Source organism: Jatrophihabitans cynanchi (genome assembly GCF_027247405.1).
Classification (GTDB): Bacteria; Actinomycetota; Actinomycetes; order Mycobacteriales; family Jatrophihabitantaceae; genus Jatrophihabitans_B; species Jatrophihabitans_B cynanchi.
On sequence record NZ_CP097463.1, the window covers coordinates 1020835 to 1251520 of the forward strand.

Below are 230686 nucleotides of genomic sequence, written 5' to 3' on the forward strand. Positions count from 1 at the left end.
GCCCGGCAGCGCGACGACGCCGGTCAGGTCGGCCCGCACCGCGCGCGGCAGCCGGTCCGGCGGCACCGCGATCACGTCACGGGCCACCCCGTCGCGCAGGATCGCGGTCAGCACGAGCACCGGGCGGCTGGCCGGTCCGACGGTGTCCTGCGGTGCCGCATAGCCGGGCACCGGGCTGCCGTACAACAGCGCGTACTCGTGCGGGTTGGCGCTCGCCCAGTCGCGGATCGCGCGGCCGGCGGCCAGCCAACGCCCCCGCAGGTCGCGGCGGGCCACCGCGGCCTCGGCCGACTCGGTCGCCTCGCCGAGGTCGTCGTAGGCGTCGATGATCAACGCGGTGAGCAGCTCGTCACGGCTGGCGAAGTAGCGGTACACCGCGGACGACACGACGCCGATGTCGCGGGCAACGGCTCGGAGCGAGAGGTTCGGACCCTCCGCCGCCAGCCGGGCCCGCGCGGCCTGCTTGATGTCGTCGGTCATCTCCGCGCGCACCCGGGCACGGGCGGACTGTCGTCTCGGCTGGCTCATGGTGCGAGTGTGCCACGAATCTCGGAGCACCGCACTCGTTCGAGAGCACTGCTCTTGACAAGAGCAGATGCCGTGAGCAATGCTCTGTTCTGAGAGCGGTGCTCTCCAACACGGAAAGAGGAATCTCATGGCACTCCACGTCGTGGTCGGCGCAGGGCCGGTCGGCTCCGCCGTCGCTCGCGAACTCCTGTCCCGGGGCGAGCAGGTCCGGGTGGTCACCCGCAGCGGTTCGGGCCCGGACGGCACCGAGCGCGTTGCTGCCGACGCGGGCGACGCGCAACGGCTGAGCGAACTTGCCGACGGAGCGGTCGCGCTCTACAACTGCGTGAACCCGCAGTACCACCGCTGGGTCACCGACTGGCCACCGGTCGCCAACGCGCTGCTCAGCGCGGCAGAGCGCAGCGGTGCGGTGCTCGCGATCACCGGGAACCTCTACGGCTACGGGCCGGTCGACCGGCCGATGACCGAGGACCTGCCGCTGGCCGCAACCGGCACCAAGGGGCGCATCCGCGCCGGAATGTGGCGGGACGCGCTGGCGCTGCAGGAAGCGGGCCGGATCCGTGCCTTCGAGGTGCGCGGCAGCGACTACCTCGGTGGCAACTCCTGGCTGAGCACGATCATCGCGCCGGCGCTGCGCAAGGGGCGGACGGCGTACGTGCCGGCCGACCCGGATGCGCCGCACACCTGGACGAACGTCGAGGACGTCGCGAGGCTGCTGGTCGTGGCCGCCACCGACGAGCGGGCGTGGGGCCGGGCGTGGCATGTACCCAGCGCGGCGCCGTGCTCACTGCGCGAGTTGACGGCCATCGCCGCCGCCCAGCTGGACGCGGCCGCGAAGATCCGCTCGCTGCCCTACGCGGCACTGTGGGCCGCGGGCCTGTTCAACGCGCAGCTACGCGAGCTGCGCGAGACCCAGTACCAGTTCCGCGGCCCGTTCGTCCTGGACTCGACCGCCGCCGAGCAAACCTTCGGGCTGCGACCGGCCCGGCTCGAGGACTCGGTCGCGCTCGACCTGCGCAACGCCACGCCCGCGTTCTGACGCGGGGCGTCAGTCGAAGCGGGGCGACTCGGTGCGGGTGCGCTTGAGCTCGAAGAAGTACGGATAGCCGGCCAGCAGGCGGGCGCCGTCCCAGACCCGGAGGGCGTCCTCGCCGCGCGGAATCCGGGTCAGCACCGGGCCGAAGAAGGCGACGCCGTCGACGTGGATGGTCGGCGTTCCGACCTCGAAGCCGACCGGGTCCATGCCCGCGTGGTGCGACTTGCGCAACTGCTCGTCGTAGTCGGTGGAGTCAGCGGCATCGGCGAGCGAGGCGGGCAGCCCGGCCTCCGTCAACGCCTCCTCGATCAGGGCCCGGTCGAAGTCGCGCCCCTCGTCGTGCCGGCGCCGGCCGAGAGCGGTGTACAGCGGCCGCAGCACCTCGGACCCGTGCTGCTGCTCGGCGGCGATGCACACCCGGACCGGCCCCCAGCCGCGGTCCAGCAGTTCGCGGTACTGCTCGGACAGCCCCTCGCGATCCTCGTTCAGCACCGACAGGGACATCACATGGAACTGCAAGGCGATGTCCCGCTGCTGCTCCACCTCGAGGATCCAGCGGGAGGTGACCCAGGCGAACGGACAAAGCGGGTCGAACCAGAAATCGACAACGGGGCGCTCTGCGGTAGATGTCACATCAACTAGCGTACCCGGACCGGGTCACGACAGGGCGGCGAGGGCCCGGTCCGCGTGCGTGTTCATGTTCACCTCGCTGTGGATCGCCGCGGCCACCCGGCGGTCGCGATCGATCGCGAACGTCCAGCGCTTCACCGGCGCGCCGAGCCGCTGCGCGAACCCGCCGCGCTGCACGCCGAACAGCGCGGCGACCGAGCCGTCCTCGTCCGACAGCAGCGGGTAGTCGAAGGAGTGCTTGTCGGCGAACTGCTTCTGCTTGGCGACCGGGTCCCGGCTGATACCCACGCGCTGTACCCCGGCCGCGGCGAACTCGGCAGCGAGGTCACGGAAGTGGCAGGCCTCGCGCGTGCAGCCCGCGGTCATCGCCGCCGGATAGAAGAACAGCACGACGGGCCCGTCGGCCAGCAGCGTCGACAGCCGTCGCGGCCGGCCGTCCTGGCCGGGCAGTTCGAAGTCGGGCACCACGTCGCCAACCTGCATACCAGCACGCTATCTCGCCCGATCGGGCAGCGCGATCCGCGCGATCGCCCGTGCCGCGCGAGGTGTTCCGGGCTGGGCGCCGGGTGGCAGCATCCCCGCATGGCGCGCAGTTCGTGGGTCGAGCCCGATCGTGCCGGCCCGCGAGCGCGGCCCGATCGCCCGGCGACTCCGCACGTCACCGCGGCGCAGCCCGGCCCCGCGCTCGTGCCCGCTCACCTGGCGGACCTGCAGCGCCTCGCCGGCAACCGGGCGGTGGCCCGCCTGCAGCGCCAGGGCGGCGGCACCGCGACCGCGCACCGCACCGTACGGGCCGGCTCGACCGGGGCGGACGTCGAGGAGTTGCAGACCAAGCTGAACGCGGCGCTGCCCGGCGCCGAACCCCTCGTCGTCGACGGCATCTTCGGCCCCAGGACGCGTGCGGCCGTCGTCGCGTTCCAGGGCGGCCACGCGCTGGCCGCCGACGGCGTCGCCGGTCCGATCACGTGGGGTGCCCTGGACTCGGGCGGCACCACCCCGCCGCCTCCCCCACCGCCGCCTGCGCCACCGGGCCTGGCCACCTTGCGGCCGGGCTCGACCGGAGCGGACGTCGCAGCCGCACAGCAGAAGCTGAACGCGGCCGGCCTCGGCATCGCGGTGCTGGCGATCGACGGTGTCTACGACCGGACGACGGCCCTGGTGGTGCTCACCTTCCAGTTGACGCACGGCATCACGCCGACCGGCATCCTCGACCCCGCGAGCCGGGTGGCCCTGGACGCGGCGGTTCCCGGTGGCGGTCACGACGCCGCGGGGATCGAGAACGCCGTCGCCAACCCCCGCGGCGCGCACCCGCTCGGCACCCAGGTGCCGGGAACGTCGCTGCACCCGGTCGTGGGGCCGGCCCCGAACGTCGCGTCCGGGCCGGCCGTCCGCGAGGCTCAGCAGAAGCTGAACATCTGGAACCTGACCCAGCCGACGCCGGCCACGCCGCTGGCCGAGGACAGCACCTGGACGGCCGCCGACACGGCGTTGCTCACCACGTTCCAGAGCACGCACGGCTTGACCGTCGGGCCGTTGAACGCGGCATGCTGGACCGCTCTGGACGCGGCCGCGCCGGAGGCGACGTCCGGGTTCGAGCAGCGCGAGTGGACGGAAATCGTGGGCGGGCACCAGTACCAGATGACCGGCACCAGCGCCTCGCGGTACTCGTGGTCCCTCGACCCGGCCGGCAGCACCGGCAACGTCATGAACGTGACCGCGCGGGTCAACTTCACCGGCCAGCCACCGAGCGGGGCGTGGACCGGCTTCGTGCAGGCCAAGTGGAACCGGTTCGCCGCGCAGAACGCCGCGAACGAGAAGGTGAACATCGACTTCCACCTGGTCTCCGGCAGCGGGCCGGACGCCCACGACGTCCTGGTGAAGACCGGCACCGGCCGGGCGAACGCCGGCACCTGGTTCCTCGGCGACACGCACGCCGCGGACACCGTCCCGCACGAGTTCGGACACCTGATCGGGCTGTCCGACGAGTACCAGCTGCACTCCGGCGACTACCGCACGGTGACCGGTCACGAACCGACGGTGGGCGATGCGGCCGGTCCGGCCGGCGTGACGGCGGCGCAGATGGCGCAGCACATCCAGACCCAGATGATCACGCTCAGCGCCGCGAACGTGGCCGCCGTGAGCACCGGCGTCGGGCTGCGCAGCGGGGCCTACACTCAGCAGGTGCTCGAGGCCTACGCCGCGCTGCCCGCCGTGACGTTGCCGGCCATCGCGCCGGTCGCGCCGACCGGGACGTCCCCGGGCGATCCCGGCCGCGCCGCGGCCGGGTGACCGACCACGATCACGGCGGCGCGCAGGCCCGGCACGTGCAGGAGTTCTGCGACCACATCGCGCGCATCCGCGGCGGCGCCTGGGCCGTGGTGAACCGCTGATGATCGCGGCATGGTTCCGGCAGGGCGGCCCAGCCGTGCCGCGCGACTCCGAGTCGCTCGGCGTCGACGACGACGGAACCTTCAGCCTGTGGCGCGCGGTGGGCGCGGTCGCGGCCGGATTCTTCTCCGGCCGGCTCGCCGAGGCAGAGCGCGACGCGCTGGCCGAGGCCGCCGAGGCGGTCCAGCGGGCCGGCGACCTGTCGGTGCCCCTGGTGCCGGATGCAGCCGCGGAGACGATCAGCGCCGGGGTCCGCCGCGCCGATCTGAGCGCGGACGCCGACGTGGATCCACCCTGGCGGGACCTGGTCGGCCGGCTACGCCGGCTGGCGGACGACGGGCTGCGCGCCCCGGTAGCCGCGATCGCGCTCGAGGTGTCCGCGGACGGGCAGGCCGCGCGCCTGGTGCATCGGGGCACCGATCCCGTCGGCGTGGACCTGGGAACCCTCGCGCTCACGGCCACCCTGTGGCGCGGCTGGTACCAGCCGGCTGGGACGTGGACGGCGCCACCGCCTGTCCCGGGCCCGGTCACCGCCGGGCCGGGCTGGGCGTTCGCGCTGCCGTTCGCCCACGGCCTGGAGCTGGGCGCGGACCGGACGCTGCACGTCGCCGTCGACGTGCAGCTCACGGTCAACGGGACCGCCATGGCGGCCGGGCTGCGCCATGCGCCCGAGCCGCCGGCCCGACCGGCCTGAGCGGACGGCGCATCGAACACAGGCGCCCGGGGGCGCGTGGAAGACTGTACGTAGCCGTGCGCCGATGATCCGGCCGCCGACGTACCCAGGACCGCCCCCACGAGGAGTGACTGCGCTGTGGCCGTACCGAACCTGACCCGCGATGACGCGCGCGCCCGTGCCGAACTGCTGCACGTGCACTCCTACGACCTCGAGCTGGATCTGACGGACCAGGGGGGCAAGCCGGGCGACCGCACGTTCCGGTCGACGAGCACGATCACCTTCACCGCGACGCGTCCCGGCGAGGGCACGTTCGTCGACGTGATCGCCGACGCGTTCCACAGCGTCACGCTCAACGGCGAGGACGTCGACACCTCCGGCTACGCGCCCGAGAAGGGCATCGTGCTCACCGGGCTGGCCGCCGAGAACGTGCTGGTGGTCGACGCCGACCTGCTCTACACGAACACCGGCGAGGGGCTGCACCGGTTCGTCGACCCGCTGGACGGCGAGACCTACCTGTACTCGCAGTTCGAGACGGCCGACGCCAAGCGGATGTACGCCTGCTTCGACCAGCCGGACCTGAAGGCGACGTTCACGGTCCGGGCGATCGTGCCGGACCACTGGCAGGTCGCGTCCAACGGCCGCGAGCAGCAGGTGGAGCAGCTATCGGCGGGCAAGCGGATCCACTTCGCCACCACCGCGCGGATCAGCCCGTACATCACCGCGTTGGTCGCCGGGCCGTACCACGTGGCCCGCTCCACGCACGACGGGATCGACCTGGGCCTGTGGTGCCGCCGCACGCTGGCCGAGCATCTCGACAGCGACGAGCTGTTCACCGTGACGGCGCAGGGTTTCGACTGGTACCACGAGAACTTCGGCGTGCGGTACCCCTTCGACAAGTACGACCAGCTGTTCGTGCCGGAGTTCAACGCGGGCGCGATGGAGAACGCCGGCTGCGTCACCTTCCGCGAGGACTACGTGTTCCGCAGCAAGGTCACCGACGCCCGCTACGAGCGGCGTGGCGAGACGCTGCTGCACGAGATGGCGCACATGTGGTTCGGCGACCTGGTCACGATGCGCTGGTGGGACGACCTGTGGCTGAACGAGTCGTTCGCCACCTACGCCTCGATCCTGTGCCAGACCAGCGCGACCCGCTGGACGCACGCCTGGACGACCTTCGCGAACGCCGAGAAGACCTGGGCGTACCGGCAGGACCAACTCCCTTCGACACACCCGATCGCGACGGACGCGCCGGACGTGCAGACCGCCGAGGTGAACTTCGACGGGATCACCTACGCCAAGGGCGCGTCCGTGCTCAAGCAACTCGGCGCGTACGTCGGCGTCGAGGCGTTCCTGGCCGGACTGCGCGAGTACTTCACCGAACACGCGTACGGCAACACCACGCTGGCCGACCTGCTGCGCGCGCTGGAGAACTCCTCCGGCCGGAACCTGGGCGACTGGTCGAAGCTGTGGCTGGAGACGGCGGGCATCAACACGCTGCGCCCGGAGTTCACCCTGGACGAGGCCGGCAACTACACCGGCTTCGAGATCGTTCAGCAGGCACCGGACGAGGTCGCCACCAGCAACACGCTGCGCCCGCACCGCCTCGCGGTCGGGCTGTACGAGGAGCGCTCGGGCAGGCTGGTCCGCACCCAGCGCATCGAGCTGGACGTGACCGGGGAACGCACCGCCGTCCCGGAGCTGATCGGCACGGCGCAGCCGGCGCTGCTGCTCGTGAACGACGACGACCTGACCTACTGCAAGCTGCGTCTCGACGAGCGCAGCCTGGCCACGCTGCGCGACGACGCGGGCATCGCGAAGCTGACCGAGTCGCTGCCGCGCGCCCTGTGCTGGAGCGCCGCGTGGGACATGACGCGTGACGGCGAGCTGGCCACCCGCGACTACCTCGACCTCGTGCTGGCCGGTGCCGAGAGCGAGAGCGACATCGGCGTCATGCAGTCGCTGACCCGCCAAGCGCTGCGCGCGCTGGACGTCTACGCCGATCCGCAGTGGGCACCGAAGGGGTACGCGGCGCTGGCCGACCTCGCCCACGGCGCGCTGCTTCGTGCCCCGGCCGGCTCGGACCACCAGCTCGCTTGGACGCACGCGCTTCTCGGTGCCGCCCGCAGCGAGGAGCACATCGCGTTCCTGCGCGGCCTGCTGGACGGTTCCGGGCCGGTCGGCGGGCTGGCCGTCGACGACGAGCTGCGCTGGGCGATCGTGCAGTCGCTGTCCGCCCGCGGCGCCATCGACGCCGACGCGATCAGCGCCGAACTGGACCGCGACCCGTCCGCTGCCGGGCAGCGCTACGCCGCGACCGCCCGCGCCTTGCAGCCCACCGCGGAGGCCAAGGCGGAAGCGTGGCGGCTGGCCGTCGCGGACGACGCGCTGCCGAACGCGATGCAGGAGGCCGTCATCGCCGGGTTCGCGCACCCGCTGCACGGCGCGCTGCTGACGCCGTACGTCGAGCGGTACTTCGCCGAGGTCAGCGAGGTGTGGGAGCGGCGCACCAGCGAGTTGGCGCAGAACGTGGTGATCGGGCTGTTCCCCGTCTGGAGCTCGACGATCTCGGCGGACACCCTCGCCGCGGCCGACGAGTTCCTCGCGCGCGAGGAACTCCCGAGCGCGCTGCGGCGCCTGGTCGGCGAGGGCCGGGCCGACGTGGCGCGGGCGGTGCGGGCCAGGCAGACGGACGCGGCCGCCGGCTGACCCCGGCCGGTCGGCGCCGGCCGGTCGGCGGCAGCCCGGGGTTGCCCGGCCAACGCGTCACCCACGACGGGACGGATCGTTGGTCCGGGGGACAGCCCCCACGCTCCGGAGCGCCGCATGCCCACGCCGTCCCACCGCCGTCCGGATCCGTTCGCCGCGAGCGACCCGGCGGTGCTCGACGAGCCGGTGCGGGCCCCCGGCCTGGCCGCGGCGCTGCGCCGGCACCCGGCGCTGCGCAACCGCGCCGCGATCGGTTCGATCGCACTCGGCGCGATCGTGTTCGTGCTCGCCTGCCTGACCACCCCGTTGGCCGGCGCCCAGCCGCGCCAGCACCGGCCCACCGCACCGGCGCCGCACGTCGACCTGGGTAGCCTGCTCGCGCTGACCGGCCCGGATCCGGCTGCCGCCGCGCCCGTCACGCCGCCGGCACCGCCCCGATCCCCCGCGTCCACCCCCGCGCCGGCGCGCCCGGCACCGGCCGCCGTCAGCGGGCTGGCGGCGAACGGCATCCCCGGCGTCGCGCTGAACGCGTACCGGGTGGCGGCGGCGCGGATGGACCACGCCGAGCCCGGCTGCGGCATCGGCTGGTGGCTGCTGGCCGGCATCGGCCGGGTGGAGTCCGATCACGGCCGCTTCGCCGGCGCCACGCTTCTCGCGAACGGCACGTCCGTCCCGAAGATCATCGGCATCCCGCTCAACGGCCACGGCACCGAGGTCGTACGCGACACCGACGGCGGCCGACTGGACGGCGACCCGGTCTACGACCGTGCGGTCGGGCCGATGCAGTTCATCCCGCAGACCTGGGCCTCCTACGGCGTGGACGCGACCGGCGACGGCGTCGCGGACCCGTTCAACATCAACGACGCGGCCCTGACGGCGGCGCGCTACCTGTGCGCGGCCGGCGGGAACCTGCGCGCGCACGACGGCCAGGTGCGCGCGGTGCTGACCTACAACCACTCGAGCGCCTACCTGGCCGAGGTGCTCGGCCTCGCCGACGCGTACCGGCGGGGTGTGCCGGTGAGCGGGATCCCGCACGGGAACGTGACCGGGGCGCTGGCACCGGTCCGGCCCGGCAGCCTGCCCGCCGCGAACCCGGGCGCACCGACCGCGGTGGGCGGGTCCGCCGGCGCGAAGCACACCACCAGGCACGGCTCGGCCGGCTCGGGCTCGGCAGGCACCGCGGGCACCGCGGGCACCGGATCGGCTTCGAGCATGCCGCGGCCCCGCGGGACGTCCAGCGCGCCGGGTGGCTCGTCCAGCACGCCGGCTCCCGGCGGGACGTCCAGCACCCCGGCTCCGGGCGGGACGTCCAGCGCGCCGGCTCCCACGGCCAGCCCGACACCGTCACCCGCTCCGGCCCAGAAGTGCGTGCTGTGGGACCTGCTCAACCCCGGCCGTTGCGTGCTGTACGGCTGAGGTTCAGGCACAGCAGTGCGCCAGGCACCACTGTGGTGTGCACCCGCGCGGACCGGCTCAGGACGTGCCGGCGGAGTCCGCGAGCATCCGCAGCCCGGTGATGATGCCACCGACCAGGTCGCCGTTGGTGAACGAGGCGCGCATCGCCAGCGCGGCCAGCGCACACGCCCGGTTCGGCAGCCGCTTGGCCGACTCCGGGCCGGTCACGATGTGCAGGCTGCGCTGCCCGGGCGAGACGGCGAGCAGTACCGACGAACCGCTGAGCTTCTCGAACAACGCCTCGGCGTGGGCGCGGGTCGGAGCGCTCAGCGCGCCGATGTAGACCGAGAACGCCAGCCCGGTCTCGCGGCTGGACAGCGTCAGCGCCTCGTCGAGCCGGGTCAGCTGGCCGGCCGTGAACGCCTGATCGGCGCGGGCCGGCTGCGGGCCGTACTGCAGCGTCGTGCGGGACGTCGTCGCGAGTTCACCACTCACCGCTGGCACCCCCCACCGCGGTGGTCGCACCGCTGGTCACCTCGGCGTGCTCGGCGTGCTGCGCGATGGCCTCCGGGTGCGGCACGTACCAGGACGGCGCGTAGTTCCAGGGGCGGCCGGGACGGTAGCGGTTCGGCTGGCGCAGCATGGACTTGCCGTACACCCCGAACACCACCAGGGCGACGATGCCCGCGGGAATGCCCACGAACACCAGCACTGTCTCGACGATCGTCACGCCCGCAAACTTAGCTCATCAGCCTATGAGCGGCCTCAGCACCACCGTCATGTCCAGATCGGCGGATGGCGCCCGGCCCACGGCAGCGCCCGCTCCAGCTGCGCGGCGAGCGACAGCAGCGTCGGCTCGCCGGCCGGACGTCCGGTCAGCATGATCCCGATCGGCAAGCTCTCGGCCGACTCGTACAGCGGCAGCGAGATCGACGGCTGGCCGGTCACGTTGTACATCGCGGTGTACGGCGTGAACCGCTTCTGCCGTTCGAAGTCGCCGGCCGGATCGTCGCCATCGCCGGTGAACCACTCGACCGGCTGGGGCAGCATCGCCAGGGTCGGCGTGAGCACGGCATCCAGGTGCGCGGTCGACACGAGCGCCTGCCGGGACAGCACGGTCAGCTGCGCGAGCGCCGCGGCGAAGCGCGCCCCGTCCACGGCACGGCCCCGCTCGCGCAGGTATCGGGTGAGCGGGCGCAGCCGCGGCTCGCCGGCCGGATCGAGCGGGATGCTCGCCGTCGACACCGTCCACAGCACCTCGAAGTACTGGACGGCCTCCGGCGGCAGCGGCGCGGTGACCTCGACGACCTCGTGCCCCAGCTCGGTGAGCAGGGCCGACGCGCGCTCCCACGCCGCCCGCACCTGCGGGTCGACCTCGGTAGCCATCGGCGAGTCCAGGAACCGGCCGATGCGCAACCGTCCGGGCTCGCGCTCGCACCAGCCGAGGAACGTCTCGTCCTCGGGCAGCGGCGGCAGCGGGTCGGGATCGCCCGGACGCGGGCCGGCGACCGTGTCCAGGAACGCGGCGGCGTCGCGCACCGTCCGGGCCAGCGGGCCGTACACGCCGAGCCGGGTCGAGTCCAGGTCGAGCGGGCCCTTGCTCACCCGCCCGCGCGAGGTCTTCAGCCCGACCAGCCCGCACGCGCTCGCCGGGATCCGGATCGAGCCCCCGCCGTCGCTGCCCTGCGCGAACGGGACGAACCCGCTGGCCACCGCGGCGCCCGCTCCGCCGCTCGACCCGCCGGCCGAGCGAGCCGGGTCCCACGGGGTGCGGGCCGGCGGCCCGAGGTCGGTCGCCGTGTAACAGGGCAGCCCGAACTCCGGGGTGGTCGTCTTGCCCAGGCTGATCGTCCCGGCAGCGGCCAGCAGGCTCACCACGGTGTCGTCGTAGTCCGGCACCCAGTCGGCGAACAGCGCCGAGCCGAGCTTGGTGGGCACGCCCGCCGTCGCGTTGAGGTCCTTGATCGCGATCGGGACGCCGAGCAGCGGCGGCAAGGTTGCCGGGTCGCCGGTCGCGAGCACGGCCTGCTCGGCGGCCGCGGCCTGCGTGCGGGCGGTGTCGGCGGTGACGGTGACGAACGCGCCGACCTGCCCGTCCAGGCGGGCGATCCGCTCGAGCGCGTGCTCGACGAGTTCGACCGGGCTGACCTCGCGGCGGCGGACGGCCGCGGCCGCCTCCAGCGCGCTCAGTTCGTGCAGGTGCGTCATGGCGGCGACGGTATCCCGTTACCGGGTCAGGCCGGCGAGGCCAGCGCCTCGCGCGGCACCGGAGACGCGCCCAGGTAGGGCTGCCAGGCCGGGTCGCGCTTGGCCCACCCCATGACGACAGCCACCGTCGGCGGTGGCTGTGCGGGGGGCAGTTCCAGGTGCCAGCCGAGCTCGGAGAGCAGCCGGTCACCCTTGCGATGGTTGCAGCGGGCGCACGCGGCCACCACGTTCGTCCAGACGTGCAGGCCGCCGCGCGAGCGCGGCCGGACGTGGTCGACGGTGTCGGCACGGGCGCCGCAGTACGCGCACAGGTGCCCGTCGCGATCGAGCACGCCGCGGCGGGTCAACGGCACCTCGCGGCGGTAGGGGACCCGCACGTAACGCGAGAGCCGGACCACGCTCGGAACGCGGATGGCGGTACGGGCCGAGTGCATCACCTCGGTGCCCGCCTCGACCACGATCGCCTTCTCGGCGAGCACGAGCACGACGGCGCGGCGAAGCGGCACGACGCACAGCGGTTCATACGTCGCGTTGAGGACCAATGCACCCGACACCGGCTGACTCACCTCCGACCGGTACCAGTGAACCGGACAACCGGCTTTCGCGCACGCTCCTTGTGCCGTGGCAGGGTTACCGCCGTGAGTGCGACGACCCCGCAGCAGCTGGCCGAACTCCCCCGCTACGTGCGCGACCACAGCCGGTGGGTGATCGAGATCCCGGTGCGGATCCTGGTCATCATCGTGGTGGCGCTGGTGCTGCGTGCCGTGCTGCACCGCGCGATCGGCAGGATGGTTCGGCCGGTACGCGCCGGCGACGTGCCGCGCATCCTGCGCCCGTTCCGCGAGCGCGCCGAGAACCTGTCGCTGCTCGGCTCCGGGCTGATGTCCGAGCGCCGCAACCAGCGTGCAGCGACGATCGGCTCGGTCCTCAGGTCGGTGACCTCGTTCGTGATCTTGGTGATCGCGGTGCTGACGATCCTGAGCGAGCTCAGCGTCAACCTGGCGCCGTTCATCGCCGGCACGTCGATCGTCGGGGTCGCGCTCGGCTTCGGCGCCCAGACGATCGTCAAGGACTTCCTGTCCGGCATGTTCATGATGCTGGAGGACCAGTACGGCGTCGGCGACGTCATCGACTTCGAGAAGGCGACCGGCACCGTCGAGGCCGTCGGGCTGCGCACCACGCGGCTGCGCGACATCAACGGCACGGTCTGGTACGTCCGCAACGGCGAGGTGGTCCGGGTCGGCAACAAGAGCCAGGGGTTCGCGCAGGTCGTGCTGGACGTCCCGATCGACGCGAGCGAGGACATCGACCGGGCCTCGGCCGCGATGCTCGAGGTGGCGCAGGCGATGCGGGCGGACGAGGCCTGGGCGCCGGTGTTCCTCGGCGAGCCGGAGGTGCAGGGCGTCGAGCAGTTGACCCGCACCGAGACGGTGATCCGCCTCGTCGCCAAGGTGCGCCCGCTCGAACAGTGGCGCACGGCGCGCGAGCTGCGCCGGCGGATCCGCGAGCGGCTGGACCGGCTGTCGATCGACGCGCATCTGGACGACGCTCCCTCGCCGCCGTCCGGCTGAGCACTCGTCAGCCGAGCACTCGTCAGCGGAGCACTCGTCAGCCGAGCGCACGCACCGCGTCGAGCACCGCGCGATGCATCGTCGGGAACGCGTAGTGCATGGTCGCCAGCGTGTGCACCGGCACTTCGGCGTGCACGGCGACCGTGAGCAGCCCCAGGATCTCGCCGCCGTTCGGGGCGACCACGGTCGCACCGACCAGGACGCCGCGGTCGGCGTCGGCGACCAGCTTGACGAACCCGTCGTTGCCCGGCCCGTGGATCCAGCCGCGGCTGTTGGCCGGCATCGGCTCGGAGCCGACGCGCACGTTCAGGCCGCGCTCACGGGCCTGCTGCTCGCTGAGCCCGACCCGGCCGACCTCCGGATCGGTGAAGGTGACCCAGGCCAGCCCGTGGTAACCGCCGAACTGCGACGGCTGCCCGAGCAGGTGCGCGAGCAGCACCCGCGCCTGCCACACCGCCACATGGGTGAACGCACCGCGACCGGTGATGTCGCCGAGGGCGTACACGTCCGCGACCGGCGCCCCGTCGTGCTGCACCTGCAGGTGCTCATCGACCTCGAGCGAGCGCGCCGACCCGTCCAGGCCGACGGTGTCCAGGCCGATCGTGTCCAGGCCGAGCTCGGCCAGGTTCGGCCGCCGGCCCGCCGAGACCAGCAGCTTCGCCCCGGTGACCGTCGAGCCGTCGGCCAGCGTCAACTCGACCCCGTCGCCGCCCGCGGACACCCGGCGGACCCCGACGCCCTGACGCACCTCGATGCCCTCCCGCGCGAACACCTCGGCGATCGTGACCGAGGCCTCCGGCTCTTCCGGGCCGAGGATCCGCGGCGCGGCCTCCACGACGGTCACCCGGCTGCCGAACCGGGCGAAGCCCTGCGCCAGCTCGCAACCGATCGCGCCGCCGCCGAGCACCACGAGCGAGGACGGCGCCGTCCGGGCCTTCACCACCTCGCGGTTCGTCCACACCAGAGCGTCGGTGCCGTCCGAGCTCGCGCGCAGTTCGGCCAGCCCGTCGATCGGCGGGATCGCCGGCGCGGTGCCGGTCGCGACCACCACGCGGCGTCCGGTGAACGTCCGCTCCCCCGCGGCGACGACGAACCGGCCCTGCTCGTCGCGCCCGGAGAGCCGGCCGGCGCCGCGCACGAACGTCGCCCCCTTGCCCTCGAGCCGCTCGACCGCGACCCGGTCGTCCCAGTCGTCGGTCGCCTCGTCGCGGATCCGGTCCGCGACCGGCGTGAAGTCCGGCGCCACCTCGGCATGCCCGGCGAGCGCGTCGACGCGACGCGCCTCGGCCAGCACCTCGGCGCCACGCAGGATCATCTTGGACGGGATGCAGCCGAAGTACGGGCACTCGCCGCCCACCAGCGCCGGGTCCACGCCGAGTACCGACCAGCCCGCGGTGGCCAGCTGCCCGGCCAGCTCCTCGCCACCAGGGCCCAGGCCGAGCACGATCACGTCGAAGGTCGCGGTTTGCGTCATTGGTAGACCGTAGGACCGGCACCGTCAACGCGATAGAGAACAATGAGCGAGTGACCTCGACGCCCGACCCGGACCCGACGTACACCCGAGCCGACACCTTCTACGCGGCGGTCGGCGGCGAGGCGACGTTCCGCAGACTGGTCGGCGCGTTCTACGCGGGCGTCGCCGAGGACCCCGAACTGCGGGCGCTGTACCCCGAGGAGGACCTCGGCCCGGCCACCGAGCGGCTGACCCTGTTCCTCATCCAGTACTGGGGCGGCCCGACCACCTACAGCGAGCGGCGCGGCCACCCGAGGCTGCGGATGCGGCACGTCCCGTTCGCGATCGACAGCGCGCAGCGCGACCGCTGGCTGCACCACATGCGGGCCGCGCTGGACGGCCTGCAGCTGCCGGCGGCGTACGAGCAGACGCTCTGGGACTACCTCGTCGGCGCGGCCGACTCGCTGCGCAACGTCCGCGACGCGTAGGTGCGACCAGCGCGCGGCATCGGGCACAATGGCGGCGTGTCCAAAAGCGCTTACGGCCAGCCCTGGTGGGCCTCGGCCGTCTTCTACCAGGTCTATCCGCGCAGCTTCGCCGACGGCAACGGCGACGGGACGGGCGACCTGATCGGGCTCCGCGAGCGGATGGGCCACCTGCGTGAGCTCGGCGTGGACGCCATCTGGCTCTCGCCGTTCTACCGCTCGCCGATGGCCGACGGCGGCTACGACGTGGCCGACCCCTGCGACGTCGACCCACGCTTCGGCACGCTCGCCGACTTCGACGCGATGCTGGCCGAGGCACACGTGCAGGGCATCAAGGTCACCGTCGACATCGTCCCGAACCACTTCTCCGACCAGCACCCGTGGTTCCAGGCCGCACTGGCCAGCCCGCCGGGATCACCGGAGCGGGCCCGGTTCATCTTCCGGGACGGGCGCGGCCCGGACGGCTCGCTGCCCCCGAACAACTGGCCGTCCGTGTTCGGCGGCCCGGCCTGGCATCGCGAGCGGGGCGGGTACGGGGGTCCCGGCGGAGGGCAGTGGTACCTGCACCTGTTCGCTCCCGAGCAGCCCGACCTGGACTGGCGCAACCCCGAGGTGCCGGCCGAGTTCGGGCGGATCCTGCGGTTCTGGCTGGACCGGGGCGTCGACGGCTTCCGGATCGACGTCGCGCACGGCATGGCCAAGCCGGACGGGCTGCCGGACATGGACCTGTCCGTCGTGCCCTCGCGCGAGGAGGGCGCCACCATGCCGTCGCTGATGGACATCCGCTGGGACCGCGACGGCGTGCACGAGTACCACCGGGGGTTCCGGCGGGTGCTCGACTCCTACCCCGGCGACCGGATGGCCGTCGGCGAGGCCTGGGTGCCCGACTCGGACCGGCTCGCCCGGTACGTCCGCGCGGACGAGCTCAACCTCACGTTCAACTTCGAACTGGTCGAGGCCCGCTGGGGCGCCGACACGTTCGGCAAGGCGATCGACGCCTCGCTGCAGGCGATGTCCGGCGTCGGCGCTCCGTGCACCTGGGTGCTGGACAACCACGACGTGGACCGGGCAGCGACCCGTTACGGGGGCGGCGACCTCGGTGTGGCGCGAGCCCGGGCCGCCGCTCTCGTCCAGCTGTCGTTGCCGGGCGCGGCGTACATCTACAACGGCGACGAGCTGGGGCTGGAGAACGTCGACCTGCCGGACGAGGCCCTGCAGGACCCGACCTGGGAGCGCAGCGGGCACACCGATCGCGGACGCGACGGCGAGCGGGTACCGATCCCGTGGTCCGGCAGCGAGCCGCCGTTCGGCTTCACCAGCGCGCCGTCGAGCTGGCTGCCGATGCCGGCGAACTGGGCCGGGCGCACGGTGGCCGCGCAGGACGCCGACCCGGATTCGACGCTGCACCTGTACCGGGCGGCGTTGCGGCTGCGGCGTGAGCTGCCCGACCTGCTGGGGCGTGAGTTCGAGTGGTCCGGTGCCCCGGTGGGCGCGCTGGCGTTTCGCCGCGGCGGGATCGGAGTCGTGCTGAACGCCGGCGCCGAGCCGATCGCGCTCCCGGCCGGAGCGGTGCTGCTGTCGTCCGGCCCGCTCACCGGAGGCGTCGTTCCGGGCAACACCGCCGTCTGGTTGCGGCTGCCCTGATCGTGCGTCAGCGCAGGACGGTGAGCCCGCCGCGTTCCTCGGCGTAGACCGAGCCGTACCTGCCCGAGACGCGGGTCCACCGGCCGGCGCGGTCGACGTTCGCGTGCGAGCCGCGCCCCAGGAAGCCCATCCGGGTGAGCGCGCCGAGCGTGCGCAGGGTGATCGCGGCCCGCTCGGGCGCGCCGTCCGCGGTGACGGTGAGGACGACCGCGTCGAGCAGCGCGTCAGCGAGCGCGGCACGAGGCAGCCGTCCCCGCGCAGCCGGCACGCCCTCGCGCTCGGCCGCCTCCCGCAACGCGAGCGCGCCGCTGCGCACCAGGTCGCGCACGACGTGATCCGGCACCCCGTCGACCCGGCGCCAGCCGGCCCGCGGTGGCAGGCCCGCCCGCCACTCGGCGTCGCGCGGCGCCGGTGGGGTGCTCGCCTGCTCGGCCCAGCGCAGCAGTTCGGCGGCGTGGACGGTCAGGTCGAGCGCCTCGGCGGGTGCGGTGCGCAACGTCCGGGACACCAGCACGTCGAACGGGAGCCGGACGTACAGCGTGGTGGTCGCATCGCCGTGACGCAGTCTGGCCAGGCAGGCGGGGTCCAGGTCGGCGGCGCGGCGCAGCAGGGGGACCAGTTCGGCCAGCGCGTCGCGCAGCCCGGGGCTGGTGTCGATCACCCGGCGGTGTCGGCGAAGCCGGCCAGCAGGTCGCGTTCCTCGGCGGTGAGCCGGCGCGGACGGTCGATCCCGAAGTCGAAGGTGACGCAGCTGGTGGCGGCGCGAGCGGCGAGCCGTCCGGTGTCGAACACCTCGTAGTGCACCGTGAACGAGGCGCCGCGCACGGTGTCGATCCACAGCTCGAGCTGCAGCGGGTCGGGGTGGTAGACGACCGGGCGCAGGTAGTCGATCTCGTGCCGGGCGATCACGGTGCCGCTGTTGAAGCCCTCGTTCCGGTCGAAGAACATCGCGACGCGGGCCTGCTCGAGGTAGGCGAGGTACGCCGAGTTGTTGATGTGCCGGTACGCGTCCATGTCCGACCAGCGCATGTGCACCGCGTGCTTGAACCTCGCCACGGCACACATCGTGTCACGACCGCCGCGACGATTCGCGGCGCGTGGGACCGGCTGCCGCTCAGTCGCGGGTGAGCTTGCGGTGCGTGACCGCGTGCGGGCGCGCAGCGTCGGCACCGAGCCGCTCGATCTTGTTCTTCTCGTAGGAGTCGAAGTTGCCCTCGAACCAGAACCACTTGGCCGGATTCTGCTCGTCCCCCTCCCAGGCCAGGATGTGGGTGGCGGTGCGGTCGAGGAACCAGCGGTCGTGGCTCGTGATCACGGCGCAGCCGGGGAAGTTCAGCAGCGCGTTCTCCAGCGAGCCGAGCGTCTCCACGTCCAGGTCGTTGGTCGGTTCGTCGAGCAGCAGCACGTTGCCGCCCTCTTTGAGGGTGAGTGCAAGGTTCAGTCGGTTGCGCTCGCCGCCGGAGAGGACCCCGGCCGGCTTCTGCTGGTCCGGGCCCTTGAAGCCGAAGGCCGACACATAGGCGCGGGAGGGCATCTCGACCTGGCCGACGTTGATGTGGTCCAGTCCGTCGGACACGACCTGCCACACGTTCTTGTTCGGGTCGATGCCGCCACGGCTCTGGTCGACGTAGCTGAGCTTGACCGTCTCGCCGATCCGAAGCTCCCCGGCGTCCGGCTTCTCCTGGCCGACGATCATCTTGAACAGCGTGGTCTTGCCGACACCGTTCGGCCCGATGACCCCGACGATGCCGCCACGCGGCAGCGAGAAGGACAGGTTCTCGATCAGCGTCTCGCCGTCGAAGCCCTTCGTCAGGTCCTTGGCCTGGACCACCACGTTGCCCAGCCGCGGACCCGGCGGAATCTGGATCTCCTCGAAGTCCAGCTTGCGGGTCTTCTCGGCCTCGGCCGCCATCTCTTCATATCGCTGCAGGCGGGCCTTGCTCTTGGCCTGCCTGCCCTTGGCGTTCTGCCGGACCCAGTCGAGTTCCTCGCGCAGCCGCTTCTCCAGCTTCTGATCCTTCTTGCCCTGGACGGTCAGCCGCTCGGCCTTCTTCTCCAGGTAGGTCGAGTAGTTGCCCTCGTACGGATAGGCGCGGCCGCGGTCCAGTTCGAGGATCCACTCGGCCACGTTGTCCAGGAAGTACCGGTCGTGGGTGACGGCCAGGATCGTTCCGGGGTACTTGGCCAGGTGCTGCTCGAGCCACTGCACACTCTCGGCGTCCAGGTGGTTGGTCGGCTCGTCGAGCAGCAGCAGGTCGGGCTGTTCGAGCAGCAGCTTGCACAGCGCCACGCGCCGCCGCTCGCCACCGGACAGGTGGGTGACCGGTTCGTCGCCGGGTGGGCAGCGCAGCGCATCCATCGCCTGCTCGATGCGGCTGTCCAGTTCCCAGCCCTCGGCGTGCTCGATCTTCTCCATCAGGTCGCCCTGCTCGGTCAGCAGCGCGTCGAAGTCGGCGTCCGGCTCACCCATCGCGGCCGAGACCTCCTCGAACCGGGCCAGCCAGCCGCGCAGCTCGGCGACCGCCAGCTCGACGTTCTCCCGCACCGTCTTGGTCTCGTCCAGCGGCGGCTCCTGCTGCAGCAGTCCGACCGTGGCACCGGGCGCCAGGGTCGCGTCGCCGTTGGAGGCCTGATCCAGTCCGGCCATGATCTTCAGCACGCTCGACTTGCCGGCGCCGTTCGGACCCACCACGCCGATCTTCGCGCCGGGCAGGAACGACAGCGTGACGTCGTCGAGGATCACCTTGTCGCCGTGCGACTTGCGCACCTTGTACATGGTGTAGATGAACTGGGCCACGTTCCGTCCTTGCTTCGTCAGTGCGGGAGGGGTGTGCCGCCGCGCGTGCGGCACACCGTCCAGTGTCCCAGCCCTGTCGAACGCCGGCGGCCACCGCCCCCGGCCGTGCCGTCGGACCGCTCGCCCCGATCAGCCGACCGAGGCAAGGCCGGAGGCGTGCGCGGCGGCCGCCTCGTCCGGGACGGCGGTGCCGTCACCCGGGCGGTCCGCGTCGTTCGGCACCGCGCCGTCGTCCAGGTCGAGCCAGTGCCGGCTGTCGTCGACCGGCAGGCCGCTCTCGTCCGCCGCCACGTCCAGGAAGCCCCCGGGCCGGCCGCGCTTGACGAACTCGGACTTGCCGCGACTCAGGTCGTGGCCGACCGCCGTCGCCTCGAGCTCGTAGCCGATCCGCTTGGACTCGTTCACCTCATACGGCCGGCAGTAGTACCGCCCGCTGACCACCACGGGCTGCCCGCGATGGATCGAGTCCTTGACGTTCTCGGCCAGCGCGCGCCAGCAGGTGACGTTGACGAACAGCGTCGGGCTGTCCACCCACTCGGCCTTCTCGCGGTCGAACCGGCGCGGCGTGGACGCCACCCGGAAGTTCGTGACCGCGTGACCGGACTTCGTCAGCCGCATCGTCGGGTCGTCGCACACGTTGCCGATCACGGTCATCTGCGTGTCGTTCATTCGTCCGCTCCTCACTCGCGTTCCAGCGCCCCCGCTGGGCACGAGACCACTGAAGCGGACCCGGCAGACGGCACGAGCCGGAATCGGGCCTGCTGTGGAAAACCGCGCCGATGTGGACGACCGACTGCCGGTGTCGGAGGTTGGCGGTACCGGCGCCAAGCCAACGACACGCGCACGGCGCCAGGACCGCTACGCCGCGTTGTAACCGTCGCGCGCGCAGTCCCACAGCATGTCGAAGATGACCTCGTCGCCCGGTAGCTTCCGCTCGAACCCGGGGCCGCTGGACGCCCGGACGCCTGGACGCCTGGACGAGCGGACGAGCGCTTCCGCAATGTTGACGTTGTGCACTATCGCGGCTGCGCATTCCTTCAACTCCGTGCGGGCGTCCGACCTCCGGGACAGGCTCACCTTCAGCCCGGCGGCGGTCGTTGCCAGTAGCTTGCCGATCGACGAATAGGACTTCGTAGTCCCGACGAGCGACTTGTACGCCTGAAGTAAGCCTCGAGTCGCTCGTTGACAACGCCGTTGGCGGGGGCAGTCGTACCGCGATGCGCGGCCACGGTCGCGGTCGCGCGGACGGCGCGTGCGAGTTTCTGGAACAATTTCGCCCTATCCCGCCCCCGTAGCTCAGCGGATAGAGCAGTCGCCTTCTAAGCGATTGGTCGCAGGTTCGATCCCTGCCGGGGGCACAACTTCCTCGATCGCCTCGACGGCTCCGCGCAGCGAGACCAGCCTGGCCGCGTAGGCCTCACTCGCGGTCGGGTCCCGCCAACCGGCGTCGGCGTCGTCCAGCGGCTCCTCGGGCCGGCTGGACACGGCGAGCGTCAGCTCCTGCGTGATCTGTAGCTCGAGCTCTCGCATGACGTGCTCCTCGGGCATCTGACCCACCTTCGTCTCGTCGGGTCGGTCGCGGCGACGTGCCGCACCGGTTCGGTACTGTCAGCACCACGCTGCCCCGTCAGGCCGCGTTTCTCATCCGGGCAACTCCCGCGTTGGTTCCCTGGTCACGACGCCCCTGGCGGACAGGGCCGTACGCGGTGGCGCGGAGGTGGACGATGAGCAGTGAGTCGTTCCCGGTCCTGCGCGCGGCCCCGGCCCGCTCGCGCTGGAGCCCGTTGCTGCGCGGTCGCCGCGGCGAATGCGAAGCACTGGACGCCCAGTTGCAGCACATCCGTGCGGGGCAGAGTTCGGTGCAGGTGCTTCGTGGCGAGGCCGGAGTGGGCAAGAGCGCCCTGCTCGACTATGTCGCGGAGCGGGCGGCCGGATGCCGCGTCGTGCGGGTGGCCGGCGTGCAGTCCGAGATGGAGCTCGCCTACGCCGGCCTGCATCAACTGTGCGCGGCGATGATCGACCGGGTCACCGAGTTGCCGCGGCCACAGCGCGCGGTGCTGCGGACCGCCTTCGGGTACGAGCAGGACACCACGCCGGAACCCTTCGCGGTCGCGGTCGCCTCGTTGAGCCTGCTGTCCGACGCGGCCGAGACGCAGCCGCTCGTGTGCCTGATCGACGACGCGCAATGGCTCGACCGATCCTCGGCACAGGCCCTGGCATTCGTGGCGCGGCGCGTCTATGCGGAGCCGATCGCGATGGTGTTCGCGGTCCGGGAGCCGGCCGACGTGAAGGAGCTGGCCGGGCTGCCCGAGCTGATCGTCGAGGGGCTGCCGGACGCCGAGGCCCGGCTGCTGCTGGCGTCCGGGATCCCCGGCCGACTGGACGAGCAGGTCAGGGACCGGATCGTGGCAGAGACCCGTGGCAACCCGCTGGCGCTGCTCGAACTGCCCAGGGGAATGACGCCGGCGGACCTTGCCGGCGGGTTCGGGCTGCCCGGCGCGGGTTCGCTGGCCGGGCGCATCGAGCAGGCATTCGCAGCCCGCGTCGAATCGCTGCCGCCGGACTCGCGGCAACTCATCCTGTTGGCTGCAGCCGAACCGCTCGGCGATGTCACGCTGCTGTGGCGCGCGGCCGAGCGACTCGGCATCGGACCGGGCGCAGCCACGCGGGCGGAGGAGGACGGGCTGGTCGAGTTCGGTGTCCGCGTGCGGTTCCGCCATCCGCTGGTGCGCTCAGCCGCCTACCGCGCCGCCACCCCGCTCCATCGCCGCCAGGTGCACCAGGCCCTCGCCGAGGCCACCGACGCGGACGCCGATCCCGATCGGCGTGCCTGGCACCGGGCGCACGCGAGCCTGGGGCTCGAGGAGACGGTGGCCGCCGAGTTGGAGAGGTCGGCGGAGCGGGCGAAACGCCGCGGCGGCGCCGCCGCGGCCGCAGCGTTCCTGCAGCGCGCGGCCGAGTTGACCCCGGATCCGGCACGCAGGGGCGAGCGCGCGCTCGCGGGCGCCCAGGCCAAGCTCGAGACGGCCGCCCCCGAGGCGGCATCCGTCCTGCTCGCGATGGCCGAACTGTGCCCGCTCGATGACTACCAGCGTGCGCGGTCGCGATGGCTTCGCGCGCAGATCGCCTTCTCACTGAGCCGCGGAAGCGACGCACTGCCGTTGCTGCTCGACGCCGCCAAGGGTCTGGCCGGATTCAGCACCGAACTGGCCCGCGAGACCCGTCTCGAAGCGTTCGCAGCGGCGATCTACGCGGGCAACCCCGGCGACGACAACGAGGTGCAAGACGTGGCCGCGGCAGCTCTGGCCACGCCGGCGCCCCCGCGGCGGGACGACCCGATCGATGACCTGGTGCGCGGTCTGGCCACCGCATTCATCGACGGGTTCCGCGCGGCCACGCCGGCGTTGCGGATCGCGCTGGAGAGCTTTCGCCGGGCCGACGAGAACGCGGCCGAGGTCAACCGTTGGTTGTGGCTGGCGTGCCGGATCGCCTTCGACCTCTGGGACGACCGGCTGTCCGGCGAACTCGCCGCCCGCGGGCTTCGGCTGGCGCGCGAGAGCGGTGCGCTCGGCATCTTGCCGATCGCGGCGAACTTCCGCGCGGGCCTGCACTTGCACGCCGGGGAGTTCGCCGACGCGTCGGCGTTGATGGAGGAAGCCGCTGCCATCAGCGCGATGACCGGGACGGCCCCGCTCGTCTACACGACGCCGATGCTCGCCGCCTACCGGGGCCAGGAGGCAACCGCGCTTGCCGGACTCGACGCGGCCGACCAGCACGCGCTCGCCCGGGGGCAGCGACTGGCGTTGAGCATGACCGGTTGTGCCCGCGCGGTGCTGTTCAACGGCCAGGCCCGGTACGACGAGGCACTCACCGCGGCCACCCGCGCCTGCGCCCATGAGGGTCTCGGCCTGTACGGCCTGGCACTGGTCGAACACATCGAGGCTGCGGCGCGCTGCGGACAGCCGCACCTGGCGCGTGAGAGCCTGGCCCGGCTGGCCGAACGTACCCGGGCCAGCAACACCGACTGGGCCCTCGGGCTGGAGGCCCGGTCGCGCGCGTTGCTGGCCGGCGGCCCGGAGGCGGAGGAGTACTACGAGCAGGCCGTGACGCGGCTGGCTCGCGGCAACGTCGCGCTGCATCTGGCGCGGGCCAGGCTCGTGTACGGCGAGTGGCTGCGCCGCGAGAACCGCCGTGTCGACGCCCGCAAACAGTTGGGCAGCGCGCACGAGTTGTTCGAGAGCTTCGGCGCCGACGCGTTCGCCGAGCGTGCCCGCCGCGAACTGCTCGCCACCGGAGAGACCGCCCGCAGGCGCAGCGCGGACGCCTTCGGCCTGCTCACGCCGCAGGAGGCCCAGATCGCCCGGTTGGCGGCCGAGGGGCTGACCAACCCGGAGATCGGGGCGCAGCTGTTCATCAGCCCGCGCACCGTCGAATATCACCTGCGCAAGGTCTTTCCCAAGCTCGACGTGGCCTCGCGCAAGGAGCTGCGCCACCTGGTGACGGCATCCCCTGGGACGGCTCGTCAGCGCTCCTCGGGCCTCTAACTGGTCTGTCCCTATTCGGCCGCTGGCGCTGAGCCTGCCGAACCGCGCGAACAAGTAGCCGATGGTCGGATGGCCCGTGAAAGGCGCTATTCGATGGTGATTACTGTGCCTGGCGATCTCGCCGGAGTCCTGGAAGGTGCCGTCGCGTCCTGGTATCGCGGGCGCAAGAGCGCGCGCATCCCGTATCCAGTCCATGTGTGGCTGACGATTGTGGGCCTGGGCACGCGCAAGCTGCACACTTCGGGTGACGGGGCGCTCGCCATCCTCGATGAACCCATCTAGGAGTCCTATGACATGGAGACGGGAACGATCGAAGTCGAGCCGGTACACCGGCGGCCCTTGCCGCAGAGGTTCGTCAATCCATCGTGGCGACGACCCCGCTTTGGCAGGAGCCGCTCGGCGAAATGGTCGGCTTCATCCTATCCGCGCACAACTCGACCCGCCGATGGGTCGGCAACTGCGCCCGTTCGACCGTATGCGCCGCCACCGCCGCGACGCGGAGTACCCGCCGTCGGATGCTCCCGAGCTCACGGCCGAGGACGCCGAGGACGACATCCCAAGGGTGAAGGACATCGTGGGCATCGCCGAGAATGTTCTCGACCGGATGTCGCCGTTCTGACCGACGAGCGTCATCGTTCGTCAGCAGGGCCGACGGAGCAGGGATCGGCATGGCTTTGCGCCCATCCATCTCACCTTGCTGCCGAAATCAAATGCCCTGTCGGCGCGCAAGCGTCCGACCATGCCGCTGTCGGCGCGCCAGCGTCCGACATGCCGCGTTCCGAGCGCGCCGCGAAGGGGTCGCGACCCGCTACGCGGCTCGACGCGCCGTGACCAGCCGCGCCCGGTTCTGGCTCAGGTGCCGCAGGGTCGTGGCGATGCAGGCGACCTGGAGCCAACCGGTCGCTGAGGCCGTCGTGTTCTCGAAGGACTACGCGAGCCTGCGGCTGCGGCCAAGCCGGCCGTGAGCCAACTCCACGCCACCGCTCCAGCAACGCCCACTGCTCATCGGTCAGGTCATTCGGATACGCCATGCCGCTCACCGTGACGACAAGCGGCGCAGCGGCAATAGGGACACACCCAGTAGGTCTCCGGGTCTCTGACCAGGGCACCCGACCAGGGCAACCGACGGAGCCGAATCCCGCCGCATCGAGCCACAGTGAAGGGACGCCGACGCAAGCGGTGCGCCCGGCGGCTCCGACTCGAAAGGCGGCAGACATGCAGATCGTGGTCATCGGCGGTACCGGGCTGATCGGCAGCAAGGTCGTGCAGAACCTGACGGCACGCGGCCACCAGGCGGTGGCGGCTTCACCCAACACCGGGGTCAACACGATCACCGGCGAGGGCCTGGACGAGGTACTTTCCGGCGCGCAGGTGGTGGTCGACCTGGCCAACTCGCCCTCGTTCGAGGACGCCGCGGTGCTCGAGTTCTTCCAGACGTCCGGACGCAACCTGCTCAAGGCCGAGGTGAACGCCGGAGTGGGGCACCACGTCGCGCTCACGATCGTGGGTGCCGATCGCGTGCCGGACAGCGGCTACATGCGGGCGAAGGTCGCTCAGGAGCAGGTGATCGAATCGGCCGGCCAGCCGTACACGATCGTCCGCTCGACGCAGTTCTTCGAGTTCATGCGCGCCATCGCCGACTCGGCCACCGACGGCGACACCGTGCGCGTTCCCGCCGCGAACCTGCAGCCGATCGCCGCAGTCGACGTAGCTGCCGCGGTCACCGAGGTCGCGGTGTCCGACCCGGTCAACGGCATCATCGAGATCGCAGGACCGGAACCCATCGCCTTCGCCGACCTGATGCGCGGCGTGCTGAGTGCCGACAACGACCCCCGGACGGTTGTGAGCGACCCGCACGCCCGCTACTTCGGCACCGAACTCGACGACTCGTCGATCACGCCCGGGCCGGGCGCGCACCTGGGCGCGATCAGCTTTGCCGACTGGCTAGCCGCCAACCCGGCGTAGCGACGCGGAGGCAGCAAGCTCATGCCGACCACGCGGCTGGAAGCGTTCAGCGACGGCGTCCTGGCCATCGTCATCACGATCATGGTGCTCGAACTCAGGGTGCCCACCGGTGACGATCTGGCCGCGCTGCGGCACAGCACCGGCAGCGGCCTGCTGACCTACCTGATCAGCTTCGTCTTCATCGGGATCTACTGGAACAACCATCACCACATGTTCCAGGTGACCGAGCAGGTCACCGGCGCGACCCTATGGGCGAACCTGCACCTGCTGTTCTGGTTGTCGCTGCTGCCGTTCACGACCGCGTGGGTGGACACGACGGGATTCGCGAGGACGCCGGTGACGAGCTACGGGGTGAACCTGCTGGCCGCCGGGCTGGCCTACGTGGTGCTGCAGCGGGTGATCATCCGGTTCCAGGGTCCGGATTCGGCGCTGCGGCGGGCGGTCGGGCGGGACACCAAGGCCAAGGCGTCGCTTCTGCTCTACGTGCTGGGCATCGGCGTGTGCGGCGTGCTCGGCCACGTCGCGGCGCCCGGCGCGATCGTCGTGGCGATGATCTGCTTCGTCACGGCTCCGCTGCTGTGGCTGGTTCCCGATCGGCGCATCACGCGCGTCGTCGCCGAACGGCCGGCGGGCGGCTGACCCAGGTTGGCCCGCCGGCCCGGCCGAGCAACTGCACCTCGGACAACGCCAGCGCCGAACGCGGCACATCAGCGCACCCGCAGCCGCGCGGCCACGGCGAGCACGTTCGCGTCCGGGACCGGATCCTCGTCGAGCGACCACACCGCCGAGAGCACCGCCTGCACGAAGCCCCACGCACGAATCCGCTCCTGTTCGATCCCGCTGGCCCTCGCCAGGTGCGCACAACGGCCTTGCGCCAGGTCAGCCGCGTCCGGACCCAGTGACAGCGGGTTGTACAGCAGCGTCGCGAGTTCGTACGCCGGATCGCCGACCAGGCCGTGCGGGTCGATCGCCAGCCAGCCGCGGTCGCGATCCCAGAGGACGTTCTCGTGGTGCAGGTCAGCGTGCAGCAGCACGTCGGCGGGCGCGGTGCGCAGCAGGTCCACCGCGGTCCGTTCGGCCGCGGCCACCATCCCCGCGGGCAGCACGTCGTGGCCGCGGACCTGACGGTAGGTGCTCAGTTCGCCGACGCGATCGGCGAGCGCGGGCAGCGCGTCGGCGGGGTCGGCCGGCCGCCGGATCGCAGCGGCGACCGCGGCCAGCACCTCGCAGGCCCGCTCGTCCTGTTCGGGCACCAGCGCCGCCAGCGAACTGCCGGGCTCGATCCGTTCGAGCAGCAGGGCGCCCTCGCCGGGCGCGCAATCCAGAAGGCGAACCGCACCCCGGCCGCCGACGCGGGTCAACCAGCGCGCTTCGACCACCGGTTCGCGGGCACCGGGCGGGGCGAGCTTGAGCACGCACGGCGTGCCGTCGGCACGATCGACGGCGGCCACCCAGTGATAGCTGTGCGGATACGGCCGCGGCGGCCCGAGCGCCCAGTGTCGCCGCCACCGATCCACGATGCCCGCCAGTTCGTCCAGCCAGGTGCGGGCACCCGGCCCGTGCACGGCGAGCACGCGCGCGCGAAACGCCGCGTCGCCAGCCGGATCGCACGGGCTTGCGGCGCGGCTGTTGGACGGCACGCCCGATCCTCACACACCGGGCACCGTCCTCGAGGTGCTTACGATGCAGCGGTGCGCGCAGTTCTGTTCGAGCGGTTCGGTGAACTGCCGCAGGTACACGAGGTTCCCGATCCCGTCTGCCCGCCCGACGGCGCCGTCGTCCGGGTCGCCGCAACCGGCCTGTGCAGGAGCGACTGGCATGCCTGGACGGGGCACGATCCGGACGTCGTCCTGCCGCACGTCCCGGGGCACGAGTTCGCCGGCGAGATCATCGAGGTCGGCGCGGAGGTAAGGAGCCGGCACATCGGCGAGCGCGTCACCGCGCCGTTCGTGTGTGCCTGCGGCAACTGCGCCAGCTGCCGGCGAGGGCAGCACCAGGTCTGCGATCACCAGCAGCAGCCGGGCTTCACCCACTGGGGCTCGTTCGCCGAGTACGTCGTGATCGATGTCGCCGATGTCAACGCGGTACCGCTTCCGGACGGGCTCGGTCTCGACGTCGCAGCCAGTCTTGGTTGCCGGTTCGCGACCGCCTATCGAGCCGTCGTCGCACGCGGACGGGTGCGATCCGGCGACTGGTTCGCTGTGCACGGCTGCGGCGGGCTCGGCCTGTCCGCGGTGATGATCGCGATCGCGGGCGGCGCGCGCGTGGTGGCGATCGATCCCGCGCCGGCGGCGCGCGAGCGGGCCACCGCCTTGGGCGCCGCGGCGGTGCTCGACCCGGGTTCGCTCGACGTCCCGGCCGCCGTCCGCGAGATCACCGGCGGCGGCGCTGCCGTCTCGCTCGACGCGATCGGCGGCGTCGGCTCGCTGGTCAACTCGATCGGCTCCCTGCGCACGGGCGGCCGGCACGTCCAGGCCGGGTTGATGGGCGCCGCCACCGACGTGCCCGCGGACGTCATCGCGCTCACGGTGGCGCGCGAACTGGAACTACTGGGCAGTCACGGGATGGCCGCGCACGACTACCCGGCCATGCTCGCGCGGATCGAATCCGGCGAACTCGAGCCCGGTCGGCTGATCCGGCGCCGCATCGGACTCACCGACGCGGCCGCCGAACTCGCAGCACTGGGCACTGCCGAGGTCGACGGCATCACCCTGATCGAACCCTGACGCGAGCCGACCGGAACCGTCATGCGATTGCGGGGTCCTGACCCCTCGATCGCATGCCGGCGTGCCGGATGCCGAAGCCGCGGACACGGAACTGACCGGGCCGCAGCATTCGCGTCCGGGCAGAATCGGGTGCATGGCCGGCGAGCGCGATCGCGATGCCGCCGGCCGGGCCCGGAGCGCGCGACCGCGTGACGGGCTCGGCCGGCCACTCGCGCGCGGTGCGCGCGGAGTCGAGCGCCAGCCCGAGGGCGTCGTTCGTACGCCGCAACAGACCTTGCGCGAGGCGCAACGGCTGTTCGACGAGCAGCACCCCTTCCACGCGCACGAGGTCCTCGAGGACGCGTGGAAGGCGGCTCCCGCGGCGGAGCGAGACCTGTGGCGCGGGCTGGCTCAGCTCGCGGTCGGGCTGACGCACGTTGCGCGCGGTAACCCGGCCGGCGCGACCGCGCTGCTGCGGCGCGGTGCGGCGAACCTCGAGCCCTACCGCGACGGCGCGCCATACGGCATCGACGTCCCGGGCCTGCTGCTCTGGGCCGGCGGCGACGGGCTGCCGGCCGGGCCGCCCCGCCTCACCCGATGAATCCCGCATCCACCACGGGCCAGGGTGGTGAATGCGGCGATCACACGGTCAGCGCGCGGGCGATCGGGACGCCGGGCCGGTACGCCAGGTGCAGGTACGACGGCGCGTCGAGCACGGCGAGGTCAGCCCTCGCGCCCACCCGCAGCACGCCGACGTCGGCCCGGCGCAGCGCGGCGGCCCCGCCTGCAGTGGCCGCCCACAACGCCTCGGCCGGCGTCATCCGCAGTTCTCGCACGCCGAGCGCGATCACGAACGGCATCGAGGACGAGTAGCAGGTGCCCGGGTTGCAGTCGGTGGCGAGGGCCACGGTCACGCCCGCATCGAGCAGTCGCCTGGCGTCCGGGTAGGGCGAGCGCGTCGAGAACTCGACCCCGGGCAGCAGTGTCGCGACGGTGTCGCCCGCGGCGAGCGCGTCGACGTCGGAGCCGGTCAGGTAGGTGCAGTGGTCCACGCTGCCCGCACCCAGCTCGACGGCCAGCCGGACGCCCGGGCCGGCGGACAGCTGGTTGCCGTGCACCCGCAGCCCGAGCCCGGCCGCGGCCCCCGCGGTGAGCACGGCACGCGCCTCGTCACCGTCGAACGCATGCGGGCTGGCCGGCTCGCAGAACACGTCGATCCACCGCGCGAGCGGCGCGCAGGCGGTCAGCATCTCGCCGGTGACCAGGTGCAGGTACGCGTCGCGGTCCACCCCGGCCGGCACCACGTGCGCGCCGAGGAAGGTGGTCTCGGCGGTCACCTCGCCGGCCAGCCGGAGCGCGCGCACCTCGTCCTGCACCGACAGCCCGTAACCGCTCTTGATCTCGACGGTGGTGGTGCCCTGGGCACGCAGCTCAGCGACGCGAGCGGTCAGCAGCGTGCGAAGCTCGCCGTCGGATGCCGCCCGCGTGGCCGCGACGGTGGTCGCGATCCCCCCGCCGTCATAAGGAGTTCCGCTCATCCGCGCGGCGAACTCGGCGGCGCGATCACCAGCGAACACGAGATGGGCATGCGAGTCGACGAACCCGGGGATGACCGCGCGCCCGGCCAGGTCGGTGCGCTCGTCGGCCGCCGGCGCGTCCGCGGCCGCACCCAGCCAGGCGATCCGGCCCTCGGCGGCGACGATCGCAGCACCGGACAGCACACCCAGCGCTGATCCGTCGCCCACGGCCGGGTCGTTGGTGACGAGCTCGCCGATGCCGGTGATCAGCGTCGCGCGCGGGGTCACGACTGCCCCCACAACGGCTCGATCGCGCTGCCCAGCAACGCGCCTACATCGCCCAGCCGGTGTCGACCACCGCTGACGACGACCTCGCCGTCGACGAGCACGGTGTCGACGTCGCTCGCGGTGGCTGCGAGGATCGCCTGCTCCGGCAGGGCCCCCGCGGTCCGGACCGAGTCCAGCCGAACCGCGACCAGGTCAGCGCGCGCGCCGGGCTCCAGCCGGCCGGCGTCCGGCCAACCGAGCGAGGCGTGCGCGGTGAGCGCGCTCATCAGCTCGGCCGGTCGCAGCCGCCCGCGACGCAGCGTGGCCAGCCGCTCGTGCATCTCCAGCGCGCGGGCCTCCTCGAGCAGGTCGATCACCGCGTGCTGGTCGCTGCCGAGTGAGAGCCGCGCACCCGCGTCGAGCAGCTCGCGTGCCGGTCCGATCCCGTCGGCAAGGTCCCGTTCGGTGGTCGGGCAGAAGCACGCGTGCACACTCGCGCGGCCGAGCAGCGCGATGTCCTGCTCGGACAGGTGGGTCGCGTGCACCGCGGTCATCATCGGCCCGAGCACGCCTTCGTCGGCGAGCAGCTCGGTCGGGGTACAGCCGTAGAACGCCTCGCACGCCTCGTTCTCGGCGGGCTGTTCGGACACGTGCGCGTGCAACGGGCGATCCCCCGCGACCGCTCGTACGGTCGCCAGGGCCGCGCGGGGTACCGCGCGCACCGAGTGGATCGCAGCCCCGACCCGCAGGCGTGATGACTCGCGCAGCCGTCCCGCGCGCTCGGCCCAGTCGTCGACATCGCGATCGGCGAACCGGGTCTGGACGTGGTCGAGCGGACGATGCCCGTCGGCGGTCAGTCCGCCGCTGAGGTAACAGGTGTCCAGCAGTGTGATCCGCACACCCGCGTCGGCCGCGGCCGCGCGCAGCGCCTCGGCCATCGCGTTCGGGTCGGCATACCGCGTCCCGGCCGGCGCGTGGTGCAGGTAATGGAACTCGCCGACCGTGCTCACCCCGGCCAGCGCCATCTCGGCGTACGTGGCCCGGGCGAGCGCGAGGTAGCTGTCCGGGTCGAGGCGCCCGGCAATCGCGTACATGCGCTCGCGCCACGTCCAGAACGTGCCGCCACCGTCGTGGGTCCGGCCGCGCAGCGCCCGGTGGAACGCGTGACTGTGCGCGTTGGCGAAGCCGGGCAGCACCAAACCGGGCAGCGGTCGCGCATCGCCGGCCGCCGAGTCCGGGACGACCGCGGCGAACGTCGCCCCGTCGACGTCGAACAGCACGTCGCGCGCGTATCCGCTCGGCAGCAGCGCGTGCGCGGCGTGGTACTTCATCGCGCCAGCTCGGCGACGACGTCGGTCAGCGCGGCGACGCCGGCGAGGCAGTCGTCGCGTTCGGCGAACTCCGCCGGCGAGTGCGAAACCCCGGTCGGGTTGCGCACGAACAGCATCGCCGTCGGGACGCCGGCCGTGGCGAGGACGCCGGCGTCGTGGCCCGCACCGGTGTCCAGCACGGGCGCGTTGTCGAGCAGTGCGGCCAACCGGTGCGTGAGCGGCACGTCGAAGCCGGTCGCCTCCGTCCAGGACTCCTCGGAGAGCGAGCCGCCTTGCGCCTCGACCACGGCCCGGACCTCGGCGACCACCTGGGCGACCGCGTCGCGCCGGCTTCCGCGTGCGTCGAGCCAGGCGGTGACCAGGGACGGGATCGCGTTCACGCCGTTCGGCTGCACCCGCACCTTGCCGCAGGTGGCGACGGCGCCGTGCCGCTCGGCGGCGTGCCGCGCCTGCACGATCACCGCGGCGAGCGCGAGCATCGGGTCGTCGCGGTCGGCGAGGCGCGTCGTGCCGGCGTGATCGGCACGGCCGGGTAGCTCGATGCGCCAGCGCCCGTGCGGCCGGATGCCGGACCCCACCGCAACCGGGCGGCCGAGGTCGACGAGGCCGCGCCCCTGCTCGACGTGCAACTCCACGAACGCGCCGACCCGGCGCAGGGCGTCCTCGTCCCGGCCGAGCTCCTCGGTTACCCGGCCGGCCCGCTGCAGCGCCTCGTCCATCGTGACGCCGTCGGCATCGGCCAGCCCAAGGGCTCGCTCGGGGCTCAGCGCTCCGGTGATGACGCGCGAGCCCGCGCAGGCGACCCCGAAGCGGGCCCCCTCCTCGTCGCCGAAGTTGACCACCCCGATCGGCCGGTCCGGCGTGAATCCCTTGGCACGCAAGGCATCCAGCGCGGCGAAGGCGGAGATCACGCCGAGCGGGCCGTCGAACGCACCACCGTCCGGCACCGAGTCCAGGTGCGAGCCGATCGCCACACCCGGCTGCAGGTCCGGATCGCCCCACCAGGCCCACTGGTTGCCGGCCCGGTCGAGCACCAGGTCCAGCCCGCGCGCCGCGGCCGCGGCGGCGAACCACTCCCGCAGCGCGGCGTCCTCGGCGGTCAGTGCGAAGCGCCGGTACCCGCCGGACGCGCCGTCGCGGCCGATCGGCTCGAGCTCGCCCCACAGCCGGTCGAAGGTGCCCTGGTTCACCGCTCCATCGCACACCGTGCGGGCGCAGCGGGCCAGCACGACTCGCCGGGCGGCGTCCGGGATCCCAGACGCGGCGCTATTGCGTGGCCAGCGGCAGGCCGCCGGCGACCTCGTCGACGATCCCCGCCAGCGCCGTGTCCAGGTCGGTGACGCCGCCGGAGCTGTGCGTCGACAGCTCGATGTCGACCCAGCGCCAGCGCAGCGCGAGGTCGGGGTGATGGTCGATCTCCTCACACCGCGGTGCGATCCGGTTCACGAACTCGACGGCGGTAGGGAAGTCGGCGAACTCGATCGAGCGGGTCAGCTTCTCCGGGCCGCCCTGCCAGCCCGGGTTCAGGCCGGCCAGCGCCGTCTCGATGTCCTGCTGGCTGAGCCGTTCGCGAGCCATGGGAGTCTCCGTCCGGACGGGGCAAACTCCCACGGTAACTCCGCCGTATAGCCTCAGTCCCCGTGACTAACCCGCTGGTGTGGATCGACTGTGAAATGACCGGGCTGGACCTCGCGCGCGACGCACTCATCGAGGTCGCCGTGCTGGTCACCGACGCCGAGCTGAACACGCTCGACGCGGGGCTGGACCTCGTCATCCACGTCGCCGACGACGTCCTGGACACGATGGTGCCGTTCGTCCGGGACATGCACGCCACATCCGGGCTCACCGACGCGGTCCGGGCCTCGACGATCACCCTGGGCGAGGCCGAGAAACGGGTGCTGGACTACGTCAAGCAGCACGTGCCGGAAGCGCGGGTGGCGCCGCTGTGCGGCAACTCGATCGCGACCGACCGCGGCTTCCTCAACCGCGACATGCCCGCGCTGGACGAGCACCTGCACTACCGGATGATCGACGTCAGCTCGGTCAAGGAGCTCGCCAAACGCTGGTACCCGCGCGTCTACCAGTCCCAGCCGGACAAGGGACTGGCCCACCGGGCTCTCGCCGACATCACCGAGAGCATCCAGGAGCTGCAGTACTACCGGCGCACGCTGTTCGTGCCGCCGCCCGGCCCGACCCTGGACGAGGCCAAGGCGGCCGCGCAGGCGGTATTAGGCACTACCGGCGGCCAGGTAGACTGATCCGGCTCGGCCCCCGCGGGCCGACATGGTGGGTGTAGCTCAGCTGGTAGAGCACCTGGTTGTGGTCCAGGATGTCGCGGGTTCGAGCCCCGTCACTCACCCCAAGCACGAGCACCTGGTTGCGGTGCAGAGCCCGTCGCGGGTTCGAGCCCCGTCACTCACCCCAAGCACGAGCACGGCGGTCACCCGCGCGGCAACGCCAGGTTCGCGCAGGCTTCGCAGGTCTCCTCCGGGACGAGTCCGGCCCGCATCAGCACGCCGAAGACCACGCAGCCGAGGCAGAGCGCGAACACCGACTCCAGGGTCGCGGCCACGATGATCACGCCGAGCAGGAGTTGCGCCAGTCCGTAGCCGCCGAAGGCGGTAGCCACGGCCGCCGCTCCGGTCACCACGAGGCCGATCGCCTGCGCGAACCGCTTCGGTGGCCCGGCGACGAGCTTCGGCTCGCCGAGCCGCGGCGCGATCACCCGCGTCGCCAGCTGCCCGAGCGGGCTCAGCGTCGGACCGGTGAGCACGCGGGCCAGGAAGCCGAGCGCGAGGACGACGGTCAACCACAGCCACCCGTCGTCGGACGTCAGACTCAACACCAGGGTGAACACGGCCAGGGCCACGACGCCGCCCGCAACCACGCGGGCCGCCTTCTCGTTCACCGGGTTGGGGAACGCGAATACGACCCGTCCGGCCGACGATTCTGTGGTGCCCGCGCCGATGCTCATGTTTGCTGCAACTGCCTGGCCCCGATGCTGATTCCGCGACGACAACAGCGTCCGGCTCAGATCACGCGCTGCGCGGGCACCGACTTCGCGACGATCGACGGATCGGACGTGACGACGTCGCCCAGAACCTCGTCGATACGCCGCATCGCGTCGTCCGGGATCGTGACGCCGGCCGCCTTGACGTTCTCGGCGACCTGCTCCGGGCGCGACGCCCCGACCAGTGCGGCGGAGACGTTGCGGTTCTGCAGTACCCAGGCGACGGCGAGCTGCGCCATGGTCAGCCCGAGATCACCGGCGATCGGCGCGAGGCCCTGGACGCGGGTGAGGACGTCGTCGTCCATCCAGCGCTTGATCATGTTCGCGCCGCCCTTCTCGTCCGTGGCCCGCGAGCCGGCCGGCGGGGCCTGTCCCGGCTGGTACTTGCCGGTCAGCACGCCCTGCGCGATCGGCGACCAGACGATCTGCCCGAGGCCCAGCTCCTCGCAGGCCGGGACGACCTCGCCCTCGATCACCCTCCACAGCATGGAGTACTGCGGTTGGCTGGACACCAGCGAGATGCCGAGCTGCTGGGCGAGGCCGTGCGCGGCTCGGATCTGCTCCGCCCTCCACTCGCTGACCCCGATATATAGCGCCTTGCCCGCGCGGACGACGTCGGCGAACGCCTGCATCGTCTCCTCGAGCGGAGTGAACGAGTCGTACCGGTGCGCCTGGTACAGATCGACGTAGTCCATCTGCAGCCGACGCAGCGACCCGTTGATCCCCTCGAGGATGTGCTTGCGGGACAGCCCGGTGTCGTTCTTGCCCTTGGGATCGGGACCGACCGGCCAGTAGACCTTGGTGAACACCTCGAGCGATTCGCGCCGCTCGCCCTTGAGGGCGGCGCCGAGCACCTCCTCGGCCCGGCCGTTCGCGTAGACGTCCGCCGTGTCGAAGGTGGTGATGCCGGCGTCCAGGGCGGCACGCACGCACTGGGTCGCGACGTCGTTCTCGACCTGCGATCCGTGCGTCAACCAGTTGCCATAGGTGATCTCCGAGATCTGCATTCCTGAGTTGCCCAGGTGACGAAATTCCATGAGCCCATCCAACACCAGCCCCCGGAGGCGGCGACCGCGGGCGGGCCGCTGCCGCGACCGCAACTGTGTCCGGACGGCGCGCGCCAGCGTGCTAAAGTCGGTGCTCGGCCCGCCTCGGTGGGCCGGTGTCGCGTGACGCGCCATTAGCTCAATTGGCAGAGCAGCTGACTCTTAATCAGCGGGTTCGGGGTTCGAGTCCCTGATGGCGCACCCACCACGAACTCGGACGATCGGGCTTCCGGGCCCACGCACCCCGCAGGTTCACACGCCGGTGCGGTAGGTGTCCTCGATGATCCCGTCGACAGGCAGCAATTCGTCGCGGTAGCGGCGTCGCGGCGATTTCCATTTATTGCCAGGTTCCGCTGCATGCGGAACTGACTTACTTCCGGAAATCCCTTGATTCCGTCGCAAACGGAAGCGTAGGGTTTCCGGAAGAGCGGAGCCGAACGGAGGAAACCCGGTGTGACCACCGCCGCAGCCCTGACAAGCGAAGCCGAGATCTTGTGTATAGCGCTCGGCGAGCTGAACAAGCGCCTACCGACGGCCTGGGACGCCCGCACCCAGCGCGCGATCACTCCGGGACGGTTCCGCGGCGACGCAGTCGTCATCCTCACCGGGCCACGCAATCAGCAGGGCAGGCTCTACGCCGAGGTGCGCCGCAGCCTGGTCACGAAAGACCTCGACCCGCTCGTCGCCGGCATCAATCTCGCGATCGCCGATACTGCCCCCAGCTCGAACTCAACATTGCCGAGACCACTTGTCGTCGCCCGTTACCTCGCACCGCCATTGCGGGCCTGGTTAGCCGAGCGAAACGTCCCCTACGCCGACGCCACCGGTAACGTCCGCATCTCACTCGACGAGCCCGCGCTCTTCCTGCGTGATGTCGGCGCACAGAAAGACCCGTGGCGCGGGCCAGGACGCCCGAGAGGCAATCTCACCGGCCCGTCCGCAGCGCGGATCGTGCGGGCGCTCGCAGACTACGAACCGCCTTACACCGTCCCGCAACTGATGAAGCTCGCCGGCACACCGAGCGGCAATACCTATCGCGCTGTTGAGTTCATCGAGGAACAAGGCTTCCTCACGCGATCCGCCGACGGTCGCGTGCAAGAGGTGCAATGGCGGGCACTCCTGGAGCGGTGGTCCCAAGACTTCGGCTTCGCCAAGTCCGGCGCCGCGGCAACCTTCCTGGCCCCTCGTGGGCTCCCCGATCTGATGCAACGCCTCGCGAAGCTCAAGAGCACCAAGACGACCGGCCGCTACGCGGTGACCGCCTCGCTGGCAACGCCGAAGTGGGAGGCGTACGCCCCGGCGAAGAACGCAATGATCTATGCCGAGCGGGTTCAAGACATCGTGGACGCGCTCAACCTGCGAGCCGTCGACGCGGGGGCCAACGTGTTGATCACCAGCGCCAGGGCGGATGCCGTCTTCGAGCGCACGCAAGAACTAGACGGCGTCACGATCGTCGCGCCGAGTCAGGCAGTGGTCGACCTGCTGACTGCGCCCGGCCGTGGCGCCGAGCAGGCGCGCGCGCTACTCGACTGGATGGAGAAAAATGAGTCGGCCTGGCGACGGTGAGAATCTGCTCATCCGCGCGAGGTCGGTACTGCTCGATGCCTTGATCGCCCTCGGTCCACACCGAGACGCGATTGTCGTCATCGGTTCGCAGGCGATCTACCTGCACACCGGAGGCGCACCTGTTGCCGTTCCCGAGGCGACGAAGGACAGTGACCTCGGGATCGACCTGCGCTCCCTCAGTGACAGCCCGCTCATTGAAGAAGCCATGCGTGATGGTGGCTTCCACCTCGACCCCGCTAAGGGCCAACCCGGTTCGTGGTTGAGCGCGGACGGCGTCCCGATCGACCTCATGGTGCCGGAAGCCATCGCCGGCAAGGGCAGTCGCAGTGTCGAAGCCCCACCGCACGACAAGCGGGCGATGCGCCGCGCCGTTGGCCTCGAAGCCGCCGTGGTGGACAAGGCGGTAACGACGATCCGTGCACTAGATCCGCGCGACGACCGCGTGGTCGAAGCGAGAGTGGCCGGTCCGGCCGCACTACTCGTGGCAAAGCTGCACAAGCTCGGTGAACGGTCGGACAGGAATCCCGAACGCCTCGTAGACAAGGACGCCTACGACGTGTACCGACTGCTCGTCGCGATCGAGACCGACGTTCTGGCCGCCAGCCTTACTCGGTTGGTCGCCGACGAGTTGGCCGGCCCTGTCACGCGCGACGCGTTGACCTACTTGTCGTCCCTTTTCGCCCCCGCCGAGAGCATCGGTGCGGTCATGGCCGGACGAGAGGAAGGTGACCTCGGCGATCCCGCCGTGGTTGCTGCGGCCTGCGCCGCACTGACCGACGACCTGCTCGCAGCCATCCGAACTGCTCCAGCCGTTGATCGTGTTCGGCTGCACCGATCTGACTCTTAATCAGCGGGTTCGGGGTTCGAGTCCCTGATGGCGCACACGATGAAGGCCCCCGAGTCTCGGGGGCTTTCGTCGTTCCCGACCGCTGCGTGCGCCGGCGATGTCAGACGCCGGTGCGGTAGGTGTCCTCGATGATCCCGTCGACCAGCTTGGTCGACACGGTACGGGCGAGCCGGCCCGCCTCGCGCAGTTCCCGGACGGCGGCAACCGGCTCGGCGTCGGCAAACAGCCGCTCGTCGCGGTAGTCGACCGGTCGCCCGGTCGCATCCAGCACCCACCAGGAGGCCTCGAGCGCGATGCCGGTCGGGTCGCTGAAGTAGATCGAGCGGATGAAGCCGTGATCGACCACGTCGGTGACCTCGCAGTCGTGGCTCTTGAGCCGTTCGCGCAGCCGCAGCAACGCCTCCTCGTCCGGCAGGTTGAGCGACAGGTGGTCGAACTGGGAGGCCTTGTCGTACGGGACCCCGGCCGGCTTGGCGTACTCGTCCAGATGCTGGTCGGTGTACTCGAAGAAGGCGACCGTGTTGCCCTCGCCGATGTCGAAGAAGTAGTGCTTGAACGCCGGCGTGCCGATCGTGGCGACCAGCCGCGCGCCGAGGACGCCGTGCCAGAACCGCACGGTCGCGTCCATGTCCGCAGTCACGAGAGCGAGATGGTTGACACCCCGCCAGTACACGGTGTCCGACATGGCTCGACGGTACGCCGCGACGGCGTGAGCAGACAGCGCCGCGACGTCTCAGAACGCGAACGCTTCGAAGCCGACCGCGAACGTGCAGCCCAGCGCGGCACCGGTCTGCCGCGCGAATGACTCGAGGAACTCGCGCGGCTCGGCCATCGGGTGATCGCCCAACCCGGCCAGGTACTGCGCATGCGCTTCGAGCGAGGCGACGCCGGCGTCGAAGTGGTCGGTGACGTCAACCGCGACATTGCCGGCCGGCGATCCGGCCACCAGCACCTGCGCCACGTGCCACGGCTCCAGCCCCTCGTCGAGGAGCTCGCGGAACACCCACCGGTTCGCCGCATCGCGCACGCCGTCGACCACGGCACGTCCCAGCGCGATGTGGTCCGCCTGGTTGAGCATGCCCGGTCCCCACGAGTCGTGGTAGTTCCCGGTGATGACCACGTCGGGACGGTGTCGGCGCACGGCGCGCGCGACGTCTCGCCGCAACGCGAGGCCGTACTCCAGCATGCCGTCCTGATGTCCCATGAACTCCACGACGTCGACACCGACGATCGCGGCCGAGGCGCGCTGCTCCTGCTCGCGCAGTGGACCGGCGTCCTCCGGCGCCAGGCCGTCGATGCCCGCCTCACCGCTCGTTGCCAGCGCGTACACGACCCGTTTGCCCTGCGCCGTCCAGCGGGCGATCGCCGCCGCGGTGCCGTACTCCAGGTCGTCGGGATGCGCCACGATCGCCAGCGCCGACGACCATGACTCGTCGACCGGTTCCAAGTCCGCCATGCGAGCAAACCTACGCGGTCCAGGCGGCGGCGGTCATCCCTCGGCCAACGCCGCGGACAGCCCGCCCCGGCCGGTGATGCCGAGCTTCTGATAGGCGTGCCGTAGGTGGTACTCGACGGTCTTCGGCGTCACGAACAGGGCCTGCGCGATCTGCGGGTTCGACAGCCCCTCAGCGGCCAGGCGCGCGACCCGGCGCTCGCTGGGCGTCAGCGCATCGGGCCCGCTGCGCCGTTCGGTCCGCGGTCGCGCGCCCGCCGCGGCAAGCTCCTGCCTGGCGAGCTCGGCAAGTCGGACCGCCCCGAGCGCCGCGGCCCGATCGAGCGCAGTCGCCAGCGGTGGCCGGGCGGCCGCGCGGTCACCGCCGCGCCGTAGCCGCGCGCCGATGTCGATCAGCACTTCGGCCTGATCCAGCGCCGCTCCGGCCGATCCGAACAACGCCGACGCCTCGCGGAGCATCGCGATCCCGACGTCACCCGGCTCGAGCAAGCCGAGCACCCGCAGCCCGCGCGCGCGGATCACCGGCAACCCGGCCCGCTCCCCGAGCGCGGCAAGCGGCTCGGCGAGCTTGCGCGCCCGGTCCGGCTCGCCGATCGCGAACGCCGCACGGCCCGCGAAGTCGCGCCACGGCAGCGCACTGTGCTCGACGGCGAGCTCGTCGCTCAGCCAGTTGCCGGCGCGCAGGAACTGCAACAGCGCATCGGACGGGCGGTTGCGGGCCAGCTCCAGGCGCCCGCGCGCGAACGCGAGCCAGGCGCGCTCCATGCCGCCGACCATGTCCGGGCGGTACACGGCATCGATGCTCGTCGCCGCATTCTCCAGTTCGCCGCGCTCGACCTGGATGATCGCGCACAGGGCGTACGCCGTTTCCTGGAACCGCGCCCATCCGGATTCGCCCGCCGCGATGGTCTGCTCGATGTCGGCTTGCGCCTCGTTGAGGCGGCCGAGGTCGAATTCGGTGCGCCCGCGCGTGTAGCTTGCCGACGCGAACGCGTCGATCGAGCTGCTCTCGCGGGCACGCTGCAGGACCGTGGACGCCACGTGCGCTGCCGCCTGCAGTTCGTCGCACAGCTGGTAGGCCCAGACCACCATCAACCAGCCGGTGCCGTCGACGCCCTGGTCGTCCAGCAGATCCCCGTCGTGCCAGGCGCGCCTGGCCAGCGCGGCCGACCGGCGCGCGCCCTCGGCGTCCTGCGCCGACCGCAACGCCATCGCGGCGAGCAGCGACCGCTCCGCTGCCGTCCGGCCGCCCGGTACCGAGCGCTGCAGCCGGGCGGTCCGCCGGACGGCGCGCTGGCGCGACCCGGGGTCGAACATCGAGTTCACCAGGTAGTCGCTGATCACCTCGTCCTCGAGCGCGGGGGCGCTCAACGCCACCTCGTCCAGCGCCGCTTCCAGCACCTTCGCCGCGCCGAGGCGGTTGCCCTGCGCGGCCAGCGCACGGGCCAGCGTGCGCTGCAGCGCCACCCGCTCCGCGCCGCTGTGCAGCTCGGTCGCCTGGGTCAGGTGCTCGACGGCGCCCGGCGCGCCGGCTGCGAGTTCGGCAGCACCCAACTCGGCAAGCACGAGCGGGCGCTGCTCGGCCTGGGGAGGCTCCTCCAGCGCTCGGCTCAACTCCCGCACCGCGACGGCGGGCAGCCCGCCGCGGCGGGCATGCTCGGCGGAGGCCCGCAACACCTCGACGACCCACGGGTCGGCTGCTGCGGGTGCTCGCACCAGGTGCGCGGCCACCAGCGATGCGGCAGCGCCCTCGCTGGACAGCAGCCGGGCCGCGCGCAGGTGCAGCCGACCGCGCTGCTGGGGCGCCAGCTCCTGCTCGATCGACTGGCCGATGAGCGGATGCACGAACTCCAGTGCGCGCCCGGCCATCACGATCTCCTCGGCGACGAGCACGTCCGCGGTCCGCGCCGCGACGTCCGGTCGCACCTCGGCGAGGGCGGCGACGAGACGCAGCTGGCTGCCGTCCCCGAGTACCGCGAGCGCGCGCGCCAGGGCGATCGCGCTGGAACCGAGCCGTCCCAGCCGGAACAGCGCCGCCCGGCTGATCGTCGCGAATCCCACGTCCCGCAGCCGCTGGCCGAGGTCGGCGGACGGGACGGGGGCGTCATCGGCCAGCGCGCGCAGCATCTCGTGGATGTAGTACGGGTTGCCCTTGGTGACGTCAGCGCAGACGGCAACGAGTTCGTCGTCGGCGTCCGACATCCTGGCCCGCACGATCTCGGCGACCGCGGCGGGCGGCAGCGCAGACAGCGTCAGCCGGTTTCGGCCGAGCTCTGCGCGCACGGTCGCCAGCGCCGGGTCGTGCTCCTCCCCTGCCGGCGGCCGTGTCGCAGCCACCAGCCCGATCGGCAGCTCGTCCAGCCGCGCGGTCAGGTGCGCCAGGAAGCCCAGCGAGCCCTCGTCCGCGGCGTGCAGGTCGTCGACGCACAGGAGCAGCGGCCGGCTCTGCGCGAGATTCACAGCCAGCCAGAACAGGCCGTGCAGCATGGCGAACGTCGAACGCTCACCGTCGGCCACCGGCAGCCCACGGAACAGCGGCGACACCAGCTCGGCGGCGCCGGCGAACTGCGCTGCCCGCTCGCTCGACCCGGCCGGGGCCAGGGCACGCTCGAACAGCGCGATGGCCACGCCGTACGGGAAGTCCCGCTCGGTCGCGATCGCCCGGGCGCTCAGCACGTGCAATCCGGAGCGCTCGCCAGTCCTGGCCGCAGCGCGCACCAAGGCGGACTTTCCCATCCCGGCGGCACCCTCGATCAGCAGCGCGCTGCCGTCGCCCGCCGCCACCGACTCGACCAGCACGTGCAGCCGGGCCAGCTCCTGATCGCGCCCCACCGGGGGTGCGTCCGAGCCGGCCGCAGGGAACACGATCACCGTCCTTCGTAAACCATCGGGAACGCGACACTTCGTGCAACGAACTATCGGCGCGGCAGATGTTCACTGAAGCCGCAAATCCTCGGGTGCAGCCCTAGCGTGCCAGGCGCGTGCACCCGGCAAGATTCTGGGCCATGAGCGGTACCCGGGAGGGACGGCGGATCGTTCTCGAACTCGAGCCCACCGACGACGGCATTCGGGGCGCCCTGGCCACCGACGACGGCGTTCTTCAGCCGTTCGAAGGCTGGCTGGAGCTGTCCGCGCTGCTGGACGGAGTGCGGCCCCGAACCGAGGCAGCCGCCGAGCCACTCAGCGAAGTATCCGCCTGACGAGAGCTGGGAGGGACTCGAGGTCGGCCTGCGGCACCAGGACAGGCGCAGACCGACCTCGAGAGGAGCACTCGGCCAAGGGGGAGCCGGCGAGGCCGTGCGCATGCGCACGGCCTCGCCGTGCGTCCCGGTGCGGCTCCAGGTAGGTCGCTGCCAACGCCACGGCCGGCGCGGCGACCCGCGTCGGGTCGCGCTGCCGCGTCGCGTTCCGCCGCGGTTTGCACTCGCTGTTGCTGGCGCGAGTGAATGCCGAGTTCGGTTCGGCTTGCTCTGCTCGGTACGAGCGTGCGCCCGGCTCGGTCAAGCCCGGGCGTCCGGTGCGTACCTGCCAACGCGGTTTGTCCGGTATTGGCCGAGAAACATGCAGAAAAGTGCTGTCAGCACTGGAATACCTTGCCGTCGGCGCAGTCGCCAGGCGGCAACCGGATCTTCGTCATCGATCTCGACCGGTCCGGTAGCGAGATCGATTGCGATACAGCGCTGCTACGGCAGACGATCGAGCAGGTGCGGCACCAGCGCGCGCAGCGCGTTGCCACGATGGCTGATCTGATCCTTGCGGTCCGAATCCAACTCGGCGCTGGTCAACTCCAGCCCCGCAGGTACGAAGATCGGGTCGTAGCCGAAGCCGTTCTGCCCGCGCGGAGTACGCACCAGGCGACCGTCCATCCGACCGTCCACCACCACCTCGCCGTGCGCATCGACGAACGCGACCGCGCAGACGAAGGCTGCGCCGAGCCGACAGTCCGGAGTGTCCGCCAACTGGGCCAGGACGAGTTCCAGGTTGGCCAGATCGTCACCGTGCCGCCCGGACCAGCGCGCCGAGAGCACGCCCGGCATGCCGTTGAGCGCCTCGACAGCCAGCCCCGAATCGTCAGCGACCGTGGCTAACCCCGTGTGCGCGAACCCCTCACGCGCCTTGAGCAGCGCATTGTCGGCGAACGTGGCGCCGGTCTCCGGGACCTCGTCGTACGGCGGGACGTCGTCCAGCCCGAGCACCTCGACCTCGGGCAGCGACGGTGCCAAGATCCGGCGCAGTTCGGCGAGCTTCTTCGCGTTCCGGCTGGCAAGCAGTACCCGAGTCACGAAGCGAGCGCCTCATGCTGGAACTTCGCCAGGTCGGCACAACCGGCAACAGCGAGGTCGAGCAGCGCGTCCAACTCATCGCGGCGGAACGGGGTGCCCTCGGCGGTGCCCTGCACCTCGACGAACTCCCCCGTTCCGGTCACGACCACGTTCATATCGGTCTCGGCACGCACGTCCTCGGTGTACATCAGATCCAGCCGCGGCTCGCCGTCGATGACGCCGACCGACACCGCACTGATCGAGTTGACCAGCGGCTCGGGACGCGCCAGCGCACCCTTCGCACGCAGCCAGGACACCGCGTCGGCGAGCGCGACGTAAGCGCCGGTGATCGCCGCGGTGCGGGTGCCGCCGTCGGCCTGGAGCACGTCGCAGTCGATCGCGATCGAGTTCTCGCCGAGCGCCGACAGGTCGATCGCGGCACGCAACGAGCGGCCGATCAGCCGCGAGATCTCGTGGGTGCGACCACCGATCCGGCCCTTGACCGACTCGCGGTCGTTGCGGGTGAGGGTGGCGCGCGGCAGCATCGCGTACTCGGCGGTGACCCAGCCCAGCCCGCTGCCCTTGCGCCAGCGCGGCACCCCCTGCTGGACCGAGGCCGCGCAGAGCACCTTCGTCTCGCCGAACTCGACCAGCGCCGAACCCTCGGCGTACGCCTGCCAGTTGCGTGTGATCGTTATCGGACGGAGCTGGTCGGCCGCGCGGCCGTCTGGGCGTGACATGCCCACGAGCCTAAACGGGCGGCCTGTCTGCGCCGGTCGGGACCACGTCCGACGCCTTCCGCCGGCCGGGCGAATCGATCAGCCCGGCCACCCGCACCACAGCACGCTGGAACTGTGGCACGGCCCAGAACGACGAGTGCCGCAGCGCGGCAGGGTGCACGGTGTCGCCGGGCGCGATGTCGTACGGCGGGTCGATCAGGTGCAGGTCCAGCGTCAGCCCGCCCGGTCCCACGGGTTCGGCCGCACCCGGCTCCCACGCCGGCGCGACCGCCGGCGGCGGCCCGGACAGCACCGGGCCACCCAGGTAGTCGCTGTAGCGCCACAGATTGCGCCACCGCTGATCGTCCGGGCCACGACGCAGCGAGGTCCGCAGGTCGCGCAGCGTCCGCGGCCCGAAGTAGGCCGGGAAGTACCGCCCGTACAGGCGGCGCAGCACGCAGCCGAAGGTCAGCAGCCCGACCCGAGGCAGTACCGGATCCTCCGGCTCGAACGCGTCGCCGGTGCGCAGTTGCAGCACGGCGGCCGCGCCGAGCACCGTGCCCTGGCTGTGCGCGGCGAGTACGACGCCGGTGCCGTTGCCGGTGTGCCAGCGCATCCGGTACACCAGCTCGGGCACCGTGCGCTCGGCGTAACACGGAGCGGCCAGCGGGTGCGCCTGGCGCGGCCAGAACGAGGCGAGGTCCCACAAGATGCCGAGGGAACGGCGGGTCGGGCCCAGGCGGAACGCGGTCGCGCCGAGCCCGACCAGCAGCAGCAGCGAGATGACCACGAGGTAGGCGCCGGTGCCCTGCAGCGAGGACGGCGTGAAGAACGCGCCGATCCCCGCGCTGTGCCGGGTGTCCAGCAGCCAGCGGGCCGCAGCTCCGGCACCAAAGGCATGCTCGGCGAACAGGACGCCCGCGACGGCGTAGCTGAACACCGCGCCGGCGAGCATCAGGACGCCGATCACCGTGCCCGCGACGTCGACCACCCGACCGAACCAGAACGCGCGCAGGACCGCCCGCCCGCGGCCGGAGTTCGGCCGGCCCGGGTAGTCGGTGGTGAACGAGTCCGGCACGAGCAGCGCGGACGTCGGCTTCAGCCGGTGCAGCGCGACGGCGATGGCGACCACCGCGGCCAGCACCGCCGCGAGGAACACGCCGACCGACACCGCGAACGTCAAGGCGGCGTCCAGGATCGGCTCGGGCACCGTGAACGCGCGCGAGACGCGAGACACCTCACCGAACCCGGGCTTGAGCGAGCCGGTGCGCAGCCACGTCGCCGCGTACAGGTAGACGCCGGCGGTGAAGACCGAGGCGAGGAAAACCGCCATCAGCGCCAGCACCGCGGTGCCGTAGCCGCCGACACCCGGGCGCGGGCCCGGTTCACCCACGACGACACGCCGGCCGGCACTCGCCTTCGCCCCCGCCACTGTGACCGCGAGCACCAGCAGCAACACCAACTCCACGAAGAGCAGCACCAGCAGGGTGTCGCCGAACTTGGGCAGGGCGGCAGCGCTGGCGTACCGCCCGTCCACCGCGTCCGGCACGAACACCAGCCAGGCCAGCGTTGCCGCGTACGTCGCGAACAGCACACCCCAGGTCACGTAACTCGCGCGCTGCCAGCGCAGGTCGGCGCGGTGCCCGGTGAACGACGGGACGCAGATCGCGGCCACCGCACAGCCGGCGATGACGGCCGCCACGACACCGTCGGCCCAGCGCAGCGGCGTGGCCAGCGGCGCCGAGACGAACCACAGCGTCGTGGCGAGCGCAACCTGCACGTGCAGCGCGCGCAGCCGCCGTACCGGGTGGTCGTTCTCCCACATCCAGCGCGAGCCCAGCCCGACCTCGGACGCCTCCGGCGGATCGAGCCGGTCCCACGCCGGGTGCGGCGTCGTCAGGTCGACCAGCGGCGACGGCGTGCATTCATAGCGAGTGACCGTGCGCTTGCTGATCCACCACAGCACCAGCACCGCGAACAGCGGCAGCAGCACGCCGATCGCCAGCCGGTGCGCGGTCGACCAGGCCGTGATGTGGTCGAAGATCCACCCCGGGGATGCCTGAGCGCAGCGCCCGCGCGACCCGCCGCCGCACTGCCAGCCGACCAGATCCACGCCGATCCCGGCGAACGCGGTGACCAGCACGGCGGTCAGCGTCAGCGCCAGCAGCCGGCAGGTGAACCAGAGCAGCCAGAGCCGGTTGCGCGCGCCGGCCGTCATCGGGCCGCTCGGGTCGGCCGGACGCATCCGGGGCGCCACGTTGATCAGCGTGAACGGCAGCAGCAGCAGCCAGAACGCACGCGACGGCGCTCCCGAGGTCAGCCCGCCCCAGACGTACCCCTCCAACTGCGGGCCGCGCACCGTCGGCTGCGGATCGCCGGCGGGCCAGCTGTCGGTCCGTTCGGCCGCCAGCCGCGGCCGGTAGAAGCCCGCGACCGCGTTGCCGGCCACCCGCTCGACCAGGGGCCGGTCGAGCAACTCCTCCGGAGGCGTGCCGGAGACGCCGTGCACCCGCAGCTCGATGACCTCGTCCACCTGCATCGGCTCGCCTCCCTGCAGTTGCCGGCAACCTAGCGCCCGGGTGCGACGCGAACCAGCAGCACGCACCGGCTGGCACGCGTTGTCCGGCCGTGTCAGCGCGTGTCAGCCGCACGTGCGCCCGCTACCAGGGCCACCGGGCACTGTCGCAGCCATGACGAACGCATTCGAAGCAGAAGGACTCACCAAGCGATTCGGTGATACCCAGGCGCTGGCCGGCATCGACCTGTCCGCGGCCGAGGGAACCGTCCTGGGCGTCCTCGGCCCGAACGGAGCCGGCAAGACGACAGCCGTCCGGATCCTCGCCACGCTGCTGCGCCCGGACTCCGGTACCGCGCGGGTGGCCGGCTACGACGTGCTGCGCGAGCCGCTCAAGGTGCGCCAGAACATCGGGCTGACCGGCCAGTACGCCTCCGTCGACGAGGACCTGACCGGCATGCAGAACCTGGTGATGATCGGGCAGCTGCTCGACCTGTCGACCACCGCCGCCCGGCGCCGCGCCACCGAGTTGCTCGAGTGGTTCGACCTCACCGGCGCAGCCAGCCGGATCGCCAAGACCTACTCCGGCGGCATGCGGCGGCGGCTGGACCTGGCCGCGTCGCTGGTCGGGCGGCCGCCGGTGATCTTCCTGGACGAGCCGACCACCGGACTCGACCCGGCCAAGCGCGAGGACATGTGGGGGGTGGTCCGCAGCCTGGTCAACGACGGGTCGACGGTGCTGCTCACCACCCAGTACCTGGACGAGGCCGACGCGCTCGCGGACGACATCACCGTGATCGACCACGGCCGGGTGATCGCCCACGACACGCCGGACGGACTCAAGCGGGTGGTCGGCGGGCAGCGGCTCACCGCCCGCCCGGTGGACCCCGCGCACTACGAGCCGCTCGGCCAGATCCTGGCCGAGCTCACCGGCAACACCCCCGAACCGGAGGGACGGCACTCGCTGACCGTCACCGTCGACGACGACGAGCTGTTGCCGGCCGCCCTCACCCGGCTGCACGAGGCGGGGATCCGGGTCACCGAGTTCTCGCTGCACCTGCCCAGCCTGGACGAGGTGTTCTTCACCCTCACCGGCGCCCGCACCGAAGACGATCAGGAGCCAGCTGCATGAACACCACACGACACTGCTCGACACGGAACGCTCCGCACTCCCACGGGGGCCCGGCATGAGTGCGACGACCATGAACAAGTACTCCAGGCCCGCTCCGCCGGCCGCCGCCGCCGAGACGGACGCCGCCGCACCGCAGTTCCGCACGCTGCGGCACGCGCTGGTGCTCGCCAAGCGCAACCTGATCAAGACGGCGCGCACACCGGAGCAGCTGATCGACGTCACCGTGCAGCCGATCATCTTCCTGCTGCTGTTCGTGTACGTCTTCGGCGGCGCGATCAGCGGGGGCTCGCGGCACGACTACCTGCAGTACCTGCTGCCCGGCCTGCTCGGCCAGGGCATCGCGCTCGGGTCGGTCGCGCTGGGCCAGAACATGAACGCCGACATCGAGAAGGGCGTGTTCGACCGGTTCCGCTCGCTGCCGATCGCACGGTCGGCACCGCTGGTCGGGGCGGTGCTCGCCGACTTCTTCCGCTACCTGCTGGTGTGCGTGATCTTCCTCGGCTTCGGCTACGTGATGGGCTTCCGGATCACGACGAATCCTCTCGCGGTCGTCGCCGCCGTCGCACTGGCCATCGCGTTCGCGCTGTGCTTCTGCTGGATCTCGGTGTGGGTCGGGATGAAGGCGCGCACCCCCGGCTCCGTGCAGGGCGTGATGTTCCTGCTCATCCTGCCGCTTTCCTTCGGCAGCAACGTGTTCGTCAGTACCTCGACGATGCCGGGCTGGATGCAGGCGTTCGTCAAGGTCAACCCGATCTCACACCTGGTGGGCGCGGTGCGTGGCATGACGGTCGGCGGCCCGGTGGCCGGGCACGTCGGCTGGACGCTGCTGTGGATGGCCGGGCTGCTGGTGGTGTTCGTGCCGCTGGCGATGCGCGCCTACCGGCGCCGCACCTGATCAGCGTGGCGTCAGGGCCTCGAGCGCGTCCTCGCGCCCGAGGCCCTTGCCGGCCGCGTAGGCCCGCTCGAACCCGGCGTCGCCGAGGCGATCGCGCAGCAGCGGGGTGAGCTCGGCGATGTCCGGTCCGGTGGGGTCGTCCGCGCCGCGCAGCCGGGCGGCGGCGCCCAGGCACCGCGCGGCGCGCACGTCGTCGCCGTCATGGGCCGCCAACTGCGCCCCGACCACGCCGACGGCGGCCACGATGGGCATGTCGCGGGTGCCGAGCGCGGTCTCGTACGCCTCGATCAGCCGCTCCCGCGCCAGCTCGACGTCGCCGTCGATCAACTCGTGCTTGGCCACGATCGCCAGCGTCATTGCCAGTCCGTGCCCCTGCATCGGATGTCCGCGCGGCATCGTGCGCAGCCGCTCCAGCGCCTCCTCGCGCAGCGTGCGCGCCGCGTCGAAGTCGCCGGTGCGGCGGGCGATCTCGGCCATCAGCACCCGCCCGAAGATCGCCTCGCGCATCGACCCGCCGGCCGAACTCAGCTCGGCGGCACGCTCGGCACAGGTGCGCGCGGCCGCGAGGTCGTCGAGCCGCACGTATACGTCGGCCAGCCGCATGTTGAGCCACGCCTCGTCGTCGCTGGCACCCAGTTCGGCCACGTAACGCAGCGCGTCCTGGAAGTGAGCCAGGGCCGCGGCCAGATCCCCCTCGTTCGTCTCGATCAGACCGAGCGTCTGCAGGCACGACGCCATCCCCCAGCGGTCACCGAGGCGGACGAAGGTGTCCAGCGCGCGCTCGGTGTCCACCCGCATCGACGCGACGTCACCATCGTTCTCGGCGATGTTCGCGCGGAACATCACCGCCGACGCGGCCACCCACTCGTCCCCCGAACCGATCGCGTCCTGGATCCGCCGCTGCATCAACGCCTCGTCACCGCTGAACAGCGCGATCACCGACCGCAGCAGCGCGAGCAGCGGCGCGGCACGCGGGTCGACCGCTTCCAATCGCTCGTTGAGGTCGATCAGCCGGGCCATGCCGGCCTCGAGGGTCTCGGCGTCCATCACCTGCGGGCCGTTTGCGGAGTTGACCGCCAGCATGGTCTCGATCATCAGCCGCTTGTGCGCCTCCACCTCGGCGACGCCCTCCACCGACAGTGCGAAGCGCAGCCAGATCGCGGCCTCCGAATGGGCACCGGTGAGCATCCAGAACCAGCCGACGCCGGCGGCCAGCTCGAGCGCCGCGTCGGCCCGGCCCTCATCACCGAGGTAGCGCAACGCGGCCAGCACGTTGTCGCGTTCCTCGTTCAGGCGCTCGATCCACGGGAGCTGGTCAGCGGTACGCAGCCGCTGGTCCGCCTCGCGCACCAGGTCCGCGAAGAAGTCGGCGTGCCTGCTTCGTATCGGGGCTAGCTCGTCCCGTTCGGCGAGCCGCTCGATGCCGTACTCGCGGATCGTCTCCAGCATCCGGTAGCGGCCGCTCCGGTTCACCTGCAGCAGCGACTTGTCCACCAGCGAGGCGAGCAGGTCGATCACGTCGTCGGCGGGCACCACGTCGTCGGCGCACACGGCCGTGGCACTGCGCAGCGTGGCGCCGGAGGGGAACACCGCGAGCCGCTCGACGAGCACCCGTTCGCCGGCCGTGAGCAGGTCCCAGCTCCACTCGACGACAGCACGCAGCGTGCGGTGCCGCGGCATCGCGGTGCGGCTGCCGCCGGTAAGCAGCCGGAAGCGGTCGGAGAGTCGCTCGGCCACCTCGAGCAACGGCATGGTCCGCAGCCGCGCGGCGGCAAGCTCGATGGCCAGCGGCAGCCCGTCCAGCCGGCGCACGATCTCGGCGACGACGGCGACCGATTCGTCGTCGAGGGCGAAGTCCGGGCGCGCCGCCGCGACCCGGTCGGCGAACAGCCGCACCGCGGGGAACGCCAGCGCCTGGCTCGCGGTGACATCGGGCTGCGGCAGGCCGAGCGGCGGCACCACGAGCAACGTCTCGCCGAAGATGCCGAGCGGTTCGCGGCTGGTGGTCAGTATCCGCAGCCCGGGCGACTCGGCGAGCAGCTGGTCGGTGAGCCGGGCCGTTGCGTCGATCAGGTGCTCGCAGTTGTCCAGCACGAGCACGGTCTGCTTGTCGGCCAGCGCGTCCAGCACCCGCCCGATCGCGTCGCGTGCCGAGGGGCGGCTGCGCTGCTCCAGCAGCACGACCTCGCGCAGCCCGAGCGAGCCGAGGATCACCTGGGGCACGTCGGCGGCGTCGGTGACCGAGGCCAGCTCGACGAACCAGATCCCGTCCGGCGCGGTGTCCAGGATCTGAGTCGCAGCCTCGGCGGCCAGCCGGGTCTTGCCGGCGCCCCCGGGTCCGACCAGGGTCACCAGCCGGCTCTGCTCCAGCGACTTGCCGATGCGGGCCACCTCGTCGTCGCGACCGACGAAGCTGGTCAGCTGGGCCCTGAGGTTGGTGCGCCTCGTCGGCGATTCCGGCAGCTTCGGCTGCGCGGCGCTGCCCAGTTCGCCGCGCAGCACCGCCAGGTGGATCGCCTGCAACTCCGGCGCCGGATCGACACCGAGCTCGTCGGCCAACCGCGACCGCAGCCGCTCGTAGCTGGTGAGTGCCTCCGCCTGCCGGCCGGTCGCGGCCAGGGCGCGCATCAACTGGCCGGCCAGCCTTTCGTGCAGCGGGTAGTCCGCCGCCAGCGCGTCGAGCTCGGTGACCGCCGCTGCGGCGCGCCCGAGGGCCAGGTCGGCATCCAGTCGGTCGAGCACCGCGGCAAGGCGCAGGTCGTGCAGCCGGGTCGCATCGGCCGCCACGGCCGCACCGCCGTCGATCAGGGCCGGGCCGCGCCACAACGCGAGAGCGCTGCACAGCAACTCGGCGGCGCGATCGGCGTCGTTGGCGTGCAGCGCGGCGGCTCCCTCCGCGGTCAGCCGTTCGAAACGTCGCGCGTCGACATCGCCCGGGTCGACGGCCAGCCGGTAGCCGGCCGGGGACTGCCCGACGGCCGTGGCGTCGCCGAGGGTGCGGCGCAACCGGGACACAAGCGTCTGCAGCGCATTGGCCTCGTCGGTAGGCGGAGCGTCGCCCCACACCGCGTCCACGAGCGCGGCTACAGTGACCGGGCGTCCGGCGTCCAGGGCCAGCCGGGTTACCAGAGCACGCAGCCGGGCGCCGGCCACATCCACCGGCGCCCCGTCGTCACGCCGTACCTCCAGCGGCCCGAGGATCCCCACTTGCACGCGTTCACTCTTGCACGCGGCGGTCGCACCCGGGGCGAGGGGCGTGCGGCCGGACGTCGCGGCAGGATGGGCCGATGCGCAGCGAAACGATCGCGGTACGGACCGGCGGACGCCCCACAGTGCACGACCTCACCGGTGCGTGCACCCGCTTCGTGAGCAGCGAGTCGGACGGCTTGCTGAGCGTGTTCGTGCCGCATGCGACCGCGGGCGTCGCGATCCTGGAGACCGGTGCGGGCAGCGACGCCGACCTGCTCGACGCGATCGACACGCTGCTGCCCCGCGAGGACCGGTGGCGGCACAGCCACGGCTCGGCCGGTCACGGCCGCGATCACGTGCTGCCGGCGTTCCTCGCGCCGTCGATCACCGTTCCGGTGCTGGGCGGCCGGTTGCAGCTCGGCACCTGGCAGTCCGTCTGCCTCGTCGACACCAACGTCGACAACGCCGAGCGGCAGGTGCGGCTCAGCTTCCTGCCCGGCTGAGCGCGCGGTGCGCGATGATGGCCCCATGTCTGCGACACCCGCGCCGCTGCCCATCGGTTACCGGCTCGTGGTCGGCGCCACCACGCCGTTCATGCTGTGGTCCCGCATCCGGGTGACCGGCACCGAGGACCTGCCCACCCACGGTCCGACGTTGCTCGTCGCCAACCACGACAGCAACTGGGACCCGGTCACGATCGCGTACGCGGCCCGCCATCGGCGCCAGGTGCGCGCGCTCGCCAAGGCCGAGCTCTGGAAGAACCCGCTGGTCGCGAAGGTCCTGGACAACATGGGCCAGATCCCCATCGAGCGGGGCCGCAACAACATGGCCGCGATGGCCGCCGCCGAGCAGGTGTTGCGCGACGGCGGCTGCATCGGCGTCTTTCCCGAGGGCACCCGATCACGCGGCAAGGTCCTCAAGGCCCGCAGCGGCGCCGGCCGCCTGGTCCGAGCCGTCCCGGACACGGTCATCGTGTGCGCGCGGGTGACCGGGACGGCCGGGCCGGTCTGGCGACCGGGTGGGACCCGCATCGCCGTGCACTTCTTCCGTCCCGCCGGCGGGCAGCGCAAGCCGGACGAGCCGTCGGCCGCCCTGATGATCCGGCTGCTCGCCGAGATCCGCGCCGAGGCGCCGCCGGTCGGCCGCTGACGAGCCTCAGATCACGAACTCGGCACCGGCACGGGCCAGCTCGATCGGGCCGCCGAAGGCGACGGCCGCCTCGGTCGCCTGCAGCTGCGGCGACACCCACGGCGGCACGTGGGTGAGGATCAGCCGCTCCACCCCGGCGCGGTCCGCGTGCTCGCCGGCCTGCCGTCCGGTCAGGTGCAGGTCGGGCACGTACTCGTCGTCCGGGCCGAAGGAGGCCTCGCACAGCAGCACGTCGGTGCCCTTGGCGAGCGAGACCAGCGCTTCACTCTCGCCGGTGTCGGCGGAGTACACCAGCGACCGGCCCGCGTGCGCGATCCGGACCGCGTTCGTCGGCGTCGGATGGTTCATGCCCGCGTACGACACCGTGAACGGCCCCAGCTCGCCATCGCTCGGTGTGGAGAACCCGAACAGCTCCCGCAGCGCGAGCTTGCGGGCCAACGGGTCGTACGCGGCCTCGAGGCGATCGCGCGTTCCGGCCGGGCCGATCAGCGGGATCCGGCCCTCGGGCCCGGCCAGCCGGAACCGGGAGCCGGCGCCGTAGCGCAGCGCGACGACGTAGGCGGTCAGGTCGATGCAGTGGTCGGCGTGCAGGTGGCTGATGATGATGGCGTCGACGGCGGTCGGGTCGACGTAGCGCTGCAGCGCGCCGAACGCGCCGTGCCCGAGGTCGATCAGCAGCGTGTACCCGTCGGCCTGCAGCAGGTACCCGGACGCCGGCGAGTCGGGTCCGGGCACGCTGCCCGAACAGCCAAGGACCGTCAGCTTCATGAATGGCCTCCGTAGGCCGGGCGCAGGGCCGTCACCTCGGGGCCGAGGAAGCGGTGGCTCAGTCTCTCGAACGCCTCCGACGGGCCCGTCGCGCGGAACACGTGACGAGGCGGCGGCGCGTCGTCCGGACGCAGCAGCCCGGTGCGCGTCAGCACCCGGTAGACGTCCTTGGCCGTCTCCTCGGCGCTGGACACGAGCGTCACCTCATCGCCCATGACCACCGACAGCAGGCCGGTGAGCAACGGGTAGTGCGTGCAGCCCAGCACCAGGGTGTCCACGCCGGCCGCGTTGAGCGGCGCCAGGTACGCCTCCGCCAGCCCGAGCAACTGCCGCCCGCTGGTCACCCCCCGCTCGACGAACTCGGCGAACTGCGGGCAGGCGGCGCTGACGATCTCGACGCCGGACGCTGCCGCGAACGCGTCTTCGTAGGCTCCACTGGTGACGGTGGCAACCGTGCCGATGACGCCCACCTTGCCGTTGCGCGTGGCTGCGACCGCGCGCCGCACCGCCGGCAGGATCACTTCGACCACTGGCACCTCGTAGCGCTCACGCGCGTCACGCAGGCACGCGGAGCTCGCCGAGTTGCACGCGATGACCAGCGCCTTCACACCGCTGTCGACCAGCTCGTCCATGATCCCGAGCGCGAGGCTGCGCAGCTCGGCCAGGGGCTTGGGGCCGTACGGGCTGTGCGCGGTGTCGCCGACGTAGTGCAGCTGCTCGTTCGGCAACTGGTCCAGGACGGCGCGGGCGACCGTGAGGCCGCCGACGCCGGAATCCATCATGCCGATCGGCGCATTGACGTCCGGAAAACTCACCGCGTCAGGATACGGGCGCTGCGGAAACGCTCTCACACCCGGCGCGCCCGGCGCGGATGCAAGACGGCCGCCACGGCGACGCCGGCCACGAAGCCGCACACGTGCGACTGCCAGGACACCTGCGAGTAGGTCGGCAGCAGGTTGCCCAGGAACGTCCCGAAGAAGATCAGCAGCAGGACGGCAGTGACGATCCAGCGCACCTTCCGGGAGAAGTAGGCGCGGGCCAGCAGGTAGCCGAGCCAGCCGAACACCATGCCGCTCGCGCCGACGATCAGCCCGGCCGGCGCCACCAGCCAGGTGGCCGCGCCGCCGAGCACGATCACCACCGCGGTCACGATCAGCCAGGTACGCACGCCGGACAGCAACAGCGCCCAGCCGATCAGCACGACCGGCACGGTGTTGGAGAGCAGGTGGCCGTAGCTTGCGTGCAGGAACGGCTGGGTCACGATCCCCCAGAGCCCGTCGACCTCGCGGGGCCGCAGGCCGAACCGGTTCAGCGAGTAGTCGTTCGCCGCGTTGATCGCCGTGACGATCCACAGCACCGCGCCGAAGCCGATCATGATGATGATCGCGCCGCCCCAGCTGGTGGGGTCGAAGGCCGGCTCGGTGCCGGCACGGCGCTCGGGTGCGTTGCGTTCCCACGCGTCGTGGAAGCGCTCGCGCAGCGACTGGCTCACCGGCGCAGCCTAACGCGATGGGCGCGTACGCGAAGAGCCCGCGCGCGGATGAACTAGGCCCAGAGCTGGCCTTCGAGCCGCTCGGCGGCTTCCTGCAGCGACCCGGAGTAGGCGCCGGTCGAGAGGTACTTCCAGCCGCCGTCCGCGACGACGAAGGCGACGTCGGCCCGCTCCCCGCGCGCGTGCACGCGATCGGCGATCGACAGCGCGGCGTGCAGGATCGCGCCGGTGGAGATGCCGGCGAAGATGCCCTCATGCTCGATAAGGTCGCGGGTGCGGCGCAGCGCGTCGTACGAGGTCACCGAGAAGCGCGAGGTCAGCACCGAATCGTCGTAGAGCTCGGGCACGAAACCCTCGTCGATGTTCCGCAGGCCGTAGACGAGCTCGCCGTAACGCGGCTCGGCGGCGATGATCTGCACGTCCGGCACCTTCTCGCGCAGGTACCGCCCGGTGCCCATCAGCGTGCCCGTGGTGCCCAGGCCCGCGACGAAGTGCGTGAGGGTCGGCAGGTCGCGCAGCAGCTCCGGGCCGGTGCCCTCGTAGTGCGCCTGCGCGTTGGCCGGGTTGCCGTACTGGTAGAGCATCACCCAGTCGGGGTACTGCTCGGCGAGCTGCTTCGCCGTGGCGACGGCCTGGTTCGAACCGCCTGCCGCCGGCGAGAAGATGATCCGCGCGCCGAACATCTCCAGCAGTTGCCGCCGCTCGATCGAGGTGTTCTCCGGCATCACGCAGACCAGCCCGTAGCCGTGCAGCTTTGCCGCCATCGCCAGCGAGATCCCGGTGTTGCCCGACGTCGGCTCCAGGATCGTGCAGCCGGGCGTGAGCCGCCCGTCCGCCTCGGCCGCGCGGATCATCGCCAGGGCGGCGCGGTCCTTGATCGAGCCGGTCGGGTTGCGGTCCTCGAGCTTGGCCCACAGGCGCACCGGTGCCGCACCCTCCCAGGCGGGCGAGAGGTGCGGCAACCCGACGAGCGGGGTGTTCCCCAGCGCGTCGAGCAGCGAGTCGTAGCGGGCCATCGCGTGTGTCGTGTCGCAGTCGCCGTCAGCCGCCCGCGACCGCCGGCAGCACCGTGACGGCATCGCCGTCCTTGAGCGCGGTGTCCAGCGAACCGGTGAAGCGGACGTCCTCGTCGTTGACGTACACGTTCACGAACCGGTGCAGGCCGCCGTCCTCGGTGATCAGCCGTCCCTTGAGGCCCGGGTAGCTGGCGTCCAGGTCGTCGATCAGCGCGGAAAGGGTGTCACCAGTGGCCGATACGGCCTTCTCGCCCTTGGTGTACGTGCGGAGGATGGTCGGGATCTTGACCTCGATGGCCATGCTGCTGCTGCTCCTGTCGAAGGGAATGCTCGGTAGGTGAACGCATGCTGGTGCCTGAATCGTCCCACCAGCGGTCCGGGTGGCCGAACTCACGGCGGGCGGACGGGGTCAGTGACAGTCGTAGCGGACGTCGGCGGCGCGGTGCCCGAGCAGTGCCCGCTCGATCGCGATCTCACGCATCGGGCTCGACCACCTCGACCGGTTCCTCGGTGACCTCGCCGTCGAGGATGCGGAACGAGCGGAACTCCGTCTCGTCCTCGGACCGCGTGGACACCAGCACGTAGTGCGCGTTCGGCTCCTGCGCGTAGGCGATGTCGGTGCGTGACGGGTACGCCTCGGTGGCGGTGTGCGAGTGGTAGATGACCACCGGCTCCTCGTCGTTCGCCTCCAGCTCCTTGTACAGCTGCAGCAGGTCGGCGGAGTCGAACTCGTAGAACGTGGGCGAGCGGGCGGCGTTGAGCATCGGGATGAACCGGACCGGGCGGTCACTGCCCTCCGGGCCGGCCACGACACCGCACGCCTCGTCCGGGTGGTCCCGGCGGGCATGCGCCACGATCGCGTCGTGGGTCGCTCGCTCGATCCGCAGCACGCCGTCCACGATACCGGCGGTGCTCAGGGCAGCTGGGCGCGGACCAGCGCGTCCTGCACGCCGGTCAGATATGCGTAGATCGCTCGGGGCATCGCGTCCGGGCCGTCCGGCCGGAAGTCGAAGTCGTCGTCCTCGGTGATCCCGATCCGGGTCCCGATCGCCAGCCGCATGTCGTTGAGCACCCGCAGCCAGCGCTCGGCGGCGGCCTGGTCGAGCGTGACGTCCAGCTTGCCGCGCCCGGAGCCCGCAGCGGCCAGCTCGGCCAGGCACTGCTCGGCGCGACCCAGCCGCTCCTCCCGCAGCGACTGCTCGGTCAGCGAACGGAACGCATCCGCTGCCTCCGGGTTGTCCTGGTACCCGTCGGGGTAGAGCCGGCGGTACACCGGGTCGCTGGTGTCCAGGCCGTCCGGGTGCAGCGCCGAGACGAGGTCGGCGACGAGCGAGGCCAGCGTGTCCGCCTCGGGAGCGCCGAGCCGCACGCGGATGCCGCCGTCGCCGCGCGAGACCTTCACTGCTGTTCCAGCGTCGCCCAGAGGCCGTACCCGTGCAGGGTGGACACGTCCAGCTCCATCCGCTCGCGGGTGCCGCTGGACACCACCGCCCTGCCCTTCTGGTGCACGTCGAGCATCAACTTCTCCGCCTTCGCCTTGGGATAGCCGAACACGGTCATGAACACGTGCGTGACGTAGGACATCAAGTTGATCGGATCGTTCCAGACGATCGTGATCCATGGCCGGTCTGGGTCGGCGACGGTCTCGGCGACCGACTGCTCCCGCGCCTCCCGCTGCGGCGTGAGCGTTCCTGCCATGACGCCCATGGTGTCACGTCCGGCAGGATGGGCGCGTGACGTGTGCACCCGCGACGAGCAGCGCGCTGCTGACCGACCGCTACGAGCTGACAATGCTCGACTCCGCGCTGCGCGACGGCACCGCGCACCGGCCGTGCCTGTTCGAGGTGTTCGCGCGGCGGCTGCCGGAGGGTCGCCGCTACGGGGTCGTCGCCGGGATCGGTCGGCTGGTCGAGGAGATAGCCCGGTTCCGCTTCGACGAGCAGACGCTGGAGTTCCTGCGCGCCGCGCGGGTACTGGACGAGGCCGGCCTGGACTACCTCGCGAGCTACCGGTTCACCGGCAACATCGACGGGTACCCCGAGGGCGAGCTGTACTTCCCGTACTCGCCGATCCTGACGTTGTCCGGCAGCTTCGCCGACGCGGTGGTGCTCGAGACGCTGGTGCTCTCGATCCTCAACCACGACAGCGCGGTCGCCTCAGCCGCGGCCCGCATGGTCACCGCCGCGGCGGGCCGGCCGATCATCGAGATGGGTTCGCGGCGCACCCACGAGCAGGCGGCCGTGGCGGCAGCGCGGGCCGCCTACCTGGCCGGCTTCGAGGCGACGTCCAACCTGCGCGCGAGCCGGCTGTACGGGGTGCCGACGACCGGAACGGCGGCGCACGCGTTCACCCTGCTGCACGACGACGAGCGCGCGGCGTTCGCCTCGCAGGTGGCCACGCTCGGCGCGAACACCACGCTGCTGGTGGACACCTACGACATCGCGCGCGGCATCGAACTCGCCGTCGAGGTAGCCGGGACGCAGCTCGGCGCGATCCGCATCGACTCCGGCGACCTGGGCGTCACTGCCCGGCACGCCCGCGAGCAGCTCGACGCGCTCGGTGCGCGGTCCACCAAGATCGTGGTGAGCGGCGACCTGGACGAGTTCGCCATGGCCGCGCTCGCGGCTGCCCCGGTGGACGCCTACGGCGCGGGCACCGCCGTGGTCACCGGGTCCGGCGCCCCGACGGCGAACCTGGTCTACAAGCTGGTCGAGGTCGACGGGCGCCCGGTGGCCAAGCGCTCGGAGCACAAGGCCAGCGTGGGTGGCCGCAAGACCGCGCGGCGCGCGCACAAGCCGACCGGGACGGCGATCGAGGAGATCGTGATCAGCGGGCCGGCCGCCGAGCCCGGCGAGGGCGAGCGGCTGATCCAGCGGCCGCTGCTGCGCGGCGGTGAGCCGGTCGCTGACCTGCCGACGCTGGCCGACTCGCGCGAGCACCTGCGCGCCGCCACGGTGACGCTGCCCTGGGACGGCCTCAAGCTGAGCCGTGGCGAGCCGGCCATCCCGACCCGCCTGGTCCCCTGATCACCTAGCGTGGTGTGATGGCGAGCGCGGTGATCGTGGTGGACGTGCAGAACGACTTCTGCGAAGGCGGTTCGCTGGCCGTGGCCGGCGGCACCGACGTTGCCGTCGCGATCAGCGCCCGCCTCGGCGAGGGCGGCTACGACCACGCGGTCGCCACCCGGGACCACCACGTCGATCCCGGCGCCCACTTCGCCGAGGCACCCGACTACGTCCGGAGCTGGCCGGCGCACTGCGTGGTGGGCACTGCAGGCGCCGAACTGCACCCGGCCCTGGACACCTCGCAGATCGAGGCGATCTTCGACAAGGGCGAGTACGCGGCCGCCTACTCCGGGTTCGAGGGCAGTTCGGACGGCACGTCGCTCGCGGACTGGCTGCGCGCCCGCGATGTGGACGCGGTCGAGGTGGTCGGCATCGCCACCGACCACTGCGTGCGGGCCACCGCGCTGGACGCCGCGCGGTCCGGTTTCGCCACCACGGTCCGGCTCGACCTCACCGCGGGAGTGGCCGCCGAGACGGTGCAGCGCGCGCAGGCCGAACTCGCCGACGCCGGGGTCAGGCTCGTCGGCACCCCGATCGTGCGTGCCTGACCGGTCACCGGGGCTGGGTCAGGTCAGCACCACCCGATAGCCTCCCTGCCATGACGCAGCCGCCGTACGACCCGCAGATGGGTCCGATGACCACCCGCTTCGCCAAGCTCGACCCGGGTCCCAACGATCGATTCGGCGTCATCGGCGGGCTCATCGCAGTGCTCGGCACGGTGCTTGCTCTCATCGCGTTCCTCGCGGTGAACTGGTTCGACGACGGCGGCAGATCACACTTCTCGGACACCCACCGGGCAGTGGAGGCGCTCGACAGCGCGGGCGCGGCGAACGGGCTCGCGGTGGCCTTCTTCGGCTGGCTGGCCTGGGTCTCGCTGATCATCGTGCTGGCCGTGGCACTGCTGGCGAACGTGCCGAACCCGCTGTCCGGCGCACTGCGCGGGATCGGGTTCGTGCTGGGGCTGGGCGGAGCCGCACTGACCTTCGCTTCCATCAAGCTGAGCAGCGGCACCCTCGCTGGCGACACCACCACGTACGGCGACTACCTCAAGCACGCGGGTACCGGGTTCTGGCTCACGGTGGCCGGCTTCGTGGTCATGGGCATCGGCGCCGTCATCGGCCCGCGCCGGGCCTGACAGCGCGGCGACGCCCCGCGTCGACAGTCGTTCCCGACGGCCTGGGCGTCGCACCCGTCGCCCGGCTCAGGCCAGCCGGAGGATGCTCTTGCCGTGCGTGCCGCCGGCGGCGAGACGCGCCAGTGCCGCATCCAGTTCGTGGAGCGCAAACTCCGCGGTGATGTCGATGCGAATGTCCCCGGAGGTCACAGTCTCGAGAGCCGCTCGGGCGCTGGCCGCCAGGCGCTCGGGGTCGGAGTGGCTGAGCAGGTTGCTGTTGTACGTCAAGAGCGACTTCCCTTGCATGAGAAGGGCGTTGACGTCGACCTCGACCGGGGCGAGCGTTGCGATGTTGCCGTAAGCCACCAGGCGGCCATGCGGTGCCAATCGTTCGATGTTGAGCAGCCGGACGGTGCCGCCGATGGGGTCGAGGATGACGTCGAAAGCCTCGCTGTCCAGCGCGGCCGGAAACGAGTCGGCCAGGATGATCAGGTCGTAGGGGAACTGCGACGCGTACGCCCGCTGGGCCTCATCGACGACGACACCGACCACCCGGCCGGCTCCGGCACGGGCAGCATATTGCGCCGCGAGGGCGCCCACGCCGCCGGCGGCGGCGTGAACGAGAACGCGCTCGCCGGTCTGCACCCGTCCGACCTCGTTGATTAGCGCATATGCGGTGGGCGTTACCCAGCCGAAACCGGCAGCGACGCGCACATCGGTGTCACCGACATCGAACGTCAGGGTCGCGTCGGCCAAGGCGATCTCGGCGAACGCGCCCGCCCGGGTGAGGGCCGCGACCCGCTGCCCGATCCGATGGTCGTCCACCTCGTCGCCCACCGCGATGATCTCGCCGGCGGCCTCGTAGCCTGGGAAGAACGGGCGGGGCAACGGAAAGTGGCCCTGCCGGGTGAGCAGGTCACCCCACTGGATGCCCGCATAGTCGACGCGGATCGCGACCTCCTTCGCCCGCGGCGACGGCTCGTCGACGTCGGTGACGATCAATTGGTCATCACCATCCAGAACTACAGCTCTCATGGTTGCAGCCTCCGATGTTGTCTCAGTAATCTGAGACAGCAAGGTAAGTTATCTCAGGTACCTGAGTCAACACAGAAAGCGAATATGTCCGAGACTGCTTCGATCTCAGACCTGTGCAGCGAGATTCGCAGCGCCGAGCAGGCGCTTACTGCGCATCACGAGGCCGTGCTGCGCCGCTATGGGCTGGCGATGACGCAGTACTTGGTGCTCTTGGCGCTCTCGCGCGAAGGCGGCATGTCGGCCGCGCAACTGGCACGTACCTGCGGGGTCAGACAGCAAAGCATCTCCAGCGTCCTGTCGGGGATGCAGGACAAGGGGCTCATCCGGCGCCGGCAGTCGCCGCTGCACGCCAAGGTGCAGGTTGCCACCGCCACTTCCGAGGGCGAGACCGTGTTCCAGCGCGCCTACCAGGAAGTGGCGGTGCTCGAACGCCAGCTCGCCGAGGCGTTCAGCCCGGCCGAGCGCGCGTCGCTGGTCGCCCTGCTCGAACGTGCCCGAGCGGTGCTCGTCCAGCAGACGCGGCCGGCTGAACCCTGATGCCGTGCCCGTCAAGGAACGGGAACGGTCGCGGACAGGGGACTACCCGCCGGCCTCGACGATCTCATCGCGGCTGATCCCCAGGACGAACAGCACGCTGTCGAGATACGGCACGTTGACCGAGGTGTCGGCGGCGGCCCGCAGCGCCGCCTTGGCGTTGAAGGCGATGCCCAGCCCGGCGGCGTCCAGCATGTCGATGTCGTTCGCGCCGTCGCCGACCGCGACGGTCTGACTCAGCGGAACGCCGAACTGCTCGGCGAAGCGCGTCAGCGCCTTCGCCTTGCCGGCCCGGTCGACGACCTCGCCCACCAGCCGCCCGGTCAACCGCCCGTCGGCCACCTCCAGTTCGTTCGCGGCCGCGAAATCGAGCTCCAGCTCAGCGACGAACCGGTCGGTGAACACGGTGAATCCGCCACTCACCACGCCGACGTGGAAACCCAACCGCCGCAGCGTGTGCACGAAGGTGCGCGCCCCCGGCGTCAGGCGCAGCGTGTCCCGCGCCGCGTACACGTCGCTGACGGGCAGTCCGGCCAGCAACTCGACGCGGCGCACGAGCGACTCGGTGAAGTCCAACTCGCCGGCCATCGCGCGCGCCGTCACGTGCGCCACCTGCTCGCCGACACCGGCCCGCGTGGCGAGCACGTCGATCCCCTCGTCCTGGATGAGGGTGGAGTCGACGTCCAGCACCACCAGCCGCTTGGCCCGGCGCCGCAGCCCGGCCGGCTCCACCGCGATGTCGACGCCGGTGTCCTCCGCCGCCTGCACCAGCGCCGCCCGCAGCTCCGCCTCGTCGCCGGTGCTCACCAGCAACTCGACAGCCGACACCGGCTCGGTCGACAGCTGAGTGATCGACTCGATGTTGCCGCCGAGGTCGGCGATCCGCTGGGTGACGCTGCTGAGCGCGCCGGGCCGCAACGGGTGACCGAGCACGATCACGTGGCTGCGTGCGCGCCCGGCCGAACGGCGGGCCGCCCGGCTGTCCTGGGCGGCGGCGACCTCGCACTCCATCCCGAGCGCGTGGGCGGCCGAGACGACCGAACTGCGCAGCGCCGACACCTCGCCCTGCAACTCGAGCAGCACCGCCAGCACCATGCGGTCGCGGATCACCACCTGCTCGACGTCGCGCACGTCGACGTCGTGCGCGGCAAGCGCAGCGAAGAACGCCGCAGTCACGCCGGGCCGGTCGCGACCGGTCACCGTCGCGAGCACCGCGGTCGGCATCACGCCCGTTACAGGTGTGCGCCGTCCTGCGGGTCGCGGCTGCTCATGGCGGTCACCTCACGGTGCGCGCGGCTGCCCGAGTGGGCCTCTGCCTCGAGCCGGGCGAGCAGGTGCGGGTAGTGGTACTCGAACGCCGGCCGCTCGGAGCGGATCCGCGGGATCGAGGTGAAGTTGTGCCGCGGCGGCGGTGAGGACGTCGCCCACTCCAGCGAGTTGCTGTGCCCCCACGGGTCGTCCGCGGTGGTGATCTCGCCGTACCGGTAGGAGTGGTAGACGTTCCACACGAACGGGATCATCGACGCGCCCAGGACGAACGAGCCGATCGTCGAGAACGTGTTCAGTGCGGTGAAGCCGTCCGTCGGCAGGTAGTCGGCGTAGCGGCGCGGCATGCCCTCGGCGCCCAGCCAGTGCTGCACGAGGAACGTCATGTGGAAGCCGATGAACGTCAGCCAGAAGTGCACCTTGCCCAGCTTCTCGTCCAGGAACCGGCCGGTGAACTTGGGGAACCAGAAGTAGAAGCCGGAGTACACCGCGAACACGATCGTCCCGAACAGCACGTAGTGGAAGTGCGCGACCACGAAGTAGGTGTCCGACACCTGGAAGTCCAGCGGCGGGCTGGCCAGCAGCACGCCGGTGAGCCCGCCGAACAGGAACGTCACGAGGAACCCGACCGCGAAGATCATCGGCGTCTCGAAGGTGACCGAGCCGCGCCACATCGTGCCGATCCAGGTGAAGAACTTCATCCCGGTGGGCACGGCGATCAGGAACGTCATCACGCTGAAGAACGGGAGCAGGACGGCACCGGTGGTGAACATGTGGTGCGCCCAGACGGTCATCGACAGCGCCGCGATGGACATCGTCGCGATGACCAGGCCCTTGTAGCCGAACAGCGGCTTGCGGCTGAACACCGGGATGACCTCGGTGATGATGCCGAAGAACGGCAGCGCGATGATGTAGACCTCGGGGTGGCCGAAGAACCAGAACAGGTGCTGCCACAGCATCGCGCCGCCGTTGTTGGCGTCGAAGACCTGCGCGCCCATCTTCCGGTCGACGTACAGCACCAGCAGTGCCGCGGTGAGGATCGGGAAGGCGAGCAGCACCAGCAGGCTGGTGACCAGGATGTTCCAGGTGAAGATCGGCATCCGGAACATCGTCATTCCGGGGGCACGCAGGCAGACCACCGTGGTGATCATGTTGACGGCGCCGAGGATGGTGCCGAGGCCGCCGATGCCGAGGCCGATGATCCACAGGTCGGTGCCGACGCCCGGCGAGTTCACCCCGTTGGACAGCGGCGTGTACATCGTCCAGCCGGCGTCGGCCGCGCCGCCCGGGGTGAGGAAGCCGGACATCGCGGTGAGCGCGCCGAACAGGTACAGCCAGTAGGAGAAGGCGTTCAGCCGCGGGAAGGCGACGTCGGGCGAGCCGATCTGCAGCGGCAGCACCAGGTTGGCGAACGCGAACACCATCGGCGTGGCGAAGAACAGCAGCATCACCGTGCCGTGCATGGTGAACAGCTGGTTGAACTGCTCGGGCGTCAGGTACTGCATGCCCGGGCGGGCCAGCTCGGTGCGCATCAGCAGGGCCAGGATGCCGCCGACGGCGAAGAACACCAGCGCGGTGACCATGTACATCCGGCCGATGAGCTTGTGGTCGGTGGTGCGCAGCAACTGCCCCAGCATCGACCCCTTGGGCCGCTCGTGCACCGGGAAGGAACGGGCGACGATCGTGGTGGGCTCGAGCGGTGCCGAAGCGGCCGCCGTGGGCTCAACGGTCGTGGTCAACGAGTGCCTCCCGGTCGGGGTCTACAAACTCGAACGCCGGTCCGGGAGAGCCGGCCGACGCTCTCCGAAGGATAGTCATCGCCCCGGCTGCCGGACGCACCGGGAGCGGTCACGGATGAGCGGCCTCGCCATTCGGACTTCCGATACGCTGTGTTGCGATGTATGTCCGATGTGAGGACACGGGCAAGTCAGCTGCCGGTGCCGAGGGGCCCCGGCCGGGTCACGGAGGGTGTGAGTGGCGGGACCACGCGGCGCTTCCTTCCGCCCCGCGGCGGGCCCGATCCGCGCTGGCCGGCCTAGTCGTCAGCAGGCCGTCGTCCTCGTCGTCGCACTGCTCGCCGTAGCCGGCGCGATCGTCACCGCCTCGTTCGCGGTCAAGCCCAGCAAGGCTCGCTCCTTCGACCTGTACTACGGGTCGGTCTACCTGAACGACAACACCGCCCCGGTCGCGGTGGACCTGGCCAGCGGCAAGCCCAGCGTCCGGCTGCAGAGCGCGTACACGCAGGTCTCGGCCAAGGAGTCCGGTGATCTGGACGTCGTGCCGCTCGCCTCGGGCACGCTGATGCTCGACAACGTCACCGGCGAGTTCAACATGGTCGACAACAGTGGCTACGTGCTCAAGGCCGAAGGTGGCGGCGTGCCGCTGCCGGCAACGACCGACGTGACGACCGCGACCGGCATCGCGGCCGGCGATTCGGCGTACATCGTGCGGACCGGCGCGTCCGGGACGTCGGTGTACCTGGTCAGCCAGTCCACCGTCGGTGCCGCGGTCGGCGGCGGCAAGACCCAGCCCCGCGCGTCCGCCCAGATGAACGACCCGGCCAGCAGCGTCAAGACGACGGCCGGCAGCGCGAACGGCGCCCTGTGGCTGCTCGTGGGCTCGGGTGACTCGCGCACCGTGCGCGAGCTGCGCGTGCCCGCCGGCAGCAACGCGGGCGTCGCGCTGTCCAGCCACGACCACGGCACGGTGAACGGGGTCGCCGCGCTCGGCGTCGCGACCGTGAAGGGCGACGGCACCGGCGGGGACGCCGTCGCGGTCGCGAGCAAGGACGCGGTCCAGGTGTTCTCGCCGGACGGCACGTCACACGCGCTGTCGGTCCGCATGCCTGCCGCCGTGGACCAGATCCTGCCGGTGACCAACCAGCGCGGCAGCTTCGCGTTCCTGTACCACGGCAGCGCCGGCTGGAGCCTGGTGCGCACCGGTACGACGGGCGGCGGCACGGCCGGCGTGACGCAGTTGCCCGCCCTCGGCACCGCGGCCAAGCTGGCCGTTCCCTCGCAGAGCAACGGGCTGCTGTACACGCTGGACCTCGGCGACGGCGCGCTGTGGCAGTTGCCGCGTCAGGGCGAGCCGGCGCGCGTGCCGGCGGTGAACACGTACCCGATCCTCACCGGCGAGACGAGCGACTTCAGCACCGCGACCGTCTACGGAAGCGGCTCGCGGGTGATCTTCAACTCCCGCTCGAAGCTGGAAGCGGTGACGGTGTTCACCGACGGCAGCCACAAGCCGTTCGTCATCGACAAGCGCACGGCGTTCAGCCTCAGCCCGAACGGCGCCGCCGCGCTGAGCGACCTGCACCGGCCGCCGCCCGGTCCGACGAGTGCGCCGCCGACGTCCAAGCCGCAGCAGAACCAGCAGGTCACCGACAAGATCGACTGCAAGACCACGACGCAGATCCCGCACATCCCGACTGTAGAGCTGCTGGATCGAGGCGCCCGCTCGGTGCAGATCCGGTGGAACTATCCGCTGCTGGACCGGCAGGACTGCGAGCCGTCGACGTACACGGTCTCGGTGCAGGTGGTCGGCAACGAGAAGGCCCCGCAGGCGCCGGCTACCCAGACGATCCAGGGCACCGACAGCGTGAACGTGACCGGGTTGTTCCCGGACACCGACTACCGGATCGTGGTCGACGCCTATATCAACGGCAAGCACACTCCGTCGCAGCCGCTGCTGGTACGCACCAGCATCGAAGGTCCGGCGGCGCCGACCGGCGTGCACGCAGCGCCGGACACCCTGGGCAACTGGACGGTCACCTGGGACTCGTGCGGCGGCATCCAGAACGGTTGCGTGCCCGCGGTCAACTGGACCGTGATCCCGCAGTTGTGCGACGGCGGCGCGGGCCTGGTCAGCGCGCCGGCCAACGCCCACTTGATCGGCGACCCGACCCAGCACAGCTTCACGATGGTCTACAAGGGGCGCGATGACCTGCTCGGGCGCGGGCTGAGCTTCCAGGTGGCCGGTGTCGGCGAGAAGGGCACCACCGGTACCACGTCCAAGGCGTCCTCCTGCCAGTACAGCTGGCGCGCGCCCGATCCCAGCAAGATCCAGGTCGCCGCGAGCACGCCGCCACAGACGTCGGTGTCCGGCACGACCAGCACGAAGGTCAGCCTGTCGTTCACCGGTGACGAGAACGTGGCGATCGGCGGTGTCGGCGGCCAGTTCACCTACCAGCTGCTCTCCGGCGGCTCCGTCGTCACGACCAAGGGGCCGACCGCGGACACCAGCGTCCTGCTCGACGGCATCCTGCCCGGCCAGTCGTACCAGGTCAGGGTCGTCGTCAGCCCGCCGCGCCATCCGACCGCCTCGGTGTCGCTGAACCCGGTGGACGTGCAGGCCGCGGTCGCCAACTGGCCGGCGATCAGCGCCACGGCATCGTTCGCGAAGACCAACGCGAACCGGGGCACGCTCAGCGTGAGCATCAACGGGCTGGCCAGTTCGGACGCCCGGGGCGAGACCTTCGACCTGGTGAACTCGCGGCTGGTGTGCGGCAACAGCAGCCTCGACCTTGAAGCGACCAACTTCGATCCGGCGAATCCCGGCTCGAAATTGACCTTCGACGGCATCGACCGGTCGCAGTACTACGACGACTGCAAGGTCACCGTGCAGTTGGCCGAGAACGCCTCGACCAAACGCTCGCCCGCCTACTTCGGCGGCAACCCGTCCGGTTCGGACGCCTCGCCCAGCTTCACCATCCCGGTGCCGGACCTGGACACCACAGCCGACCAGTTCAAGGCTAACTTCGTCGACACGGGCATTCTCGGCCAGCCGCGGGTAGCGGTGTCCTACCAGGGTGGCAACAGCCGGATCGGTCAGTTCTCGGGCTCGTGGGTACTTCAGGTGCAGCGCTCGGACGACAACGGCGCGACGTGGACAAACTGCGGTGACTCCTCGAACGGCAACGCGGCCGCGGCTCCGGTCACGATCATCCTGCCCTACAGCTGCTATTCGCGCTCGGCGAGCTGGCAGGTCACCGTCGATTTCACGTACTTCCGCCAGTCTCCGTCGCCGGCCTATTCCGTACCCGTGGACAAGAGCACGGCACCGGCCCCGGTGGACCCGGCCCAGATCAAGTTCGGCGACGCGGTCTGGGACGGATCCAGCATCAAGCTCGACTATGAAGGCAGCTACGACACGTCGACGATCAGCCAGCTGAACTGGACCGTGACGGTGACTTCCTCGGGTTCACCGGGCGTGACCTGCGCGAGTTCAACCGATTGGCACGTCCTGTACAACACATCGTCACTCGCAGTGGACCTTACCGCCGCGACGGGTTGCCCGCCGTTGACCGGCCCCGATCCAGGCACTCCGTCCACCTATACCGTCGCGATCCACTTCGACGACCCCAACTACAAGACCACCGGCGACTACAAGACCCCCGACGACTTCGCCCTCACCGGCGCCCCGACCCCCTAGCCCGATCGTTCAGTCACGACAACCAGGAGCACTATGACCGGCCCCGCTGATCCGATCTCTCGCGTCGCACACGAGGTCGATCGCCTGTGCACGAACATCGGCTACGTCATCCAGGGCAAGCCGGAGGTGATCCGCAACTCGGTGATCTGCCTGCTCGCCGAAGGTCACCTGCTGCTGGAGGACGTGCCCGGCACCGGCAAGACGTCGCTGGCCCGCGCGCTCGCGTCCTCGTTGTCGGTGACGTGGAACCGCATCCAGTTCACCCCGGACCTGCTGCCGTCGGACGTCACCGGCGTGTCGATCTACAACCAGGCGACGCACGAGTTCGACTTCAAGCCCGGCCCGGTGTTCGCCAGCATCGTCCTCGCCGACGAGATCAACCGTGCCTCGCCGAAGACCCAGTCGGCGCTGCTGGAGGTGATGGAAGAGGCGACGATCAGCATCGACGGCGTCGTGCACCAGATGCCCCGGCCGTTCATGGTGGTCGCGACCCAGAACCCGATCGACATGGAGGGCACCTACATCCTTCCCGAGGCGCAACTGGACCGGTTCCTGATGAAGCTGACGGTGGGCTACCCGACCGCCGAGGCGGAGGCGGCCGTGCTGCGCACCCAGAAGATGGGCCCCACCGTCGATCACCTGTCACCGGTGCTCAGCGCGCAGGACATCGCCGGCATGATCGGCGCGGTCAAGCAGGTGGAGGTCGCGCCGGTTCTGGAGAACTACATCGTCGCGGTGGCGACGGCGACCCGCACCATGTCCGAGCTGCGCCTGGGCGTCTCGCCGCGCGGCAGCCTGTCCCTGCTGCGGGCCGCTCGGGCGGCGGCAGCGGCGGCCGGCCGCTCGTTCGTCGTCCCCGAGGACGTCAAGCAGATGGCGCCCGTGGTGTTGTCGCACCGCGTCATCCTGCAGCCGGAAGCGGAACTTCAGGGCCGCACCGGCGCCGAGTTGGTGGCGCGCGCGCTGCAGTCGGTGCCGGTCCCGCGCGCGGCGAACGTCTGAGCCACGCGGGACGCGACCGACGATGACGCGAATGGGTGTGGCGGCGCTGCTCGGTGGCATCGCTGCGCTGGTGCTGGGCCTGGTGCTGGGCTGGACGGCCTTCGACCTGCTCGGGATCGGCCTGCTCGTGCTCGTCGGGATCGGCCTGGTAAACATCCTGCGTCCGTCACGGCTGGCGATCGATCGCGCCATCCAGCCGCCGCGCGTCCCCAAGGGTTCGCCGGCGATCGCGGTGCTGACGTTCGCGAACCGGGGCCGCCGCACGATCGGCGTCACGGTCGCGAACCAGCCGTTCGGCGACACCTCGGTGCGCACGATCATCCCGAAGATGCGGCGCGGTGAACGGGGCATGCGAACCTACCGGCTGCCCACACGGCACCGCGGAGTCTTCGACGTCGGGCCGGTCGAGGTCACCCGGCGCGACTCGTTCGAGATGTTCCGCGCCACGCGCAAGCACGGCGAGGTCGAGCGTATCTGGGTGTACCCGCGCGTGCTGGGCTTCCGCACGCTGCCGACCGGGCAGACGCGTCACCTCGAGGGCCCGTCGTCGGACACCTCGCCGCAGGGCAACATCACCTTCCACCGGTTGCGCGACTACGTGGTGGGCGATGACCTGCGGCTGGTGCACTGGCGTTCGTCCGCGCGCACCGGGACGTTGGTGGTCAAGCACAACGTCGACACCTCTCAGCCGTACACCGTGCTGCTGTTCGACCAGCGTCCGGGCCGGTACACCGCCGAGGCGTTCGAGGAGGCAGTCGACGTCGCAGCCTCGGTCGTGGTGTCCGGTGCAGCGAACAAGGCTCCGGTGGAACTGCGGCTGACCAACGGAACGGTGATCGGCGGGCCGCGGCTGCGCGAGGTGACACCGCTGATCGACCACCTGACCGGCGTCGAGGCCGACCCGGACGGTTCACTGCAGACCCAGCTGATCGCATTGCGCCGGGCCCGCGGCGGGACGTCGTTCATCATGGTCACCGGCGTCCTCGAACAGGCCGATCTGCCTTACGTGACCGCACTGCGCAGGCGATTCGACCGGCTGGTCGTCGTGTCGATAGACCCGGACCGGCCCGGTCCACCGCACTTCCCCGGCGTGCGGATCATCGTTGCCGCCGACGCCGACGAGGCCTGTGCCGCGTGGAACCTGCAGGTACAGGTATGACCACCCCACGAAACTGCTCCTCCCCCGCCGGCTATGCCTTCATTGGCGGGGGGACCCCCACTAGCACTCCGCACTTTCGCGGGGGCCCCGGATGAGCACGCCGATCGTGCGGCGCGCGATACCGATGGCGTTGCTCCCGCTGACACTGGTCGCGGGCGTCCTGGCCGCCACCCCGTGGCTGCGCTCCTTCCCATCCGACGTGGTGGCCGTGCCGCTGTACGGCGCGGCCGTCATCAGTCCGCTCGTGCCGGCGGTCACCGTGCGCTTCGGCGTGCGCCGGGTGTGGGCCTCGCTGCTGATCGACGTCGCCGCCTTCGTCGTCTACACGCTGCTCGCCGCGCTGCACGACCCGCTTGCGTTCTCCGACCTGATCGACGGTCTGTTCCGCGGTCCGTCGCAGATCCTCACCTTCGCACTGCCGCTGGTGAGCCCGCGATCACTGCTGGTGGCGCCCGTCGCGCTCGCCTGGCTGGCGGGCGCCATCGCCGGCGAGTGCTTCACCCGGCGCTGGTTCACCGTGTTGCCCTACCCGGCGCTGCTGCTGGGCTATGGCCTGGCCTACGCCGCCACCGTGCGCGCCGCCGAGTCCGGTGCGCCGGTCTCGCGGCAGAACGAACTGGTCATCGCGGGCTTGCTGCTCGGGACGTTGCTGCTGATGCGCGTCGCGCAGACCTGGGTGCGTCAGGACGAGACGTCCGAGTCGACGCAGGCCGACGGCATTCTGCCAATGCGCGGGCTGGTCGTCGGCGCCGCGACCACGGTCGTCGTCGCGCTGGTGGCCTCGCTCGTCGCGCAGTCCTCGGCGTTCACCCGGACCACGACCACGCCGCAGCGGGTGCCGTCCGTCGACGACTCCAAGCCGCTCACCCCGGTGGCGTTCATCGCCTCGCTGCGGCCGGCCGACGACAAGGCGCCGGGAGTGCCGGTGTTCACGGTGCAGACCAGCCGTGACGCGCCCGGGTACTTCGGCATCGCCAACGTCGACAGCTACGACGGCGAGGGCTGGTCGTTCGATCGCACCTTCCGCCCGTCCGGTGGCGTGCTGCCGGACGACACCGACACCTCCTTGCGGCTGGCCGGTGCGACCACCACGCAGGCGATCACGATCGCGAAGGGGCCGCTCGCCGGTACCGCGTGGATGCCGTACCTCTACCGGCCGCAGAAGGTCACCGGCGCGTCGGTCAACATCGACCCGGCGAGCGGCATGATCGTCCCCGCCGGGCGCCTTGCCCAGGGCGAGCACTATCAGGTCGAGTCGCGGGTCAGCACCACGACGTTCGACAAGCTCGGCAAGGCCGCGGTGGCGGACACCTCGACCGGCGCCCAGAACACCGCGCTGCTGCCCGGGCAGCGGCCGTACCTGGCCGACGCGATCCAGGCGTTCAGCGACGAGACCGGTGTGCCGTCCAGTCCGGCGATCCCGTTCCTTCAGGCGCTGCAGAAGGACCTGCAGACGCGCTACTCGCTGTACGGCACCACGTCGACTGCTGCCAGCTCGCCGGCTCCCCCGACGGGCACGAGCGAGCACCGTCTGGTCCAGCCGCAGTTCAAGCCCACGACGCGACCGCCCGCGAAGAACACACCCCCGAAGACGACGCCGGCCAGGACTCCGGCAAAGCCGACCACTCCCGCGGCAACCCCGACGACGCCGGCGGCGCCGGTCGAGTCGTTCGGACCGCGGCAGGGCACGACCGGCCTGTCCGACGTGCTCGCCTCGATCGTGCTGGGGGCGCGCACCGGCACCGCCGAGCAGTACGCGACGCTCGTGGCACTGTTGGCGCGCCAGCTCGGCGTGCCGGCGCGGCTGGTCACCGGGTTCCGCGTGAGCGATGTGGACGGCGGCACGCTGCGTCACGGACGGTACGAGGTGACCACCAAGCAGGCGTGGACCTGGGTGGAGATACCGATCGTCGGTAAGGGCTGGGTGGTGCTGGACGCCGCGCCCAGCTCGGTGTCCAACGCCCGGGCGTCCAGCAGCGCGGCCGCGAGCCCGTCGCCCACGCCGACCAGTTCGCCGACGCAGAACGTGCTGATCACCAAGAGCAACGGCGGCCACGCGATCGCCCCGAAGAGCGACGTGCCCGCGGGCCCCGGCGCGTCGCACAAGGCGCTGGTCGTCGCACTGCTCATCACGTTCGGAGTCCTGGTGCTGGCGGTGCTCGTCCTGCTGTTGCTGCGCAAGGGGCTGCGCCGCCGACGGCGGCAGCGCGACCCTGATCCGCGCGCGCGAGTCGTCGGGGCGTGGCGCGAATCGATCGACGTGCTCACCGAGGCCGGACTGCCGGATCTGACCAACCTGACGAGCGCGGAGATCGCCGGGCTCGCCGGTGCACAGTTCGGCGCCGACCCCGGCTCGCAAGTCAGCTACATCGGGCAGACCGCCAACTCTGCCGCCTACAGCACCGCGCTGCTCGTCGGACCGCGGGACGCAGACGCAGCCTGGCAGGCCGAGAAGGCCCTACGGCGGCAGGTGAACCGCCAACTCGGGCTCCGCGGACGGTTCACGGCGTGGCTGCGCTATCACCGCAATCCGCACGTCGAGGTGATCGAAGGACCACGGTCCTGGGCAACCGAGTCCGCGGGACGGCATGCCGCGCCGCGTAAGGCTCGCTGGTTCCGGCGGCGCGGTCACTGAATCTGCGCCGGTCACGGTTGGGCTCGGTCGGATCGCCTTTCGCCGCTTGCAGCTCTGCCGTGACGAGCCCTGCGTCGACGCGCTCAGCGACGGGGAGTTGGTTGCTCGGTCGGTTGCGCTGCTCGGTCTCTGCCCGCGCCTCGGTTGCTTTACGTCCCAAGAGCGCTGCGACGGGGAGCCGGATGCTCGGTCAGCCTGCGCTGCTCGGTCAGCCTGCGCTGCTGGTCGCCTCACGCTCGGGTTCGCCTGCGTCGAAGTGTGCACCGACGCGGAGCTGGGTGCTCGGCCGGTTGCCGCTGCCGGGTCGCCTCTTGCTCGGGTTGCGCCGCGTCGAAGTGCGCACCGACGCGGAGCTGGGCGCTCGGTCGGGTTGCGTCGCTGGGTCGCCTTCCGCCGGTGGTGTGCATCCGGTCCGGACGTCGTGCTCGTTCTGTCGGGATCAGCCGATAAAATAAGGCGAAAGTCCATCGTCAAGGGTTGACAAGGCAGGCACATGCTGTAGAATCAGACGCATGGGCGAGTCCGATCAGATCATGGTTGACGGGATCACCGTCGACCTGGTCGACCCCGCCCAATGCACCCCACTACCCACCAGCTCGGACGTGCTGCACCGGCCCGACCAGGCCGCCGGCGCGGCGAGCGTGCTGCACCCGTCCGGTGCGGTGTTGACCGCGGTCGAGTCGCTGCTGCCGGGCCGGCTCTCGGACACCGGCCTGATCGACGCCCTGCAGGCCTGTGACCGGCTGCGGGCGCTGGTCGATGCCAAACAGAGCGAACTGCTCGCCGAACTCGCCCACCGCGACCCCGGCGGTGAGCAGTTCCTGCGCGAGGAGGCGGCGCTCGCGCTGCACCTGGCGCCGGCCACCACCCAGGACCGCCTCCAGTGCGCCAGCGAACTGAGCGGGCGGTTGTGGGACACGTTCGAACTGCTGCGCTCGGGGTACCTGTCCGCGGTGCACGCCCGCATCCTGGCCACCGCATGTAGCGACCTGCCCGATCCGGTGGCCGCGAAAGTGCAGGCCCAGGTGCTGCGCCGGGCTCCGGGTCAGACACCCGGTGAGTTCCGCGCCGCCGTGCGCCGCGCGGTCGCCAAACACGACGCGAAGAGCCAGAACGAGAAACACCGACAGGCGGCTGCGCAACGGCACGTGCGGCGCGAGCAGGTCGAGGACGGGATGGGCTGGTTGACCCTGTTCGCCCCGGCCGACGGCATCGAAACCGTATGGACCGCCGTCAACGCCTGGGGCACGAAGACCAGCCGCGAGGACCAGCGCGCCGCCGACCAACGCCGCGCCGACGCCCTCGTCGAGATCTGCACCGCCGCTATCTGTCAAGTCAAATGAGACAGTTGTGGTCAGTTGATTTGGGGTTGAAGGTCGGGCTGGTTGATCCAGAACTGGATCGGCATGACCGGCGGGTGTGGTCGGCGGCCGAACCGGTCGGGGTGGGCGTGGTAGGCCGCAGTCAGCGTGTTCTGCCGCTGTTGATCGATCGCGTCGGCGGTGCCGAAGTGCACCGACGCGGGTGTATGCCAGGCGATGCCGGAATGCCGATGAATGTAGTTGTACTCGTGGAAGAAGCCGGCGCAGAACTGTCGGGCGTGCGCGAGCGAGGTGAACGAGGACGGGAACTCGGGCAGGTACTTCAGGGTCTTGAACTGCGCCTCGGAGAACGGGTTGTCATTGGACACGCGGGGTCGGGAGTGGGAGCGGGTGACGCCCAGGTCGGTCAGCAGCGCCGAGACGGGTTTGGAGGTCATCGAGGTGCCGCGGTCGGCGTGCACGGTATGCGGGACGGCGCCGTTGCGGTAGATCGCCTCGGCGATGAAGTCCTTAGCCAGCAGGGAATCCTCGACCGGGCTGACGATCCAGGACGGGTTGAACCGGGAGAAGATGTCGATCAGCACGTACAGCTGGAACCAGATCCCCTTGGCCGGTCCGCGCAGCTTGGTGATGTCCCAGGTCCACACCTGCGACGGGCCGTCGGCGAGCAGTTCGGGTTTCACTTTGGCCGGGTGGGTGGCCTGCCGTCGGCGTTCACGGCTCTGCCCAGCCTCGCGTGCGATCCGGTACATGCTCGAGGCCGAGCACAGGTAGCGGCCCTCGTCCAGTTCCCGCGCCCAGATCTGCCCGATCGACAGGTCCGCGTAGACCGGGCTGTTGATCAGCGTGAGCACCGCCGCCCGCTCAGCCACCGTCAGGGCCTGACCGTTGTCCGGCACCGCCCGCGCCGGCCGCGGGCCATGAACCGGTCCGCGGGCGTGCCGGTAGTGCGTCGCGCGGGACCGGCCGACAAGCACGCACGCCTTCTTGATCGATACCTCGGCGCTACGGAGTTCGGCGAACGCGGTGTTCATCGCCTCCTCGACGAGCTCGTCGTGCCCGTGCTCTCGGAGACGGTCTCCAAGAGCCCTTGCAGTTTTCCCATGATCTCCACCACCGCCTGCGACTTGGCCAACTCACGGGCCAACCGCTGGTTCTCCGCCCGCAGCCGGCCCGGATCATCCTTGCCACCCGAGCCGGTCACCCGGTGCGCCCGCCGCGGCGCTGACGCCCCGCTGGCCAACGCGTCTCGGGCCACCATCCACTTCTGCACGTGCGACTGGTACAGGCCCTCACGGCGCAGCACCGCGGCCTTCAGCCCGTGCGGCGCCGCCTCGTACTCGGCCACCACCCGCGCCCGATACTCCGCGGTGAACGAACGCCGGAACGGACGCGCCGCCGGATCAACCGCCGCTTCTGCCGGACCAGCCGCCGGATGATCAGCACCACCAGGAAGGGCCGGAATGTTGCTACTCACGAGACGATCTCCTGTCGTGCCCTCACCGGTGGCCCGGGGCTCCGGGGTGTCTCAACACAGCCTGACAGACATCCCATGCTGAAATTTGTCAAGCGGCGGCGACGCCAGTATCGGTTTGGTGGTGCTGCCAGGCGGTGTTTTCGTCGTAGAGGGTGCCGGTCTTCAGGCAGCCATGCAGGATGCCGACGAGCCGGTTTGCGAGTTGGCGGAGCGCGGCGTGGTGGCCGATTCCGCGGCCCCGGATCGCGTCGTAGTAGGCCCGCGCGCCCGGTGACCCGTTCAGCGCGGAGAACGCTTGCTGGTGCAGCGCGGAACCGAGTCGCCGGTTGGTGGCGTAGCGGGCGAGCACGATGCTCTTCTTGCCGGAGGCTCGGGTGATCGGGCTTTGCCCGGAGTAGTTCTTGCGTGCGCGTGCGCTGGCGAACCGTCCGGTGTCATCGCCGAACTCGCCCAGGGTGCGGGCGGCCAGTACTACCCCGAGACCCGGCTGGCTGAGGTAGATATCAGCCGCCGGGTGCCGCCCAAAATGCTCATCCACCACCTGCCCGAGCTGCGTGATCTGCTCGTTGAGGGCGGTGATGATGCCGACCTGCCCGGACACCACAACCGCGTAGGCTCCTTGCGTCGTGGCTGGTTGACGCAACGCCGGTGCCCGCAGCACCGCCTGCAGTGCCTCTGTCTTGGCTTCGGCGTGGTGGCGACGTGCTGTCCGCAGCACCGCCAGCAGCTGGCCCCGGGTCAGCCTCGCTGCCCGATCGGGGTCCGCGGGCGTGTCAGATGGTCTGTGTGAGGGGTTGAGCTAACCCCGTGCGGGAGGCTCCTGCGGGAGCTGTCGCACAGATCGGAGAACACGATCATGACGATCACGATGATGCCGGGCGGCCGGGCCGCTGCGGTGAACGAGGTGCCGTCGGCGGTGGCCGATCAGCTGGTGTCGGCGACACTGGAGGACATGGCCAAGCGCAGCCGCAAGGACGAGCCGGTGCCACCGGCGCGGGTGGCGGCGCGCAAGCTGGTGGCCGAGATGGCCGGGCAGGGCTGGCTGGACGATCTGATGTCGAAGGTCGGTGACGACGGTGTCGCGTTGACCGGCGACGGCGGGTTCCTGCCGGAGATGATCAAGGCGGTGCTCGAGCGTGGACTCGAGGCCGAGCTCACCGATCACTTGGGCTACGAGCGTGGTGACCCGGCCGGGGCCGGGTCTGGCAACTCCCGTAACGGGTCGACGCCGAAGACGTTGTTGACCGAGGTCGGGCCGGTCGATCTGGACACGCCGCGGGATCGGGTCGGCAGCTTCACGCCCCGGCTGGTACCGAAGGGGACCCGCCGCCTCGGCGGCCTGTCGGACATGATCATCAGCCTCTATGCCGGTGGGATGACGGTGCGCGACATCGGCCACCACCTGCAGCGGGTCTATGGCACCGAGCTGTCCCATGACACGATCTCCAAGATCACCGACGAGGTCCTCGAAGAGGTCAAGGCCTGGCAGACCCGTCCCCTGGACGCGGTCTATCCGGTGATCTTCATCGACGCCCTGGTGGTGAAGGTCCGCGACCAGAACGTAGTGCGCAACAAGGCCTGTCACGTGGTGATCGGCGTCGATACCGACGGCGTGAAGCACGTGCTGGGCTTGTGGGTTCAGCAGCAAGAAGGCGCTCGGTTCTGGAACCAGGTGCTCGGCGAGCTGCGCAACCGCGGAGTGCGCGACGTGCTGATCGCCTGCTGCGACGGCCTGGTCGGGCTGCCAGAGGCGGTCGAGTCGACCTGGCCGCAGACAGTGGTGCAGACCTGCGTGGTCCACCTGATTCGCGCCTCGCTGCGTTACGTGTCCTACAACGACCGCAAGGCCGTCGCTGCGGCGCTCAAGCCGATCTACACCGCGGTCAACGCCGACGCCGCCTTCGACGAGCTCACCACGTTCGCCGACTCCGAACTCGGCAAGAAGTACGGCGCCACCGTCGCAGCGTGGGAACGAGCCTGGGACCGGTTCGTGCCGTTCCTGGCCTTCCCACTGGAGGTTCGCAAGGTCATCTACACCACCAACTCGATCGAGTCGTTGAACTACCAGCTCCGCAAGATCATCAAGAACCGTGGCCAGTTCCCCAATGACGACGCCATCATCAAGCTCATCTGGCTGGCCATCCTCGACATCGAAGACAAGCGCGCCGCTCTGCGAGAGAAGGACAAAGGCAAGCCGGCGAACAAGCGCACCGCCCCGCCCCGCCTGATCGAAGGCGCCACCACCACCGGCTGGCGCGCCGCCATCAACGCCCTCGACCTGGCCTACCCCGGCCGGCTCCCCGCCGGCCTCTAACCCAACGATCTTGACCACTTACACAGAAGACTTGACAGGCTCGGGTCCGCGGCCCGCGCCAACAACGACAGCGCGTCCGGTGCCGACAAGTCCTCAAACGCCTGCACTGCGGCGGGAAAGTACTGCAGCAGGGTGGAACGCAGCCGCAGCACCTGACGGGTCCGTTCCCAGATTGCAGTCTGGTGGGCTCGCGCCAGCAGTTTGATCGCGTCGACCAGATCGCTGTCCCCGGCGATCGGACGGTGGTGATCACGGTCCAGGCGGACGATCTCGGCGAGCACATGCGCATCACCGGCGTCGCTCTTCGCCCCAGAGGTCGAGTACCGGTCGCGGTAACGCGCCGCCGACATCGGGTTGATCGCGTACACCACATAGCCGGCTGCCCGCAACGCCGTCACCCACGGGCCACGGTCGGTCTCGATCCCGACCACCACCTGCCCGGCCACCTGCTCCGACGGAAGTTCTGCCCAGGCCGCCGGGGCCTGCTCGGCCACCAGCGCATGCAGCCTCGTAATGCCCTCCACCCCCTCAGGCAACCGAGCCCGAACCAGTCGGCGGCCGGCCTCGTCCTCGAGCTCGATGTCGTGGTGGTCTTCAGCCCAGTCGTCTCCGATGAACAGCACCCTGCAAACAACTCCTCCAGATAGCCCGACATGTTCACAGCACCCGGAGACATCTGCAACCTAATGATCAAGTGCTCACGCCGAAGCGGGCACGACATCCCATCAGCAGTTCAGTCACCGGCGTACCGGCAGGCGCACGATCTGTCAGTAGGCCTCCGAAGGGGGCCCGGGACGGGGAGTGCTGACCTGCCGGCCGCTGCTACAGCTGAGCCTCCCATCGAAGCCCCGCTGATCTCATTAGGGAGGGCGCCGCCCTGGCCCTGCCCGGCCTACCCGCCGAACACGGACTACGCCCGAGCGTGAACGTCACCCTCGCCGCCAGCACCCTGGCCGGGACCGACAACCAACCCGGCTACCTCAACGGCGAACCCGTCCCCGCCGACATCGCCCGGCGCCTCGCCACCCAACCCGGCGCCCAGCGCCACTACTGGCCCGTCGACCAGACCGGACACCTCCTCGACCAAACCTGCCCGCACGCACCCGGCACCCCGAACCGGCCCGGGATCGACAGCAGCCTGATCACCCACCGCTACCAACCCACCACCACCATCACCCGGCACGTCATCACCCGCGACCAACACTGCGTCATGCCCGGCTGCCGACGCAGAGCCCACACCTGCCAACTGGATCACCGCACACCCTGGCCCGACGGCCCCACCAGCGCGACCAACCTCGAACCCCTCTGCAAAAGGCACCACGACCTCAAACACCACGCCCGCTGGACCCTCACCCGCACCCCCGACGGCACCTACCACTGGACCTCGGCAACCCGACACCACTACCACTACCGACCACCCGAACTACCCATACCCCAACCCGAACCACCGAAGCAGACCGGACCCGACCCCAACGACCAACCACCGCCCTACTGATCTTGGCCGACATTCCGCCGCCGATCAGGAATACCCCGGTTGCTCAGCCGTTCGCGAACTGCTGCGCACGTACGCGATAGGCATCGAGCAGGGCATGTACATGCCGCAACTCGCCACCTTGCCTGCGGGTAGCTGGGAGTTCGATCGCTCCAGCCGGAGTCAGCGCCACGAGGACCCCCTTGGCGGTCGGACCGGTGTTCCCGTCCGGGAAGTGCGGTTCGAACGACGTGACCTGGCTCCACGGCAACCGTTCGCGATGCAGCATCGAGCGCATCGTGAGGTGCTGCTCGTCGACCGTCAACGACGACAAGCCGGCCCGGACGGTCAGCCGGGGGCGCAAGTAGTTGGGATCGATCGAGATGTCCCCGACGAACTGCGGCGCCGAAGCGACGAACTGCGGATTCGGCGAACGCACCGCCCACGTCGGCACACCCTGCGCACCCGCTGTCGGCGCGCCCCCTGCTGCTGCGCGCGAATCGCTCGGCGGGATCGGGAACTGCTCGGCGGGCTGGCCATCGTCGCCCGGCGGTGCCACAGGCGACCACCACGACGTCGCCAGCGCAGGTGCGTGCCGCGTCTGAACCGGCTCGAACATCGGCTCGGGCTCGAATGCCGGCTCGGGCTCGAGCGGCGGCGCCTCGCTTGGTGCCTGCACCTGTGGCGCCGGTTCGGCCGCCGCGGGCACGCTCGGCGTCCAGTCCACGACCGGCCCAGGATCGGCGGGACGCGCGGCCGGGCGCGGCATCTCGAAACCGAGCGCGGTGTCGTCGTCGATGTCGATCGGTACCCGCCAGGGACGCTCCGGCTCCACTGCGGCGGGTTCAGGTGCCGCGGGTTCGGGTGCGACCGCTTCGGGTGCGACCGGTTCGGGTGCGACCTGCTTCGGTAGCGCTTCGGGCGCCGGCCGGTGAGCCGCAACCTCGGCATGCGCTTGCAGCGCGGCAGACTCATGCGCGACAGGCTCAGACCACACCGGCGCCACCGCTTCGGGCACGACGACTGCCGGTTCTGGCTGTGGCGGTTCTGGCTGTGGCGGTTCTGGCGGCTGTACAACCGGAGGCGACACAGAGTCAGCGGGAGCCTGAGCGTTCGGCATCGGCAGACGATCCGCGCCCCGCACCGGGCTCGGCGCGTCCGCGGGCAAAGCGGCCGGCGGCAGTGGAATGACCGGTGGCCCGCTCGGCGGCGGGAAGCTGCCGATCGGCAAGCCCGTCGGCGGCGGGAATTCGCCAGGCGGCGGAAAACCCGCTGGTGGGATCGGTCCTGTCTGCGCCGGGGGCATCGCCGGCCCGGGTGGCTGTTGGCCGGCGATCCCTGGCTGCGTCGCCGCGACCGGCGTCGCCGCGAACGGCGTCGTCGCAACCGGTGGTGGCCCGACCGGTGGTGGCCCGACCGGTGGCGGCCCGACCGGTGGCGGCGTGGCAGCAGCAGGGATCGAGGGTTGCGGGGCGGGTTGCCAGCCCGCCGGAGGCGCGACCGGCACCGGTTGACCGGCCGGCCCAGCAGGCCCAGGCGGCACAGCCCGCGCCGGCATCGGCGGCGCAGCGGCCACCGGCGCCGGACCCGGAGCGCGATTGGCCGCGGGGGCCGTGTCGTGGGCGATCACGTCGGGCATCCGCATGATGTCCGGCACCCAGCCGGAAGCGGTGCTCGCCGGCCCGCGGATCAGGAACTGCGTGCGCGGCCAGCCCTGGCTGACCTCGACGTTGGCCAGCTCGCCGGCGAACTCCGACGCGGTCGGCGGCCGGTGGTCCTTGTCCTTGCTCATCGCCCGGATCAGCAGGTCCGAGAGCTGCATCGGCACCCCGGTGCCCATCAGCGGCCGCACCGGATCGCGCAGGATCCGCAAGATCACCGAGGCAGGCGACTCGCCGTCGTACGCCCGGAACGCCGACTGCCCCGCGATCAGCTGGTACAGCGACGATGCCAGCTCGTACACGTCCGTCGCCGCGGACGTGCCACCGCCCTCGAGCAACTCCGGCGCGGCATGCAGTGTGGTGAAGTCGAACAGGCCCGCGGTCGTCTGCGTCGAGGACTGCAGCATCGCCACGCCGAAGTCGGCGAGTGCGGGCTCGCCGAACTCGGTCACCAGGATGTTCTGCGGCTTGACGTCCCGGTGCAAGATCCCGCCGCGGTGCGCCGTCTCCAGCGCGCCGGCGATCTTGATTCCGATGGAGACGGCGTCCTGCACCGGCAGCCCGACCCCGCCGTGCAACCGGTCGGCGATCGCGCCCGAGCACAGTTCGAGCACCAGCACCGGCCGTCCGTCCGCCGTCCGGAACGTGCGGAACAGCGTGACGATGTTCGGGTGCGAGCTCAGCGACCCCAGCGCGACCGATTCGCGCTCGAACGACTCGATCGCGCGCGCCGAGGCGTCGCGCACATTGAGCAGTTTGAGGGCGACGAGCCGTCCGGTGTCGATCTCCCGGGCCCGGTAGACGGTGGCGAGGCTGCCTACGCCGATCTCGAAGGTCTCGACGAAGCCGGGAAACATGTCGTTGCCGGTCGCCTTGTCCTTGCGCCGCAGCGCCACGGTCTTCCCTTCGTCCTCCCAGGCAGTTCGCGTCCGAGAATAACAAGCGAATCCGGGCAGAACATGCCTTCGGGCGACCGGGTGGCCATGATCAGCCGAGGGCGGCCATCGGCTGCGTCCGGCGCGGGCGCACCAGCGCCACCGCGAACGCGGCCGCCGCGACCGCCGAGATCGCCAAGACCACCAGCGTCACGGCCATGGCATGGCCGGATGCCCGCGGGCCCGGGGCATGCACGAGCGTCAGGTAGGTCGTGCCGAGCGTCGCCACGCCGACGACCTGGCCCAACTGGAACACCGTCACCAGCACGCCGCTGGCGTCCGCGGCGTCGGCGAGCGGCACGTGGGTCAGGGCCACCGCGATGATCGGGCTGAACGCCAGACCCAGCGCCAGACCGATGATCAGCAGCACGACCTCGAACTCGGCACCGCCACTGCTGCCGCCGCGAAGTACCGGCGCCAGCGCGAGGTAGCCGAGCGCCGCCACCGCCATCCCGAACGGGATCATCGGCCCGTGCAGCCGCGGCGGCAGCAACCGCCAGGTCAACCCGGTGGCAGCGAAGCCCACCGCGACCGGCGCGAACACCAGCCCGGCGTGCGCGGGGCTCTCCCCCAGCCCGGACTGCAGATGCAGCGCCATCGCGAACAGGTAGCCCCCGTAATTGATCATGGCCACGAACAGCGCGGCCGCGCCAACCACCAGGCCTGGGGCGCGCAGCACCCGGCCGGACACCAGCGGCGCACCGCCGCGAGCGGCGAGCCGCCGCTCGATCACGACGAACCCGGCGAACGCGAACGCGCTGGCACCGAGCGATACCCATCCCCACACCGGCCAGTTCTCCTCGTGACCGAGCACCAGCGGCACGACGAGCAGCAGAACAGCCACCGACAAGGTCAGCACACCGGCCGGGTCGAGCTGCCGGGCACGCTCGCCCCGGTCGGCCGGCAGCAACCGGCCGGCCAGCACCAGCAGCACGATCCCGATCGGGACGTTGACGAGGAACACCGGCCGCCAGCTCGTCCCGAACAGGTCGGCGCTGACCAGCACGCCGCCGAGCACCTGGCCGATGACCGAGCCGCAGGCGATCACGGCCGAGTACAGCGACAGTGCCCGCGCGCGCGCCGGCCCGGCGAAGTTGCGCTGGATCAGGCTCATCACCTGCGGCATCATCAGCGCCGCACCGACGCCCTGCACCAGCCGGAACGCGATCAGCGCTCCGGTCGTGGGCGCCAGCCCGCACAGCAGCGACGCGGCCGTGAAGGCGATCAGGCCGGCCCGGAAGGCGCGACCGTGGCCGAACCGGTCGCCCAGCCGGGCACCGGTGATGAGCAGGACGGCATAGCTGATCGTGTACCCGGCGATCGAAAGTTGCAGCCCCGCACCGGACGCGTGCAGGTCCGAACGCAGGGTCGGCGCGGCGACGTTCACGATCGCGACGTCGAGGATCGCCATGAACTGCCCGAGCAGCAGCACGGCCAGGAGAGGACCCGGCCGGGCCCGGGCGGAGGAGTCGGCGGGACGATCGAGAACAGCGGTCATGCAACTCAGGCTCCGGCCGCGGCGACACCGGTGGTGAGTGCCCGGTGATCCTGGTACCCACAGCACCCGTTTGGGCCGATGTCGGTGGCGCAGGCTGTAATGATGAGCGTGATGGCAGGCACGTACAGCAAGGCGCGGCGCGAGGAACTGGCCTCGTTCCTCCGCTCGCGCCGCGACCGGGTCACCCCGGCGGATGTGGGCCTCGCACCGGGCGTCCGCCGGCGCACGCCCGGCCTGCGCCGCGAAGAGGTCGCGCAGCTCGCCGGCGTGGGCGTCACGTGGTACACCTGGCTCGAGCAGGGCCGTCCGATCAACGCCAGCGTGCAGGTCCTCGACGCGATCGCGCGGGTGCTGCGCCTCGGCGGCAGCGAACGCTGGCACCTGTACCGGCTCGCCGAGGTGCCCGGCGTCCCGTCACCGCCGTCCAACGAGAACGTGCCTTCGGAAGTGTTCGCGGTGCTCGACGCGCTCGACCCGTCACCGGCGTGCGTCTACAACGGCAAGTACGACCTGCTGGCCTGCAACGAGGCCTACGCGGCGCTGTTCCCGTACCTCGTCGAGGCCACCGGCATCCGGCGCAACGCGCTCTGGCAGATGTACGCCGGCCCCCAACCGGCACCCGTCACCGACCTCGACGTCTGCACCGCGATGATCGCGACGCTGCGCGCCAACTACGCCAACCACGTCGGCGAACCGGAGTGGGTCGAGCTCATCGACACGCTGTGCGCCGCGAACTCCGAGTTCGCCCGGCTGTGGGCCGAGCACCCGATCGCCGAGCCCGGCATGCCGGTCACCAAAGCGTTCCAGTGCTTCGGCCTGGGGACGGTGCGGGTGCGGGCCACCGGCTTCCCGCTGGCCCGCACTGTCGACCTGCGCATGGTGGTCTACATCCCCGAGACGGCCGCCGACGTGGCGCTGATCGGCGAACTCCGCGCCCGGGTGGCGCGCCGGCTGCAGCCCGCCTGACCCGGAGCCGAGCTAGCTCTCGCCGCCGATGCCGGCGGCCACCTGCAGTTCCTCCGCATGCTCGACGCGGTCGAGTTCGGTCCGTTCCGGCTGCGCGATCTCGCCACGGTCGGCTGCGGCCAGCGCGCGGTGCACGCTGGAAAGCACGATCGCGGCCACCAGCACCGTCCCGGCGCCGAGCACGAACGGCACGTGCGCATTGAAGTGCTCGACCAGCTTCCCGGCGACGAACGGGGCGAGCCCGCCGCCGATGAAGCGGACGAAGCCGTAGGTCGCCGACGCCACCGGACGCTCGACCGGCGCGATGCTCATGACTGCGGTGGTCACCAGGGTGTTGTTCACGCCGATGAAGATGCCGGCCACGATCACCGCGACGATCACCGTCGTGGGGTTGTCCGGCCAGATGCCGATCACGGCCAGGTCGGCGGCCATCAGCACGAAGTTGCCGTACAGCGTCGTGGCGGTGCCGAACCGGGCCTTGAGCCACGGCGCGCCGAACACGGCGAAGATCGCCACCAGCACGCCCCAGGCGCAGAACACCAGGCCCAGCTTGATCGGGCTGGAGATGCCCATCAGGAACGGCGAGTAACCGAGCAGCGTGAAGAAGCCCCAGTTGTAGAGCAGCCCGACCACGCTCGTGGTCGCGAGCGCGCGGTGCCGAAGCGCCTTGATCGGTTCGGTGATGCTCTCCTTGCGCTCGGGCGTCGGCGTCTTGGGCAGCAGGAACACGGTCGCGATCAGCGCGATGCCCATCAGCACGGAGACCCCGAAGAAGGGCGCGCGCCAGCTGACGTTGCCCAGCACTCCGCCCAGCAGCGGGCCGGCCGCGATGCCGATGCCCAGCGCCGTCTCGTACAAGACGATCGCTCCGGCGAACCCGCCGGACGCCGAGCCGACGATCACCGCGAGGGAGGTCGCGATGAACAGGGCATTGCCCAGCCCCCAGCCGGCGCGGAAGCCCACGATCCCGTCGATGCCGCCCGAGGCACCGGCGAGCGCGGCGAACACGACGATGAGCGCGAGACCGGTGATCAGGGTGCGCTTGGCCCCGATGCGGCTGGACACCCATCCGGTTACCAGCATGGCGACCGCGGTGACCACGAGGTAGCTGGTGAACAGCAACTCGACCTGGGCCGGCGTCGCGTGCAGCTTGTCGCGCAGCGAGGCCAGGATCGGGTCGACCAGGCCGATGCCCATGAAGGACACCACGCAGGCGAACGCGACGGCCCACACCGCGCGGGGCTGCTTGAACGGGCTGACGGCAACGCCGTGCGAACTCATGAACTGGTTACCTCGGATCGGATCGGGTTGTTGACAAGTCGTCGGACGGCGGGCAGGGCGGCGACGAGCAGGGCGCGGTCGTCGGGATCGAGACGTTTCACCTCGGCGAGCAGCGCCTGGGCCCGCGCGTCGTGGCGCTCGGCCAGCACGTCACGCCCGAGGTCGGTGATCCGGACCAGCGTGGCTCGCCCGTCGGTGGGGTCGGCGATGCGCTCGGCGTAACCGGCAGCCTCGAGCCGGTTCACCAGGGTGGTCATGCCCGGCTGCGAAATCGCCTCGCGCTCGGCCAGGTCGGAGATGCGCATCGGGCCGCGGGCGAGCAGGCTGTCCAACGTGGTGACGGTGCTGGTGCTGACCTGCTGGGGTGCCCTGCGGCGGACCCACATCGTCAGATGCTCGATACCCTCCGCCACGGCGCGCAGCTGATCGTCCACCCGGCAAGTGTATAACTCACTTATATAACCCTCCGATGTTCCGTGCCTCACGTCCCCGTTGAGTGGCGACTTCTCGGTTGAGTGGCGACCTGTAGCCCGCCACTCAACGCGAAACCCGCCACTCAACGAGAGGAGGACGGGACGGGTGGGGCAGGATCGGCACGTGACCGTCCCCGGCGGCAACGGCGCCGCAGCCCCGCATGAGCAGCTCGACGAGTACGTCCGGCCCCGGCTCGCCGCACTGCCGGACAGCCCGGGTGCAGCCGAGCCGCGGCTGCTGCGGCTCTTCGACGCGATGGCCGGCAGCCGGCAGCTGGACCTGCAGGCCCGCCGGCTGCGCGAGCGCGGCGTCGGCTTCTACACGATCGGGTCCGCCGGGCACGAGTCGAACGCGCTGGTCGCCGAGGCGCTGCGCGTGGACGACCCGGCGCTGCTGCACTACCGCTCCGGCGGCTTCTTCCTGCAGCGCGCGATGCAGGCCGGCCGCTCGCTGGAGGACGGTCTGCGGGCGGTGCTGCTCGGCATGGTCGCCGCTACGTCCGATCCGGCATCAGGCGGCCGGCACAAGGTGTTCGGGGACGCGAGCCTGTCGGTGATCCCGCAGACGTCCACGATCGCCTCGCACCTGCCGCGCGCGGTCGGCGTCGCGTTCGCCCTAGGGCGCGCGAAGCGGCTCGGCCTCGACTCGGCGTGGCCGCACGACGCCGTGACGGTGTGCAGCTTCGGCGACGCGAGCCTGAACCACTCCACCGCGGTAGGGGCACTGAACACCGCCGGGTACTGCGTGGCACAGGGGTTGCCGCTGGCCCTGCTGTTCGTGTGCGAAGACAACGGCCTGGGCATCTCGGTGCCCAGCCCGCACGGTTGGGTGGCCGAGGCCGCGCACCGTCCTGGCATCGGCTACGTGACCGCGTCCGGCGACGACCCGGACGGCCTGACGGCGACGCTCGCCGAGACCGTCGAGGCGGTGCGGCGCACCCGGCGTCCCGCGCTGCTGCACCTGCGCACCGTCCGCTATCTCGGGCACGCGGGGACCGATGTCGAGTCGGGCTATCGCGCCCCGTCCGCCCTTGCCGCCGACCGCGAACGCGACCCGCTGCTCGCCCTAGCCGCAAGAATCGGTGGTTCCGAGCCGGCCGCCCGCTACGACGAGATCGGGCGCATCGTGGCCAAGCTCGCCGATGAGGTCGCCCCGGCACCCACGCTGCGTTCCGCGCCGGCGATCATCGCGCCGCTGGCTCCGCGCGACGACGCCGCGATCGCCGCCGACGCCGGCAGGCGCGCCGATTCCGAGGCACGGCTGGCCGCGTTCGGCGGCAAACTGCCCGAGCGGGCCGGCCCAATGACTCTCGCCCAGAACATCAACGCCGCCCTCACCGACGCGCTGGCCGCCCGGCCCCAGGCCGTGGTGTTCGGCGAGGACGTCGGCCGCAAGGGCGGCGTCTACGGCCTCACCCGCGGGCTGCAGCAGCGCTTCGGCGCCCCACGCGCGTTCGACACGCTGCTGGACGAGCAGGCGATCCTCGGGCTCGGGCTAGGCCTCGGCGTCACCGGTCTGCTGCCCATCCCCGAGATCCAGTACCTGGCCTACCTGCACAACGCCGAGGACCAGCTGCGCGGCGAGGCCGCCAGCCTGCGCTTCTTCTCCGCCGGCAGCTACACGAACCCGATGGTGGTGCGTATCGCCGGGCTGGGCTACCAGAAGGGCTTCGGCGGACACTTCCACAACGACGACGCGGTGGCGGTGCTGCGCGACGTACCCGGGCTCGTGGTCGCGGTGCCGTCGCGACCCGAGGACGCCGCACCGATGCTGCGGTCGTGTCTGGCCGCGGCGAGCCTGCACGGCCAGGTGAGCGTGTTCCTGGAGCCGATCGCGCTGTACCACGAGCGCGACCTGCACTCGGCCGGCGACCGTGGCTGGCTGGCCGACTACTCGCTCGACACGCAGGCGGCGATCGGTTCGGCCCGCGTGCACGGCGCCGGTGCGGACCTGACGATCGCGACGTTCGGCAACGGGGTGCGCATGTCGCTGCGCGTTGCCGAACGCCTTGCCGCACAAGGCATCTTCGCCCGGGTGCTGGACCTGCGCTGGATCAGCCCGCTGCCGGTCGAGGACCTGCTGCGCGAAGCGTCCGCGACCGGCCGGGTGCTGGTCGCGGACGAGACGCGCCACGCGGGCGGTGTCGGCGAGGGCGTGATCACCGCTCTCGTCGAGCACGGTTTCGCCGGCCGGATCGCCCGCGTGGCGAGCACCGACAGCTACGTCCCGCTGGGCGACGCCGCCACCTTGGTGCTGCTGTCCGAGTCGGACATCGAGTCCGCGGCACTCTCCTTGATGGGCTGAGGGAGCTCGGTGGGCTGACGGAGCCCGGCGACCACCGCGATGGTCAGCGCCGACACGATCACGCCAAGGCTGAGCAGGGACGGGATCTCCGGCACCGACTCGCTGATCGTCTTGTGCGCCGCCTGCAGGAACAGCTTCACCCCGATGAACGCCAGGATGAACGCCAGCGCCTTGCCCAGGTGCTCGAAGCGCTCCAGCAGACCGCTCAGCAGGAAGTAGAGGGCGCGCAGGCCGAGGATCGCGAAGGCGTTGCTGGAGTAGACGATGAACGCGTTGTCGCTCACCGCGAGCACCGCCGGGACGCTGTCGACCGCGAACACCAGGTCGGCGGCCTCGATCGCCACCACCACGGCGAGCAGCGGCGTGGCGACGCGGCGGCCCGCCTCGCGCACCACGAACCGGGCGCCGTGGTACTCCTCCGACACCGGGACCACCTTGCGCAGCAGGCGTACCGCCAGGCTCTTGCCGGGATCGACCGTGTCGTCCTCGTCGCGCAGCAGCTTGATCGCGCTCCACACCAGGATCGCACCGAAGACGAACAGCACGGCGGCGAAGCGACTGACCACGGCAACTCCGGCTGCCAGGAAGACGCCGCGGAACACCAGCGCGCCCAGCACGCCGAAGAACAGCACCCGGTGCTGGTACTGCCGCGGCACCTGGAAGTAGCCGAAGATCAGCGCGAAGACGAACAGGTTGTCGACGGACAGGCTCTTCTCCAGCAGCCATGCCGTGGTGAAGTCGACCGCAGGGCCGGCGCCGAGCGTGAAGCCGACGACGAGCGCGAAGATCAGCGACACGCCGACCCAGACGGCGCTCCAGGTGGCCGCCTCGCGGAAGCCGATCACGTGGGTGCGGCGGTGGGCGAACAGGTCGATGAGCAGCATGACGGCGATGACCGCGCCGAGCGCGAGCCAGGCCCAGAGGGGGACGGTGGTCATGCCGCTCAGTCTTCCTGCCACAATCGCGCCAGCTTGAGTCGACTTTCGGCCGTGCTTTCCGCTCCTGTTTGCCGGAAGCAGGCAATCAGAGCGGCTGTGCGGGCCAGCCGAGCAGCCGGGCGCCGAGCACCGCGGCGTGCAGCGCGAACGCATCCCGCGGCGACGCCGGGTTCGCGCCGGTGAGCGCCCGGACCCGGTCCAGCCGGTAGGTCACCGCGCGCACCGACAGGTGCAGCTCACGCGAGGCCTGCGCGGTGTTGCTTCCCGCGGCGAAGTAGGCGGCGAGCGTGTCGAGCAGCGGCTGCGCACCGCCGCGTGCCTGGGTCAGCGGGCCGAGCAGGCTGGTGATCAGGTCGGCGATAGCGGCGCGATCGCGCAGCAGCACCTGGTAGGCGAGCAGGTCCTGCGCGTGCACGATCGGCTCGTCCAGGCCGGCCCGCCCGGACAGGTCCAGCGCGTCGCGCGCCTCGTCGTACGACGTGAGCACGCCGGCCGCACCCGGCCGGGCGCGCCCCACGCCGAGGCGCCACGCGCCGATGTCCGTCCGCCGGCGCAGGTCGACGCGATCGCCGGTCGGCTGCAGCACGCCGGCGATCCGGGCTGCGGCGGCTCGGGTCGCGTCGTCATCCGGCGCGGCGAACACCGCGATCAGCCTGCCCTCCTTGGTCGCGACGAACGCGTCGCCCGGCCCGGCCGCAACGGCACGCTCGACCAGCGGCACGATCGGGGCGGCGTCGGTGATCTCGCGCTCGGCCCGCACGACGACCACGGCGTGCGAGCCGGCAAGGTCCAGCCCGAAGCCGGCGGCACGCTGCACCAGCGCACCCACGTCGGCACGCCCGGACAGCAGGTCGTCGACGAACTCGCGGCGCGCCGACGCCTGTTCACGCACCAGGGACTGGCGCGCCTGCTGGTACCCGGCGGCGAGCGCAGCCATCGCTTCGTCGATCGCCTGCAGCATCAGCTCGCCGGCCGCGGCGATCGCGGGCGCGTCGGCCTCCTCGGCCACGGCCGGCAACTGCCGCCACAGCCGGCGCGCCGCGGCGAGATACACCTCGACCAGGGCACGGAGGGCGACTCCCTGACGCGCCGCGTCCCGTCCTCGCGCACGGCAGCGCTGCAGCATGCCGCGGTGCCCGGAGCCGTCGGTGACCGCGCGAGCCAGGTCGGGCACGAACTCGCCGAGCAGCGCGGGATCGAGGCCGCCCGCCTCCGCCGAGGCGTCGGACGCGATCCGCTGCCCGGTCGCGTCCGGAAGGATCATCGGGTCAGGTGTCGGCGTCGCCGGCGTTGCGCTGCCGGGTGATCACGGCCGCGGTGCTGATACGAGTCACAGCCACACCGTACCGTCCGGCACTCAGCCGAAGCTGGATTCCGATCAGCCAGATCAGCGGCGTTCTTGCCCGGTTCGGGGTTCACTCGAGCGGCGCGCCGTTTGCTCGAAGCGAACGCGACGTTGCGCGTATCGTGCAGCCATGCGTCAAGAGGATCGCCTCGGCCTGATCCTGGAGCAGCTCAACCAGCACGGCTCGGTCGGTGTGGGCGAGCTGGCCGGGCAACTCGCCGTCTCCGAGGCGTCGGTACGCCGTGACCTGCACCTGCTCGAGCAGCAGAAGCTGCTCACCCGTACCCACGGCGGGGCCGTCGCGTCCGGGGGCGTGCTCTACGAGCTGCCGATGCGGTACCGGGGCGGGCAGCACAACGAGGCCAAACGCGCGATCGCGCGATGCACCGCGTCCTTGCTGCCCGCTGACGTCACGTCCGTCGGGCTGAACGGCGGTACGACGAACACCGAGGTGGCGCGCGCCCTCGCGACGCGACCGCGTCTGCGCGTGGTGACCAACGCGCTCAACATCGCCTCCGAGCTCGCGGTCCGCTCGAACATAGAGTTGGTGGTGTGCGGGGGCAGCGCGCGGCCGGAGTCCTACGAGCTGGTCGGCCCGCTGGCCGAACTCGTGCTGTCGAACCTGAACCTGGACCTCGCGATCATCGGCGTGGACGGGCTGAGCGCCGCGGCCGGGTTCACCACGCACCACGAGGTCGAGGCCCATACCAACCGCGCGCTGGTGCGTGCTGCCGGGCGCGTCATCGTCGTCGCCGACTCGAGCAAGCTGGGCAGGCGCGGGTTCGCCAAGATCTGCGACATCTCGGCGGCATCGGACATCGTCACCGACGAGCACGCCGACCCGAAGGCCGTCGCCGAGCTGGAGCGGCTCGGCCCGCGCGTGCACGTGGTCCAGATCCCGCAGCCGGAGGTTCCGTAGCCGGACTCGGTCCCGGTCGCCAGGCGTGGGTCGCCTGGGGGGCAGGCTGGCACCTGGACCTTGAATCGAGCAAGACCGATCACGATACCTGCTTGATTCTGGACAGATCGCGCAGTGCGCTGGCAGGATGACCGGCATGCCTGCAACGACGGCCCGAGCGCTCGTGGTCGGTGACGCCAACCCCGACCTCGTGCCGCACGGCGCTGCCGGAAGGAACCATGACTGACGATCGCCCCGCGCGCACCCACGTCGCCCGCGAGATCCAGAGCCAGCCCCGCGTCTGGGCCCGCGCGCTCGATCAACTCGGCACGGTAGGCGCCGTGCTGCCCCAGCGCGGCGAGCGGGTCGCGGTGATCGGGTGCGGGACGTCGTGGTTCATGGCCGAGTCGTACGCGCACCTGCGCGAACAGTGCGGGGCGGGCGAGACCGACAGCTTCGCCGCTAGTCAATTCCCCGCCGGGCGTGGCTACGACCGGGTGGTGGCGATCTCCCGCTCCGGCACCACCACCGAGGTGCTGCGCGCGATCGACGCGACGCAGGTTCCGGTGCTGGCGCTGACCGCGGTGCCCGACGCACCGATCGGTCGAGCCGCGGACCAGCGGATCGTCCTGGACTTCGCCGACGAGCGGTCGGTCGTGCAGACCGTGTTCGCCACCACCGCGCTGATGCTGCTGCGCGGCTCGCTCGGCGAACCGCTGGAGGCCGTGCTCGGCCAGGCCGCCGCGGTGCTGGCCGGGGACCACGCGGTGCCATCGGCGATCGGCGCCGGCTCGCAGTTCACCTTCCTCGGCCAGGGCTGGGCGTACGGCATCGCGCGCGAGGCCGGCCTGAAGATGCGCGAGGCCGCCCAGCTGTGGACCGAGTCCTACCCGCAGATGGAGTACCGCCACGGCCCGATCTCCGTCGCCCAGCCCGGTCGCACGGTCTGGGTGTTCGGTGAGCCGGTGACCGGACTGGCCGCCGACGTCGCCGCGACCGGCGCCGCGTTCGTCGACGACCGTCTCGACCCGGTAGCCGACCTGATCCGCGCGCAACTGCTCGCCGTACGGCGGGCCGAGGAACAGGGCCTGGATCCCGACCGGCCACGGCACCTAGCCCGGTCGGTCGTGCTGCCCGAGGTGATCTCCCAGGTGAGCTCAGCACCGTGATCCTGTGCCTGTGCCCGAGCCCGGCGATAGACGTGACGTACCACGTCGACGCGCTGCACGTCGGGGAATCCACCCGGGTGCGCTCGCTGACGCGGCGCGCGGGCGGCAAGGCGGTGAACGTGGCGTGCGTTCTGCATGCCGTCGGGGCGGACGGCCACGTGCTCGCCCCGGTAGGCGGGCCGGCAGGCGCGGAGTTCGCCGAACTGCTGCGCGCCACGGGCGTCCCGGCGGACCTGGTCCCGGACCCGGCACCGACCCGCACCACGATCGCAGTCGTCGACTCCGGCGGCCAGGCGTCCGTCCTGCTCGAACCGGCTGTAACACGCGACTGGCCGGCACTGCTCGCCCGTGCCGAGGCGCTGATCCCCGCGGCAGAGGTCGTGGTGGTCAGCGGGTCGATGCCCGAGGGCGCGCCACCGGACGCGCTCGCCACTGTGATCGCGCTGGCGCGCGCAGCCGGCCGGCCGATCATCGTGGACACGAGCGGACCGGCGCTGCTGCAGGCGCTGGACGCGGGCGCGACACTGGTCAAGCCGAACGCCGCCGAGCTCGCCCAGGTCGCGCCGGAACAACCCGATCCGGTGCTCGCTGCCCGCACTCTGGCCACCCGGTACGCAGGGACGGTCGTGGTCGCCTCGCTCGGCGCCGACGGTGCCGTGCTGGCCGGGCCGGACGGCGCGTGTCACGCGCGGCCGGGCGCGGCCCTGACCGGCAACCCGACCGGGGCGGGGGACGCGCTGGTGGCCGGCCTCGCGCGCGGCCTCGCGGCGGGGCACGCCGTGCCCGAACTGCTCGCCGAGTCGGTCGCGCTGTCGGCTGCCGCCGTGCTGCACCCGTTCGCCGGACGGCTCGACCCGGCCGAGTACGCCCGGCAGCGCGCGGCAGTCACCGTGCGCGCGCTGCAGGGACAGCCATGACCGTCGCCCGCACCGGCGACCTGGTTCGCGCGGCTGCCGAACGCGGCGCCGCGGCCGGGGCGTTCAACGTGGTGACGCTCGAGCACGCCGAGGCGATCGTGCAGGCGGCCGAGGACGCCGACGTTGCGGTGATCTTGCAGCTCAGCGAGAACGCGGTCCGCTTCCACCGCGGCGCAGCCGGGCCGATCGCCGCGGCATGCGGGGTGTTGGCGCGCGAGTCGAGCACGCCGGTGGCCCTGCACCTGGACCACGTCACCGACGATGCGCTTGCCGGACAAGCCGAATCGTGCGGCTTCAGCTCGCTGATGTTCGATGCGGGCGCACTCGCGTACGGCGAGAACGTCCGGCGCACCAAGGCAGCGGCCGAGCGGGCGCACGCTGCCGGGCTCTGGCTCGAGGCCGAACTGGGTTATGTCGGCGGCAAACCGGATGCGCCACGCAGTGCGCACTCCCCCGGCGTGCGCACCGATCCGGACGAGGCCGTCGGCTACGTCCGCGCCACCGGCGTCGATGCGCTCGCCGTCGCGGTGGGCAGCTCGCACGCGATGACCGCGCAGACCGCCACGCTGGACGTCGAACTGATCGCCCGGCTGCGTGAGCGGCTCGACGTCCCGCTGGTGCTGCACGGCTCGTCCGGCGTTCCGGACGAGGCGCTGCGTGCCGCGGTTCGCGCGGGCATCGCGAAGGTCAACGTCGGGACCGCGCTCGGCCAGGCGATGACGGCGGCCATCCGGCGGAGCCTCGACGCCGACCCGGCGCTGGTGGATCCACGCAAGTTCCTGGCGCCGGCGCGTGATGCGATCGCCGGCGCCGTCCGGCACATCCTGAACGTGCTCGGCTGATTCAGCGCGCGCCCGCGGTGGCCGCGTCCAGCGACGCCTGCTGCTGCGCGGCGTACAGCGCGATCGGGTCAGCCACCTGGCGCCCGATCACGTCCGAGAGCCAGCCGGCGTCCCGGCGAGCCGCGGCGAGCGCATCGTCACGGCTGCCGTCGTCGGTGAGGTTCGACTGGAAGATGCCGGCCGCCGAACGCGGCAGGAAGTCCTCGTAGACGATCGGCGTCGCGGTGAGCGAGCCGGACTCGACCAGGTCGGCCAGGTCGGCCAGGTCGGCACCCGGCGCCGGTGCCCCGGTCGCCGCGAACGTGAAAAAGCCGAGGCCTTCGCGCAGCAGACCGAGTTCGGTGGCCGGCAGTCGCTCGCGCCACACCGAGGCGGCCACCTCGGCACGCGTGCCGCCGTCAGTCGCGAGCCGCCGGTCGACCTCGGCGAGCATGGCGTCGTACCGGTCACGCCCGGCCTCGGTGAGCGCGATGCCGCGCGCCTCTACCTCGCCGAAGCGGACCCGGAGCGATCCGGGTGCGATCGTCCCGTCCACGCCGCGGAACAGCCGTTCCTCGGCAAGCGCACGGAAGGACGTCTGGCGCAGCAGCACGTCCGGCCCGTCCCAGCGCGGTGGGCCTTGGATGGTGTCGATCATCGTGACGCCACGCCCCTCCATCCGCCGGTACAGCTCGTCGATGTCCAGCACTCGCGGCGTCAGGTGGTTGATGTGGGTGGACGTCACGCCGCCGATGTCCGCCGCGACCGCGGACACCGCCTCGAGTTCGGCGTACCAGGCGCGGTCGACCGGCTCGGGCGAGAGTTCGAACGCCGCGGTAGCCAGCTTGAGGAACGCCTCCGCGTCCTCCCCGGCGAGCCCGCCGTCGGCGATCGCCTTGTCGGCAAGGGTGATCAGCTCAGGGCTGAACAGCACCCGCCGGGCCAGGAACGCATCCAGGCGGCGCTGCAGGTCGGCCGGGAAGAACCGCCGATCGTCGGTCACCAACATCGAGGTGAACATGCGGAACGGGTTGCGCGCCAGCTCGTCGGCACTCACCGGGCGGAACGCGGTGCTGATCACGGGGACGGCCGCCCGGGCCGCCTCGCGCAGGTCGTAGAAGCCGACCGGATACATGCCGAATGCCGCGAAGACGCGCGCGACCTGTGCCAGCTCGGTGGGCGTGCCGACCCGGATCGCGCCGTGCCGCTCGGCGGTGACCCGGTGCAGCGAGCCCAGTCGCTGCGCTGCGGCGCCCTCACGCGCGGCGACCTCGGCGTTGACCGCCGACGCCACCTCGACCAACGTGGTGTACGCGGGCACCTCACGTCCGTACAGCTCGGCCATCCGCGCCGCGAACGCCGAGCGCAGCTCCCAGGTCGCCCAGTTGCGCATGATCAGGCGAGCGCGCCGAGCACGCGGTCGAGTGCCGCCAGCCCCTGGTCCAGCTCGTCCGTCGAGATCGTCAGCGCCGGGCGGAAGCGCAGTGCCGCCTCGCCGCAGCCGAGCACCAGCACGTGCTCGTCCTCGCGCAGCCGGCGGATCACCTCGTTGCGCAGTTCGGCCGTGGGCAGCGTGAAGGCGCACATCAGCCCGCGTCCGCGCACCTCGGTGACGATCGGATGCCTCGCGGCGAGCGCCGTCAAGCCGTCGAGCAGGTAGCTGCCGAGTTCGGCGGCGCGGGCGATCAGGCCGTCAGCTTCGATGACCTCCAGGATGCGGCGGGCGCGGACCATGTCGGTGAGGTTGCCACCCCAGGTGGAGTTGATCCGCGAGGACACCGCGAACACGTTGTCCGCAACCTCGTCGACGCGGCCGCCGGCCATCACGCCGCAGACCTGCGCCTTCTTGCCGAAGGCGACGACGTCCGGCTGCACGCCCAGCTGCTGGTAGGCCCATGCGGTGCCGGTCATGCCGACGCCGGTCTGCACCTCGTCCATGATGAACAGCGCGTCGAACTCGCGGCACAGCGCCTGCATCGCCTGCAGGAACTGCGGGCGGAAGTGGTTGTCGCCGCCCTCGCCCTGGATCGGCTCGGCGATGAAGCAGGCGATGTCGTGCGGGTGCTGCTCGAACGCGGCGCGCGCTGCGGCGAGGGTCTCCCGCTCGGAGGCCGCGACGTCGGCGTTGCCGTTGATCGACGGCGACGGGATGCGCGGCCAGTCGAACTTGGGGAAGCGCGCGACCTTGTTCGGGTCGGTGTTGGTCAGGCTCATCGTGTAGCCGGTGCGGCCGTGGAACGCCTTCTGCAGGTGCAGCACCTTGGTGCCCAGGTCGGCGTCGATGCCGTGCGCCTCGTTCCACCGCGACTTCCAGTCGAACGCGATCTTGAGGGCGTTCTCGACCGCGAGCGCGCCGCCGTCGATGAAGAACAGGTGCGGCAGCGCCGGGTCGCCCAGCACGCGCGCGAAGGTGTCCACGAAGCGCGCCATCGGCACGGTGTAGATGTCGGAGTTGGACGGCTTGTTGACGGCGACCCGGCCGAGCTCGGCGAGGAACTCGCTGTCGTCGGCGAGCGCGGGGTGGTTCATGCCCAACGCGGACGAGGCGAAGAAGGTGAACAGGTCGAGGTAGCGGCTGCCGTCGCGCGCGTCGACCAGTTCGGCGCCGTGCGACTTGTCCAGGTCGAGCACCAGCTCGAAGCCGTCGACGAGCATGTGGGCGGCAATGGTCTCGTGGACCTGGGCGGGGCTGAGGGCGCGCAGCGCGGCCGGAGTCGACGTCGTCATGCCGCGAGTCTACCGGAATAGTTCCTGCGATCTAGCCGCTTCCGCCGGAACTTTTACCGTCAGCGATCGGATGTGGACGAGCCTCGAAGAATGTCTGCAGCACCACCGTGGTCCTGGTGGACACGTTCGCGCGGCGGCGGATCTCGCGGATCAGGCCTTCGAGCGCACCCGGCGTCGCGACCCGCACGTAAAGGACGAAGCTGTCCTCGCCGGCCACCGAATGGCACGCCTCGATCGCGCTGAGCCCGGTGAGTCGCTCGGGGATGTCGTAGTCGTGCTCGGGATCTAGCGGACTGATCGCGATGAACGCCGCCAGCGGCAACCCCAGGGCCTCCGGGTCGACGCGCGCGGTGTACCCGGCGATCGTGCCGTCCGTCTCGAGCCGGCGCACCCGCGCCTGGACCGCCGAGACCGACAGGCCGGTTGCCGCGGCCAGGTTCTTCAACGTGCTGCGCCCGTCGCGCACCAGCGCCGCAGCGATCAGCCGGTCGATCGGGTCCTCCAGCACGCAAGCAGGCTAGCGCCCGCCTGCGCGCCGGATCGCTTCCGCCGCCCGTCCCCGGATCGCTCCCGTCGCCCGTCGCCCGTCGCCGTCCCGGGGCCGCTTCCCCCACGCTCAGACCAAACCTGCCCCGCTCCCCCCACGCCGTCGCGGCAGCTTCCCCGACCCGTCCCGGACCGCTTCCCCCACGCTCAGACCAAACCTGCCCCGCTCCCCCCACCGAGTGACGAGATCCGGGCGCCCGTTTTCGTAACCTGATGGGGGAAGGCGGGCAGCGATCGTCAGACGGTGGGGGAAGCGGGCGCGGCGCTGAGTTGGAGCGCGGACGCCGGGAGCGCGGACGCCGGGAGCGCGGACGCCGGGAGCGCGGAAGCCGAGAGAGCGGACGCCGGGAGCGCGGACGCCGGGAGCGCGGAAGCTAGAGGACGGACTCGATCGCGGCGCGCACCTCGGGGGCGTCCGGCTCGGTGCGCGGCCGGAACCGGCCCACCACGCGGCCGTCCGGCGCGACCAGGAACTTCTCGAAGTTCCACTGGATGTCGCCGGCCTCGCCGTCGGCGTCCGGCACCGCGGTCAGCGCGGCGTACACCGGGTCGCGGTCGGCGCCGTTGACGTCGATCTTGGCCGTCATCGGGAACGTGACCCCGTAGGTCGCCGAGCAGAACTGCTCGATCTCCTCGGGCGTGCCCGGCTCCTGACCGCCGAACTGGTTGCACGGGAAGCCCAGCACGGTGAAGCCGCGACCGGCGAGCTCGGCGTGCAGTGCCTCCAGCTTGCTGTACTGCGGTGTCAGCCCGCATTTGCTCGCCACATTGACGACCAGTGCGGCGCGCCCGCCCGTCAGGTCCCCGAACGTGGTGGCCTTGCCCTGCAAGGTGGTGACCGGTAGATCCAGCAGATCGCTCATGCGCACGAGCCTACCGATGAGGCCGTAATTCGCACGCTCGTTTGATACGCTCGAGGACGTGACCGCAGCGCTGCAGGCCTCGCTGTTCGACACCGGACGACCCGCACCGGGCGAGCTCGACGACCGGGTCCGCCGCGAGCACCTGCGCGGCGGCGCCTGGATCGACGTCCTGCCGGGCTGGCTGAGCGGGGCGGACGCCCTGTTCGAGACCCTCGCGCGCACGGTCCCGTGGCGCGCCGAACGGCGGCAGATGTACGAGCGGGTCGTCGACGTCCCGCGGCTGCTGTGCTTCTACGACGAGGGCGACGACCTGCCCGATCCCGCGCTGGTCGCGGCCAGACAGGCGCTCGATCGCCACTACCGCCGCGAGCTCGGCGAGCCGTTCGCCACCGTCGGGCTGTGCCTGTATCGGGACGGGCGCGACAGCGTCGCCTGGCACGGCGACCGGATCGGGCGTGGCTCCACCGAGGACACCATGGTCGCGATCGTCTCGGTGGGCGACCCGCGAGCCCTGCTGCTGCGACCGCGCGGGGGCGGCCCGGCGCGCCGCCACGAGTTGGGGCACGGCGACCTGATCGTGATGGGCGGCAGTTGCCAGCGCACCTGGGAACACGCGATCCCGAAGACCAGCCGCGCGGTCGGGCCCCGGATCAGCATCCAGTTCCGCCCCCGTGGCGTCCGCTGACGTCGGCCTGGGGGCGCGTCATCGCTCCCAGCTGGGCACCGCGACGCCGCACCCGTGCAGGAACCGGTGCCAGGCGTCCAGGCAGCGCTCGGCGAGATCGAGCGCGTCGTAGCGGACCGGCTTGGCGTCCGGCCGGCGGTAGTCGACCCAGGCGTGCGGCGGTCGGGAGAACGCGACCGGGACCAGCCGCGCAACGCCCCCGCCTGCCGGCTCCAGGGCCCGGGCTACGCTCAGCGGTTCGATGGCGAAGAGCCGGGCGAGGGCCCCGGGCGTGACGGACACCGGTTCCGGGCCGGCCACCAGCCAGTCGGCCAGCTCGGCACAGGAGGTGAAGGTCATCAGCGCGGTCTTGCGCAGGCCCTCGGCGGTACCGCCGTCGTCGACGCTGTACACGTGCCGCAGTTGCTGCACGTTCCAGGTGAACTGCAGGTACTTGACCGTCCAGTCCTTGAACGGGTCGAACCACGGCAACACGCGGTCGCTCACGAGCCGGTACGAATCCTCAGGGTCCGCGCGCAGCCGGGCCGTGCTGCCGCAGAGGCAGGGCACGCTCGGCGGGCGCAGGCTCGCGTCCCGCCCGCAGTCGGCGCAGCTGTACTGCACCGCACCCAACACGCCCGTCACGGACAGCCATCGTGGCACGAGCCCGCGTATCGGGGAATGGACAAACCGGTCCGGAGATCATCGAATTCAGAACGTCGGCAGGGCGAGCACCCCGAGCACCCCGACAACCAGGGCAAACCCCAACGTCACGGCCAGGAACAGCAACTCGGTGCGGTGCGCAGCGGAGGCGTGCACCATCCGATTCGCGTACGTTGCCACCTGCACTCCACCGCGTGCGCCGGCGGACTTGAGCCGCTGCGTGGTGACGGTGCTGCTGACCATGACGTGATTCCTCCTCGCTCCGACAATCCGGTGCACTGAGGGTTCCCGATCGGGCACGCTTCACACACATCGGCCACGATTGCGGACATTGCTCACAACCTGCGTCGGGCTCGGCGGGGTCCGGTGGTCAGCCGGGCTGCATCACGATCTCGGCCCGGGTGCCGCCCTCGGGGCCTTGCAGCAGGCAGGCGCTGCCGTGGTCGGTGGCGACGAGGCGGCCCACGATCGCCAGTCCCAGACCGGTGCCGCCCCGCCCGCCGCGATCGGTCGCGTAGGCATCGAACGCGCGGGCGCGCTGGGCCGCGCTCATTCCCGGACCGGTGTCATCGACACGCAGCATCGGACGCGGACCCACGCGGGCGACCGTCACCGTGACCCGGCCGCCGAACGGGACGGCGTCGAGGGCGTTCGCGAGCAGGTTGTCCAGCACCTGCTCGAGGTGGCCGGGCGTGAGCGCGGCGAGCACGCCGGACTCGGCGGCGTGCAGGTCCAAGCTGACATCGCGCTCGGCAGCCACCGGTTCCCATGCCCGCAGCCGCTCGCTCACACTCGTCACGAGGTCGGTGCTGACCGGCGCGTACTCCGTCGCCTCGGCCCGGGCGATCGCGAGCAGGCCGTCGACGAGGCGGGCCAGCCGATCGACCTCGGTGAGCATCGCCGTCGCCTCGACGCGGGCGTCGCCGGTCACGTCCTCGGCCAGCAGTTCGAGCCGGAGCCGCAGCGCCGACAGTGGGGTCCGCAACTGGTGCGAGACTTCGGCCGTCATCCCGCGCTGGTTCTGCAGCAGCGCGCCGACCCGGTCCGCCATCTCGTTGAAGGCGTGCGCGACCTCGCGGACGTCGGCCGGCCCGGACCCCTCGTCGGCGCGGGCGTGTGACTGGCCGGCACCGATGCTCCGAGCCGCAGCGTGCAGGCTGCGCAGTGGCCGAGCGATCCATCGCCCCAGTGACCAACCCACCGCGGCACCGACCACGAGGGCAAGCAACGCTGCAGCGCCCAACGCCAGCCACAGGGCGCGAGCCCGGTCGTGCAGGCTCGCGGAGTTACGGGCGAGGATGATCGTGCCCACCGACGCGCGGCCGTCACCCACCCGCGCCGTCACCACGACCTCGCCGTCCTGCGCAGGTACGGGTTGCCCGTCCCGCACGGCAGGCACGACCGCGGCCGGAAGCGGACGGCCGGCCGTCGCGACGACGGTGCCGGCCCTGTCCAGAACCACAACGGCGTCCGCATCGCGCACGGCTCTGGACAGCAGCCCGGGCAGGGCCGCGATCGAAGCGCGATCGTCGAGCTGTTCCTCAGCGAGCCCGGCGACGCCTCGCGCCGCGGTCCGGGCCGAGTCCACGAAGTCCCGACGCTGCTGGCCGGTCACGATCAGCCCGAGCGGGAGGGTGATCGCCGTGATGACGGCGACCAGGACGGCAAGGAAGCTGGCCAGGATGCGGCGCGTCATGCCTGCTGGTGTGCCGGCCGGCCGAGGCGGAAGCCGCGCCCGTACACGGTCTCGATCAGCTCGAGCGCCCCGAGCTTGCGGCGGAGCGCGGCGACGTGCACGTCCAGCACCTTGCGTGGGCCGTACCAGTGCTCGTCCCAGACCCGATCGAAGATCTCCTCGCGGCTGACGGCACGACCCGGTTCGAGCGCCAGGCAGGCGAGGATGTCGAACTCCTTGCCGGTGAGGTTGATCGGTTCCTCATCGACCCACACCCGGCGCGCGGGCAGGTCGATCCGGAGCGGGCCGTGCACGATCACGCCCGAGTCCGACCGGGCGCGGCGCAGCACGGCCCGCATCCGCGCGAGCAACTCCTGAAACCCGAACGGCTTGACGATGTAATCGTCGGCACCGGCGTCCAGCGCGGCCACGCGGTCGGCCTCGGCGCCCCGCGCCGTCACCACGATGAGCGGTGCCGCACTTCGTTGCCGCAGCCGGCCACACAGTTCCACACCGTCCAGATCGGGCAGGCCCAGATCGAGCAGCACCAGTTCGGCGGGCGCGCAGCGCAGCGCGCTGGTCCCGTCGCGCACCAGACTGGCCCGGGCGCCCACCCGGGTCAGGCCCTTGACGAGCTGGCCGCCGATCGCTGCGTCGTCCTCGACGATCAGCACCGACAGGCCCGCCAGGACGGCGTTGCGGGTATCGGCGACGGTCACTGCATCACCGTAGGTCCACGGCTGGCGCGACGGTGAGAGCTGAACCGGTTCTTAGTCACCTGTCGCGAACGATCATCACGTGCAGAACACGCGATCACGCTCATGGTTCGAGGCCACGGCGGCGTGGGGGCGGCGGCACCGCGAGCCGGGCTGGCTGCTGCTGCCACTGCGGCTGTTCCTCGGGGTCACGTTCAGCTTCGCCGGGCTGCAGAAGCTCGCGAACCCCGATTACCTCGACCCGCACAGCCCCGCCTCGGTGGCCGCGCAGATGCGGGTGTTCGCGCACACCAGCCCGATCGGCCGGCTGGTCGGGCTGTCCGCCCACGCCCCGACGGCGGTCGGGTTGCTGATCGCGTTCGGCGAGCTCGCGGTCGGCCTGGGCACCCTGCTCGGGCTCTTCCAGCGCATCGCCGCGCTCGGCGGTGCGCTGCTGTCCCTGACGTTCTTCCTGACCGTCTCGTGGAGCACCACGCCGTACTACTACGGCTCGGACATCGTGTTCGCCTTCGCGTGGCTCACGATGCTCGGTTTCGGCTCCCAGGGTGTGCTCACCATCGACCACTGGCTACGCGAGCCGACGGTGGCGCAGGCCCCGCGGCCAGGGAACCGCAGGCCTGCTGCCCTCGCCGGCGTCGACCGGCGCACCGCGATCCGCGCGGGCGCGGCGGCCGCGCTCGCCACGGGCGGTGCGCTGGCGCTCGGTGGGGTGACCGCCGCGATCGGCCGCGCCGAGCACGGCACCGCCCACGCGCCTGCGGCGCTCGGGCCCGGGACGACGTCCCCGCCCGCCCGCCCGCAGGCGCATCGCCCTGCTCGCCCGTCCAGCGGCAGATCGACCGCGGGCACCGTCGTCGGCACCACCGACGAGGTGCCGGTAGGCCAGGCCCGCGCGTTCACCGACCCGGCCACCGGCAGCCCGGCCTGGATGGTGCACCCCTCGGGAGAGACGTTCGTCGCGTTCAACGCCACCTGCACGCACGCCGGCTGCCCGGTCCAGTTCGACTCGTCCGGCATGCAGTTCGTCTGCCCCTGCCACGGCGGGGTCTACAACGCGCGCACCGGCGCCGTGCTGCAGGGGCCGCCACCGGCGCCGCTGCAACCGATAGCAGTGCGGGTCGTGTCCGGACAGCTGCGGGTGGACGGATGAGAGCGACCGTCTCGCGCACTGCCGGCGCCACCGACCAGGCCGGCGGCGTCGAGGGCAACAGCCGGCTCACCGCCGTCAACGGCATGGTGCTGCTGGGGTTGCTGGCGGTGGAAGGCGTCACCGTGCTCGATGTGGAGGGGCTGATCACCCTGCACATCTACCTCGGGCTGCTGCTCGTCGGGCCGGTGCTGCTCAAGTGCGCCAGCACCGGCTACCGGTTCCTTCGCTACTACACCGGGGCCGCGCCGTACGTCCGCAAAGGGCCGCCGCACCCGATCCTGCGCATGCTCGGACCGCTGGTCGTCCTGTCCAGCGTGGCCGTGCTCGGCACCGGGATCGCGCTGGTCTACACCGGCCCCGCGCATCGCGAGCCGATGCTCACGCTGCACCAGGCCAGCTTCGTCGTGTGGTTCGCGGTCACCACCGGGCACGTGCTCGGCCACCTCATCGGCGCCGGCAGCACCACCTGGCGCGAACTGCGCGACCCACGGCTCTCACCGGCAGCGCGCAGGCGCAGGTGGCGCGCCCTCGCCGTGGCGCTCGCGCTGGTCGCGGGCGTGGGGCTCGCCACCGCCGTGCTGCCGTCGGCCACCGCGTTGACCAGCCACCACTACGACGGGTTCGAGCGGCACGGCGGCGACAACTGATCGCCTTCGACCGTCAGCACGCGGCGACTGCGCTCGCGATCCACGTCACCTCCGGCAGCCCGAGGTAACGCTCAGGTCACGAAGCCGGGCGCCGATGGTTTCGGGGTCGGCCCTTCGCCCAGGACCCGAGGGGCCAGCCGATCTCTGAGGACGCCGTGACCAGTCACACCCTTGCCCGCCCGGTGCGCCGGCTGCCGCTGCTGCTGACCGTGCTCGCCGCCGTGCTCGGCTGCCTCACGCTCGCCCCCGCCGAGGCGCACGCGACACCGGCGACGCCCGCCACCGGCGCCACGGGGGTCGCGGGCGCCACGGGCGCCACGGGCGCCACGGCCCACCGTGCCAAGCAGGTGGCTGATCACTCGGTCGCGTCCCTGCGCAAGCGGATCGCGGCGACGTCCCGCTCGCTCGCCCGGCTCTCGGCAGCGGCATCGGGCGCCGAGAACGACTACCTGGCCCAACTCGCCGCCCAGCAGCGCGCGACAGCCGCGGAGGCCGAGGCGGCCACGGCCGCCGCGGCGGCACAACACGCTTACGATCAGGCGCGCAGCGACCTGGTCGCGGTCGTCGTCTCGTACTACGAATCCGGCGGTGAGGCCGGCAACTCGGTCGGCGCCACCTCCGCCGCGAGCCTGTTCACCGCACCGGATCCGGGCGCGGTGATCCAGGCGGGCGCCGATCGCGAGATGATCACCCGCTTCCAGTCGCAGGTCGCCGCACAGCTGAACGGCGCGCTCGCCGCGCGCAACGTGGCCGAGAGCCGGCACCGCCAGGCGCTCGCGCAGATGGCGGCGCAGACCCGCGCGCTGGCCACGATCCGGCAGCGTGCGAACGCCGCCCTGCAACGCGCGCGCACCGAACTGGCCGGGCTGCAGCACGACCTGCGGGCCGCGAAGCTGACCCAGGCGCAGGCCGATGCGGCGCTCTCGTCCTTCCTGGGCGGGTGGGCGGTCTCGGACGGGCGGCGCGCCGCCGCCCTCGACTCCAGTTACCGCCGGCTGGCCCGGCTGGTGCAGCACCAGCGCCCTGCGCCGAGCCACGGCCGGTGGACGCCGGCCGTAGGGCAGACCGCGGCGAACCGCGCGATCCAGTGGATCGGGACGCCGTACGCCTGGGCCGGCGGCAGCAGCCACGGCCCGACCCGCGGCAGCTGCGCAGGCGGGGACGCGGCGCAGGACTGCAAGGTCGTCGGCTTCGACTGTTCCGGGCTGGCGATCTTCGGCTGGGCGCCGTACCTGTCGATGGCGCACTTCGCCGCGACCCAGTACACCCAGGCCGGCCGGCTGCACCCCGCGGTACGCGCGCTACGTCCGGGGGACCTGGTGTTCTGGAGCAGCAACCACTCGGTCACCGGCATCCATCACGTCGCGGTGTACGTCGGCAACGGCAACGTGGTGCAGGCACCGCAGAGCGGCGACATCGTGCGCATCACCCCGCTGGGCCGCGTCTCGTCCGGCTACTTCGGCGCCACCCGGCCGCTCACCTGAGCAATGCGTCCAGCTTCTCGTAGCCCTCGATCACGCCGGTGTCCATCCCGCTGGACAGGATCGAGTCCCGCAACTGCATCGACTCGACGACCGACAGGCAGCTCACCGACGTGCGTCCGTCGCCCAGATCGGTGAACGTCGCGGTCTCCAGCGAGACGCCGTCGGGGTAGCCCTCGTACGTGAACGTCTGCACGAGCCGCTCGTCGGGACGCACCTCGTGGAACGAACCGTAGAACGAGGCGACCTGGCCACCGTCGGCATCAGTGACCGAGTACCGCCAGTGGCCGCCGGTGCGGGCGTCCCACTCGGCGATGCTCGTGCGCCGGTCGCGGGGGCCGATCCAGCGGGCGAACAGCTCGGGGTCGGTCCAGGCGCGGAAGACCCGCTCGACGGGGGCGTCGAACTCGCGCTCGATCCGGATCGTCGGCAGGTTCGGATCCGCCGTGATGGTGGTCTGCCGGGTACTCGTGCCGTTCATGACGCTGCTCCTTGTGCTCGGGGACGGTCTTGTGCTCGGGGACGGTCTTGTGCGCTGGGACGGTCCTCCAGTTCGGCGAGCACCTCGTCGAGGCGGCTGAACCGCTCCTCGGCCTGGGCCCGGTACCTCTCGATCCACGCGGTCATCAGGTCGAACACCTCGGCCTGCAGGTGCCGCGGACGACGCTGAGCGTCACGCGCGCTGCTGACCAGGCCGGCATTCTCGAGCACTTTGAGGTGCTTGGAGATCGCCTGCGTGGATACCTGGTGCGGTTCGGCCAGCTGGCCCACGGTCGCGTCGCCGGTCGACAGCCGCGCCACGATGTCGCGCCGGATCGGGTCGGCCAGGGCGGCGAACACCAGGGACAGTCGGTCGGACACGGTCGCCACCTTTCACAACCAGTTGGTTGCCAACAACGCTAACCAGCCGTCGCCGTATTGTCAACCAAGTGGTTGCAGAAGGGAGGTCGTAGGCCACGCGCAGCACGCCCGGCAGCCTGGACGCGCCGCGCCCGCCGCCTAGGGTGAGTGGGTGAAACCGACCGACATCGCGCAGCTGATCACCCTGAGCCCACCAGCCCTCTCACCCGACGGGCGCACCGCCGCCTTCGCCACCAGCCGAGCGGACGTCGCGGCGAACGAGTACCGCGGCCAGATCTGGATCGCTCCGGTCGACGCCGGCGCGCCACCACGCCCGCTCACGAACGGACCACGCGACTCCGCGCCGCGCTTCTCCCCGGACGGCACCCGACTGGCGTTCCTGCGCACCGAGCCGGGCGGCAAACCGCAGCTGCACGTGCTCCCGCTCGACGGCGGCGAACCGCGCCGGATCACCGACCTGCCGGGCGGGGCGGGCGCCGCCGCCTGGTCACCGGACTCGCGCTCGATCGCCTTCTGCGCCCGCGTCCCCGAGAGCGGCCGGTACGGCACCGACGAGAAGGTCAGCCCGGAGCAGGAGGCGCCGCGGCGGATCACCGGGCTGCAGTACCGGCGCGACAACGTCGGGTTCCTCGCGGACCGGCGCGAGCACGTCTTCGTGCTCGGCCTGGACGGCTCGGGCGAACCGGTACAGCTCACCGAGGGCGACCACGACGACAGCGACGTCACCTGGAGCCCGGACGGGCAGTGGCTCGCGTTCACCTCGGCCCGGCACCAGGAGCGCGAGCACGACGAGATCCGCGACGTGTTCGTGATCCGCGCCGACGGCAGCGGGACCCGGCAGCTGACCGACGGAACGCTCGCGCTCTCCGCCCCGGCGTTCACGCCCGACGGCGCGCGAATACTGGCGATCGGCTGCGATCACGGACCCGGCAGGGACAGGTGGGTCGCCCGCAACGACGGCCTGTTCGCCATCGGCACGGACGGGCCGGCGCGGCCGAACCGGCTGACCGAGGCCGAGACGATCCAGGTGGTGTCCGAGCGGCTGGTGCTCGACGGCGACCGGGTGCTCGTGCTGGCCGCGAACCGTGGCGCGGTCGACCTGCTCGCCGTCCCGCTCGACGGGACCGGACCGCAGGTGCTCTCGGCCGGCCCCCGCCAGCTCACCGGGGTGGCCAGCGCACAGGGCCGCACGGTCGTCACGTACACCGACGCCGGCACACCGGGCGAGCTCGCGGCGCTGCGCTCCGGCGGCGAGCCGGCACCCCTGACCGCCTTCGCTGCCGAACTGGGGGCAGCGGTGTCGACGGTCGCGCTGAGCGAGGTGAACACGGCGGCGCCCGACGGCTACCCGGTGCACGGCTTCCTCGCCTTGCCCGACGGGCCCGGTCCGCATCCGGTGCTGCTCATGGTCCACGGCGGCCCGTACGCCCAGTACGGCTGGACGCTCTTCGACGAGGCACAGGTGTACGCGGGTGCCGGATACGCCGTCGTGTACGGCAATCCGCGCGGCTCGTCCGGGTACGGCCAGGCGCACGGCGCGGCGATCCTGGGCGACGTCGGCGAGCGTTCGGCGGTCGACCTGTACGCCCTGCTGGACGCGGCGCTGGAGCGGCCGGAGCTGGACGCATCGCGGGTCGGCGTGCTCGGCGGCTCGCACGGCGGATTCATGACGAGCTGGCTGATCGGCCACGGGGACCGGTTCGGCGCCGCGGTCAGCGAGCGGGCCGTGAACGCGATCGACTCGTTCACCGGTTCGAGCGACATCGGCTGGAACTTCGCGCGCGACCTGTACGGCCCCGACGTCGAGGCACAGCGGCGGCAGAGCCCGCTGACGTACGCCGACGCGATCACCACGCCGCTACTGATCATCCACTCCGAGCAGGACTGGCGTTGCCCGCTCGAGCAGGCGCAGCGGCTGTACGTCGCGTTGCGTTCGCGCGACGCGACCGTGGAACTCCTCCTGTTCCCCGGCGAGGGGCACGAGCTGTCGCGCAGCGGCTTGCCGCAGCACCGGGTGGCGCGGTTCGAGGCGATCCTGGACTGGTTCGACCGGTACCTACGCCCCTGACCGGGCAGCGGTGGCCTCCCGGGGCGCCCGGGAGGCCACCGCCCTCGCTCTCAGCGATAGTCGACCACGGCGCCGCGGTGTACCGATCGGGTCGGCACGTCCACCGTCAGCGTGCGGGTCGCCGCGTCGTACCGCCACTGCGCCGACCGGCCGTCCACCGACACGCGGTGCGGCGAGTCGGCGTTGCCGAACTGCACCGTCCACTGCCGCTGCGTGACCTGGCCCGCGAACCTCCCCCGCGCCGGGGCGATCCGCAGCTGATGGTCGCCGCCGCGCTCGCGGTAGTCCACGGACGTGGTCGCCGACCGCGCCGGGTCAGTGGTCGACCCGTCGTCCTCGTACAGCGAGTAGTGCCCGTCGGCGCCGCCGGCCACGGTCAGCGTCACCTTCGTCAACGGGTTCTGGACGTCGTTGGTGACATCGTCCGTACGCGTGGGCACGATGCCTCCCGCCTTGAGGAACACCGGCATCGTGTCGAGGTCGGTGCGCACCTGTTGCGTCGTCCCGCCGCGGTACGTCTTGCCGGTGAAGTAGTCCGTCCAGTCGCTGCCGGCCGGGAACCAGACCGTTGTCGTGGCGCTCGTCCCGGGCGTGGTGACCGGTGCGACCAGCACGTCCGGACCGTAGAAGTACTCGGAGTCGGCGTGCTGGTACGCAGCCTCCTGGTCCGGATACTCCAGGTAGGTCGCCCGCACTGCGGGGATGCCGGTGTCGTTGGCCTGCTTGGCCAGCGAGTAGGTGTACGGCACCAGGTTCTCCCGCAGGTTCAGGAACTTCTCGGCGGACGTGCGCGCTGCGTCGCCGTACTGCCAGGGCAGCCGATCGCTGTGGTTGCCGTGCAGCCGCAGGATCGGCTGGAACGCGCCGAACTGCACCCAGCGCGCGTAGAGGTCATCGGCCTCCTTGGTGCTGCCCGGGTCGGCGCCCTTAGCCTGCGTGCCGTCGTTGTTGAAACCGCCGATGTCGTGACTCACCGCCGACAGCCCCGTCGACCCGGATTCACCGGGTGTGTAGCCGACCTCGAAGGCAAGGGTCTGCCAGTTCGAGGTGGTGTCGCCGGTGAAGTGCGCGGTGGTGCGCTTGTCGGCCCACGGGCCGGTGGGTACGCCGGCCTGGCCGCTGTACCCACCGGCCTGCAGCGATCCGAACGCACGGGAGAACGCGAAGCCACGGCCGATGTTCTTGGCGGTGTCGTCGGCGTACTGCTGGTTGATCCACGCGTCCGGAGTGACATCCGGGAGCGAGGAGTACGAGTTGTCGCAGCACCAGTCCAGCCACCAGAAGTCGGCCCCCGCCTGCTCCATCGTCTGGTGCAGGTCCAGATACGCCTTGAGCTGGTCGGGATCGCCCCAGTCGAAGACGTAGTTCGAGCCGCTCGTGGCGAGCTTGCCGTTCGCGGTGGCCTGCGCCTGAGGGAGCTGCGGGTCGTCCGGCCCGATGCTCGGGTGGATGTTCAGCGTGTTGTGCAGGCCCATCGATGCCGCCCAGTCGAAGAAGGCCTTCGGATCGGGGAACTTCGCCGCATCCATCTCCCAGCCGTCCCACGTGCTCGGCGACTTGAAGTCGGTATCGGTCACCAGCACGTCGACCGGCACGCCTTCTGAGCGGAACTTGGGCAGGATCGTGTTCTCGTAGTCCGCGGCCGTGTAGTCGTAGTACTCGGAGAACCACACGCCGTAGGCCCATCGCGGCAGCAGCTCGGACGGGCCGGTGAGGGTCGCCAGGTCGGCGAGCCCCTGCTTGTAGTCCTGCCCATACCCGAACAGGTAGCCGTCCTGGTACGCCGCACCGTCATGGCTCGGCCGTGGCGTCACGGTCTTGCCGTCCCACAAGGCAGATTGCGTGTCGTCGAGCAGGTACCAGCCGTCCCGGTACAGCAGGCCGGGCGTCGTGACCGCGCTGCCGTTCACGCCGTCCAGACCGCGCCGGTAACCGCCCAACGGAGCGTGAGCGAGCAGGATCGGCGACTGCAGCGGGGTGATCGCCACCGTGTCGAGATTGACATGGCAGCTGTCCGCCGTGGGGCAGCCGATCGCCACCGTGTCCTGACCCTTCGACAGGGTCACCGGGGTAGTCACGGTCGACCACGTGTCCCAGTCGGCGGTCGGCGGGAGGGCGACGCTGGTCGCGGTGCCCCCGTCCACGGTGACAGAAGCAGTGCGCGGCGGAGTGGTGTTGGCGTTGGCATAGCGCAGCTGCAGTTGATACGTGCCGTCGGCGGGAACCCCGGTGACGGTGGTCGTGTCGGTGGCACCGACCCGTTCGAGGCCGGCGGCGAATCCGGCACCGGAGTAGCCGTTGTGGTCGCTGGCCAGGTGCGCGCCGCCGGTGAGCGCGCCGCCCTCCGCCTCGCACACCGTGCCGTATGCGCACGGCGTCGTGGTGGTGGCGGGCGCCGGGTAGTCCGCGCCCGGCGGCGTCACCGCGAGGCTGTCGATGTTGACGTTGCCCGAGTCGTTCGCGGCGCGGGAGACGACGAGGGTGTGCGTGCCGGCCGCCAGCGAGATCGACGGGACGGTGGCGATCGCCCAGTCGTCCCAGCTCGGCGTCGGGGGCAGCGTGATCGTGCCGGCTGTACCGCCGTCGATCGATTCACTCAGGGTGCGGGTGGTGTCCTGGCCGTCGCCGCCGCGGGCGTTCGCGTACCGCAGCCGCAGGGTGTACTCGCCGGCCGCCGGCACGTCGAGCCGGTAGGTGAGTGCCGCGCCGACGGACGTGAAGCCGGCCGCGAAGCCGGTTCCGGTGAACCCGGAGTGATCGGAGGCGACGCTCACGCCGCCCGTGAGCGCAGCCTGCTCGCCCTCGCACAGGCTGCCGAGAGCGCAGTGCGGAGCCGACGGGAACGCCGGGTGCGCCGTGACATCCTGGTCGCCGGTGCGGAGCTTCAGGGAGACGTTGTCGGCCGTGAACTCGCCGGAGCCGACCTTGTAGCGCAGGTCCATCCGTCCGGTGTCGATCGTGAGCCAGCCGTCTCGTACCCGGCTCGTGAAGTGCGTGGGCCGGAAGTCGTCGCGCCCGACGGCGTTGAAGGTCCCGGCGTCGGTGAAGTTCCCGTCGCCGGCGTACTCCATGCGGATCAGCGTCGGCGAGAGCACCTCGAAACGGGCGTCACCCGAGCGCACCGCGTGCCGATCGGCGCGGTTGTGCGCCGGCGTCGCGCCGGCCCGGGGGGTTGTCGCAACCACAGCGGCGGCGCAGGTGACCGCCGTCGCGACCGCGAGCAATGACCTGCTGCGTCGTCGTCTCATCTCACTCCTTCTGCGTGGAAAGCGGTGCCGTCGCCGAACCGCGACGGCTGGGTCAACACGAGGGCGAGCGCACCGAGCAGCGACGCACGACGGCCGAGTGACGAGCTGCTGACCGCGACCTCGCCGCTGCGCGCGACGAACGAGTAGCGGGCGAGCTCGTCGCGCATCGGGTCGAGCAGGAGGGGCGCGAGCCGGGACAGTTCACCGCCGACGACGACGTGCTGCGGGTCGACCAGGTTCACCAGTGCGGCCACACCGCGACCGAGGTGACGCGCGGCGGCCCGCACCGCGGCGATCACCTCCGCGTCACCGCCCAGCGCGGCGTCGATCATCGCCTCGAGACCGCCGCGGTCGTCGTCGTAGCCGCTCAGGCCGCGCAGGATCGCGCCACCGCCGGCGTAGAGCTCCAGGCATCCCCTGCTGCCGCACCAGCACACGGGGCCGTCCGGATCCACGGTGAGATGCCCCAACTCACCGGCCAGACCGGCATGTCCGCGATACACGGCACCGTCCAGGACCAGACCGACGCCGACCCGGCTCGCCAGCTTGATGTACGCGAGGCTTCGGGCGCCGGCGTGTGCTCCCCAGATCGTCTCGCCGAGCGCTCCCAGGGCGGCGTCGTTGTCGATCGCGACAGGGATGGCCAGTTCCGCGGCAAGCGCCTCCGCCAGTTGCGCACCCGTCCAGCCCGGGAGCACCGCGGGCTCGGCAATCGTCTGGTCCGCCGCGTAGATCGGGGCGGCGATGCTGACGGCGGCGCCGATGAGCCGCTCGCGTTCGGCGTTCGCCTCGCGCAGCGCAGTGGCCACCGAGGTGAGCACGGTCGCGATTCCCTCCGGCGCGCTGTGCCCGGCGGGCTCGGACCACCAGCGCTCCGCGTGGACGGTGCGGGACAGGTCGCCCACCGCGACGGCCAGGTGGCGCACCCCGATGTCGATGCCGATCCCGAGTCCGCCGGACCGGTCGAGCGTGAGAACCGTCGGCGGGCGCCCACCCGATCGCGCCAAGGCGCTGGGACGCTCGACGAGCAGGCCGCGCGCGGCGAGCTCGCCGACCAGCGCCGAGACGGTGGACCGGGACAGGCCGGTGAGCGTGCACAGCTCTGCCCGGGTCGCTCGCCCGTTCCGGCGCAGCACATCCACGATGGCCGCGCGGTTGGCCGAGCGGATCGCGCTGCTGGTCCTACCGTTCGCCCGTCCGGGGTGCTGGCTGGCAAGCGGCATGATCACGGCACACACCCTCGCGGCGCCCTGCCGCTAATGTCAATACTTCGACAGATCTAGACGGTTTCGTCCAAATGCGCAGGTCGGCGTTCGCCGGAGCCGCGCGGGACGAGCCGGGTCGGCAGCAGGACGCGCCGCGCCGGCCCGTCGTCGCCGGCGAGCCGGGTGACGATGAGCTCGGCGCCCAGCTCGCCCATCCGCTCGGGGTCGTGCGCGATCACGCTGACGCCGAGCAGGTCGGCCAGGTCGAAGTCGTCGAACCCCACCAGCGCCGGCGGCGCCGCCAGTTCGCGGAGCACGCGCAACGCGCCGGTGGTGATCCGGTTGTTGGTCGTGATCAACGCGGTGGGCGCCGGGGTGAGCGCGAGCAGCTCGCGCACTGCACGCTCAGCCGCGGGGACGTCATGCGAGTCGGCCCGCACATACCGTTGCCAGTCGCCGGCGCCGGCCGCGGTCAGCGCCGCGCCGAACGCGGCAACCCGCTCGCGGTGCGTCGACAGCCGGCCGAGGTCACCGACCAGGCCGATCCGCCGATGCCCTTGCCTCACCAGGTGATCCACGCCCTGGCGCACCCCGCGCTCGTTGTCGATCACGATGGTGTCGGCGACGATGTCCTGCGGCGCGCGATCGAGGAACACGACGGGCAGCCCGAGCCGGCGCTCGGCATCGAGGTAGGCGTGCTCGGCCGCGCTGGAGACCACCAGCAGCGCGCTCACCCGCCGTTCGAGCATCTCGGCGATCAGCCGCTGCTCGAGCTGCGGATCCTCCTCGCTGCTCGCGGTGATCAGCGGCAGACCGCTACTGCGCAGCCGCCGCTCGGCCCCACGGGCGAGCCGCGAGTAGAACGGGTTCGCCAGGTCCCCGATGATCAACCCGACCAGCGTCGAGCGTGCTCCGGCCCGAAGATCGCGCGCTATCGCGTTGCGGCGAAAGCCCAGCTGTTCGGCCGCGGCACGCACCTTCGCGGCCGTCGCCGCGGACACGTACGGCTCGGCGTTGAGTGCACGCGAGGCCGTCTTGACGCTCACACCGGACAGCGCCGCGACCTGCCGCAGCGTTGGGCGATTCGTCCGAGCAACCATCTGACAACGCTAACCTTCCCGCGTCCCCCGCCACGGCAGCCGCGCAGTCTCGGCCCGTGCCGTGCCGGCGCATCTTCTCCACGTTTAGTGACAAATGCAAGGCGCGAACCGGACTCTTGACGCTATTCACGCGTCGGTGGTAAGCCTGCAGAGCAACTCTTGACATCGTTGTCAGACCCCCCGCTGATGCGCGCCTCAGGAGGCAGTCCCGTGACGGTTCGACACAGCACCCTCAACACTCGCCGGCCCGCCCTGGTGGCGGCGCTCTCCGCCGCCCTGCTCGTTGGCGGGTTGCTCGCGGCAACACCGGCCGCGGCCGGTCCGGCCCCGAGCCCGTCCGGCAGCAGCACCGCCAGTCCGGGTGCGCCCGCCCCGTCCGGGCCCGCTCCGCAGCCACAGGCGCGGACCGCGCCGGGCAGCCGAGCGCACCACCCGGCGGTGTGCACGCGCGGCACCGACGGGCGTCCGGTCGACTGCCCGCAGGCCGTGCCGCGCGCGAAGATGCCGTCCGGCGCGAAGAACACCACGACGCTGGCCCAGCCGGTCACCGACCTGGCCGCCCTCGTCGACACCCGCACCTGGACGACCGGCGGCGGCAACACCTTCCCCGGTGCGGACGTCCCGTTCGGGATGACGCAGTGGAGCCCGGACACGATGCCCAACCGCAGCGCCGGCGGCGGCTACAGCTTCGGCGACACCTCCCTCACCGGCTACTCGCTCACGCATGTCAGCGGCCCCGGCTGCGGCGCAGCGGGTGACGTGCCGATCCTGCCGATGACCGGCGCGCTGCCGTCCGGCGACCCGAACGACGTGACCACCGCCTTCAGCAATGACGGCGAGATCGCGCAGGCCGGCTACTACTCCGCGCACAGCAACCAGCCGGACACGATCACGAGCGAGTTCACCGCGACCGCGCACACGGCGATGGGTCGGTTCACCTTCCCGGCCACCACCCAGGCCGACGTCCTGGTCAAGCTGATGGACAGCCAGAACGGCGACTGGGGCGAGACCGCGCGCGTCGTCAACGACCACGAGATCGTCGGCTCGGACACCAGCGGCCACTTCTGCGGCGAGCAGGTCAACGACGGCCAGAAGCAGGAGTACACCGTCCACTTCGACCTGGTCTTCGACCACCCGTTCACCGCCTCGCAGATCCTGACGCAGAACGGCGACCCGTCCGCCGTGTTCCTGACTTTCGACACCACGGCCGCACAGACCGTGCAGGCGAAGGTCGCCACCTCCTACGTCAGCGATGCGAACGCGCAGCTGGACGTGCAGACCGAGAACCCGGGCTGGGATTTCGGCGCCGTCAAGACCGCAGCCCAGAACGAGTGGAACCGTTTGCTCGGCGAGATCCAGATCGCGGGCGGCAGCTACGCGCAGACGCAGGAGTTCTACAGCGCGCTCTACAAGGACTTCATGCAGCCGAACATCAGCAGCGACGTGAACGGCCAGTACATGGGCGCGGACATGGCGGTGCACACGGTCAGCGGCGGGCAGCACGATCAGTACGGGACGTTCTCCGGCTGGGACATCTACCACTCGCTCTCGCAGTTGCAGGCGATGCTCGACCCGGAGGCCGCCGGTGATCAGGCGCAGTCGCTGGTGAACTACTACGAGCAGGACCAGATCCTGCAGCAGTGGGGCTACTTGAACCTGAACAACTATGTGATGGTGGGCGATCCGGCGCAGTCGATCATCGCTGACTACTACGCGTTCGGCGCGCACAACTTCAACACCTCCCAGGCGCTGGCCGACATGCTCAAGCAGGCGACGACCGTCAACGACGTGCGCCCGGGTGAGGCCCTGGAGCAGAAGTACGGCTACCTGCCCGAGGACGGCCGCTACGGTTGCTGCAACGCGCACGGCCAGGTGTCGACGTTGGAGGAGTACGACAGCAACGACCTGGCGCTGGCGATGTTCGCCTCCGCACTGGGCGATCACCAGAACGCCGCGATGCTGCAGGAGCGCGCGAACAACTGGCAGAACGTCTTCAACCCCGGCAACGGGCTGTTGACACCGCGCAACGCCGACGGTTCGTTCATTCCCGGCGTCACCGGCACGACCACTGACCGGTACGTCGAAGGGGACGCCTACGAGTACCTGTGGAACACGCCGAACAACTACGCCGCGCTGTTCAACCTGCTCGGTGGCAAGGCGAAGGTCGCGCCGATGCTGCGCAAGTACCTGTCCAAGCCGAACGGCTTCGGCATGTACGCGCAGCTGACCAACGAGTTCGGCTTCGGCGAGCAGTACGCGCTGAACTACGCGGGCGACCCGGCCGGTACGCAGCAGGCGGTCGCGAACATCCGCAACACGATGTACCCGCCGGGGCCGAGCCTGGACAACAACGACGACCTCGGCGCCAACAGCTCGGCGTTCGTGTGGGAGATGCTCGGCATGTACCCGGAGAACTCCGGCTCGGACAACCTGGTCTTCAACTCCCCCGGCTTCCCGCACGCCCAGATCACGCCGCCGCACGGCAGGACGATCACGATCAACGCCCCGGCCGCGTCGGCCGATACGTACTACGTGCAGAACCTGAAGCTCAACGGGAGTCCGTACCAGAAGCTGTACGTCTCGTACTCGACGCTGGCACGCGGCGCCCAGCTCGACTGGAAGCTCGGAACGACACCCTCGACGTGGGGCACCGCGCCGCAGGACGCGCCGCCGTCCTACGGCGCAGGCACCGAGCCGGTCGTCGGCTACCTGTCCGACCCGCAGGTGACGGTGGCGCCCGGCGGGACGGCCACGGTGACCCTCGGCGCGCAGAACGCGACGACCCGACCGCAGCAGGTGATCGCCTCGGTGACGGCGCCGGACTCGCTCACGGTCTCGCCCACGTCCGGAACGTTGCGGGTGCCGCCGGCCGGCAGCGGGACGATGACCCTGACCGTGCATGCGGATGCGTCGGCGGCCCAGACGTTCTACTCGGTCCCGATCGCACTGTCCGACGGTGACGCGGTGCTGCCCGAGGTGACGCTGACCGTGCTCGTCGCCCAGCCGGGCAGCCTGCTCGCCGCGTTCGACAACCGCGGCATCTCCGACGACACGGCCGTGGCTGCGGGCAACTTCGACGGCGGCGGCCGCAGCTACTCGGCGCAGGCGCTGGCGGCGGCCGGGCTCACCGCCGGGCAGCCGGTGACCGCGGGCGGTATCAGCTACGGCTGGCCGCTGCCCGCGCCGGGCTACCCGGACAACGCGATCGCGGCCGGGCAGGCGATCACGCTCGACGCGCCGTCCGGAACCGCGCAGGTCGGCGTTCTGGGTGCGGCGTCGAACGGTCCGAGCCAGGGCATCGCGACACTCACCTACGCCGACGGCAGCACCGACCGGTACTGGCTCGGCCTCAGCGACTGGACGCTGAACGGCGGCAGTGCCCATCCGTCGTACGGCAACCTGGTCGCCGCGCGCACCACGTACCGCAACTGCGCGGGGTGCAGCGGCGGGCGGGACTCGGTGGACACCGACATCTTCGCGACGTCGCTGCCCGCCGACCCGGCCAAGACCCTGACGTCGCTGACGCTGCCGTCCGGCACGACGCGCGGACAGTTGCACGTCTTCGCGATCGGGACGTCGACGTCGGCCTCGTCCGGACCGGTGATCACCAAGGTGACGCCGGCAACGGCCGGTGCGGGTGACACGGTGACGATCAGCGGTTCGGGTTTCGGCGCGGCACGGGGCAACGGCTACGTGGCGTTCAGCGATCGCGGCACGAACTGGGGCGCGCCCGACAACGGCGCCTCGCTCTCCGTGACGTCGTGGTCGGACACCGCGATCACGTTCACCGTGCCGACGCCTTCCGGGCCGGGTGGCGCGTGGCGGGTGTGGCCCGGCACGCCCGCCGCGGTGACCGTGGTGAACGACGCCGGCCAGGTCTCCGACAGCGCGGTCGAGCAGATCACGCCGACGTCCGATCCGGCCGACTACTACGACAATGTCGGCATCAGCGCCGACGCCGACGAGACCTGCGCGAACCTGGACGGTGTCGGGTTCAGCCTGTCCGCCGACGCGCTGGCCGACGCCGGGGTGCACCCGGGCGGGGCGGTGACCGCCGGTGGCGTCGGCTTCACCTGGCCGGACGTGCAGCCGTGCACCGCGGACAACATGCTCGCGGCCGGACAGACGATCCTGCTGCCGGCGCACCCCGGTGCGAGCACGCTCGGGCTGCTCGGCACGTCGACGAACGGTGACTCGTCCGGCACCGCGACCGTCACCTACACCGACGGGACGAGCACGTCGGCGCCGGTCACCTTCACCGACTGGGCGGGGTCGGCGACGCCGCCCGAGGTGCTCGCTGTGGCGACCGCGTACCGGAACTCGACGGACGGCACCTCGCAGGCCCTGCCGGTGAACGTGTTCGAGGTGAACATCCCGCTCGACGCCGGCAAGACCGCCGCCTCGCTCACCCTGCCGAGCGTGGGCTATCAGGTCGGCAGCGGCCGCAACGGGATGCACGTGTTCGCCATCGGCGAGAGCTGACCTCGCTCGCGCCGCCTCCCCCACCCAGTGCCGAAAATCCGGGCTGAGATCCGGTTACTGGATGGGGGAAGCGGCGTAGCGGGTATGCGATCGGCATGACCGATCTGATGCCGGGTTCGGGCGAGGACCGTCCCGAGGACCCGCTGCCCCAGGACGACCCGAACGCGCCCCAGGAGCCACAGGCGCCGACCACCCCGGCGACGACCGAGGCGCCGCCCGGGCACGACAGACCCGCCGAGAAGCACGGCAAGTACTCGCCGCGACATCGCGGCTGAGACCGCCCTGCCGCGGGTCACCTGAGTCACACTCCGGGCCGCCCCGGAACGTTACCGACGCACTGTTCGTAACATAACGACAGGACGTCGATAAATCGGAGGCGGTACATGTTCTTGGCGCTGCGCGATCTTCGACGCGCCTGGCGGCGCTTCAGCCTGGTCGGGCTGGTGGTGGCGCTCGTCGCAGTTCTCGCCACCGTCCTCGCCGGCCTCGCCGACGGCCTGGTGCAGCAGGGCACCTCCGGGTTGCGGGCGCTGCCGTTCGACCACCTCGCGTTCCAGCCTGGGGCGCAGGCGGTGTTCAGCCGCTCGACGCTCAAGGACCCGGCGCTGCAGCAGTGGCAGCGGCAACCGGGCGTGAAGGCGTCGCCGATCGGCGTGTCGTTCGTGAACGCCGCGCCCGACGGCGGCGGACCGAGCATCGACCTGGCCCTGTTCGGCGTGCAGTCCGACAGCTTCCTGGTACAGCGACCCGACGCGCGCGCCGCACTCGCCGGTCGACCGGGCCTGGTGCTCGCCGACGAACTGCGCGCCAAGGGCGTCACGGTCGGGCAGCGCTACCGGCTCGGCGGCTCGGACGTCGCGCTGCCGGTACTGGGCTTCACCTTCGCCGGCTCGTACGGGCACGTCGACATCGCCTACACCTCGCTCGCGACGTGGCAGTCGATCGCGTACGGCAGCGGCGGGGTCGGGCGCTTCTCGGCAGTCGCGCTGGACATCCCGTCCGGCACCGACGTGGCAGCTGTCGACAAGGCCGCCGGTACCGAGACCAAGACCAAGCAGCAGGCCTACGACGGCTCGCCCGGCTTCACCGCCGAGACGCAGACGATGACGCTGATCCGCGCCTTCCTGCTGGCGATCTCGGCCCTGATCGTCGGCGCGTTCTTCACCGTGCTCGCGGTCCAGCGCACCAAGCAGATCGGTCTGCTCAAGGCGATGGGCGCGTCGAGTTGGTACGTGCTGCGCGACGGGATCGCCCAGATGGCGCTGGTAGTGCTCGCCGCGACCGCGGTCGGCGCGGGCGCGGGCGCCGCGATCGTGGCGCTGCTCGACGGCGGCACGGTACCGGTTGCCCTCGCGCCGGGCAGCGTCCTGACCACGGCCGGACTGATCGTGCTCACCGGGATCCTCGGCAGCCTCGCCGCGTTCCGCCGCATCACCCGGGTCGAACCGGCCGTCGCATTGGGAGTGTCGCAATGAGTGCCCTGTCACTGCGCGGTGTGTACGCCGCCTACCCGGACGGCGCGGGCGTACGCGTGCTGCTCGATCACGTGGACCTCGACGTCGCGCCGGGCGAGGTGGTGGTCGTGACCGGGGCGTCCGGGTCGGGCAAGTCGACGCTGCTCGCGCTGGCCGGACTGCTGCGCCGGCCGGCGGACGGGGACGTGCTCATCGCTGGGACGTCCACCGCGCGGCTGTCCGAACGCAAGCGAACCGCCTTGCGGGCCGAGCGGATCGGGCTGATTTACCAGTCCGCGAACCTGGTGCCCACGTTGACCGCGCGCGAGCAGCTCGAGCTCGTCGGTCACATCGCCGGGGCGCCCCGGGCGGCGACCCGGGCGCGCGCCGATGACCTGCTCGCCGAACTCGGACTCACCACGCGCGCGGGCGCCCTGCCGGCTCAGCTGTCCGGTGGTGAGCGGCAGCGGGTCGGCATCGCGCGGGCGCTGATGGGCCGGCCGCAGGTGTTGCTGGCCGACGAACCGACGGCATCGCTCGATCCGGCGCTCGCCGAAGAGGTCGCGACGATGCTCGCCGTGCAGACCCGCAAGCATCAGCTCGCCACGGTGATCGTCACGCACGACGACGCGCCCAGGCGGCACGCAGACCGGCACCTCGCGCTGCGCGGCGGGACCGTTCAGGAACTCGCCCTATCATCGTGAGACCATGCCCAAGATCAAGGCCGGCAGCGTGGCCGAACACGTGGCCCGGCAAGAAGCCGCCGTCTTCGACGCAGCGATCACGTTGTTCACCGAGCGTGGCTTCGACGCGGTGAGCCTGGGCGACATCGCCGCGGCGGTCGGGCTGGCACGCAATTCGCTGTACCGCTACTTCCCGGACAAGGCGCACATCCTGTTGCGCTGGTTCGCGCGCGAGCTGCCGGCCGAGGTGCAGCGCTCGCGCGAGTTGCTGTCCGGGCCGGAGCCGGCGCGCGAGCGCATCTGGCGCTGGGCGGTCGCGCGGCTCGACTATGCCAAGACGCCGGAGCACGCGCTGATCGCGAACCTGTCGTCCGTCGTGCCCGAGCTGGACGACGCCGCGCGCGCCGAACTCGCCGACTCGCACCGGCAACTGCAGGCACCGCTGGACGCGGCGCTGCGCGACGCGGGTATCCGGCGGCCCGCCGACCGCACCGTGATCGCCGAACTGATCGGCGCGCTCGTGCTCGCCACCGCGCAGCAGGAGGCGGCGCGCGACGGTATGGGGCGGGCGAACCACGCGGCGCGCACCCATCTGCGCCGGGCGATCGACGGCCTGCTCGCCGGCTGAGCCCGCTGCGCGACCGCCACGCCTAGAGGTACTACTCGTGGGAGTCGAGCAGCAGAATGTTGCCGGCGCCATGCCACTATCGCGTGTCGCCGCTGCCGGAGGGCGCGAAACCGCTACCTTCGGGGGTCGTCAGAGCGACTGATCGGGGCAGTGGAATGGGCATCGCCATCGGGGTGTGCGCGCTGTCCTGCCTGTGCCTCGTGGCGATGATGCTGCTCGCTTACCAGCGCCGTGTGGATGAGGAGTACGACGACCTGAACGACGGCCTGAACGACGACGTAGAGTTCGCGGACGAGCAGGCCGAGCTGGCCGCCGCCGAGGAGGACGTCGTGTTCGAGGCCGCCGAGTACGTGCGCGAAGAGGATCGCGTCCGTCCGGCCGTCAGTGCCACCGGCGAGCTGATCTGGGTCGACGAGGACGAGCTGGTGTGGCACGAGATCGTGGCGTGGACCGGGCTGACCGAGGACCTGTCGCCCACGCATCGCGTCCTTGGCGCGTGAGCACCGAACCTGTCGTCATCTACACCGACGGCGCGTGCAAGGGCAATCCCGGACCGGGTGGGTGGGGCGTGTGGCTGCGCAGCGGCACGCACGAGAAGGAGTTGTACGGCGGGGAGCCGTTGACCACCAACAACCGGATGGAACTCACTGCGGTGATCGAGGCGCTCAACGCGCTGACCCGCCCGTGCGAAGTCACCCTGTTCACCGACAGCGTGTACGTGCGCGACGGCATCACCAAGTGGATCCACAACTGGAAGCGCCGTGGCTGGGTCACGTCCGACAAGAAGCCGGTGAAGAACGCCGATCTCTGGCAGCGGCTGGACGAGGCGGCCGCGCGGCACCGTGTCGACTGGCGCTGGGTGCGCGGGCACACCGGTGATATCGGCAATGAGCGCGCCGATGCCTTGGCGAACGCCGGCTGTGCGCGGTACCTCTGAAGCTTCGTCGAAGGACTACCCAAGCATGGTCGCGGCGTTGCCTCTGACATGACCGAACTGACCGAACCACAGATCGCGTACCTCGCAAGTCAACGCCTGGGCCGGATCGCCACGGCCGGCGCCGATCACAAGCCGCATGTGGTGCCGACGTCGTACCGGTACAACCCCGAGCTCGGCACGGTCGATGTGGGCGGCCACCATGTGGGCACGACGAAGAAGTTCCGCGACGTGCAGGCCAACGGATGGGCAGCCATCGTCATCGACGACCTGGTCTCGACCGATCCGTGGACGCCACGCATGCTGGAGATCCGCGGGCGTGCCGAACCGATCGTGACAGGCGGATCGGCGCTCGGGCCGGGCTTCGGCGAGGCATTCATCCGCATCCACCCCGAGAAGATCAACAGCTACGGCATCGAGTAGTCAGCCGCTCACCGCCCGCTCTGTCAGATCAGAACGGTGGTGGTTGGTCGTTGGGGTCGGGTCCGGTCTGCTTCGGTGGTTCGGGTTCGGGTTGGGGTATGGGTAGTTCGGGTGGTCGGTAGTGGTAGTGGTGTCGGGTTGCCGAGGTCCAGTGGTAGGTGCCGTCGGGGGTGCGGGTGAGGGTCCAGCCGGCGTGGTGTTTGAGGTCGTGGTGCCTTTTGCAGAGGGGTTCGAGGTTGGTCACGCTGGTGGGGCCGTCAGGCCAGGGCCGGCGGTGATCGAGTTCGCAGTTGTGGGCGCGGCGGCGGCAGCCGGGCATGATGCAGTGTTGGTCGCGGGTGATGACGTGTCGGGTGATCGTGGTGGTGGGCTGGTAGCGGTGGGTGATCAGGCTGCTGTCGATCCCGGGCCGGTTCGGGGTCGGCGGTGCGCTGGTCTTGCCGGCTGGTCTTCGTGCCCCAGGCGTTGACGGCGGTCCATACGGTTTCGATGCCGTCGGCGGGCGCGAACAGGGTGAGCCAGCCCATCCCGTCCTCGACCTGCTCTTTGCGCACGTGCCGTTGCGCGGCCGCAGCGCGGTGTTTCTCGTTCTGGGTCTTGGCGTGGTGTTTGGCGATTGCGCGGCGGACGGCGGCGCGGAACTCACCGGGTGTCTGTCCGGGTGCCCGCTTCAGGACCTGTGCCTGGACTTTCGCGGCCGCCGGATCGGGTAGGTCGACGGTGGCGGTGGCCAGGATGCGGGCGTGCACCGCGGACAGGTGCCCCGAGCGCAGCAGGTCGAGCGTGTCCCACAACCGCCCGCTCAGTTCGCTGGCGCACTGGAGGCGGTCCTGGGTGGTGGCCGGCGGCAGGTGCAGCGCGAGCGCCGCCTCCTCGCGCAGGAACTGCTCACCGTCACGGTCGCGGTGGGCGAGTTCGGCGAGCAGTTCGCTCTGTTTGGCATCCACCAGCGCACGGAGCCGGTCACAGGCGGTGAGGGCGTCGATCAGGCCGGTGTCCGAGAGCCGGCCCGGCAGCAGCGACTCCATCGCGGTCAGGACCGCACCGGACGGGTGCAGCACGCTCGCCGCGCCGGCGGCCTGGTCGGGCCGGTGCAGCACGTCCGACGCGGTGGGTAGTGGGGTGCATTGGGTGGGGTCGACCAGGTCGACGGTGATCCCGTCGACCATGATCTGGTCGGATTCGCCCATGCGTCTGATTCTACAGCACCGGCTTGACTTGTCAACACTTGAGGATGGACTTTCGCCTTATTTTATCGGCTGATCCCGACAGAACCACAGCGGAAGGCGACCCGGCAGCGGAAGCCGACCGAGAGCGGGTCCCCGTCGCCGCGCTCTTCGACGGACAGCAACCGAGACCAGCAGCGACCCAGCATCACAAGCTCGACCCACAGTGGGTCGAGCCGCGTCTTTGACGGAGCGCAACCACGACCGGACCGCGACCCAGCGGCGCAAACCCGGCCGAGCACCCAGCTCCTCGTCGCCGCGCAATTCGACGCGGCGCAACCAGAGCGAGAGCCAGCCCGGCGGCGCAACGCGACCAACAGCGAGTCCCCCGTCGCCGCGCTCGTCAACGCGTAGCGGCCAGCCGAGGCAAACCCAGCAACGGCAACCGACAGAGAGCCGCTGAGGCTGGCTCGGTTTGCGCACGCGACGCACAGCAACCCGGCCCAGCGCCAAGCTCGCCGCCCGCTCCGCAACCCCAGAGCGACCGGGGCGACTCAGCACCGCCACCTCGCCGACCGAGCTCAGGGTGCGGCGCGGTCGATCACCGAGCGTGCCTGCCGGATCAGCGCCGGGTCGATCATGCGGCCGTCCTCGAGCGCGATCACGCCTGCGTCGGGCTCTCGTGCGAAGGCCTCGATCACCGCGCGCGCGTCGGCGACGTCAGCCTCGGACGGCCGGAACACCTCGGCGATCACGGGAACCTGGCGCGGATGGATCGCGGCGCGCCCGAGGAAGCCCAGCCGACGCCCGGCGAGCGAGCCGGCACGCAGCCCGGTCAGGTCGGTCACGTTCGGATAGACCGACAAGACGGGCGCCGGCAGGCCGGCCGCCCGGGCAGCGACGACGACCCGCGAACGGCACCAGGCCAATCCCGCCGCGTCGCTGACGCCGAGGTCGGCGGCCAGGTCCGCCTCGCCGAGCCCGATCGCCGTCACCCGCGGTGACGACGCGATCTCGTAGGCGGCCTCGACACCGCGGGCCGACTCGATCAGGCAGTGCAGCCCGCACCGCACCGCGCCGAGCAACGCCACTGCGGCGGCGACGTCTGCCACCGACTGCACCTTCGGCAACCGGACCGCGCGCAGCGCCGGAACGTCGCTCAGCGCACGCAGATCGTCCTGCGCCCACGGCGTGTCCAGCGCGTTGACGCGTACCTCGACGCTGCCGGGCGCCGCCGTACCCAGCCAGCGCACTGCGGTCGCGCGCGCCTCGGTCTTGTGCGCCGGGACGACGGCGTCCTCGAGATCGAGGATCACCACGTCGGCGCCGGACGCGACCGCCTTGGCGTACCGGTCCGGCCGGTCGGCGGGCACGTACAGCCAGGTCACCGGCAGCACGTCAGATCACCTGCGCGGCGCGGAGTTTGTCGATCTCCTCCGCGGTGCGGCCGAGTTCGGCGAGTACCGCGTCGGTGTCCGCACCGTGAGCCCGCCCCGTCCAGCGGATCCGGCCCGGCGTCTCGGACAGGCGGAACAGCACGTTCTGCATCTTGACCGGGCCGAGGTCCGCGTCCGAAACGGTCGAGATCGTCCCTAGCGCGGCGAACTGCGGGTCGGTCACGATGCCGCTCGCGTCGTACACAGGCGCGATGGCCGCCTGCGCCCGCTCGAACGCGGCCAGCACGTCGGACGCGTCGCGCTCGGCGATCCAGCCACCTACCGCGGCGTCCAGCTCGTCGGCGTGCGCCGCGCGGCCGCCACCGGTGGCGAACCATGGCTCGCCGATCACCTCGTCGCGCCCGACCAGGCGCATCACCCGTTCGGCGATGTTCTGCGAACTAGTCGAGACCGCCAGCCATGCCCCGTCACGGCTGCGATAGGTGTTGCGCGGCGCGTTGTTCGCCGACCGGTTGCCCAGGCGCGGCGCGACGGTTCCGAGCTGGTCGTACACGGTGACCTGGCCGCCGAGCATCGACAGCATCGGCTCGATGATCGCCATGTCGATCACCTGACCGCGCCCGGTACGGTCGCGTTCGCGCAACGCCGTCATGATCGCGAACGCGGTGGCCAGCGCAGTGATGCCGTCGGCCAGCCCGAACGGGGGCAGCGTGGGCGGCCCGTCCGGCTGACCGGTGACCGCGGCGAACCCGCTCATCGCCTCGGCCAGTGACCCGAAGCCGGGACGCGCCGAATAGGGACCGAACTGCCCGAACGCGGTCACCCGCGCCAGGACGAGGCCGGGGTTGCACGCGAGCAACCGATCGGTGGCGAGGTTCCAGCGTTCCAGCGTGCCGGGACGGAAGTTCTCGATCAGCACGTCGGCACGCTCGGCAAGCTCGAGCAGCACGTCCTGCCCCTCCGGTTGCGACAGGTCGAGCGTGGCCATCCGCTTGTTGCGTCCGATCGTCTTCCACCACAGCCCGACGCCGTCCTTGCTGGCCCCGTGGCCGCGCGCGGCGTCCGGCTTGGTGGGGTGCTCGATCTTGAGCACGTCGGCACCGAAGTCGCCCAGGTGCGTCGCGGCGAGCGGGCCGGCGAACAGCGTGGCCGTCTCCAGGACACGGATGCCGCGCAACGGCGCGCTCATCGCTCGTCCACCGGCACGGCGCAGCGGAACCCGATCGACGGCGAGCGGAACACCAGCGCGCCGGCGACCAGGTACTTCGCCGATACGTCCGGGGGCTTCGGGCCACCCTCGAAGTACCAGTCGGACGCGGTGTTGACGTAGTCGGCGCCGCCTTTGAGGATGCAGAACCGGGTGCGGCCGTCGGTGTGCTCGCTCTCGGTCAGGTTCCACACCAGCGGCCGCGCACGCTCGATCACGCCGGCGGCCGCGGCCACCTGCCACTCGTCCTCGGTGGGCAGGCGCATCCCGGCCCAGGCGGCGTAGGCACGCGCATCGGTGAGGTCGACGTAGCTGACCGGCGCGTCGCCGGTGCCGGGCGCGGGCCGACCGTCGACCCAACCGGCGAGGAACCGCTCCGCGCGCCGCGGCCGGTAGCCGGTCTCGGTGAGGAACCGTGCGTACTGCGCGTTGCTCACCTCGTGCCGCTCGATCGCGAAGCGTTGCAGGCGCGCGGTGCGCAGCAGCGTGCCGGTGTGGTGCAGCCGCGGCGGCAGCGGCTTCCACTCCTCGACGAACGGTGTCTCGCCGTACAGCCCGGTCTCGCGCGCGCGGTGGTGCACGGTGAGCTCGTACCGCCCGCCCGCAACGACTGCTGTCCCGGCAGGCGGTTCGGGCACCGGCGGCGCCAGGTGCACGATGCGCTCGGCGATGCGGGCGGGGAACGATGCGTCCGGGTCGTGCGGCGTACGGCCAGGCTCAGGTCGATCGGCAGCCGTGGTGGCGAGCACGGCCGCGATCCCGCCGGCGGGCAGGTCGCCACTCACGACGCGCGCACCGCCCTCGCCGCTGACGACCAGTTCGATGCCGGACGTGAGCTCGGTGAACATCGCGGCACCCCGCACCCGCAGCAGTGGCCCGCTGTAGTCCTCGGCGCTGCGATTCACCAGCGTCCACAAGGCGATTCCGTCATGCTCCCATCGCGAGGCGTACACCGGACAGTCGCCACCGGGGTGATCCGCGAGCGGCGTCCAGGTCTCGGTGCGTAGCCAGGGCGCGTACTCGCGATGCACCCGCCGCATCGCGCGCAGCACCGATCGGTCGCGCGCGTTCCACCCGACCCAGACGCCGAACACGCTTTCCCAGACGAGAATTCCGGCGCCGTTGAGCCACGCCGACTGCAGCTCCTCCAGATGGCTGCGGTTCCACCGGCGCACGTGGTGCGGTATGTGCCTTCGCTCGAACCACTTGGCCCGCATCACTCCCGGGACGGTCGAGTCGGCGTACCACTGCGCCCACGACATCGTGTGGTCGGCGAGCCGGTTGGCCGGCAGCCGCGATTCGGCCTCCATGCTGATGCCCGGCCGCAGCTCGTCCAGTTCCTTGCGAACCTCGGCCGCGCCCTCCTTGACGCTGTCGAAGAACGCGCCGTCGGCGCCGGTCCACTCGACGAGCGCGCGCACGTCGGCCGGCTCGCTGGACTCCCACGGGTAGATGACGACATACACGCGCACGGCGCGGTCCTGCAGTTGCCGTACGAGCATGGGGAGTTCGGGTACGTCGCGGTAGTAGGCGTACTGGTCGCGGTCGTCGACACCCTCGATCGGGTAGGCGTGCCAGAGCAGCACGCCGTCGAAGCCACCGAACTCGCGCTCGGCGTGCTCGAGGTACTTGTCGACGGTGAACTTGCCGGCGTCGTGGTCGTACAGCAGTTCGTCCCACAGCCACGCGACGTCCATCACGAAGCAGTCGCCGCGCTCGGTGTCGTAGCGCGTTCCGTCGTAGGCCAGCCGCTGCCGCGCGCCGTCGCGCCACCGCTTCAGCTGTTCCCGCCAGCGCGGCCATTGCGCGGGATCGCTCGGTGGCGCAAGGATCTTCGCGTCGTCGAGCACGGACAGGTCAGCGCCGGGCTCCAGCGGCACCTCGGTGAACAGGTCGAGCGCGCGCGGCACGTACGGGTTCAGGAATGGGCTCACGGATGATCCTTCAGGAACTGGTCGATCTCGGTGCGGTACGGGATGGCGGCGGACGCGCCGGTACGCCCCACGCTCAGCGCTGCGGCGGCGGCCGCGCGGCGCACACCGGCGCGCACATCGCTCGTGCCGGCCGCGGCGAGCGCACCCACGAACGTGTCGCCCGCCGCGGTGGTGTCGACGACGGGGACGGGGAACGCGGGCGCCGCGAACGAGTCACCCGCGCCGAAGCAGCGGCAGCCGTCGGCGCCGAGGGTGATCACGACGTCGCAGCCGTACCGCTGCAGCGCTCGCCCGGCGGCCTCGACGTCGGTCAACCCGGTCAGTGCGGCGGCCTCGTGCTGGTTGGGGACGAGCAGGTCGACGTCGGCGAGCAGGCTGTCCGGCAGTGCGGTGACGGGTGCCGGTGTGAGCACCGTGCGCACGCCGGCACCCCGCGCGAAGGACGCCGCCTGGGCGATCGCCTCCACCGGCAGTTCCAGTTGCAGCAGCAGCACGTCCGCCGCGGCGATGCGCTCGCGATGGGCGTCGGTGAGCGAACGCACCGTGCCGTTCGCGCCCGGCACGACGACGATGGAGTTCTCACCGCCGTCCTCGACCAGGATGTGCGCGGTGCCGCTCGGCCCGGGTACTCGGACCAGCCCGGACACGTCGATGCCCTCGTCGGCGAGCAGCGTGCGGAGCCGCACGCCGTACGCGTCGTCGCCCACGGCGCCGAGGAAGCTCACCGTGCCGCCGGCCCGGGCCGCGGCGAGCGCCTGGTTGGCGCCCTTGCCGCCGGGCACCGTGCTGAACGACCTGCCGGTGACCGTCTCACCGGGCTTCGGGGCACGCAGCACGCGTACCACCAGATCCATGTTGGCGCTGCCGAGTACGGCGATCCGGGTCATCGGGTGTCCCGCAGCCGGTCGGCGAGCGCGGCGGTACGGCGGGCGAGTTCGTCGATGGCGATGCCGTCGAAGCCGGGCAGCGTGCTCGCGATCCGGTTCTCCAGCGGGCCGACGAACTGCTGCGGCAGCGCCGACGCGCCGGCGAGCGCGCCGCAGATCGCGCCGGTCGTCGCGCCCGCGGAGTCGGTGTCCCAGCCGCCCATCACGGCGATGCCGACGGCTTCGACGAACTGGCCGCCGCTGGCGGACAGCGCGTACGCGATGAGCGCCGCGTTGTTCACGGCGTGCACCCAGTGCAGGCCCCCGTACGCGGCGTGCAGGTCGTCGAGCGCGTCGTCCAGCGGCCGGCCCGAGCGCCCGAGGGCCTGACCGCGCCGCACCGCCGCGGCGAGCGCACAGTCGGCCGGGATGACGGACAGTCCGGCCTCGAGCACGGCATCGACGTTGTCGGCGACGACCGCGGAGGCACTCGTCGCCGCGGCCCACAGCGCGCCGTACAGCCCGTTGCGGCGGTGGCTCAGCCAGGCGTCCGGGTACACGCTGCGCGCGGCCGCGGCCGGGTCGCCCGGGTGTGCCCAGCCGTGGACGTCGGCACGGATCAGCGCGCCGATCCACTCGCGGAACGGGTTGCGCACCAGGGCGGCCCGCTCCGGTTCGACCCCGTCGAGCAGGTTGCGGTACGCGGCCCGCTCGGCGGTGAACACCCGCCCGGCGGGCAGTTCGGTGAGCCAGGCCTGCGCGACGTCCTCGGTGCGCAACGCGGTGCCGTGCCGCTCGAGCAGCGCGAGCGCGAGCATGGCGAAGTTGAGGTCGTCGTCCTCGGGCATGCCGGCGATGTTCTCGACGAGGCTGGTGGGCCGGCTGCGACGGTTCCACGGCCACTGCTCCGCGATCCCGGCGGGCAGGCCGACTTCGGTGAAGTAGCCACGCACCGGCCAGTTCCCGGTGGCCTCGGCGATGGCGCGGATCCTTCGCGCGGGATCTTCTCCACCGGCTTGCCGAGCAGGCATCCGGCGGCGCGCCCGAGCCAGCCGCCGAGGACGCGCTGGAAGTCCACTCTCCCGCCGGCTGTCCGGTCATCGCTCGCGGAACTCGGAATGTCCGGGGCGGGTGCGGTGCGGCGGTCGATCTCGTCGAGCAGCTCGGCGGCGAGCGGACGCAGCGCGGCCAGCGCGGCGTCCTCGGACGCGCCGCTCACCTCTGGCTCGAGCGGGCCACCGGCGGCGGTCCAGCGCTGCGCGACGTCCTCGACCCCGACGCCCTCGGCAGCAGCCTGCACGAGAGCGTGCGGGAGCAGGTCCTCCGGGCGGCTCCAGGTGAGTCTCATCGGTCCGCTCAGCCGGCGTCCGTCAGCTTGTCCAGCGCAGCGGCACGCTCGGCGGCCCGGCGCGCATCCTGCTGGTGCAGCTCGACCGCGAGCGCGGCGAGCACCCGGCCGGGCTCTTCGATGTCGATGCGGCTCGCGGTCGCGACGTCCGTGCGCCACTGGGCCGGCACGGTGGCCAGCCCGCCGAGCGCGCCGCACACCGCGCCGGCCATGGTGGCGATCGAGTCCGCGTCCCGGCCGTAGTTGACCGCGCCGAGCACCGCGTCCGGATAGCTGCCGCCGGCCAGCAGCACGAAGCCGAGCGCGACGGGCAACTCCTCGATCGCCTTGGTCCGGCTCGGGCGGCGCGCGTCCATGCCCGGCGCGCGGTAGTCGGGGCCGACCGTGTCGTACGGCGCGACCGCCGCGCGCAGTTGCGGGATCGCGGCCCGCCAGTCGGGCTGGGTGCGCGCCACCGTGCACACCGCCTCGATGGCCTCGCGCGTGCCGTCGTGGGCGTGCTCGAGCGCGGCACTCACGGCCGACTCCGCGGTGGCGTCCGGTGCCATCGCCGCCGCGACCGCCGCGGCGAACACGCCGGCCGCCTCGCGCCCGTAGCTGGACTGGTGCGCGCCGGCGATGTCGATCGCCTCGGCGTACGCGCCGGCGGGGTCCGCCGCGTTCACCACGCCGACCGGCGTCATGTACATCGCGGCGCCGCAGTTCACGATGTTGCCGACACCCGCCTCGCGCGGGTCGACGTGCCCGTAGTGCAGCCGCGCGACCAGCCACTTCTCGGCCAGGAAGATCCGGCTGAGCAGCAGCGACTCGGCCTCCAGTTCCGGCACCCAGCGCTTGTCCTGGATCAGCAACGGCACCAGGTCGGACGCGATGGCGTACGCGTCCAGGTGGCTGCGCCGCGCGGCGTACACGTCCACCAGCGCCCGGGTCATCAGGGTGTCGTCGGTGACGTGCCCGTCGCCCTTGTGGTACGGCGCGATCGGCCGGGCGTCCTGCCAGTTCGCGTAGAACGGGCCGACGATGCCGGTCACCCAGCCGCCGTGCCGTTCGCGGATCTGCTCGGGCGTCCAGCCCTCGGTGGCACCACCGAGTGCATCACCGACGGCGGCTCCGGCCATCGCGCCGACTGCCTTGTCCTGCAGGAGACTCACGTCTGCTCTCCATCATCTCGCCGGCCGGGGCGGCCCGGGGATCGCCGGGCCGCCCCGCCGAGCGGCTACTGGTTGACCTGAGTCCAGCCGTCGGACAACTTCTTGTCGAGGCCATCCAGGCTGATCTTGTCGGCCAGGTACTGCTGGAACGCCGGTGTGGCGATCTGGTCCTTCCAGCGCGGGTAGTTCGTCGCGCTCTGGAACGGGGCCGACACCATGTACTGCGCCCCCGCCAGGGTCTGCGTCCAGCCGCTGGCGCCGCCGGTCGCCTTCTGCACCGCCTGGCGCGCGGCATCGGTCGTCGGGATCAGCCAGTCGCCCTGGGCGACCGACGCGAGGTTGTCCGCCGACATGAAGTAGTCGATGAACTGCGCCGCCTGCTTGGCGTGCTTGCTCGCCTGCGACACCGCGAGCACCTGCGGGTCGGCGGCCTGGTTGGCCGACGTTCCGGACAGCGGCGGCAGGACGGCCCAGTGGAAGTTCTTCGGGGCCTGCTCGCTGATCTGCTGGGCGACGTAGTTGCCGCCCACCACCATGGCGACCTTGCCGGCGTAGAACGTCGGAAGCACATCGGTGCCGGACTGCGTCAGCGACGTCGGGTCGATCGACTTGTCGTCGTAGGCCATCGCGTGAATGCGTTGCGGCACCTGGTTCTCGTTGTCGCCGACGTTGATCTTCACGTCCTGGCCGCTGCCGCTGAAGTACGTTCCGTCGAAGTTCAGGCCCAGCGTCATCATGGTCGCGGTGGGCGACTTCAGCCCCCAGCCGAGGCCGTGCGCCCCGCCGGTCGTGGCCTGCTTGGCGATCGACTGCAGGTCGTCCCAGCTGAGCGTGTCACCGGACGGGACGGTGATTTTGTCGGCCTTGAGCAGGTCGGTGTTCGCGAACACGACGTAGCTCTGCAGCAGGGTCGGTGCGGCGTAGATCTTGCCGTCGTTGCTCACCGTGTCCCAGACACCCTTCGGCACCGACTTCTTCACCTCGCTCGACAGCTTGTCGCTCAGGTCGGCGAGGTAGCCCTGCTGGATGAAGCCGGCGATGTCGGCGGCGTCGTCGTGGATGATGTCCGGTGCCGTGCCGCCCTCGAACTGGGTGACCAGCTGGTCGTGCACGGAGTCCCAGCTGCCTTGGTCGAGCTTGACCTGGATGTTCGGGTGGTCCTTGTTCCACGTCTCGACGATCTTCGCCACAGCGGCGACGGTCGGCTTCTGGAAGGCGAGGCTCTGGAAGCGGAGCGTCACCTTGTCGTTGTTGCTGCCGCCGCCCCCGCTGGAGCTGCAGGCGCTCATCAGCGCCGCCGCGGTGGCCGCAACCACCGCGAGCGCGGCGGTCCTTCTCGTTCTCATCTGAGCTCCTTCGGTGCGGATTCCTCTAGTGGGTTGGGCTGGTCATCCCTTGACGGCGCCGGCGAGCAGCCCGGAGGTGAGCCGCCGTTGGATGAGCGCGAACACGAGCAGGCTCGGGATCGTGGCCAGGACCGACCCGGCCGCCAGTGGCCCGAGGCTGACCTGGCCCTCGGAGCCGACGAACCGGGCGAGCGTCAAGGGAAGGGTGCGGGTGCTGCCACGCAGCAGCACGAGGGCGAAGAAGAACTCGTTCCACGAGGAGATGAAGGCGAACATCGCGGTCGCGACGATGCCCGGACGCAGCAGCGGCAACACGATGCTCACGAGCACCCGCAAGCGGCCGGCGCCGTCGACGGCGGCAGCCTCCTCCAGGTCGACCGGCAGACCGGCGACGTATCCACGCAGCATCCACAGCGCGAACGGCAGCGTCCACACCAGGTACACCAGGGTCAGCCCGAGCAGCGAGTTGAGCAGGTGCAGCGAGCGCAGGATCATGAACAGCGGGATGACGATGAGCACGACCGGGAACAGCTGGCTGACCAGGATCCAGCCGGTGGCGATGCCACGCAGCCGGGTCTTGAACCGCCCGAGCGCGTACGCCGCCGGCAGCGACACGGCGATCGTGAGCAGCGTGGCGCCGACCGCGACGATCGTGCTGTTGAGCGCCGAACGCAACAGCCCCTGCGCCTCGAGCGCGTCGTGGTAGTTGCTCCACTGGAAGTGGTGCGGGATCAGGCTGGGCGCGATCGAGGCGAGCTCGCGCGGCGTCTTGAGCGAGATCGACAGCAGCCACAGCAGCGGGAAGCCGAGGAAGATCAGGTAGGCGGCGAGCGCCACGTATTGCGCCGCCTTGGTGGCCGGTCGCCTGCGCACTACCCCTCGCCGGGCGCCCTTCACGTGGCGTCCCGACGCAGGCCGGCCCGCAGGTAAAGGCCGAGGAAGAGCACGACGAGCACCACCATCACGTCGCCCATCGCGGCAGCGCGGCCGAACTGCCCGTACCGGAAAGCCTCGTTGTAGGCGAACAGCATCGGCAGCATCGTCTTGCCGCCCGGTCCGCCTGCGGTCAGCACGTAGACGAGGCCGAAGGAGTTGAAGTTCCAGATGAAGTCGAGCGAGGTGATGGCGAAGATCACCGGTCGCAGGTGCGGCAGGGTGATGTGCACGAACCGGTGCCAGGTGGTGGCACCGTCGACCATCGCGGCCTCGTGCAGTTCTGCCGGGATGCCCTGCAGCCCGGCCAGCAGCGTGATCGTCGTCTGCGGCATGCCCACCCAGACGCCGACCACGATCACCGCGGGCAGCGCGGTGTTGAAGTCACCCAGCCAGTTGATGTGCGTCTGGCTCAACTTCAGCTTGTTCAGCGTCTCGTCGATCGGGCCGACGGTGGGGCTCAGCAACAGTCGCCACATGATCGCGACGATCACCGGCGGCATCGCCCACGGGACGAGCGCGAGCGTGCGGGCCAGCCAGCGCAGGTGCAGGTCCTCGTTGAGCAGCAGGGCCAGGCCCAGCCCGAGCACGAACTGGATCACCGTCACCGACACCGCCCAGACCAGGCCGATGCGGAACGACTCGAGGAACAGGCTGTTGTGCAACAGCCGGGTGAAGTTGTCGAAGCCGACGAAGTGGGTGGGGATGCCCAATCCCGCGCGCGAGTCGGTGAACCCCAGGTAGACGCCGCGGGCGAGTGGCACGACGCTCAGGGCCAGAACGGGCAGCAGCGCGGGCAGCACCAGCAGCCAGGCGTCGCGATCACCCCTGCCGCGCCGTCTGCGGCGCGGCGCGGTGGTCGGCTGCGCCGCTGTCGACGGCGCTTCGACGGTGGTCACGGCTGCTTGCGCTTCCGCGGCGACGACGCAGGTGGCGCGACCGGGTCGCTGGATGCGCGCACGACGAGCCGCGGCGACACGGACGCACGCTGGGGCGGCCGGCCCCGTTCGCCGAGCCGGTCCAGCAGCATCGCGGCGGCGATCCGGCCGCGCTCCTCCGAGCCGAGCGAGACGCTGGTCAGGGCGGGCGTCGCCAGCTCGGCCAGCTCGGTGTTGTCGATGCCCACCACCGCGACGTCGTCGGGCACGCGCAGGCCGGCGGCGCGCAACGCGCGCAGCGCGCCGATCGCGAGCAGGTCGTTCGCGCAGATCAGCGCGTCGGGCCGGTAGCGCGCGAGCAGGTCGGTCGTCGCCTTGTCACCGGCGTCATGGGTGAAGTCCGTCGCGCCGACCGTCTGGCCGTCGGCGACAGCCAGCCCGGCGGCCTGCATCGCCTTGCCGAAGCCCTTGGCGCGGGCGGCGCCGGGAACGGTGTCCTGCGGCCCGTTCACGAACGCGATCGAGCGGCGGCCGCCGTCGACCAGGTGCGCGACCGCGAGCCCGACACCGCGCGCGGAGTTGGTACGGACGTTGTCGATGCCGGTGCTCGCCGGCAGCGTGCCGATCACGACCACCGGCACCCGCGCGCGCCGGATCTCGGTGACCACCTCGTCGGTGATCCGGATCGGGCTGACGATCAGGCCGTCGGCATAGCCGCGGTTGATGCCGCGGATCACCTCGACCTCCATCTGCGGGTCGGCACCTGTGGCCGAGACGACGAGCCGGTAGCCGGCCGCCCGGACCACGCCCTCGATCGCGCGCATCATCGCCACGTACACCGGGTTGCCCAGGTCGGCGACCGCGAACGCGAGCTGCTCGGTGCGGCGCACCTTGAGCGACCGGGCCGACGCGTCCGGCACGTAGCCGAGTTCGGCGGCCGCGCGCCGCACCGCCTCGACCATCTTCGGGCTGGCCGACGCACCGGACAACGCGCGCGAGGCCGAGGCCACCGACACCCCGGCGGCAGCTGCCACCTCGACGAGGGTCGGGTGCTGCGGCGGCTGCACGCGCTGATCCTCTCGCCGGGGCCACACGGACTTTGGAAACGTTCTTGCAATCGTTTCCAAATATCTTGGAGGCGACCGGCCACCGCTGTCAAGACCCGTACCGCGCAGTGCGCGCTCAGTTTTGTCCCCCTCGTGCCGATTGGACCTGTCGGAGGTCCACGACGGCGCTACGGAGGCAACGCAGGTGTTCCCTTACGGCCCTGTGCCGCCCGAACCCGATCTCGCACAGTCGCATCCCGGGCTGCTGCCGTTCGTCGAGGCGGGCACCGGCGCCGACGCCATGCTCGCCTACCTGCAAGGCCTGCTCACCTGCGCCGGCGGCGTCATGTACGTCCGCGACCTGTCCGGACGGATGCTGCTGGCCAACCACGGCTTCGAGCAGCTCGTCGGCCGGCCGGTGTCCGAGATCGTCGGGCGCACCTCGTCGGATCTCTTCGGTGCCGAGATCGGCGAGGCCCACCTCGCGACCGATCGTCTCGTGCTCCGCGGCGAGCGCGCGTACATCACCACCGAGACGGCGCTCGACGCGACCGGGTCCGTGCGGCAGTTCGTCTCGCACAAGTTCCCGCTGATCGACCCGGACGGCGTTGCGTTCGCGATCGGCGGGCTGTCGATCGACACGACCGAATTGCAGGACGAGCGCCGCGCCGGCCGCGAAGCGCGGTTCGAGTCCGAGACGCGGTTCCGCGGCGTCTTCGAGCACGCACCGATGGGCCAGGTCTTCGTCGGCATGGACCGGCTGATCGAGTCGGTGAACGAGCCGATGGCCGCCATGGCCGGCTACACGGTGCAGGAGATGATCGGGCGCCCGATCACCGACTTCGTCCCCCCGCAGTTCCACCAGACGCTGCGCGAGGAGGCCGAGGCGCTGCTGGCCGGCCGGCTGGTGCGGGTCAGCGTGGTACGCGCCCTGCAGCACCGCGACGGGCACTGGGTGCCGATCCGGGTCACCAGTGCGCTGCTGCCCGGCGCCGACGGCGCGCCGCGCTGGTGGGTGACGATGGTCGTGGACATCACCGACGAGGAACGTGCCCGCGTCGAGCTGCAACGGGCACACGACGGGGCGCTCGAGGCCGCCGATCGGCTTCGCCTGCTGCATTCCATCGCCACCGCGGCGAACGAGTCCGGAACGCTCGACGAGCTCGTCCCGCACCTGATCGAGACGGTCTGCGCCCACTTCGGCTGGACCGGCGGCGCGCTCGTGCAGTGGCCCAGCCGCGGCGCCGGCCGGCCGAGCTGCCGGCACGAGACCGATGGGGCCGGTCTGAGCGCCGCGGCGGCCGCTCTCGCCGCGCCGCGCGGTGAGGAGCCGGCCCTGCTGGCCGACGGACCGCGCCCGCTCGTCGTGGTGCCGCTCGGCGGCGACGACCCGCGTGGCCGGCTGGCGCTCCTGTTCGCCGTGGGCGACAGCGACGAAGCGTGGCACCCCGACCTGCTGGCACTCGTCGGCGGAGAGTGTGCCCGGGTGATCGAGCGCGATGCCGCGGCGCGGCGGTTGCGCCAGAGCGAGGCCCGGTTCCGCTCGGTGTTCGACTCCTCGCCGCTGGCGATGGGGCTCACCGTCGGCGACGAGGGCACCTACCGCGACGTCAACGAGGCACTGTGCCAGCTGCTCGGCCGCACCCGCGAGCAGCTCGTCGGCGCCGCGGCGCGCGACATCGTGCACCCCGACGACGCCGGACTCATCGACGCGGCGGGGGCGGCAGCCGCCGCCGCTACCGACGGGCGGCACTGCCGCGAGCTACGGCTGCTGCACTCGTCCGGGGCGACCGTCATCGCACAGGTGACCCTGGTCTGGATGGACGGCTCGGAGGGCTCGCGGGTGCTGCTGGCTCAGATCGAGGACATCACCGCGCGGCGTACCGCGGAGGCGGCGCTGCGCCAGCAGGCCGAACGCGACGGGCTCACCGGGCTGGCCAACCGCACGTTCCTCGCCCGCGAACTCGCGGCGATGGGTGCGGCGGACTCCAGCTGCGCCGTCCTGTTCATCGACCTGGACGGGTTCAAGCTGATCAACGACACGCGCGGGCACGATGTCGGTGACGAGGTGCTGGTCGAGGTCGCCGCGCGGCTGCGTGCGGCGGTGCGCCCGTCCGACCTCGTCGCACGCTTCGGCGGCGACGAGTTCGTGGTCCTCTGCCGCACCACCGGGCACCCGGACGGCGGCGAGGTCTACGCGACGGCCCGGCGGGTCGCCGACCGGATCGAGAGCTCGCTTACGGTGCCGATCACGACCAAGTCGGGAGCCGCGCAGGTGACCGCGAGCATCGGCATCTCCGGCGGCCAGGTCCACGCCGAATCGCCGCAGGAGCTGTTGCAGCGCGCGGACACCGCTATGTACCAGGCGAAACGGCTCGGCAAGGACCGGCACGCCGTGTACGACGAGCACCTGCACGAGCAGACCGTCGAGTACCAGCGCACCGAGGCCGCGCTCCGCAACGCCCTCGACGAGCAGCGCCTCGCGGTGTACTTCCAGCCGATAGTCGACCTCGCCGACGACCACGTGGTCGGCTTCGAGGCCCTCGTCCGGTTGCGCGACGAGACGGGCCGCATCGTGACGGCGGACCGGTTCATCGCGGTCGCCGAACAGAGCGGGCTCATCGTGCCGATAGGCACCTGGGTGCTGCAGGAGAGCTGCCGCACCATCGCGGCACTGCGGCACCGGACCGGTCGCCCGCTGACCGTCGCGGTGAACCTGGCCGCGCAGCAGGCCAGCCGGGCCGACCTCGCCGACACCGTGCTGCACGCCCTGGGCGACACCGGCCTGCCCACCGAGGCCCTGACCCTGGAGCTCACCGAGTCCGCGCTGCTCGAGGCCGACGACGCGACGCTGGAGCAACTGGTCCGGCTCAGCGAACTCGGCGTGGTGATCGGGCTGGACGACTTCGGCACCGGGTACTCGTCACTGACCTACCTGCGGCGCTTCCCCGTCTCGCACCTGAAGGTGGATCGCTCGTTCGTCAGCGGGATGACCTCCGACAGCGGCGATTCGACGATCGTGCGCGCCGTCGTCAGGCTGGCGTCCGATCTGGGCCTCGAGTGGATCGCCGAGGGCGTCGAGACGAGCGAGCAGCGCCGGGAGCTGGCGGCGATGGGGCCCGGCTACGCGCAGGGCTACCTGTTCAGCCGGCCGGTGCCCGCCGACCAGCTCCCGGGGCTGCTCGACCGCGGATGCGAGCTCGGGCACCGCCCGCTGGACGCCGGCCCGCTGGGCCGTACCGCCTGAGCACCGGCGCTTGCCCGGACCGCCGCCGCGGGTCAGGATCTGGGGCGAGCGATGAGTTTCGGGCCGCCCGCGCGTCTGAACCTGAAGGAGGTGGCGTATGAGTGGAGTACGCGTCCTGGTCGGCACCCGCAAGGGAGCGTTCGTGCTGACGTCGGACGAGAAGCGACAGGCGTGGGACGTGAGTGGCCCGCACTTCCCGGGTTGGGAGGTGTACCACGTCGCCGGTTCGCCGGCCGATCCCGACCGGGTCTACGCGGCCCCGTCCGGCGGCTGGTTCGGGCAGGTCATCCAACGATCCGACGACGGCGGCGCCAGCTGGAACACGGTCGGCAACGACTTCACGTACGCGGGCGTGCCGGGCAACCATCAGTGGTACGACGGGACGCTGCGGCCGTGGGAGTTCACCCGGGTCTGGCACCTGGAGCCGTCCGCGACCGATCCGGACACCGTCTACGCGGGCGTCCAGGACGCGGCGCTGTTCAAGACCGTGGACGGCGGGACGTCCTGGACCGAACTGGAGGGCCTGCGCGAACACGGGTCCGGCCCGCAGTGGCAACCCGGTGCCGGCGGCATGTGCCTGCACACGATCATCGTCGACCCGGCCGACGAGGACCGCATCTACGTCGCGATCTCGGCGGCCGGCGTGTTCCGCACCGAGGACGGCGGCAAGTCCTGGCAGCCGGTCAACGCCGGCCTGCTCTCCGACGGCATCCCCTCCCCCGCGGCGCAGGTCGGCCACTGCGTGCACAACCTGGCGATGCACCCGTCCCGGCCGCGGACCCTGTTCATGCAGAAGCACTGGGACGTCATGCGCAGTGACGACGGCGCGGACAGCTGGACCGAGATCAGCGGCGACCTGCCGACCGACTTCGGCTTCCCGATCGCGGTGCACGCGCACGAGCCGGACACCGTGTACGTCGTCCCGATCACCAGCGACTCGCACCACTTCGTGCCGGACGGCAAGCTTCGGGTGTACCGCAGCCGCAGCGGCGGCAACGAGTGGGAACCGCTCACCGCCGGGCTGCCGCAGGAGAACTGCTACGTGAACGTGCTGCGCGATGCGATGGCGGTCGACTCGCTGGACTCCTGCGGCATCTACTTCGGCACGACCGGCGGCCAGGTGTACGCGTCGGCGGACTCCGGCGAACACTGGGCGCCGATCGTGCGCGACCTGCCGGCCGTGCTCTCGGTCGAGGTGCAGACGCTGCCATGATCCGGGTTCTGCTGCCGGCGCACCTGCGTCAACTCGCCCACTGCGAACGCGAGATCGCCGTGGACGCGGCGGCGACCCAGCGGGCGGTGCTCGACGCGATCGAGCAGCAGTACCCGGCGCTGCGCGGCACGATCCGTGACCCGCGGACCGGGCTGCGCCGCCCGTTCGTCCGGTTCTTCGCGTGCGAGGAGGACCTGTCGCACGAGTCGCCGGACACACCGCTGCCCGCGGCGGTCGCCGAGGGACGTGAACCGTACCTGGTGATCGGCGCCATGGCCGGCGGCTGACGTCAGCCGGGCAGGTGCGTGGGCAGGCCGAACTGCGCGAACTGCCGGCCGTCGTCCAGGAAGGTGTGGATCTCGCAGATCCGGCCGTCGGAGACGTCGAGCACGTGCAGACCCCACGGCCTGAACCCGCCCTGCGGGTCGATGCGGTACTGGGCTGCCGCCGGGGACCCGTTGGCGGACGTGGTGATGAGCCGCGATCCCTCGCACCCGGCACCGACCCCGCGCATCCAGGCGCCGATGTCCGCGGCGCCGCGCAGCCACATCGCGAACGGAGGCATCGACTGGATCGCGTCCTCGTGCAGCAACTCGATGAACGCGTCGATGTCGTAGCGCTCGAACGCGTCGACGTAGCGCGCGAGCAGGTCGGACTGGTCGCGGTCCAACTCCGGCTGGCCGGCCTGGACGTCCGCGAGGGTCGCCCGCGCCCGCTGCAGCGCGCTGTTCACCGCGGCGACGCTCGTGTCGAGCAGGGCGGCGACCTCGCTCGCCTGCCAGCGCAGCACCTCGCACAGGATCAGCGTGGCGCGTTGGCGTGGCGGCAGGTGCTGCAGCGCCGCGACGAAGGCGAGCCGGATGCTCTCGCGCCGCTCGAACAGTTCCGCCGGGTCCGACTCCGGCGGTAGCACCCGCTCGTCGGCGATCGGCGAGACCCACGACCCCTCCGGCAGCACCCCCGCCAGTGACTCCTCGACCGGCGGGCAGGCCGGACCGAGTTCGACCGGCGCCGCGCGGCGCTTGCGGCCGCGCAGCATGTCCAGGCAGACGTTCGTGGCGATCCGGTAGAGCCACGAGCGCACGCTCGAGCGGCCCTCGAAGCGTCCACTCGCCTCCCAGGAGCGGATCATCGTCTCCTGCACGGCGTCCTCGGCGTCGTACGCCGAGCCGAGCATCCGGTAGCAGTACCCGGTCAGCTCCCGCCGGTGCAGTTCCAGTTCATCGCTCGTGGGCGCCTGGCTCAGCGTCATGCGGGGATGGTACGTGCCGGTCCGGACAAGCGCCCGTGAACCGACCCGGCCGCCGGCCCGTGACCGTGGTCGACGGCGCCTGCGAGCAGCGCGGCGCCGCTCGCCGGAAGGGGCGTCAATCATGCGGATGTCGAAGACTCGGACGGCCGTGACCGCACTCGCTGCCGGGGCCGCGGTCGCTGCGCTGGTGACCGCACCGGCCGCAGGCGCGCACACCGACCAGCACCCCCGCGCTCGTGCCAGTGCTGGCGCAGCGCACGCAGGCCGTCGACGCCGCACTGGCCGCACTGGTCCCGCAGGTCCGCGCCCGCGGCGTGAGCGCGTCGAACGCCGCGGGCTGGGGCGCCGGGCGGGCAGCCGCCGACCTGGCCCGCCTCGATGTCCGGCAGCGGCTCGATCGCGCCGGCTGACGACCGGTGACGGCCGGACGCGTGGCCGACCACACCCGCCCTCCGGGAGCAGCACGCGCTCCCGGCACCACGGCCTCAGCTTCGGCCACGAGCAGCCGATTGTCTGCTGACGCGTCGGGGCGAGAAGACGGGACAGGCAGGTGCACAGCAGGCTGGCCGTCCGCTGGGTGCCATGGTTGGCACCCCTCGAGCTCGCTGCTGCCGTCGCGCTGATGGGCCAAGTTGCCCTGCGCCTGCTCTCGCATCCGGGAACGGCGACCGAGGCGTGGTGGCCGGCCGCCGGCATCGCCGTCGCGGTGCTGGCGCGTTCGCCGCGCCGTCGCTGGCCGGTGTTGCTCGTCGCGATCACCGCGGGCAACACGGTGAGCAACCTGTGGTCCGGGCTGTCGCTGAGCGCCACCGTCGGCTTCGTCTTCGCCGACATCCTGTGCTGCGCCGTCGCCGCCGCGGTCCTGACCGGCCGTGGCCGCCGCTCGGTACTGCTGTCGAGCATCGGTGACGGGGTGCGGCTGCTCGTCGCGATCGGGGCCGCGATGGGCGGCGTCGGCGCGAGCGTCGCCGTGCGCTGCGCGATCGACGGCACACCGTGGCTGCCGGCGACGCGAGGCTACATGCTCAGCAACGGGTTGGGCCTGGTCATGATGACCCCGCTGCTCCTGCTGCCGCTCGGCCACCTCGCCTGGACCGAACTGCGTGATCGCCGCCGCAACGTCGAGTGGGTTGCGCAGCTGGCCGCGACGATGCTCATCACCGCGGCCAGCTGCGCAGTCCCCGGTATGGGGATCTGGCCGTTCCTGCTGTTCCTGCCCGTGCTCTGGGGCGCGGCGCGGCTCGGCCCGCTGCGCGCGATGCTGGGCGTCGTCGTGATCGGGCTCGTGACCACGCCGATCGCACTCGCCGGCCATGGCTCGTTCGCCGTCTTCGGCGACATCGCCCATCGCCAGTGGTCCATCCAGGCGCTGCTCGCCTCGCTATCGGTCGCCACGCTCGTGATGGTGCTCAGCGCGCAGGCGCACGACAGTGCGATGGCCGCGATCATCGACCGCGAGAACCTGTTGAGCGAGGCCGAGCGCCTCGCCCAGCTCGGTTCCTGGACATGGGCCGTCGGCGACGACGAGGTCATGTGGTCACGGCAGATGTACCGGCTGCTGGGCCTGGAGCCCGCCGACGGCGAGGCGGCCGGCGGGCACGCGCCCAGCACGGCGAACTTCATGCATCTGGTGCACGAGGACGATCGGCCCGCGCTGCGGACCGCGATCCGGACCGCATCGGACACCGGCGAACCGTACGGCCTCGACGTCCGGATGATGCGCAGCGACGGCGAGCTGCGTTACGTGCACGCCCGTGGGCGCGCCGAGTTCGACTCAGCCGGCAAACTCACTCGGCTGCGCGGCACGTCGCAGGACGTCACCGACGCCCGCCTCGCCGAGCGCGAGCTGGCGGCCGCGCGAGACCTGTACCGCAGCGTGCTCAGCGCGGTGCGAGAGCAGGCGATCGTCGGGACCGACCTCGACGGGCTGGTCACCGTGTTCAACGCCGGCGCCGAGAAGATGTTCGGCTACCGGGCGGAGGAGATGATCGGCAAGAGCGCCACGCTCATCCACGAGCCGGACGAGCTGACCGCGCGGGTCCAGGAGTACGGCGTCGACCCGCAGCGGCCGGTGCTTGCCCTGCTCGCGGGGGTGCAGCGCTCCAAGAGCCGCACCGTGCCGTGGACGTACTGCACGCGCGACGGCCGGCGGCTGTCCTGCCTGCTCACGATCAGCGAGATGCGCGACAACGATGGCGAACTGTCCGGCTTCCTCGGCGTGATCAGCGACGTGACCGCGCAGCGCAAGGCCGAGGCGCAGCTGCGCGAGAGCGAGCAGCGCTTCCGGCTGGCCTTCGACGCAGCCTCGGTCGGCATGTACCTGACGAGCCTCGCGCCCGAGAACCGCGGACGGATCCTGAAGGTCAACGCCGCGATGTGCGACTACCTCGGCCGTGACGAGTCGGAGATCCTCGCCGGCGACGTCTTCGCGATCTCCCATCCCGACGACGCCGTGAACATCGACGCAGTGCTGGCGGCGCAGGCGGGCGACGAGCTGCCGCAGATGCGACGCGAGAAGCAGTACCGGCACGCCAACGGCACCATGGTGTGGGGCATGCTCTCGTGCGCGGTCGTGCACCCCACCGACGGCAGCACGCCGTACGGCATCTCGCTCGTCGAGGACATCACGGCACGCAAGGAGGCCGAGGAGCGGCTCAAGCACCTCGCGCTGCACGACTCGCTCACCGGGCTGCCCAACCGGGCACTGCTGATAGACCGGCTCGAGCACGCGCTCGCCGGCGCCGGCCGGTCGGGACGCCAGGTCGGCCTGCTGTACCTGGACCTCGACGGCTTCAAGCAGGTCAACGACAGCGCCGGTCACGTGGCCGGCGACGAGCTGCTGGTGCAAGCGGCGGTGCGGCTGCAGGACGCGGTGCGCCAGGGCGACACCGTCGGCCGGCTGGGCGGGGACGAGTTCGCGATCATCTGCACCGACATTCACGATCACACCGATCTCGAGGTGGTCGCCGCGCGCTCGCTCGCCGCGTTGCGCTCGCCGTTCCAGTTGCAGGCCGGCATGTTCACGATCAGCGCGAGCATCGGGCTCGCCCTGGTGGGACACGGGCGTGCAACCACCGCCGACGCGTTCCTGCACGAGGCCGACACCGCCATGTACACGGCGAAGCGGGCCGGCAAGGACCGCATCGGGGTCGCGGACGCGGGCGAACGGGCCCGCGCCGCGCGGGACACCCGGCTGCGTCCGGAACTGGAGACGGCGCTGGCGGGCAACGACCTGCTGATGTACGGGCAACCGGTCGTCGACCTGAGCGACGGGTCGGTCGTCGGTGTCGAGACGTTGCTGCGCTGGAACCACCCGCGCCGCGGGATCCTGACGCCGGGCGACTTCCTGGACGTCGCCGAGGCGAGCCCGCTGATGGTGCCGATCGGACGCCGGGTGCTGGACGAGTCGTGCCGGATGGCCGCAACCTGGATGCGCCGGCTCGGCGACCGCGCGCCGGACGTGCACGTCAACGTCTCGGGCCGCCAGCTCGAATCCGGCCAGCTGATCACCGACGTGCGCCGTGCGCTCGAGCGGCACCAGCTGCCGCCGGACCGGCTCGTCCTGGAGCTCACCGAGACGCACATGCCGCTGATCGCGGATTCGCTGCGCTCGGACCTGAATCGGCTGCGCGACAGGGGCGTGCGCATCGCGATCGACGACATCGGCACCGGCTACAGCAGCCTGGCGCGCATCACCGAGCTCCCCGTGGACATGCTCAAGATAGATCTGAAGTTCGTGAGCGGTCTCGGGTCCGACCCCAGCTGCGAAGCCGTGGTGCGGGCGGTTCTCGAGATCGGGCGCGCCCTCGGCATCGCGGTCGTCGCCGAGGGCGTCGAGACCGAGGAGCAGGCGCGGTTGCTCGCCGACTACGGCTGCGAGACGGCGCAGGGGTACCTGTACAGCCGGCCGCACCCGGAGGCCCTGCTCAGCCGGCAGTTGCTGCGCGGCGTGCAGGCCAGCGCCTGAGCGCGGTCCACGCGAACGCGCTCGAGAAGCGGCGATCGGAGCCTCAGGTGCCGGGTGACGTCGCCTCGGCCGCCCCGCGGTCCGCGGTCCGGCCGCGGGCTCGCGGCCCGGCGGCCGGGTCCGCACGCCCAGCCGTCGTGGACGACCCGAGCCGCATGACCACGACCGAGCCGAGCAGCACAACGCCGACGCTGACCAGCTGGATCAGCGGGGCCAGTACCGGGGCGTGGTCGGCCAGCGCGGCGGCGACCACGGCGCCGACCACGAGCGAACCCAGGATCTGCAGGCTGTCGGCGACGTCCCGCAATCGGTGACCGGACGTCAGCCGGACGATCATGGTGGTCAGCGTGCCGGTCATGTACGTCGTGGACAGCCCGCTGACACCGAAGCGCTGAACGCTGCTGCTCTGCACGCCGAGGGCGAGCGCGTTGACGGCGAGCAGTCCGAGCTGCACGCTCCCGGTCGGGGCCGAGCCGGCCAGCCACCACCCGGTCGCGTAGGCGGCGAAGATGACGAACTCCACGCTCAGCGCCACGGTGACCGCCCGCGGCCAGACCGGTTGGTCACCGGCCGGAGTCCCCGCCAGCCGGCCGCCGAGGACGCAGCCGGCGATGTAGCAGAGCACGGCGGTGAGGATGTGTCGAGCCAACGACGCATCGCCCTCGGCGGCCGAGATGCCGAACAGCACCAGGTTGCCGGTCATGACGCTGGTGAAGGCACCGCCGAGCGCCAGGAACCCGATCGCGTCCGTCGCCCCGGCGTTCAGGGTCAGGACGACGACCAGGGCGTGCCGCAGCGCGATCCCCCGGTCCGCGGCGCCCGCCGGATCACGGTCCCTGCGCGCGAAAAGCATGTCGCTCACTATGGCAACGCGGTGCTGGCGTTGACCCCGTGCTGTATGCACAACTATTCGCGCCGTTCGATGTGCGTCTTGTCCGTGGCTCGGGGTTACCGGCGTGCTTAGCGTGAAGCACGCCCGGGGCGCCGTCAGGCGACCGTCCCCGGGCCGATGACCAGCCGACGACCAGAACTGTTCACGGGTCTTCTCACAGGAGGAAAGCGATCACGATGACCGAGCTGCTCTCGAAGGACGAGTTCCGCAGTGCGCTCGAGGATGCCATCAAGGGCCGCGAGGCGAAGAACGCCTCGTTCAGCTTGGCGTGGGCCGAGGGCAAGCTGCAGCGGCACCATTTCGCGCGGTGGGCCGAGAATCACTACCAGTACGTCGGCCCGTTCGCGGACTACCTCGGCTACATCTACGGCAACACCCCGGACCAGTACACCGAGGCGAAGGACTTCCTGCTGCAGAACATGTACGAGGAGGAGCTCGCCGACATCCGGCACACCGACCTGCTCGTCCGGTTCGCCGAGGCCTGCGGCACCACGCGCGAGCGGGTGATGGACCCGAACAATGCCAACGCCGTCACACGCGGCCTGCAGGCGTGGTGCTACGCCACGTCGATGCGGGAGCACTTCACGGTCGCCACGGCGGCGATGGTGGTCGGCCTGGAGTCGCAGGTGCCGAGCATCTACAAGAAGCAGATCATTCCGCTGCGCGAGGTCTACGGCTTCACCGAGGACGAGATCGAGTTCTTCGACCTGCACATCACCTCCGATGTGGTGCACGGCGAGCGCGGCTTCCAGATCGTGCTCGAGAACGCCGACACCGTCGAACTGCAGCAGCGCTGCCTGCAGTTCGTGCGCTGGGGAGCCGAGATGCGGTACTCCTACACGCGATCGCTCTACGACACCTACGTCGCGCCCGACATGGTCGCCGCCTGAGGATCCACACGCGGGCGTCGGGCGGGCCGGCTGCTGTGGATCGAACCCGTCCGACGAACCGCCGGGATCCGGCATCTCTGTGTTGAGGAGCACCCTGTGGCTGACTGGCTCGCTGTGACCGAACTGTCCGAACTGGCCCGTCGCAAGAAGAAGCAGGTCGAGGTGAACGGTGAGCCGGTCGCGCTGTTCCTGATCGGTGCCGACGTCTTCGCCCTGGCCGACACCTGCATCCACAAACAGCGATCGCTCAGCAAGGGTGTACTGCTCAACGGCTGTATCGTCTGCCCCGGTCATCAGTGGGAGTTCGACCCGGCGACCGGCTATGAGGCGACGCAGGACAGATATCAGCCCTCCTACGACGTGCGGATCGAGGACGGAACCGTGTATGTCGCGACGCAACCGCGGTCGGGCACTGAGACCGCGGCCCGCCGCGCGGTGGTCGCCGGCACGGTGACTCCATGACGACGTACGCGATCATCGGCGCGGGTCAGACCGCCGCCGTGGCCGCGCGAACGCTGCGGCGGCGCGGTTTCGACGGGCGCATCGAGCTGATCGGAGCGGAGCCGCATCCGCCCTACCAGCGTCCTCCGCTGACCAAGGAGTACCTGGCCGCCGGGCCGGACGGCTCGGACGACGAGCTGTTCCTGCTGGACGAGCAGTGGTGCGCCGCGAACGACGTGCACCTGCGCCTGGGGCAGCGGGCGGTTCGCATCCGGCCTGCCGAATGGGCCGTCGACCTGGCCGACGGAACCCAGGTCCGCGCCGACAAGGTGCTCGTCGCGACCGGTGGTGCCGCCCGCAAGCTGCCGGGTGTGCGCGGCGAGCGGGTGCACTACCTGCGCACCCTCGACGACGCGAACACCCTGCGCAGGCTCATCGGACCCGGGGTCCGGCTGATCGTCATCGGCGCGGGCTTCATCGGTTCGGAGGTCGCGGCGACCGCGCACTGCAAGGGTGCCGAGGTCACCGTGATCGACACGCTGGACGCGCCGCTGCAACGGATACTCGGCCGCGAGCTGGGCGCCGTCTGCGCGACGATTCACCGCAGCAACGGCGTCACTGTTCGGCTGGGCGAGCCGGTGGAGTCGGTGGTCGAGCACGAGGACGCCGTCATCGTGAAGACCGGCCGGGCGCGCCTCGAAGGCGATCTGGTGGTCGTCGGTGTCGGCATCACACCGAACATCGAGGTCGCGCAACGGTCCGGCGTCACCGTCGACAACGGCATCCTCGTCGACGAGTACTGCCGGACGAACGTGCCGAACATCTTCGCGGCAGGGGACGTCGCCAATCACTACCACCCGTTGTTCGACGAGCTGATCCGGGTCGAGCACTTCGACAACGCGACCAAGCACGGCGCGGCCGCGGCGAACAACATGCTCGGCAACGCCACGATCTTCGACGACCCGCACTGGTTCTGGTCGGACCAGTACGAGCTGAACATCCAGCACACCGGCCACGCCCGCGGCTGGGACGAACTCGTGATCCGCGGTTCGGTGGACGAGTTGGACTTCTGCGCCTTCTACCTTCGCGAAAGCCGGGTTCGGGCCGCGTTCGCCGTGGATCGCGGCGCCGACATCGCGATCGCGAAAGAGCTGATCTCGGGGCGGGTCCACGTCGCGGCGCACCGGCTCAAGGACGAGGACGTCGACCTGGCCGACCTGCTCGAGACGGAGCAGGCGTGGTAGCCGCGATGACGGGGACCCGGCGGCGGAACTACCTCGGCGGCGAGTGGTCCGACGCAGCGGATGGGCGCGGGCGTGAGCGGCACAACCCGGCCGACATCCGCGAGGTGGTGGCCGTGGCCGCCGATTCGGATGCGGAGGAGGTCCGCGCCGCCGTCACCGCGGTCGCCGCCGGGTACCAGGAGTGGGCCGAGCGGGCGCCGGAGGCCCGCGCGGACGTCCTCAACCGGGCCGCCGACATTCTCGCCGGCCGGGCCGACGAACTGGCCCGCGAGCTGGTGCAGGAGGAGGGCAAGACCCTCGCCGAGGCGCTCAACGAGACGCGCCGTACCCCGCTGAACCTGCGCTTCTACGCCAGCGAGGCGTTGCGGCTGACCGGCCAGACGTTCCCGACCGGCGACGGCTCGATGGTGTTGACCACCCGCGCGCCGGTCGGCGTGGTCGCGGCGATCACGCCGTGGAACTTCCCGCTCAACATCCCGTCCCGGAAGCTGGCCCCGGCCCTCGCGGCCGGCAACGGGGTCGTGTTCAAGCCCAGCGAACTGACGCCGAGCACCGCCGAGGCGCTCGTCCGGGCCCTGCTCGAGGCGGGGTTGCCCGCCGGGGCGATCGCGCTGGTCCATGGTGGCGCCGCGGCGGGTTCGGCGCTGGTGAGCGACCCGCGGGTGAGCGCGATCACCTTCACCGGCTCGTCGGCGGTCGGCCTGGCGATCCATCGCGCCACCACTCCCCGCCAGCGTTGCCAGCTGGAGATGGGGGGCAAGAACCCCATGGTGGTCCTGGCCGATGCCGACCTCGATCGGGCCGCCGCACTGATCATTCGAGGCGCGTTCGGCCTCAGCGGGCAGGCGTGCACCGGCACCAGCCGGGTGGTGGTCGAGGACGCCGTGCACGATGCGCTGGTCGAGCGGCTGGTGGCGGCGGCCCGCGCGCGCCGGGTGGGCAACGGCCTCGTCGACGGAGTCGAGATGGGCCCGCTGGCCTCGTCCGCCCAGCTGGCCAAGGTGGCCGAGCACGTCGGCGCGGCGATCGCGGACGGAGCCACGCTGCGGGCAGGCGACGAACCGCTGCCGACCGGGTGCGAGCACGGCCACTTCATGCGTCCGGTCGTGCTGACCGATGTCGCGCCGGACTCCGCCCTGGCCCAGCAGGAGACGTTCGGGCCGGTGCTCGCCGTGCTGCGGGTCGGCTCGTACGACGAGGCCGTCGCGGTCGCGAACAACACCGAGTACGGCCTGTCGGCCGGAATCGTGACCAGCGATATCGGCCGGGCGATCGACTTCTCGCGGCGCGTGGACAGCGGCGTGGTGAAGGTGAACCTGCCGACGACCGGGGTGGCGATGAACGCTCCGTTCGGCGGCATCAAGAACTCCAGTACGCAGACGTTCAAGGAACAGGCAGGGGACACGATGATGCACTTCTACACCGTCGACAAGACCGTCTACCTCTCCGCGTGAGCGCACCGGAGACGGATCCGCAGCCGAGCGAGTTCGGACTCGAGCCGGAGTACGTGTACGTGGCTCGCTCCGGGCAACTGCCCGATGGCTACGTGCGGCGCTTCTACCCGCGCGGGCTCGAGCTGTGCCTGGCCCGCAACCACGGCACGGCGTACGCGGTGTCCAACACCTGCACGCACATGGCCTGTCTCCTCTCGGCAGGCAAGGTGGTCGAGGACGGCATCGGCTGTTCCTGTCACGGCAGCATCTTCGACCTGGACACCGGCGAGGCGATCTATCCGCCTGCCACCAAACCGATCGCGACCTACCCGGTGGCCGAGGTCGAGGGCAAGCTGTTCGTTCGGGTCACCGAGCAGGACGCCCTCGAGGGTGCGGCCCGCAAGCGCGAACTGGAAGAGGCGCGGCGCCGGGCCGCGTCCAGCTAGGCATGAGCGAACCCGCCGATCCGCCGCGCGCCGCTTCGCTGTCGAGCGAGGCGATGGTGGTCGCCAACCATCCCGCTGTCAGTTCGGCCGGGCTGGCCGTGCTGCGCCAGGGCGGCAACGCGATCGACGCGACCCTGGCGATGGCCGCCGTGTGCTGGCTGACGCTGCCCGGCCAGTGCGGCGTAGGTGGCGACGCGTTCGCGGTCCTGCGCGAGCCGGACGGGCGGGTCTGGTCGATCGGGGCCAGCGGGTTCGGGCCAGACGGCGGCGTACCGGACTTCTACCGCGCCCGGGGACTGAGCACGATTCCGCTGTCCGGCCCGCTCGCCGTCGCCGGAGCGGGGACGATCGCGGCCATCGCGGACCTGCACGCCGCGGGCGCCACGCGCTCGCTCGCCGAGCTCTGGGCCCCGGCCCTCGCGCTGGCGGCACACGGGGTGCCCTGCTCGGCCAAGACCCGAGGCGACATCCTCGAACACGAGGCGGAACTGCGCGCGGACGAGGGTCTGGCCGCGATGTTCCTGCCGGCGGGCCGGGCACCCCGCGTCGGCGAGCGACTGACCTACCCGCAGCTGGCGCGCACGATTCGCCTGCTCGCCGACGATCCCGCCGGCCTCTACCGCGGCGAGTTGGCCGAGCGCGCGGTGTCCGAACTGGTGCGCGCGGGTGCGCCGTTCAGCGGCGAGGAGTGGTCCGCCTCGGGCACCGTGCTGCGCGGCCCGGCGATCTCGCACCGTTACGGCCCGCTCACCGTGCACGCGACGCTGCCGCCGAGTCCGGGCTGGATGCTGCTGCAGCAGGCCGCGATCTGTGACGGGCGGCTGACCGAGCCGTCCTGGCCGGGTGTCGAGGCCGTCGGCGTCCTGGCCGGCGCGGCCCGCCATGCGTTCCGGGACCGGTACGCGCGCTGCGGCGGGGACACCGACCGGTGGCGCGAACTGCTCGAACCGGCTGCGATCAGCGCCGCGCGGGCCGGTCTGCTGGACGTCGACCTGACCGCAAGCGGCGTCGGCCGCGACGGGGACACGACCTCCACCGTGGTCGTCGATGCGGACGGTCGCGCGGTCAGCTTCATCCAGTCCCTGGCGTTGACGTTCGGCGCGCACCGGACGGTGCCGGGCACCGGGATCGCGTTGAACAACCGGCTCGGCCGCGGCGCCTACCTGATCCCGGGGCACCCCAACGAGGTTCGCCCCCGTCGCCGGCCACTGCACACGCTCAACGCCTGGGTAGCGACCGATGCGAGCGGCCGGCTCGTGCACGCCGGCAACACCCCGGGCGGTGACGGCCAGGTGCAGTGGAACATGCAACTGCTCTCGCACCTGGTCGACCACGGCCTGGACCCGCAGCAGGCCGTGAACGCTCCCCGCTTCACCATCTATCCCGGCAGCGACGCGAACGTCGTCGGCGAGCCGGACGAACTGCGCTGCGAGTCGCGGCTCGGGGCGCCGGTGCTGCAGGGCCTGGCCGAAGCCGGGCACCGGGTACGCGCGCTCGGGCCGTGGGACGCCGGTGGCGGGGCGTTGGTCATCTCGCTCGATCACCGGCTCGGCTACCTCGCCGGCGGCGCGGACCCACGGCAGGACGGGGTGGCCCTCGGTGTCTGACGCAGTGGTCCCCGACGGTGGCGCCCGCGACGCGCTGCCCACCGCTCCGGCACCGCGGGGCCGGTACGTGCCTGTGGTCGTGCACGCCGGAATGGCCTACAGCGCCGGCATGACGCCGCGGGTGGACGGTGAACTCGTCCGGCGTGGACTCGTCGGCGCCGAGGTGTCGCTCGAGCGTGCTCGTGAGCTCGCCGGGCTGGCGGCGGCCAACGCACTGTCCGCGATCGTCGACGCAGTCGGCGGCCTGGAGAACATCGAGCGCTGCGTGCGGTTGAGCGTCTACATCGCGGCGGCGGCCGGCTTCACGGCGCACACCTCGGTCGCCGACGGCGCATCCGAACGGCTACATGCCGTGTTGGGTGAGCGGGGTGCGGCTGCCCGTTCGGCGATCGGCGTGGCCAGCCTGCCCTCGGGCGCCCCGCTCGAGGTCGAACTCGTCGCCGCCGTGCGCGGGCCCGGACAGTGATCGACAACCGCCGATCACGCGCCGCCCTGCTCGGCGACATGCTTGGCGAACGCCTCGAGAGCCGCCGCTCCGACGGCCTTGTCCTGTGCGCCGTTACCGCCGCTGACGCCCACGGCGCCCACGATCTGCCCATCGTGCTCGATCGGGAAGCCGCCGACGAAGATCGCGAACTTGCCGGGATAGATCATGTTGATGCCGAATGCCTCGTTGCCGGGGAGCGCGGGCCCGTTCGGGGGCTCGGTGAACTTGTGGGTCGCGCGCTCGTGACCGGCCGCGGTGAACGCCTTCGCCATCGAGATCTCCACTCCGGTGAGGCGTGCGCCCGGGAGGCGGTGCAGTCCGAGCACATTGCCACCGTCGTCGCAGACGCAAATGGTCTGCTTCACCCCGATCTCCTCGGCTTTGGCCCGGGCCGCGGCCAGCATTGGCAGCGCATCGTCGAGGGTTATCCGGTAGACCTTGTGCATCAGCTACTCCCATCAGCTACGTGCCGTGTACGGACTCCAGGTTTGCCGTTCGGCCCGGCCGCGAGCAAGAGCCACCATGCAATGGCAATCAGGCAATATGTGTGCACCCTGTCCAAGGAGCCGATCTCATGACAGCGCTATCAACGCCCGCGTCGGGAGTGCTGGACACCCAGGGCGGGGGCGGCAGCGCGCAGGCCGACGACGAACAGCTGACGGTCGCGGCCCTGCTGCAGGAGCGGATGATGCGGTCAGCGGCGAGCGCGCTCAGCGACGCCGAATTCGCCGGCCGGGTGATCGCGTGGTGCCTGCCGTGGGAGCAGGCGCTGGCCAGCAACGACGCGCTCACGGACGTGCTCGTCTACGCCGCGGCGGGGCAGGTGGACGAGGCTGAGCTGCGCACGCTCGCCCGCCGCCGCGCGGTCGCCGTCGTCGCCGCGGGTGCCGCGCAGACGACCCTGGACGGCCCGGTACCGGTGCTTGCTGTCGCGGATCGGATCAGTTACCGCGATGTCAACCACCTCGTCGCCAGCCTGGTCCTGGCGCGCGAGACGCATTCGCTGCGTTACGGGATCACCGTGCACCGCGTGCTCGCCGAACTGCTCTACCGGGGCGCGGGCCTGGACGCGCTGTGCCACCAGATGAGCAGGCTGTCCGGATGCGCTGCCGCCATCTTGGACCCGCAGTTCCGGGTGCTCGCCTTCGAGCAGGCGCGCGATCGCACCCTCGAGCCGGCTGCGGTTGCGGCGGCGTTTCGGGAAACGAATCCGACGACGCCCGAGAACGACGAGGTGAGCGCGACTCCGCGTGTCTGCGCGCTGCAGATCGAGTCGGCGCCGAGCACGGGCGTGGTCAACGCGATCCTGCTGGCCGGCCGGCACGACGGCTGGGTGATGGTGATCGAACCCGGTGACGACCCGCACCCGAAGGACATCGCGCAGCACCGGGTCATCGTCGACCAGGCCGCCATGATCGTGGGCACCGAGCTGCTGCGGATGCGCAGTGTCGAGGAGGCCGAAGAGCGTGCTCGCGGCGACTTCGTCCACGCCTTGCTGCACGGCCGGTTCGCCACCCAGCACGATCTCGAGGCACGTTCGGCCCATTACGACGTGCCGATCAACGGGACATTCGGCGTTGTCGTCGCCGGCCACCTGAGTGCCGCTGACGGGACGGAGTCGCTCAACGCGCTGTTCCAGCTGGCCCGCGATGCGGCCCGGCTGGCGCCGGACCCGGGCAACCGGACCCTGGCCACGGTGGTGGGCAACGTCCTGGCCGTCATCCGTCAGGTCGACAGCCGTCCGGGCAGCGACTCCCCCGACGCCGCAGCCAAGGCGCTGGCCCAGTACGCGCACACGCTGGAACAGGAGCTGGCGCGGCGTATCCGGCATCCGGTGGCCGTCGGCTACGGGCGGACGGTTCGCGGTGCCGATCACGTCATGGACAGCTACCGCGAAGCACGACTGGCGCTCGGCCTGCACCACAAGCTGGGGATGAGCGAGTCGTGCGGGTTCCAGGAGCTCCGCGTGTACGCGATCTTGTCCGAACTGGCCAGCAACCCGCAGGCCAAGGCGTTCACGGCCGACATCCTCGGTCCGCTGCGCGCCCAGCGGCACGCGGGCGCCGATCTGGAGCAGGCGGTGATGACCTACATCGACGCGGGCGGCAACCTCAATGCGGCCGCACGGACGTTACACATCCACCGCAACACGATGCTGTACAAGCTGGAGCGCGCATCCCGGGTGCTGCAACTGGACCTACGCCAGGCCGAACACCAGTTCACCGTGTGGCTCGCCCACAAGCTGGACATTCTGGCCGAGACCACCACCGCGGTCGACCGCGACCTGCACCCGGCGTGATCCTCACTCCTCGCGGCTGCGCTGAGTACCGCTGCGCGCGGGCGTCCGGAGTTCCTCGACGATCCGGGTGAGGAACGGGCCGGTGTTGCCGGAGGCCACCGCCCCCCAGATGCCGACGGCCAGGTTGCCGAGTGCCGCTTCCCGCGCCTGCGGCGGCAGCCCCAGCTCGTCAAGAGCAGCGACGAGGTCGAGCTGGGCGGCGATCATCCGGCGGGCCACCAGGTCATTGACGCGCATGGCGAGCTGCTCGGACCCGTCGATCACGACCCCGACCCGGCCGAGCGCGCTGGCGAGCTGAGCCCGCTCGGTGCCGCTCATGGCGCCGGCGATCAGTGCGGCGGGGCTGCCCTGCTCGATCTGCGCGCTCTGACCGATGATCTTGCATCCCACCAGGCGCAGCCCGGGGACGGCGATGTTCGCCGTCGGCAACTCGGTGGCCAGGTTGACGACCAGCGCTGCGCGGTCGACATGCGGAGCAATCCAGGCGGCCGCGGCGGCTACCTCGGGAGCCGGAACCGCGAGCAGCACGATCGCGCAACCGGACGCTGCCGCGGGGTCCGAACCGACCTGCAGAACGCGGCCCGCACCGTCGGTCACCCGGCCCGGACGCCTCGAGACGAGCACCACCTCATGCTCGCCGCCCAGGCGCGTGGCCAGCGCCCGCCCCATCCGGCCGGCCCCGACCACACAGACCCGCAGTCGGCTCACGCGCCCGAGGTGTCGGCCGGTTGCGCGTCCTTCGCGGCGAGTTCTTCGGCGCGAAGGCACGCCGACCAGTGACCGGGCGTGAGCTGCTCGGCGCGCGGCACCAGCTCATGGCAGCGCTCCACCGCCACCGGGCAGCGGGTGTGGAAGCGGCATCCGGGCGGCGGCTGTGTCGGGTTCGGCAGCTCACCCTTGATCACGATGCGGCGGCGCTCTCGCTGGGCCGGCGGGTCGGGCACCGGGATCGCCGACAGCAGTGCCCGCGTGTACGGATGCGCGGGGTGCTCGTAGATCTCGGTGCGGTCGGCCATCTCGACCAGCCGGCCCGCGTACATGATGCCGACCCGGTGCGAGATGTGCCGCACGACCGAGAGGTCGTGGGCGATGAACAGGTACGACAGCCCGAGCTGAGCCTGCAGGTCCTGGAGCAGGTTGACCACCTGCGCCTGCACCGAGACGTCCAGGGCCGAGACCGGCTCGTCGCAGATCACCAGCTCCGGACGCAGCGCGAGTGCTCGCGCGATCCCGATCCGTTGCCGCTGGCCGCCGCTGAACGCGTGCGGGTAGCGGTCAGCCGCGTCGGCAGGAAGGCCCACCAGAGTGAGCATCTCCGCCACCTGCTCGACGGCCTCGGCTGGGCGCTTCACCAGGCCGTGCACCAGCAGCGGCTCGGCCACGATCTCGCCGACCTTCATCCGCGGGTTCAAGCTGGCGTACGGGTCCTGGAAGACCAGTTGCAGGTTGCGCCGCACGACGCGGCGGTCCCGGGACGACAGATGCGTGATGTCGCGGCCCGCGAAGGTGATCCGCCCTGCCGTGATCGGCGCCTTGCCGAGGATCGCCCGCCCGGTCGTCGTCTTGCCGGAGCCGGTCTCGCCCACCAGGCCGAGTGTCTCGCCGCGCCGGATCTGGAAGCTGACGTCGGTGACCGCGTGGGCCAACCGTGCCTGCCGACCCCAGAAGCCGGAGTGGCCGAGCGGGTAGTCGACGGACAGCCCGTCGACGGACAGCAGCACGTCAGCGTCCGCACGGTCGCCAGCGATCTGCGACTCGGCCTCCCCCGCGATGGCCTCTACTCGCTGTGCCAACAAGCCAGCCTCCTTCCGGTCTCGGCGTCCAGCAGCAGTGCGGGCGGCTCGGTGAGGCACCGGTCGATCTGCTGCGAGCAGCGTGCTGCGAACGCGCAGCCGGGCGGCGGCGCGTCCATTCTCGGCGGGCTGCCGGCGATCCCGGTCAGCCGGTGCGCGACGGAGTCCAGCCGCGGCGTCGAGGCGAGCAGGCCACGTGTGTACGGATGCCTGGGGTCGGCGAACATCTCGTCGATGGGCCCCTCTTCGACGATCTTGCCGGCGTACATCACGGCCACCCGCTGGCACAGGCCGGCCACGACCCCCAGGTCGTGGGTGATCATCAGCACCGCCAGCCCCAGGCGATCGCGGATCTCGGCCACCAACTCCAGGATCTGGGCCTGGATCGTCACGTCCAGGGCGGTAGTGGGCTCATCGGCGATGAGCAGTTCCGGCTCGCAGGCGAGCGCCATCGCGATGAGCGCCCGCTGCCTCATGCCGCCGGAGAACTCGTGCGGGTACTGCCGCAGCCGCTCGCGCGGTGAGGAGATGCCGACCAGGTCGAGCAGCTCGGCGGCCCGCTCCTTGGCCTGCCCCTTGGTCATGTTCAGGTGGCGGCGCAGCACTTCGGTCAGTTGCGTCCCGACGGTGAACAGCGGGTTGAGCGAGGTCATCGGGTCTTGGAACACGATCGCCAGGTCCTTGCCCCGCACCCTGCGCAGGGACTCCGCACCCGAGTCCCCGAGCAGGCTCGCGCCCTTCCACCGGATGTCACCGCCGCGGATCTTGCCGGGCAACTTCAGCAGCCCCATCGCCGCGAGTGCGGTCACGCTCTTGCCCGAGCCCGACTCGCCGACCAGCGCAACCGATTCACCCGGGTAGATGCTCAACGACACGTCGCGTACCGCATGCACCACGCCGTGGCGGAGCACGAAGTCGATTTGCAGTCGGTCGATCTCCAGCAGCGGCTCGCGGGTGTCCGCCGCCGAGCGCGCGCGTGGGTCGGCCACGACCGCCGGTCCGCTCATATCGAGCCTCCTCCGAGTGCGCCGGCCGTGGCGGCGAACCGCTTCTCCCGCTCCTGGGGATCGGCGGCGACGCGCAGCCAACTGGCGAACATGTTGACACCGAGCACCGTCACCGCGATGGCGATGCCCGGGAAGGTCACCAGCCACCAGGCGCTGTAGACGTAGTCCTGTCCCTCGGCGATCTCCAGGCCCCACGACATCTGTGGCGGCTGCACGCCGAGCCCCAGGAACGACAGCACCGCCTCGGCCAGGATGATGCGCGCGAACTCCAGGACCGCCACCGTCAGGATCGGCGAGGTCATGTTCGGGGCGACGTGGCGCACCATCACCCGCAGGGAGCGGCAGCCGACCAGTTCCGCCGCCTCCACGTAGGGCATCTCCCGTAGAGACAGCACGGTGCCGCGTGCGACGCGCGCGTACATCAGCCAGCCGTCGAGGCAGAGCACGATGATCACGGTGTGCACGCTCGGCCCTACTGCCGCGAGGATGAGCAGGGCGAGCAGCAGTCCGGGGAAGGCACCCTGGGTGTCGACGACTCGCATGATGAAGCCGTCGATCCGGCCGCCGAAGTAGCCCGAGATGACTCCGACCGTCGTCCCGACGGCCCCCGCGATGAGCACCACCGACACCCCGACGAGCAGCGAGACCCGCGAGCCGTACATGATCCTCGAGAAGATGTCCCGGCCGAGCTGATCCGTACCGAGGATGTTGCGCATCGAGCCGCCGTGCTCCCAGAACGGAGGCGAGAGCCGATCGCCGAGCACCTGTGCGGACGGGTCGTGCGGGGCCAGCAACGGCGCGAACAAGGCGACCAGAACGAAGATCGCGACAAGTAGCAGGCCGACGAATCCGGCCTTGTCCGACCAGAGCTCACGCAGCCCGGAGCGAGCCATGGCCGCGAGCGAGCGCCGCTTCGCCGGCTCGCTCGGGGCCGGCACCTGAGGAGCGATCATCGTCGCACTCATCGGCTACGCACCTACCTTCACTCGCGGGTCGATGAGCCGGTAGACCATGTCCATACAGATGTTGATGATCACGACCAGGATCGCGACCAGGATGACGATCGCCTGCAGTTCGGTGAAGTCCTGACCGAGGATCGAGTCGTAGGCGAGGTGACCGATCCCGGTCCAGCCGAACACCACCTCGACGACGACGTCGAACCCAGCAAGGGCCCGGACCAGATCCCAGCCGAACAGGGTCACCGCCGGGGCGAGGGCGTTGCGCAGCGTGTGGACGCCGATCCGGCGCCACGCGCTCAATCCCTTCGCCTCGGCGGTGAGCACGTACTGCTTGTTCAGCTCGTCGATCATCGACGAGCGCACCACCATCGCGGTTCGGCCGGTAGTGGGCGCGGCAAGCGTGATGGCCGGTAGCACGATCGCGGTCGCCCCGTCACGGCCGGACACCGGGAACCAGCCCAGCTTCACCCCGAACAAGATGATCAGCAACAGGCCGAGCCAGAACTGCGGCACGGACAGCCCGATCAGGCTGACGAACGTCACCGCCCGGTCGAGCAGGCGACCGGGACGCAGCGCCGCGATCACACCGATCGTGACCGCGAGGACGAACGCGATCGCCATCCCGACGAACACCAGTTCCAGCGTGGCCGGCAGGTAGTCCAGCGCCACGTGCAGCGCCGGCTGCTTGCGTACGTAGGACTCGCCGAAGTTGCCGTGCAGGATGCCCTTCCAGAAGTCGAAGTACTGCACGATCAACGGCTTGTCCAAGCCGAGCTGGTGATCGAACGCCTTGCGCTGGGCAGCCGTTGATGTCAGCGGCAGCATGACCTTCGCCGGATCGCCGACAACCCTGGTGACGACGAACACCACCGTGACCACGCCGATGATGACGATCAGACCCTGACCGATCCTCTGGACTAGGTACCTGCCCATGCGCCGAGGCGTCCTCTCTGCTCAACCTGCCGGGTTCAGCTGACTGACATCTGGTTGAGGTAGATCTGACTATCCGCCCGCGGCGTCCAGTGCAGCCGCTTGGACGCGCCGTAAAGGTCCTCGACGTGCAAGCCGAAGTAGAACAGAGCCTGGTCGCAACCGGCCTGCAGGATCTTGTTGTAGTCCTGCAGCCGGCTGGTGGTGTCCAGGTCGCTGCGAGCTGCGTCGGCCAGCTGGCTGATCTGCGAGTCGTTGTTCGATGCACCCGAGCCACCGTGCTCGTAGTACGTGGAGATCGTCCGGTCGGCGTCGAACAACGAGTTGTCGGTGTAGACCATGACCGCGTCCGGCCGCGCCGGCTGGTTGAACAGCTTGTCCAGGTACTGGTTGAACTGGAGCAACTGGACGTTGACCTTCAGGCCGACGGACCGCCAGGCCTGCGCGATCGCCTGGACGAAGTCGCGGTCAGCGAGCCACCGCCCGGATGCGTCACCGACGATGTTGATCGTCTTGCCCACGGCGCCCGCCTGCTGCAGCAACTCCTTGGCCTTGTCCTTGTTGTACTCGAACGGCTTCAGATCGGGGTTGTAGCCGAACCAGCTCTTGTCCATGACCTGGCAGGCATCCGGGGTGGCGTGGCCGTCGAACAGGCTCGTCGCCAGCTCCGGCGTGTTCACCGCGTAGTTCAAGGCCTGGCGAACCCGCACATCGGCGGTGACCCCGCTCTCCGCGTTCAGGATGAGCGTGGCGTGGTTGTCACCGGGCGCGACCAGCAACTGCGGCGCCGACTTGGCGTCGGTGGGCAGCAGGTTCGTCACCAGATCGGTCTTCCCCGACAGTAGTTGGGCAAGCCGGGTACCCGACTCCTGCGGGTAGTTGAAGGTGGCGGTCGTGATGCTCGGCTTGGAGCCCCAGTAGTCGGGGTTCGCCGTCAGCGTGATGTGATCACCATTCGCCCACGTCTTCAGCACGTAGGGTCCGGTGCCCACCGGGGTCTTGGCCGGGTCCTTCGCATTCGGGGCCATCATCGAGATGAAGTACATGCGCGAGGGCAGGATCGGGTCGGGCGCCTTCGTGGTGACATCGAGGGTGTACTGCCCTGCCGCCTTGGCACCGGTGATGGTGCTGATGCTGCCCAGCAACTCGGAGTTGAACTTCGGCGCGATGATGCGATTGATGCTGTATGCGGCGCTGGCGGCGTCGAACGGCTCGCCGTCGGTGAACTTGACGTCCTGGCGAAGCTGGAACTGCCAGGTGGTCGGGTCGATCCGGTTCGGCATCGCGCTTGCCAGCAAGGGCTCCAGCTTGGTGCCGTCGGGCGAGCGGGTCAGCAGCGTCTCGTAGATGTTGTCATCGACGTCGCGCAGGTTGCCGTCGTCTCGCGCCTGCGGGTCGAGCGTCGTCGGCTCCCCGTTGATCGTCAGGGTGACTGACGCACCCTGTGTCGCCTTGCCGTTGTTCGAACTCTGGTCGGCACCTTTGCTCGAACTGCACGCGGACAGACCGATCGCAACCACGATCGGAAGGCCGAGCGTCACCGTGATTCGCTTGCGCATCCTGTCTCCATTTCCTCACGCATCCGCGCCGGCCGCGCCGCTGGCCCAGGTCAGCGTCCGTGCGGGCACAGGCCGGCGAATGGCTCAAGCTTGGGGCCAAGAATCGCCGCGGCACGGGGGAATGTAAATGAAGCAAGTGCACAACCTGCGTCGACGTTTATGTGCACTGTCCCCGTCCGGAACATCCGGATTGCTCTCATGGCGTCACTCGCCCTGCGGACCCCGAAAGTCGTCCGCCGGACGGCTGAGACCGCGAGCTGTCGCGAGTCAGCCTGGCTAGGAAGGCGTCGCGACGGGCTCGGGATCGGGGCCCACAATGCTCACTACCAGCGCCAGGAGTACCAGGAGCGCCGCACCACCGAACAGCAGCAGCATCGCCCCGCGCGGATAGAGCACCGCCACCCAGGCTGCGCCGAACGCGGAGCCGCCGAAGCGCATCATGTTGAACAGGCCGAGCGCGCTGCCCTGCCTGCCCGCCGGCGATCGGGTGGCCCCCGTCGCAGCCGGCGTTTGTACGAGCGCGACGCCGGTGCCCAGCGCGAAGAGCAGCACGCACAGCAGTGGCAGGCTGCGCGCCTGCTGCTCGGTGAAGATGCCCATGGCGAGGCAGGAGGCGATGAGGACTACGAGGCCACAGCGCAGCACCAGTCGCGGACCTACCCGATCGCTCAGCGCACCGACCACCGGCGCCAGGACGGCCATCGCCGCCGGCAGCACGAAGAACAGCAGCCCGGTTATGCCGGCCGAGCGCCCGAGCGTGCCGGTGATGTACAGCGGGACCGCGACCAGGAATGTCATCAGCGCGAACATCTGCGTCAAGGTGGCGATCGCGCTGCGCACGAACCGGATCTCGGTCAGCAGAGGCAACGGGACGAGCGGGTGCGCAGTTCGTCGGGACGTCACGACGAAGCCGGCGATACAGCTCACGCCCGCCAACCCGAGTGCGCCGTCGACCCAGCCGGGCACGGCTCGCTGGGGTACCGCGGTCGCCGCCGTCATCACCAGGGTCGCCCCGATGGTCAACAGTGCTGCGCCCTGCCAGTGCAAGGGGGCCGGGCGCGGACTGTCGGATCGGGGCAGGCTGCGGGTGAAGCCGATGACGAGCACGGTCAGCGGGGCAAGTAACCAGAAGATCGAGCGCCAGCCCCAGAGGCCGGTGAGCAGGCCGCCGAGCGGCGGCCCCACCGCCTGACCGGCGCCGTTCGCCGCCGCCCACGCCCCCATCATCCGGGCGCGCTGCCGAGCCGGGAAGATGTCGGCGAGCATCCCCATGACCTGGGGCGGGATCGCCGAGCAGGCCAGGCCCTGCACGGCGCGGGTGGCGACGAGAACTCCCAGCGACGGGGCGAGCGCCGCGCCGACCTGGGCCGCGACCATCAGGATCAGGGCCGCGGTGAGCGTTCGGTTGCGACCGAACCGATCGCCGACCCAGCCGGTCAGCGCCATCCCGGCGGCCAGGACGAGCACGAAGCTGCTCACCACCAGAACCCCGGCCGATACCGAGGCATGGAAGGAGTCGGTCACGTTGCGCAGCGGGACGTTCAGGATGTTGTTGCTCAGCGTCCCGATGATCGTTGCGCCCAGCAACGCAGGAAGCACGAGCGGCCCCGCGGGCCGGGCGCGCTCGGCGGTCGGGGCAGGGGCGAGCGCGACACTCGCGACCGGGGCTCGCGGTGCCTTCCGGAGCTGATAGGCCACGCAGGCTCCCTGACAGCGCGGCGGCACGTGGGATGCCGCTCAACTCCCGAGCCTGTGGCGCGCGGGCCGGTTCGGGCAACGGCAGAGTGCACACATTAGCCACGCGAACCCTGTGCAGTAGGCCGAAACCGTAACCCGGTGCGTCCGCGACGGGATCCACCCGGCGCCTCCGACCTTTCCATAGCTGCCACGAGCCATAGAGCCTGTCATTATGCAAATGCGCGTTAGGGCACACAATTTGCCGTTGCGCAAATCGCGGCGGAAGGCATATCGGCCCGGCACGCACGACGGTCTTGGTCGAGAATCTCAAAGATTGGCAGGCTTGCGAACTGTGTTCATCGTCCGGTCGCTCACATTCTCGCCCACCACATCTGCAGGGGTTTTACGACCGCGACGCCAGCCGGGCCCGGCCAACTGCAATGGGCGACCGGCTCGTACACGCTGGCCTTCGCCACCTTGATGTTCACTGCAGGTGCCTTGGCCGATCACCTGGGTCACCGGACCGTGTTCTCCGGCGGGCGGGCCGCGATGGGGTGGGCAGCGCGCTGATCACCCCCGCGATGTTGGCCATCCTCATATGGACCTTTACCGGCCACGCCCGAACTGCCGCGATCGGCATCTTCTCGACTTCGGTCGGTGTCGGAATGGCTGCCGGCCCGGTACTGGCCGGCTTTCTGCTCGATCATTTCTGGTGGGGCTCGGTCTTCCTGATTAATGCTCCGGTCGCGGCATCAGGGTTGGCCGGCCCCGCCGTGTTCGTCCTGAATTTCCGTAGCCCCACGCCGCGGGAACGGGACCCCGCCGGAATGCTGCTGTCGAGAAGCGGGCTCGTCGCGTTGGCATCCGGGCTGATCCGGGCGGGGCAGGTGGCTACAGGTTCAGATACGAGCAGCGGCAACTGGCCGGCGTATTGGCGGCGCTGCGCCTCGACTGCGATCCGGAACGCCTGCTCGGCCCGCTGTCAGCCGAGTAACCGCGGGACGACCTCGGTCAGCCACGGCACCGCGACCAGCGCGGTCGGCAGGCAGACCACGCCCAACGCGGCCAGGTAGGCGGCGGCCGCCACGATGGGGGCCGGGCGGGCGGGTTCGGCCAGCCGGTGCACGCGCCACAGCACGTCGCCGCCGCCGATGCCGAGTGCGGCGGCCGGCCTGCTGCCGCCTGCCAGCCGCACCAGCGCCTGCGCCAGCGCACGCCGTCCGCAGCGGCGCACGGCGGCATCGTCGGCGAGGATCTCGATCAGCAGGCGGACCCGGTCGAGCGCGACCCGGCTGTGGACCACGCGCGGGAACGCCTCGTTGAGCACGGTGAACGCCTCGAGGACGAGGTCGTGGCGTGCCCGCAGGTGCGCCCGCTCATGGGCGAGCACCGCGTCGAGTTCGCTCGCGCCGAGCGAGTGCAAGGTCGAATCACTGAGCACGATGCGCGATCGGTGGAACCCGGGCAGGCAGTACGCGGTGGGGGTCTCGTGCGGCACGACCCGCACGCCGGCGGCGTCGTCGTCGGCGAGCAGGTCGACGAGTTCGCGGTGCCGGCGCCGCAACTGGCGGGTGCGCAGCCCGACCCGGTGCGCGGTCACCAGCAGCCGGCCGAGCACCACCGCGGTCACCAGCAGTGCGAAGCCGCGCGCCAGGTCCCCCGGCAACGCGAGGCGTTTGTCGAGCAGCACTTGTGACGCGACCGCGAGCCCGGCTCCCAGCCCGGCGAGAACGGCAGCCAGCGCCACGGCCTGCCACAGGGTGATCGCCGCGCGAGGAGCGCGCAGCAGGGCTCCGATCCTGCTCAGCGCCGCGGGCACCGGGCCGGCCAGCAGCACGGCCAGCACGCCGAGCACCAACGGCGTCATGGTCGGGCGGAGGCCCTGCGCCTGCCGCGCCGCGTGGGACGCCCCGGATCGGAGGCCACGACCTGGGCCAGCACCGCCTGCAGCGCGGCGGCCTCCTCGGCGCTGACGCCCTCGGCGAAGCGGAGCAATGCGGTGCGCCGCACGTCGGCGTCGGTGTCCTCGAGCACGTCCATCATCAGCCCGGCGATCATGGTCGCGCGCGGCTCGCTTGGTGCGTACCGATAAGCCCGCCCGTCGCGGTGCTGGACGACGATGCCCTTCTTGGCTAGGCGATCCAACACCGTCATCACGGTCGTGTAGGCGATGTCCCGTGCGGCGGACAGCTCGCTGTACACCTCGCGGACGGTGCACGGACCCTCCTCGCCGTGTGCCCAGAGGACGTCCATCACCGCTCGCTCGAGCTCACCGAGCTGTGGACGCGATCTGGTCGGCATGGCTCCAGACTATCGCGTGAATGACAGCACGTCGTACTACGCGGTTCGTACTACGTACCGTCGTAGTAATCTCTGCTACAGAGCGTAGTAGATCGGTCGGCTGGAAGGCAGCGCACGACGTGAACACCCTCGACATCTCCCGGTGGCAGTTCGGGATCATCACGATCTACCACTTCCTGTTCGTGCCCATCACGATCGGCCTGTCCGCGATCGTCGCCTGCTACCAGACCGCGTGGCTGCGCACCGGCACGGAGAGTTACCTGCGACTGACCAAGTTCTTCGGCAAGCTGTTCCTGATCAACTTCGCGATCGGCGTCGCGACCGGGATCGTCCAGGAGTTCCAGTTCGGCATGAACTGGAGCGAGTACTCACGCTTCGTGGGCGACGTGTTCGGCGCGCCGCTGGCGATGGAGGGCCTGCTCGCCTTCTTCCTGGAGTCGACCTTCCTGGGCCTGTGGATCTTCGGCTGGGACCGGCTGCCGAGGCGCATCCACCTCGCCTGCATCTGGATCGTGCACGTCGGCACCCTGCTGAGCGCGTACTTCATCCTGGCCGCGAACTCGTGGATGCAGCATCCGGTCGGTTACGCGCTCAACCCGAAGACGCACCGGGCCGAGCTGAAGGACATCGGTGCGGTGCTGTTCAACTCCACCCAACTGGTCACCTTCCCGCACACGATCAGCGCCTGCTTCCTGACCGGCGGTGCGTTCGTGCTCGGCATCGGGCTGTGGCAGCTGATGCGCGCCAAGACACCCGACGTCGACCGCGTGATGTACCGCAACGCCGCCCGGGTCGGCGCCTGGGTCAGCCTGGTTTCCGGCGCGTTGGTGGCGATCACCGGCGACCTGCAGGGCAAGATCATGACCGAGCAGCAGCCGATGAAGATGGCCGCGGCCGAGGCGCTGTACAACACCCGCTCGGGTGCGTCGTTCTCGCTGTTCACGATCGGCTCGCTGGACGGCAAGCACGAGATCTGGTCACTGCGGCTGCCGAAGCTGCTCTCCTTCCTCGCGACCGGCAGCTTCAACGGCAAGGTCGACGGGATCAACCAGATCCAGGCCGCCTACGTCGAGCGGTACGGTCCGGGCAGCTACCTGCCGGTCGTGCCCGCGACCTACTGGTCGTTCCGGCTGATGATCGGCCTCGGCGTGCTGGCGATGCTCGTCGCGGCCGCGACGCTGTGGGCGACGCGGCGCGGGCGGCAGCCTCGGTCCCGGCTATTGTTCGCCTCGGCCTTGGTGATCCCGGTGCTGCCGGTGGCCGCGAACAGCTTCGGCTGGCTGTTCACCGAGATGGGGCGCCAGCCGTGGGCCGTGTTCGGCGTGCTGAGCACCAGGGACGGGGTCTCACCCGGCGTCAGCCCCGGCGCCGCGCTGACCTCGCTACTCGCGCTCACCGTCCTCTACGCGGTACTCGCCGTCGTCGAGTTCGGCCTGCTGGCCAAGTACATCCGGGCCGGCGCCGACCCGTACGCCGAACCGGCGGACCTGTCGCTGCGCGACCTGGCCGCCTCCGGCAGCGCGGGCGAGGACGCCGACCGCCCGCTCACCTTCGCCTACTGACACGGGAGATTCGCCATGGACCTGGGCATCGTCTGGTTCTGCCTGATCGCGCTGCTGTGGATCGGCTACTTCACCTTGGAGGGTTTCGACTTCGGCGTCGGCATGCTGCTGCCGGTCCTCGGCCGCACCGAGACCGAACGGCGCGTGGTCGTCAACACGATCGGCCCGCTGTGGGACGGCAACGAGGTGTGGCTGCTGGTCGCCGGTGGCGCGACGTTCGCCGCGTTCCCCGAGTGGTACGCGGCGATGTTCTCCGGCTTCTTCCTGCCGCTGCTGGTGATCGTGCTGGCGCTCATCGTGCGCGGGCTGGCGTTCGAGTATCGCGCCAAGCGCGATTCGCCGCGCTGGAAGGCGCGCTGGGACGCGGTGATCATCACCGGCTCGCTGATCCCCGCGCTGTTGTGGGGCGTGGCGTTCGGCAACATCGTGCGCGGCGTGCGGCTTGGCCCGGACCAGGTGCTGCAGGGCTCGGTGCTGGATCTGCTCAACCCCTATGCGTTGCTCGGTGGGCTCACCACGCTGTTGCTGTTCCTGACGCACGGCGCGATGTTCCTGGCCCTGAAGACGACGGGCGACATCCAGGTGCGGGCCCGCCGGCTCTCCGACCAGGTCGGCCTGGCTGCCGCCGTGGTGGCGGTGGCCTTCCTGGCCTGGAGCTTCGCGCTACGCGGCAGCCCCGGCTCGGCGGTGCTGTCCGTGATCGCCGCTGGCGCGTTGGTGGCCGGGCTGGTGGCGTCCCGGCTCGGTCGCGACGGCTGGGCGTTCCTCGGCACCTTCGTGACGATCGGAGCGGCCGTCGCCGCGCTGTTCACGGGTCTGTACCCGGACGTGCTGCCCTCGCGGCTGAACGACGCGTGGTCGCTGACGGTCACGAACGCGGCGTCCAGCGCGTACACGTTGAAGATCATGACGATCGTCGCGGTGGCGTTCACCCCGCTCGTCCTGCTCTACCAGGGCTGGTCGTACTGGGTGTTCCGACGGCGGATCGGCACCCAGCACATTCCGGCCGCACCTGCGTCCGGGCCGCCCGCGGCTCCTGCCCACTCCCCCGCCGTGCGATGAAGCCGCTCGACCCCCGTCTGGTGCGCTACGCCACGCGAGCATGTGCCCCGCTGGCGGCGGTGGTGGCACTCGGCGTGGGGCAGGCGGTCCTGGTGATCGCGCAGGCGTACGCGCTCGCCGACGTGATCGTCGAACCGGTCCGCCACGGCGTCACGCTGCACACCGTCGCCGTCCCGCTCGTCGCGCTTGCCGGGATCGGGCTGGCACGCGGTTGCCTCACCTGGCTCACCGACGTGCTGGCGCAGAAGGCGGGGCTGCGTGTCACCGAGCAGTTGCGCAGCCGGTTGCTGCAGCACTGCCTGGACCTCGGGCCGGCCTGGCTGTCCGGGGCGCGGCGCGGCGAACTCACCGCGCTGCTCACGCGCGGCGTCAGCGCGCTGGAGCCGTACGTCGCGCGGTACCTCCCGACGCTCGCGCTCGCCGCGATCGTCCCACCGCTGTCCATCGCGGTGATCGCCTACCAGGACGGGTGGTCAGCGGTGATCATCGTATTGACGTTGCCGCTGATCCCGGTGTTCGGTGCGCTCGTCGGCTGGGCGACCCAGCGCCGCAGTGAGCGGCAGTGGCGCAGTATGGCCACCCTGGCCGGCCACTTCGCCGACGTCACAGCGGGCCTGCCCACGCTGGTGGCCTACCGGCGCGCCCGGTCGCAGTCCGAGCGGATCCGGGAGGTCACCCGCAAGCACGCCGAGGCGAGCATGGCCACGCTGCGGCTGGCGTTCGCCTCCTCGGCGGTGCTGGAACTGGTCGCCACCATCTCCGTCGCGTTGATCGCCGTGTCGGTCGGGCTGCGACTGATCGACTCGGCGATCGACTTCCGCGCCGCGCTGGTCGTGCTGCTGCTGGCGCCCGAGGCCTACTGGCCGCTGCGCCGGGTCGGTGCCGAGTTCCACGCGTCCGCCGAGGGCCTCGCCGCGATGTCGCAGGTCGCCGCGGTACTGGAGACGCCGCTGCCGTCGCGCGGGACCCGCACCGACGTCCCCGACCTGCGGACCGCCGTCATCGAGGTGCGCGACCTGGTGGTCCGCTATCCCGATCGCGCCACAGCGGCGCTCGGTCCGCTCACCCTGACGCTGCGGCCGCGCACCCTGCACGCGCTCACCGGCCCGTCCGGATGCGGCAAGTCCACCGTGCTCGCGGCAATGCTGGGGTTCGCGCCGATCGAGTCGGGGGCGATCACGGTCGGTGGCGTCGACCTGGCCGAGTTCGACCCCGACCGGCTGCGTTCACAACTCGCGTGGCTACCGCAACACCCGGCGATCCCGGCCGGAACGCTGGGCGACTCGCTGCGCCTGATGCGGCCGGACGCAACCGAGGAGCAACTGCACGGGGCACTCGAGCAGGTCGGACTGGGCCAGGTCATCGCCCGGCTGCCGGACGGCTTGGACACCGTGCTCGCCGGGCCGTCCGCCGACGCCGAAGACGGGGAGTCGGCCGCCGGGCTGTCCGCCGGCGAGCGCGCACGGCTCGCGCTGGCCAGGGTGCTGGTCTCGGAGCGTCCCGTGGTGCTGCTGGACGAGCCGTCGGCTCGGTTGGATGCGGCGACCGAGCAGGCCATCGTCGAGGTAATGCACCGGCTACGCCGGAACGCGACGGTGCTGATGGTGACGCATCGTGCGGGCACCGCGGCCGCGGCCGACGTCCGCATCGAACTCGAACCTGCAGGCGCCGCGGAGACGCCCGCGTCCGGCCGGTGCCCCGTCGGGAGCGCCGCGTGATCGGCGGGCGGTACGCGGCGTCGCTCGCACTGGGCACGCTCGCGCTCGCGTCCGGCGCGGCGCTGTCCGGAACCGCGGCATGGCTGATCACCAGGGCGTCGCAGCACCCCGCCGTGCTCGCGGTTACGGTCGCGGTCGTCGGCGTGCGGCTGTTCGGCATCGCCCGGCCGGCGCTGCGTTACGCGGAGCGGCTGACCGCGCACCGCGCCGCCTTCGCGGTGCTGGCCCGCGTGCGGGCGAACGTGTACGACGCGCTCGTACCGCTCACACCGGCGCGGCTGGGGTCACGGCGCAGGGGCGACGCGCTCGGCGCGGTCGTGGACGACGTCGACGCCGAACTGGACCGACTGCTGCGCGTGATCGCCCCGGCGATCGTGGCGCTGTTGGTGTGCGCGGGCACGATCGGGTTCCAGCTCGCCGTCCTTCCCGCGGCCGGCGCGGTGCTGGCCGGCGGCCTGTTCGTCTCGGCGGTGCTGGGGCCCGCGCTGAGCTACCGCCATGCCCGCGACGCCGAACGGCGCTTCGCTGTCGAGCGCGCCCGGCTGTCCACCGAGGTGCTCGACGTGCTCGGCGCCGCCGACGAGCTGATCGCCGCCGGTGCCGCGCCTCGAGCCGTGGCCGCTCTGCAATCGCGCGACCGGCAGGTGACGGCGGCGAAGGCGCGCGCCGCATGGGCGAACGGGCTCGGTGCCGGGCTGGCGAGCGCCGCTGTCGTGCTCACCGTGACCGGGACGGCGCTGGTGTGCATCCCCGCGCTGGCCGCGCACCGGATCAACGCCCCCACCGCTGCAGCGCTGGTCCTCCTGCCACTCGCACTGGCCGAGGTCCTTGCCCCGCTGCCGGAGGCCGCGACGGTTGCGGTGCGGGTCGCGGCGGCGCGGCGCCGACTGCGCCGCCTGCTGTCCGCTCGGCCGGCGGTGGCGCCCTGTCACGACCCGCGGCCGCTGCCCGCGGGGCCGGTGCACCTGCGCCTGACCCAGGTCAGCGCACGCTGGTCCGACGGCGGGCCTGTCGCGTTGCAGCCGATCGATCTGGACCTACCGCCCCGGCGCAGGGTCGCGGTGGTGGGGCGGTCCGGCTGCGGGAAGTCGACGCTCGCCGCGGTGCTGCTGCGTTTCCTCGACCCAGCGGGCGGGCAGTACACCGTGAACGGCCAGGACGTGCGCACCCTCGATCCCGACGATGTCCGCGCCGTGGTCGGGCTGGTCGACGATGCGCCGTACCTGTTCGCGACCACCCTCGCCGAGAACGTCCGGCTGGCCCGTCCGGATGCGGACGACGCGGCGGTCGAGGCGGCGTTACGACGGGCCCGACTCGGTGACTGGCTGGACGCGCTGCCGCACGGGCTGGCCACCCGGCTCGGCGACGGCGCGGCCGCGGTGTCCGGCGGCGAGCGGGCGCGCATCGCGCTGGCTCGCGCGTTCCTGGCCGACCAGCCGGTGCTGGTGCTCGACGAGCCCACCGCCGCGCTCGACACCGCCGCGGCGCAGGCCCTGCTCGAGGACATCCTGGCAGCCGCGGCCGACCGGACCGTCGTGCTGATCACGCACCGGCTCGAGGGGCTGGATCAGGTCGACCAGGTCATCGATCTGAGCCGCGACCGGATCGGGCGGCCCCGGAACTCGAGCTCGGTGCGGTCAACCAGGTAGAGATCGGCGTCTGCGACGTGGCGCGCAGCGCTCGCTGGTGCGCCGAGACGCTCGGCCTGGCCCGCGTGGGGGCTGGAGGTCGCGCGCTTCGCCCCGGCGCCGAGGTGATGTCCGCCTGCTCGCCCCGGCCGGATCGGGACCTTGGCCCCTACGCGTGCGATCGCCGGTTACCTACCGTGACCTAGGTTTCCGCATCCGCAGATCAGAGGGGTCACGTATGGCCGAGCCGGCGCTACCGCGGCGGACGCGTTCGGCTGTCCGGCGCCTGCGGCACGATCCAGGGGCTCAGCCGTTCATCGTGATCTGGGAGGTCACCCGCGCCTGCCAGTTGGCATGCGTGCACTGCCGGGCCGACGCGATCCGGCACCGCGACCCGCTGGAGCTCAGCACTGCCGAGGGCAAGAACCAGTTGGCCGACCTCGCCGCGTTCCCGCCGCCGCACCCGCTGGTCGTGCTCACAGGCGGTGACCCACTCGAGCGTGCCGACCTGACCGAACTGGTCGCCTACGGCACCGGCCTCGGGCTCAGCGTCGCGTTCTCCCCCTCGGTCACCCCGCGGCTGACCCGCGACGCCCTGGTCGAGTTGCGGGACGCGGGGATCAAGGCCGTGTCGCTGTCGCTGGACGGCGCAACCGCACGAAGTCACGACGCGTTCCGCCAGGTTCCCGGCGTGTTCGACGCGACCCAGGACGCCATCGCCACCGTCCGCAGTCTCGGGTTGCGGCTGCAGCTCAACACCACGGTGACCGCGAACAACGTCGCCGAACTGCCGGCGATCCTGCGCCGGGTGCTGAGCGCCGGGGCCGGATTGTGGAGCGTGTTCTTCCTGGTGCCGACCGGGCGCGGCAGCCGGCTGCGTCCGCTGTCGGCCGTCGAGGAGGAGGACGTCTTGCACTGGCTCTACGACGTTTCCGAACTCGTCGCGGTGAAGGCGACCGAGGCGCCACACTACCGGCGCATCGCGATCCAGCGCACGCAGCAGCCGAGGCCGCCCTGCGGCGAGCTCGGCGCCCGGCTGCGCGACGCCACGTCCGACCTGCTCGCCGGGCAGGTCTCGACCAGGCCGCGGCGCCCGCCGATCGATGTCAACTCCGGCCGCGGGTTCGCGTTCATCGACCATCGCGGCGAGGTCTACCCGAGCGGATTCCTGCCGGTGACGGTGGGTTCGGTCCGTACGGCGCCGTTTGCCGACATCTACCGCGACGCGCCGTTGCTGCGCGCCCTTCGCGACCCCGACGCGCTCGGCGGCAAGTGCGGGCGCTGCGAATTCCGCGACGTGTGCGGCGGATCCCGCTCCCGCGCCTATGCCGCGACGGGCGACCCGTTGGCCGAGGACCCCAGCTGCCCGTACCAGGCTGCCGTCGGCGTGATCACCTCGCGCTGAACTCGCGGGCGCCCCGCGTAAATTCGCGTGAATGGCGCTGTCCCGCAAGGCCGGCTTCGTCGCGGTGGCCTACGCGTTCGGCGTGACCATGTTGAGCACGACCCTGCCGACCCCGCTGTACCCGCTGTACCGCGGCGCGTTCGGGTTCTCCGAGCTGACGGTGACCCTGGTGTACGCGGCCTACGCCGTCGGCGTGCTCGCCGCGCTGGTCGCGTTCGGCAACGTGTCGGACGCGGTCGGCAGGCGGCGCGTGCTGCTGCCCGGTCTTGCGGCCGCACTGCTCAGCGCGGTCGTGTTCCTCACCGCGGCGGACCTGCCGATGCTGTTCGTCGGTCGGGTGCTGTCCGGGCTTGCCGCCGGGCTGTTCACCGGCACCGCGACAGCGACGCTCGTCGACCTCGTCCCCGATCGCGACCGGGCGCTCGGAAGTCTGGTCGCGACCCTGGTCAACATGGGCGGGCTCGGCGTCGGCCCGCTGCTCGCCGGGGTGCTCGCCGAGTACGTCGGTGCGCCGTTGCGGGTGACGTTCGTCGTCGATCTCATGTTGCTCGTTCCGGCGTTCATCGGCGTGTTGCTCGCCCCGGAGACCGTGACCGAGACCTCGCGGTCGCGCCGCCCGCCGCTGGCGGTGCCGCGGCAGGTGCGCGCGGTCTTCGGGCAGGCGGCGCTGACCGGGTTCGCCGGCTTCGTCGTGCTCGGCACGTTCACAGCCGTCAGCCCCGCGGCGTTGAGTCAGTTGCTGCACCAGCACAATCTCGCTGTCGTGGGCGTGGTCGTCTTCGTGGTGTTCGCGGCGTCGACGGCGGGCCAGCTCGCGCTGCCGCTGTTCACCACTCGCGTCGGCCTGCCGGCGGGGGCGGCCACGCTGACGCTCGGCGCGACGCTTATCGCGGCCGCGCTGTGGCGCGAGCCGCTGGCGCTGCTGATCGTGGGCGGCGTCGTCGCGGGGTTCGGCCAGGGCCTGGGCTTTCGCGCCGGGATCGCCGCCGTGAGCACCGCGGTGTCGGCCGAGCGTCGCGCCGGCGTCACGTCCGCGCTGTTCGCCGTGCTCTACATCGGCATCTCGGTGCCGGTCGTCGGCATCGGGATCGCGGCGCAGAGCGCCGGGCTGAAGACCGCCAGCGTCGGTGCCGCACTCGCGGTCGCCGTGCTCAAACTGCTCGCGGCGACCAGCCTGCTGGTCCGCCCGGTTGCCGAGGCCGAGCGGTAGTTCCGCCCGCCACGTCGGTCCGCTAGCCTGGCGCACACAGCCGGGCTATGACGTTGGCGTTGGGGGCCGCGATGCGTCGCAGGTTGGGTAGGTTCGGCGCACTTACGGCCGTCGCCCTCTTCCTCTGCGCCGGGCCTGCCGCGGCGCAGCCGAACGGTGCCGCTGTTGCTGCGCTCTCCTTCGACGACGCGGCGGCGATCACGCTGGCGCCCGGCGACGACCCGCAACCGGTGCTCGTCCTCAACGCGACGACGACCCTGCATCACGTCTTCATCTCACTACAGGCGACGACCTCATCGCCGGCGAGGACGCCGACGCTCGCAGTGTCGGCAACGCTGGACACCCGGACGATCGGTACCACTCCGGTCGCCGCCGAGGTCCCGGTCTCCGGATCGCTCACCGTGTTCGTGAAGCCGACCGGTACCAAGGGCGACGCGTACCTCGTCGTGTCCGACGTCCAGGACGACCTGACGATCCGGCGCGCGCTCCACGTCGCGACGGCCGCGACCGGCAAGCCGGCGGTGACCAGCTGGAAGCGCACCGTCTCGGACACCGGAAGCGACGGTCGCATCGGCACGATCCCGCTCGCCGCCGGCCAATCGTGCGGCACTCCCGCGGAATCGTCGGCGGTCGTCGTAAGCGGCGACGACGACCAGCTCACCGTGACCGGCACCTGTACCGCCGGGCTGGTGACGCTGCGCGCGAAGGGCATCGACGGTGCGCCGGTCGGCGTGTACTCGGGCTCGCTGAAGATCGGCGACGCCGACACCAGCCTGGAACTCACCGTTCGGGCCCCGTGGTGGCAGGCGGTGATCGCGCTCGCCATCGGCATCGTGCTGGCGCTGCTGCTGCGTTCGATCGCGGGACGGCGTGCGCTGTGGTCGCTGCGCAGGCGCATCCGCGAGCTGCCCGACCCGACGCACCCGCCGGACACGAAGTGGCACAAACGCGCCGGCGCCGAGGTGGCGACGACCCGGACGGAGCTGGCAACGCGTTGCGCCGACACGCAGGTCTATCCGAGCTGGCAGCGTGGCGCGGTGCGGTGGCTGCGGTGCCTGTTCGTGCCGACACCGGCGGCCGCGAAGCTGACGGCCGACGTCGAGACGGAGCGCGCGGATGCCGAGGCGAAGATCGCCGCCTGGGACGCGGGCGCCGCGGCCAAGCTCGACGCCCTCGGTGCGCTGACCGTGCCGGCGGGCACGCCGATGAGCAAGCTCGCCGCGCGGGCAGCCGACATCGCCGGCGATCCGGGCAAGGGCATGCTCGCGCCGAGCGACTCGGCGCAGACACCGGCGGCGCAGCGGGCGGGCGTCGACGGATTGGCGGCCGTCCTGGACGAGGCCGAGGCGATTCTCACCGTTGCCGAGACCGCCCGCCGGGTAACGGTGATGCTGCAGCAACTGGCCGGCGCGACTCCACCCGCGTCGTCCGACGACCCCGCGCTGGCCGCGGCCGTGCTGCGCGCCTGGCGGCAGAACTACGCGGACGCCGAACTGCGCCTGACCGGTGCCGAGCAGGAGATCGCCCGCACCGTAGACGCCCGTGCGCTGCTCACCGACGGATTCGAGGACCGCGTCCACGACGCGACGCTGATCTTCGACCGGCTCGCCGTCGTACCGCCCGTCGACGCGCACACCCGCACGCTCGCCGCGTCGCAGAGCGGTGGTGTCACGGCGATGTGGTGGCAGTCGATTCCCGCGCGGCTGAAGGAGGTCGCGGCGGACGCCGGCCGGTTGGTGGCCGGGCGCGCCGTGCTGATCAGCGACCTGCTCGCGGTCGGCGTGGCGACACTGGTCGTCCTCGTCGCCGGCCTGACCAGCCTCTACGTCGGCAAGGACTGGGGAAGCGGCCTCGACTGGTTCACCGCGATCATCGCTGCGGCAGGCGGCACGCTCACGATCGCGCCGCTGGTCGCTGCCCTGGACCGGCTCGGCGCGGGCACCGACCCGGCGGCGCCGTCCGGCGGTGACGCGTGACCTCGACGGTCGACGGCGGCGGCACGCTGTCCAACCCCGCGCCGGAGCCGCCCCGCGACTGGATGCGGCGTCGGCGGCTCGTGCACCTGACGGCGGCCGCGCGCAGCATGTTCTCCCGCCGGGACAGGCGAATCGTCCGCGGTGCGGTGCTCGTGCTGTGCCGTGGAGACGGTTCGGACTTCCTGGTCCGGCTGTTCGGCTACCAGCGGCGCCGGCCGGTCCAGATCGCCGAGGCAGAACGGCTGCAGATCTGGGAGGTCCGCTGCCTCGAGGGGGCCGAGCGTGCCGTCATGGAGACCATCAGCCTCAGTTGGCGCGAGTACGGCGATGACTCGTTCGGCGACATCCGCACCACCCGGTTGCCCGGCGTCCGCTACGAGACGGCGCAGGTGTCGAGCCAGGTCCTTGCAGGCGCCTTCGCGCAGATGAACCTGGCCCCCGAGCCGGACTCCGGTGCCGGGGTCGTGGTGGCCGTGATCGACAGCGACGTGCGCCGAGAACTGGTTCCCGGCCTGCACGTGCACCGGGTCGATCCCGAACGCACGCGCATCAGGAAGCCGTTCCGGCCGTTCCGCGACCCGAACCGGTTCCACGGCACCGCGGTCGCCGCGCTGATCGGGCAAGGCGCCCCAGGAGCCGAGCTGGTGTGGTCGCCGCGCCCGGTCGACGTCGAGTTCTGGCTGAACAAGCAGGTCCGCGCCGTCGTCAAGCGTGCGGGCGGACGCCCGGTCGTCGCCAATCTGAGCTGGACCTACCTCGACGAGGCGCTGACCGAACAGGAGCTGATCGACTTCCGCTATGCGGTCGACACCGTGCTGTCCGACCTGATGTCCGACTGCGTGCTCGTCGCAGCCGCGGGGAACATCACGGCCGGTGTAACCGGTTCGCCGATGGGTTACCCGGCGGGTTCGGAGTACGTGCTGGCGGTGGCCGGCGCGAACGCCGACGGCGCGCCGTCGCCACAGTCACGGCACGGCAAGGACTACGGACCGTGGTGCCTGGCTCCATCCGGAGCCGATCGCTCCGCGGGGCTGATCGAGGTCGCGAACAAGGCGTTCGGCGGGACGTCGATGGCCTGCGCGCTGGCGAGCGCACTGGTCGCGGCAGAGTTCGAGTCGCGCACGCCGGTGGCGATGCTCGCACACCTGGAGGCGCTGATCGCGCGAGATCCCGAGCGGCTCCTGCGCCGCTGAACGAATTCGTCCGATCCGTGCAGCGACCGCGCAACGGCGCCGCTCGACCGACCGAGCCCGGCAATCTGGTTACGATCAAAGTGTGTCGGACCAGCAGGCAGCCGAGCGGTTGGAAGCGTTGACGGCCCTGACCGACTCTGCCCTGTCCCGGTTGGACATGGACGATCTTCTCGACGAACTGCTCGACCGGGTGCGGCTGATCCTCGATGCCGACACCGCTGCCGTCCTACTGATCGATGACGGATCGAGCTACGTCACCGCCCGTGCCGCTCGCGGGCTGGAGGAGGAGGTGCGGCAGGGCGTCAAGGTGCCCTTCGGCGCGGGGTTCGCAGGTTCGATCGCGGCCCGCAAGGAACCCGTGCTCCTCGACCACGTCGACGCCACGACGGTCACGAATCCGCTGCTGTGGGAAAAGGGCATCCGAACGATGCTCGGCGTGCCGCTGCTCAGCGCGGATCGGGTCACCGGGGTGCTGCACGTCGGTCGCCTCGAGCCACGCTCGTTCACCTCGCAGGACGCCGAACTGCTGCAGGTCGCCGCCGACCGGGTGGCCAACGCTCTGCAGGCCACCCAGCTGGCCGTCGAATCGGCTGCGGCGCAGATGCTCGAACGTGGGCTGATGCCCACCCACCTACCGGAGGTTCCCGGGATCGAGTTCGCGTCGCGTTATGTGGCGGCGGACAGCCGGATCATCGGCGGCGATTGGTTCGACGCCTTCGTCCTGCCTTCGGGCCGGCTGTGGCTCGTCACCGGTGATGTCGCCGGACACGGTCTGGACGCCGCGGTGATCATGGGGCGGGTCCGGAGCTCGCTGCGTGCCTATGCCCTCACCGAGGCGCCCGTTGCCGACGTCGTGCGACTCACCGACGCGAAGGTCCTGCACTTCGAGATGGGCGCCATGGTGACCGTCGTCGGCGCGGTCGCCGAGCCACCATACGATCGTTTCGACGTCTGCACCGCGGGACACCTGCCTCCGGTGCTGGCGGTTCCGGGCGCGCACGGCGCACTGCTGGACCTACCCGTCGGACCACCGATGGGCGTCGAACCGAACCTCGCCCGCAGCTCAGCCGCAGTGGAGTTGCCGAGCGGAGCCGTGTTGATCCTGTACACCGACGGCTTGGTGGAACGACGCGACCGCCCGCTCGACGAACAACTCGAGGTGCTGTGCCGCGCCGCGTACGCCGACAAACCGGAGGCCGTCTGCCGCGAGGTCATGCACACCATGATCGGTACCGATCCCACGGGCGACGACATCGCCGTGCTCGCGGTCCGCCGGACGCACGACGTCTAGGACCGCCTCGGACGCGCCCTCACGCGGCGGTTCAGGGGGCGGCGACGCACTCCTGCCGCTGCCGGCCCAACCCGTCGATCCCGAGCTCGACCACGTCGCCGGCGCGGAGGTAACGAGGTTCACGCTGGCCCATCGCGACCCCGGGTGGCGTTCCCGTGTTGATGATGTCGCCGGGCTCCAGGACCATGAACCGGCTCAGGTAGGCGATGATCGCCCCGACGCCGAAGATCATGGTCGCGGTGTTCCCGGTCTGCCGCCGCTCACCGTTGACGTCCAACCACAGTCCCAGCGCCTGCGGATCGGGGACCTCGTCAGCCGTCACCAGCCACGGACCGGCGGGGTTGAACGTCTCGCACGACTTGCCCTTGATCCATTGGCCACCGCGCTCGAGCTGGAATTCGCGCTCGGACACGTCGTTGCACACGAGATATCCCGCGACGGCCTCGAGTGCCTCCTGCTCCGAGGACAGGTAACGGCACTGCCGGCCGATGACGACCCCGAGCTCGACCTCCCAGTCGGTCTTGGTCGAACCTCGCGGTATCCGAACCTGGTCGTTCGGTCCGACCAGAGTGTTCGGCGCCTTGGCGAACACGATCGGTTCTGTGGGCAAGGCCTGCCCCGTCTCGGCCGCGTGGTCGGCGTAGTTCAGCCCGATGCAGATGATCTTCTCGGGCTTCGCCACCGGAGCACCGACACGCAGACCGCTGGAGGACAGCGAACCGGCCCGCGCCGCGAGCCCGGCCGAGTCGCGTCGTAGTGCGGTCAGCGCATCGCTGCCGAAGAACCTTCCGTCGAAGTCGCCGACCTCCGCGCTCACGTCGACGACCAGGTCCTCACCGACGAGCAGGTGTGCACGTTCCTGTCCGGGTGCGCCCAGTCGCATCAGCCGCATCGAATCGCTCCTCAGTCCGGTTCGGTGCCCGCCGCCGTCAGGCGCAGGCGGAGTACTCGGATCCCGTACAGATCCTCTTCCTTGCACCAGAACGCGAGGGCGGCGGACCGCTCGTTCTCCACGACGATGCTGGGGTATCCGAACTGCAGGGCGCTCAGCTCACTGCCGACCGCACCCGAACCGGCCATTCCCGATCCGGCGCCGAGCCAGAGCGGGCAGGTCTGCTCGGTCACCCAGCTCGTGCCGATCTCGGCGGTGCTGGCCCACAGCCCGGGAGTGTCGTGACGCCGGTACACGGCGAGAATCCGATCTCCGCCGAGGGGCGCGAGCTTCATCGTCTGCGCACGGATCCCGTTCTCGCGCGCGGGTCCGAAGCGTTCCCGCTGCGCAGCGACGGCGTAGGTCGACGGCAGCGTCCTCCCGGTCCGGGTGTCCAGGGACCACACGACGGCCACGAGCCGACCGTCGGCCAGTTCGGCGATCGACTGCTCCCAGCTGACGATCCCCTCGGCCCAGCGATCGAACTCGTCGAGGTGCGTCGACCACGTGTGGCCGCCGTCGCAGGAGACGAAGGCAACGGCCCGCATCCCTTCCGCGCCCTCGCCGTCCCAACCGATCCAGGTGGAGGTGGGGAGCAGGATGCGCCCGTCCGACAATTCGACCGGTGCGTGGCAGGTCTCGAAGGCGGGAGCGCGCAGCGGCGGCACGGCCACGGCCGGGGTGCTCCACGTCCGTCCCCCATCATCGCTGCGCGTGCTGATCAACTCGCAGTCGCAGTAGCCGAGGCCGGGGTGGTTGATCAGGCCCTGCGCGGGGTCGGACCGGACGAACCGTGCCCCGAACCCGAGCAGGGTTCCGTCGCGTAGCCGCGCCACGCGCACGGTGTGGGTCGCCCGTGGCGGCGGTTCGGGCTCGAGCATCGGCGCGGGCTCGGACCAGGTGTCGCCGCCGTCGAGCGAACGGCTGGTGTAGGTGCGGTAGTCGTGAGCTTCCGGCCCCTGTCCGAGGTCGAACGTGCAGAGCCATTCGTCGGCGCCGAGCCGGATCAGGGACGGGTGCCACGCGTGGCGGGCGACAAGCTCCGGGCGCGGGTTGCGATACACGGCTACCGAACGCTCAACGGTGATCAAACCGGCTGTCCCGCCAGCTCCAGCCCGGCCGCGCGGCAGTCGTCGATGAATGCGTACAGCGGATCGTCGCTGAGCGCCAGACCCGGGACCCCCGCGACGATACGTGCGAGGCCCTGCTCCTGCCAGGTTGCGAACGCTTCGGCCCGGCTGGGCAGGTCCGACGCCGACGCGGCGTCGGTGAACGCGATCTCGTCCGGCCGCATCATCCGCTGCCCGCCGCTCGCCAGGCCGCGCCAGGCCAGGCTGGGCGGCACGCTGATCGAGATCGCCAGGGTCTGCGGGTCGCGTCCGATCTCCTCGCACCGGTGCCTCAACAGGGCACACGCCTGCGCGGTCGCGGCCGGCAGCACGTCCAGGTTGATCTCGTCGCAGTACTTGGCGGCGAGTCGGAAGGTGACGTTCGGCCCATGTCCGCCGATCAAGATCGGGATGCGCGGCCGCTGCACCGACCGCGGGTTGTTGACGACCTGGCGGACCGTCGCGTACCTGCCGTGGAACTCGACCGGCGGCTCGTCGGCAGTCACCATCTTGCTGATGATCTCCAGATGCTCGGCCAGCGTCGCCAGCCGGTCCTTGAGCGGCAGGAAGTCATAGCCGAAGGCGTCGGCCTCGTCGGCCCGGAACCCGCAACCCAGACCCAGGGTGAGCCGGCCGCGACTGATCACATCGAGCGTCGAGGCCATCTTCGCAGTGAGCGCCGGATTGCGGAACGTCGAGTTGAGCACCGTGAATCCGAGTTCGGCACGCGGTGCCTCGACTGCGAGCGCGGCGGTGAGCGTGACGCATTCGAAGAGCACCTGCTCGCCGCCCCACTTGGTGAGCACGTGCTCCCCGGTCCACAACGACTCGATGCCGAGGCCTTCAGCGAGCTTCGCCAGCTCGATGATCCGGTCATAGGCGCGCAGCGGGTCCCAACCCTCGAACTCGCCGAACCAGCCCTGAGGCAGGATGAGCCCGGCCTTCATGACGCACCCGGACGGTGTTCGGGACGGCTCGGCGGCAGTGCGACCACCGCGTCGATCTCGATGGCTATTCCGAGCGTCGGCACGGGAACCGTCGTGCGCGCCGGGTACGGCGGACGAAGGTAGCTGCGCATGATCTCGTTGTATTCGGCGAAGTTGCCGTAGTCCTCGATGTAGGCGCCGATCTTGACGGCGTCGTGAATGTCGCCGCCCGCGGCCGCGGCGATGACCGCGATGTTGTCGAAGACCGCGCGTACCTTCTCGGCGAACGTCTCGCCGCGCGGCCGGCCGTGTTCGTCGAACGGGCCCTGCCCGGAGATGAACAGCAGATCACCACTGCGCACAGCGTGCGAGTAGGGCCCGGCAGGCAACGATCCACCCGGTGCGATGACCGCTTGGCGGTCAGCCGTGGGCATCAGGCACCCCTTCGCGCCGGAGCGCGGCCCGCGCGCTCGAGCAGCTCGATCGCCCGCCGCGCGGCGAAGACGTGCAGGTCGTCGCGCGCCTCCTGCGAGGTCGCCGCCATGTGCTGGGTCAGGACGACATTGGGCAGTTCTCGCAGCGGGTCGTCGTCAGGAGGTGGCTCCTGAGCGCGCACGTCCAGCCCGGCAGCCCCGATCCGGCCGGCCGCCAGCGCCTCCAGCAACGCGGCCTCGTCGATCAATGCGCCACGTGCGACGTTGACGATCACTGCTCCTGGTCGTAGCGTGGCGATCCGCGCGGCGTCCAGCAGCCGCCGGGACGAGTCGGTCAGCGCACTGCACAGGACCACGACCTCGCTGCGTCCCAGGAGGTCGTCGAGGCCACACAACCGGACGAAATCGAGCGGTGACGACTCGAGATACGGGTCGTGCGCGAGCACGGTCATCCCGAAGGCGGCGCACTTGACGGCGACCTGGCTACCGATCCGGCCAAGCCCGACGATTCCCACGGTCTGACCGCGCAGGCGCCGGATGCCGAAGAAGTCGGGACCGGAGTAGACCTTCCATTCACCGCTTTCGGCCTTGCGGGCAAAGGGAATCAGTCGGCGCTGGATCGCGAGCAGCAGCGCCATCGCGTGATCGGACACCTCGTCCGTGCAGTAGCCGGCCACGTTGGTGACCGGGATCGAGGCGGCCGCGGCAGCGGCGGCGTCGACCGCGTCCATGCCGACGCTGTAGCAGATGACGCCGGCGCAGCGGGTCAGGTGGGCGAAGAGCTCGGACGGGAACGGACCGGAGACGATGAGGACGTCGGCACGCTGCAACTGCTCGATGCTCGCGCGCTCGGTGTCCGGCACCACGAGGGCCACCCCTTCGGCTGCCAGCAGTTCACGCTCACGGTCGTACACCCAGTCCAGGTCGCGGATCGGGTCCCAGATGAGGACGCTCGGATCGTCCGGTGTCATCGGGCGATTCGCTCGGTCGAGACCGCGTCGAACAGATGCACCGAGCCGGGTTTGACCTCTGCGACCACGTGGTCACCGAGCGCAATCGGCAGGTCCGGCGCCACCCGGGCAGTGACGTTGGTGCCGCCGACTGCCAGCTCGACGAAGGTGTCCGAGCCGGTCGGTTCGAGCAGTTCGACCTGAGCCTTGAACGTCATCGGCGAGCTGTAGGCGCCGGCGGCGATCGACACGTGCTCGGCGCGGAATCCCGCGAACACGTTCGGCCAGTCCCCGTCGCGCAGCCCGAGCGCCGCCGCCGAGCCGAGCCCGATGCGGATGTCCTCGCCGACGAACTCGACGTTCTCCCCGTCCCGCGCGAGGCTGCCCGCGACCAGGCTCATCCGCGGCTTGCCGATGAACGTTGCCACGTAGGTGTTGGCCGGCCGGTTGTAGATCTCCTGCTGCGAGCCGTACTGCACGACCCGTCCCTCGCTCATCACGGCGATCAGGTCCGACAGACCCATCGCCTCCTCCTGGTCGTGGGTCACGAAGATGGTCGTCGTGCCCAGGCTCAGGTGCAACCGCTTGACCTCGGTGCGCATGCGCGAACGCAACGCCGCGTCGAGGTTGCTGAACGGCTCGTCGAGCAGGAACACCCGCGGCCGCTTCACCATCGCCCGACCGAGCGCCACGCGCTGCTGCTGGCCGCCGGACAACTGCGCCGGCTTCCGGTCGAGCAGGTGGTCGATCGCGAGGATCCGCGCAACCTCGGTGACCCGTTGCTTGATCTCGCTCTTGGACGTCCGCAGCAGCTTCAGCGAGAAGGCCATGTTCCCGTAGACGCTCATGTGCGGGTACAGCGCGTAGTTCTGGAACACGATCGCCATGCCCCGCTCGTTGGGCGGGACCTTGGTGATGTCTCGGTCGCCCACGAAGATCGAACCCCCGTCGGGCGAGTCCAGGCCGGCGATCAGGTTCAGCGTCGTCGTCTTTCCGCAGCCGGACGGGCCGAGCAGCGTGATGAACTTGCCCTCGGGCAGTTCGATGGACATCTCGTCCAGAACCGTGACCTTGCCGTAGCGCCGCGAGACCTTCGCCAGCCGCACCGACGCTGCGTTATTCATGTCAGGCCTCCTGATCGATCTGCACCGGGGCGCCACTTCGTGCGGACAACGCCACGGCGTCCAGCATGAGCTGCGTCCGCACGCCTTCCGAGCCGCTCACCAGTGGATCGGTGCCGTGCTCGACCGCCGCGACGAGATCGTCCAGTTCCCGGCGATAGGCCTCCAGTCGGACCGAGTTCACCGCATCGAGAGGGTCGAACGGCGGCTGGCTGTAGACCGTCTCCCACTTGTCGTCCTTGCCGAGCCGCACCTCGCCGTAGGCGTCGACGTCGAGCAGCCCCTCCGAGCCGGTGACGAGGAACTGCAACGCCGATCCCAGCCCGGGCCGCGGTACCTCGTATGTCATCCAGACACTGGCCAGCACACCGTCTTCGAACCGGTACTGGGCCATCACGCTCTGGGCCTCCGGACCGGTCCGGCTGTAGTGCGCCGCCTGCGCGAAGGCCGTCACCACGCGTGATCCCACCAGCCAGCGCAGCACGTCGCAGCCGTGGGCACCCCAGTCGTCGAACACGCGCATCTGCTCGGTGTCGAGCTTCCACTCGTCCGCTGTCTCGGTCATGTCCCACCAGTGGTCGACCCCGGTGACCCGCACCATGCGCACCTGGCCGATGGCCCCGGAGTCGATCACCTGCTTGGCCGTCATCGGTGCGTTCCGGAACCGGTGCTGCGAGACGACCGCCAGCTTGACTCCGGCGTCGCGGCAGGCGGCGACCATGGTGCGGCAGTCGTCGGCGTCCGGTGCCATCGGCTTCTCCACCAGCACGTGCTTGCCCGCGCGCGCGGCCGCCACCACCTGGTCCCGATGGGCCCGGGGTGGCGAGGTGATGATCACGGCGGCGACGTCCGCGCGCTCGATCAGGGCCTGGACACTGCTCTCCTCGGGGACGCCGTAGTCGCCGGCCAGGCCGGCTGCTCGGCGGCCCCCGGCCACCGCCCGCAGCGGTGTGCCCGGAGCCATTCGGGCGACCTGGGACCAGGTTCGCCCCATGAACCCCCCACCGACGACGCCGATGCCGAACTCCATATCGATCCTTTCGTTCTAGCCGCGGCGTCGCCGGTCCCGTTCAGTTCGAGGCGATGTAGTCGACGACGAGCTTCTTTACCGCCTTCACGGTTTCCGACTGGGCCTTCGCCGCGTCCCAAGTCCCCTTGGAGATGTTGGTCAGGCCGAGCAGGAACGGCGCGTTCCAGTTGAACGGGGCGTTGCCCGGCCAGGTCAGCTGGTGCTTGGACTGCTCGGCGAGCAGCGGCGCGATCGGGAACGAGGCGGCGACGTCCTTGTCGCCGCTGACCGAGATACTGCTCGTCGGCAGCACGGTGCCCGCCTTGCCGAGCACCAGTTGCTTCTGGAAGTCCGGCGACACCGTGTACTTCACGAAGTCGAGCGCGGCGTCCTTGTTCTTGCCGAACTTGTTCACCCCGAGGCCCTCGGCAACGATGACGCTGCCGGACGTCCCCGGATCGATGCCGGGCATGATGACGACGCCGACGTCCTCCTTCTTGATCTTCAGCTTGAAGGCGGGATCCGAGCCGAGGACCTGGCTCCAGAAGCCGGCTGTGTTGATCTCCGACGCGCCGAGGTTCTGGTTGAACAGGAGCTGGGTGTCCGCGTCACCGGTCGCGTTGGCCGCCGCGATCCCGAAGAACTGCTTCTTGAACCCGTCCTCGACCGTCTGCCAGGTCTTGAGCGCCTTGTCGTTGTCGAACAGGACCTCGGTCTTGTCATCGTTGAACATCTGGCCGCCGAGGGAGTTGTACATGCTGATCCAGTACGGAACTCCGATGGTGTTCCACGGCGTGACGTTCGCGGCGCGTCCCCCGGTGTTCAGCTTGGGCGCGAGGTCGTACAGCTCGGACCAGGTCGTCGGTACCTTCTCCGGGTCCAGGCCGGCGTCCTTCCAGTCCTGCTTGTTGTAGATGAAGAACTCCATGTCCGCGAACAGCGGAGCTGCGTACAGCTTGCCGCCCTTCTTCAGCTGGTTCAGCGCCGCCGGAATGAGGTCCTTGGTGATGCCACCCAGGTCGCCCAGGTCGTCGTAGATCCGGTCACCGAAGTTGGAGACGAAGTCGACCGAGCCGAACAGGACGTCGAAATGCGGGTCCTTGGACACGATCATCGTCGCGTAGTCGGTGGCTCGCTCGGCGTACGGGATCACGACGGCGTTGACCTTGCCGCCGGTCTTGGCGGCCCACAGCGCCCCCGCCGCCTGCGCCGGCTGGACTCCGGTGGGGTTGCAGCCGACGTTGAGGGTGACGCCCTGGAACGCGTTCGGTCCGGTCTTGACCGGCTTCGAGCTCTTGTCGGCGTTGTTGCTCTTCTTGTCGCTGCTGCAGGCGGCCAGCAGCGTGCTGGCGCCGAGCGTGGCGAGAGCGCCGGCGGTCAGGAAACCGCGCCGGCTGACGCCGGACCCACTGACGGATGCAACGTGCGTGATCAGATCTCTTTCGGTCATGTCGGCGCCCTTCGTGATCGTTGAGTGCTCTGGGACGGCTGCCGCGTCGAGGTGACGGGTCAGCCCTTGAGGTAGCTGTCGGCGAGGCCGGAGCTGATCCGGCGGTGGAAGAACATGACGAGCAGGATGACCGGCAGCACCGCGACGATGCCGGCAGCCGCCTGGTACGTGTAGGGCGGTTCGCCGCCGATTCCGGTGGGCGAGTTGATGTAGCCGATCCGCCGCGTGATCGTGACGGCACCGTGGTTGCCGAGCACGACGGCGAACAAGAACTCGTTCCAGACACTGATCAGGAGCAGTAGGCCGGTGGCAGCGATGCCGGAGCTCGCGGCCGGGACGGTGACCCGGAACAAGGTGCCGATGCGGGAACAGCCATCGATACGAGCCGACTTCTCCAGTGCCTCCGGCACGTTCTCGAAGATGGCCTTGAGCAGCCAGATGGCGAGGGGTAGGCAGAAGGCGACGTTGGCGATCACCAGACCTTGGATGGTGTCGGTCAGGCCCACATGGTTGTAGACCAGCAGCAGCGGGATCGCCAGCACGAGCGCCGGCACTGTGTAGGTGAACATCAGCAGGCCGATGATCACGTTCTTGCCGCGGATGCGCAGCCGCGCCAGCGGGTAGGCGGCAAGCGCACCCAGCAGCAGCGTGATCAGCGTGGTGGCGATCGTGACGACGAAGCTGACCTTGAACGAGGAGATCCACTCGTGGCTGGTGAACAGCTCGCGGTAGTGGCTGAAGTCCAGTCGCCACGTCGGGGTCGGCGGGCTGGAGGTCACCGCGCTCTCCGGCTGCAGGCTCGCAATGAGGATCCACAGCGTCGGCCCGACCGACCAGATGAGCAGCAGGACCACCGACACGCCCATTCCCAGCCGGCGCACGCGCGCGGGCACCAACCGGCGACGGCGCTTGGGCTCGGCGTAGTCGGTTCGCGGTAGCGCTGACACCGCACTCTGCGGCAGCGCGTGCAGCTGCATGTCGACGAGCTCGTCGTCGGTGACCTCGACCTTCGGCCGGCGGTTGCGGCCGAGGTAGGCCGCCGCCAGGCTGAAGACGATGATCACCGCCATCAGGAACAGCGCCAGCATCGCCGAGTAGCCGAGACTGAGATTGTTGAAGGCGGCGTTGTAGATGTAGTACGCGACCGTCGTGGTCTCCAGGCCGGGTCCACCACGCGTCAGCTGGAACAGCAGGTCGAAGACCTGAAGCGAGATGATGATCTGCAGGATCGTCGAGATGAACAGCGTGGTCCGGATGGCCGGCAACGTAACCGCACGGAACGCCTGCAGGCCGGTCGCGCCGTCCATCGCGGCCGCGCGATACAACGACGGCGGAATCGACTTCAACGCGCCGAGCATGATCAGCGCCAGCAGCGGCGCGGAGCGCCAGGCCGTGGCCAGGATCGCGATGCCGAACGCCTTGCCCGGGTCCTGCAACCACGCGACCGGCCCGTGCACGATGCCGAGCGCGCGCAGGATGCTGGTGATCACGCCGAAGCTGGGCTGGAACATGAACCGCCAGAAGAACCCGGTCACAATCGGCGCGATCGCCCACGGCAGCAGGAGCGCTACCGACAACCCCGCCGAGTAGCGGGTCTTGGCCTTGTTCATCAGCAACGCCGTCGCCAGTGCGAGCGGCACGGTGAGCACCGTCGTGCCGATGGCGAAGAGCATCGTGCGCGGGATCGACGCGGTGAAGTTCGAGTCCGCGACGAGCCGGTGGAAGTTCTTGAGCGCGACGTAACGGTCCGGGCCGTCGCGCAGCAGTTCGATCCGGAACAGGCTCATCCCGAACACGGCCGCGATCGGCGGCACCGCCACCAGCGCCACCAGCAGTCCGGCCGGCAGGAACAGCAGCACCGCGAACTTGCGCTCGCTGAGATAGTCGATCCGGCGCGAGAGTCGTCCGGGCAGTCGTCTGCGCGGCTCGAGCGGCGTGACCCGCTCGCGCGTGTCGACTGCTGAACCCACGCTGTCCTCCTGTGTCCGGTTTCCGCGCCGACCCGGTGCGCGGCCCCTACCCTCAGCCCGCCGTGAGGTGGCAGCAGTCTGTCCGCCCGCCACCTACCGTGTCAACAGGCGACATGCGAGTTTCATTTTCAAGCAAGCGGGAGCGCCGTTGTGCCGCGAGCACCAATGCCCAGGCTGTTGACACTGCCAAAGAACGCCCGAGATACTGTTTCACGCAATAACATTTCAGTCTCATAGAATGAAACTTGTTGGCCCAGCCGTCAGCATCTATCGGCACCCTCGAGGAGCAGCACACGACATGACGAACCACGTCGAGCGCCCCACGGATCCGGGGCCGGCCGCGAGTTCGAGCCGGCTGGCTCTGCCCGCGCCCGGGGTTCTGGTCCCGATCGTCACCCCCCTGCTCCCGAGCGGCAGTCCGGACCTGGAGTCCTTCGACTCGCTGCTCGAGTTCGGTATCGCGGCCGGCGTCGACGGCTTCCTGGTGCTCGGGTCATCGGGCGAAGCCGTGGCACTCAGCGCGGACGAGCGTTACCAAGTTGCAACGCGCGCACAGGCGTACTGCCGCGGCCGCGCCCACATCATGCTCGGCGTGGTCGCGCACGGCACCAAGGACGCCGGAGCAGACGCGCAGCGGCTGGATGCGATCGGAGCGGACAGTCTGCTTCTCACCGCACCGGCCGGTTTCGCGATGTCGCAGACGGAGCTCGGCGGCCACTTCCGCACCGTCGCGGGGCTGGTCGACACACCCGTCGTGGCGTACGAGGTTCCCACGCGCGTCGGCGTGTCGCTGTCCGCCGAACTCATCGCCGAGCTGGGCGCCGACGGCACGATCGTCGCGGTCAAGGACTCCTCCGGCGATCTCGTCCGCGGCCGGGCGGTGTCCGAGGCGACGCGCGGCCTGCCGGGATTCGTCCGCTACACCGGCTGTGAGCAGTGCATAGACGGGGCGATCCTCGGCGGCTACGACGGCGCGATCGCGGGGCTGGCCAACGTGTTCCCGCAGTTCCACGTCGAGCTCATCCGCCGCGTGGCCGCCGGCGACTGGCCCGGCGCGTCCAGGGTGCAGGGCTTGATCATGCGGCTGCTCGAGCTGTACTTCCACCCGTTGGAGTACGCGAGCTTCTCGGCGCAGTTCTTCGCAGTCGTCAAGGAAGCGCTCGTGCAGCGCGGCGTCATCGCCCACGGCACCACCAGCGCGCCGCTCGTCCAGGCCGACGAATCGATCCGGGTCCACGTGGCGAAGATCCTCGAGCTCGGCAGGGAACTCGAGGCCGAGCTGCGCGACAGCCGCCCGGCGGCCACGACCCTCGGGTGATCGAGCAGCACGATCTCGACGGGGAGCACACCCTCGAGATCAATGTCTTCGGGCCGGATGCCGGGCCCACCCTCGCGGTCCTCGGCGGGGTCCACGGCGACGAGCTGGAGGGTGTTCTCGCCGCGCGCATGCTCACCGCGCACCTCGGCGCGCTGCCGTCCGGCTCGCTGAGCGGCCGGGTGAAGGTCGTCCCCGTCAGCAACCCGCTCGCCTTCGCCGCGCGGTCGCGGACCAGCCCGGCCGACGGCGCGAACCTGGCCCGGGTGTTTCCCGGCCGGCCGGACGGGCAGGTCACCGAACGGATCGCCGACCTGCTGAGCACGCAGGTGATCGCGGGAGCCGATCTGCTCGTCGATCTGCACTCGGCCGGGGCGCGTTACGAGATGCCGGTGTTCGCCGGATACGTGGCCGACGCGCCGCTCGGAGAGCGTTCGGCAGCCGCCACGTACGCCTTCGGGGCACCCGTCGTGTGGGAGCACCGGGGGACCGGGCCGGGCCGCTCGCTGTCGGCTGCCGAGGAGCTCGGGGTCGCGTCGCTCTACGTCGAGGGCAGCGGTGGTGGCGGCCTGGTCGGCAGCGATCTCGACATCTACCTGCACGGCCTCCTGCGCCTGCTGTCCTGGCTCGGCCTGACGTCGACGCAGCACCCGCCGCCGGCCGAACCGCTCGTTCTCCGTGGCGACGACGGGAACGTCGATGCCTCGCTGGCCTGCTCGATCGGGGGCTATTGCGTCACCCGGGTCCGCTCGGGCCAGCAGGTCGAGTCCGGTCAGCTGCTCGCCGAAATCCTCGACGAGACGGGCAACAGCATCCAGCAGATCCGCAGCCCGCGGCGCGGTTCCGTCATGATGCTGCGGCGCCGCGCGGAGGTCGAGCCGGGGGACGGGATCGCGATGCTCGGCCCGGTCCCGCAGGGTCGCACATCATGACCGCGAACGAGCGGGCCGGCTCGTTGGCCGGGCAGGTCGCACTGGTTACCGGCGGTGGCACCGGCATCGGCGCGGCGATCACCGCCCGGTTGGCCGACACCGGCGCCTCGGTCGTGCTCGGTCAGTCGACACAGGATCGCGCCGACGCCGCCGTAGCCGCACTGGCCGCACCAGGGCGGGCGATCAGCGGTATCGGTGCCGACCTCGCCGACGCCGCGGCGTGCCGCGACCTCGTGGCCGCGGTGCTGAGCCGCCACGGCCGGATCGACATCCTCGTGAACAACGCGGGGGTCACCGGCGCCCCCGCGACCGGCCCGTTCCTCGAATTCACCGACGAGCACCTCGACCGGGTCATCGACGTCAACCTCAAGGCGGCGTTCCGGTGCGGACGGGACGCGGCTCGCGACATGGCGCGCCGGGGCGCGGGCGTCATCGTCAACGTCTCGTCGGTCGCCGCCTACGCCGCGCAACGCGACGCCAGCGCCTACGTAGCATCCAAGGCGGGCCTGGTCGGGCTCACCCGCGGCATGGCGTTCGAGCTCGCGCCGACGGGCGTCCGCGTCGTCGGCGTCGCGCCGGGCGACATCGTCGTCGGTGCTACCAACAGTGCTGGCCGGAGCCCTGCCGCGGGGCCGGACCGGGCCTGGCTCCGCGACACTCCGCTCGGGCGCCGCGGGACACCCGAGGACGTCGCCTCCGTCGTCGCCTTCCTGTGTTCGGACGGTGCCGGCTTCATCACGGGCGAGACGATCCTCGTCGACGGCGGCTGGCTCTCTTACTAGTTCACCGATCACCAACGACGTGCTGGAGACGATGGCGATGCGCATTCTGCAGATCGGCGGCGGCTCGATGGGTACGCGACGCATGCGCGACCTCCGCGGCCCGGACCACGCCGGCTCCCCCACCTCGATCTGGCTGCTCGATGCCCGCGAGGACCGCCGCGCCGCCGCGCTCGATCGATTCGGCATACCCGGCGTCGCGAACCTGGACGAGGCGCTCGCGCTCGAGCCCGACGCGTTCGTGATCTCGACGCCGCCACACCTGCACCAGCAGTTCGTCCGCACCGCACTGGAGTCGGGCAAACACGTGTTCTGCGAGGCGGACATCTGGCCGTTCGAGCTGGACCTGGTCGAACGTGCGCAGGCGGCGCACCCCGGTCTCGTCGCGGCACCTTCGGCAACGCTGCGTTTCCAGCCCGTGGTGCGCGAGGTCGCGCGCATCGTCGCCGAGGAGCTGGGACAACTGCACGCCTTCGGTTACGTGCTCTCGGTCGACGCGGCGTCCTGGCATCCGGGCGAGGGCAGCGAGTACTACGCGCGCCATCGCTCGACGGCCCCGGCGCGGGAGATGACCGCGTTCGAGCTGATCGCCCTGCAGCACATCTTCGGGCCGGCAGCGAGCGTGTCCGGGCTGGTGCAGCAGCGCGGAAGCCGCGCCTCGGACACCGAGGACACCTTCAGCCTGCAGTACCGGACCGAAGCCGGTGCCGCCGGGCAGCTCACCGTGCTGATGGCCTCGCCGCAGGTCGCGCGTCGCGGGTGGGCGGCCGGGGAGAACGGCATGGTGCACTTCGACCTGCTCACCGGCCTCGTCGACCGGCAGCTCCCGAGCCGCGGCCTGGAGGACTCGCGCAAGATCTGCGATTGGGCCGGCACCCTTGAAGCCGTCTACCTCGACGAGATCTCGACGTTCGTCGCCGCGGTCGCCGGCACCGCCGTCTGGCCGTACAGCTACCGCGAGTCGCGACTGGTCTGCGGCACCCTCGCCGCTGCCGAGCTCAGCACGATGACGGGGAACGTCGAAGCCGTGCGGTCGGACCTCGCGCCGGCAGCGGTCCCCGACGCGTATGCGCCGAGTGCGAGCATGCCCGGATGAGGCTGCTCCCGGGCGTTCACCTGGTCGGCAGTGGTTGGCTCGGCTTCGGTCTGAGCGACCGCGACGACAGCCACGTCTTCCTGGTCCACGACGGCGACGACGCGGTGCTCGTCGACGCCGGCTGCGGCCTGGCGAGCGAGCGGATCGCCCAGCACATCGACGACGCCGGGGTCCCGGGCGGCACCGTGTCGCGGATCCTGCTCACCCATGCCCACCCCGACCATGCCGCCGGCGCGAGCTCGCTGGCCGAGCTGCTCGGGGCGCAGGTGCTTGCCGCCCCGGTCACGGCGGACATCCTGCGTCGCGGGGACGAGGATGCGGCCGGGCTCACCGTGGCCCGCGCCGCCGGCCTCTATCCGCCACCGGTGCGGCTGCAGGCCGGCGAGGTGCACGAGATCGACGACGGCGACATTGTGCGCGTCGGCGGTATCGAGCTCCGGATCATCGCCACGCCGGGCCACGCGGCCGGGCACCTGTGCTTCGCTGCCCAGCTGGGCGGGCGCACCGTGCTGTTCTCCGGTGACCTGGTGTTCTCGCGCGGGCGGGTCGCCGTACTCGGCACGCCGGACACCGACCTGCGCCAACTCGCCACGAGCCTGCGCCGCGTCGCCGCGCTTCGGCCGGACGTGCTGCTGCCCGGGCACGGAACGCCGGTGCTCGACGACGCCTTCGCGCATCTCGACGCCGCCGTCGCCGCGCTGGACCGGCAACAACTACCGCCGCCGCTGCTGCCGTGACCGTCATCGGTGTCACCGGCGTCGGTTCGATCGGGGCCCGGCACGCCCGGGTGTTCGGCGAGCTGGCAGGCGTCGAGGTCGTGGTGCACGACGCCGTGGCGAGTCCGGCCGACCTCGCGACGCGGCTCGGGCCGGTGGTGCGTGTCGTGCCCACCCTCGCCGCGCTGCTGGATGCGGGAGTCGACGGGCTCGTCGTCGCGTCACCGGACGAGGTCCACGCCGAAGCCGCACTCGCCGCCTGCGAACGATCCGTCCCGGTCCTGCTCGAGAAACCGATCGCCGACACGGTCGAGGCGGCCGAACTGATCGCAGGTGCCGCAACTGCGACCGGCACCCCGGTCCTGATGGGGTACGTACTGCGTCACGTGCGCTGTCTGCACCGCGTGCGGGCCCTGCTCGACGTCGGCACGATCGGCCTCCCCGTCTCGTTCCAGGTGATGCTGGGGGCCTACGAGACGTTGCAGGTGGCACGGAACCGCTTCGATCGATCCGGCTACGGCGCCCTGTTCCGCGACTACAGCCACGAATGGGACTACCTGCGCTGGCTGCTCGCCCCGATCACCGGCGGGTTCGCGCTGGCGCGCGCCGCCGGCACCCTGGACCTGATGCAGGATCCGAACGTGGTCGACGTGGTGCTGCGGCTGGCCGACGGCACTACGGGCACGGCGCACCTGGACTACGTGCAGTCGCCGGGCACACGTGGGTTCACGATCGTCGGCGACCGGGGCACCGTGCAGGTCGACGTGCCCCGCGGTGAGGTCCGCGTCCGTCGTCCCGACGCGGACGAGACCGTCGAGTACGACGTCGAATCGCGCGACGACGCCTTCCGTGCACAGGCCGCGCACTTCGTCGCGGTAGCGGCGCGAACGGCCGAGCCGGTCGTGGACGTCGCCGACGGACTGGCGGCGCTGAAGGTCGCGGATGCGCTGCGGCGATCGGCGATGCAGCACCGCTGGGTCGACGTCGGCTGAGCGCTACTTGGCCGTCCAACCGCCGTCGACCGGGAGGTTCACTCCGGTGACGTACGCCGACGCCGCCGAGGCGAGGAACACGACCGGGCCCTTGATGTCCTCCGGTCCGGCGAGCCGTCCGAGCGGCACGGCCGCGGTGTAGTTGGCCACGAACTCCGCGGGCTGGTCCGGCGTTGCCAGGCCGCCGGGGCTGATGCAGTTCGCCCGTATCCCGTAGGGTGCATAGGCCATGGCGAGGTAGCGGGTGAAGTTGATCAGGCCGCCCTTGTCGTAGGCATAGAACGCCGGGTTGGTCATTCCCGTGTCCCCGTAGATCGAGAAGTCCGGCCCGACCATGCCGTAGATCGATGCGATATTGACGAACACGCCGGAGCCCTGCGCGATCATCTGCTCGCCGCATTCGCGACTGATCAGGAACGTACCCAACGAGTTGACGGTGGACGTCGCCGTCCAATCCGCCGCCGTGGTGTCGCGGACCGTTCCGCCGCCCCGCGCGACCGCGTTGTTCACCAGGATGTCGATGCGGCCGTGCCGGGCAACCACCGTGTCGCGCAGCCGGACGATCGACTCCTCCGACGTCAGGTCCAGCTCGGCCGAATCCGCTCCGAAGCCGCGCTGCCGAAGGTCGCGAGCGACGGTCTCGCAGGCGTCGACACCGCGTGCCGCCAGCACGACGTGGGCGCCGGCCCCCGCCAGCGCCTCGGCGATGTGTTGCCCGTATAGCCCCGCTCCCCCGGTGACGATCGCGACCTTGCCGTTGAGCGAGAAGGTTCCGGCCGGAGACTTAGGCATGACCATCGAGCACCTCGCGAATCCGGGCCGGGCCCACGCGCGGTAGCGCCTCGAGCCCGGCCAGTTGTTGGAGCGCGCCGGTGTCCTTGTAGCCGGCGCCGGTACCGATGACGATCACGCGATCGGCCGGATCGAGCGCGCCGCGTTCGGCGTCGGCCCGCGCGCCGGCGTAAGCCGTCGCCCCGGCGGGCTCGACCAGCAGCCCGTCGGAGCGGGCAAGGACGGCCTGTGCGGCATGCACCTGCGCGTCGCTCACCTCGATGACGTGCCCGTTACCGGCGTCGATCGCGTCCACCGCGCCGAAGGCGTCGAACAGCTGCGCCACCTGCAGTCCCGAGATCGTGGTGTCACAGTCGCCGGACAGGCCGCGCATGTCGCCGCGCAGGGCAGCAGCCAGCGTGGCGCAACCCTTCGGCTGGACCGCGACGAGGCGCGGAACCCGCTGACCCGAGCGCGCGACCTCCGCGAATCCGCGGCCGAGCCCGGCCAGCAGCCCGCCGCCGCCGACCGGCGCGTACACCACGGTCGTCTCCGGCCGCTGGCGGGCGATCTCGTGCGCGATCGTCTTGGCGCCCTCCATCGCCTCCGGGGAGTAGCGGCCACCCGTCAGGAAGGGGAACAGGCCCGCCGCCGCCGCGTGCTGCGAGATCGTCGTGGCGGCCGTCTCGGTGGCGGTGGCGTCGTGTCCCAGGCCGTCGACCAGGAACACGCGGGCGCCGAAGGCCCTGATCTGGAGCAGCTTCTGCGGCACGACGTCGCTGAGCGCGAACAAAGTCAGCGCGAGGCCGGCCCGCGCGCAGTACGCGGCCGCGGCGGCACCCCCGTTACCCGAGGACGTGCCCACCAGCCCGGTCACGCCGCGCTCGACCGCGAGCGACACAGCGACCGAGGCGATCCGGTCCTTGAACGATCCGGTCGGATTGAGGTGCTCGCACTTCATCGCGACAGAGCCGATGTGCAGCTCCGCGGCGGCGTCGAGGTCGACCACCGGCGTGTCACCCTCGCCGAGCGACACCACGGCACCGCGATCGTCGACCGGCAGCCAGGCCGAGTCGCGCCACATCCCGACGTCGGAGTAGGCCGGACCGGACCGTGGCTCGCCGATGCGCACGACGAATTCGCCGCCACAGATGTGGCACCGGTAGTCGAGCGATCCCCGTTCCCGGGTCGCCGTGCAGCCCCGGCACAGCAGCACCGACGCGCCCGCGCTACCGACAGCCGACGGCACCATCGGCCGCTACACCGACATCGGTTCGCTGAGCCGGGGAAGGGTCGACACGTCCACCGGGCACACGCCGGGTGTTGCCACCTCGATGATCTCCCCGGCGACGTCTTCGTACGCCCCGCGCCAGGCCAACGCTCCCTTGACCACCACGATCGAGGCGGCGCGCACGTCGACACCGACGGACGAGAGCTGCTCGGCATGAAACGGCGGCACGGCCGTCTCGGTCACCACGACCGTGTTGCCGGCGATCGACAACACGGCTGTGATGCCCATCGAGAACGTCTGGCCGGTCATGTAGTAGCCCGTGGTGCGGTAGGTCCCGTCACTGATCCGCTCCACCCGTCCCGAGACCCGCAGCGGTTCGCCGTGCATCCGGTCGGTCTTGGCGCCCAGCACGGTGTCGATACCGGCCCCCTCGCCGAGCCGTTCGGCGAGCCGGGCGACCTCGCGGTCGGCGATGGTCACGACTGCACCGGTCGCCCCGACCGCCAGCAGTTCGCGCAGCAGCGCGGTGCCGTCTCCGGGACTGCCTCCGCCGACGTTGTCGGCGACGTCGGCCAGAAAGACCGGTCGCCGGGTCGATGCGATCGCGCGCGCGACCGCCGTCCTGACATCGTCCCTCGCCACCGCGAACTCACCGGCGTGCTCCGCGATGTCCGCCACCGTGGCGTCGAGCACCGCATCGGCTGCCGCCGCGGAGTCGGCGTCGTGCACCGCGAGCACGCTCATCCCGGCGCGGTCGACGTCGCTGTAGGCGAACCCGCCGACGACGCAGAGGCGGGCCAGGTCGGCCGCGGCGGCGCGCGCCGCCGCGGCCTGCTGCACCCGCCGCATCGGGCCGCTCTCGGTTGCCTGCGCGAGTGGACAGACGAGCAACGGCACCTTGCGCACGCTGGTGCGCAGCTGCCGCCCGGCGAGCAGTTGGGTGACGAGGCCGCCGACCTCGCGCCCGCGCTCTCGCATGTCGACGTGCGGATAGGTGTCGTAGCTGACGAGGACGTCGCAGTTCTCCACGAGCGCGGGTGACGGGTTGGCGTGCAGGTCCAGCACCGCCCCGATCGGCACGTCACCGACGACGTCGCGCACCGTGGCGACAACGGCCGCCTCGACGTCGGCCGTGCCGACGGCCACCATCGCGCCGTGCAGGTTGAGCAGCACCGCGTCCAGGGGGCCCGCCCGACGCAGCTCGTCGTGCACGTCCTGGAGGATCCGCGCCATCGCTTCGGGCTCGGCCGGACCGGAGGGCCACGCGCCGGCCGAGAACACCGGCACCAGGTCGACGTCAGGCGTGTCGTAGAACCCGCCGATCACCGTGCCGATGCCGCGATTGTGTGCCTCGAGAGCATCGCCGGTGCGCAGCTCGAAGGCTTCGAAGTCGGCGAGGGTGGTGGCGCGAGCGGAGTATGTGTTGGTCTCGTGCCAGACACCGACTATCCCGACCCGTCCGGTCATGGCAGTTGCTCGGCGAGCGCCGCCTCGACTCGCTCGACGGTGTCGGTGAGTTCCTGCTCGCCGTGTGCGGCCGACACGTACCAGATGCCGCGTTGCGCCAGCCACAGCCCGTGGTCGGCCAGGCGCGTGGCGAAGCCGGCGTACCGGTCGAGGTCGAGGCGGTCCAGGCTGCGCAGGTCGCGCACCGGCGCGGGGTCACCGAAGCTGACGTGGAAGGCGGCCGCGACGCCCTGCACGCGCAACGGGATCTCGTATCGCTCGGCGAGCTTGGCCAGCTGCGCCATCAGTTCGGTGCCGTACGCGTCGACGCGCTCGTACGGCGGATCGGACTGCAGCAGTTGCTGCGTGGCGACGACGGCTGCGGCCGCCATGACGGAGCCGTTGAAGGTCCCGGAATGGTTCACGACCCCCGTCCCGAACGGCTCCATAAGGTCGCGGCGGCCGGCGAGGCCGGCCACCGGCCAGCCGCCGGCCATCGCCTTGCCGTACGTCGCCAGGTCGGGCGTGACGCCGTACTTCTCGGCCGCACCGCCGAGGGCGATCCGGAAGCCCGTGATGACCTCGTCGAAGATCAGCACCACGCCATGCTGATCGCACAGCTCGCGGACACGTTGCAGGTAGCCCGGCAACGGTTCGATGCCGCCCGCGTTGACCATCATCGGCTCCATGATCACCGCCGCGATGGTGTCGCCCGAGACGCTCAGCAGCGCGGCCAACGCCTCGGCGTCGTTCCACGGCAGCATGTGGCTGTCGGCGAGGTGGCTGCTCAACTGGCCTGCGCTGGCGACGCCCGACTGCTGCCCGGACGTATGCACCAGGACGTTGTCGAGCCAGCCGTGGTAGTGACCCTCGAAGTGCACGAACGTCGATCGCCCGGTCGCGGCACGCGCGGCCCGCAAGGCTGCCTGGACGCACTCGGTACCCGTCATCCCGAGCCGGATCATGTCGGCCCAGCCGAGGGCGGCGAGGGTCAGCTCGCAGGCCTGCACCTCCAGCGCGTTCTGGCCGCCGAACAGCATCCCGCGAGTGCACGCGTCACTGACCGCCTCGTTGACAGCCGCGTTGGCGTGACCGAGGAAGTGCGGCCCCTGGCCGAGCACGTAGTCGATGTACTCGTTGTCGTCGACGTCCCAGAGCCGCGCACCCGCGCCACGCGCGAAGAAGACCGGCGGGGCCGAAAGGCGCACGTTGGAGTTCACGCCGCCGGGAACGCTGATCAGGGCTCGCTGCCGGAACGCCTCGGAGTGCGTCCGCACCGGGGTACCTGTCATCTGTGATCCCTTCACGACGTCCGACCGGCGAGCTACGAGTGCGCCCGCGCCGCGGGTAGCCCGCGGTGGTCCAGCCGGCGACGGTTCTGCCGAATGGAACCGCCCACTCACTAGGTGAAACCACGTCAAGTTAGCCGGAAGCGCCGGACGCCGTCAACACTCGCATGGATGCGCCGCGGTAATTCGGCTGCCGTCAGCTCAGGTCGGCAGCCGCCGGTAACCGTCGGTGAGGCTGGTGGCACTTGCCCGCAGCGCGCGCACGACGTCCGGCACCAGGTTGCGAGGCAGTCGATTGGCCGGTGCGCTGACGCTGAGTCCGGCCGCGACCGGCAGCCCCAACAGCGGGACGGCCACGCACCGGCCGTCGTCCTGCGCCTCCAGGTCGTCGATCGCGTAGTGCGTCGTCTTGACCTTCTTCACCTCGGCGAGGAAGTCCTCGGGGGTGGTCAGCGTCCGGTTCGTCAACGGCGGCATGCCTTCCGCGGCGAGGATCGCGGCGACCCGTTCGGGTTCGAGCTGGGCGGCGATCACCTTGCCCAGCGCGGTCGCGTGCAGCGGTGAACGCTCTCCGATCCGGGCCGCGAGACGCATCATCTGGGTACACTCGACCACCGCGACGTGCACGATCTGGCCACCGTCCAGGACGCCGATGTTCACCGTCTCGTTCAGGTCGTCGCGCAGCCGCTCCAGCTGCGACTGGGCGCGTTCGATGAACAGCTCCATCTGCCGGCTGCGCTGCGGGCGGAACGCCAGGCCCAGCCGGAACAGGCCGGATTCGGCGTCGCGCTGCACGTACCGTCGGCCCTCCAGGGCGAGCAGGTAGCGGTATGCCGAGCTCTTCGGGAGCTTGGCCTCGCGCGCCACGTCCGCCAGCGCGACGCCCTGTTCCTGGTCATGCAGGATGTCCAGGATGTCGCACACGCGCTCGACGGCGCGGATCGGGTAGATGGCGCCGTCGCTGGTCTCCGCACTCGTCATTGCGCCTCCGTCGAACCTGCGGTGAGCCCGTTCGTCGGGCTCATGTCCTGCGTCCAGTCCTCCCCCTGCCGTACCAGCTGTTGGCACGATTCATCCGAAGACTGAAACATTGCGCTACTCTACTGCTCGCTGGCACGCACCACATCCCTCCCTCGGTCCCGAGGCGACACTCGCGCGCCCCGGCGAGTCCGGTCGGTCGAAAGGCACATCGCATGAGCTCACCCGCGCAGGCGACCTCATCCCCCGCCGGCGTCGACGTCGAACGCCGGCTGCTGGCCCGGATCCCGGGCGGCACGCAGCTGCTGAGCAAGCGCCCCGAGCAGTTCGCGCCCGGGCAGTGGCCGCGCTTCTACGCCCGCGCCAAGGGCGTGGAGGTCTGGGACCTGGACGGCCGCCGGTATCTCGACATGAGCATCACCGGCGTCGGGACGTGCGTTCTGGGTTTCGCCGACGACGAGGTCAACGCAGCCGTGCACGCGGCGGTGGAGCGCGGTTCGATGTCGACGCTCAACTGCGTCGAGGATCTCGTCCTCGCCGACCTGCTGGTGGAACTGCATCCGTGGGCCGACATGGTGCGCTACGCGCGCACCGGCGGCGAGGCGCTGTCGGTCGCGGTCCGCCTGGCGCGTGCCGCGACCGGACGCAGCGCGGTGGCGTTCTGCGGGTACCACGGCTGGAGCGACTGGTACATCGCGGCGAACCTCGCCGACAGCCGCGAACTCGACGGCCACCTCTTACCCGGGCTCGATCCGGCCGGCGTGCCGCGCGAGCTGCAGGCGACTGCCCTGCCGTTCCGTTACAACCAGCCGGACGACCTACGCCGCATCGTTGCCGATCACGGGCACGACCTCGCCGCCATCGTGATGGAACCGGTGCGGGGCAACAACCCCGATCCGGGCTTCCTGGAGCAGGTGCGGCGGATCGCCACCGAGTCCGGCGCCGTCCTGATCTTCGACGAGGTGACGAGCGGGCTGCGCCTGAACACCGGCGGGGCGCATCTGACGTTCGGGGTGCATCCGGACGTCGCAGTGTTCGCCAAGGCACTGAGCAACGGCTACCCGATGGCGGCCGTGATCGGCATCGGCGCGGTCATGGAGGCCGCGCAGCGTTCGTTCGTCAGCAGCTCGTACTGGACCGAACTGATCGGCCCGACGGCGGCGATCGCGACGCTGACCAAGCACCGCCGGCTCGACGTAGGAGCACGCCTGACCGCGATCGGCGTGCGAGTGCAGCAGGGCTGGCGCTCGGCCGCGGCGACCAGCGGGCTGGCGATCGAGGTGTCGGGCATTCCGCCACTGAGCCATCTCGCGTTCGAGCACCATCCGCAGGCTACGGCGACCCTGTACACGCAACTCATGCTCGAGCGCGGTTTCCTTGCTGGTAAGGCGTTCTATGCCTCGTACGCCCACGAGGACCACCTGATCGACGCGTATCTCGAGTCGGTGCACGAGGTCTTCGGGCTGCTCGCCACCGCCGTTGCGCAGGAGTCTGTCGAGGCGCAGCTGCGTGGGCCGGTCGCTCAGACCGGTTTTGCCCGACTGACGTGAGTGCCGGGCGCGCCGGCCGCCCACCCGAGCGCGTCGCGGTGATCGGCGCCGGGGTGGCCGGGCTGAGTACGGCGTGGTTCCTGCAGGAGCGCGGCGCCGGTGTCACGGTCTACGACCGCGGCGAGGTCGGTGCCGGGTCGTCGCGCGGCAACGCCGGCTGGATCGTGCCGGGCCTGGTCGAGCCGTTGCCGGGCCCGGCCGCGGCGCGCAGCGCGATCGGCGCGCTGCTTCGGCCGTCAGGCGCGGTGCGGATACCGCTGCTTCCGCACCGGACGCCCTGGCGCTTTCTCACCGCGTCGGCCCGGCAGTGCACCAGTGCGCGCTGGCACGAGTCGATGCGGGCTTTCGCGGCTGTCACGCCATCGGCGCGCGCCGCGTTCGAGGCACTCGGCGAGGCGGGCGTGGACTTTACGGTGGCCGAGGCGAGCCCGCTGCTCGCGTGCTTCCGGACCCCGGGTCAGCGCGATGCGATGGCGCACGAGCTGGCACGCATGCGCGACGCAGGTCAGCCGGTCGAGTTCGACGTGCTGACCGGCGACGACGCGCGGTCGATCGAGCCCTGCCTGGCGGCGCCGGTGACTGCTGCGATCGCGGTGCACGGGCAGCAATACGTGGACCCGTTGGCGTTCGTCACGGAACTTGCGGCGTCGGTCCGCACTCGCGGCGCGGACCTGTGTTTCGGTGCCGAAGTTCTCGACGTCACCGATCACGGCTCGCACGTGCTGGTGACTACGGCCGAGCGTGCCGCGCCCTATGACGCCGCGGTGCTCGCGAGCGGCGCGTGGCTCGGCCGGCTCGGCCGCCCGTTCGGGGTGCGCCTGCCCGTCCAGGCCGGGCGGGGGTACAGCTTCAGCGTCGCCGTGCAGCCGGCCCCGACGCACCCGCTGTACTTTCCGCGCCAGCGGGTGGCGTGCACGCCGATGGATGGCCGGTTGCGCGTTGCCGGGATGATGGAGTTCACCGACGCGGACGACCCGTTCCGGGACCGACGCAGCCGCGCGCTCGGCCGGACGGCGGCCGCACTGCTCGACGGTGCGGACTGGGCGGGGCGGCGCCAGGAGTGGGTAGGGGCGCGGCCATGCACCGCGGACGGGCTTCCGCTGGTCGGTGCGACCTCGTCACGCCGGGTGTTCGTGTGCGGTGGCCACGGGATGTGGGGCATGGTCCTCGGCCCGGTCTCCGGTCAGTTGCTGGCCGGGCTGATGTCCACCGGGGAGGCGCCGTCCCTTGCGGCGTTCGACCCGCGCCGGCGAACGAAGGCCGCTGCGTGATCGAACAAGACCGCGTGATCGAGCCGGAGATGGTCGCGATCCCTGCCGGGGAGGTGCGGATGGGCGTGCCGCAGTTCCCGGCCGGCGCGGCGTTGCCGCACCCGTGGCAACGGACGAGGCGTGCGGTTGGCGCGTTCGCGCTGGCGGCACGCGCCGTGACGGTGGGCGAGTATCGCGCATTCGCTCGCGCCACTCGTTACCCGATTGCCGAGGAACTCTCGGTCGATCCGCGATTCGGTGACCCGCTGGCACCGGCCGGTTTCGTGAGCTGGATCGACGCGACCTCGTACGTCCAGTGGCTGGCGCGCGAAACCGGTAAGCCGTACCGCCTCGTCCGTGACGCGGAGTACGAGTACGCGGCGCGCGGCGGCTTGGACGGTGCACGTTTTCCGTGGGGCGATGCAGAGCCGGCCGGATACGCCGACTTCGGCAATTCGGACGGCGCCCCGCTGCCCGTCGCCAGCTTTGCCGCCAACGGGTTCGGGCTCTATGACATGGCCGGGTCGATGTGGTGCTGGTGCGAGGAACGCTTCGACGAGGTCGTGGCCTTCGATCGTGCGCGGATGAGTTACGACGAGACGATGATCCGCGACGTCCGGCACAACCGCATCTGTCGCGGTGGCTCGTTCAAGACGGCCGACCTGACCGCGTTGTACTGCGCGCACCGGCACGAGGACCCGATGGACTCGCGCTTCGACTGCATCGGCTTTCGCGTAGCGCTCAGCCTGCCCAGTTGACGGCCGTACCCGCGAGGGAAGAACGCGGTGTTGACGTGGGTCGGCCAGCAACAACTGCACCTCGACAACACGGGCCTCGATTCTCGGGGTCAGGTTCTCGACGGGCATCGCCGCGATCGCATAGGTGGAGGTGAGGGTGTGACCCGTCATGTTCGCCAGCCGGGTGATGCTCGCGTACGAGACGCGTTGCGCCGTGTGCGCACTTGGCCACCGCGAGTTGCTCGACGCCGCGCACATCATTCCCGACGGCGACCCGCGCGGCCTGCCAGTCGTGCCCAACGGTCTCGCACTGTGCAAGATCCACCATGCCGCCTACGACCAGAACATCCTCGGCATCCGTCCGGACTACATCATCGAGATCCACCACCGTCTTCTCGACGAGCTGGACGGCCCGATGCTGCTCCATGGGCTGCAAGAGCACCACGCCAGGCCGCTGATGCAACTGCCCCACCGGCACGCCGACCAACCCGACCGAAGCCGACTCGAAGAACGCTACGCCCAGTTCCGCGCGGCCTGACAAGATCTGTGGAGGGGACAATCGCCGCGCTGGGCGTCGCGCTCCCGGCGCCGCTGGCGTACCTCGCTGTCGGCGAGACACTCCTGCTCGTCCGGCTCCGCGAGCACGCTTTGGCGCTCGTAGCGCTTGCGGGTTCGGCTCCACTGCGCCACCACCGCGGGCAGCCGGCTGGCCCTGCGCGCACGTCGGGTCAGCGCCGCGTCGCCGCAAGCAGGAACAGCAGATGTCCGAGATCGGCGCAGGTCAGGCTTACTGGCCGCGATCACGAGCAGCTCCGACGAGCGTTCCTCAGTCACGAGGATCGCAATCGCCGTTGTCGAGTGTGCCGGTCGTAGAGCTCCAATGCGACGTTGACCGAGTCGATGTCGAACGCGCCAGGGTCGTAGGAGCCGCCGACCCACTCCAGCATCTCTGCGTGCTCTTCGTCGCTCGGGTCGGCGAGCACCTCGAGCAGGTGCTCGAACCCGCCGGTTCCTCCGCAGTCTTCGGGTGGGCACGCGCCGGCGCCGTCGACCAGGTGCGGAGTACCGGTCCTCACGCTCGGCATCGCCTGCTCGATGACGATGTCGTGGTGCCAGCTGTCGCCGAAGTCGTACTCATAGACGAACTCGCGTACCGCGTCGGCAGCCTGGGCGAGGGTGAAGGTCGCCTCATCGCCCAGCGGCTGGCCCTCGATCTCCTCGACGTCGCCATACAGCACGCTGTCGACGTCGAACACGTGCAGGTGGTAGTCCTCCCACCCGATCGCGGTCTGCAGCACCGCGTGCAGCTCTCGCAGCGTCAATGACGAGGGCACCACGAGACGACGCCAGACGCCGGTGTCACGCAACGACACGCGAAGCTGCAGCGCGCTCTCGGACGCCCGGCGCCGAGGTGCGGGCGTCGCCTCAACAGTCCGCTGTTCTCGCCCCAGCAGCGCAGCCCGCGCGAGGCGACGCGCCGCCCGGGTCGGTAGGCCATCCTCGAGTCGGCGGGTGCGCGGCACGAGACCGAGCCGCCGGAACACCGCCCAGGTGTCGCGTGCCGCACCGAACGCCGCGGTTGGACTCAACTCCTGGTAGGTGCCGCGCTCCGTCCATCCCAGGATGGTCATGCCCTCGGCCAGCATCACGTCGTTCTCCGCGAGCCCGGCGGCTACGGTGATCAAGTACAGAACGCCCGCGTGGCGCTGCGGCTCCGATAGTGCATCCGGCAACACGCCCGCCAGATGCCACCACAGGCCGGCTGGATCGTCGGCCAACGTGCGACCGATCCTGGTGGGCACCAGCTGTCCGCGATACTTGCGGACCAACCCGAACCGCTGCGCGGACTCCCGCAGCTCGAGCACCGGCAGTGTCACGTCCTCTCGGTTGTTCTTGCCGTACCAATCCTCCGCCCACCCCAGTTCGGTCATCGCGGCCTTCACGACCGTAGGCGGCAGGTAGCCGGCCTGCGTCAGCTTGACGCCGTCGCCCACACGATCGAGCAACCATCGGTAGGGAGTCACGACCACATCGGCGTCCGGCTCCTCCCCCACAGGCGCGTCCAGGTCCGCGGCATCGATCGCCCGCAACCACGACAGCGAGCGAACCGATCGAAGACGATCGACAATCTCTGCGGCGAGCTCATCCACCCCCACAGTCCATCACGGCACTCGGTCGGCTGCCCGTGCACCGTCGACGCCGAAGTCCCATCCTCGACCATGAGGACCGATTGACCCGACCACCACACGGCCTCGACTCGACGCCCGTCCAAACGTCGTTCGCCGGGCGCCCTTCACTGCGAGGAGAGTCGTCGAGCAGCGGATCGACGAACGGCCTCACGGTCTCGACAGCGGCGCTCGCAGAATGCTCCCATCGCCGCCGCCGCGCGGCGATCAGGTCAGCGTCTGCGATCTGCCGGGCTACGTCGCGGCAGACGGTCCACGTTTAGCTCCGCGTGGGTTCGCGCTCATTTCGTCAGCCGGCTTCGTCGATGCTGGATCACGCGACGTAGCTTGCTCACCTGGCCGCGATCGAAGGGAAGCGCATCGAGTTCGGGAAGCCAGCGGTCGGCACGATCCGTCAGGTCGATCAGAGCTCGGCGCGTCGCTCGTTCCGGCACACCGAGAGCAGTGCCCAAGGCGACGAAGTCGCGGGCTCTGAAGTCGGAGCCTGCTCGGCCGCTGAGTGACATCGCCATGGTCGAGTCGCCGTACACTTGCGAGCACGGCACGTCGTAGACCGGCGACACTCGCCATTCCCCCGATTGGTCCTGCAGGACGGAGAAGTTCTTCGCATGAGCGTCGCCGTTCCCGGTCAGGTACGCGAAGGCCAGCTGGCGGATCAGCTCGCGGCCGGCCAGCACCGGCGCATCGCATACAGCGGTCAGCGCGGCGAAGGTCCGGTCCGTGCCAAGCAGGTACTTGTCCGCCGGCGGACGATCGGCGACCTGACAACCGTCCTCGACTGCGAGCGCACGCAGCTCACCGTCGACGGTGATCCGATCGAACCGACGCACCAGCAGTCCCGACGCGCCGTCGCGATCGACGACGAGATCGTGCGGCGGAACGGTCAGTCCCGACGCTCGGGCGGCGCCGAGGAAGAACGCTTCGTTCTCAACGAGCTTCGGGTAGTCGTTGGTCGGATTCAGCTTCAGGATGAACCGCTCTCCGGCGCGGGCGACCGGGAGGTTGATCATCGCGGCGCTGGTCTTGTCCTGCACGCCGGGCAATGCCATTCGCTGCGCACGGATGCCGAGCTCAGTCAACAGGTCGGCGAAACTCGCGTCGCCGATCTCGTCGATCGCAATCCGCGGCGGCACCTCCGCCGGGCTGACACCCGCGGGTACAACCTGGACGTCACCAATGGCGTCCGCACCGACCGCGAGCAATAGGGAGAGCTCATCGTCAGCGGAAGTCTTGACTGCCCGTCTCAGCACTCGCAGCCGGCGTCCTTCAGGTAGCAGTCCAGCGAAGTAGGACGGTAGTGCGCCGGCGGGGCGAAGTACGGGCTCGGCACGCACCGGCAAGGTTGTCGCCACTGCCGCGCCGCCGCCGGCAATCCACTCATCGAGGTAGCCGAACTCAAGCCCATCCGCGGTCCTGGTCAGGGTCGCGGCGCGATCGCCGCACTTGTAGACGTCGGCTTGCTGGACGTCTCGAAGGTGCTCGAGCCTGTCGTCGGCGGGCCCGGTCATCGGATCTCGGAATCGGCACCGCGATGGAGCTCCAAGTGCAACCCCAACGCGTTGAGGACGGCGAGCACCTTGTCCAGCTGTACGGTCTGCTTGCCGTTCTCCAATGCATAGACGAACCGCTCCGACACCCCAGCGAGGTCGGCAAGCTCTTCCTGTCGCAGGCGCAGCTGAGTTCGGCGAGCGCGAACCTCCCCGGCCAGGCTGCTGACATCTTCTGCCACCATGGTCTCCGTCCGCCGTACGTACGTGCGGCCAAGGTCGAGAATAGCTGCCATCCGCGGAGGCCGCTGCCAATTTCCGCACGTTCATGCGGCGAAACATCTGCGCGCGACACTGGGCGACCCATCGAGCGCGCAAACCGTTCGTACGTGCGGCCAGCGTATCGGACCGATCGCCTGGGTTGTCTCGTGTCTTGCTAGTGCCCCGCGCCGTTGATTCGTCTACGAAGTCGTCCGCGTGAGTCGAGGATCTGTTCGCCCGGCTTGGTCCAGACGAACGGTTTCGGGTTCTCGTTCCAGGCCTTGACCCGGGCGCGGATGTCGCGTTCGAGGCTTGGACCGAGGCGGTGGTCGCTCGTCTGGATACGGCGAGCCCGGTGCCGCGCTGCCGACTCCCGACACCGCCGTTCGACGCGCCGTAGGCTGTACTCGGCGACAACGATCTTCACTGTCATCCGCACCTGATATCTCGTACGAATTACACGGAAGAAGGTTGCGCCCTCACGTGAGGCCGCCGTCGCGGTGTTGGACGCGGCGGCGATGGCGCGGCCTGTCGAGTCTGTCGGTGGACTCGCCTAGCCTGTCGCTGTGGAATCTGCAGGCGCACCGGACGCAGGGCGGCGCCGCGATCTGTTCCGCTACCTGACAGCTGAGGAGTCGGACGATTACCTGGCGGTCATGGATCTGTTCGCCGCCACCCTGCTGACCGATCTGTCAGCCACGGAGGTCGCCGCCCAGCTCGCCGATCGCGGTCGCGTGCTCGAGCGTGATGTCGCCGAGGCCCGCTGCCGCCAGCTCGTCGAGTGGGGCAATCTCGTGCCGTCGATCCGCGATGCCCGGGTCAGCTCCGTCGCCGAGTACATCCGCTCGCGATCGCGGTACCAGGTGTCCAAACTCGGCGGTCGCGTGCACCGTGACGCTGTCGAGATCCTGCAGGCCACCGACGGCGCACGTGAGGTCGCCCGGGAGCTGCTCGGCCAGATCGTGCAGTCCCTCGATCGGATCATCGCCCAACTGACGCGCGCCGATATCGACGTTGACGCGCTGGCCGGCGAGGTCACCACGGTGTTCGGCAACCAAAGGGTGTTCACCGACAGCGTCCGCGACTTCTACGCCTACCTCGCCGGTATCCTCACCCGCTACGACCTCGGCGGCGAGGAGTACGCGCAGTTCAAGGAGCTGCTGCTCGTCTACATCGACCTCATCACCGCCGACGTCAACCGGCACGCGCCGGCCGTGTCCGGTCGCGTCCGGCAGGTCATCAGCCGGCTCGACGCGCTGCTGGCAACCCTCGCGGGCCTCCCCGGCCTGGTCCTGCCCGACGGCACGCCGATCGAGCGGGCGCGGGGACGCACCCGAGCCGACTGGTCCGAGCTCGCGTCCTGGTACGACGCCGAGCACGGCCGGTCCGGCCCCGAGCAACTGCGCACCGCCGCGGCCCAGGCCCTCAGCCAGCTGATCACCAACGCCAAGCGGCTGCTCGATTCGTCCGGTACTGGTTTCTCGCGCCGAGCCGACTTCCTGCGACTGGCCCGCTGGTTCCACGCCGCGACCGACGACGACGCGCACCGGCTGTACGCGGCGACCTTCGGCGCCTACCCGGCGCGGCACCTGCTGTTCGGGCCGGACGAGCCGGACCCGCGGATCGGGCCGACGACGTCGTGGTGGAACGCCGACCCGGTCCAGGTGCCGGTGTCACTGCGCGAGCGCGGCGACCGCGCGTTGCGCGGCAAGACGTCGCGGGTCCCCGACCCGACCGCCGACCGGCGGCGGCTGATCGCCGAGGCCCGGCGCGAGGCCGACCAACGTCGAGCGGCCGCGTCCGAGCTGGCGATCACCGGCGCGCTGCACGGCGCCGCCATCTCCCCGGCCGCCCGTGACCTGCTGCTCGACCTGCTCGGCGATTTGCTCACCCGCGGCGACGCCGAGACCGTCGACCACGACCTGGGCCTCCGGCTGACCGCCGCACCCGGTCCGGACACGGTGATCTCGAGCGCGGATGGCACCACCACCGTGTACGGCCACCGCCTGGTCATCGAGGGCATCGCAGCCTGGTCCACCGTCGACGACGAGGCGGTGCCATGAGCATCGTCGCCACCGCCGGTCTCGACGCGGGCGAGCGGCGGATCGCCGCCCGGCACCTGATGTCGTCACCGATCCTGACCGCCGCGCGACAGCCGGGCGAGCTCGACCTCGTCCGCCGGCACGCCTCCGCGCTCAAGTCGATGTTCGCCACCCAGCTCGGCTACGCGCTCGTCGTCGAGTCCAGCTTCGCCCGGCTGGTCAAGGCGCCACTACCCGCATCCGCCCCGGTGCGCCCGGCCCGCCGCCCCACTGACGGCGCCGCGTTCACGCCGAACACCTACGTCCACCTCGCCCTTGTGTGCGCGGCGCTGCTCGCGCCCGGCGTCGGCGAGCAAATCCTGATCTCGGCCCTCGTCGACCAGATCCGCGCCGACGCCGCCGAACAGGCGATCACGATCACCGACGGGCTCAGCGACCGCCGCCAGCTGGTCACCACACTGAGCCTGCTCGCCGGCTGGGGCGCGATCAGCGAGACCGACGGGTCGCTCACCGCCTGGGGCGAGCGGCGCGAGGACGAAGCGCTGCTCACCGTCAACCGCGCGCTGCTCCTTCACCTGCTGCCCCATCGACTGCACGAGTACGACGAGCCCGACGCCACCTGGACGCGGCCCGAGCTCGACAACCCGCGGCGGCGGTTGAGGCGGCGCCTCGTCGAGAGCCCCGCGGTCTTCCGGGCCGAGCTGCCGGCCGACGAGCTGGATGTCCTTTCCCGCGAGCGGCACGACCTGGCCAAGCACCTGGACGAGAACTTCGGGCTCGTGCTCGAGGTGCGGGCCGAGGGAGCGCTGGCCTACGACCCGGCCGGTGGGCTCACCGACGTCGACTTCCCCGGCAGCGGCAGCGCGAAGCAGGCCGCGCTGCTGCTGCTCGACGAACTTGTCGTCGCGCTGCAGCCGACTGCGGAGTCGACGGTGACGATTGGCGATCAGGTGCTGCCGGGGGTGATGGCGCCGTGGCCGCAGGTCGACGCCGTTCTCGCCGGCCTGACCTCCCGCTACCGCACGATGTGGAAGAACGCCTACGTCGAGTCCGGCGACGTGCTCCGTGCCGACGCCGTCGAGCTGCTGACGTCGCTGCGGCTCGCGGCGGGCACCGACGACGGGTTGGCGATCTTCCCGTTCGCCGCGCGCTACCAACCCCAGGTCACGACCCGTCCGGCCGTGCAGGGATCGCTGTTCGAGGGAGATCCGCCATGACCCGGCCCGCCGCCCCGCGCCGCTTCGACGAGCGCTGGCGCCTGTCCCGCGCCGGCATCGTCAACGTGTGGCACTACCTCGACAACGAGTTCGACGTCAGTGGCGGGCGGATGATCCTGCGCGGGACGAACGGATCCGGAAAGTCCCGCGCGCTGGAGATGCTGCTCCCGTTCCTGCTCGACGCCGACCGCCGCAAGATGGACGCCACCGGCGCCGCCCGGGTCAACCTGGACGAGCTGATGCGCACCGGGGCCCGCGAGCAGGCGAACCGGACCGGGTACCTCTGGCTCGAGCTCGCCCGCCCCGGTGAGTACCTGACGGTCGGCGCGTTGGTTCGGCACAGCCGGTCCGCGAGCAGCACGAAGGTCTGGTACTTCACGACGCCGCTGCGCGTGGGTGACGAGCTGGCCCTGCTCTCCGACACGCGCGAACCGCTGTCCCGCGATGCGCTGACCGAGCTGGTCGGGGTCGAGCGAATCACCGACTCGGCGGCCGTGCATCGCGATCGCGTCCGGGTCGAGGTGTTCGGCCTCGACGGCGACACCGGGCGGGACCGCTACGACGGGCTGCTGCAGCTGCTACACACGCTGCGGGCACCGGACGTAGGCAACCGGATCGACGAGGGGCGGCTGCCGCAGATCCTGGTCGACTCGCTGCCCCCGCTGCACGAGCAGGCGCTGACCCGGGCCGGCGAGCAGCTCGACGGCCTCACCGAGACCCGCGCGGCGCAGGAACGCCTGGAGCAGTCCGCGGCCCAGGTCTCGTCCTTCCTGGCGGTGTACGAACGCTATGCCGCGGCGACGTTGCGGGCCACCGCCCACGAAGCGGTCGCGGCAGCCGATGCCGTCGTCGCGGCCGAACGCGCAGCGGCCGACCGGGCCCGTCAGGTCGCCGCCCTTGACGCTAAGTACGGGCAGTTGCAGTCGCGCGAACAGGAACTGTCCGAAGGGCTCGCCGAGCTCGACCACGCCCTCCGCGCGATCGAAGCCCGGGAGATCTTCAAGACGGCCGACGACCTCGTCCAGCGGGATCGCGCCGTCGCGGCACTCGCTCGATCAGCCGATCAAGCTCTGGCCGGCGCCGAGCGGGAGCGGGCCAACCATCGCCGCACCGTCGACGATGCCGAGCAGGCGCTGGCTGAGGTGCGGCAGGCCGCAGCCGACGCGGCGACCGTCCTCGCGTCCACCCGCGAGGCCGTGCAGGACGCTCGCCTGCCGGCCGGCCGACTGCCCGACGACGTCCGGGCGGTCGATCGGCCATCGGCCGCCGCGTCCGTCGTGCTGCGGGTGACTCGTGACGGCGAGGCGCAGGCAATCGCCCGCCCGTTCGCCGCGCACGTCGACGTCGTCCCGGCCGACCTCGACGAAGCCCGGCAGGCGGCCGAGTCGGCCCGCTCCGGCGCAACCGACCGGCAAGGCCTCGCCGGACGGCGCTTAGCCGAAGCCCGGCGGCTGGCCAAGACCGAGGAAGCGATCGCGCGGCTCGCGGCCGAGGCGGATCGGCTCGCCAACGCCGCCGAGCTCGACGCGCAGGCCGCCGACGACCGCGCCACCGAGCGGGACGCCATCGCCGCCGAACTCGCCCACGCCTGGCGAGCGTGGACCAGCGACCCCACCGCCGCCGAGCTGCTCGGCCCGATCAACTGGGTCGAGCACCCGCTGATCGGTGCGTTGCTGCTCGACGCCAACGCCCTGGCCGGCCACCGCACCGACCCCCTCGATGACCTCGACGAGGTCGCCGAGGCCGCCGCCCGCCCGGCGCGAGCAGCGGTCGATGCCGAACGGGCGCGGCTCGCCACCGAAGAGAGCAACGACCGTGACCGGGAGCAGACCCTGCAGGCCGAGCGGGCCGAGCTCGCCGCCGCACACGACCCGCTTCCGACCGACCCGCCCTGGCTCACCCCGGACCGTCCGGGTGAGCCGCTGTGGCGCTGCATCGACTTCGGCCCCGACGTGCCGGCTGCGGCGCAGGCAGGTCTCGAGGGCGCGCTGCTCGCGTCCGGGCTGTTGACTGCAGTGATCACGGCCGACGGTGCCGTCCGCGCGGCTGACGGCGAACTGCTGGTCAGCGCCGGCTCGGCGCGCGCGGCGCGTCCGCTGAGCACAATCCTCCGCCCCGACTCCGCCGCCACGCTCCCCGCCGCGACGATCTCAGCCGTCCTGTCCAGCATCGGCGTCGACGACCCCGCCGCCGCAACCTCGGTATCGACCGACGGCAGCTGGCGCAACGGACCGCTGCGCGGCCGGCACCGCGTCGACCGCGCACGCCACATCGGCGCGGCCGCCCGGGCGGCCCATCGGCAGGAGCGGATCGCGGCGATCGACGGCGACCTGACCGTTCTGGTCGACCTCGCCGGCCGGCGCGCACGGCGGCGGACGGAGCTCAACGAGACCGACCGACGCCTCGCGGACCTCGTACGCGCCGCGCCGCGAAGTTCGCGGCTCTACGCCGCCCGCCGCCTGGCCACCGACGCAGTGAGCCGGGCCGAACGCAGCAGCGCCGAGGCCTCGCGGGCCGCCGCCGCGGCCCGCGAGGCTCGCGCGTCCTGGGTCGCGCAGGTCGACGCGCACCGCAGCGTCTGCCTGCACCACGACCTGCCGGTCGAGGCCGACGCGCTTCAGCAGGCCGTGGATGCCGCCCGCCACGCAGCCGAGCGCAGCGCGCAGCTCATTCGCGAGCTCACCCGGCTCGCCGAAGCAGTGACGCGACACGACGCCCGGCTCGCGCGCGCCGACGCGGCCGCCGGCGTGCGCGACGATGCCGAGCGCGACGCGGACGATCGGTGGGCCGAGTGGCACGCCGCGGCCAGCGAGCTCGCTGCCCAGCATCAAGCGCTCGACCTCTCGATCGAGCAGGCCCGCGACGAGCTCGAGCGCACGCAGCGGGCCCGGGACACGACCGAGGCCGATCACCGCGCCGCGCTCAAGGCGGTGGCCGACATCGGCCCGCAGCTCGGTGAGGCACGCATGGCCGCGGAGAATGCATCCGCACACGTCCTCGCCGAGGTCGAGCAGCTGGTCTCCGCAGCGCACCGATTGACTCGGCGGATCGCGCTGCCCGGGCTGGCCGCGGCCGCGACCACCGGACGGCTCGCCGGCATCGTCCACCCCGAGCAGGTGGACGAGGTCCGCGCCGGAGCGGTCGCTGTCCTGGACGCCGTCGCCGAGCCCCGCCAACCCGCGTCCGCGTCTCGGGTCTTCGACGCCTTCCGCGAGTTCGACCGTGAGGTGTCCGGCCAGCTCGACGCCCGGCACTGGCTCGACGACGACGTGCACCTGGTCGAGATCGCCGGCGCCGGCGACGAACACACCCTGGCCGGCGCCGCCCGCCTGCTGGCAGCGCGAGTCGAGCAGGGCCGCGCCGCGCTCAGCGAGCGCGAACGCGAGGTGTTCACCCGCTTCGTCCTCGGCGGGGTCGCCGAGGAACTCCGGCGTCGCGTCAACCAGGCCGGCCAGCTCATTGCCGCGATGAACACCAGCCTGGGCGGGATCACCACCACCAACGGCATCGGCGTCAAACTCGGCTGGGGGCTGCGCGAGGAGCACGCGGCGCTCGGCCGGGTGCTCGAACTGGTCGCCACCTCCGACGCCGTCCGATCCGAGGCCCAGAACGCCGAGCTGACCGAGTTGCTGCGCAAGCGCGTCGAACTGCACTACGCCGCGGACCCGAGCAGCGGCTACGCCAGCCATCTTGCGGCGGCTCTCGACTACCGCACCTGGCACGAGGTGAGCGTGACGATCCTGGGACCGGACGCCGGCCAGCAGCGGCGACTGTCCCGGCGAGCCAAGCTCTCCCAGGGTGAGACCCGGTTCGTCTCCTACGTCACGCTGTTCGCTGCCGCCGACGGCTACCTGACCAGCCTTGGCGACGACAGCCGGGCGTTGCGGTTGATCCTGCTCGACGACGCGTTCGCGAAGGTCGACGACACCACCGTCGCCGAGCTCATGGGTCTGTTGGTCACGCTCGATCTGGACTTCGTGATGACCGGCCACGCGCTGTGGGGCTGCTTCCCGCAGGTTCCCGCGCTCGACGTGTACGAGGTCCGGCGCAGCGACGGCAGCTCGGCGGTGACCACGCACGTGCACTGGGACGGCCGCAACCGCCACCTGCGCAGCACGGCATGACGGCGCTGCCGCCTCCGCTGCACGACCACCTGGCCGCGCCGTCGCTCGCGCCGATGTGGACGGTCCTGCGGGAGCGGCTGGAACGGACTGGGCACGCAATCCGGGGCGCGATCGTCACCGACCTCGATGAGGACGGCGCCGACCGGCTCGGCGGCCTCCTCGGCCGCAACCTTCAACGCGGAACCTTCCGGGTGCAGCTCGCGGATCTCGACGTGGCCCTGCGCTCCAGCGCCGCCGGGCGCGGGCTCGTCGCGGTCGTCGCCGAGCTGACCGGCGGGGCGCTGCGCGATCGACTGGCCGAGCGCGCACAATCGCAGGCCGGCCGCGAGCAGCTCTGGGCCCACCTCGACGCACTGCTCGTCGCCGCCGGGCTGGCCGATCAGGACTGGGTGGCGCCGTGGACGGACTGGCTGCACCGCGGCGGCGTGCTGACCCGGTTGTCGGCGCCGGCCGCGGAACCCGCGCTGTCCATGGCGGTGCGGGTGATCGCTGCAGTCCTGTCCGGGGGCGGTGTGTCGCGCGGCCTGGCCGCGCTCGCGACCGAACACACCGGCACAGCGCATGGCCTCGACGACGGAACCCCGGCCGGGACGCTCGCACTGCGGGGCCTGGCGTTCGCCGTGCAGGCGCCGGCTCCCGCTTCGGCCGCCGAGCGCCGCGCTCTGTGGCAGCGCGTCGGCGTCAGCACCGACGAGATCTCCGGGACAGTCCTCGTCTGGGCACTCCGTCCGCCCGGCACCGATCGCTGGTCGGCGATGATGCGCGAGCGTGCCGAGCTCGGGCTGGTCACGCATCTCACCGTCCACGAGCTTGAGCGCGCACCGACGCTGACTGCACCCGGCGAGGTCATGCACGCCTGCGAGAACCCGCAAGTGCTGCAGCAACTGTCGGCGGCGGGGGTCGACCGGCCCGTGATCTGCACCTCCGGCAACCCCGCCGCTGCCGGCTCGCTGCTCCTCGACCGCTTATCCGTGCGCTACCACGGCGACTTCGACTGGCCAGGCATCGCCATCGCCCGGCGAATTATCCTGCGCGGCGCGACACCGTGGCGCCTCGGAAGCGACGACTACCTCGAAGCGGCGGCGCGGATACCGGAAGACCATCGACTCGCGCTCACCGGTCGCCCTGAGACGACGCCGTGGGATGAGCGCCTGCAGTCCGTCATGATGGCAACCGACGTCGCCGTCCATGAGGAAGCGATCGTCGACGTACTGCTGGCCGATCTCGGGGCCACGTGAGTCCTGCGGCCGGCACGCAGCGCGTTGCTGTTCAGCACTGGCCTATCCCCCACGCGGCCGGTTCCTCGGTGCGACATCGTCTGCGCACAGCCAGCCATTCCTCGGGCGCACATCTCAGGACACGTTTGCCCGGCGAACAGATGAGCGCGAGGTAGACGACGCGCGGGCACGTATTGCCTTGGAGCGACCCGTGTCGCAACATCAGACAATCAAGGCCGCATCTGCGACCACCACATGTCCCGAAACGACAGTCGGTGAGTGCTGAAGCCCGGCGAGGGCCGCTGCTTTCCATGGACGTCCGCAGAAGTCCGCGTCCAACCTGCCAGGCGACTGTTCGATTATCCGCATGCGTCCGTCGACGTCCAATATGCCTACACCATAAGGGATTGCGGACAAATATCGAACAGCGCGAACAACCGCGAACGAAGCGAATAGCTACCAAGTTGGCTACAGATGATCATGAAGGTCGCTAATCGATCGGCTGAGGGAAGAGAGGGCGCAGATGATCGCGTAGGGCGGGGTCGCAGACGTAGATGTACGTGCCTCGGATGCCACGGGTAAGCAGCACCGCGTAGATGTTTGTGACAAACTGCAGCAGGTCGCTGTCGTCGTAGCTGATACCGAGGATGCGGTTGTTCTCCGTGCCCTTCTTGTCGAAGTAGGAGCTGCGGTTGAAGACCAGGCCACCGTTGCGTGAATCGAACCGCAGGTCATTGCCGATGATTACGCCGGCGTAGTTGAGGTCGTAGCCCTGGATCGTGTGGATGGAGCCGACTTCATCGACGGATGTCGCCGAGCTCACCCAATCGACGGCAGACCGGTTCCACTGGAGCCGGACGCCAGCGATCTCGATGTCGTGAGCAGACGGGTCACGCTTACTCCGCCACGGCCAGGCATAGCCCGCCAGCAGACGAGCCAAACCGTCCTGTTGCTCGCGGCGGCGCAAAGCTCTCTGCATGGCCGCGAAGTCATCGAAGAAGCGAAGGTCGTATCCCGGGAACTCTTGGGGCGCGGGCGCGCAGCCGGTCAGTAGCGCTCTGATGTAGCCGACGTAGTCGGCGCCTGCCTGCACGCGCATCTGTGACGTAAGTACGTACATCCGATGTTGCTCGTCGGCCGGGCGGACGAGGCTGTCCAGGGCTGCTACCGGAACGTCGGCCGGCCGGACTCTTTGGGCCGCATCGAGGAGGAAGATCTGGTGATTGCTCTGGGTCGTTATCCAGTCCAGTTGCGTGAGGCCCGGCTCGTCCCTGCCGAAGAGGCGGTGATTGATGTCGGCGAACTTCTTGTTCTGCACCCCAGAGGGTTGATTCGCGCGTTGGTTCAGCCGGTGCGCCTCGTCGACGATGAGTAGATCGAACTTCTCCCGGCTCTCCCCTACTTGGAAGGGCGTTAGCACCATACTTTCGTCCAACCCCGGGGTCTTTCGAAAGACCTTTTGAATCGACCTGCGCAGCGATTGCTGAGGTACCACCAGGCCGAAGCGGAAGCCCGCAAGCAACTCGGGGTACCCCGGAACGAAGAACTCGGACAGAATTGAGTCGGTGTCCGGTGGCACTGTCGTGTCGGCCGTTCTGATGTCGCTCAGCAACTTCATGAGGAAGATCGCGACGACCGTCTTACCTGTACCGGGATCGCCTCGGATGACGATCCGACTTCCGACGCCTGCTTCGAGATCGTCGAATAGGCCGTTCAGGATGTCTTCGATCGCGCCGGCCTGGTCGGGGGTGAGCGCCTTGAACGGCGACAGCTTGAAGAGATCAGTGTTCTGGATCTGGCGGACGGTCCGTGTGAAGATGCCCTGCTCGCGCAGTTCGTCGAAGATCGCATCGAACGTCTTCCGGTAGTCCTCGCGTCCGAAGTAGTTCGCGTTGGTGATGCCTTCGTTGCGGTTCAGCACCTCGTATTTGCCGTCGCCGGCGAGCAAGCGGATGAGGAACGATTCGAGGTCGAGGCACGCAGACTTGTTGAAGGTCTCATCGATCACGACACGGGCAGTCGTCAGACGGGCCTTCGCCGCCGTATCGAGGTGCTGGCGCATACGCGCTGTCGCGTTGAGCGACTCGCCTACGTAGATTTCGTCGCGACCGTCGAGCGTATAGACGACAGGCCAGTTGCTGTGTCGGGGGTCGAGCAGAGACCAGGTCGTAAGCTGCCCATCCCGAAGGTTCAGGCGTTCAATCCGGAAGCTCGTCATACTTCGTGCTCCGGCCGCGTGCCTGCTCCACCGGATACTTGGCTCGCGTGACCTCGAGCTTGTCCAGCACGATCCGGTCGACGTTCAGCCCCAGCTTGTCCGCGAGAAGATGGCCGTAGGTCAGTACGTCCGCCAGCTCGTCCCGCACTTTCTCTATGTCGGCTGACTCGCCCCATTGGAAGCATTCGAGCAGCTCCGCTGCTTCGATCACGATGCTCTTCGCAAGGTTGGCCGGCGAGTGGAACTGGCCCCAGTCCCGCTCTGACGAGAACGCGCGGAGCGCGCCCTGAATCGAGTCGCTTTCCACGGTAGAAGCCTATGCGACTCCCGGCAGCCGCCGGCGGCTCCCCTGCGTGTCAGGGTGAGTTGAGGCCAGCGGCTCTTAGCAAGTCCGCTCCGGCAGGGCGAGATTCAGGATGATGACCATGTCGAGTTCCGTGCTTTCTGCCCCTGTCGTCGATGATGGGTTCATGAGTGGTTCCCAGCCGCGGGCCGGTGGTCCGTCTCGGCGGAGATCCTTTGCCCCAGCGGAGAAGTTGCAGCATCTGGCCGCCTATGACGAGGCGTGCCGGGTTGGTCAGGGCGGGGCGTATCTGCGGGAGCAGGGGCTGTACTCGTCTCAGGTCACCGAGTGGCGCAAGCTGCGTGACGCCGGTGTGCTCGAGGGCCGTGCGGCCGGCGCGAAGGTGGGCCGGTTGAGCGCGGAGCAGGCGGAGATCGCCCGGCTGCGGGGCCAGCTGGACAAGGCGCAGCGGCGTCTGGTGCGGACCGAGGTGGCGTTGGACATCATGGGAAAAGCGCACGCGCTCTTGGAGGAGATCTCCGAGAGCGCGCAGGACGATCCGCCGTCCACGCGGCGTTGATGGCCGCCTACCGGGCGCTGACCCTGGCTGGGATGACAACCCGCGACGCGGCTGGTCTGACCGGTGTCGCCCGAGCCACCGCCGGGCGCCCTGAGGCCCGGCCGGCCTCGACGACGTCGCGGCCGTCGCCACGCACCGCGCCGGCGAACCGGCTCAGCGTCGCTGAGCGGATCGAGGTGCTGGCCGTGCTCAACAGTGCGGAGTTCGTGGACCGCACGCCGCTGCAGATCTATGCGGTGCTGCTCGACCGCGGCCGGTATCTGTGTTCGGTGTCGAGCATGTATCGGGTGTTGGCCGCCAACGCCCAGGTCAAGGACCGGCGCCGGCTGGCCCGTCATCCGGCGCGGGTGCGCCCAGAACTGGTTGCGACCGGACCCGGTGAGGTGTTCACCTGGGACATCACCAAACTGCGGGGCCCGGTCAAGGGCTCCTACTTCGACGCCTACGTGATGATCGACATCTACTCCCGTTACATCGTCGGCGCCTGCGTGCACGTCACCGAATCCGCTGTCCTGGCTGAGGAAATGATGCAGGAGGTCTTCACCATCCACGGCACCCCGAGGGTGGTGCACGCCGATCGGGGCACCTCGATGACGTCGAAGACCGTGGCTGCGTTGCTCACCGACCTGAACGTGACCCGCTCACATTCACGGCCGCGGGTGTCGAATGACAACCCGTTCTCCGAGGCCTGGTTCAAGACGCTGAAGTACGCGCCGGTGTTCCCCGACAGGTTCGGCTCGCTGCAGCACGCCAGGTCGTTCCTCGACGAGTTCGTCCAGCATTACAACCACGAACACCACCACAGCGGCATCGGGCTGCACACGCCCGCTGACGTCCACTACGGCCTCACCGAAGCCATCGCCGAGCGACGAGCAAGCGCTCTGGCCGCGGCCCGCACGGCGACACCGCACCGGTTCAGCAGCGACACCGACCCGAAGATCCTCGACCTACCCGTCGCCGCCTGGATCAACCCACCAATCACCCAGACCGAAGATCAAGAACAGGAGCCCGTCACCGCAGCCGCATAACTCCCGCTGGCCTCAACCGCCTTGACAAATTCCGCTCCGCCGCGCTTGGGATGCCTTTGGACCGGTCGCACACGGGCAAGGCGGAACGCATACGTCATCCTGCCGCGACGCGAGCGGCGTGGAATACGTCCGCGGGGAGTGCGTGATCAAGATGCCAGCGGATGCGCATGGGCCGCTCGCCTTGGTGTTCGACGTACGTCATGGGCCCGGCGTACAGGTAGGGCGGCGTGCCGAGCGCTCCGTCGGCTTCCTTCGTTTCCCGGAGGAAAAGGTGGACCGAAGATCCTTGGGCTCTGTGGTGGATGTAGCGTCGGCCAGTCGGCGACCGCTCAGTGGTGGTGTTCTGCGACTCCCACTGAAAGAGTGTCGGTGCGATGGCGAAATCGGCGTACATGGTGGTCGGGGTGAAGTGGGTCTCCGACTTCCGCAGCGTCACGAAGAACACGTCCGCGGCCTCCTCGTCTACCCACTTCACCCCTTGACGCACGACTCCAGGATTATCGACACCGAACGCCGCGAGTGCTTCGTCCCTGCTGTAGCGGGCGTGCACACGCAATGGCACTGCCGACTCCGCCGCCACAACGGGCGTCAGTCGGGCGATGCGCGAGCGCAGCACGTCACAGAGTTCGACAAGTTCCCGACGCCTGTCCTCATTACGGTTGAGCCGCTGTAGCGCATGCTCCGCACCGGTCAGCGGCTCGTTCGCGCCCCAGACGGCGAAATGCAGCATCGCGGCGAGTCGGCGCTGCCGCGGGTCTCGGGCTACGCTGGCCCATTGAAGATCGACGACCGCCTTCCGGATGAAGGCGAGCCGTTCCGGGTCATCGACGTGCAGCATCCGGCCGAGCGCGCGGCCGATCTTCGCGTCGTCATCCGTTGCGGCGGAACGGGCGAATCCTGCGTCGCGGCGGATGCTCGTCCAACCGCCGTTCGACTGCCGGTAAACGTCCTCCAGGTCGATGTTCGTCTCTCGAAGGAATGCTGCGAGCGAAACGTTGCCGACACGCTTGAGTTCTGCAACAAGCTCTCTCCGCGGCACGGTTAGCGAACGGCGGACGTTGTTCAATACGATTTGAGATGCGACTCGGTCGAGCTCGATATGGCAGCCGGCGGGCAACCACGGGAACCCTTGCCTAACGTCCCGCTCGACGCCTCGACGTGTCGCCCCGGTGACTGCTCGATAGCGAAGGTCGAAGCGGAACTGATGGTGTTGGGCGCCGATGAAGTCCAGGACGGTGAGGCAAGGCTTCTCGTTGGAGAGCCGCAGGCCGCGGCCGAGCTGCTGCAGAAAGACGGTGGCGCTCTCTGTCGGGCGCAGAAAGAGCACAGTGTCGATCGTCGGTAGGTCGACGCCCTCGTTGAAGAGGTCGACCGTGAACAGCACGTTGACTTCGCGATCGTCGAGCGCCCGGAGTGCTGCGCGACGGTCGGGGTCTGGAGTACGTGAAGTGATCGAGCGGCTGGGTATGCCTGCCTCACTGAATCGGCGCGCCATGTACTCCGCATGTTCGATGCTGACGCAGAAGCCGAGTGCGCGCATGCGCCCAGGGTCGGCGATCTTGTCAGCGACGGCCTGCAGGATGAGCCGACACCGTGCGTCGTTGCCGGTGTACACGTTGCTGATGTCACCAACGTCGTAGCCCCGACCGCGACGCCACGTCAGACCGTCGAGCGCTACATCGTCGTGGATGCCGAAGTACTGGAACGGAGCAAGGTAGCCGTGCTCGAGCGCCTCCCACAACCGCAACTCGACCGCCGTCTTGCCACCGAACCAATGCCTGATGTCGAGCCCATCAGCCCGTTCGGGCGTCGCGGTCAGGCCGATGAGGACTTTTGGTTGGACGTGATCGAGCAGGCGCCGATATGTGCTTGCTTCGGCGTGGTGGAACTCATCGATGATGACGACATCGAAGTGGTTCCCCGCCAGGTCGGCCAAGTCAGTCTGGGCGATCGACTGGATCGACGCGAAAACGTGGCTCCAGCGTGTCGGCCGTACGCCGCCGACGAATGATTCGCCGAAGTCGCCACGGCGTAGCACGTGCCGAAAGGTGGACAGGCTCTGACGCAAGATCTCTTCGCGATGGGCGATGAACAGCAAGCTGTCGACAGACCGTGCATCACGCAGTCGTTTGTAGTCGAGCGCCGCCACGACCGTCTTGCCAGTGCCGGTGGCCATCACGATCAAGTTGCGCCACCGGTCATGCACCTGTCGCTCGACTGCCAGCGCTTCGAGGATTTCTTGCTGGTAGCCGAAGGGGCGCACATCGAGCGAGGTCAGCTCAAGGGGTAGGTCGGTGGGTCCTCCACGCTCGGCGGCGAGAGCCTGTGCCAATCGCTCGCCGTCGCGCTCTGGGAGGTATGTCTCGAAGGAGGGGTCGGCCCAGTAGTTCTCGAAGGTGTCGGCGAAGGTAGCTAGGAGATGCGGCTGCTCGACGTTGGAGAGCCGTACATTCCATTCCAGGCCGTCAACGAGGGCTGCCTTCGACATGTTCGACGAGCCGACGTACGCCGTTGAGAAGCCCGAAGCTCGGCGGAACAGCCACGACTTAGCGTGGAGCCGCGTGGTCCGAGTCTCATAGGAGACCTTGACCTCGGCTCCGAGAGAAACAAGACGGTCCAGGGCTCTCCGCTCCGTCGCGCCGACATAGGTCGTGGTGATGACCCGCATACGGCCGCCCCGCGCACTGAGCGCTGCGACGGCTGACTCGAGCAATCGCAGCCCGTGCCACGTGATGAAGGCACACAACAGGTCGACGCTGTCAGCAGACGCGAACTCCTTGACAACCTCGAATCCGATGCGTGGCTGACCCTGACCATTCACGAGCAACGCACTCGCTGAGAGGTCGGTCGCCGGCCGATCCGGGAAGGGAGATCGTCCTGGGCCGACCTCTGACGAGGCGATCGCGAGTAATAGGTCCCGCGTATCGGACACAACCTCGTCGGCCGGCACCGATACGGGCGCCAGCTCAACGATGGCTTCAGCAATGGCGTTGGCCATCTGTACCTGGCGCTCTACCGCCGAGGCATCATCGCCACGGACGCTATACAGAGCGCGGCGGGCGAGCTCACCAACGTGGCGAGCAAGCACGACATGCGCGTCAGCCGGGTCGAGCGGACGTTTGCTGACACGGACGGGCGGCGTGTCGCGGACGCGCTCGGCGATGCCTCGCGTGACGAGATGCTCATAGATCCCGGGCGGTAGCGGCCGCTTATCCTCGTCGCTGGCGGACGTGGTCTCACGAGGCAAGGAACACCTCGTCGAGGTGCCACTCGAGGAACTCCTTGTTGGGCCGATCAACGGGTCGACGGGGCAGAGTGATTGCGTCGCCAGACGAGGCTCGCGCGTAAAACTCCTCGCCGTTTCCGAACTCCTCTCGCAACCGCGGACTGACGACGAGACGGAACTTCGGATCGACGCCGAGATAGCCGCGGTCGTAGAGCGTGTGTACGTCCGATCGAAGCAACAGACCGTTGTCGAGTCGGTGCTCGCCGCCAAGAGGCAGCGGGCGGATATGGGCCGCCTGCAGAACGGGGCGGATCTTGTCTCCCGTTACGGCACATCGGTATTGGTACGCGTCTAGGACCACACCTTGAAAGGCGCGCTGACCAAGACGCTGAGGCACCAGTCGCGGATCCCCGTAGACCGGTCCAGGTCGATGCCACGCGCTGGCATCGACCTCAAACGTGGCGCCAAGCACGCGCGACACGAGCAGATCGAAGTAGGGACGGACGCGCGGCTCATCCGTATTGAACCCGGCACCCTGCACGATGTTCGGCGCCCATCCAGGCGGCGCTGGTTCGGAGTCAGAGCCAAAGAATGCGACATCGCGTACGAAGACACACCCGATCACCGGGTCCTCGCTCGGCATCAACGGTGCCTTGCGGTACTTCCCGACCCGCAGGCGCATCTCGATCAGGCTCGCCGCGCCGTTTGCCTCGGCGAAGAACTGCCAGGCCTCCGATAGCCGAAGTGCGGCGAAGCCGCTGTAGAAGCCACCGCCAACGACACGGTTGCCGTCGTGGTAATGCGACTTGAAGAAGAACGGCTCTCCGACTGCGAGCGCGCGGAACGTGTTACCGCCTCCAGGACGCCAGAAGTTCACCTCGTCGGCGCCGGACGCGGCGAGGTAGCGATACCAGTCGCCGTCGGTAACGCCGACGTATGCGCGCACGCGGAGATGATCGCACCGTCCCCGTGCCGGCACCAGGTTGACTACTTGACCAAGGGTCAGTGCAAGAGGTCTGATCGCCAAGTTGTTGATCATGCCGCAGGGGTGACGCGCTCCGACTTCGAGCGGTGACGCGGCTCGAGCGCTGCTCGAAGGCGCTCGACTTGGTCCGGCTTCAGGCGGTCAGGTTGGTTACGAAGCCAGGTCACGAGGTCGTCACCGTGGACGAACGTCACCTTATCCCCGCCGTACTGGCGCTGCGGGAAGTCGGCCCACAGGACGACCACCGCGGTAACCCACGGACGAACCTGAACGCGCTGGCGGAAGAAGGAGTTGGCGTCCGCTGCGTGAGAGCGACCCTCCCGTGCCCACCAGCTGCCCTGATAGTCCGGCCGTTCCCTGCCGGGACGCGTGAGCGTGGCCTGATCGCCGTCGAGCACCACAGTCCCGTGGAGGTTCTTCGTCTCCAGCACGAAGACACCGGCCGGTCCGACCAGGACGTGGTCGATGTTGAACTGCCCGCGGTCGAGATCGTGCGCGATGAACCAGCCGGCACGCAGCAGCGGTTCGACCGCCTTGGCCGTGCGCTCCTCTCCGACGGCCCCGGTGAGGTATTGGCCGACCCAGGCTGGGGGTGTCTCACGAGCCAAGATGTAGAAGGCCAGGGTGATCCCGGCCAGCAGGCCGCACAGCCAGCCACGCAGCTGACCAAGGCCGAGCAGCAGCGCGAGCGCCACGATGATGACGCAGACTGCTGCGCCCCACCGGAAGAATCGTCGATTGCGCTGACGCCACTCGCGGGTGAGCTGGGCGTACTCGGCAGCGGCGGATGCACCTGCACGTCGTGTGATTCTCCGCTCGGCCAGCACTTTCGCCTCCCATGATCGCAAAGCGAAGCTAACACACGCCCTACGCAATCAGTAGGCTCTAACGGGCGGGCGCATTGGGCAGATCCGGCGGTTCGGCAGGCGAGCAATGCGTGGCCAGCCAGCCTGCGATCAACTCGAGGTCCGCATGCCCGGCGACCAACTCGACCATGAAGCGCTCCCTGTCATCGGCCGATGTGCGCGGTTGCTGTCCGTTGATCGCGAGGAAGACCTTGGTCGTCAGCCAGGCCAGACGCTTGTTGCCGTCGACGAGCGCCTGGTTGTTGTCGAGCGACTGAGCCAGCGCCGCGTCCTTCAACCAGAGGTCGGGGTAGGCGTCCTGGCCGAAAGCACTCGCTGCCGGCCGCGAGACGGCCGCGACGAGCAGCCCGGCGTCGCGCACGGCCCAGCCGGCGCGCTCGACCTGCCGGAGGACGTCCTCGAGCGTCAGGTACCGGGTCACTATTTCGCGAGGCGGTCGAGCAGTTCGGCATCCTCGACGGCGGTGGCGTCGTACAGTTCGTCGAGCGCGGCGGCTCGGCGATCGGCAGCGATACGCGCCTGGATGGCGAGCACCGCCACCTCGTGCATCGATCGATGCTCACGGGCGGCCTGCTCGCGTAGTGCCTCGGTATCCGCAGGCGTGAGCTTCACGACGAATGCCATATCGAAACGATACCGCCCGGTGGCAGCCGGAGGACAGTGTGAGGCGGGCCGATCCGCAGGGTGAGGTGTGCCGGTAAACATCGTCACCCCAACCCTGTCAAGCACGGCGGTCAAGATCATCGCCAGGGCGGGCTAACGCCCGTATCTGCAGAGGCGACGCCAGGGGTGACCCTGTACGCGGTCCCAGAGGGGTGACAGTTTCGCAGCACACGTCTGCGGACCCTCGTCCGCGAGCTCGCCGCCGAGCTGCCCTTCGCAGAGACGCTGCCCGACACCGATGGGCGGCATCGCTCCAAACCGAGGACGCGGTACTCGCCCGACAGCTCGCGGCATGGCGGGTAACGAACGGCGTCGACCGCTCGGAGTTCGGTCCCTGCGGTCCGTCCGCCGACGGTGACGTCTATCGGCAGCGGCTGGACGCGCAGGTCCGCGCCACGGTCGGCTCGCTGGTCAGTCAAAACGAACGGTGGCGGCAGCTGGTGGACCCTCTCGTCCCCGGCCTCGCCGACGACGCCGGGTGGCCGATGCTCGCCCGCGCGCTGTCCCCGAGCGAGCGACGCCGGCTACGACGTGCCGAGCCGCCTTCCGGACGTCATCAACCGCCGTTCGCTCCCGCCGGTACACGCCGCGCGGTCGCTGTACTGGCGGTTCCTTGACGACTGCCCCGATGCGGTCGAGCCCGAGCGGGCGACCTACCGGTACACGCCGCCGCCCCCGCGTCCTGAACCCCTGCCCGATTACTCGCGCTCGCAGAGCAGACCATCCATCTCCCGAGGAGGACCGTCCCGATGAACTTCGACGTCGATTTCACCGATGAGCAGCTGCTGCTCACCACCGTGCAGGCCGGCCGTGTGCTGGGTGTCGGACGAACAACCATCTATCAGCTGATCAAGACCGGCGAACTCCATGCCGTCCACGTGGGTGGTAGCTGCCGCATCTCGTGGGCGGAACTGGAGCGCTACGTCACGCGACTCGAGGCGGCCTACCAGCCCGCCGAGCCACCGGCGTCTGCGCCCGGGCGCCGATGGCGACGAGTCGTCGACGCGGACGGCCAGCGCACCATCTTCGCCGTCGGCATGCCTGACCCGCACGACCCGGCCGCGTAACCCGTTGCTCCCGTCAGAGGCGCGGCGGACGATCGAGGAGACGAAAGGGGACGACCATGGCAGGACGCGGAGCGAACGGCCGCTCGACCATCGTCAAGCAGGACGACGGCCGATGGCACGGCTTCGTCTCGATGGGTGCGAAGGGCGATGGCAGCCGCGACCGGCGACACGTCTCGGCCGCCACTCGCGCAGCGGTCGTCGAGAAGGTCAAGGCCCTCGAGGCCAAGCGTGACGCCGGCATGGTCGGCACGGCCGGCAAGGCGATGCTCGTCGAGGACTGGCTCGACTACTGGGCCGAGAACATCGCCTCGGTCCGTGTGCGCGCTCGCACGCTCGCCACGTACCGCACGATGATCCGTTTGCACCTCAACCCGTACATCGGCAAGCGGCGTCTCGACCAGCTGCAGTCTGAACACCTAGAGCAGACGTACAAGCAGCTCCTCGACAAGGGGTTGTCACCCGCGTCGGTGCTACGCGTGCATCGCATGCTGCATAGGGCACTCAAGATCGCGATGCAGCGTGACCGGGTGGCGCGTAACGTCGCAACGCTCGTCGAGCCGCCGCGGCAGGAGCGGCCGAAGACGCCGGAGCCGCTCGACGTCGAGGAGTGCAAGCGCGTGCTTGCCGCTGCCGAGGGTTTGCGCAACTCAGCGCGCTGGACGGTCGCGCTCGCGCTCGGCCTGCGCCAGTCTGAGGCGCTGGCGCTGCAGTGGAAGGACGTCGACTTCGACCGCGGCACGCTCTCCGTGCGCCGCGGACTGCACCGCGTGCCTGGCGAGGGCCTGGTGTTCACCGAGCCGAAGACCCATCGTTCGCGGCGCACGATCGCCGTGCCGGTGCCGCTGATCGAGGCGCTGCGGAAGCAGCGGGTCGCTCAGAATGAGGAACGGCTGGTCGTTGGCACCGAGTGGTATGACTGGGACCTCGTCTTCGCCCAGCCGAACGGCCGGCCGCTCGACAAGCATTCGGACTACGAGGCGTGGATCAGGCTGCTGAACCGCGCGAAGGTGCGGCACATCCGCCTGCACGACGGCCGCCACACCGCCGCCACGCTGCTTCTTACCGCCGGCGTCCATCCTCGCGTGGTGATGGAGCTGCTCGGACACAGCCAGATGCGCACGACGCCCGACATCTACAGCCACGTCATGCCGGCGCTCGCGCAAGAGGCCGCCGACCGCATGGCCAAGACCCTGTGGACGTGAGGCATTGGGCCGCGCGCTCCCGCGTCCATATTCGCCGAGAGGCGATTCTCGCCGAGCTGCCTCCGGAGACGAGCTAGCGATCTACGTCGAGAGCCCTGTGCGTTGGACTGCGTCCCAAGCCTCCCTGAGAACCGAGACGAGCCGAGCCTCCGGGACGCCCGAAGCTTGCACACCGTGGGCGATGAGGAGCAGCGCCGATGCACGGGAATCGCCGATGAAGCCAAACTCGTCGAGGATCTCGTCGTAGGGAACCCGGAGCGGAGTAGCCAGAACCCCAAGAACCACCAGTTCCCCGATGTTCGCACGCTGCTGGCGCGACTTCGCTCGAGCGAGGTCAGGATGCTTGCTGAACTGCAGTGCCACGTACTTGACGCGATGCTCCGGGAGATGGCGTCCGAGGTTCGCATAGACAGCCCGAACCTCCTCTTCCGGCGACAACGCAGCGGTCTCTCGCCATGACTGACTATCAATTGGATCGTTCACAATTCTTGCTGCGACCACGCACAAGCAGTCCAATGCAGTACAGAGTTCATTGACGAGAGCATCGATGAGGTTCCCGTCCGCCAACGGCTGAGACCGCTTCTGCCGCACGTCTTCGCGCCATGCTTCCGCCTCGACCTTCCGGTCATAATCCGCGGGATGTGCGGAGTAATCGCGCTGGTCCTTAAGCAGACGATAGAAGTGACTCAGTGCCGACTTCTCCTGGGGAGTGGCAACCGCTCGGACCACGTTCACGTCGCCGCGAAGTTGCGTGAGGTACCAGTCGCCGATCGCGATGGCCACATCCTGGAAGGTGACCGCTGTAGCGGTGACCCTGCTGTCTGGGAACTCTGCCGCTGGACTCCCCGTCGCAAGGCGCTTGAAAGCGCTGAATCGCTCCACAAGCTCCGCGGCACGCTCCGCGCTCATGCTGGCCGAGAACCGGGACCGCGAC

At 70.7% G+C, this 230686-nt stretch carries 201 protein-coding genes, 4 tRNA genes and 4 pseudogenes (2 of these 209 running past the window's edge); 96 read left to right on the plus strand and 113 right to left on the minus strand.

Going from position 1 to position 230686, the window contains the following annotated elements; all coding sequences use genetic code 11:
- Positions 1-528, minus strand: partial view of a TetR/AcrR family transcriptional regulator gene (locus tag M6B22_RS05000; protein ID WP_269444680.1) — the 5' portion only. 174 nt of this gene lie to the left of the window's left edge; 528 of the gene's 702 nt are visible here — the first part of the coding sequence; it begins with the start codon at positions 526-528; its stop codon lies off the left edge, out of view.
- A 127-nt stretch (positions 529-655) separates the two neighbouring features.
- Here M6B22_RS05000 and M6B22_RS05005 point away from each other — a divergent pair, with 127 nt between their 5' ends.
- Positions 656-1567 carry an NAD-dependent epimerase/dehydratase family protein gene (locus tag M6B22_RS05005; protein WP_269444681.1) on the plus strand — a complete coding sequence of 304 codons (912 nt, stop codon included), beginning with the start codon at positions 656-658 and terminating at the stop codon, positions 1565-1567.
- A gap of 9 nt (positions 1568-1576) precedes the next feature.
- On the opposite strand, the gene M6B22_RS05010 is transcribed toward M6B22_RS05005, so the two are convergent.
- Together M6B22_RS05010 and M6B22_RS05015 are read right to left on the minus strand one after the other, a co-directional pair.
- A complete protein-coding gene (locus M6B22_RS05010) occupies positions 1577-2197 on the minus strand; it encodes a mycothiol-dependent nitroreductase Rv2466c family protein (RefSeq protein ID WP_269444682.1) in 621 nt (206 codons plus the stop codon).
- A gap of 24 nt (positions 2198-2221) precedes the next feature.
- Complete coding sequence (locus tag M6B22_RS05015; protein WP_269444683.1) at positions 2222-2677, minus strand: peroxiredoxin; 456 nt, start codon at positions 2675-2677, stop codon at positions 2222-2224.
- A gap of 99 nt (positions 2678-2776) precedes the next feature.
- Here M6B22_RS05015 and M6B22_RS05020 point away from each other — a divergent pair, with 99 nt between their 5' ends.
- From M6B22_RS05020 to M6B22_RS05035, 4 genes are all read left to right on the plus strand, one after another.
- On the plus strand, positions 2777-4483 hold the full coding sequence (locus M6B22_RS05020; protein WP_269444684.1) for a peptidoglycan-binding domain-containing protein: 1707 nt from the start codon (positions 2777-2779) through the stop codon (positions 4481-4483).
- Between the two features lie 100 nt (positions 4484-4583).
- Positions 4584-5276, plus strand: coding sequence for a hypothetical protein (locus tag M6B22_RS05025; protein ID WP_269444685.1), 693 nt, complete (start codon positions 4584-4586; stop codon positions 5274-5276).
- Positions 5277-5393: 117 nt separating this feature from the next.
- Positions 5394-7964, plus strand: coding sequence for an aminopeptidase N (pepN, locus tag M6B22_RS05030; protein WP_269444686.1), 2571 nt, complete (start codon positions 5394-5396; stop codon positions 7962-7964).
- Positions 7965-8081: 117 nt separating this feature from the next.
- A complete protein-coding gene (locus M6B22_RS05035; RefSeq protein ID WP_269444687.1) occupies positions 8082-9380 on the plus strand; it encodes a lytic murein transglycosylase in 1299 nt (432 codons plus the stop codon).
- 57 nt (positions 9381-9437) lie between these two features.
- On the opposite strand, the gene M6B22_RS05040 is transcribed toward M6B22_RS05035, so the two are convergent.
- The 4 genes from M6B22_RS05040 to M6B22_RS05055 are packed head-to-tail and all read right to left on the minus strand — an operon-like array spanning position 9438 to position 12121.
- Positions 9438-9854 (minus strand): DUF5130 family protein, encoded by a 417-nt coding sequence (locus tag M6B22_RS05040; protein ID WP_269444688.1) that lies wholly within the window; start codon positions 9852-9854, stop codon positions 9438-9440.
- A complete protein-coding gene (gene ctaJ / locus M6B22_RS05045; protein ID WP_269444689.1) occupies positions 9844-10089 on the minus strand; it encodes an aa3-type cytochrome oxidase subunit CtaJ in 246 nt (81 codons plus the stop codon). The genes M6B22_RS05040 and ctaJ overlap by 11 nt, the downstream gene beginning before the upstream one ends.
- A 47-nt stretch (positions 10090-10136) precedes the next feature.
- Positions 10137-11567 carry an amidase gene (locus M6B22_RS05050; RefSeq protein WP_269444690.1) on the minus strand — a complete coding sequence of 477 codons (1431 nt, stop codon included), beginning with the start codon at positions 11565-11567 and terminating at the stop codon, positions 10137-10139.
- Positions 11568-11593: 26 nt separating this feature from the next.
- Positions 11594-12121 (minus strand): HNH endonuclease, encoded by a 528-nt coding sequence (locus M6B22_RS05055; protein WP_269444691.1) that lies wholly within the window; start codon positions 12119-12121, stop codon positions 11594-11596.
- Between the two features lie 84 nt (positions 12122-12205).
- Between M6B22_RS05055 and M6B22_RS05060 the strand changes: the two genes are divergently transcribed.
- Complete coding sequence (locus M6B22_RS05060) at positions 12206-13138, plus strand: mechanosensitive ion channel family protein (protein ID WP_269444692.1); 933 nt, start codon at positions 12206-12208, stop codon at positions 13136-13138.
- Positions 13139-13175: 37 nt separating this feature from the next.
- Here the strand turns inward: M6B22_RS05060 and M6B22_RS05065 are convergent, their stop codons facing one another.
- Positions 13176-14612, minus strand: coding sequence for a dihydrolipoyl dehydrogenase family protein (locus M6B22_RS05065; RefSeq protein ID WP_269444693.1), 1437 nt, complete (start codon positions 14610-14612; stop codon positions 13176-13178).
- A gap of 50 nt (positions 14613-14662) precedes the next feature.
- Between M6B22_RS05065 and M6B22_RS05070 the strand changes: the two genes are divergently transcribed.
- Together M6B22_RS05070 and M6B22_RS05075 are read left to right on the plus strand one after the other, a co-directional pair.
- The gene (locus tag M6B22_RS05070) at positions 14663-15079 is read left to right on the plus strand and encodes a globin (RefSeq protein WP_269444694.1); all 417 of its coding nucleotides are present in this window, start codon (positions 14663-14665) and stop codon (positions 15077-15079) included.
- A 36-nt stretch (positions 15080-15115) separates the two neighbouring features.
- The gene (locus tag M6B22_RS05075; RefSeq protein ID WP_269444695.1) at positions 15116-16720 is read left to right on the plus strand and encodes a glycoside hydrolase family 13 protein; all 1605 of its coding nucleotides are present in this window, start codon (positions 15116-15118) and stop codon (positions 16718-16720) included.
- Positions 16721-16727: 7 nt separating this feature from the next.
- On the opposite strand, the gene M6B22_RS05080 is transcribed toward M6B22_RS05075, so the two are convergent.
- The 4 genes from M6B22_RS05080 to ssb form a co-directional block, all read right to left on the minus strand.
- Entirely contained in the window at positions 16728-17381 is a 654-nt protein-coding gene (locus M6B22_RS05080) for a hypothetical protein (protein ID WP_269444696.1), read from the minus strand.
- On the minus strand, positions 17378-17776 hold the full coding sequence (locus M6B22_RS05085; protein ID WP_269444697.1) for an acyl-CoA thioesterase: 399 nt from the start codon (positions 17774-17776) through the stop codon (positions 17378-17380). Before M6B22_RS05085 ends, M6B22_RS05080 begins: the two co-directional genes overlap by 4 nt.
- Before the next feature lie 58 nt (positions 17777-17834).
- Complete coding sequence (gene ettA, locus M6B22_RS05090) at positions 17835-19517, minus strand: energy-dependent translational throttle protein EttA (RefSeq protein WP_269444698.1); 1683 nt, start codon at positions 19515-19517, stop codon at positions 17835-17837.
- Between the two features lie 129 nt (positions 19518-19646).
- Positions 19647-20186 (minus strand): single-stranded DNA-binding protein, encoded by a 540-nt coding sequence (gene ssb, locus M6B22_RS05095; RefSeq protein ID WP_269444699.1) that lies wholly within the window; start codon positions 20184-20186, stop codon positions 19647-19649.
- 616 nt (positions 20187-20802) lie between these two features.
- Here ssb and M6B22_RS05100 point away from each other — a divergent pair.
- The 6 genes from M6B22_RS05100 to M6B22_RS05125 all read left to right on the plus strand — a co-directional run bounded on the left by M6B22_RS05100 (position 20803) and on the right by M6B22_RS05125 (position 26665).
- A tRNA-Arg gene (locus M6B22_RS05100) sits at positions 20803-20875 on the plus strand.
- A gap of 366 nt (positions 20876-21241) precedes the next feature.
- Positions 21242-24061: a helix-turn-helix transcriptional regulator gene (locus tag M6B22_RS05105; protein WP_269444700.1), complete on the plus strand. Its 2820-nt coding sequence runs from the start codon at positions 21242-21244 to the stop codon at positions 24059-24061.
- A 93-nt stretch (positions 24062-24154) separates the two neighbouring features.
- Complete coding sequence (locus tag M6B22_RS05110) at positions 24155-24343, plus strand: hypothetical protein (RefSeq protein ID WP_269444701.1); 189 nt, start codon at positions 24155-24157, stop codon at positions 24341-24343.
- Positions 24344-24506: 163 nt separating this feature from the next.
- On the plus strand, positions 24507-24680 hold the full coding sequence (locus M6B22_RS05115) for a hypothetical protein (RefSeq protein ID WP_269444702.1): 174 nt from the start codon (positions 24507-24509) through the stop codon (positions 24678-24680).
- Between the two features lie 596 nt (positions 24681-25276).
- A complete protein-coding gene (locus M6B22_RS05120; protein ID WP_269444703.1) occupies positions 25277-26026 on the plus strand; it encodes an SDR family oxidoreductase in 750 nt (249 codons plus the stop codon).
- Between the two features lie 21 nt (positions 26027-26047).
- Positions 26048-26665, plus strand: a complete 618-nt coding sequence (locus M6B22_RS05125) for a TMEM175 family protein (protein ID WP_269444704.1) — start codon at positions 26048-26050, stop codon at positions 26663-26665.
- A 68-nt stretch (positions 26666-26733) separates the two neighbouring features.
- Here the strand turns inward: M6B22_RS05125 and M6B22_RS05130 are convergent, their stop codons facing one another.
- Positions 26734-27666: an aminoglycoside phosphotransferase family protein gene (locus M6B22_RS05130; RefSeq protein ID WP_269444705.1), complete on the minus strand. Its 933-nt coding sequence runs from the start codon at positions 27664-27666 to the stop codon at positions 26734-26736.
- A gap of 51 nt (positions 27667-27717) precedes the next feature.
- On the opposite strand from M6B22_RS05130, the gene M6B22_RS05135 reads away from it, so the two are divergent.
- Both M6B22_RS05135 and M6B22_RS05140 read left to right on the plus strand, forming a co-directional pair.
- Positions 27718-28752, plus strand: a complete 1035-nt coding sequence (locus tag M6B22_RS05135) for a zinc-dependent alcohol dehydrogenase family protein (RefSeq protein WP_269444706.1) — start codon at positions 27718-27720, stop codon at positions 28750-28752.
- Between the two features lie 133 nt (positions 28753-28885).
- Positions 28886-29332, plus strand: a complete 447-nt coding sequence (locus M6B22_RS05140; protein ID WP_269444707.1) for a DUF309 domain-containing protein — start codon at positions 28886-28888, stop codon at positions 29330-29332.
- A gap of 40 nt (positions 29333-29372) precedes the next feature.
- Here M6B22_RS05140 and hutI read toward each other — a convergent pair whose 3' ends face one another.
- From hutI to M6B22_RS05160, 4 genes are all read right to left on the minus strand, one after another.
- Positions 29373-30536, minus strand: a complete 1164-nt coding sequence (gene hutI, locus M6B22_RS05145) for an imidazolonepropionase (RefSeq protein WP_269444708.1) — start codon at positions 30534-30536, stop codon at positions 29373-29375.
- Positions 30533-31846, minus strand: coding sequence for a formimidoylglutamate deiminase (locus tag M6B22_RS05150; protein ID WP_269444709.1), 1314 nt, complete (start codon positions 31844-31846; stop codon positions 30533-30535). The genes hutI and M6B22_RS05150 overlap by 4 nt, the downstream gene beginning before the upstream one ends.
- On the minus strand, positions 31843-33036 hold the full coding sequence (locus tag M6B22_RS05155) for an allantoate amidohydrolase (RefSeq protein ID WP_269444710.1): 1194 nt from the start codon (positions 33034-33036) through the stop codon (positions 31843-31845). The genes M6B22_RS05150 and M6B22_RS05155 overlap by 4 nt, the downstream gene beginning before the upstream one ends.
- A 76-nt stretch (positions 33037-33112) precedes the next feature.
- Positions 33113-33424 (minus strand): 4a-hydroxytetrahydrobiopterin dehydratase, encoded by a 312-nt coding sequence (locus M6B22_RS05160; protein WP_269444711.1) that lies wholly within the window; start codon positions 33422-33424, stop codon positions 33113-33115.
- Between the two features lie 62 nt (positions 33425-33486).
- Between M6B22_RS05160 and orn the strand changes: the two genes are divergently transcribed.
- Positions 33487-34104, plus strand: coding sequence for an oligoribonuclease (gene orn / locus M6B22_RS05165; protein ID WP_269444712.1), 618 nt, complete (start codon positions 33487-33489; stop codon positions 34102-34104).
- Positions 34105-34132: 28 nt separating this feature from the next.
- Positions 34133-34208: transfer RNA gene (locus M6B22_RS05170), tRNA-His, on the plus strand.
- Positions 34209-34286: 78 nt separating this feature from the next.
- Here the strand turns inward: M6B22_RS05170 and M6B22_RS05175 are convergent.
- Both M6B22_RS05175 and M6B22_RS05180 read right to left on the minus strand, forming a co-directional pair.
- The gene (locus tag M6B22_RS05175; protein ID WP_269444713.1) at positions 34287-34820 is read right to left on the minus strand and encodes a DUF4395 domain-containing protein; all 534 of its coding nucleotides are present in this window, start codon (positions 34818-34820) and stop codon (positions 34287-34289) included.
- Positions 34821-34876: 56 nt separating this feature from the next.
- Positions 34877-35893 (minus strand): aldo/keto reductase family protein, encoded by a 1017-nt coding sequence (locus tag M6B22_RS05180; RefSeq protein ID WP_269444714.1) that lies wholly within the window; start codon positions 35891-35893, stop codon positions 34877-34879.
- 137 nt (positions 35894-36030) lie between these two features.
- On the opposite strand from M6B22_RS05180, the gene M6B22_RS05185 reads away from it, so the two are divergent.
- Positions 36031-36103: transfer RNA gene (locus M6B22_RS05185), tRNA-Lys, on the plus strand.
- Between the two features lie 252 nt (positions 36104-36355).
- Complete coding sequence (locus tag M6B22_RS05190; protein ID WP_269444715.1) at positions 36356-37468, plus strand: hypothetical protein; 1113 nt, start codon at positions 36356-36358, stop codon at positions 37466-37468.
- 475 nt (positions 37469-37943) lie between these two features.
- On the opposite strand, the gene M6B22_RS05195 is transcribed toward M6B22_RS05190, so the two are convergent.
- Positions 37944-38300: a hypothetical protein gene (locus M6B22_RS05195; protein WP_269444716.1), complete on the minus strand. Its 357-nt coding sequence runs from the start codon at positions 38298-38300 to the stop codon at positions 37944-37946.
- On the opposite strand from M6B22_RS05195, the gene M6B22_RS05200 reads away from it, so the two are divergent.
- Positions 38277-38350: transfer RNA gene (locus tag M6B22_RS05200), tRNA-Lys, on the plus strand. The two genes, M6B22_RS05195 and M6B22_RS05200, sit on opposite strands and share 24 nt — an antisense overlap.
- Positions 38351-38415: 65 nt before the next feature.
- Here M6B22_RS05200 and M6B22_RS05205 read toward each other — a convergent pair.
- From M6B22_RS05205 to M6B22_RS05215, 3 genes are read right to left on the minus strand one after another with little or no spacing between them, the layout of a single operon-like run.
- A complete protein-coding gene (locus tag M6B22_RS05205) occupies positions 38416-39000 on the minus strand; it encodes a VOC family protein (RefSeq protein ID WP_269444717.1) in 585 nt (194 codons plus the stop codon).
- 48 nt (positions 39001-39048) lie between these two features.
- Positions 39049-39771 carry a PIG-L deacetylase family protein gene (locus M6B22_RS05210; RefSeq protein WP_269444718.1) on the minus strand — a complete coding sequence of 241 codons (723 nt, stop codon included), beginning with the start codon at positions 39769-39771 and terminating at the stop codon, positions 39049-39051.
- Positions 39772-39804: 33 nt separating this feature from the next.
- Positions 39805-42633 (minus strand): helix-turn-helix transcriptional regulator, encoded by a 2829-nt coding sequence (locus M6B22_RS05215; RefSeq protein ID WP_269444719.1) that lies wholly within the window; start codon positions 42631-42633, stop codon positions 39805-39807.
- Between the two features lie 140 nt (positions 42634-42773).
- Here M6B22_RS05215 and M6B22_RS05220 point away from each other — a divergent pair, with 140 nt between their 5' ends.
- Entirely contained in the window at positions 42774-42968 is a 195-nt protein-coding gene (locus M6B22_RS05220; RefSeq protein ID WP_269444720.1) for a hypothetical protein, read from the plus strand.
- Positions 42969-43451: 483 nt separating this feature from the next.
- Here the strand turns inward: M6B22_RS05220 and rdgB are convergent, their stop codons facing one another.
- The 3 genes from rdgB to M6B22_RS05235 are packed head-to-tail and all read right to left on the minus strand — an operon-like array spanning position 43452 to position 47288.
- Positions 43452-44051: an RdgB/HAM1 family non-canonical purine NTP pyrophosphatase gene (gene rdgB / locus M6B22_RS05225; protein ID WP_269444721.1), complete on the minus strand. Its 600-nt coding sequence runs from the start codon at positions 44049-44051 to the stop codon at positions 43452-43454.
- Entirely contained in the window at positions 44048-44770 is a 723-nt protein-coding gene (gene rph / locus M6B22_RS05230; RefSeq protein WP_269444722.1) for a ribonuclease PH, read from the minus strand. Before rph ends, rdgB begins: the two co-directional genes overlap by 4 nt.
- Positions 44771-44780: 10 nt before the next feature.
- Complete coding sequence (locus tag M6B22_RS05235; protein ID WP_269444723.1) at positions 44781-47288, minus strand: hypothetical protein; 2508 nt, start codon at positions 47286-47288, stop codon at positions 44781-44783.
- Positions 47289-47439: 151 nt separating this feature from the next.
- Here M6B22_RS05235 and M6B22_RS05240 point away from each other — a divergent pair, with 151 nt between their 5' ends.
- Positions 47440-48396 carry an ATP-binding cassette domain-containing protein gene (locus tag M6B22_RS05240; protein ID WP_269444724.1) on the plus strand — a complete coding sequence of 319 codons (957 nt, stop codon included), beginning with the start codon at positions 47440-47442 and terminating at the stop codon, positions 48394-48396.
- Between the two features lie 55 nt (positions 48397-48451).
- Positions 48452-49291: an ABC transporter permease gene (locus tag M6B22_RS05245; protein WP_269444725.1), complete on the plus strand. Its 840-nt coding sequence runs from the start codon at positions 48452-48454 to the stop codon at positions 49289-49291.
- On the opposite strand, the gene M6B22_RS05250 is transcribed toward M6B22_RS05245, so the two are convergent.
- Complete coding sequence (locus M6B22_RS05250; protein ID WP_269444726.1) at positions 49292-52504, minus strand: BTAD domain-containing putative transcriptional regulator; 3213 nt, start codon at positions 52502-52504, stop codon at positions 49292-49294.
- 74 nt (positions 52505-52578) lie between these two features.
- On the opposite strand from M6B22_RS05250, the gene M6B22_RS05255 reads away from it, so the two are divergent.
- Both M6B22_RS05255 and M6B22_RS05260 read left to right on the plus strand, forming a co-directional pair.
- Positions 52579-52983, plus strand: a complete 405-nt coding sequence (locus M6B22_RS05255) for a YjbQ family protein (RefSeq protein WP_269444727.1) — start codon at positions 52579-52581, stop codon at positions 52981-52983.
- Positions 52984-53008: 25 nt separating this feature from the next.
- Entirely contained in the window at positions 53009-53629 is a 621-nt protein-coding gene (locus M6B22_RS05260; protein WP_269444728.1) for a lysophospholipid acyltransferase family protein, read from the plus strand.
- A gap of 6 nt (positions 53630-53635) precedes the next feature.
- Here the strand turns inward: M6B22_RS05260 and M6B22_RS05265 are convergent, their stop codons facing one another.
- From M6B22_RS05265 to clpS, 8 genes are all read right to left on the minus strand, one after another.
- Positions 53636-54397, minus strand: a complete 762-nt coding sequence (locus tag M6B22_RS05265) for an MBL fold metallo-hydrolase (protein ID WP_269444729.1) — start codon at positions 54395-54397, stop codon at positions 53636-53638.
- On the minus strand, positions 54394-55179 hold the full coding sequence (murI, locus tag M6B22_RS05270) for a glutamate racemase (protein ID WP_407935643.1): 786 nt from the start codon (positions 55177-55179) through the stop codon (positions 54394-54396). The genes M6B22_RS05265 and murI overlap by 4 nt, the downstream gene beginning before the upstream one ends.
- Before the next feature lie 65 nt (positions 55180-55244).
- Positions 55245-55889 (minus strand): rhomboid family intramembrane serine protease, encoded by a 645-nt coding sequence (locus tag M6B22_RS05275; RefSeq protein ID WP_269444731.1) that lies wholly within the window; start codon positions 55887-55889, stop codon positions 55245-55247.
- Between the two features lie 53 nt (positions 55890-55942).
- Positions 55943-56905, minus strand: coding sequence for a PLP-dependent cysteine synthase family protein (locus tag M6B22_RS05280; protein WP_269444732.1), 963 nt, complete (start codon positions 56903-56905; stop codon positions 55943-55945).
- 25 nt (positions 56906-56930) lie between these two features.
- The gene (locus tag M6B22_RS05285) at positions 56931-57206 is read right to left on the minus strand and encodes a MoaD family protein (RefSeq protein ID WP_269444733.1); all 276 of its coding nucleotides are present in this window, start codon (positions 57204-57206) and stop codon (positions 56931-56933) included.
- 172 nt (positions 57207-57378) lie between these two features.
- Positions 57379-57795, minus strand: a complete 417-nt coding sequence (locus M6B22_RS05290; protein WP_269444734.1) for a M67 family metallopeptidase — start codon at positions 57793-57795, stop codon at positions 57379-57381.
- Positions 57796-57818: 23 nt separating this feature from the next.
- Entirely contained in the window at positions 57819-58307 is a 489-nt protein-coding gene (locus M6B22_RS05295; protein WP_269444735.1) for a DUF2017 family protein, read from the minus strand.
- Complete coding sequence (clpS, locus tag M6B22_RS05300; RefSeq protein WP_269444736.1) at positions 58304-58603, minus strand: ATP-dependent Clp protease adapter ClpS; 300 nt, start codon at positions 58601-58603, stop codon at positions 58304-58306. Before clpS ends, M6B22_RS05295 begins: the two co-directional genes overlap by 4 nt.
- 92 nt (positions 58604-58695) lie before the next feature.
- Between clpS and M6B22_RS05305 the strand changes: the two genes are divergently transcribed.
- Genes M6B22_RS05305 through M6B22_RS05315 form a run of 3 tightly spaced genes read left to right on the plus strand, consistent with a single transcriptional unit; the run spans position 58696 to position 61105 of the window.
- On the plus strand, positions 58696-59931 hold the full coding sequence (locus M6B22_RS05305) for a nicotinate phosphoribosyltransferase (RefSeq protein WP_407935644.1): 1236 nt from the start codon (positions 58696-58698) through the stop codon (positions 59929-59931).
- A 17-nt stretch (positions 59932-59948) separates the two neighbouring features.
- The gene (locus M6B22_RS05310) at positions 59949-60518 is read left to right on the plus strand and encodes an isochorismatase family protein (protein ID WP_269444738.1); all 570 of its coding nucleotides are present in this window, start codon (positions 59949-59951) and stop codon (positions 60516-60518) included.
- Positions 60519-60568: 50 nt separating this feature from the next.
- Entirely contained in the window at positions 60569-61105 is a 537-nt protein-coding gene (locus tag M6B22_RS05315) for a hypothetical protein (RefSeq protein WP_269444739.1), read from the plus strand.
- 66 nt (positions 61106-61171) lie between these two features.
- Here M6B22_RS05315 and M6B22_RS05320 read toward each other — a convergent pair whose 3' ends face one another.
- A complete protein-coding gene (locus M6B22_RS05320; RefSeq protein WP_269444740.1) occupies positions 61172-62086 on the minus strand; it encodes a quinone oxidoreductase family protein in 915 nt (304 codons plus the stop codon).
- Positions 62087-62203: 117 nt separating this feature from the next.
- On the opposite strand from M6B22_RS05320, the gene M6B22_RS05325 reads away from it, so the two are divergent.
- Positions 62204-62656, plus strand: coding sequence for a MarR family winged helix-turn-helix transcriptional regulator (locus M6B22_RS05325; RefSeq protein ID WP_269444741.1), 453 nt, complete (start codon positions 62204-62206; stop codon positions 62654-62656).
- A 42-nt stretch (positions 62657-62698) separates the two neighbouring features.
- On the opposite strand, the gene serB is transcribed toward M6B22_RS05325, so the two are convergent.
- Both serB and ctaD read right to left on the minus strand, forming a co-directional pair.
- Complete coding sequence (serB, locus tag M6B22_RS05330) at positions 62699-63877, minus strand: phosphoserine phosphatase SerB (RefSeq protein WP_269444742.1); 1179 nt, start codon at positions 63875-63877, stop codon at positions 62699-62701.
- A gap of 8 nt (positions 63878-63885) precedes the next feature.
- On the minus strand, positions 63886-65601 hold the full coding sequence (gene ctaD, locus M6B22_RS05335; RefSeq protein ID WP_407935645.1) for an aa3-type cytochrome oxidase subunit I: 1716 nt from the start codon (positions 65599-65601) through the stop codon (positions 63886-63888).
- A gap of 292 nt (positions 65602-65893) precedes the next feature.
- Between ctaD and M6B22_RS05340 the strand changes: the two genes are divergently transcribed.
- The 5 genes from M6B22_RS05340 to M6B22_RS05360 all read left to right on the plus strand — a co-directional run bounded on the left by M6B22_RS05340 (position 65894) and on the right by M6B22_RS05360 (position 75491).
- A complete protein-coding gene (locus tag M6B22_RS05340) occupies positions 65894-69352 on the plus strand; it encodes a fibronectin type III domain-containing protein (protein ID WP_269444744.1) in 3459 nt (1152 codons plus the stop codon).
- 33 nt (positions 69353-69385) lie between these two features.
- Positions 69386-70354, plus strand: coding sequence for an AAA family ATPase (locus tag M6B22_RS05345; RefSeq protein WP_269444745.1), 969 nt, complete (start codon positions 69386-69388; stop codon positions 70352-70354).
- 31 nt (positions 70355-70385) lie between these two features.
- The gene (locus tag M6B22_RS05350; RefSeq protein WP_269444746.1) at positions 70386-71513 is read left to right on the plus strand and encodes a DUF58 domain-containing protein; all 1128 of its coding nucleotides are present in this window, start codon (positions 70386-70388) and stop codon (positions 71511-71513) included.
- A gap of 91 nt (positions 71514-71604) precedes the next feature.
- Positions 71605-74148 (plus strand): DUF3488 and transglutaminase-like domain-containing protein, encoded by a 2544-nt coding sequence (locus M6B22_RS05355; protein WP_269444747.1) that lies wholly within the window; start codon positions 71605-71607, stop codon positions 74146-74148.
- Between the two features lie 512 nt (positions 74149-74660).
- Positions 74661-75491, plus strand: coding sequence for a DUF222 domain-containing protein (locus M6B22_RS05360; RefSeq protein ID WP_269444748.1), 831 nt, complete (start codon positions 74661-74663; stop codon positions 75489-75491).
- 11 nt (positions 75492-75502) lie between these two features.
- Here M6B22_RS05360 and M6B22_RS05365 read toward each other — a convergent pair whose 3' ends face one another.
- From M6B22_RS05365 to M6B22_RS05375, 3 genes and pseudogenes are all read right to left on the minus strand, one after another.
- Entirely contained in the window at positions 75503-76504 is a 1002-nt protein-coding gene (locus M6B22_RS05365; protein WP_269444749.1) for a DDE-type integrase/transposase/recombinase, read from the minus strand.
- The gene (locus M6B22_RS05370) at positions 76501-76947 is read right to left on the minus strand and encodes a hypothetical protein (protein WP_269442218.1); all 447 of its coding nucleotides are present in this window, start codon (positions 76945-76947) and stop codon (positions 76501-76503) included. The genes M6B22_RS05365 and M6B22_RS05370 overlap by 4 nt, the downstream gene beginning before the upstream one ends.
- An 88-nt stretch (positions 76948-77035) precedes the next feature.
- Positions 77036-77710, minus strand: a pseudogene (locus M6B22_RS05375) (transposase); the annotation flags it as partial.
- A gap of 189 nt (positions 77711-77899) precedes the next feature.
- Between M6B22_RS05375 and M6B22_RS05380 the strand changes: the two are divergent.
- Entirely contained in the window at positions 77900-79261 is a 1362-nt protein-coding gene (locus M6B22_RS05380; protein WP_407935646.1) for an IS256 family transposase, read from the plus strand.
- Between the two features lie 41 nt (positions 79262-79302).
- Here the strand turns inward: M6B22_RS05380 and M6B22_RS05385 are convergent.
- Positions 79303-79884, minus strand: a pseudogene (locus M6B22_RS05385) (IS110 family transposase); the annotation flags it as partial.
- A 299-nt stretch (positions 79885-80183) separates the two neighbouring features.
- On the opposite strand from M6B22_RS05385, the gene M6B22_RS05390 reads away from it, so the two are divergent.
- Positions 80184-80756: an HNH endonuclease signature motif containing protein gene (locus tag M6B22_RS05390; RefSeq protein WP_269444750.1), complete on the plus strand. Its 573-nt coding sequence runs from the start codon at positions 80184-80186 to the stop codon at positions 80754-80756.
- Between the two features lie 43 nt (positions 80757-80799).
- On the opposite strand, the gene M6B22_RS05395 is transcribed toward M6B22_RS05390, so the two are convergent.
- Both M6B22_RS05395 and M6B22_RS05400 read right to left on the minus strand, forming a co-directional pair.
- Positions 80800-83289 carry a serine/threonine-protein kinase gene (locus M6B22_RS05395; RefSeq protein WP_269444751.1) on the minus strand — a complete coding sequence of 830 codons (2490 nt, stop codon included), beginning with the start codon at positions 83287-83289 and terminating at the stop codon, positions 80800-80802.
- Between the two features lie 91 nt (positions 83290-83380).
- On the minus strand, positions 83381-84826 hold the full coding sequence (locus tag M6B22_RS05400) for an MFS transporter (RefSeq protein WP_269444752.1): 1446 nt from the start codon (positions 84824-84826) through the stop codon (positions 83381-83383).
- 102 nt (positions 84827-84928) lie between these two features.
- On the opposite strand from M6B22_RS05400, the gene M6B22_RS05405 reads away from it, so the two are divergent.
- Complete coding sequence (locus tag M6B22_RS05405; RefSeq protein ID WP_269444753.1) at positions 84929-85792, plus strand: helix-turn-helix transcriptional regulator; 864 nt, start codon at positions 84929-84931, stop codon at positions 85790-85792.
- A 12-nt stretch (positions 85793-85804) separates the two neighbouring features.
- Here M6B22_RS05405 and M6B22_RS05410 read toward each other — a convergent pair whose 3' ends face one another.
- A complete protein-coding gene (locus M6B22_RS05410; protein ID WP_269444754.1) occupies positions 85805-87073 on the minus strand; it encodes an MFS transporter in 1269 nt (422 codons plus the stop codon).
- Entirely contained in the window at positions 87070-87507 is a 438-nt protein-coding gene (locus M6B22_RS05415) for a MarR family winged helix-turn-helix transcriptional regulator (protein WP_269444755.1), read from the minus strand. Before M6B22_RS05415 ends, M6B22_RS05410 begins: the two co-directional genes overlap by 4 nt.
- A gap of 295 nt (positions 87508-87802) precedes the next feature.
- Between M6B22_RS05415 and M6B22_RS05420 the strand changes: the two genes are divergently transcribed.
- Entirely contained in the window at positions 87803-89851 is a 2049-nt protein-coding gene (locus M6B22_RS05420) for a transketolase C-terminal domain-containing protein (protein WP_407935647.1), read from the plus strand.
- Here the strand turns inward: M6B22_RS05420 and M6B22_RS05425 are convergent.
- Both M6B22_RS05425 and M6B22_RS05430 read right to left on the minus strand, forming a co-directional pair.
- Positions 89767-90789 carry a TerC family protein gene (locus M6B22_RS05425; RefSeq protein WP_269444757.1) on the minus strand — a complete coding sequence of 341 codons (1023 nt, stop codon included), beginning with the start codon at positions 90787-90789 and terminating at the stop codon, positions 89767-89769. The two genes, M6B22_RS05420 and M6B22_RS05425, sit on opposite strands and share 85 nt — an antisense overlap.
- Positions 90790-90874: 85 nt before the next feature.
- Entirely contained in the window at positions 90875-92053 is a 1179-nt protein-coding gene (locus tag M6B22_RS05430; RefSeq protein ID WP_269444758.1) for a PucR family transcriptional regulator, read from the minus strand.
- Positions 92054-92264: 211 nt separating this feature from the next.
- Between M6B22_RS05430 and M6B22_RS05435 the strand changes: the two genes are divergently transcribed.
- The 4 genes from M6B22_RS05435 (at position 92265) to M6B22_RS05450 (ending at position 95960) form a co-directional block, all read left to right on the plus strand.
- Positions 92265-93053 carry a DeoR/GlpR family DNA-binding transcription regulator gene (locus M6B22_RS05435; RefSeq protein WP_269444759.1) on the plus strand — a complete coding sequence of 263 codons (789 nt, stop codon included), beginning with the start codon at positions 92265-92267 and terminating at the stop codon, positions 93051-93053.
- A gap of 218 nt (positions 93054-93271) precedes the next feature.
- Positions 93272-94201, plus strand: a complete 930-nt coding sequence (locus M6B22_RS05440; protein WP_269444760.1) for an SIS domain-containing protein — start codon at positions 93272-93274, stop codon at positions 94199-94201.
- A gap of 32 nt (positions 94202-94233) precedes the next feature.
- Complete coding sequence (locus M6B22_RS05445) at positions 94234-95118, plus strand: 1-phosphofructokinase family hexose kinase (protein WP_331459785.1); 885 nt, start codon at positions 94234-94236, stop codon at positions 95116-95118.
- Complete coding sequence (locus tag M6B22_RS05450) at positions 95115-95960, plus strand: class II fructose-bisphosphate aldolase (RefSeq protein ID WP_269444762.1); 846 nt, start codon at positions 95115-95117, stop codon at positions 95958-95960. Before M6B22_RS05445 ends, M6B22_RS05450 begins: the two co-directional genes overlap by 4 nt.
- Position 95961: 1 nt before the next feature.
- On the opposite strand, the gene hglS is transcribed toward M6B22_RS05450, so the two are convergent.
- From hglS to M6B22_RS05470, 4 genes are all read right to left on the minus strand, one after another.
- A complete protein-coding gene (gene hglS, locus M6B22_RS05455; protein WP_269444763.1) occupies positions 95962-97332 on the minus strand; it encodes a 2-oxoadipate dioxygenase/decarboxylase in 1371 nt (456 codons plus the stop codon).
- A gap of 2 nt (positions 97333-97334) precedes the next feature.
- Positions 97335-98666 (minus strand): L-lysine 6-transaminase, encoded by a 1332-nt coding sequence (gene lat, locus M6B22_RS05460; RefSeq protein ID WP_269444764.1) that lies wholly within the window; start codon positions 98664-98666, stop codon positions 97335-97337.
- A 31-nt stretch (positions 98667-98697) separates the two neighbouring features.
- Positions 98698-99171: an Lrp/AsnC family transcriptional regulator gene (locus M6B22_RS05465; protein ID WP_407935648.1), complete on the minus strand. Its 474-nt coding sequence runs from the start codon at positions 99169-99171 to the stop codon at positions 98698-98700.
- 415 nt (positions 99172-99586) lie between these two features.
- Positions 99587-100075, minus strand: coding sequence for a glutathione peroxidase (locus tag M6B22_RS05470; RefSeq protein WP_269444766.1), 489 nt, complete (start codon positions 100073-100075; stop codon positions 99587-99589).
- A gap of 58 nt (positions 100076-100133) precedes the next feature.
- On the opposite strand from M6B22_RS05470, the gene M6B22_RS05475 reads away from it, so the two are divergent.
- The gene (locus M6B22_RS05475) at positions 100134-100760 is read left to right on the plus strand and encodes an alpha-ketoglutarate-dependent dioxygenase AlkB (protein ID WP_269444767.1); all 627 of its coding nucleotides are present in this window, start codon (positions 100134-100136) and stop codon (positions 100758-100760) included.
- Positions 100761-100778: 18 nt separating this feature from the next.
- On the opposite strand, the gene M6B22_RS05480 is transcribed toward M6B22_RS05475, so the two are convergent.
- The 4 genes from M6B22_RS05480 to M6B22_RS05495 all read right to left on the minus strand — a co-directional run bounded on the left by M6B22_RS05480 (position 100779) and on the right by M6B22_RS05495 (position 103796).
- A complete protein-coding gene (locus tag M6B22_RS05480) occupies positions 100779-101384 on the minus strand; it encodes a hypothetical protein (RefSeq protein ID WP_269444768.1) in 606 nt (201 codons plus the stop codon).
- 66 nt (positions 101385-101450) lie between these two features.
- Entirely contained in the window at positions 101451-101645 is a 195-nt protein-coding gene (locus M6B22_RS05485; RefSeq protein WP_269444769.1) for a hypothetical protein, read from the minus strand.
- A 127-nt stretch (positions 101646-101772) separates the two neighbouring features.
- Positions 101773-103098 (minus strand): sensor histidine kinase, encoded by a 1326-nt coding sequence (locus tag M6B22_RS05490; RefSeq protein ID WP_269444770.1) that lies wholly within the window; start codon positions 103096-103098, stop codon positions 101773-101775.
- On the minus strand, positions 103095-103796 hold the full coding sequence (locus M6B22_RS05495; protein WP_269444771.1) for a response regulator transcription factor: 702 nt from the start codon (positions 103794-103796) through the stop codon (positions 103095-103097). Before M6B22_RS05495 ends, M6B22_RS05490 begins: the two co-directional genes overlap by 4 nt.
- A gap of 79 nt (positions 103797-103875) precedes the next feature.
- Here M6B22_RS05495 and M6B22_RS05500 point away from each other — a divergent pair, with 79 nt between their 5' ends.
- From M6B22_RS05500 to M6B22_RS05510, 3 genes are all read left to right on the plus strand, one after another.
- Complete coding sequence (locus M6B22_RS05500) at positions 103876-104943, plus strand: TQO small subunit DoxD (protein WP_269444772.1); 1068 nt, start codon at positions 103876-103878, stop codon at positions 104941-104943.
- On the plus strand, positions 104940-105590 hold the full coding sequence (locus tag M6B22_RS05505) for a hypothetical protein (protein ID WP_269444773.1): 651 nt from the start codon (positions 104940-104942) through the stop codon (positions 105588-105590). Before M6B22_RS05500 ends, M6B22_RS05505 begins: the two co-directional genes overlap by 4 nt.
- A 155-nt stretch (positions 105591-105745) precedes the next feature.
- On the plus strand, positions 105746-107074 hold the full coding sequence (locus M6B22_RS05510) for a C40 family peptidase (protein WP_269444774.1): 1329 nt from the start codon (positions 105746-105748) through the stop codon (positions 107072-107074).
- Here M6B22_RS05510 and M6B22_RS05515 read toward each other — a convergent pair.
- Positions 107067-107552 carry an SRPBCC family protein gene (locus M6B22_RS05515; RefSeq protein WP_269444775.1) on the minus strand — a complete coding sequence of 162 codons (486 nt, stop codon included), beginning with the start codon at positions 107550-107552 and terminating at the stop codon, positions 107067-107069. The two genes, M6B22_RS05510 and M6B22_RS05515, sit on opposite strands and share 8 nt — an antisense overlap.
- On the minus strand, positions 107549-107932 hold the full coding sequence (locus M6B22_RS05520) for an ArsR/SmtB family transcription factor (RefSeq protein ID WP_269444776.1): 384 nt from the start codon (positions 107930-107932) through the stop codon (positions 107549-107551). Before M6B22_RS05520 ends, M6B22_RS05515 begins: the two co-directional genes overlap by 4 nt.
- A 151-nt stretch (positions 107933-108083) precedes the next feature.
- Between M6B22_RS05520 and M6B22_RS05525 the strand changes: the two genes are divergently transcribed.
- Complete coding sequence (locus M6B22_RS05525; protein WP_269444777.1) at positions 108084-110000, plus strand: S9 family peptidase; 1917 nt, start codon at positions 108084-108086, stop codon at positions 109998-110000.
- A 50-nt stretch (positions 110001-110050) separates the two neighbouring features.
- On the opposite strand, the gene M6B22_RS05530 is transcribed toward M6B22_RS05525, so the two are convergent.
- From M6B22_RS05530 to M6B22_RS05540, 3 genes are read right to left on the minus strand one after another with little or no spacing between them, the layout of a single operon-like run.
- Complete coding sequence (locus M6B22_RS05530; RefSeq protein ID WP_269444778.1) at positions 110051-113248, minus strand: TIM-barrel domain-containing protein; 3198 nt, start codon at positions 113246-113248, stop codon at positions 110051-110053.
- Positions 113245-114471 carry an ROK family transcriptional regulator gene (locus M6B22_RS05535; protein ID WP_269445813.1) on the minus strand — a complete coding sequence of 409 codons (1227 nt, stop codon included), beginning with the start codon at positions 114469-114471 and terminating at the stop codon, positions 113245-113247. The genes M6B22_RS05530 and M6B22_RS05535 overlap by 4 nt, the downstream gene beginning before the upstream one ends.
- A gap of 56 nt (positions 114472-114527) precedes the next feature.
- On the minus strand, positions 114528-115553 hold the full coding sequence (locus M6B22_RS05540; protein WP_269444779.1) for a LacI family DNA-binding transcriptional regulator: 1026 nt from the start codon (positions 115551-115553) through the stop codon (positions 114528-114530).
- A gap of 210 nt (positions 115554-115763) precedes the next feature.
- On the opposite strand from M6B22_RS05540, the gene M6B22_RS05545 reads away from it, so the two are divergent.
- The 8 genes from M6B22_RS05545 (at position 115764) to M6B22_RS05580 (ending at position 124157) form a co-directional block, all read left to right on the plus strand.
- Positions 115764-120035, plus strand: coding sequence for a GH92 family glycosyl hydrolase (locus tag M6B22_RS05545; RefSeq protein ID WP_269444780.1), 4272 nt, complete (start codon positions 115764-115766; stop codon positions 120033-120035).
- 95 nt (positions 120036-120130) lie between these two features.
- Positions 120131-120310 (plus strand): hypothetical protein, encoded by a 180-nt coding sequence (locus M6B22_RS05550; protein WP_269444781.1) that lies wholly within the window; start codon positions 120131-120133, stop codon positions 120308-120310.
- A gap of 108 nt (positions 120311-120418) precedes the next feature.
- Positions 120419-121510 (plus strand): ABC transporter permease, encoded by a 1092-nt coding sequence (locus M6B22_RS05555; protein ID WP_269444782.1) that lies wholly within the window; start codon positions 120419-120421, stop codon positions 121508-121510.
- Entirely contained in the window at positions 121507-122193 is a 687-nt protein-coding gene (locus M6B22_RS05560; protein WP_269444783.1) for an ABC transporter ATP-binding protein, read from the plus strand. The genes M6B22_RS05555 and M6B22_RS05560 overlap by 4 nt, the downstream gene beginning before the upstream one ends.
- A 4-nt stretch (positions 122194-122197) precedes the next feature.
- Complete coding sequence (locus M6B22_RS05565) at positions 122198-122800, plus strand: TetR/AcrR family transcriptional regulator (protein WP_269444784.1); 603 nt, start codon at positions 122198-122200, stop codon at positions 122798-122800.
- Between the two features lie 155 nt (positions 122801-122955).
- The gene (locus M6B22_RS05570; RefSeq protein WP_269444785.1) at positions 122956-123300 is read left to right on the plus strand and encodes a hypothetical protein; all 345 of its coding nucleotides are present in this window, start codon (positions 122956-122958) and stop codon (positions 123298-123300) included.
- Positions 123297-123737 carry a ribonuclease HI gene (rnhA, locus tag M6B22_RS05575; protein ID WP_269444786.1) on the plus strand — a complete coding sequence of 147 codons (441 nt, stop codon included), beginning with the start codon at positions 123297-123299 and terminating at the stop codon, positions 123735-123737. The genes M6B22_RS05570 and rnhA overlap by 4 nt, the downstream gene beginning before the upstream one ends.
- Before the next feature lie 48 nt (positions 123738-123785).
- Positions 123786-124157: a PPOX class F420-dependent oxidoreductase gene (locus tag M6B22_RS05580; RefSeq protein ID WP_269444787.1), complete on the plus strand. Its 372-nt coding sequence runs from the start codon at positions 123786-123788 to the stop codon at positions 124155-124157.
- Positions 124158-124185: 28 nt separating this feature from the next.
- Here the strand turns inward: M6B22_RS05580 and M6B22_RS05585 are convergent, their stop codons facing one another.
- The 12 genes and pseudogenes from M6B22_RS05585 to M6B22_RS05640 form a co-directional block, all read right to left on the minus strand.
- Positions 124186-124401 (minus strand): hypothetical protein, encoded by a 216-nt coding sequence (locus tag M6B22_RS05585; protein ID WP_269444788.1) that lies wholly within the window; start codon positions 124399-124401, stop codon positions 124186-124188.
- 13 nt (positions 124402-124414) lie between these two features.
- Positions 124415-125347 (minus strand): DUF222 domain-containing protein, encoded by a 933-nt coding sequence (locus M6B22_RS05590; protein WP_269444789.1) that lies wholly within the window; start codon positions 125345-125347, stop codon positions 124415-124417.
- 557 nt (positions 125348-125904) lie between these two features.
- Complete coding sequence (locus M6B22_RS05595) at positions 125905-126720, minus strand: HpcH/HpaI aldolase/citrate lyase family protein (protein WP_269444790.1); 816 nt, start codon at positions 126718-126720, stop codon at positions 125905-125907.
- A gap of 1 nt (position 126721) precedes the next feature.
- The gene (locus tag M6B22_RS05600; RefSeq protein WP_269444791.1) at positions 126722-127909 is read right to left on the minus strand and encodes a CaiB/BaiF CoA transferase family protein; all 1188 of its coding nucleotides are present in this window, start codon (positions 127907-127909) and stop codon (positions 126722-126724) included.
- Positions 127906-129861: an SUMF1/EgtB/PvdO family nonheme iron enzyme gene (locus M6B22_RS05605; RefSeq protein WP_269444792.1), complete on the minus strand. Its 1956-nt coding sequence runs from the start codon at positions 129859-129861 to the stop codon at positions 127906-127908. The genes M6B22_RS05600 and M6B22_RS05605 overlap by 4 nt, the downstream gene beginning before the upstream one ends.
- Complete coding sequence (locus M6B22_RS05610; protein WP_269444793.1) at positions 129858-130748, minus strand: ribokinase; 891 nt, start codon at positions 130746-130748, stop codon at positions 129858-129860. Before M6B22_RS05610 ends, M6B22_RS05605 begins: the two co-directional genes overlap by 4 nt.
- Positions 130745-132075: pseudogene (locus M6B22_RS05615) on the minus strand (ADP-ribosylglycohydrolase family protein). Before M6B22_RS05615 ends, M6B22_RS05610 begins: the two are co-directional and overlap by 4 nt.
- An 8-nt stretch (positions 132076-132083) precedes the next feature.
- Positions 132084-133193 (minus strand): ADP-ribosylglycohydrolase family protein, encoded by a 1110-nt coding sequence (locus M6B22_RS05620; RefSeq protein ID WP_407935649.1) that lies wholly within the window; start codon positions 133191-133193, stop codon positions 132084-132086.
- A gap of 98 nt (positions 133194-133291) precedes the next feature.
- A complete protein-coding gene (locus M6B22_RS05625; protein ID WP_269444796.1) occupies positions 133292-134572 on the minus strand; it encodes an ABC transporter substrate-binding protein in 1281 nt (426 codons plus the stop codon).
- Between the two features lie 42 nt (positions 134573-134614).
- Positions 134615-135445, minus strand: a complete 831-nt coding sequence (locus tag M6B22_RS05630) for a carbohydrate ABC transporter permease (RefSeq protein WP_269444797.1) — start codon at positions 135443-135445, stop codon at positions 134615-134617.
- Positions 135446-135465: 20 nt separating this feature from the next.
- Positions 135466-136404, minus strand: a complete 939-nt coding sequence (locus tag M6B22_RS05635; protein WP_269444798.1) for a carbohydrate ABC transporter permease — start codon at positions 136402-136404, stop codon at positions 135466-135468.
- A complete protein-coding gene (locus M6B22_RS05640) occupies positions 136401-137450 on the minus strand; it encodes a LacI family DNA-binding transcriptional regulator (protein WP_269444799.1) in 1050 nt (349 codons plus the stop codon). Before M6B22_RS05640 ends, M6B22_RS05635 begins: the two co-directional genes overlap by 4 nt.
- Positions 137451-137634: 184 nt before the next feature.
- Between M6B22_RS05640 and M6B22_RS05645 the strand changes: the two genes are divergently transcribed.
- The 3 genes from M6B22_RS05645 to M6B22_RS05655 all read left to right on the plus strand — a co-directional run bounded on the left by M6B22_RS05645 (position 137635) and on the right by M6B22_RS05655 (position 142176).
- Positions 137635-140676, plus strand: a complete 3042-nt coding sequence (locus M6B22_RS05645) for a sensor domain-containing protein (RefSeq protein WP_269444800.1) — start codon at positions 137635-137637, stop codon at positions 140674-140676.
- Between the two features lie 97 nt (positions 140677-140773).
- Positions 140774-141889: a WD40/YVTN/BNR-like repeat-containing protein gene (locus M6B22_RS05650; protein WP_269444801.1), complete on the plus strand. Its 1116-nt coding sequence runs from the start codon at positions 140774-140776 to the stop codon at positions 141887-141889.
- A complete protein-coding gene (locus M6B22_RS05655) occupies positions 141886-142176 on the plus strand; it encodes a MoaD/ThiS family protein (RefSeq protein ID WP_269444802.1) in 291 nt (96 codons plus the stop codon). The genes M6B22_RS05650 and M6B22_RS05655 overlap by 4 nt, the downstream gene beginning before the upstream one ends.
- Before the next feature lie 2 nt (positions 142177-142178).
- Here M6B22_RS05655 and M6B22_RS05660 read toward each other — a convergent pair whose 3' ends face one another.
- Entirely contained in the window at positions 142179-143141 is a 963-nt protein-coding gene (locus M6B22_RS05660; RefSeq protein WP_269444803.1) for a sigma-70 family RNA polymerase sigma factor, read from the minus strand.
- Positions 143142-143377: 236 nt separating this feature from the next.
- Here M6B22_RS05660 and M6B22_RS05665 point away from each other — a divergent pair, with 236 nt between their 5' ends.
- Both M6B22_RS05665 and M6B22_RS05670 read left to right on the plus strand, forming a co-directional pair.
- A complete protein-coding gene (locus M6B22_RS05665) occupies positions 143378-143551 on the plus strand; it encodes a hypothetical protein (RefSeq protein ID WP_269444804.1) in 174 nt (57 codons plus the stop codon).
- A 212-nt stretch (positions 143552-143763) separates the two neighbouring features.
- Positions 143764-147108, plus strand: coding sequence for a bifunctional diguanylate cyclase/phosphodiesterase (locus M6B22_RS05670; RefSeq protein ID WP_331459786.1), 3345 nt, complete (start codon positions 143764-143766; stop codon positions 147106-147108).
- 43 nt (positions 147109-147151) lie between these two features.
- Here the strand turns inward: M6B22_RS05670 and M6B22_RS05675 are convergent, their stop codons facing one another.
- Positions 147152-147961 (minus strand): YoaK family protein, encoded by an 810-nt coding sequence (locus tag M6B22_RS05675; protein WP_269445815.1) that lies wholly within the window; start codon positions 147959-147961, stop codon positions 147152-147154.
- 215 nt (positions 147962-148176) lie between these two features.
- Between M6B22_RS05675 and M6B22_RS05680 the strand changes: the two genes are divergently transcribed.
- The 7 genes from M6B22_RS05680 (at position 148177) to M6B22_RS05710 (ending at position 154527) form a co-directional block, all read left to right on the plus strand.
- Positions 148177-148890 (plus strand): TenA family transcriptional regulator, encoded by a 714-nt coding sequence (locus M6B22_RS05680; protein WP_269444805.1) that lies wholly within the window; start codon positions 148177-148179, stop codon positions 148888-148890.
- A gap of 96 nt (positions 148891-148986) precedes the next feature.
- Positions 148987-149352 (plus strand): Rieske (2Fe-2S) protein, encoded by a 366-nt coding sequence (locus tag M6B22_RS05685; protein ID WP_269444806.1) that lies wholly within the window; start codon positions 148987-148989, stop codon positions 149350-149352.
- Positions 149349-150575 (plus strand): NAD(P)/FAD-dependent oxidoreductase, encoded by a 1227-nt coding sequence (locus M6B22_RS05690; RefSeq protein ID WP_269444807.1) that lies wholly within the window; start codon positions 149349-149351, stop codon positions 150573-150575. Before M6B22_RS05685 ends, M6B22_RS05690 begins: the two co-directional genes overlap by 4 nt.
- Positions 150576-150580: 5 nt before the next feature.
- Complete coding sequence (locus M6B22_RS05695) at positions 150581-152029, plus strand: aldehyde dehydrogenase family protein (RefSeq protein WP_407935650.1); 1449 nt, start codon at positions 150581-150583, stop codon at positions 152027-152029.
- Positions 152026-152454, plus strand: coding sequence for a Rieske (2Fe-2S) protein (locus M6B22_RS05700; RefSeq protein WP_269444809.1), 429 nt, complete (start codon positions 152026-152028; stop codon positions 152452-152454). The genes M6B22_RS05695 and M6B22_RS05700 overlap by 4 nt, the downstream gene beginning before the upstream one ends.
- A gap of 2 nt (positions 152455-152456) precedes the next feature.
- Positions 152457-154061: a gamma-glutamyltransferase family protein gene (locus M6B22_RS05705; protein WP_269444810.1), complete on the plus strand. Its 1605-nt coding sequence runs from the start codon at positions 152457-152459 to the stop codon at positions 154059-154061.
- A gap of 34 nt (positions 154062-154095) precedes the next feature.
- Positions 154096-154527: a RidA family protein gene (locus M6B22_RS05710; protein ID WP_407935651.1), complete on the plus strand. Its 432-nt coding sequence runs from the start codon at positions 154096-154098 to the stop codon at positions 154525-154527.
- Between the two features lie 14 nt (positions 154528-154541).
- On the opposite strand, the gene M6B22_RS05715 is transcribed toward M6B22_RS05710, so the two are convergent.
- Positions 154542-154994 (minus strand): GlcG/HbpS family heme-binding protein, encoded by a 453-nt coding sequence (locus M6B22_RS05715; RefSeq protein WP_269444812.1) that lies wholly within the window; start codon positions 154992-154994, stop codon positions 154542-154544.
- Between the two features lie 128 nt (positions 154995-155122).
- Between M6B22_RS05715 and M6B22_RS05720 the strand changes: the two genes are divergently transcribed.
- On the plus strand, positions 155123-156847 hold the full coding sequence (locus tag M6B22_RS05720; protein ID WP_269444813.1) for a PucR family transcriptional regulator: 1725 nt from the start codon (positions 155123-155125) through the stop codon (positions 156845-156847).
- Positions 156848-156850: 3 nt separating this feature from the next.
- Here M6B22_RS05720 and M6B22_RS05725 read toward each other — a convergent pair whose 3' ends face one another.
- The 7 genes from M6B22_RS05725 to M6B22_RS05755 all read right to left on the minus strand — a co-directional run bounded on the left by M6B22_RS05725 (position 156851) and on the right by M6B22_RS05755 (position 164793).
- Complete coding sequence (locus M6B22_RS05725) at positions 156851-157555, minus strand: NAD(P)-binding domain-containing protein (protein WP_269444814.1); 705 nt, start codon at positions 157553-157555, stop codon at positions 156851-156853.
- Positions 157552-158640 carry an ABC transporter ATP-binding protein gene (locus M6B22_RS05730; protein WP_269444815.1) on the minus strand — a complete coding sequence of 363 codons (1089 nt, stop codon included), beginning with the start codon at positions 158638-158640 and terminating at the stop codon, positions 157552-157554. The genes M6B22_RS05725 and M6B22_RS05730 overlap by 4 nt, the downstream gene beginning before the upstream one ends.
- Positions 158625-159647: an ABC transporter ATP-binding protein gene (locus M6B22_RS05735; RefSeq protein WP_269444816.1), complete on the minus strand. Its 1023-nt coding sequence runs from the start codon at positions 159645-159647 to the stop codon at positions 158625-158627. Before M6B22_RS05735 ends, M6B22_RS05730 begins: the two co-directional genes overlap by 16 nt.
- Entirely contained in the window at positions 159644-160540 is an 897-nt protein-coding gene (locus tag M6B22_RS05740) for an ABC transporter permease (RefSeq protein WP_407935652.1), read from the minus strand. The genes M6B22_RS05735 and M6B22_RS05740 overlap by 4 nt, the downstream gene beginning before the upstream one ends.
- 75 nt (positions 160541-160615) lie before the next feature.
- Positions 160616-161539, minus strand: a complete 924-nt coding sequence (locus tag M6B22_RS05745) for an ABC transporter permease (protein ID WP_269444818.1) — start codon at positions 161537-161539, stop codon at positions 160616-160618.
- 35 nt (positions 161540-161574) lie between these two features.
- Positions 161575-163095 carry an ABC transporter substrate-binding protein gene (locus M6B22_RS05750; protein ID WP_269444819.1) on the minus strand — a complete coding sequence of 507 codons (1521 nt, stop codon included), beginning with the start codon at positions 163093-163095 and terminating at the stop codon, positions 161575-161577.
- Between the two features lie 276 nt (positions 163096-163371).
- Positions 163372-164793 carry an MFS transporter gene (locus tag M6B22_RS05755; protein WP_269444820.1) on the minus strand — a complete coding sequence of 474 codons (1422 nt, stop codon included), beginning with the start codon at positions 164791-164793 and terminating at the stop codon, positions 163372-163374.
- Positions 164794-165353: 560 nt separating this feature from the next.
- On the opposite strand from M6B22_RS05755, the gene M6B22_RS22090 reads away from it, so the two are divergent.
- Positions 165354-165845, plus strand: a complete 492-nt coding sequence (locus M6B22_RS22090) for an MFS transporter (protein WP_407935653.1) — start codon at positions 165354-165356, stop codon at positions 165843-165845.
- Here M6B22_RS22090 and M6B22_RS05760 read toward each other — a convergent pair.
- A complete protein-coding gene (locus tag M6B22_RS05760) occupies positions 165755-166639 on the minus strand; it encodes a M56 family metallopeptidase (protein ID WP_269444821.1) in 885 nt (294 codons plus the stop codon). The genes M6B22_RS22090 and M6B22_RS05760 overlap by 91 nt on opposite strands.
- Entirely contained in the window at positions 166636-167073 is a 438-nt protein-coding gene (locus tag M6B22_RS05765; protein WP_269444822.1) for a BlaI/MecI/CopY family transcriptional regulator, read from the minus strand. The genes M6B22_RS05760 and M6B22_RS05765 overlap by 4 nt, the downstream gene beginning before the upstream one ends.
- Before the next feature lie 119 nt (positions 167074-167192).
- Here M6B22_RS05765 and M6B22_RS05770 point away from each other — a divergent pair, with 119 nt between their 5' ends.
- The 9 genes from M6B22_RS05770 to M6B22_RS05810 all read left to right on the plus strand — a co-directional run bounded on the left by M6B22_RS05770 (position 167193) and on the right by M6B22_RS05810 (position 180118).
- Positions 167193-168635 carry a cytochrome ubiquinol oxidase subunit I gene (locus tag M6B22_RS05770; protein ID WP_269444823.1) on the plus strand — a complete coding sequence of 481 codons (1443 nt, stop codon included), beginning with the start codon at positions 167193-167195 and terminating at the stop codon, positions 168633-168635.
- Positions 168636-168650: 15 nt separating this feature from the next.
- The gene (gene cydB, locus M6B22_RS05775) at positions 168651-169697 is read left to right on the plus strand and encodes a cytochrome d ubiquinol oxidase subunit II (RefSeq protein WP_269444824.1); all 1047 of its coding nucleotides are present in this window, start codon (positions 168651-168653) and stop codon (positions 169695-169697) included.
- Complete coding sequence (gene cydD, locus M6B22_RS05780) at positions 169694-171415, plus strand: thiol reductant ABC exporter subunit CydD (RefSeq protein ID WP_269444825.1); 1722 nt, start codon at positions 169694-169696, stop codon at positions 171413-171415. The genes cydB and cydD overlap by 4 nt, the downstream gene beginning before the upstream one ends.
- On the plus strand, positions 171412-173064 hold the full coding sequence (gene cydC, locus M6B22_RS05785) for a thiol reductant ABC exporter subunit CydC (RefSeq protein ID WP_269444826.1): 1653 nt from the start codon (positions 171412-171414) through the stop codon (positions 173062-173064). The genes cydD and cydC overlap by 4 nt, the downstream gene beginning before the upstream one ends.
- A gap of 217 nt (positions 173065-173281) precedes the next feature.
- Positions 173282-174448 (plus strand): TIGR04053 family radical SAM/SPASM domain-containing protein, encoded by a 1167-nt coding sequence (locus M6B22_RS05790; RefSeq protein ID WP_269444827.1) that lies wholly within the window; start codon positions 173282-173284, stop codon positions 174446-174448.
- A 31-nt stretch (positions 174449-174479) separates the two neighbouring features.
- Positions 174480-175658 (plus strand): MFS transporter, encoded by a 1179-nt coding sequence (locus M6B22_RS05795; protein ID WP_269444828.1) that lies wholly within the window; start codon positions 174480-174482, stop codon positions 175656-175658.
- Positions 175659-175705: 47 nt separating this feature from the next.
- Positions 175706-177634, plus strand: a complete 1929-nt coding sequence (locus tag M6B22_RS05800) for a hypothetical protein (protein ID WP_269444829.1) — start codon at positions 175706-175708, stop codon at positions 177632-177634.
- Positions 177631-178827 carry a S8/S53 family peptidase gene (locus M6B22_RS05805; protein ID WP_269444830.1) on the plus strand — a complete coding sequence of 399 codons (1197 nt, stop codon included), beginning with the start codon at positions 177631-177633 and terminating at the stop codon, positions 178825-178827. Before M6B22_RS05800 ends, M6B22_RS05805 begins: the two co-directional genes overlap by 4 nt.
- A gap of 82 nt (positions 178828-178909) precedes the next feature.
- Complete coding sequence (locus M6B22_RS05810; protein WP_269444831.1) at positions 178910-180118, plus strand: PP2C family protein-serine/threonine phosphatase; 1209 nt, start codon at positions 178910-178912, stop codon at positions 180116-180118.
- Between the two features lie 31 nt (positions 180119-180149).
- Here M6B22_RS05810 and M6B22_RS05815 read toward each other — a convergent pair whose 3' ends face one another.
- The 9 genes from M6B22_RS05815 to M6B22_RS05855 are packed head-to-tail and all read right to left on the minus strand — an operon-like array spanning position 180150 to position 190018.
- A complete protein-coding gene (locus M6B22_RS05815) occupies positions 180150-181010 on the minus strand; it encodes a fumarylacetoacetate hydrolase family protein (RefSeq protein WP_269444832.1) in 861 nt (286 codons plus the stop codon).
- An 11-nt stretch (positions 181011-181021) separates the two neighbouring features.
- Positions 181022-182113 carry a sialidase family protein gene (locus tag M6B22_RS05820; protein WP_269444833.1) on the minus strand — a complete coding sequence of 364 codons (1092 nt, stop codon included), beginning with the start codon at positions 182111-182113 and terminating at the stop codon, positions 181022-181024.
- A gap of 23 nt (positions 182114-182136) precedes the next feature.
- Positions 182137-183105 carry an LLM class flavin-dependent oxidoreductase gene (locus M6B22_RS05825; RefSeq protein ID WP_269444834.1) on the minus strand — a complete coding sequence of 323 codons (969 nt, stop codon included), beginning with the start codon at positions 183103-183105 and terminating at the stop codon, positions 182137-182139.
- Positions 183102-183518 carry a RidA family protein gene (locus M6B22_RS05830; protein WP_269444835.1) on the minus strand — a complete coding sequence of 139 codons (417 nt, stop codon included), beginning with the start codon at positions 183516-183518 and terminating at the stop codon, positions 183102-183104. Before M6B22_RS05830 ends, M6B22_RS05825 begins: the two co-directional genes overlap by 4 nt.
- Positions 183518-184489: an NAD(P)-dependent oxidoreductase gene (locus tag M6B22_RS05835; RefSeq protein WP_269444836.1), complete on the minus strand. Its 972-nt coding sequence runs from the start codon at positions 184487-184489 to the stop codon at positions 183518-183520. Before M6B22_RS05835 ends, M6B22_RS05830 begins: the two co-directional genes overlap by 1 nt.
- Positions 184486-185592 (minus strand): ABC transporter ATP-binding protein, encoded by a 1107-nt coding sequence (locus M6B22_RS05840; RefSeq protein WP_269444837.1) that lies wholly within the window; start codon positions 185590-185592, stop codon positions 184486-184488. Before M6B22_RS05840 ends, M6B22_RS05835 begins: the two co-directional genes overlap by 4 nt.
- 1 nt (position 185593) lies before the next feature.
- Positions 185594-186619, minus strand: a complete 1026-nt coding sequence (locus M6B22_RS05845; protein ID WP_269444838.1) for a Gfo/Idh/MocA family protein — start codon at positions 186617-186619, stop codon at positions 185594-185596.
- 40 nt (positions 186620-186659) lie between these two features.
- Positions 186660-188048, minus strand: coding sequence for an ABC transporter substrate-binding protein (locus M6B22_RS05850; RefSeq protein WP_269444839.1), 1389 nt, complete (start codon positions 188046-188048; stop codon positions 186660-186662).
- Between the two features lie 59 nt (positions 188049-188107).
- Positions 188108-190018, minus strand: a complete 1911-nt coding sequence (locus M6B22_RS05855) for an ABC transporter permease (protein WP_269444840.1) — start codon at positions 190016-190018, stop codon at positions 188108-188110.
- A gap of 298 nt (positions 190019-190316) precedes the next feature.
- Between M6B22_RS05855 and M6B22_RS05860 the strand changes: the two genes are divergently transcribed.
- From M6B22_RS05860 to M6B22_RS05885, 6 genes are read left to right on the plus strand one after another with little or no spacing between them, the layout of a single operon-like run.
- Positions 190317-191336 carry a dihydrodipicolinate synthase family protein gene (locus M6B22_RS05860; RefSeq protein WP_269444841.1) on the plus strand — a complete coding sequence of 340 codons (1020 nt, stop codon included), beginning with the start codon at positions 190317-190319 and terminating at the stop codon, positions 191334-191336.
- Positions 191333-192265, plus strand: a complete 933-nt coding sequence (locus M6B22_RS05865; RefSeq protein WP_269444842.1) for a succinylglutamate desuccinylase/aspartoacylase family protein — start codon at positions 191333-191335, stop codon at positions 192263-192265. Before M6B22_RS05860 ends, M6B22_RS05865 begins: the two co-directional genes overlap by 4 nt.
- Complete coding sequence (locus M6B22_RS05870; RefSeq protein WP_269444843.1) at positions 192262-193047, plus strand: SDR family NAD(P)-dependent oxidoreductase; 786 nt, start codon at positions 192262-192264, stop codon at positions 193045-193047. Before M6B22_RS05865 ends, M6B22_RS05870 begins: the two co-directional genes overlap by 4 nt.
- Before the next feature lie 31 nt (positions 193048-193078).
- The gene (locus M6B22_RS05875; protein WP_269444844.1) at positions 193079-194140 is read left to right on the plus strand and encodes a Gfo/Idh/MocA family protein; all 1062 of its coding nucleotides are present in this window, start codon (positions 193079-193081) and stop codon (positions 194138-194140) included.
- Positions 194137-194877 (plus strand): MBL fold metallo-hydrolase, encoded by a 741-nt coding sequence (locus tag M6B22_RS05880; protein WP_269444845.1) that lies wholly within the window; start codon positions 194137-194139, stop codon positions 194875-194877. The genes M6B22_RS05875 and M6B22_RS05880 overlap by 4 nt, the downstream gene beginning before the upstream one ends.
- The gene (locus M6B22_RS05885; RefSeq protein WP_269444846.1) at positions 194874-195848 is read left to right on the plus strand and encodes a Gfo/Idh/MocA family protein; all 975 of its coding nucleotides are present in this window, start codon (positions 194874-194876) and stop codon (positions 195846-195848) included. Before M6B22_RS05880 ends, M6B22_RS05885 begins: the two co-directional genes overlap by 4 nt.
- A 3-nt stretch (positions 195849-195851) precedes the next feature.
- On the opposite strand, the gene M6B22_RS05890 is transcribed toward M6B22_RS05885, so the two are convergent.
- The 5 genes from M6B22_RS05890 to M6B22_RS05910 form a co-directional block, all read right to left on the minus strand.
- A complete protein-coding gene (locus tag M6B22_RS05890; RefSeq protein WP_269444847.1) occupies positions 195852-196640 on the minus strand; it encodes an SDR family NAD(P)-dependent oxidoreductase in 789 nt (262 codons plus the stop codon).
- Positions 196633-197871 carry a pyridoxal-phosphate dependent enzyme gene (locus M6B22_RS05895; RefSeq protein WP_269444848.1) on the minus strand — a complete coding sequence of 413 codons (1239 nt, stop codon included), beginning with the start codon at positions 197869-197871 and terminating at the stop codon, positions 196633-196635. Before M6B22_RS05895 ends, M6B22_RS05890 begins: the two co-directional genes overlap by 8 nt.
- Positions 197872-197877: 6 nt before the next feature.
- A complete protein-coding gene (locus tag M6B22_RS05900; protein WP_269444849.1) occupies positions 197878-199317 on the minus strand; it encodes a M81 family metallopeptidase in 1440 nt (479 codons plus the stop codon).
- A complete protein-coding gene (locus M6B22_RS05905; RefSeq protein ID WP_269444850.1) occupies positions 199314-200588 on the minus strand; it encodes an aspartate aminotransferase family protein in 1275 nt (424 codons plus the stop codon). The genes M6B22_RS05900 and M6B22_RS05905 overlap by 4 nt, the downstream gene beginning before the upstream one ends.
- Positions 200589-200786: 198 nt before the next feature.
- Positions 200787-201566: an IclR family transcriptional regulator gene (locus M6B22_RS05910; RefSeq protein ID WP_269444851.1), complete on the minus strand. Its 780-nt coding sequence runs from the start codon at positions 201564-201566 to the stop codon at positions 200787-200789.
- A 212-nt stretch (positions 201567-201778) separates the two neighbouring features.
- Between M6B22_RS05910 and M6B22_RS05915 the strand changes: the two genes are divergently transcribed.
- The 4 genes from M6B22_RS05915 to M6B22_RS05930 all read left to right on the plus strand — a co-directional run bounded on the left by M6B22_RS05915 (position 201779) and on the right by M6B22_RS05930 (position 205638).
- Positions 201779-203113, plus strand: coding sequence for an aminotransferase class III-fold pyridoxal phosphate-dependent enzyme (locus tag M6B22_RS05915; RefSeq protein WP_269444852.1), 1335 nt, complete (start codon positions 201779-201781; stop codon positions 203111-203113).
- Positions 203110-204384 carry an NAD(P)/FAD-dependent oxidoreductase gene (locus tag M6B22_RS05920; RefSeq protein ID WP_269444853.1) on the plus strand — a complete coding sequence of 425 codons (1275 nt, stop codon included), beginning with the start codon at positions 203110-203112 and terminating at the stop codon, positions 204382-204384. Before M6B22_RS05915 ends, M6B22_RS05920 begins: the two co-directional genes overlap by 4 nt.
- Positions 204381-205121, plus strand: coding sequence for a formylglycine-generating enzyme family protein (locus M6B22_RS05925; protein ID WP_269444854.1), 741 nt, complete (start codon positions 204381-204383; stop codon positions 205119-205121). Before M6B22_RS05920 ends, M6B22_RS05925 begins: the two co-directional genes overlap by 4 nt.
- 148 nt (positions 205122-205269) lie before the next feature.
- Positions 205270-205638, plus strand: coding sequence for an HNH endonuclease (locus M6B22_RS05930; protein WP_269444855.1), 369 nt, complete (start codon positions 205270-205272; stop codon positions 205636-205638).
- 38 nt (positions 205639-205676) lie between these two features.
- Here M6B22_RS05930 and M6B22_RS22095 read toward each other — a convergent pair.
- From M6B22_RS22095 to M6B22_RS05950, 5 genes and pseudogenes are all read right to left on the minus strand, one after another.
- Positions 205677-205894: pseudogene (locus M6B22_RS22095) on the minus strand (DUF2293 domain-containing protein); the annotation flags it as partial.
- Positions 205895-205930: 36 nt separating this feature from the next.
- Positions 205931-207250, minus strand: coding sequence for a plasmid pRiA4b ORF-3 family protein (locus tag M6B22_RS05935; RefSeq protein WP_269444856.1), 1320 nt, complete (start codon positions 207248-207250; stop codon positions 205931-205933).
- Positions 207251-207567: 317 nt separating this feature from the next.
- Positions 207568-208794: a type II toxin-antitoxin system HipA family toxin gene (locus M6B22_RS05940; RefSeq protein ID WP_269444857.1), complete on the minus strand. Its 1227-nt coding sequence runs from the start codon at positions 208792-208794 to the stop codon at positions 207568-207570.
- On the minus strand, positions 208791-209069 hold the full coding sequence (locus M6B22_RS05945; RefSeq protein WP_269444858.1) for a type II toxin-antitoxin system Y4mF family antitoxin: 279 nt from the start codon (positions 209067-209069) through the stop codon (positions 208791-208793). The genes M6B22_RS05940 and M6B22_RS05945 overlap by 4 nt, the downstream gene beginning before the upstream one ends.
- Before the next feature lie 140 nt (positions 209070-209209).
- Positions 209210-209467 carry a hypothetical protein gene (locus M6B22_RS05950; RefSeq protein ID WP_269444859.1) on the minus strand — a complete coding sequence of 86 codons (258 nt, stop codon included), beginning with the start codon at positions 209465-209467 and terminating at the stop codon, positions 209210-209212.
- A 133-nt stretch (positions 209468-209600) separates the two neighbouring features.
- Between M6B22_RS05950 and M6B22_RS05955 the strand changes: the two genes are divergently transcribed.
- From M6B22_RS05955 to M6B22_RS05970, 4 genes are read left to right on the plus strand one after another with little or no spacing between them, the layout of a single operon-like run.
- Complete coding sequence (locus M6B22_RS05955; protein WP_269444860.1) at positions 209601-211097, plus strand: TIGR02677 family protein; 1497 nt, start codon at positions 209601-209603, stop codon at positions 211095-211097.
- Complete coding sequence (locus tag M6B22_RS05960; protein ID WP_269444861.1) at positions 211094-212293, plus strand: TIGR02678 family protein; 1200 nt, start codon at positions 211094-211096, stop codon at positions 212291-212293. The genes M6B22_RS05955 and M6B22_RS05960 overlap by 4 nt, the downstream gene beginning before the upstream one ends.
- Entirely contained in the window at positions 212290-216417 is a 4128-nt protein-coding gene (locus tag M6B22_RS05965) for a TIGR02680 family protein (protein ID WP_269444862.1), read from the plus strand. The genes M6B22_RS05960 and M6B22_RS05965 overlap by 4 nt, the downstream gene beginning before the upstream one ends.
- Positions 216414-217655, plus strand: coding sequence for a TIGR02679 family protein (locus M6B22_RS05970; RefSeq protein WP_269444863.1), 1242 nt, complete (start codon positions 216414-216416; stop codon positions 217653-217655). The genes M6B22_RS05965 and M6B22_RS05970 overlap by 4 nt, the downstream gene beginning before the upstream one ends.
- Before the next feature lie 469 nt (positions 217656-218124).
- Here M6B22_RS05970 and M6B22_RS05975 read toward each other — a convergent pair whose 3' ends face one another.
- The gene (locus M6B22_RS05975) at positions 218125-219852 is read right to left on the minus strand and encodes a DNA/RNA helicase domain-containing protein (protein ID WP_269444864.1); all 1728 of its coding nucleotides are present in this window, start codon (positions 219850-219852) and stop codon (positions 218125-218127) included.
- Positions 219833-220159: a nucleotide pyrophosphohydrolase gene (locus M6B22_RS05980; RefSeq protein ID WP_269444865.1), complete on the minus strand. Its 327-nt coding sequence runs from the start codon at positions 220157-220159 to the stop codon at positions 219833-219835. The genes M6B22_RS05975 and M6B22_RS05980 overlap by 20 nt, the downstream gene beginning before the upstream one ends.
- Before the next feature lie 163 nt (positions 220160-220322).
- Between M6B22_RS05980 and M6B22_RS05985 the strand changes: the two genes are divergently transcribed.
- Positions 220323-221743, plus strand: a protein-coding gene (locus M6B22_RS05985; RefSeq protein ID WP_269444188.1) for an IS3 family transposase whose coding sequence is annotated in 2 segments (ribosomal slippage) — positions 220323-220683 and positions 220683-221743 — 1422 coding nt in all. Because the reading frame shifts where the segments join, the coding sequence is not laid out codon by codon here.
- A 94-nt stretch (positions 221744-221837) separates the two neighbouring features.
- Here the strand turns inward: M6B22_RS05985 and M6B22_RS05990 are convergent.
- The 5 genes from M6B22_RS05990 to M6B22_RS06010 form a co-directional block, all read right to left on the minus strand.
- Positions 221838-224990 (minus strand): DUF3427 domain-containing protein, encoded by a 3153-nt coding sequence (locus M6B22_RS05990; RefSeq protein WP_269444866.1) that lies wholly within the window; start codon positions 224988-224990, stop codon positions 221838-221840.
- Entirely contained in the window at positions 224980-225915 is a 936-nt protein-coding gene (locus M6B22_RS05995) for an HNH endonuclease (RefSeq protein WP_269444867.1), read from the minus strand. The genes M6B22_RS05990 and M6B22_RS05995 overlap by 11 nt, the downstream gene beginning before the upstream one ends.
- 89 nt (positions 225916-226004) lie before the next feature.
- The gene (locus M6B22_RS06000) at positions 226005-226781 is read right to left on the minus strand and encodes a nuclease-related domain-containing protein (RefSeq protein WP_269444868.1); all 777 of its coding nucleotides are present in this window, start codon (positions 226779-226781) and stop codon (positions 226005-226007) included.
- Positions 226782-226839: 58 nt separating this feature from the next.
- On the minus strand, positions 226840-227241 hold the full coding sequence (locus tag M6B22_RS06005) for a type II toxin-antitoxin system death-on-curing family toxin (RefSeq protein ID WP_269444869.1): 402 nt from the start codon (positions 227239-227241) through the stop codon (positions 226840-226842).
- Positions 227241-227444 (minus strand): hypothetical protein, encoded by a 204-nt coding sequence (locus M6B22_RS06010; protein WP_269444870.1) that lies wholly within the window; start codon positions 227442-227444, stop codon positions 227241-227243. The genes M6B22_RS06005 and M6B22_RS06010 overlap by 1 nt, the downstream gene beginning before the upstream one ends.
- A 788-nt stretch (positions 227445-228232) precedes the next feature.
- Here M6B22_RS06010 and M6B22_RS06015 point away from each other — a divergent pair.
- Positions 228233-228550 (plus strand): helix-turn-helix domain-containing protein, encoded by a 318-nt coding sequence (locus M6B22_RS06015; protein ID WP_269444871.1) that lies wholly within the window; start codon positions 228233-228235, stop codon positions 228548-228550.
- Positions 228551-228681: 131 nt separating this feature from the next.
- Positions 228682-229752, plus strand: coding sequence for a tyrosine-type recombinase/integrase (locus M6B22_RS06020; RefSeq protein ID WP_269444872.1), 1071 nt, complete (start codon positions 228682-228684; stop codon positions 229750-229752).
- Between the two features lie 81 nt (positions 229753-229833).
- Here the strand turns inward: M6B22_RS06020 and M6B22_RS06025 are convergent, their stop codons facing one another.
- Positions 229834-230535, minus strand: a complete 702-nt coding sequence (locus M6B22_RS06025; RefSeq protein WP_269444873.1) for a hypothetical protein — start codon at positions 230533-230535, stop codon at positions 229834-229836.
- A 122-nt stretch (positions 230536-230657) separates the two neighbouring features.
- Positions 230658-230686 carry the final stretch of a hypothetical protein gene (locus M6B22_RS06030; RefSeq protein ID WP_269444874.1) on the minus strand. It continues 3328 nt past the right edge of the window, so only the last 29 of its 3357 coding nucleotides appear in the window; its start codon lies beyond the right edge, outside the window — the gene reads right to left on this strand; the stop codon is at positions 230658-230660.

Excerpts from the sequence above, each read along its gene's own strand:
- M6B22_RS05005 (WP_269444681.1), top strand. The coding sequence starts at position 656 with ATGGCACTCCACGTCGTGGTCGGCGCAGGGCCGGTCGGCTCCGCCGTC.
- M6B22_RS05015 (WP_269444683.1), bottom strand. The coding sequence starts at position 2,677 with ATGCAGGTTGGCGACGTGGTGCCCGACTTCGAACTGCCCGGCCAGGAC.
- M6B22_RS05020 (WP_269444684.1), top strand. The coding sequence starts at position 2,777 with ATGGCGCGCAGTTCGTGGGTCGAGCCCGATCGTGCCGGCCCGCGAGCG.
- M6B22_RS05025 (WP_269444685.1), top strand. The coding sequence starts at position 4,584 with ATGATCGCGGCATGGTTCCGGCAGGGCGGCCCAGCCGTGCCGCGCGAC.
- M6B22_RS05035 (WP_269444687.1), top strand. The coding sequence starts at position 8,082 with ATGCCCACGCCGTCCCACCGCCGTCCGGATCCGTTCGCCGCGAGCGAC.
- M6B22_RS05050 (WP_269444690.1), bottom strand. The coding sequence starts at position 11,567 with ATGACGCACCTGCACGAACTGAGCGCGCTGGAGGCGGCCGCGGCCGTC.
- M6B22_RS05065 (WP_269444693.1), bottom strand. The coding sequence starts at position 14,612 with ATGACGCAAACCGCGACCTTCGACGTGATCGTGCTCGGCCTGGGCCCT.
- ssb (WP_269444699.1), bottom strand. The coding sequence starts at position 20,186 with ATGAACGACACGCAGATGACCGTGATCGGCAACGTGTGCGACGACCCG.
- M6B22_RS05105 (WP_269444700.1), top strand. The coding sequence starts at position 21,242 with ATGAGCAGTGAGTCGTTCCCGGTCCTGCGCGCGGCCCCGGCCCGCTCG.
- M6B22_RS05110 (WP_269444701.1), top strand. The coding sequence starts at position 24,155 with ATGGTGATTACTGTGCCTGGCGATCTCGCCGGAGTCCTGGAAGGTGCC.
- M6B22_RS05115 (WP_269444702.1), top strand. The coding sequence starts at position 24,507 with ATGGGTCGGCAACTGCGCCCGTTCGACCGTATGCGCCGCCACCGCCGC.
- M6B22_RS05120 (WP_269444703.1), top strand. The coding sequence starts at position 25,277 with ATGCAGATCGTGGTCATCGGCGGTACCGGGCTGATCGGCAGCAAGGTC.
- M6B22_RS05125 (WP_269444704.1), top strand. The coding sequence starts at position 26,048 with ATGCCGACCACGCGGCTGGAAGCGTTCAGCGACGGCGTCCTGGCCATC.
- M6B22_RS05140 (WP_269444707.1), top strand. The coding sequence starts at position 28,886 with ATGGCCGGCGAGCGCGATCGCGATGCCGCCGGCCGGGCCCGGAGCGCG.
- M6B22_RS05150 (WP_269444709.1), bottom strand. The coding sequence starts at position 31,846 with ATGAAGTACCACGCCGCGCACGCGCTGCTGCCGAGCGGATACGCGCGC.
- M6B22_RS05160 (WP_269444711.1), bottom strand. The coding sequence starts at position 33,424 with ATGGCTCGCGAACGGCTCAGCCAGCAGGACATCGAGACGGCGCTGGCC.
- M6B22_RS05175 (WP_269444713.1), bottom strand. The coding sequence starts at position 34,820 with ATGAGCATCGGCGCGGGCACCACAGAATCGTCGGCCGGACGGGTCGTA.
- M6B22_RS05180 (WP_269444714.1), bottom strand. The coding sequence starts at position 35,893 with ATGGAATTTCGTCACCTGGGCAACTCAGGAATGCAGATCTCGGAGATC.
- M6B22_RS05205 (WP_269444717.1), bottom strand. The coding sequence starts at position 39,000 with ATGTCGGACACCGTGTACTGGCGGGGTGTCAACCATCTCGCTCTCGTG.
- M6B22_RS05210 (WP_269444718.1), bottom strand. The coding sequence starts at position 39,771 with ATGGCGGACTTGGAACCGGTCGACGAGTCATGGTCGTCGGCGCTGGCG.
- M6B22_RS05220 (WP_269444720.1), top strand. The coding sequence starts at position 42,774 with ATGAGCGGTACCCGGGAGGGACGGCGGATCGTTCTCGAACTCGAGCCC.
- rph (WP_269444722.1), bottom strand. The coding sequence starts at position 44,770 with ATGTCACGCCCAGACGGCCGCGCGGCCGACCAGCTCCGTCCGATAACG.
- M6B22_RS05235 (WP_269444723.1), bottom strand. The coding sequence starts at position 47,288 with ATGCAGGTGGACGAGGTCATCGAGCTGCGGGTGCACGGCGTCTCCGGC.
- M6B22_RS05240 (WP_269444724.1), top strand. The coding sequence starts at position 47,440 with ATGACGAACGCATTCGAAGCAGAAGGACTCACCAAGCGATTCGGTGAT.
- M6B22_RS05245 (WP_269444725.1), top strand. The coding sequence starts at position 48,452 with ATGAGTGCGACGACCATGAACAAGTACTCCAGGCCCGCTCCGCCGGCC.
- M6B22_RS05255 (WP_269444727.1), top strand. The coding sequence starts at position 52,579 with ATGCGCAGCGAAACGATCGCGGTACGGACCGGCGGACGCCCCACAGTG.
- M6B22_RS05260 (WP_269444728.1), top strand. The coding sequence starts at position 53,009 with ATGTCTGCGACACCCGCGCCGCTGCCCATCGGTTACCGGCTCGTGGTC.
- M6B22_RS05265 (WP_269444729.1), bottom strand. The coding sequence starts at position 54,397 with ATGAAGCTGACGGTCCTTGGCTGTTCGGGCAGCGTGCCCGGACCCGAC.
- murI (WP_407935643.1), bottom strand. The coding sequence starts at position 55,179 with ATGATGGATTCCGGCGTCGGCGGCCTCACGGTCGCCCGCGCCGTCCTG.
- M6B22_RS05280 (WP_269444732.1), bottom strand. The coding sequence starts at position 56,905 with ATGGCCCGCTACGACTCGCTGCTCGACGCGCTGGGGAACACCCCGCTC.
- M6B22_RS05285 (WP_269444733.1), bottom strand. The coding sequence starts at position 57,206 with ATGGCCATCGAGGTCAAGATCCCGACCATCCTCCGCACGTACACCAAG.
- clpS (WP_269444736.1), bottom strand. The coding sequence starts at position 58,603 with ATGGCAGGAACGCTCACGCCGCAGCGGGAGGCGCGGGAGCAGTCGGTC.
- M6B22_RS05305 (WP_407935644.1), top strand. The coding sequence starts at position 58,696 with ATGCTCGACTCCGCGCTGCGCGACGGCACCGCGCACCGGCCGTGCCTG.
- M6B22_RS05310 (WP_269444738.1), top strand. The coding sequence starts at position 59,949 with ATGGCGAGCGCGGTGATCGTGGTGGACGTGCAGAACGACTTCTGCGAA.
- M6B22_RS05315 (WP_269444739.1), top strand. The coding sequence starts at position 60,569 with ATGACGCAGCCGCCGTACGACCCGCAGATGGGTCCGATGACCACCCGC.
- M6B22_RS05325 (WP_269444741.1), top strand. The coding sequence starts at position 62,204 with ATGTCCGAGACTGCTTCGATCTCAGACCTGTGCAGCGAGATTCGCAGC.
- serB (WP_269444742.1), bottom strand. The coding sequence starts at position 63,877 with ATGCCGACCGCGGTGCTCGCGACGGTGACCGGTCGCGACCGGCCCGGC.
- M6B22_RS05345 (WP_269444745.1), top strand. The coding sequence starts at position 69,386 with ATGACCGGCCCCGCTGATCCGATCTCTCGCGTCGCACACGAGGTCGAT.
- M6B22_RS05350 (WP_269444746.1), top strand. The coding sequence starts at position 70,386 with ATGGGTGTGGCGGCGCTGCTCGGTGGCATCGCTGCGCTGGTGCTGGGC.
- M6B22_RS05355 (WP_269444747.1), top strand. The coding sequence starts at position 71,605 with ATGAGCACGCCGATCGTGCGGCGCGCGATACCGATGGCGTTGCTCCCG.
- M6B22_RS05360 (WP_269444748.1), top strand. The coding sequence starts at position 74,661 with ATGGGCGAGTCCGATCAGATCATGGTTGACGGGATCACCGTCGACCTG.
- M6B22_RS05365 (WP_269444749.1), bottom strand. The coding sequence starts at position 76,504 with ATGAACACCGCGTTCGCCGAACTCCGTAGCGCCGAGGTATCGATCAAG.
- M6B22_RS05380 (WP_407935646.1), top strand. The coding sequence starts at position 77,900 with ATGGCCAAGCGCAGCCGCAAGGACGAGCCGGTGCCACCGGCGCGGGTG.
- M6B22_RS05400 (WP_269444752.1), bottom strand. The coding sequence starts at position 84,826 with ATGACCGCTGTTCTCGATCGTCCCGCCGACTCCTCCGCCCGGGCCCGG.
- M6B22_RS05405 (WP_269444753.1), top strand. The coding sequence starts at position 84,929 with ATGAGCGTGATGGCAGGCACGTACAGCAAGGCGCGGCGCGAGGAACTG.
- M6B22_RS05410 (WP_269444754.1), bottom strand. The coding sequence starts at position 87,073 with ATGAGTTCGCACGGCGTTGCCGTCAGCCCGTTCAAGCAGCCCCGCGCG.
- M6B22_RS05420 (WP_407935647.1), top strand. The coding sequence starts at position 87,803 with ATGGCCGGCAGCCGGCAGCTGGACCTGCAGGCCCGCCGGCTGCGCGAG.
- M6B22_RS05425 (WP_269444757.1), bottom strand. The coding sequence starts at position 90,789 with ATGACCACCGTCCCCCTCTGGGCCTGGCTCGCGCTCGGCGCGGTCATC.
- M6B22_RS05430 (WP_269444758.1), bottom strand. The coding sequence starts at position 92,053 with ATGATCCTTCCGGACGCGACCGGGCAGCGGATCGCGTCCGACGCCTCG.
- M6B22_RS05435 (WP_269444759.1), top strand. The coding sequence starts at position 92,265 with ATGCGTCAAGAGGATCGCCTCGGCCTGATCCTGGAGCAGCTCAACCAG.
- M6B22_RS05440 (WP_269444760.1), top strand. The coding sequence starts at position 93,272 with ATGACTGACGATCGCCCCGCGCGCACCCACGTCGCCCGCGAGATCCAG.
- M6B22_RS05450 (WP_269444762.1), top strand. The coding sequence starts at position 95,115 with ATGACCGTCGCCCGCACCGGCGACCTGGTTCGCGCGGCTGCCGAACGC.
- hglS (WP_269444763.1), bottom strand. The coding sequence starts at position 97,332 with ATGCGCAACTGGGCGACCTGGGAGCTGCGCTCGGCGTTCGCGGCGCGG.
- lat (WP_269444764.1), bottom strand. The coding sequence starts at position 98,666 with ATGACGACGTCGACTCCGGCCGCGCTGCGCGCCCTCAGCCCCGCCCAG.
- M6B22_RS05470 (WP_269444766.1), bottom strand. The coding sequence starts at position 100,075 with ATGAGCGATCTGCTGGATCTACCGGTCACCACCTTGCAGGGCAAGGCC.
- M6B22_RS05485 (WP_269444769.1), bottom strand. The coding sequence starts at position 101,645 with ATGGTCAGCAGCACCGTCACCACGCAGCGGCTCAAGTCCGCCGGCGCA.
- M6B22_RS05490 (WP_269444770.1), bottom strand. The coding sequence starts at position 103,098 with ATGACGCGCCGCATCCTGGCCAGCTTCCTTGCCGTCCTGGTCGCCGTC.
- M6B22_RS05505 (WP_269444773.1), top strand. The coding sequence starts at position 104,940 with ATGAGAGCGACCGTCTCGCGCACTGCCGGCGCCACCGACCAGGCCGGC.
- M6B22_RS05515 (WP_269444775.1), bottom strand. The coding sequence starts at position 107,552 with ATGAACGGCACGAGTACCCGGCAGACCACCATCACGGCGGATCCGAAC.
- M6B22_RS05530 (WP_269444778.1), bottom strand. The coding sequence starts at position 113,248 with ATGAGACGACGACGCAGCAGGTCATTGCTCGCGGTCGCGACGGCGGTC.
- M6B22_RS05535 (WP_269445813.1), bottom strand. The coding sequence starts at position 114,471 with ATGCCGCTTGCCAGCCAGCACCCCGGACGGGCGAACGGTAGGACCAGC.
- M6B22_RS05540 (WP_269444779.1), bottom strand. The coding sequence starts at position 115,553 with ATGGTTGCTCGGACGAATCGCCCAACGCTGCGGCAGGTCGCGGCGCTG.
- M6B22_RS05550 (WP_269444781.1), top strand. The coding sequence starts at position 120,131 with ATGACCGATCTGATGCCGGGTTCGGGCGAGGACCGTCCCGAGGACCCG.
- M6B22_RS05555 (WP_269444782.1), top strand. The coding sequence starts at position 120,419 with ATGTTCTTGGCGCTGCGCGATCTTCGACGCGCCTGGCGGCGCTTCAGC.
- M6B22_RS05560 (WP_269444783.1), top strand. The coding sequence starts at position 121,507 with ATGAGTGCCCTGTCACTGCGCGGTGTGTACGCCGCCTACCCGGACGGC.
- M6B22_RS05565 (WP_269444784.1), top strand. The coding sequence starts at position 122,198 with ATGCCCAAGATCAAGGCCGGCAGCGTGGCCGAACACGTGGCCCGGCAA.
- M6B22_RS05570 (WP_269444785.1), top strand. The coding sequence starts at position 122,956 with ATGGGCATCGCCATCGGGGTGTGCGCGCTGTCCTGCCTGTGCCTCGTG.
- M6B22_RS05580 (WP_269444787.1), top strand. The coding sequence starts at position 123,786 with ATGACCGAACTGACCGAACCACAGATCGCGTACCTCGCAAGTCAACGC.
- M6B22_RS05590 (WP_269444789.1), bottom strand. The coding sequence starts at position 125,347 with ATGGGCGAATCCGACCAGATCATGGTCGACGGGATCACCGTCGACCTG.
- M6B22_RS05600 (WP_269444791.1), bottom strand. The coding sequence starts at position 127,909 with ATGAGCGCGCCGTTGCGCGGCATCCGTGTCCTGGAGACGGCCACGCTG.
- M6B22_RS05610 (WP_269444793.1), bottom strand. The coding sequence starts at position 130,748 with ATGACCCGGATCGCCGTACTCGGCAGCGCCAACATGGATCTGGTGGTA.
- M6B22_RS05620 (WP_407935649.1), bottom strand. The coding sequence starts at position 133,193 with ATGGCCGGAGCCGCCGTCGGTGATGCACTCGGTGGTGCCACCGAGGGC.
- M6B22_RS05625 (WP_269444796.1), bottom strand. The coding sequence starts at position 134,572 with ATGAGAACGAGAAGGACCGCCGCGCTCGCGGTGGTTGCGGCCACCGCG.
- M6B22_RS05650 (WP_269444801.1), top strand. The coding sequence starts at position 140,774 with ATGAGTGGAGTACGCGTCCTGGTCGGCACCCGCAAGGGAGCGTTCGTG.
- M6B22_RS05655 (WP_269444802.1), top strand. The coding sequence starts at position 141,886 with ATGATCCGGGTTCTGCTGCCGGCGCACCTGCGTCAACTCGCCCACTGC.
- M6B22_RS05660 (WP_269444803.1), bottom strand. The coding sequence starts at position 143,141 with ATGACGCTGAGCCAGGCGCCCACGAGCGATGAACTGGAACTGCACCGG.
- M6B22_RS05670 (WP_331459786.1), top strand. The coding sequence starts at position 143,764 with ATGGGCCAAGTTGCCCTGCGCCTGCTCTCGCATCCGGGAACGGCGACC.
- M6B22_RS05675 (WP_269445815.1), bottom strand. The coding sequence starts at position 147,961 with ATGCTTTTCGCGCGCAGGGACCGTGATCCGGCGGGCGCCGCGGACCGG.
- M6B22_RS05680 (WP_269444805.1), top strand. The coding sequence starts at position 148,177 with ATGACCGAGCTGCTCTCGAAGGACGAGTTCCGCAGTGCGCTCGAGGAT.
- M6B22_RS05690 (WP_269444807.1), top strand. The coding sequence starts at position 149,349 with ATGACGACGTACGCGATCATCGGCGCGGGTCAGACCGCCGCCGTGGCC.
- M6B22_RS05695 (WP_407935650.1), top strand. The coding sequence starts at position 150,581 with ATGACGGGGACCCGGCGGCGGAACTACCTCGGCGGCGAGTGGTCCGAC.
- M6B22_RS05705 (WP_269444810.1), top strand. The coding sequence starts at position 152,457 with ATGAGCGAACCCGCCGATCCGCCGCGCGCCGCTTCGCTGTCGAGCGAG.
- M6B22_RS05715 (WP_269444812.1), bottom strand. The coding sequence starts at position 154,994 with ATGCACAAGGTCTACCGGATAACCCTCGACGATGCGCTGCCAATGCTG.
- M6B22_RS05720 (WP_269444813.1), top strand. The coding sequence starts at position 155,123 with ATGACAGCGCTATCAACGCCCGCGTCGGGAGTGCTGGACACCCAGGGC.
- M6B22_RS05735 (WP_269444816.1), bottom strand. The coding sequence starts at position 159,647 with ATGAGCGGACCGGCGGTCGTGGCCGACCCACGCGCGCGCTCGGCGGCG.
- M6B22_RS05740 (WP_407935652.1), bottom strand. The coding sequence starts at position 160,540 with ATGGCTCGCTCCGGGCTGCGTGAGCTCTGGTCGGACAAGGCCGGATTC.
- M6B22_RS05745 (WP_269444818.1), bottom strand. The coding sequence starts at position 161,539 with ATGGGCAGGTACCTAGTCCAGAGGATCGGTCAGGGTCTGATCGTCATC.
- M6B22_RS05750 (WP_269444819.1), bottom strand. The coding sequence starts at position 163,095 with ATGCGCAAGCGAATCACGGTGACGCTCGGCCTTCCGATCGTGGTTGCG.
- M6B22_RS22090 (WP_407935653.1), top strand. The coding sequence starts at position 165,354 with ATGTTGGCCATCCTCATATGGACCTTTACCGGCCACGCCCGAACTGCC.
- M6B22_RS05760 (WP_269444821.1), bottom strand. The coding sequence starts at position 166,639 with ATGACGCCGTTGGTGCTCGGCGTGCTGGCCGTGCTGCTGGCCGGCCCG.
- M6B22_RS05765 (WP_269444822.1), bottom strand. The coding sequence starts at position 167,073 with ATGCCGACCAGATCGCGTCCACAGCTCGGTGAGCTCGAGCGAGCGGTG.
- cydB (WP_269444824.1), top strand. The coding sequence starts at position 168,651 with ATGGACCTGGGCATCGTCTGGTTCTGCCTGATCGCGCTGCTGTGGATC.
- cydD (WP_269444825.1), top strand. The coding sequence starts at position 169,694 with ATGAAGCCGCTCGACCCCCGTCTGGTGCGCTACGCCACGCGAGCATGT.
- M6B22_RS05790 (WP_269444827.1), top strand. The coding sequence starts at position 173,282 with ATGGCCGAGCCGGCGCTACCGCGGCGGACGCGTTCGGCTGTCCGGCGC.
- M6B22_RS05795 (WP_269444828.1), top strand. The coding sequence starts at position 174,480 with ATGGCGCTGTCCCGCAAGGCCGGCTTCGTCGCGGTGGCCTACGCGTTC.
- M6B22_RS05800 (WP_269444829.1), top strand. The coding sequence starts at position 175,706 with ATGACGTTGGCGTTGGGGGCCGCGATGCGTCGCAGGTTGGGTAGGTTC.
- M6B22_RS05815 (WP_269444832.1), bottom strand. The coding sequence starts at position 181,010 with ATGCGGCTGATGCGACTGGGCGCACCCGGACAGGAACGTGCACACCTG.
- M6B22_RS05825 (WP_269444834.1), bottom strand. The coding sequence starts at position 183,105 with ATGAAGGCCGGGCTCATCCTGCCTCAGGGCTGGTTCGGCGAGTTCGAG.
- M6B22_RS05830 (WP_269444835.1), bottom strand. The coding sequence starts at position 183,518 with ATGCCCACGGCTGACCGCCAAGCGGTCATCGCACCGGGTGGATCGTTG.
- M6B22_RS05835 (WP_269444836.1), bottom strand. The coding sequence starts at position 184,489 with ATGACACCGGACGATCCGAGCGTCCTCATCTGGGACCCGATCCGCGAC.
- M6B22_RS05840 (WP_269444837.1), bottom strand. The coding sequence starts at position 185,592 with ATGAATAACGCAGCGTCGGTGCGGCTGGCGAAGGTCTCGCGGCGCTAC.
- M6B22_RS05845 (WP_269444838.1), bottom strand. The coding sequence starts at position 186,619 with ATGGAGTTCGGCATCGGCGTCGTCGGTGGGGGGTTCATGGGGCGAACC.
- M6B22_RS05850 (WP_269444839.1), bottom strand. The coding sequence starts at position 188,048 with ATGACCGAAAGAGATCTGATCACGCACGTTGCATCCGTCAGTGGGTCC.
- M6B22_RS05860 (WP_269444841.1), top strand. The coding sequence starts at position 190,317 with ATGACGAACCACGTCGAGCGCCCCACGGATCCGGGGCCGGCCGCGAGT.
- M6B22_RS05870 (WP_269444843.1), top strand. The coding sequence starts at position 192,262 with ATGACCGCGAACGAGCGGGCCGGCTCGTTGGCCGGGCAGGTCGCACTG.
- M6B22_RS05875 (WP_269444844.1), top strand. The coding sequence starts at position 193,079 with ATGGCGATGCGCATTCTGCAGATCGGCGGCGGCTCGATGGGTACGCGA.
- M6B22_RS05880 (WP_269444845.1), top strand. The coding sequence starts at position 194,137 with ATGAGGCTGCTCCCGGGCGTTCACCTGGTCGGCAGTGGTTGGCTCGGC.
- M6B22_RS05890 (WP_269444847.1), bottom strand. The coding sequence starts at position 196,640 with ATGCCTAAGTCTCCGGCCGGAACCTTCTCGCTCAACGGCAAGGTCGCG.
- M6B22_RS05895 (WP_269444848.1), bottom strand. The coding sequence starts at position 197,871 with ATGGTGCCGTCGGCTGTCGGTAGCGCGGGCGCGTCGGTGCTGCTGTGC.
- M6B22_RS05900 (WP_269444849.1), bottom strand. The coding sequence starts at position 199,317 with ATGACCGGACGGGTCGGGATAGTCGGTGTCTGGCACGAGACCAACACA.
- M6B22_RS05905 (WP_269444850.1), bottom strand. The coding sequence starts at position 200,588 with ATGACAGGTACCCCGGTGCGGACGCACTCCGAGGCGTTCCGGCAGCGA.
- M6B22_RS05910 (WP_269444851.1), bottom strand. The coding sequence starts at position 201,566 with ATGACGAGTGCGGAGACCAGCGACGGCGCCATCTACCCGATCCGCGCC.
- M6B22_RS05915 (WP_269444852.1), top strand. The coding sequence starts at position 201,779 with ATGAGCTCACCCGCGCAGGCGACCTCATCCCCCGCCGGCGTCGACGTC.
- M6B22_RS05930 (WP_269444855.1), top strand. The coding sequence starts at position 205,270 with ATGTTCGCCAGCCGGGTGATGCTCGCGTACGAGACGCGTTGCGCCGTG.
- M6B22_RS05940 (WP_269444857.1), bottom strand. The coding sequence starts at position 208,794 with ATGACCGGGCCCGCCGACGACAGGCTCGAGCACCTTCGAGACGTCCAG.
- M6B22_RS05945 (WP_269444858.1), bottom strand. The coding sequence starts at position 209,069 with ATGGCAGCTATTCTCGACCTTGGCCGCACGTACGTACGGCGGACGGAG.
- M6B22_RS05950 (WP_269444859.1), bottom strand. The coding sequence starts at position 209,467 with ATGACAGTGAAGATCGTTGTCGCCGAGTACAGCCTACGGCGCGTCGAA.
- M6B22_RS05960 (WP_269444861.1), top strand. The coding sequence starts at position 211,094 with ATGAGCATCGTCGCCACCGCCGGTCTCGACGCGGGCGAGCGGCGGATC.
- M6B22_RS05965 (WP_269444862.1), top strand. The coding sequence starts at position 212,290 with ATGACCCGGCCCGCCGCCCCGCGCCGCTTCGACGAGCGCTGGCGCCTG.
- M6B22_RS05970 (WP_269444863.1), top strand. The coding sequence starts at position 216,414 with ATGACGGCGCTGCCGCCTCCGCTGCACGACCACCTGGCCGCGCCGTCG.
- M6B22_RS05975 (WP_269444864.1), bottom strand. The coding sequence starts at position 219,852 with ATGACGAGCTTCCGGATTGAACGCCTGAACCTTCGGGATGGGCAGCTT.
- M6B22_RS06010 (WP_269444870.1), bottom strand. The coding sequence starts at position 227,444 with ATGGCATTCGTCGTGAAGCTCACGCCTGCGGATACCGAGGCACTACGC.
- M6B22_RS06015 (WP_269444871.1), top strand. The coding sequence starts at position 228,233 with ATGAACTTCGACGTCGATTTCACCGATGAGCAGCTGCTGCTCACCACC.
- M6B22_RS06020 (WP_269444872.1), top strand. The coding sequence starts at position 228,682 with ATGGGTGCGAAGGGCGATGGCAGCCGCGACCGGCGACACGTCTCGGCC.